Here is a 230,686-nt window from a genome sequence, read left to right as displayed (position 1 = left end):
ACCTTGAGAAATATAGCTTCTGCTATGAACGTTACATTGGGGGAATTAAGCCCTGAAATTTGGAAATATTACAGTCCCGAAGAATGGGGACAAGATTTTTCAACCGATATGAAAAATTCTTTAGATACCGCCCTAAGAAAAGTTCCAGAACAATTTGAAAAAGGAATTAAAAAATCATTAAAAGACCTGCAACAGCGTATACAGGAAGACGGGCCTAAAATCATAAAACACGCACATGATATAGTTGATTCCGATGTTAAAACCATATTTCTTTTAAACGATTTTGAAAAGTTGAACAATAACGGGCGCCGCATTGCTTGCGAACGTATAAAGGAACTAACAGAAATAAAGAAATATACAGACCCAGACACTCCCGAGCCCGAGCCAAATCAGGATCAGGCTCCAAATATCAATAAATCTGAAAAGTTGTAATAAACAACTTTTACTCAGAAATAAGTAAATTTATATACTTCCCTTTCATTTCATGCCCGCCAGCTGATTGAAGGGAGAAAAAAGATATGCCTACCTATAAGGATGAAAAAACAGGTACCTGGTACTGCAAATTTTACTATACAGACTATACCGGAACACGCAAGCAGAAGCTAAAACGGGGCTTCAAGCTCCAACGAACAGCCAAGGAATGGGAACAGGACTTTCTTACACGGCTCCAGGGCTGCCCGGATATGACCTTTAAAACACTGTATGAGTTATACGCAACTGACTTAAAAGAACACGCCAGGGAGTCAACTTACAGAACACACTTGTCATTGGTTCGGCGTCATGTTCTGCCCTTCTGGGAAAAACTCCGGTTAGATCAGATCACGCCCGCAGATGTCCGGCGCTGGCAGGGAGAAATAAAAAAGCATGGCCTGGCACCGCATACGCAATATGTAGCAAACTGTTACCTGTCAACGATCTTCAACTTTGCAGTACGCTATTATAATTTACCGTCTAATCCTTGCCGTACCGTTCCCCTGATTGGCAAACCAGGGCGCAGCCTGACATTCTGGACGCTGGAAGAATATCAGAAGTTTTTACCAACTGTCATAGATCCTATTATGCACGCTGCCTTTCAGGTCCTTTTTTACACCGGTATGCGCTGCGGGGAGCTGCTGGCCCTGCAGATTAAGGACTTTGACGCAGAAAAGAAGTCTATAAACATCTGCGGAACCTATCACAGATACGACCGGACAGACATTATCACAGATCCTAAGTCTGACAATAGCAAGCGTGTTATTACTATACCGGACTTCCTGGTTGAAGAGCTTCAGGATCTACTGCAGAAAATCTATTCACCGGAACCAACTGACCGAATCTTTCAACCTGTAACACCGATCAGGCTACGTACCGCTATTACGAAAGGATCTACAGCCACAGAGATAAAAAGAATCCGTGTTCATGATCTCCGGCATAGTCATGTATCATTGCTTATTAACATGGGATTTCCCGCGCTCCTAATTGCGGAACGTATCGGTGATACTGTAGATATGGTCAATAAGATCTACGGGCACCTTTACCCTAACCGCCACCGGGAAGTAGCTGACCAGCTAGAAAAGCTGCACTTATAGTATCAAATCAGTATCATTTAACGCCTTGTTTGCTAAAAAATATAGTAAATAGGGCGTTTTTACTTGTCATATAGTTTTCAATACTATATAATATACATAGCAATATGACAACAATGTTCTCCCGGAATCTTTCTGTACTTGATTTGTGAAAAGATTTTTTGTCAGCCACAAAAGCAGGTGCAGGAAAGACTCCGGGAGAACATAACATAGACCGAGGTGACTTTTAGTGAAAACAAATGAAGAACGGCTTCAGGGTCTTTTCGCCTATCTTAACAGCCAGACTCACGTGCAGCCGGAGGAGATCCCTAATATTGACCTGTATATGGATCAGGTCACAACCTTTATGGAAGAACATTTAAAGAACACCAGACGGTATGAAGAAGACAAGGTCCTTACAAAGACCATGATCAATAATTATGCCAAGAACAATCTTCTCCCGCCACCTGTTAAAAAGAAATATTCCAAAGAACACATGCTCATGCTGATCTTTATCTACTATTTTAAGAGCCTGTTATCTTTCCGGGATATTGAAGAACTGTTCCGTCCTATTACTGCGAAACATTTTACCAGTCATGATTCCAGTCTTTCCCTGGAAGACATTTACAGGGAAGTTTTTACACTGGAAGAGGGAGAAATGTCCTCTATTAAAGCAGATATTTCCTCTAAATTCGAAAAAGCCATGGACACTTTTAAAGATGTTTCCGTGGAAGACAACGACCGGGATTACCTTCAGCTTTTTTCTTTTATCTGTGAGCTTTCCTTTGATGTTTATATGAAAATGCAGATGATCGAGAAGCTGACAGACCAGCTCCGCGCAGAACGTCCTGATCCTAAAAAGAAATAATTTACCATTTTATTCTCCCCGTTTTCTGAAGATAACTTCGCCTATCTTCAAGAATCGGGGATTTTCGTTATTCTCCCTCAAAATGAGCGCTTACAATTTTTTTGTATATACATAAATTTTTTTGAGATTGTTATTGATTTTTGTTTATTATATGGTAAAATGAAAGTATAAATGATCGGTTTATTATTCGTTTTAACAACTCATTTGTTCCCATTTTGAAAGGAGATTTATAAATATGTCTACATTCTTTGTAAACGGCAAGTCTGTGACAACCACACGCAAGCAATCTCTGTTACGTTTCCTGCGTGATGAACTGAAACTGACTTCTGTAAAAGACGGATGCAGTCAGGGAGCCTGCGGTGCCTGTACCGTTATCATTGACGGCGAGACCTGTCGTGCCTGTGTTCCTACCACGGACACCTTAGAAGGCCGCAATATTATTACAGTGGAAGGCCTTACTGACTGGGAATCCAAAGTTTACACTTATGCCTACGGCGAAGCTGGTGCTGTACAGTGCGGTTTCTGTATCCCTGGTATGGTTATGTGTACCAAAGCACTGCTGGATAAGAATCCAGATCCTAATGAAGCTGAGATCCGCTATGCCATCCGCAACAACTACTGCCGCTGTACCGGATATGTAAAGATCATCGCCGCTATCCGTCTTGCAGCTAAGATCATGCGTGATGGAGTGATCCCCAAAGCCAGCACCGATGACTGGAAGATCGGTTCCAGAGTCCATCGCCTGGACGTAGAAGAAAAAGTTTTAGGATACGGAAAATATCCAGATGACTTCTACTTTGACAATATGTGCTACGGATCAGCTGTACGAAGCAAATATCCCAGAGCCCGTGTGCTTTCTATTGATATTTCTGCAGCAAAGGCACTTCCTGGTGTTGTAGCAGTGCTGACTGCCAAAGATATTCCTGGTGAAAATAAAGTAGGCCACTTAAAACATGACCAGTATACACTGATCCCTGAAGGCGGTCTGACTCATTATCTTGGAGATGCCGTTGCCCTGGTAGTTGCCGAAGACAGAGATACTCTTGAAAAAGCAAAGAAACTGGTAAAAGTTGAATACCAGGTACTCCCTGCTGTCCATAACATTGAAGAAGCTGCTGCTGAAAACGCACCTTTAGTATATGATGAAGAAACCTCCAACGTACAGGCATACAAGCATGTCTGCCGCGGCAACGCCGATGAAGCTATTAAAAATTCTGCACACGTTATTTCCCATCATTTTGAAACTCCATGGACTGAGCATGCGTTCCTAGAACCGGAATGTGCTGTTTCCTATATGGATAGTGACGGCGATGTTTTCCTGATCACCACTGACCAGTCTTCCCACACCACGCTTCATGAATGTTCCCTTATGTTGGGAAGCAAGAAAGTAAAAGTCCAGAATGCTTTAGTAGGAGGCGGTTTCGGCGGCAAAGAGGACATGTCTGTCCAGCATCACGCAGCACTGATGACCTACTGCACAGGACGCGCTGTAAAAGTAAGTCTTACAAGAGCTGAATCACTTCTGGTACATCCAAAACGTCATCACTTTGTTATGGACTTCACTATGGGATGTGATGAAAACGGCAAGATCATGGGCGTTAAAGCTAAAGTTTCTTCTGATACTGGCGCTTTTGCTTCTCTTGGCGGTCCTGTTCTGGAACGTGCATGTACCCATGCTGCAGGTCCTTATGCTTATGAGAACTTTGAGATCGAGGGAACCGCTTATTATACAAACAACCCGCCAGCCGGCGCTTTCCGCGGTTTCGGCGTAACACAGACCTGTTTTGCAGTGGAAACGCTTCTTAATATGATGGCTGACGAGATTGGCATCACTCCATGGGAGATCCGCTACCGCAATGCCATCCGTCCAGGCGGTGTTCTTCCAAATGGACAGATCGTTGATAATTCCACCGGACTAGTCGAAACACTGGATGCTGTAAAAGAAGAATATGATGCTGCTGTAGCTGCTGGAAAAGCAGTTGGTCTTGCCTGCGCTATGAAAAATGCCGGCGTAGGCGTTGGTATCCCTGACTGGGGCCGTGTAAAACTGATCGTAGAGGATGATGCAAAACTGCACATTTATACCGGTGCTTCCTGCATTGGCCAGGGACTTGGTACAGTTCTGGTACAGATGGTAGTTACCAACACAGACCTGACAAGAGACCAGATCGTTTATGAGCGGAGCAATACCTGGATCGCACCTGATTCCGGTGATACTTCCGGTTCCCGCCAGACTTTAGTTACAGGTGAAGCCTGCCGCCGTGCCTGCGAGAAAGTAATGGAAGCTAAAAGTGCCAGCGAACATCATTCCTTAGACGATCTTAAGGGCCAGGTATTCTATGGCGAATATCTTGCAAAAACTGATCCATTAGGTGCTGATGTTCCTAATCCGGTATCTCACGTAGCTTACGGTTACGCTACACAGATGTGTATTGTTGATCCAAAGACCAAAAAGATTGAAAAATTAGTTGCTGCCCACGATGTAGGTAAAGCTGTAAATCCATTGTCCTGCGAAGGTCAGATTGAAGGCGGTGTAGTTATGTCTATGGGATATGCCTTAAGAGAGCGCTATCCAATTGATGATAACTGCAAACCAATTGAAAAATATGGTTCTTTAGGTCTCTTCCGTGCCCATGAAGTACCTGAGATCGAAGCTATTGTTATTGACAAACCTGGTCTGAATGTAGCCTGCGGAGCTATCGGTATCGGAGAGATCACTTCTATCCCTACAGCTCCTGCTATTACAGACGCTTACTATCGCTGTGACGGAGAACGCCGCTACAGTCTTCCAATTTCGGGAACACCTTATGAAAGGAGATTCTAATCATGGCTGTTAAAAAGAAATTTCCATATCGTTCTGCTTTTGTAGCCTGCAATGGCGGCTGTCATGTAACAGAAGGCTCCAGCTGTTCCTATGGCTGTATTGCCTGCGGAAAATGCGTGGAAAGCTGTAAATTCGGTGCTATCCATCTGAATGAACACGGTATTGCAGAAGTAGATGAAGAAAAATGCATCGCCTGCGGACGATGTGTGAGAGAATGCCCTCAGCATATCATCCATTTACATGACTGTGCCAATACCATTGTTGTTAAATGCTCCAACAAAGATAAAGGCAAAGATGCCAGAACTGTCTGTTCTGTCAGCTGCATCGGCTGCGGCATCTGTGAAAAAACCTGTACTGCCAGTGCGATCCATGTAGAAGACAACTGTGCAGTGATCGACGAAGCTTCCTGCTTAAGCTGCGGAATGTGTGCTGTAAAATGTCCACAGCATGCGATCTATGACTTGCGGGGAATTTTTACAAAAGTGAGATAAATTCTCGCAAGTGCACACCATTTACATAAAATACCTTTTTATATACATAAAAAACGGATCTGGCAGCTGCATCAGTTAACTGCCAGATCCGTTTTTTACTTAATCCTATTTTACAGAGCGTATTTTCCTCTCTTCAGGAATTCGCCCTTCTTCTCTTCTACCACTTTTCCATCTTTTACAGCCTGAAGTCCGCGTAAGAACACACTTTCCACTCTTCCGGTCACCTTTGTACCTTCAAATGGAGCATAATCCACATTCTGAACCTGATCTTTAGCTGTGATCACATCTTCTACTCCTGTACGCATAATTACAAGATCTGCGTCACTTCCAGGAGCGATCACACCCTTTCTTGGATATAGGCCATAGAGTTTTGCAGGATTTTCTGACAGAACACGGCACATATCCTCTTTTGTGATACGCCCTTTATCTACACCATAAGTATAAACTAAAGTTCCTCTTGTCTCAGCACCTGGCATACCACCTGGGATCTTGGTAAAGTCGCCTTCTCCTAATTTCTTCTGTGTTGTGGTAAAGCTGCAGTGATCTGTAGAAACAGTCTGGATGGTGCCATCTGCCAGACCTTTCCACAAACAGTCCTGATCTTCTTTCTTCCTTAAAGGCGGTGCACATACATATTTTGCACTTTCAAAGCCAGGAAGTTCATAAAGGCTGTCATCCATAAGCAGATACTGCGGACAGGTTTCCACATAGACCTTCTGTCCTCTCTTGCGGGCCTGTGCGATCACATCATATCCCTCTTTACATGTTAAATGGACTACAACAACAGGTACATCTACTACTTCTGCCAGACGCAAAAGTCTTCCAATAGCCTCTGCTTCCGCAGCTGCCGGTCTGGTCTTTGGATGGCTGGAAACACCCATTTTTCCTGCTGCCTTTGCTTCTTCCTGTAATGCTGCGATCATACCGCTGTTCTCGCAGTGTACGCCGGTAATGCCGCCAGTTTCTCTTAATCTCTGTAAGATCTCAAATAATGTCTTATCATCTACCTGGGTATCGTATGTCATATACAGCTTAAAAGAGGTAATCCCTTCATCCATCATATCCTGGACTTCCTTAGAAACAGAAGGATTCCAATCTGTAATGGACATGTGGAAACTATAATCGCAGGAACACTTTCCATCTGCCTTTTCATGCCAGTTTTTTAAGCCTTCAGCCAGAGTTTCTCCCGGATACTGGGTTCCAAAGTCAATAATAGTAGTAGTACCGCCCCTTAAAGCTGCCTTTGTGCCAGTAGCAAAATCATCTGCTGTTATAGTTCCTGCCACATGCAGGTCAAAATGAGTATGTGCGTCAATGAATCCTGGGAAGATCAGGCATCCTGCAGCATCGATCTCCCTGTCCCCCGGCTGTGTTAGCTTTCCGATTTCTTCTGCTGTGCCTGTAGCTGCGATTTTTTCCCCGTCAATGAGAATATCTGCAGGAAAGCTTCCTCCTCCTGTAACTATGGTTCCGTTTTTAATGATCTGTCTCATATTTATCCAGCCTCCTCTTTTAAGATGTCCTATGGGAATCAGTCCCTGAAAGATTCTGAGAGAACATTAACAACTCATAACATCCCTCTGTTACGATATGCTCCGCATCGATCAGCTGCTCAAGAAACGCCCTGTCTGCAACTGGTGCACACCAGGCCATTCCGCAGCCTGCGCTGATCTGCCGTGGAACCGGGATCAGACGTCCAGGCGCTGTTTTTGCTTTTGCAGCTGCTTCCATTTTCATTGCCATGGTGGTAGTGGGAAACGCAAATACCACCTTCATTGTCTTTTCTCTGGGCATGCTTTCTTCCTTTCCTTCATTCAGATTCCCCACACATTATATGATGTTGGTGTTAAGCACTATCAGGGCATGACTAAAAAGCCATGCCCCGAAAGTATCTTCACAATATTTTTATTAACCGATCAGCAGATAGCTGTAATCATCAATTACAGTCTTAATGATCTTCTGGATTCCGTCCGGAACATTTTCATTTGCAGTTCCAACAGTATAATCAATTACATTACCTGCCAGACGTACCTTGCAGGTTCCTGCTGCTGCGTCAAGAACAGTAAAGCCCTGATTCTTACTGTTTTCCATATCTGCTTCATTTGCAAATAAGGTAAACTTGTCAAGATATGGAGCGCTGTCCCATGGACAGAAGCTGCGGCAGTTGCCACATTCATTACACATATAATCTACATGGATCACCTGATGTTTGTCCATGCCAGGTACTGTTAAGGTTACGTTTGCTCTGTTCGGGCATACCTCTACGCAGTTTTCGCAGATGCTGTTGCAGGAAAGACATCTTCTGCTGTCAGATTCTTCATTCTCCTCAGACAGTTTACCTTTACGTCCGTAAACAGTCTCAGCATCAGCCATCTTGAAGATATCCTCAGATAAATCCCTTCCAACGATCGCTTCTGCTGCCTTCTTACCATCTCTGATGCCTTCTACAACAGTAGCAGGTCCAAAGAGACCGTCACCGGCAACATAAACACCCTTCACAGAGGTCTCCAGAGTGTTGTGGTCAACAACTGGACGTTTCTTTTCGTCTACAGCAATGCCATTCGCTTCATAGAATGCACCTGGAACCTTCTCGCCAACAGCTGCGATCACAGTGTCAGCAGCGATCTTAACAATCTCCTCAGTTTCAACAACGCCTCTTCTTCCGCTTGCATCGTAGTCTCCTAACTGCATCTTACGGCAGATCAGTTCACCATTTTCCAGTTTAACAGGTGCCAACAGCTCTGCAAACTCTACGCCATCTTCGATTGCCATTACTAATTCTTCTTCATCCGCTGGCATATATCTCTTGGTTCTTCTGTAAACCAGAGATACTTTCTCTACTCCTGCATTGCGCTTTGCAGCTCTTGCAGTATCCATAGCTGTATTGCCGCCACCGATAACAACAACGTTCTTACCTAAATCTACCTTACCGTCAGTTGCCTTAAACTGTGCCAAAAACTCTAATGCGTTCATGGTTTCGCCTGCTTCCAGTCTCAGTCTTCCTGGTTCTGAAGCACCAACTGCCAGTACAACATAGTCATATTCTTTCTTTAATTCATCAACCGAAGTGATTTCTTTGCCGTTTACCAGCTCTGCGCCCATAGCACGAACCAGCTCAACGTCATGATCGATCGCTTCGTGAGAAATACGGAAGCCCGGGATCACATTACGTACAACGCCGCCCATCTTTTCTGCTTTCTCAAATACAGTAACCTTCATGCCGCCTTTTGCAAGAAAGTATGCAGCTGCCAGACCAGCAGGACCGCCGCCTACTACAGCTGCCTTCTTATCAGAAGTAACTGCAGGTGCTTTTAATTCTGCCATAACAGCATCAATTCCGCCCTGCGCAGATTCTAACTTGGTTCTGCGGATATCTACAGAAGCCTCATAGAAGTTTCTGGTACATTTACTCATACAGTTGTGTGCACAGATAGTACCGGTAATAAACGGAAGTGGATTCTTATTTAAAATAACCTTTAATGCTTCTTCGTACTTTCCTTCACCTGCTAACTGCATATAACGGGTAATATCCTGATGGATCGGGCATCCTTCCTGGCATGGAGCGATAAAGCAGTCCGTTAACGGAACTGGTTTTTTCACCTTTCTGGATGGAAGTGGCTTAACAGCCTTTATATGGTGTTTGTCAGACTTTGCAGCCTCTACCATAGCCTCTACCTTCTCTGCACTTACGCCAGTGAAAGCAGCTGCTTCTTTTGCTTTAAATAACTGTCCAATCTGCTCTAATCTCTCATAGCCGCCTGGCTTTAACATGGTAGTTGCCATAGTTACAGGCCAGATACCAGCGTCTATGATCTTTGTGATATTAAAGTAATCAGCACCGCCAGAGTAGGAAATACGCAGTTTTCCATCAAAGTCCTTTGCCAGTTTCTGTGCAACAGACATGGACAGAGCATATAAGGACTTACCGGACATGTACATTTCTTCACTTGGAAGTTCGTTCTGTTTTACATCAACAGGGAAGGTATTTGTGATCTTAACACCAAATTCCAGTCCCTTCTCATCTGCCAGCTTCTGCAGTCTCTGAAGCATCGGAACTGCATCTGTGTACTGAAGGTCATCTCTGAAATGGAAGTCACCAAATGCTACATAGTCATAGCCCATGTCATCCATTAATTTTCTTGCATACTCATATCCTAACAGAGTAGGATTGCACTTGATAAAGGTGTGTACCTTCTTTTCAGTGAGCAGATAGCTTGCGATACGCTCGATCTCCTGTGGAGGACATCCGTGCAAAGTGGAGAGAGTTGCACAGTTGCATATTTCAGGGGAGATGCTTTCAACATCCTCTTTTGTCAGGTTCTCAAAACGATCCAGGTTATCTAACAGCCACTGACGGCACTCATTAAAAATTGATGCTGCAGAAGCATCCTTCATTCCTTCAATAAAACGGTCTACCTTTTCCAGTTTGATGCCCTCAAGGTCATAACCAACGGACATATTAAACTGGAAGCCATCCATAGAGCCAAGGCCATATTCCTTAGCTAATACTTTACAGGCAAACCATGCTTTCACGTACTCATCATATGCCTGTGGCACATAAAGCTCAGTGGACCATTCACAGTTGTAGCACTCATCATCAGCCTTGATACATGGCTTTGCTACCGGAAGGTCTTCACCATCTAACTTCTGAACTGTCTTTAATTCAAAGAAGCGGCTTCCTGCCACATAAGCAGCTACAATATTCTGGGTCAGCTGGGTGTGTGGTCCTGCTGCAGGTCCGAAAGGTGTTTCTAATGTGCGTCCAAAGATCTCATATTTCTTGCTCTGATCTGCCACAAAAGGTCTTCTGATGCCGAAGATCGCGCCTTTCTTGTGTTCCTCCAGGATCCAATTCATCATTTTTCCAAAGGGAATGGGTGTCATAATATCGCTCATATTCTATTTCCTCCTTATATATAGCACCCGATCAGGTCCCAGCACCGTTTTTATCTTTCAACGGCTCAGCCGCCCGGATACTCCGGTGTGCTGTTTTCCCGCCGCCCTGTAATCGGCTATTACTTACTAATTTACAACAATTAAACTGTAATATTTACTTTATTTAACCGTTAATGGAACGTTCCAGCTTCTTAGCTTCTTCCCTTACTTCATAAAGAACCTTTTCTTCATCAATTCCTATCAGTTCTCTGTCTTTCATTAAGACTTTACCGTTGCATACTGTTGTCACAACACTGCGTCCGGTCATACCAAATAAGATGTGGCTGTTGATATTAGAAGCATCCATAGGTGTTCTCGGTACATAATCCGCAACGATCACATCTGCTGCTGCGCCTTCTTTTAATACGCCTAACTGCTTCTTGAAGTAACGGTTTGCGATCTTTGCATTTCCCTCAAAGAGCATCTGTGGAACTTCGCTCCATGCTGCATTTGCATCACACAGATGATGTTTGTGGAGCACATTTGCTACCTTATAAGATTCCAAGACATCCTGTGTATAACCATCTGTTCCGAGACCTGTTAAAATACCTCTGTGAACGATCTCCATAGTTGGAGGGCATCCGCAGGCATTACCCATGTTGGATTCAGGGTTGTGTACTACCATGGTATCAGTTGCCTTGATCAGTTCCATCTCATGTGGATTTACGTAGATGCAGTGGCCAAGTAAGGTCTTGCTTCCTAAGATATTGCAGTCGTATAAACGATCCACAATGCGCTTTCCATATTTATGTAAGCAGTCATGAAGATCTTCAATACCTTCTGCAACATGAATATGATATCCGACTTCTTCCGGCTTGTTTGCAGCAGCAAATTCCATAGTCTCATCTGAAATGGTAAACTGCGCATGCATACCCATCATACCTGCAAACATATCTGTTTCATCAGCTAATGCATGCTTGATCCATCTTGCATTCTCTAACACAGCTTCTCTGGATTTGTCCATACCGTCACGATCAGATACTTCATAACACAGACAAGCTCTTACACCAAATTCTTTTGCCGCATCTTCAATCGCAAACAGGCTGTCCTTGATCTGGCCAAAGCTTGCATGATGGTCAAATACGGTGGTAACACCATTCTTAATACTGTCGATGAAAGTAACCCTTGCGCTCTGACGTGTCTGTTCGTTGGTCAGATGGCGGTCGATAGTCCACCACAATCCGTCTAAGATATCCAAAAATCCATGAGGATCATATCCTTTAATACTTAAGCCTCTTGCCATCGCACTGTAGATATGCTCATGTGTGTTAATGAAAGCCGGCATGATAACGCCCCCCTTAGCGTCTACAAACTCAGCTTCCGGGAACTCTTTTTTGATCTCATCCAGAGTCCCTACTTTTTTAATAGTAGTTCCGTCAATTGCTACTGCTCCATTTTCGAAAAATGGCTGTCCGGCATCTCTTGTAACCAGACGTCCGTTTCCAATGATCAACATATGGCTCTCTCCTTTTCCTATTAATATCAATGTTGTCGTACCTTTATATTAACACCTGAAAATAGCATTTGCAAGGGAAAAATACAATTTTTTTTAGTTGTACAAAATTTTTTTGTAAAAAACTATTGCAATCTATTTTTTTTGTGCTATTATGGAATCATAAACAACACAGAAATGTTTTGCAGATTGTTTATTGTACAAAGTTACCATATCATATTATAAAAGTCCGAAATGAGGAGGTTGTTCATGGCATACACACTTGGACTGCTTGAACAGATTGCAGACGGCCTTGCAAGACAGTTCGGACCAGACTGCGAGATCGTGATCCACGACTTAAAACGCCACGACCTGGAGCATTCCGTTGTTCATATTAACAACGGTCATATTACCAACCGGCGTGAAGGCGACGGACCGTCTAAGGTAGTTCTGGAAACCCTGCATAAGGATCCGGCTTTACTGAAAGACCATCTAGGTTATCTTACCCGCACATCAAATGGTAAGATTTTAAAATCCAGTACGTTTTTTATAAGAAATCCTGAAGATTCTGCTGTAGATTATATTTTTTCCATCAACTACGATATCACAGGGCTGATGACCATTGAAAGATCCATCAAGGCTCTTATCAGTACAACAGAAGACCCCAGTGATAACAGACAGCAGCCAGAACAGATCGTACACAATGTAAATGATCTTCTGGACAATCTGATCGAACAGTCCGTAGCTCTGGTTGGAAAACCTGCAGCACTTATGAATAAGGAAGAAAAAGTAACCGCCATTCAGTTTTTGAATGATGCAGGCGCTTTTCTCATAACAAAATCTGGAGACAAGGTCTCCAAGTATTTTGGAATTTCCAAATTTACTCTGTACAGTTACATTGATGTAAACAGTCGTAAATCATCTTAAGCACTAAAAATTTAAAAACCAAAAATTTTAAGGAGGATACAGTAACATGGATCAGAAGATTCTGTGGGCAGTAAACAAGATGCCTAAAACAGATGACAAAAACCTTCCAATTATGGGACTTGAGGAGATCAAAAAGGCGCGTACTTTCCACGAGAGCTTTCCTCAGTACAGCGAAACACCATTAACCAAGCTGCCTAACATGGCTTCCTATTTAGGAATCAAGGAAGTATATGTAAAGGATGAGTCTTACCGTTTCGGTCTGAACGCATTTAAGGTACTGGGCGGTTCTTTTGCAATGGCCCGTTACATTGCAAAGGAGACTGGAAAGGATGTTTCTGAACTTCCTTATTCCGTACTTACTTCCGAGCAGTTAAGAAAAGAATTCGGACAGGCTACTTTCTTTACTGCAACAGATGGCAACCACGGCCGCGGCGTTGCATGGGCTGCTAACCGTCTTGGACAGAAGGCAGTTGTACATATGCCTAAGGGAACTACCCAGACCCGTCTTCAGAACATTGCTAAAGAAGGCGCCCAGGTAGACATCCAGGAATTAAACTATGATGACTGTGTCCGTCTTGCTGCTAAGGAAGCTGATGAAACCCCTAGAGGCGTTATCGTACAGGATACTGCATGGGACGGCTACGAAGAGATCCCGGCATGGATCATGCAGGGATACGGCACCATGGCAATGGAAGCTGGTGAACAGTTAAAGGCTCAGGGATGTGATCGTCCTACCCACATCTTCGTACAGGCCGGTGTTGGTTCCTTAGCCGGTGCAGTTGTTGGTTACTTCTCCAACCTGTATGCTGACAACTTACCTACATTCGTAGTTGTTGAGGCTGAAGCTGCTGCATGTCTTTACAAGGGTGCTGCTGCCGGTGATGGAGACATCCGCATTGTAGACGGCGATATGCAGACCATCATGGCAGGTCTTGCATGTGGTGAACCGAACACCATTTCCTGGGACATCTTAAAGAACCATGTAAAAGTATTCATTGCTGCTCCTGACTGGGTTGCTGCAAATGGTATGCGTATGTTAGCTGCTCCTGTTAAAGGCGATGCTCCGATCACTTCCGGTGAGTCCGGTGCTGCTCCATTCGGTGCATTAGCAGCTATGATGACCATGGACGAATACAAAGATTTAAGAACTGACATTGGCCTGGATGAAAACTCCAAGGTACTGCTCTTCTCTACAGAGGGCGATACCGATCCTGATCGTTACAAGAACATTGTATGGAAAGGCCTTGACAAATAACTATTAACCATCAAAAGTAATTGCAAAACAAGAGGAGGATATTTAAAATGAATCTGGATTACGCAAAAATCAAAGAAGCAGCTCAGAATTATCAGAAAGATATGACTAAGTTCTTACGTGAGATCGTTAAGAACCCAGGTGAGAGTTGTGACGAAAAGGCTCACATCACCCGCATCGCAGAAGAAATGAGAAAGTTAGACTTCACCAAAGTTGAGATCGACCCAATGGGCAACGTACTTGGCTATATGGGAACCGGAAAAACCCTGATCGCATTTGATGCTCATATCGATACTGTAGGTATTGGTAATAGAAATAACTGGAACTTCGATCCTTATGAGGGATATGAGAACGAGACCGAGATCGGCGGCCGTGGTGTATCTGACCAGTGTGGCGGTATCGTATCTGCTGTTTACGGTGCTAAGATCATGAAAGACTTAGGCATGCTGTCTGACAAGTACACTGTATTAGTAACCGGTACTGTTCAGGAAGAAGACTGTGACGGTCTGTGCTGGCAGTATATCATCAACGAAGACAAAGTACGTCCTGAATTCGTAGTTTCCACAGAGCCAACTGATGGCGGTATCTACCGTGGACAGAGAGGACGTATGGAAATCCGTATTGACGTTAAGGGCGTTTCCTGCCATGGTTCCGCTCCAGAGCGTGGTGACAACGCTATCTACAAGATGGCTGACATCCTTCAGGACGTTCGCGCTCTGAATGAAAATGACGCAGCTGATGACAAGGAAATTAAGGGCCTTGTTAAGATGTTAGACAAGAAATACAATCCAGAATGGGAAGAGGCTAACTTCCTTGGACGTGGTACTGTAACTGTATCCGAGATCTTCTTCACCTCCCCAAGCCGTTGTGCAGTTGCTGACTCCTGTGCAGTATCTCTTGACCGTCGTATGACTGCCGGAGAAACATGGGAAAGCTGCTTAGACGAGATCCGTGCCCTTCCGGCTGTTAAGAAGTACGGCGAGGACGTTAAAGTTTCCATGTACGAATACAATCGTCCTTCCTACACTGATCTGGTATATCCAATCGAGTGCTACTTCCCAACATGGGTAATCCCGAAGGATCATGATGTAACCAAGGCTCTGGAAGAAGCTTACCACAACCTGTACGGTGAAGAGCGTATCGGTGCTGAGGAAACTCTGGCTATGAGAACTGCTCGTCCTCTGACTGACAAGTGGACCTTCTCTACCAACGGCGTATCCATCATGGGACGTAACGGAATCCCTTGCATCGGATTTGGACCAGGCGCAGAAGCTCAGGCTCATGCTCCGAACGAAAAGACCTGGAAGCAGGATCTGGTAACCTGTGCAGCTGTATATGCAGCTCTTCCAACTGTTTACTGCAAGTAATCAATTATTTTAGCCAGTCTGCGTGGCCCTTCGGGGCTGCGCTTCCATCAAGAAATTCTTTAAATTCCATAAACCTACATATAAAAGGAGAATTGAATCATGAAAACATTACAGGATTACATTGACAAGCTGAAAGCATTAAACTTCAAAGAAATGTACGAAGGCGATTTCTTCCTGACCTGGGAGAAGACAGACGACGAGCTGGAAGCTGTCTGGACTGTTGCTGATGCTCTTCGTTACATGAGAGAGAACAATATTTCTACAAAAGTATTTGAGAGCGGTCTGGGTATTTCCTTATTCCGCGATAATTCTACCCGTACACGTTTCTCTTTTGCTTCTGCATGTAATCTGCTTGGTCTGGAAGTTCAGGATCTGGACGAAGGCAAGTCTCAGGTTGCCCATGGCGAGACTGTACGCGAAACAGCTAACATGATCTCTTTCATGGCTGACGTTATCGGTATCCGCGATGACATGTACATCGGCAAGGGCAACGCTTACATGCATGAGGTTGTTGATTCTGTAACCCAGGGATATAAAGATGGTATCCTGGAGCAGAAGCCAACCTTAGTAAACTTACAGTGTGATATCGACCATCCTACCCAGTGTATGGCTGATATGCTGCATATCATCCATGAATTCGGCGGCGTAGAGAACTTAAAGGGCAAAAAGCTGGCTATGACATGGGCTTACTCTCCTTCCTACGGCAAACCATTATCTGTTCCTCAGGGTGTTATCGGTCTGATGACCCGTATGGGCATGGAAGTTGTTCTGGCTCATCCAGAAGGCTATGAAGTTATGCCAGAGGTTGAAGAAGTTGCCAGAAAGAATGCTGAGAAGTCCGGTGGTTCCTTCCGTGTATCTCATGACATGGCTGATGCATTCAAGGATGCTGATATCGTTTATCCAAAGAGCTGGGCTCCATTTGCAGCTATGGAAAAGAGAACCAATCTGTACGCTGAAGGCGATACCGATGGCATCAAGGCTCTTGAGAAAGAACTGTTAGCTCAGAACGCAGAACACAAAGACTGGTGCTGTACAGAAGATCTGATGAAGACAACTAAAGACGGAAAGGCTCTGTACCTGCACTGCTTACCAGCTGACATCAACGGTGTAAGCTGCAAGGACGGCGAAGTTGAAGCTTCTGTATTTGATCGTTACCGTGATCCTCTGTACAAAGAAGCAAGCTACAAGCCATACGTTATCGCAGCTATGATCATGCTGGCTAAGTTTGCTGATCCTGCTGAGATTTTAAAGAAACTGGAAGAAAAAGGAACTCCAAGAGTATTCAAATAAAATCTAATTAAAAGATAGGTGTTTCTGAGCTGCCGGACCGGAGCGCGTCATAATTGGCTTTCTGTCAGACGCACTCGGGCTACCGGTGGCTCTTTTTTTGGGCAAGTAAACATGTCGCCTGGCAGCGGCATCATCATAAATGAAAGGGTATCAAATGGCTCTGGGACCTAACGTACAAGCAAGTAGTCCACATAGCGCTTGACAACGCTTTCATAGCAAAAAGGGGTAATTAACAATGGAAAATAAGAAGAAAAAACGTATCGTCATTGCTCTGGGCGGCAATGCTTTGGGAAATACTCTTCCTGAGCAGATGAAGGCAGTAAAGATCACCGCAAAGGCTATCGTGGACCTGATCGAGGAAGGCTGCGAAGTGATCGTAGCTCACGGAAATGGTCCTCAGGTTGGCATGATCAATAACGCTATGGCTGCATTAAGCCGCGAAGATGCAAATCAGCCCAATACTCCTCTCTCCGTCTGTGTTGCAATGAGTCAGGCTTATATCGGCTACGACTTACAGAACGCTTTAAGAGAAGAGCTTTACAACCGTGATATTTATGATATTCCGGTTGCTACTATGATCACTCAGGTCCGTGTAGATGCAGATGATCCTGCATTTGATACTCCTTCCAAGCCGATCGGACATTTTATGACAAAAGAGCAGGCTGCACTGGCAGAAGAAAAATACGGATATATCATGAAAGAAGATGCCGGAAGAGGCTACCGCCGTGTAGTTGCTTCTCCAAAGCCAGCTGAGATCGTTGAAATCGGAGCGATCCGATCTCTGGTTGACTCCGGTCAGTTAGTAATTGCCTGCGGTGGCGGTGGTATTCCTGTTACCAGACAGGGCAACCACTTAAAGGGCGCAAGCGCTGTTATCGATAAAGACTTCGCAAGTGAGCTGTTGGCAGAAAATCTGAACGCAGATTTTCTCATTATCCTCACTGCTGTTGAAAAAGTTGCTATTAACTTCGGAAAGCCGGAAGAAAAATGGCTGGATGACCTCGATACTGAAGAAGCTAGAAAGTACATTAAAGAAGGACATTTTGCGCCTGGTTCTATGCTTCCAAAAGTTCAGGCTGCTGTTAAATTTGCTGAATCAAAACCAGGACGCACTGCGCTCATTACGCTGCTGGAAAAGGCAAAAGACGGTATCCAGGGCAAGACCGGTACCCATATCCATTTAGCGTAAATAAAGGGGGCATTGCATATGAATACAACCAGTAAAGAAGGATCTTTATTTGAATTAGATGGCGTGCCAAAACTGAGCCAGGCATTTCCTCTGGCCTTACAGCACGTTGTAGCTATGATCGTAGGCTGTGTTACGCCAGCTATCATTATCTCTGGTGCAGCTGGTCTTGAAACTGCAGACCGCGTACTGCTGATACAGGCATCATTAGTTGTATCTGCACTTGCCACTCTCCTGCAGCTCTTTCCGATTGGAAAGAGAACTGGCTTTCATTTAGGCGCCGGACTCCCCGTTATCATCGGTGTAAGTTTTGCCTATGTGCCAAGTATGCAGGCCATTGCTGATCAGGGCGGTATCCCCGCAATCCTGGGTGCCCAGATCGTGGGCGGCATCTGTGCTATCCTTGTAGGACTAACGATCAAAAAGATTCGCAAGTTCTTCCCGCCATTGATCGCCGGTACTGTAGTTTTCACCATTGGTCTCTCCCTTTATCCAACCGCTATCAATTACATGGCCGGTGGTGTAGGAAGTGCTGACTATGGTTCCTGGCAAAACTGGCTGGTAGCTATCTTTACCCTGCTAGTTGTTACTGGTTTAAATCATTTTGCAAAAGGATTCTTAAAACTGGCATCTATCCTGATTGGTATGATCATCGGATATATCTTTTCCAGCTTCTTCGGCATGGTAAGTTTCTCCAACGTAGCCCAAGCCGGTGTTTTCCAGCTTCCTCAGATCCTGCATTTTGGTGTTACCTTTGAGCCATCTGCATGTATCGCCTTAGGACTGCTGTTTATCATTAACTCCGTACAGGCTATCGGCGACTTCTCTGCTACTACTTCCGGCGGTTTAGACCGTGAGCCTACCACCAATGAACTTCAGGGAGCTATCCTGGGATATGGCGTTTCTAATATGATAGGTGCATGCCTCGGATGTCTTCCTACTGCAACTTACAGCCAGAACGTTGGTATCGTTGCTACTACAAAGGTTGTAAACAGAGTAACTCTTGGACTTGCAGCTATGATCATTTTCATCGCAGGTGTATTTCCTAAGTTTTCTGCTCTTTTAACAACTATTCCATATGCTGTACTGGGCGGTGCAACCGTTTCCGTATTCGCATCCATCGCCATGACCGGTATGAAGCTGGTTATGACAGAAGACATGAACTACCGCAATACTTCTATTGTAGGTCTTGCAGCAGCTCTTGGTATGGGTGTTTCCCAGGCGTCTGCGTCCCTTTCCGCATTCCCTGCATGGGTAACGACTATTTTTGGAAAATCTCCAGTCGTTATTGCTACATTGGTAGCTATTTTCCTGAATGTAACACTTCCAAGAGATAAAAAAGCTGGTTCATAATATTTCATCATTAATTTGATTTCTTTTCTATCCTCAAAAGAGGGATATCACCTAAGGACTTTATTCGTCTGGTGGCATCCCTCTTTTAGCTTATGTATCTATCTATCGACTTACAAACACGCACTATCGTACTTTTTGTCTGCTAACGCAGGCCATTGGCTCCCTCTTGTTTTCCTCCTGCACCCATTTTATTCCATCTCAAATGTTACACTTACCTGGGCTTCTATGAATATTTCTCCTGGCATAACCCCTATATCTGCAGTTGCATCTTCCGTCACTGCCATCATCTGCTTGGCAGAAGCACCTGCTGCATTATATCTTGCCTGGGGATAATAACCATTTTCCTCCATGCTTACTGCCTTTACAACAGTCATTTCCGCAGCCTCTGCCATAGCATCAGCCTTGCCTTTTGCCATTTCTACAGCCTTTTTCAATGCTTCCTGGTACTTTTCATCATAGTCACTGCAAAGATACTGAACAGAATCCAGCTCATTAACACCGGAAGCTACTGAATCTGTAATGATCTTTCCTATATTCTCCACCAAAATATCTGAAACTGTGATACTGGTATTCATCTGATAGCCTTTAACCTTTTGCTGCCCGGAATTCCAATCATAAATAGGGCTCATACCATAATCCGATGTCTGAATAGACTTTTCCTCTACTCCCAAACCTTTCAAGGTTTCTAAAGTCCTATTTACATTTTGGGCATTTTCCTGCTGGCATTCCTGAGCTGTAGCAGCCTGTGTGTATACACTATACTGAATCTGAGCCATATCTGGAACTGCCTTTACTTCTTCTATGCCATTTACTGTAATACGATTACCGCCAATATCCCCCTGCTGCACTTTTACAGTATCCGGGATCCGTACACTGGTACTGCATCCTGAAAGCCCTGTCACTGATAAAACAAACACTGCCGCCAATATTAATTTTCCCCACGTTTTCTTCATAATACGCATCCTCCTTTTACTATTTTCCTCTCCTTCAGATGTTATCTGCTACTGTTTTTTTCATAATTTTATATTAGCAGATTTAGATTATTTTTGTTTTCTTTTATCTTAATGATAATTTACCTGTTTATTACAATTAATTCTCCCCTCAGCAGTATTGACATCAACGCTTGAAAATGATATGATACTCAAAGTAGCATTTCTTCGTTGGTTTACCAGATAAACAAAAGCTGAGTATTTTATTCAGGGGTTGTACTGGTTTCGACGGGGGTCATGCAGCTGGTGAAGCTATCCCCATGCGATGGGTTAAATGGCAAAATTAAAAATAAACGCTAACGACGAATTAGCATACGCTGCCTAATGGCAGCTGTCAGACTTAAGGCACCTACACTTTAAGACCCTGGCATCGACTATGTAGGAAACGACACATGTAAAGCTTTGCACATGTGGGCGTATTATGAAGCTACTGAAACCGTCAGAGTGTTTCTTCCCGGACGGCAGAGGGAATGTTAAATAAGGAACTATGATAGTAGAAGAACAGGGAATTGATTTTCGGACAGGGGTTCGATTCCCCTCAGCTCCACGCTAAAAACCGCGTATTTACGCAATGTCATTAACTTAAAAGCAGAAGATATTTATTCCGAAATGGATTAGATATCTCCTGCTTTTTTTGATATGCTTATATTGTAAAAAGAAGCCATGAACCTGCTCAAAAAAGGATGTGATTATGCATGAAGCATTCTCAGAAACGTATATTCATGGATATAGAAAAAATGACTTCTGATGAATTTAAGGCATTTTGCCGATCAGGTAATAAAAATTATTTTACCAGAATTCGAAAAATGCCTCTTCAGGATCTTCTTTTCACGATGATAAACAGAAAGGGGTTGACGTTGGCATTGGAACTGAGAAATTATATGAAACTTGCTCATCCTGGTGTGTCTATTTCAAAACCAGGATATCTGAAACAGCGTATGAAACTTAATCCAGATGCTTTTTTAGAATTATATAAATATCATAACCGTAACTTTTATGCAGATTCCACCTTTTCAACTTATAAAGATCATTTAATATTAGCCGCTGACGGCTCAGATATTAATATTCCTACCACTGCTGAAACACTGAAACTATATGGTTCTGCAAGCCGGAAAAACGCAAAGCCCCAAGCTCAAATAGGATTAGGCTGTATTTATGATGTAATGAATCGTATGATACTGGAAAGTGACTGTAATAAGGTGAAATTTAATGAAATGCGCCTGGCCGAAAAACAGATGGAGCGAATACCGGAAACAATAGGCAGCATTCCCTATATTATTATCATGGACAGAGGCTATCCTTCTACGCCAGCGTTTATACATATGATGGATAAGGATATTAAATTTATCGTACGTTTAAAAAGCAGTGATTACAAAAAAGAGCAAAACAGTTTAACAGAAAAGGATCAGCTAGTTAAAATAAAACTTGATAAGTCAAGAATCAGACATTACGAGGGAACGCCAGATGGAGAACGTATGAAAGAATTAGGTGAAATTTCATTGCGTATGGTAAAAATCCTATTAGAAAACGGAAGTTTAGAAGTTTTGGCTACAAATCTTTCACAAACTGAATTTCATACAGAAGAAATAAAAGAATTATATCATATGAGGTGGGGGATAGAGACTGCGTATGAAACGCTAAAGAGTCGGTTGCAATTAGAGAATTTTACAGGAACAAAACCTATTCTGTTATTACAAGATATATACAGCACTATATATCTGAGCAATTTAGTTGAAGATATCATATTAGATGCAGAGCGTGAACTGGATCAGAAAGAAGCGAACAGAAAACATAAAATGATGATCAATCAGACTGTTAGTATTGGAATCTTAAAAAATGATCTGATTTATATACTTCTTGAAACGGATGGTCAAAAGAAAAATATGTTATTTCAGCAAATATATGAAGATATCAGTAAAAATCTTGTTCCCATTCGTCCTGATCGGCATTATACCAGAACGAAAGGGCAATTAGCAGGAAAATATTCGAATACCCATAAAAGAGCGTACTGAGCTAAAAAATACGAATACAAAGAGAAGGGGATAAGTAAAGATCAAACCACTCGCCTTTCACTAAATCCATTTTTAGTGCATACTTGAGAAAAACAATAGATTTTTTCAAGGGAGGACTAAACACTATGGATCAGTGTACTCATGAAGTCCGTGCAGAGTACTGGAAAAAGATCATTCAGGCCTGCGGTCAGAGACCGGCAGGCCAGTCAGCCAAAAGCTGGCTGGATGAGAATGGCATTAGCGAACAAAGCTATTATCACTGGCAGCGACGGTTCCGGAAACAGGCGTATGAAGAAATGAAGGGAAACTCTTCCGTTCCTGCCGTGACCGAGAAAACAGAACTGTCTTTTGTTGAAATTCCATGCCACACTTCTGCGGAAACAAATACATACATGGTTTCCGACAAACCTGTTGCAACGATTCGGACGGCAACGTTACAGATTGATATTTCCAATGAAATCTCGGATGCGCTCCTGAGCCGGATCATTCAGGAGGTGTCCCATGCTTGAAGATGCTGCTGGTATTCGCCGTGTTGTTCTTGCCTGCGGCACGGTTGATCTGAGAAAGGGCATTGATGGACTGGCAACGATTATAGGAGATAAGTATGGTCAAAATCCATTTGAGAAGGGAACGCTCTTTTTGTTTTGCGGGAAGCGTTCCGATCGGTGCAAAGGGCTCTTGTGGATGGGAACAGGATTCCTGCTTCTATATAAACGCTTTGAAGCAGGACGGTTATCCTGGCCAAGAAACATACAGGAAGCCGCAGATCTTACCGAAGAGCAGTACAAACCGGATCAGAACAATTCATTCGTCTGCTATCAGGCAGGAACGAAGCAATTGCACCTTGAAAACCCTATATTTCCAAAGGCTGACATACGAATTCTGATGACTTTCGTGGCAGGAAAAAATGACGAACTCGGCCTGAAGGCTGATTCGCATTTGTCACAGATTTCTGCTATACTACCGTTAGTAAGAAAGGCGGATATCATGTGCAAAAAATTCACTCCAGATGAACTGAACAAGATGGATCATAAAACTAAGGACGATGTCATCTACCAGATGCAGGACCGGCTTGACCGACTGGAACACAACTATGAAAACCTCGTAGAGCAGATCCGGCTGGCAAATCAGCAGCGCTTCGGCCGCCATACGGAAAAACTGGATGATATCGCAGGCCAGCTTTCTTTTTTTAATGAGGCAGAAGCGAATTATGATGGAACAGCCAAGGAACCGACTGTGGAAGAGGTCATTGATTCATCCAGAAAGGTACCGCGAAAGCCTAAGAAAAAAGGCCAGCGTGAAGAAGACCTGAAGGATTTTCCGCAGGAAGTAATCCTTCATGATATACCGGAACAGGAACTGAATGAGGCTTTCGGTGAAGAAAACTGGAAAAGTATGCCGGATGAGATTTTCTGGCAGCTTCGTTTCGAGCCGGCCAAATGGACTGCTGAAAAACACATCATAAAAGTGTATGTTGGAACAGATGGTGCGCATCAGGATGAATTTCTTCGTGGTGATCACCCGGAAACGATGTTCAGGGGAAGCATTGCTACTCCTTCTCTTGAAGCCGCAATCATCAACGCCAAGTATGTAAACAGCAATCCGCTTGACCGTATTTCCAGAGACTTCCAGGCCAACGGTCTGAATCTGTCCAAACAGACGATGTCAAACTGGACGGTATGGACAGCTGAACGCTATTTATCACCAGTGTGTGATCTCATGAGAAAACGTCAGCTGGAAGCACATGTAAATCAGAGTGATGAAACACCTGTAGATGTAATTCATGACGGCAGACCTGCAGGCAGTAAAAGCTATATGTGGGTTCACATCACTGGAGAATTAAGTCCGGTGCCGCCAATCATTGTGTATGAATACCAGAAGACACGACACAGCGATCATCCGAAAGCGTATTATAAGGACTTTGACGGTGTTCTTGTGACTGATGGCCTGGAACAGTATCATAAGCTGGAGCGGGATCTTGCTGGTGTGAAGAATGCGAATTGCATGGCTCACGCAAGGCGCCACTTCGCAAATGCGATTAAGGCAATTGGAAAAAGTAATCCAGAAGCGGTCGAGGCGTCTGTTGCGTATAAAGCACTGGTACGAATTGGTGCCATTTATGACCTGGAAGGAGCTTTAAAGGGACTGACTCCAGAAGAACGCTTAAATGAGCGGCAGGCTTCCATCAAGCCTCTGGTTGAAGAATTCTTTGCCTGGCTCCGAAAGATACAGGCGGACCGGTCGGTGCTTCCAAAGAGTGAAACAGCCAAAGGCATCAATTATTGCCTGAATCAGGAAGCATATCTGAAAGTGTTCCTGTCAGATGGAGAAGTACCGATTGATAACCTGGCCAGCGAACGTGCGCTGAGAACTTTCACGATTGGCCGTAAAAACTGGATGACCATTAATACGGTACGAGGAGCTGATGCCAGTGCAATCATTTACAGTGTTACGGAGACCGCCCGGGCGAATGGCCTGAATGTCTACTATTACATGAAACATTTGTTGACAGAGCTGACACGGGTTGTTCGTGCCGATGGAAGTATAGATGAAAAAGATTTAGAACCACTTATGCCATGGTCGAAAGACCTTCCGGCTGAGTGTTACAAGCGCCGCAAATAAGCGGCGCTGTATTTGGCGTGGAGCGAAGGATTTGACCTTTACGGGGATAAGTATGCCCATATACAAACAAAAAGCAGGAATCATAGTTTTATAAATGCTTACGATTTCTGCTCTTTGCTAAAGTTAATGACATTGAATAAAATCAAGGATTTTGCCACGTCCCTTAAACACTGCCGTGGCAGATGAATAACACTTTTATCATTATTGCATAACCTCGCAATTCTTAGTTTTTCTTGTATTTGCTGCGTTTCTTGTCATTTTTGTGATATCTGGATTTTAATTTAACTCGGCATAATTTGGTCTGTTTTGATATATCTTTTTCCTCAAAATTGGTAAAAATTTGGTAAATATCTCGTTTTACCAATCTATGAAACAGACGCAATTCTACGCATTTCCACTTTTGCATCCTCTAGTCCAAGATGTGTATATGTGTTCAAAGTTACACCAATATCACTATGCCCCATCAGATATTGCAGTGCTTTTGGATTCATTCCACTACGTGCCATATTGCTACAATATGTGTGTCTACATACATGTGGATGTGTCAAATATAGGACTATAGTGGTTCAGTTGTCAAGACAAAAATTCAAGCATTTTATAATGAACCGATATATGTAGCTGAGTTGGGAGGGGCATCCATTAAGCATCATGATCAATCAGCAGTGCCGGATAATAATATGATGCGGGTGTCTGATTGTTGATTGCTGAATGACAGCGCTCAAAGTTGTAGATATGTACATAGCTTTTGATAGCCGTCCGTGCTTCCCGGATGTTGGCATACTGCGTAAGATAGGCTTCCTCATATTTGAAGCTACGAAACCAGCGTTCAATCATGATGTTGTCTGCCCAGCGGCTTTTTCCATCCATGCTCTGGCGGATATGGTTTTCTTTGAGAAATGCTATGTACTCGGTGCTTGTAAACTAACATCCTTGTTCTGAGTTCAGGATCAGGGGCTTTGCCGCCTTGAAAGCTTTCTTCAGCGCGTTTATGACCATTCTGGTGTCCAAGGTATCATCCACCTCCCAGCCAACAATACAACGGCTATACCAGTCAATGATGGCTGTCAGATACAGGAAGCCGTGCTTGATGGGGATATAGGTGATGTCGATTGACCATGCCTGATTTGGACGGTCGATAACGGCGTTACGAAGCAGATACGGGCAGACTTTTGCCTGTTGCATACGTTTGGAAAGATTCATCTTTGGATAGATCGGATCAATCCCCATTTCAATCATATAGCGATGCGTTTTCCGGCGTCCCACTTGATGACCACGCATTTTCAGCTGTGAAAACATTTGACGTGCTCCCCAGGCAGGATTATCGGTATGCAGATGATCAATGATAGAATTCTTTCTTCCAGTTGCGAAGAAAATTCGGCTGAATGTTATTTTCGCTAGCAATTGTATTTAAGTCCTTTTCTCCTTTGAGCAATTCAATGACTAACTCGGATTTGAATTTTGCGGAGAAATTTCTTCTTGTTCGAGACATAAAAATGATTCTTCTTTCTATAGTGCTTACAGTATACCAGATTCATTAAAAAATGTCTCTCGAAGTGTCTTAAATTACGATACCATTATACTTAATAAATGTCTTTAGATTTAAAACAATACCTTTGAAACCGTAATTTCCAAAGAGTTTTCGAAATGGAAGTTCCTGGTATTTTGCCGGTACTGTTTCTATCGTTTCGGTTCTTCCATCCAGTATTTTGAAAAGTTCAATTTCTCACTTAGGGTAATCCTTAATATTACATTTTGACGATCCTATTCTTAAAAATCTCTTTTCTTTAAATGCTATAGGAATTTCAGATGCAACCGGAATTACTAAAACTACAACTCCGTATATTTTGCCGCATTCCCTTTTGCTTTATCTACCGGATACTTTGCTTCATTCTGTTTCATCTTCATATTCACGATTTCATCTGCATCAAGTTCCAATTTATCAAGAAGATTTTGTGAATAAACAAGTACATCTGCCAGTTCTTCTTTTATATGCTGCAGATCATACTCTGTATCACTCCACTGGAAACACTCCAACAACTCTGCTGCCTCAATCACAATCGATTTTGCAAGATTTGCCGGACTATGAAATTGATCCCAATCCCGCTCTTCTGTAAATTTGCGAATACGCTCTATTGTTTTTTCCTTCATAAATTTTACCCCTTTATCATTTTTGTTTTAAAAGTTTCTTAAAATATTGTGCCAAGGCTGTATCCGTGCAATATACATAGCATCCCTTCATACCTCTTGTCATGAGTGTTCTGTATGTATTTTTTATGATTTCATCTGCAACCTGATCTGCTTTTTCTTTGTCTTTCTTCGCTAGTGTTTTTATTCCTTTCAAAGAATTATCGGTCTTTGCACGTTTTGTGTAGTCTGTGATCACTTTCCCGTTTTCAAATCGCATATCATCACCAATGATGACACCCGTATAATCGAATTCTAGTCCTTGCGATGTATGAATACATCCAGCTTCATGAACTGACCCTTCACTGATTGCAAAAGCATCTCCACCATTTAGATTCCAGCTTATGGAATAATCTCCAATTTCGATATCATGGAAATTTGTATTGTTTCTGGTAGCCTTCGGCCAATCCCAACAATAACCCGCGAGAATTCTTGCTCTATTTCTGGCGCGGTTCTTTTCAATCACAATTGCCTCCATTTCTGCAGGCGTATCACAGATACGAATATCATAATCAATTCCGTCAAGATCATAATTTGCTGTTTCGCGGATTTCCAACGCCTGATCTAACCATGCCAGGTATCCATCAGAACCATTACAACGGAACTGAGAAACAAGTTGCATTTTAACAACTTCTGATTCTTCCAAATCTGCCCACTTTTCTATTTCAGCTACACTCCCAATATCTGATAGTGTAACCCTCTGACTCTCATCAATAAAAAACACACTACAAACAGCGGCATGAATAATTTCTTTTATCTGGTTCTCTCCCATATTTTGGAACATACCGGATTTCTCATTTAGCCTATGTGCTTCATCAGCCAGTAATGTTTCAACTGAATTTCTTGGTGCTTCTGTATAACTTCCAGAACCTTTAAAGAGATTATCTACACTGTTTTTTTCATATGTCCCTTTAATTTAAATTGATAAACAGTTCTCGGTGCAGCATTTTTTGAAACATATTGAACAAATTGCATTCGATTTGTGAGTTCAGCCAGTAGATTAATTGCAACAACTGTTTTTCCGGTTCCAGGACCCCCTTCAACAATAATTGTTCTTTTCTTTCCATCTTTCTGACACTGACAAGAATAATCAAGAATGCTTTCATATACAACCTTCTGTTCATCCAACATAACAAATTCCTGATTCCCTTTAAGCATATTTGCAAGTGCATCTTGAAGTTGCTTAGAAGGTTTAATTTTTCCCTGTTCAATTTTCAGCAGTGTATCCTCTTTGTCCCCCATTATAACTTGCTTTTTAATAAATGTACGAAAAGCTTCCCTTTGCCCATAAGTAAATGCAGGCGTCTCCTCCATAATATCCTGATATTGTTCTTTATCCAATGGATCATTTTCTATTCTTGGATAATTATGAAGATACGCACAAGGATGACGGCTGATTTCGTTGTCCTGAACATATTCATTATAATCCCTGATTAAAGCTGCGTAAGACCAAGCTTGATAACATGGATGTACAACTCTTCGGTTCGCACCGCCCGTATATGTTTCGACAATTGCATCCTGACCATCTATAGCTGTTAATTTTTCCCATTGTTTCAATTCAACAATGACAACATTTCCTTTTCCATTCAATCCATAACCAGAAATAAGAAAATCTACCCGTTTTGAAGTCTGGGGAATATTATATTCAATCGCCACACCTGCATCCTCTGGAATATCAGAATCATTCAATGTAATATACATTTCTTTTAATGAATTCCGCCAGGCGTTCAGCTCACTTAATCCCGTCGTTCGGTTCATCTTTAATTTTATATTTTCATATAATTTTGTTTCCAAACTATCATGCTCTATATCAATCATAAAATCACTTTTTGTACCTGCATAAATAAGCATGTATTCACCCCCATACATCATATTGTTTTGTTCAATTTCAATACATAATCCTAAAATAATCCAAATACGCTTTATACTTGTCCTGCGCGGTCAGGCAAGTATCTGTCAGATAGCCTTTTTCGTTGTCCCATTCCTTCAATCCACGATAATAGAACATCTTCAGATTGTCCTCAATGATAAATGGAACGATATTGTATTTCAGACACTCCTTAAACATAATTAACCTGCCCACACGCCCATTACCATCCTGAAACGGATGGATCCGCTCAAACTTCACATGAAAGTCCAAAATATCCGCAAAGTTCTTTTCTTCTTTGGCGTTGTATTCCGTCAGCAAGACCTTCATTTTATCGGCAACTTCTTCCGGAAGGGCTGTATCCCTGCCGCCGACTTCATTAGGAAGTTTCTTATAATTGCCAACAGCAAACCAATCTTTTCTGGAATCACTGGTACCGTTCTTCAAAACTAAATGAAGTTCTTTGATGAATTTCTCCGTCAAAGCTGCTTTTGCATGATCAATAATCATGTCAATGCAGCGGAAGTGATTTGCTGTTTCGATTACGTCATCCACATTCAGTACTTCTTTTTCTACGCCAATAGTATTGGTTTCAAAGATGTATCTGGTTTGATCGTGGGTCAGGCGGCTTCCTTCCATATGGTTGGAATTATAGGTCAAATCAATCTGTGTTTTATGGTAGATCCCACCGGAGTATCTACTTGCCTTCTGTTCTTTCAGGATATCCAACAAAGTAATCGGTTCTTCTTTTCTTTTGTTGGTGCGCTCCGGTTTTTCTGCGCTTTCCGGAATGTTCCATGTCTTGCCGGTAAGAAACGCACCGTTCACACGCCCCTGGGCGCAGTAATTTCTAACACTGCGCTCTGACATATTCCATTTTTTTGCTATTTCAGCAACAGAAAGATATCGCATCTATTATCCTCCACTATAAATTCCATCAAAAAACACGTTAATCTATTGCATAGTATACCATACCATCGGCAAAAATGCCAATGAGATTCAAACTTTAATATTGTGTTTTTTGCCGCCACAAGAAATACTGCTTCTAGCACATCTTTTCGTAAATAACTGTACTAATCACATAGGATGCGCATTTGAGTGTGCAGGTCTAAAAGCCGGGCTCCATCGAAAATGAAGTCCGGCAAGGTACGTCCAAAGCTGATCTTCCAGAACCAGATCATGGAATCGTAAATTTTTACATTATGCCATATCTCGGTTTATTTCCCGCAAAAACAATTGATTCAACTCTTTCCAATCTGGTGTATGGTTATCCTCTAGTAATTTCACTGCACTTTTAATATCCAGAATACTTTTATCAAGATATTCATTTATTTCCGGAATTCTTTTAATCAACTTCGCCTCTGACGAGATCATTTTTAATTCCAGCAATTGATTCACTACATCGATTAATTCTACTGGCAGCTCTGCTTTTATCAACTCTGAAAACAACATAGTTGGAGGCGTACCCCAATTCAAAATCCATTGGCATGCCAGTACCGGGTGCAGGACGTAGAAATATTTCTTTGCTCTGACAAGATCACCTTTAAGATATTCCCGATAATTTTCTTCGGCCATACTAATGTAATGATACAACGTCTTCTTTGATGAAAAAATGAACCATCAAATCACGAAACTTACCAGCAAATTCTACGAAGTTGATCCTGTATCTTTTCTCTCATTTGTGCCACCCTTCTTTTTCCAAGGCACCTCCCCATCTGAAGCTTTGAAATTATATACCGGTTTCATGATATCGATGATATCTACAGAATCCCTTATCTCATCAATGATATCTGCAAGCGATTTATATGCCATGGGTGCCTCATCTAATGTATCTGCATTCACTGACGTAGAATAAATACCTTGCATGGATGCTTTGTATTTCTCCAGATCAATGGACTGTTTCGCTTTTGTTCTGGACATGATCCTTCCGGCTCCATGTGGTGCTGAATTATTCCATTCCACATTTCCTTTTCCAACAGCAAGAATGGAACCATCTCTCATATTAATCGGTATTAATACTTTTTCACCGGCATGTGCGGCAATTGCACCCTTTCTAAGAATCATTTCATCGACATCAATATAATTATGAATGGTATGAAAAGCTTCTGCTTGCGTCATTTTGGTTCTTTCAATAATAATTTCCGCCATGCGCTCCCTGCTCCTTCTTGCAAAACGCTGGCAGATTTCAATATCATGCAGGTAATCATCCATAAATGGTCCATAAAGCCAGCAGATATCTTCTGGCACATCCAGATCCTGCGTCTCATAATCCTGTTTTAACTGCTTCAATGCCTCCTGGATTTCTGCTCTTCTTCCCTGCTCTTTGTATGTACGGATAATCTCATCTCGCTTTATGAAATACTCTTCTTTTCCCGCATGCAGATCAATTGCCATCTGTTGATAAAACTCAGCCACCTGTTTTCCCAAATTCCGGCTTCCTGAATGAATGACTAAATAATATACACCATCCTTTGCCTTATCAACCTCTATAAAGTGGTTTCCTCCGCCCAGTGTTCCAAGCGATCTTTCCAATCGCTTTGCATCTCGCAAAGATCTATAACATTTAAGCTGCGTCAAATCAAACCTCTCCATTCTTCCTTCCCATACGTTCATTCCAGAAGGAACATAATGGCATGCTTCATCTATTTTTTCAAAATCGATCACCTGATCCTGCAGCTTTACAGTATACATTCCACAACCAATATCGACTCCTACAATATTCGGACAAATCTTATCTGTAACTGTCATGGTCGTCCCGATCGTGCAGCCTTTTCCTGCATGGACATCAGGCATGATCCGTACCTTGCTTCCCTTTGTCAGATCATGATCACACATTCTCCGGATCTGCCCGATTGCCTCATCTTCTACAACTTTTGCGTAGCAGATTGCTGTTGTGATTTTTCCTTTTATTTCAAACATTTTAAACACATCCTTTCTCAACAAAGCATTTCTGACAGATATTACGACGGCCATCTGCTACCCAGCGGATTTTAAGTCCACCGGCAAGATCCTGTTCCTCATGTGCTTTGCTATGATCTAAGTTTATCTCTTCCGGTTCTTTTTTTCATGGAAAAAAAGTTGCGAACTTTTACAGTCCACAACTTTTTTGATCTGACAATCTGCCCTTTATTAAATTAATGAATGCCCTGGGCTTCACAACGCGAATCATTGGTCCAAACGAAAGAACACGAATTAAAATCTCTGTTTCGTCCTCTTTATCATAATGTAATGTCACCTGATATTTTCGATCATCTATTTTCCCGACTTGTTTTTCAAAGTGTGCGAAGTGCAGCAGAACACGTTCCAAAGCATTCCGGTCATCAACCAGTTCAAATATCACTTTGCGCGGCTGCGGCAGATTTCTTTTTCCAATCTTTCCCTGTTGATTCCCGCACTTTTCACAAGAAGTGATCCTGCCAAGATTAATCGTATTTCCCAATTTGCTTCCTGTACCAATCAAACGAAATTTATCATCTTTCTCGGAATATTCCAAATATTCAGGAATTGTCCTGGTTGTTACTCGTTCCCCATGACGATTTCTAATACTGATCTGAATCGGATACTGATGCCTGATCGCATCCAATATCAAACGGAAGTTCCGAATATATTCTTCATTCTCATACGGATCACCATCTGAATACTTATCAAAGACGTAAATATCTTCTGGAAGAAATAACGGTTCCACATCTGAAAATACAACTGGTCGATCCGTAAACAAACGTATTCTTGGATCTAATGCGATCGCATTGATCCAGCGTTTCTGCAAAATCGTAAGGGGCATAGTTGGCTTTTTTCTAAGAATGGTTGTTCCATCTTCTTTCAATAATTGCCAGCGTGCCATTCCCAAAGACTCTGGAATATTCAATGCACTTTCTTCAAATGCATGATTCTGAATGATTGAACTGATTTCTCCAGTCGTAAGCGGATGCTCCACTGCTTCTGTTAAGATTTTCCCTACGGTTTGAAAATATGTACTGTAAATTTCATGAAACAGCATGATCATTTCTCCCCTTCCATTCCATACATCTCATACATCGTCTGCAAATCTTTTTTAAACTGTATTTCCAAAAATTTATTTGAAATTGAAATATCTGTGATTCGACAGATAAAGGTACGTATCCATGGTATCAGCTCACTTGCATCATAAACATCAGCTAAAAAACGGCATGTATGTTCATCAATATATTCCACCTTTCCGATTCGTTTCTCGCGCTCTAATCGCCTTGGTATATGCTGTTCTCCATCGTCATACCAAACTGTAAATTCAATATGTTCCATGCGATTTCCCGACCGGCTGTCTGTAGCTACTCCCCACATGTGTTGCTGCATTCCATTCAGTTTATCTCTTAGTTCATCAAATCGGTCTGCAATCTCACCATTTTTAACAGCAAAAATATTATCAAGACGATACGCTGTTATCCGTTTAAAATATGGAGCATAGGCCATCATATATTGCCTTCCACTCTGCACACTGATCATTATCCGAAGCGGAACGACATTCGATTCTGTAACACGATTTTTCCTACGATGGAGCATTTCAACTGTTACATTTCTTTTTTCATGAATTGCTTCCAGTATTGTACACAAAACTTCACTGTCCATTGCACCGGTTATGTAATGATGTTTAAATGCAAAATTGTCAGCTATGTCATTTGTTTTATCTTTCAGAAACGATCCAATCACACCACATGGTGCAGTTTCTGAAAAGAAATCCAAAACATCCGTACCTGGCATTTCAAGCTCTTCTGTACGACGGTATAACATCATCTTACCGTTCTTCCTGCTTACCAGCAATCCTTCTTTTACGTATTCGTTAAGTTTTTTTCTGATCGTAGAAATGTCAAATACTCTTGCATGATCAAAAGCACTCAGATATTGGTCCACTTGAGACACAATAGCCACAAGTGACCGTTCCTGGCCATCTGAAAGAATATCCATAATGATAAAATGAAGTGTAATATCCCCGTCCGTAAAGCTCTTTGTCTTCCAGGCCTTATAAAGCGGATTGTGTCTGGTTACTCTGCTATCAATTGATAGAAATACATTCTTACCATCAGCAGTCTGATGGAATTTCATATACTCACCAAGCCAGCTCTCTATGCGACGTTTCTCGTCATCATAAGACCTGGCACTTTTCTTCGTATAATCATCCCGGCTTTTGAAACCATAGACATAAAAATCGCGCATGTAATCACGTATCTTATTAAAGTTTTTAATTAATTCACTATATGCCATGGTTTCACCCCCATCAGCTACATATACCGGTTCATTATAAAAATGCTTAATTATTTTTCTTGATAACTGAACCACTATACTAATATATATCACATTTTTATTCTTAAATCCTCATCATCAGAAACAGTTAATTCAAAATGATTCCGATTTGTTTTTATAAATCCTTCTTTTTGTAACTTTGATATCTCCGTAGACATTGCCGCACGGTCAATGCAAAGATAATCTGCCAACTGCTGCCGGTCAAAGGGAATATCAAAGGATAAGGAGGACTGTCTGGCCGACTCTGCTGACAGATACGATAATAGTTTATCCCTGGTCGTTCGCTTGCCAATGTGTGTGATCTTATCGTTCAGGATCAGTATCTTATTTGCCAAGACACTGACCAGGTTTCGGATCAGCTTCTGATGATGTTCACATGCCGTTGGACAAGTAACCAGAAGCCTCTGGATATTAAAAAAAATAATCTCACAATCCCCATCAGCTACCACACTGATATTCAGAACAGCCCCCGGGCTTGCTGCATATGGTTCTCCAAAAAAATCACCGGTATGACATTTGGACAGAATATTACGATGTCCCCAAAGATCTTCCTGAATAACAAGAACACAGCCTGATATCACAAGCCCCATTACATCGGTAGAATCTCCTGCCCTGAAAATATAAGAATCTCGTTCTTTGGAAATTATTGTTCCGTTTACACAGTGCAATATGGATAATATCTCGTTATCAGAAAGACCTTTAAAAAATGGACTGTTTCTTAGAATAGGTAAATATTTTTTCAAAATCTTCCCTCCTGTTGGAAATCAAACATACAAGTTGTATTTATTATACTATAATTCTAACAGAAACAAAAGTTAAATACTATTAACGGAGGGTAAAAATGATAAGAAAGATTATCCGGATTGATAAAGAAAAATGTAACGGCTGCGGTGCCTGCGCAATTGCCTGCCACGAAGGTGCCATTGATATCATCGCCGGAAAAGCCGAACTAGTAAGAGAACATTTCTGTGACGGATTGGGAGATTGTCTCCCGGAATGTCCTACTGGAGCAATTTCATTTGAGGAAAGAGAAGCACCTGCATATAATGAAGAAGCTGTGAAAGAAGCTCAGAAAACAACAGCTGCCAAAAAACAGGCAATGTCCCTTCATACCGGCTGTCCAGGATCTAAAATCATGCAGATCCAGCGAATGGAAACACCTGAGTCTGTAAAATCATCTTCAGCCGCAAATTCGGTATCAAAGCTTCAGAACTGGCCAGTACAGATTAAACTGGCTCCAGTCAGTGCACCATATTTTAACGATGCAAAGCTTTTAATCGCAGCTGATTGTACTGCTTACGCTTACGCAAGCTTTCATCAGGATTTTATCCGGAATAAGGTCACATTAATTGGCTGTCCAAAATTAGATCAGGTGGATTATAGTGAGAAACTGACTGCAATCATTCAAAATAATAATATCCAAAGTGTAACGATCGTAAGAATGGAAGTTCCATGCTGCGGTGGGCTTGAAATGGCTGCCAAAAAAGCTCTTCAAAACAGCGGAAAGTTTATTCCATGGCAGGTTGTAACGATAAGTATTGATGGAAAAATCATGGAATAAGAAAAGAATCATACTAAAATGAATAAGAAAATGTTTTGCTTTCAGTGAGAACAGACAGTGGGATGTACCGGCTGCACAGGAAATACCGGTGTCTGTGGAAAAAGGCAAAATTGAGAAAAAAAGACTGGATGCCGCTTCTTACAAAGCAGCATCCAATCCTTCACCTTAATTTTATTTCTCCTTTTTACTCTCCTCAAGCACCTTCCAATAGTCTTCGTAATTTGCCTGCAATAGTTCTGGCGTGTTGAGACCGTATGGACATTTGGACATGCAGTGGCCACAGTGAAGGCAGTTTTCAATCTGGTGCATTTTCTGCTGCCAGGATTCAGTCAGCCATGCAGCCGCCGGAGCTCTTCTAAGCATAAGAGACATACGGGCGCACTGGTTAATTTCAATGCCTGCCGGACATGGCATACAGTATCCGCAGCCACGGCAGAACTCGCCGCATAGTTCTTTGCGGTCTTTTTCGATAGTCTCCAGACGTTCTTTTGTCAGCTCTGCCCCTTCTCTGATACACTTAAGGAACTGATCCAGTTCGCTTTCCCGCTGTACACCCCAGATTGGAACAACGCCCTCCTGTGTGTCCATCCATGCAGCTGCTGTAATGCCATCCTGTATAAGACCACCTGCCATACCTTTCATGGCAATAAATCCCATATTCTTTTCACGGCATTTTTGTACAAGCTTCATCTCCTGCTCACCGGCAAGATAACTGAACGGAAACTGCAGTGTTTCATAAAGCCCGGAATCAATGGCCTGGTGTGCTACTGTCAAACGGTGGTTTGTTATGGAAATATGACGGATTTTCCCCTGTTCTTTTGCTTTAAGAGCTGCATCGTAAAGACCGTCTTCTCCACCTGGCTGAGGGCAGAATGACGGATTGTGGAACTGATAAATATCAATATAATCTGTCTTTAAAGTGCGAAGACTTGTTTCCAGGTCTTTCCAGAATTCCTCTGCCGTTTTTGCTCCGGTCTTTGTTGCCAGAACAACGTGGTCACGCATATCTGAAAATGCTGCTCCCACCTTCTGCTCACTGTCTGAGTAAGCCCGGGCCGTATCAAAAAAATTAATGCCTCCATCATAAGCCTTGTGCAGCAGATACACTGCATCCTGTTGACTGATACGCTGAATCGGCAGACATCCAAAGCCCTGTTTCTCAATAATAATCCCTGTTTTGCCAAGTATGATCTTATTCATGGAACTTTTCCTCCTGCTGTTTTTTATGTTCTCCCGGAATCTTTCTGTGCCTGATTTTGTGAAAAATGTACTCTCGGAATCTTTTTGTACTTGATTTTGCGAAAAGATTTGTTGTCAATTGTGCCCAAATTTCTGAGGCGTTGGCGTTGCGTCCGCCTCTGAAATTCGGGTGCAACTGGCGGAAAATCGGCCGCAAAGGCAAGTGCAGGAAAGACTCCGCGAGTACATAAAAACCCATGGGAGGACATTTTTATGCATTTTTTATTGCATAATTAAATATTTTCTCTGTAATATTTTATCAAAAATACTCTTTTCTGACAATATAAACAAATTTTTTACTCTACTACTATAAGCAGGATTTTACTCTATTACTCTGGCTTGAACCACCATCCGCTTTGTTTTCCCGTAACAGGTAGACAATGTAAGCAGCTTCTCTGTGCCGTTCTGATAAGGTGTCACTTCATTTTCCTCTATAACCTTTGATGTGGTCACAGGACAGCTTATCCATTTTCCATGACGATAGATCTCCACATATGGGTGTTCTCTGGTAAAATCTGTATCTTTATACTTTTTTAAATCACTGAACATGGAGCCGTCTTTCATATTGTGACCATAAACAATGGTATTGGCTGAAACAAAAGGGATCCTTGCACTGTCTGCAAAAATAGCTCCGCTCAGGTGTTTTTCTTTGTCAAATCCATGATCCAGATAATATGCTTCCTCTTTTCCCCATACAACCGGGTAATCAATAGATGTTCCCGGAATACGGATCCAGAAACTGTAATCCGGATTTATTTTCTTTAATTTTTCCTCATCAATTTCCGGTTCGGTTCCCCCTTCATCTATTGAAGCGCTCTGCACCTCCTTTCGCATATTCTCATAGGATCTTGCTGCAGTTTTATATTCTTTCAGGATTTTTCCTGTATTTAATACCCCTGAAACTGCGAGTATCGCGAAAAAGATCCCAAATGCCAAGCTATTTTTCCGGATCAGCAGACACACCTTTTTTATGTACCCCCTTTTCCAGCTCCATATCAGAATGATGCTCCCAAAAATAACCGGGATCAACAACCATATCAGATGATCAACCTTTTGAGGTTCTGCTGCATCAAGCTCCCTGAAATATTCCTCCGTTAAATACTCCCCCTTATCATCTGATAAAGCTTTTGCATTCTCTCTGGCAACCAGACCGCCATATACTGCTCTGCACATAGCTGCATTTTTCCCACTTTCAGGCTCTTCATAAAATCCATCCATATATTCTACTGTTTCCAATGGAAAAAGTCTTCTCTCTCTTTTCCCATTTGCAGGATTTTTTACCAGGATCCAGACTGTCTGCGGTACATCTTCTATTCCCTGTATATCCCGGTAAATGATCTCTTCTGATACGTAATAGTGTTCTTCTTCCTGTATCTCCTGTGCAGCTGCACTAAATCCAGCCAAAAGCACCGTTCCCATCAGGATGCCCATAAACCAAAGCAGTCTTTTCCTTTTTTCAGAATCATTTATGCCGTTTAAAAAGCACCATCCGGCTGCCAGAAAGCTTAAACCTGTTGCTGCCAGTATTTCCAGTATCCTGCTGTTATCTCCTGTTTTCATCCTGTAGCCAGATGCGGTTTTATATGCCCCATCAAATCCTGAAGTTCTCATTTTTCTTTCATAAAATGCCTGGATCCGTCCTTTTTTCTTATCCTGTATCTTTTCGTTTTTGATCTCAAATATTCCTCTTACAAGGTTTCTGTTTTCAATGGTAAAATGATACACTTCCGGACTGGTCTCATAACCTTCTGGCGCTTGGATCTCCCTGAAAACATAGGTTCCATCTGGCGGGGTTTTGATCTTGAAATAACCATTTTCACCGCTTTCAGCTATTTCCATTACCTGACCTGACTGGTTATAAAATGCAAATACTGCACCAGAAAGTGGATTTTTCTCTTCATCTGTCTTTTTAAAGGAAATATAAGATTTCTTTGGAACAGTATGATTTCCGCCTCCGCCTGAAGAACGGATCCTGCTGTTATAGAAAATAAATTCCTGTGGCTCCTGTACATCATCCAGGATCCGGATCTCCATTTCTTCTTTCTTCTCAAATCCTGCCGGTGCTTCCAGTTCTCTGATAATATAGTTTCCTGGTTCCAGTCCATAAAAAGTCTTTCCCTTCTGCTCCTCTGATATCCACCGGCAGATCACTTCCATGGTATCTTTTCGCACCAGTTCCAGCTTTGCTCCTGAAAGCAGTGTTTTTAATGTATCATCCCGTTTTTCCACCTGTACAATGGTTCCATAATTGCGAAGGATCACTTCTGGTATTTCTGTCATTCCATCTGTAATGGTAAAATAGACTGGTTCATCCCACTTTGTATATCCTTTTGGTGCGCTGATCTCCGCCAGACGATATTTTCCAGATTGCAGGCCTTTAAGCAAATGAGACTGTTTGCCTGTAGTCCACGTTTCCACTGCTATCCAGACTTTTTCTGCTTTTAACTCTCCCTTTGCATTTTCTTTTATAACCTCATCTTCCCGTTCCAGCTGCAAAACAGCACCTTCCAGATATTCCTGGGTATCCCCAAGAAGTTTTTTTATCTGCACCCGGTTGCTGTCATTGACCGGATCATAAGTAAGTTTTATAAGAGGTGTCTTTTCATCCTTATACTCAAACTGGAATTCCATTATTTTTTCAGAAAGCATATATCCTGATGCTGCTTTTGTCTCTCTTACCAGATAATCATAAGGGCAGAAATTTCCATTTTTATCCATATATCCTATTGGCTGGGCTAAAAATCCTGCTTTTCCATGCTGGTCTGTTTCCTGTTTTCCACAGGATATGCCCAATGTCTTATTAAACAGCTCAAACTCTGCTCCCTGTAATAACATTTCCTGATCTTCAGAGTCATGTTTGATCACTTCCAGTCTGCCCTGTGGTATTTCATCCTGCATTTCCAGTTTCTGGATTTCTTTCGTATCTTTTATGGTAAATGGAATATCCACAGACTGTAAAAATCCATAAGGTGTAGTTTCTTCCTTTAAAATATAAGAACCTGCAGGAATATATTCGATCTGATGAGGCTTAAGGTCTCCAGGTTCCAATCCATGGGGTATCTCCCCCTTTTCCATTTCTTCCTGTGTATAAGCTCCATCCATACCAGAGATCCACACTGCCTTTTCGTCCCGGTAACAGCCATTTTCCTCTGGAATATGCAGCACCAGGGGTGTTTTGCTGACTTCCCCGTTTTCATCCACCGGATAGATCCCCATACTGGCTCCTGCTACCTCTTTTCCTCCTGTAATGATATTTTTACTTATCTTAAGGCGCAATGGCTCGTCTTTCATCACTACCTGATGGATCAATTCTAAATGACCGGTATCTGTAATTTCAAATAAAACAGGTTCTGCTGTAGCATAGCCGGAAGGTGTAACACTTTCCTTTAATATATAAGTTCCCACCGGCAGATATTCAAAACGGACCGCTCCATTTTCTGTAAAACAGTAACGTCCCTTTCTGGTTCCCGTAACCTTCTTCCACTGATAGTCATATTTTGTAATAGGATTTAAACCGGCAGCATCTGTTTCCTCTCTTCCGGTAGCCCAGATTTCCTGCCATTCCATAAAACCGGCCCGGTCAAACGTAAGGAGTTTATTTTCTTCTTTCATTAAAGACTCCAAAGTTTTATCTTTTTCCTTTTCCGGCACCTGATATAAAGTAAGCTTTGCCAGGCTGTCTTCATAAAGAAGTTCTCCTGTTTTTCCATCCTCTTTGCGGATCTCAACAGAAGTAAAATCATCTTCCATTGTAAAAGACTGGACATTCTCCGTTTCCAGGATCTGAATATTCTCCCTCTTTTTCTGTACATAGCCCTGTTCATAAGGACATTCTGTCTCCTCTAACACATATTCCCCTACAGGAATATGGTCGATCCAATGTGGTTCATCTGTTTCGGTCCATTCCCCATTTTCATCTGTTTTCAGATTGCCTGCATCATCATAAGAATAACCGCTGATCCATGAAGCATACACCTGTCCCGGCAGATAGGTACCATCTTCATCCCTAAGCAGCTCCCCTTTTTCATCTCTCTTTGCCTCATACAAAGTCATTACAGCACCCCTTATCTCCTTTTGGGTACGGACATCGATCTTAGCAAAGGCAGCTCTTGTAAAGGCATTAGAATGAAAATATTCCTGGGGTTCTATGGTATCTTTAAAAAAGATCCCCTGATAAGGTGCCTGCACATATCCCTGCTTAAAAGGAACCTGTTCTTCCTGAAGGATATATGCGCCAAATGCAAGTCTGTCTATCTCATGAAGGCCTCCACTTTCTTCTTTTTCTCCTTTAGAATTAGTGCTTCCATCACTGGTCCATTTTTCTTCTTTCATAGTCAGATGGCCAGATTTATCATATACAGGAAGTCCGTTTTCATCATCTGCAGAACTTTTTTCTGTATAAATAGATTCCCCGGCTTCGTTTTTATGGACCTGTACAGAATATACCAGCTGTTTTTCCCCGTCCACACCTGCCACATAAGCTATGAGCCGGCCATAGTCGTCATATACAAAAGCCATTCCTGTCTCTCTGTCTGCATAACAGATAAAATTCCCACGTTCATCCAGTACCTTGTATGCAGTTTCATCATCCCCAGGCTCCAGACGTTTTTCTTCCCGCAACCGGTCCAGATCATAAAAATACAGATTTTCCGGCTCTTTTTTTACTTTTTTATCTTCCAACACTGAAAGGGCTGCAGGACCATTGTCTTTTCCTGTTTTCAGGATCTTACGCCTGCTTCCTGTTTCCATTGCAGTGATCTTTATGGTTTTTCCTTTCTCTTTCTCTGCTTTTACACCGATATAACCGCCATTTTCTTCTTTTTCCACAACAAGGCCCCGGTATAGTGCTAAATCAGCCCCGGAAACAGTCACTTTAAAACGGATTCCTTTTCCTGTGAATCTGCCCTGAAGATCATATAACAATTTAACGCCTTCCATAGCTTTCAGTTCTTTTTCTGTTCCTTCAATAATCTCTTCTGAATACTGATCCATTTTTTTCGTAACATTTCCTGTCCAGGTCCCTTTTTCTGTATCAAAATGGATATCCCGCACATCCCCTCTTTCTTCCAGCTTTTCCTTTCTTCCGGACACCTGATAGATCAGCTTATCACCAGCATCATTTACCAGTATTTTTTCTTCCAGACCTCCGCTTTCTTCTTTTAATCCCTGGAAATCTGTTTCTAACAGCCCATTTTCATTTCCAACACAGGAATCCCCGTCCTCTACTTTGCGGATTTTCATTTTTGAAGGATGATTTTTTACAGGGATCTGGCTGACTGTTTCATAAGAGGTCTTATTTCCCTCTCCGGTGACCGGGATAGCATACTCATATTTTGCTGCTGTTTTCCGCTCATAGCCATCCATGGTCCCGTCCCTGTGTATATTTTCCTGATAATAAGATACTTTGTCTCCATAGATCTCAAAGGCCACAGGCCGGCTTTTTACATAACCGTCCGGTGCCTGCACCTCTACTAAGACATATACTCCTGCTCCTAAAGGCCTTGGCGTTTCAATATACCCCACCGGGATCTTTTCCAGTTTCCCATCCACCATCACTTCCCGCAGTGTGGTAAAAGAACGGAATATGCCTCTTTCTGTGCCTGTTTCATCCACCTGGCTGATCCGCTGGCTTTCATCGTACAGCGGGATCCCATCTTCATCTAACTGTACAGGCAGATCAGCTTCTGATTCATTGTCCATTCCTACTCTTGGATAAAGGATCTCTTTTCCATCTGTATCCAACACCTTATTTCCTTCATGATCCACAGCAGGTCCAAATAACGCCTGACCTGTTCCGGTCACACTTCCTATACCTGCTTTTTTCACATCTCTTTTTGCTGCATAGATCCGAAACAATGCTCCATCATGGATGATGTTTTCCCCTGTCTCACTGTCCACTTTTTCAATACGAAGCCTGGAATGGAAATAGGTATTTTCAAAATCTTCCTGCTTAAAAGCTGCATAATTAAAATCCGCTCCCTCACCACCTGGCTTTAAAGTTTCCACATTTCCCGTATCCGGATTGATCCGGTCTGCTTGTGGTGCAAGGATGCTCCATGGCACTAACATAGGTGCAAATTTCCCTTCTATTGCCCTGTTTTCTCCCTTCATGGCCGGTACCTGATGCCGGATCTGTATCTGTCCATTTTCCGTTTCATTTCCATCATAAATAATACTGTCCATGATTTCTTTATCTTCACTTTGTGAAACTGTTCCCAAAGTATTTCCCGGATCTATACCCTTATCCAGTCCATAGGGATAAATTTTAAACGAGCCGTCTATATTGTCAGTGTGTATCTTGCGGTCCTCTTCATTAAAACGGATCTTGTATTTACGGATCAGCTCATCTGGACTGTCACTGCTGTTATAACGGAAATATGCACTGCCTGTCTCGTCTAAAACGATCTCTTCCTTTGTATTTTCATCTTTTATGATCTGCGGCACAAAAGGCAGAAAGATCTCCCTTGGTTCTTCTGTTTTATAATGACGGTTAGCCAGTTCTTTAGGCAGATCCGATGGTATCTCTTCTGCTATTACATATTCCCCATAAGGCAGAGGAATGGAATATTCATAATAACATTCTTTTCCATCTCTTCGGTTGCACTGCAAAGTCTTTCTGTTTCCATCTGTACCACCGTCTCCATCCCGCTCCCATTCTATGGACAAACTTTCTTTTAAGCCTGCAAACCCATCCAGGTAAACTGCTGCTTCCTCTTTTGCCTGTTTTAATGCCCGGTCATAGGCCCGGTCACTGTCCATATAGGGCCAGTTTTTCAATACCTCTTCTTTATAAGATTTTATGTCATAATGATCCAGGGCAAACTGCCGGAGGACCTCATCTGGATAAAAACCACCTTTTTTCTGCTCTGCACCATCCATTGCATCAAAAAACTTCCTGTAATTTAAACTGCCATCCGGCTTTTCTTCCAGCAGTCTCCTGGCTTGCCCATCATCACCTGAATAAACATTTAACAGATCCCGTTTTAAATAGATCCGGAATGAAAACTGGTTTAATATCTTTCTTCCTTCTGTTTGTCCATTTTTTCCAAATAATCCTAGAAAGCTGGTGAGAGGATCATTATGAACAGAACCATATGTATTAACATTTTCATAGGACGACTGGGAAATATACTTTGTAATGCGTACCGGCTGACGGATCACACGTTCCAGCATAAGTACCGGTTCTTTCTTTGTTCCTCCATCCTGGATCGTCTGATTCTGCCCCGGATAAGCCAGATGGATATACTGTACAAAACTGCCCGGGTCTGTGTCCTTCCACTGTGTTTTCACATCCACGGCAGCTCCCGCAGATGTAAGATACTGATTATAGGGAACTTCCATCCCGGATACCATAATGGTCTTTTCTCTTGTTTCTGCACGGAAATTTTCTTCTACTGCCTCTGTTTTTCCTGACCAGTCTGTTTTATTTTCCACCTGGATCCTGTGTTCTTTTTTCACCGGATCCCATACAGCTGACAACAGTTCTTTTTCTGTTGTAACATAGCTTATTTCCCGCTCTTCAAAAACAGGGACCTGTACCATTTCTGCAACAGGATTTCCATCAGGATCCAATAATATCTCGTCTTTTTCATATCGTTCATATACAGGTTCCCAGATCACAGAGATCTTATCTTCCAGACTTATAAGTTCATCCTGTAAGGCCATTGTCTCCATGTCATCCGTTTCCACATATTCCCGTTTTTCTTTTACAAAAGCAGTATGGCTTCCCAAACGGAATTTATCCTTAGAAATACTGACCCAGTAATGCCCGTTCTGTCTTTCTTTTTTTATGTAAAGCTGACCTTCTGCAGGGTCATAAATCCCCGTTCCTGCTGCAATCTGGTCTGAATGATCATAAAGCAGTTTTGCATACCAGCTTCCATCTGCTTCTATGATCTCTTCTATATCTGCCATGTCATAAAAACCATGTTCTGTATACCAGTCAAGGATCTGCCCTGCGGCTTCCCCGTTTATGGGATCTATCTGGATGTAAGCCCATGGTGCTCCATCTTCTGTTATCTGCCTGTACCCTAACTGCCCAAGCATTCCCATAACCTGTTCTGTCAGATAATCTGGAACCAGCGCTGCATCCCACAATGACAGGTCATCTGGTTCTGCCTCTCCTTTTATGTAAGGAGCTGTGCGAAAATGATAAGACACAGTTTCAGAAGCAGGAGTTTTCTCTTCTTCTGCAGGATCTGCCTTTAAGATCAGATTGCCTTCTTTGTCTTTTTTCAGTTCTCCTCCTACAGCCCTTTTGTACACAGGATTCCCCCATACATCAGTTTTGGGTATTTTTTCCATTTTTGTGATCTGCTTTAAAGTTTCTGTTTTTTCTGCAGGCTTCAGTTTATAAAAAGCTGTATGCTCCGGATAACCGGAAACTGTGATCTCATATCCGTTTTCCGTTCCATAGGATTCTATAGTAAAATCATTCCAGGAACCATCTGCCTCCATACTGTTATGATCTGAAAGCCCCTGTAAAATACGCACCTGTCCTGCTTTTCGGACTACATTTTCCTGATCTGCCATCCGGTTAGATTCCGTCAGGTTCTTTCCTGTAACTGACAGCTCATAACCTTCTGACCGGCTTAATTCCCGGATATAATAACTTCCCATAAGCAAAGGTCTTCCGATCCAGGAATTCCCGTTTTCAGTTTCTCTGTCCGGATAGACATAACTTCCAAAGCCACATTCAGAAGAGGTAATGGAGCTTCCGTTATATAGGTTCTCTGTTCTTAAAGAATCTTCTGGTGCTTTAATGGTCCCATCTGTATTTAACACAGTATGGGGAGCTTCTGTATATGCCAGAAATGCTGCATTTCCCTCTTTGTCCGTTGCTGCCACAGCTGTAAGATCATCTTTTCTGTAGATCACCCCGGATTTTCCATCTGGATGCACAATCTCTTCTGCTGCAAAAAGCCCATATACTGCCCCCTCTAAAGTTCCATCCCCCTGAGCCTTTCCATAGCTGGTTTCCGGATCTGTTTCATAAAGCTGCATATCCCGCTTATTAATGTAGATCCTTCCTTCTGTCCGGTGATCCCATATACGGAACTGGTAGAGAAAAGTATCCGGATCTCCAAAACCGGAAATATCCATGCTGCCCAGATCATCATCCTGAAAATCCGGAAGAAAGGCTGTTATCATTTCATTTTCATTATCTTCTGATCCGGCTTTTAGTGGCTTCTGGAAAGAAAACGGCTGTAACTGCGTTTCTTCCCTTACATAAATGTACTGTTTTGTCTCTTCTTCATCTTCATTTTCTTCATCCTCGTCCCCCTCCTTTTCTTCATCAATGTCTTCTGCAAACTTCAGCCAGGTGATCTGGCGCCGCTCTTCCAGATCTGTTTCATTTACCAGCCCATATGGATAACTGAAGCCTGTTTTCTTTTCGGTTATTTCCGGCATTGTTCCATAATCCAGATTTCCCTGCATTTCAAACTGCTCTTCAAGATCTTCATACTCCAGAATTTCGTCCTGTTCCATGGCTTCATGCTCCGAAATTTCGTCCTCACCCATGGCTTTATACCCAAAAATTCCGTTCTCACCCATGGCTTCTCCCTGAGCCTGGGCAGAAGAAACCACAATCCGTTCAATCTCAAAGTCTTCCCTGTGTGTGCCATGGACCATATAGCCGTTTCTGGCCTTTTTTTCTGTTAATGTATATCCGTATTCCAGTTCAATAAAATTTTTATAGGTCTCATCCCTGTCTTCTAACATTGCTTCCATTGCCATAGTACTTTGCCCATGGTCGTCTTCATCCTCATTAGGAACATGAAAATCTGTGACAGCTTCGCACAATTCCTGTTCTTCCAGCCACTGTTCTCTTAAACGCTCATTTTCTTCTTCACAATTGCAATCTTCTGCTTCACCATCTCCTTCTCCTCCGCCACCCCCTTCATCATGGTCACATTCGATCCACTCTGGTGCCGGATGACCCATACAATAGGTTTTACTGTAATTATAATTCCGGATATCACGGTGGAAAGCTTTTCCATCTTCATCTGTGGTGATCACATCACACAGCCATTTTCCTTCCGGTTCCGGTGACATGCAATTAACATAAACTTCTCCTGTAGTACCATCCGGATTTCCTTCTTCATAGCCATTTTCATTGATCTGGGAATGATCGAAGCTTTCCCATACATTAAAATCAGCTCCTGCAAGGGGCTGTCCTGTTTCTGCACAGTATTTTTCCAGTCCTACCTTGTAATCAGCTTCAAATACCTCTCTGTGGCGGAACCGCTCTAATGCATCTCTTTCTCCCCCTGAAACAGCACCTTTTCCTGCTTCAAACCACACTTCTGCCTCCGGTCTGCTCATATCCAGCCAGCCCATCTGCATCTGGAATATTTCTGCTGGCTGGAAAATATAGGCATAATACCGTTCTTCCAGTCCCTCTATATTTCCTGCACTGATCCGTCCTGAAGGTTCTTCTCCTGTATAAAGGAATGTGATCTCATTTTCTCCCGGTCCCTGGGTAAAGCTCCAGTTTTTATCAGGAAACTGCCAGTTTGCATCCTTTAGTTTCTCACAGGAGCTAAGGTCAATCGTCAGCTCATAATGACCATCCTTTAACACCATATTCTGTTTTCTTCCATTCCAGTCCGGAAGACTGTTTCCACCACCGGACTCATACTCATTCAGACCATTTTCCACTGCATTCTGCATCTCATGGAACAGAGAGAGAACTCTTCCGTCTCCTATGGCCCATTCCAGTTTCTTCATAGTGTCTTCCAGGACATCCCATTCCCGTTCATAACCGGCAAGACAACCCCAGAAATAAGTCTGCACCACAGCATACCGGGTCTTATCATAATAATTTCCCGAAACCATCCATTCATAAGCCATCATCATAGGCAGATACCGGTCAAAACTTCCAATGACCGGTATGGACGTCTCCGGTGATGCGCTGTAGCGCTGCCAGGCTGCCTGGGTATGATTTGGCAGTTTCTTGCCCGGCTGCAAACAGAATGCAGGTACATGACCTTCCACCGGATTCACATAATAACAGGTGATCGACCTGTGGCTGTGCCCGAAAATGTTGATCTGCCGGTTCTGAAAAGCATCTCCTCTTATGATCATCTGTACCGGCGGTTCATCTGCGGCAGCTGAAAATGGAACTCCTGTAAAAATAAGGATCCCAGCCAGTAAACCTGCCAGTGTCCGTTTCCATATTTTCGTATTCAATTGTTTTCCCCCTTTTTAGATTATGTACTCTCGGAATCTTTTTGTACTTGATTTTGCAAGAAGATTTTTTGTCAATTGTGCCCAAATTTCTGAGGCGTTGGCGTTGCGTCCGCCTCTGAAATTCGGGTGCAACTGGCGGAAAATCGGCCGCAAAGACAAGTGCAGGAAAGACTCCGAGAGGACATATTGATTTTCTCCCGGAATAAGACTCCGAAAATACATTTAATAATGTTTACTTTGCACTCTTGCACTTTTAAAAACAGACATGTTGCCTGACAGTGACATCACCTCACTTTTACATTTTCCATTTTGAAACATAATTTTGTGAAACCTAAGGCCGAACTGGCCATTCATAAAATATAGAAATAAAAAATCAGATAGAGCAGAGAGACCTCTCTGCTGGTTCTTATAGGATAACATGAAAAAAAGAGCAAGTCAATCGGCCAATGTCATTAAGTTAACATTGTATAATAGTTGACTCAAAAATAAAATGGTAGGAGAGTTTTGTACTTTCCTGCCATTTTGCATTTTTAAGCATGCTAATTAGACAGATTTGCATCTGCCTAAAAAATGATTCCATTTTTGTAAATTTATGCTACTCTATATAGGAAACCATGAAAGACTTTGATCGTAAGATTTCTTTTACGATGTCTATCATTCCTTACAGGAATGATATGTCTTGCTATAATGGTTTCTAAATTGGGTGATGTGGCTTTTCCTCTATAGAATAATCTGCACATGTGAGCTGCAATCGAAAAATTGGCTTTATATGTATATTTTCTTTGCTTCTTTTCAATGACTATGTGCGAGGTAATCATTTCTGCAAAGTTATACATAATTAGATGTGCGTATATTTCTTGATGGATACACATCACCTTTTTGGAATGAAAATCTAACATTCCTACAGTATATTTTAAATCTCTAAAAGATGTTTCAATCCCCCATCGTGATGCATACAATTCTCTTAGTTTTTCAGGTGGGTATACATCCTTATCTAAATTTGTAAGTACTGTTTCATAGAGTTCATCTGTCACCTTGAAGCGAACAATTCTGAAATTAAGTTCGTAAAAAACTGCTGGATCATTTTTCTTTGATTTCAGAGGAAGATACTCAAAGGAAGTAGTACTTGGTACGAATTTATAGTAATTTTTTCTTTTGAATAATTCTTTCGTTTCTTTTGTCTGTTTTCGTGTTAATTGCAAGTTTATTTTTTCGTCAAATTCATCACTATCAGGTAAGTCCAAGCCTTGCTTTATTCCATTTTTTCCATCCTTGATTCGTATTAAAAAATACCATCCTTTTTCTTGGATATGTGCCATGTTGTTATATGACTCATAACATCTATCAGCAACAACAAGTGCCTTTGAAATATCTGATCTATCAACCATTTCCTGAAGTGCGGAATGTTCATTCCAATTCAAGCGACCTTGAATAACGGCATCTGTATAAATATGATGTTCTAAATCATACAAAGCATTTAAATGTAAGAGATTATACGGTTTTTGTCCATTACTTCCTGGATGATAGGAAGTGGAATCGCCAGGATTCGTAGCTATTTGAACATCTGAGCCATCAACTGCAAGGATACGAAGCGTATCAGATTTTTTAGTAGTGATTTTTGAGGTGAAACTTTCAAAAATAGTTTTAAATGCATCTGGTTTAATTTTACTTCGTTGCTGTACAAAGGCAGATGCTGAAGGCATTTCAGGTGATGAATCAAACATATCGATTAGTTCATTTGTTAAGCTTTTACTTTCCATCCCTATAATGCCTCGTATAACTGTCTCAAATGATAGTTTGCGTTTTCTAACGAAGCACTTACCAGGATTAAGACAGAATTCATCTGCTCTATCTGAAACGTGACCTCCTTGTAATCAAGATTTACTTAATTACAAGGGCCGCTCTCGCAACTTCTAAATATAATCAGTAGCGAGAGCGGCCACACATTTTTGTGTTCCTGTCAAGCTTTTGATAAAAAAAGACCCCAGTATTATTTTCTAATACTGAGATCTTGATTTGTCATATTAACTTAATGACATTGGTCAATCGGCCTGCTCTTTTTTTCAGTTACAGTTGAACTGTAACTTTTGTCAAAATTTTGCCTGTACCAGCACATCCCCTTCATATACCACAGTATTTCCCGTAGGTATCACCGTTTCTTTTCCTCTCCTTACCATAACGATCAGCGTTCCAGCCTGCATGGAAATACGGCTTAAAGCTTTTCCGCTCCATTTATGATTTTTATCCACAGTGATCTCTCTGAGAGTCATATTTTTCCGGTCCTCAAACTCCTCTGCTGCCGCGATCATCAGATCACCGGCTTTCAGACAGGTATCCCCATTGGGAACCAGCACTTCTTTTCCACGGATCAGCAGTACCACCAGAAGCTTAGGGGGCAATGTGATCTCCTTTAGACATTTTCCCACATAAGGATGCTGCCCATAGAGATGAAATTTTACGAAGCTGATACTTTCTTCCTCCTGATAATCATTAAAAGTACGACGCACATCTGCATTTTCATCAATCATCTGAAATTTTGCCGATATCCATGGAAGCAGCGTTCCCTGAATGGAAATAGACAACAATACAATACAAAATACCAGATTAAAAAGATTATATCCAAGATGGACCTGGCGCAGGACTACATAGATAGCAAATACAATGGAGGCAACGCCACGCAGCCCGGCCCATGATACCAGACCAATCTGGCCTTTTGAGGATCTGAAACCAGCTAAAAGCGCTGCCACAGACACCGGACGGCCTACAAAAGTAAGGAAGATCATGATCACCAGAGAGGGAAGTATCACCTGAGGCAGCTCACTGGGAGTTACCAGAAGTCCCAGCAGGAAAAAGATCATCATCTGGGCCACACCTGTGAGTACATCAAAAAACAGCACCATATCCCGTTTATGGGGGAGATAGGAATTTCCCAGGATAATACCGCACAGATACACACTTAAATATCCGTTGCCACCGATCATGGAAGGCACCGTATAGGCCAGTATGGCTGCTGCAAATACCAGTATGGTCTTTCCCTGGGCAATGTCAAAATCCACCTGGTTTAAAACAACTGCTGTGGATTTTCCAAACAGCACACCGCAGCCAATACCGAAAAACACCTGAAAAAACAGCATGGATCCTATATTTACAGACTGTCCCGTAAGAACTGCTGTGAGGATCACTGTCAGCATATAAGAGACCGGGTCATTGGAACCAGACTCCATTTCCAGCAAGGAGGCTGTATTTTCCTTCAGGTTCAGGTTTTTGGAACGAAGGATGTTAAATACAGATGCCGCATCTGTAGAGCCGATCACTGATGCCACCAGAAAACTTTCAAGCAGAGGAAGTTTTAACACCAGATGGATAAAAATTCCCGTGATCCCGGCTGTTAGAAGAACTCCTGCACTGGAAAGCAGTACCGCTCTTGATACAACTGGCTTTGCCTCTTTGATATTAGTTCCAAAACCACCATAAAACATAATAAAGATCAGGCTGACAGAACAGATCAGCTCGCTGAACTGGTAATCATCAAAAGAAATCTTAAAAATCCCATCTACACCAAAACACATTCCCAAAAGAATAAATGCAAGCAGGGATGGGACTCCCATTTTGTCGATCAGGCGGCCTGACAGGATGCAGATCACGATCACAATTCCTGTAAGCAGTAAAATCTGGTTCATAGCTTTCCCCTTTCTCCCGGATGTACTAGTACATCATTTTCGAAATACTAATACATTATGAAAGGTATTATATCTGTGAAGAAAACATTCCGTCAAATCAATTGCCTGGTATTTTCTGCATTTTAACAGTATCTTTATGCAGCTGTCCGGCGAATACTGATCCAGCTTTTAAAAACCTTCTGCAAATGATCCCTATATCCCGCCCGTTCTACTGCTTCTGCAGCCGTAACAGGAAGCTCTCCCAGCTTTTCCCCGTTAAAATAATAGGCGATCACACCGGCGCGGGTTCCCGGTGCTACCGGGGCTTCCAGCTTTTCTGCCAGCTCCAGCTTTTTTTCGATCTTTCCCAGGTCTTCTCCTTCTGTGCTAAGCCAGGAAAATGTTCCTTCTGCCTGCAGTGGCACCAGATCCTTTACTCCTCCTGCAACAGACATTTGTGGAAGAGGCAGTTTTTCTTTATCCTCATAGAGCCTGCAGGTGGCATAGCCGAAGCTTAAAAGATTTCTGGCGTCAGAAAAACGTGCCTTGTAGTCCGGTGCTGCCATGATCACTGCGATAAGGCGGACTCCGTCTTTTTGCGCTGTGGCAGAAAGACAGTATTTTGCCCTGGAAGTAGAACCGGTTTTTAAGCCTGTAACCTGAAAATCTACTGCCATTTTCAATAATTTATTGGTATTTGCAAGACCGAATTCCTTGGTTCCCTGACGGGTCACATGCGTGATATTTTCCATCCAGATCGTAGAATAATTATGTATTTCCGGGTAACAGTTGATCAGCTCCCGGCTCATAATGGCAATATCCCTTGCCGTAGTCAGATGATCCGGATCCTCTGTCAGCCCGCAGCAGTCTGTAAAATGGGTGTTCATCATCCCCAGGCCTTCTGCCCTCTTATTCATAGCATCCACAAAGGCCTCTTCTGTCCCTGAAATATACTCTGCCATAGCCACCGAAGCATCATTTCCAGAGGCGATCACAATACATTTGATCAGTGTTTCTACTGTCTGTACTTCTCCTTCTTCCAAAAACACCTGGGAACCGCCCATGGATTTTGCATAGGCACTTGTAGTCACCTGATCTGTCATTTTTATCTTTCCATCTTTTAGGGCATCAAAGATCAGAAGAAGGGTCATTATCTTAGTCACACTGGCCGGACTGCGTTTTTCATCTGCCTCTTTTTCAAATAATATCTTACCTGTAGATGCTTCCATTAAAATAGCGGACGGTGCATGAACACAAACCGCCTGGATATTTGTGTTTACAGGCACTGATACCGGTATTATAGGTTCTGCACCACAGACTGTATACAGGCTGCTTATTACCAGAATACATACTGTCAGGCATAGCCCCATCCACCTGCAAAGTTTTCTCTTTTTCCAATTCTTTGCCATACATTCCTCTTTTACAGCTGCGCCGCGTCTTTTCTTCTTTATAAAATATGAAGAAAACTCTGATTTATGGCAATAAAAAAACTGTCTCCAGTATTTTCGCACTGAAAACAGCCTTATTTCTGACTTTTTATAATTTTATAAACTTCTTACTAACTATCTTTTAAACTTCCTTTAATGCCTGGCGGATAGCCTCTGCCATCTCTTCATACTCTGCATCTGTAAGAATAGTCCTACCGCTGTTCATCTCAAATGTGCTGCCCCATTCTTCGCCGCCTTTGTATTTAGGAACGATGTGGAAATGTAAATGATGTCCGGTATCACCGTATGCGCCATAGTTTACCTTATCCGGATTGAATACTTTGTGAATAGCTCTTGCAACCTTTGCAACATCTGCAAAATAATCATTTCTCTCTTCATCAGTCAGTTCGATCAATTCGCTGACATGTTTTTTATGAGCTAAGATCACTCTTCCTCTTTTGCTCTGCTCCTTGAACACATACAGCTTGCCTGTTTTCATCTCGCAGCATGGATAACCAAACTTAGCTAACAGTTCTCCCTCTACACAATATGCGCAATTTGGATCTTTAACCATTTCTCCCATTTTTTAGAACCTCACATTCTGTTAGATTTAATTCATTTTTAGAATACCACTCTGGTATTAAAAAATCAACAAAAAGCAGGTTATGATATACTCAGATAGTCTGTTTTATGTTATACTCTTTATAAACAAACATCATAGGAGTATTTTATGAGCAATTTAAATTTCCGGAAGCAGCGCAACCACAGAGGATTTTTCTTCCGCCTGTCCCGTCACCTTCCTACCTTTATATTACTTTTAGTCATCGCCCTTCTGCTTGGGGGCGGTATTTTTGCCTTTTCGCACTTTGTTTTAAAACAGAAGCCCGGATCATTGCCAGCTTCGGCCACTGCCTCTGAGGCAAACCGCAAACCAGATAAGGACAAGCCTTCCACTGCACAAGAACCAGATCCCATTGACACATTGATCGCACAGGCAGATCGTCTGGCCAAAGGATACGATTATGACAAGGCCATGGAACTTTTGCAGCAGGATGCTTCTCTTGCAGCTGACTCCCGTATAGAGGAAGCAGTTTCCACTTATCAGTCTGAAAAGGATGCCCTGGTTCCAGCTGATGTAAAAAATGTGACCCATGTATTTTTCCACTCTCTGATCATGGATACAGCAAAAGCTTTTGATGGAGATTCCCGTTCAGGGGGATATAACTCCGTTATGACCACAAAAGATGAATTTTTAAAGATCTTAGATGCCCTTTACAATGACGGCTACGTTCTGGTGCGCATCCATGATATTGCCTATGAAACCAGCGATGAAAATGGAAATCCTGTATTCACCTGGGGAAATATCATGCTTCCGGAAGGAAAGAAGCCTATTGTCATGTCCCAGGATGATGTGTGCTACTACCCATATATGGACGGAGATGGCTTTGCAAGCAAGATCATCATTGGTGAGGACGGACGGCCTTCCTGTGAAATGAAAATGGAGGACGGAACAGTTTCTGCCGGCTCTTATGATCTGGTTCCGATTTTAAATGACTTTATTGATGAACATCCGGATTTCTCCTATAAAGGAGCCAAAGCTATTATCGCCCTTACTGGTTATGAGGGCATCTTTGGCTACCGCACTGCTTCTTCCTACAGCGAAAGCCCGGATTATGAAAGGGAACGGGAACAGGCTGCTAAAGTAGCACAGTGTCTGCGGGATGACGGCTGGGAACTGGCAAGCCATAGCTGGGGGCATTTATGGATGGGCGTTTCCGGAAACCCTGAAAAGCCTTACAAAATCAGCGATGAGCGTTTCTATACAGATACCGATAAATGGGAAAATGAAGTAAAATCCCTTATCGGACCTACAGATATTTACATTTATCCAAATGGAAACGACATTGCAGACTGGCACCCTTATACAGAGGAAAATTACCGTTACCAGTACCTTGCTTCCAAGGGCTTCCGCTATTTCTGCAATGTGGATGCCAGCAAGCCGGCCTGGATCCAGATGGGACATGATTACCTGCGTATGGCAAGAAGAAACTTAGACGGATACCGCCTGTATGAAGATATGATCCAGGAAGATCCTGCAAAGAAGCGCTTAAGTGACTTATTTGACTCTTCCCAGATCTTTGACACATCCCGTCCTACTCCGGTCACCTGGAATTACGGACAGACGCAGAATGAAACACCTGCTAACGAAACAACTGCAGCACAGCAGTAAAACCGCTGCAAACATTTTTCCATTTTCTGCGTATATTAAATCAAGAATGAACTTTGGGGTATCTTTATGAAACCCAAACTGCAGGTTTGCAGGGTCAGCTTTTCCTACCACAGTAAACATAAGGAAACGCTGGCCCTTTCTGATATTTCTTTTACTGTGGAGCACGGGGAATTTGTAGCCATTCTAGGCCCTTCCGGCTGTGGAAAATCCACTCTTTTATCCCTTATTTGCGGCCTTGACGAACCGGAAGCCGGTGCCATCTTCCTGGATGGGGAACTTCTGGAAAAAAATCCGGGAAATGCTTTTCATATCGGCTACATGTTCCAGAAAGACCAGCTGTTTGAATGGCGGGATATTCTTTCTAATGTCTCACTTGGACTGGAGATCCAGCATCAGCTGACAGATGACCGGAAAAAAGAACTGTCTGCCATGCTTTCTGATTATGGACTTGCCGGTTTTGAACATGCAAAGCCTTCTGCTCTCTCCGGCGGCATGCGCCAGAGAGCCGCCCTTATACGCACCCTGGCCCTAAAACCGGACCTGCTCTTACTAGATGAGCCTTTTTCTGCTCTTGATCATCAGAATAGGCTTACTGTATGCGATGATATCAGCTCTATTTTAAGAAAAACTAACAAAACAGCTGTTCTGGTCACACACGACCTGTCAGAAGCCATCAGTTTTGCCGACCGTATTATCGTCCTCACTCCAAGACCGGGGCGTATCCGCGCTGTTCTGTCTGTTTCATTTCCTGATGATATGAATACTCCTTTAAAACGGCGCAACTGCCCGGAATTTTCCCATTATTTTGATCTTTTGTGGAAGGAGCTGAAAACAGATGACCAGACAGCAGGAATATGAAGCAAAGCTTTTAAGAGAAGCCAGACAGATCAAATTATGCCGTATCATCCTTTTTATCCTTTTTCTGTCCCTGTGGGAGCTGACGGCTTCTTTAGGAATGATCAACCGTTTTATATTCAGCTGCCCCTCCCAGATCCTTTTGTGTCTGTTTCACATGTTTTTGGATAAAAGCCTTTTTCTCCACACCGGAGTCACATTGACCGAAACCCTGGTAAGCTTCTTTTTGTGTACCCTGATCAGCCTTATCACAGCCCTTTTTCTCTGGTCAGATCCTCTTGCTGCCCAGGTGTTTGAGCCTTTTTTAGTTCTATTAAACAGCCTTCCAAAATCTGCTCTGGCACCCCTTCTCCTTGTATGGCTTGGAAGCCGTATGCGCATGGTGGTAACTGCTGCTGTTTCCATTGCTGTTTTTGGCTCTGTCATGACTTTATATACAGGCTTTAACCAAATGGATCATGATAAGATCCGGCTGATTTTTTCTCTGGGAGGCAGTAAAAAAGATGTACTTACCAAAGTTCTCCTTCCCGGCAGTCTTCCTCTGCTTATGAGTACCATGAAAGTAAACATCGGGCTCTGTCTGGTAGGTGTGATCATCGGTGAATTTTTAAGTGCCAAAGCAGGCCTTGGCTATCTTATCACTTATGCATCCCAGACCTTTGAAATGACAAAACTGATGAGTGCCCTGATCATTTTATGCCTGCTTTCATGGATATTGTATCAGGGAGTAACTATACTGGAAAAAAGACTGCGTTCCTGGTAAAAATAATAAACTGCCGTTCCTGGTAAAAATACCTCTTATGCATCCGGCACTTAAACAATGAAAACAGAAAGGCTGAAAAAAACCGCCGCAAAAAAGGCTGTTCTCACCTTTATGCGGCGGCTCATTTTTCTAAGCGGTGATATCACCGTCAGGTAACATGTACGTTTACTTGCAAAGCTTCTTAAATTCATCTGCTACGAACTGTACCTGGGTTCCGATGATAACCTGGACAGCAGTCTTGCTTGGACGTATCACGCCTGCAACACCTGCTGACTTGATCACCTTTTCATTAACCTTTGTATAATCCTTTACTTCCAGACGTAATCTGGTAATGCAGTTGTCAATGGAAGTTACATTTTCAGGACCGCCAACGCCTTCCAAAACGATTTTTGCAACGGAGGTGTAATCATTGTTTGCCAGAGTTGCCTTTAACTCTTCTGCATCATCATCTTCCCGTCCCGGTGTCTTTAAATTGAACTTTGTAATAGCGAAACGGAATACGATATAATAAAGAACGCCAACTGCGATACCTACCGGGATCAGCAGCCATGGATTTTCTGCAAGTGGCGTAAAGGAACTAAGTACCATATCAACAGCACCGCCTGAGAAGGAGAAGCCTGCACGGATCGGCAGGGCAACGGTGATGCCTGCTGTAATACCTGCTAACAGGGCATGCACTACATACAGCCCTGGAGCCAGGAACATAAAGGAAAACTCAATTGGTTCTGTAACACCTGTAAAGAAAGAACAGAAAGCTGCAGAAGCTAAAAGTCCGTAAACCATTTTCTTCTTAGCAGGTTTTGCTGTCTGATACATAGCGATGCAGGCTGCTGGAAGACCAAACATCATAAATGGGAAGAATCCGGTCATATACATACCTGTCTGTCCGTAAACACCGGTATTGCCCCAGAATTTGCTCAGGTCACTGATTCCTGCAACATCAAACCAGAATACAGAGTTTAACGCATGATGCAGGCCAAATGGGATCAGAAGCCGGTTAAAGAATGCATAGATACCTGCTCCAACAGCACCCATTCCGATAAATGCTTCGCCTAATGCTACCAGACCACCGTAAACCAGAGGCCATACTACAAACAGGACTAAAGCTGCAACTATGGAATAAATAGCTGTAAAGATCGCAACTGCTCTCTTGCCGCTGAAGAATGCCAGTGCATCCGGCAGTTTAACAGTCTTATATTTGTTGTAGCATGCAGAACCGATAAGACCGGAAAGAATACCAACGAACTGGTTGATGATCTTACCAAATGCAGGCGCTGCCTCATGTCCGGTAATACCGGCAACAGCACCGGGACTTAACAGTGTGGTGATCATATACATAGATACAAGACCTGCCAGACCTGCTGTTCCATCTGAATCATCTGCCATACCTACGCCTACACCTACCGCGAACAGCCAGGACATATTATCGATCAATGCTCCCCCCGCTTTGATCAGAAACAGTCCGATAGAGTACGATAAGCCTCCTGCGGTAAATCCCTGAACCTCACCTGCCATAGCTGCCGGTGCCAGGATGTATCCGATACCCATAAGGATACCGCACACTGGCAGACACGCCACTGGAAGCATCAATGACTTACCAAGTTTCTGAAAAAACTTCATCATAACTAAAAACCCCTTTCTTTTCAGGGATTTCGCTTTTAAGATAAAAAGTTCCCCGTTTTGCAAGGGATCCATCTGGCAGAACGGGGAATTCTCATATTGAATAAAAAGTTACTGTTTTTTCTGCATAAGCAATCAAAAAGGACACCTTTTATTGTATAATTATGTTACCCACAAAACAACACGAAAGAAGGTGTCCTTAATGAAAAATTAGCATTAAAGAAGCTGCTAACTTATATGAAAAGTGTATATAAAATCCCGGAGAAAATCAAGGGGTTATCGGACAAAAGAAAAAGAAGAACGATCCCATTATTTAATATCGTCATGCCGGCACTGCTCTTTCTGATGCTGCAGTATGAGAGTTTTCATACAGTTTTTTCTGCGCCTGAAAGTATGGGAAAACGATTGAAAAACTGCATACATGGAAAAATACCTAAAATTGATGCGGTCCGTGACCTTCTTACCCAGATAGATCCAGATGAGATCCGTGAGATCCACGACCAGACGATCGATATCATAAAAAGCAACCGTGTATTTCGGGAAGGGACTATAGGTGGATATGTTGTAGCCGGTATCGATGGAGTGGAATTGTTCAACAGCACAAAAAAGTCCTGTTCGGACTGCCTTAGCCGGAAAAACCGTGCAGGTGAAACAGAATATTTCCACCGGAGCGTGGTCTGTATGACAGTAGGAAAAACGCCACATGTAATCCTGGGCCAGGAAATGTTAAAACCGAGGGACGGAGCGGAAAAAGATGAAGGAGAACTGACAGGAGGAAAAAAGCTGATCAGACGTCTGAAGGAAAGACACGGACATTTCGCAGATGTGATCGTAGCAGATGCGCTGTATCTGAATGCCCCATTTATCAATACGATAAAAGAGTGCGGACTGGATGCGGTGATCCGACTAAAAGATGAACGAAGGGAACTGTTTCAGGATGCGGAAAGCCTGTTTAAGCGGGATGAGGGGAAAAAAAGGTCGTTTACCTGTGGAAAAAAGAATATAGAAGTCTGGGATCTTTCAGGATTTGAGATAGATAATAGTCCCCATAAGCTTCGTGTGATCCGATATCATGAAAGCTGGAAAGAAAACGAACGCCGGATGTGGCTGGTAACGACTCTGGATCAAGGGGAACCTCGGGTTTTATGGGAGATGATGAACCGAAGATGGGATATAGAAGAGAATGGATTCCACCAGTTGAAAACGTATTATCACGCAAAACATTGCTATTGCCATGCAGCAACAGAAGTAATATTTGATCTGATGATCATCGGCTTCAACATGAGAGAATTATACCTGTATCGCCGTATTCAAAGATTTAAAGAAAGTGGAATCAGCCGAAAAAGTGTGAACCGGAAGTTTTGTGATGAGCTATTATTGGAAAAAGTAAAAAGTATCTTGTATGAAAAGGGCGGATAGTCTGTCAGTGGGAAAATAAAAACAGGCGCTTTGAAATGAGCTAAATTTAACTAAGGGGGGACGTTGTGCGCATTCAGCTATTCAGGAAGCAAAAGAGAAAATAAGCGTGAGAGGGGCACTATTTATAAATATACAGTGCTAAAAGCGAAATCCCTGCTTTCTTTTGATGCCGGCAGACATCTGCCCCCGGCTGATTTATTTGAACCCCTCTCCTGGTTTCAAATCCCCTTTCTATCCACGTTGATGATCATTACAGCGTAATGATCTCATCCATGACTTTTACTGTTTTTCCCGGGTGACATACCATATCCGGGAAATCAGAAACATTGCAGACGATCACCGGTGTGATCACATCATAACCAGCTGCCTTGATCTGCTCTATATCTGCTGTGATCAGCAGGTCGCCTGCTTTTACTGTGTCTCCCTGTTTTACATGGGTAGTAAAGAACTGCCCCTTTAGATTTACAGTATCTAAACCAATATGGACGATCACATCTGCGCCGCTTTCTGTACGGATGCTCACTGCATGGCCGGTTTCAAACAGAACTGTCACTTCACCGGATGCCGGCGCCCTGAATTCATTTTCAGCAGGCTGTATTGCAACACCTTTTCCTAAAATCTCCTGCGCAAAAGCCGGGTCAGGAACTTCACTTAAAGGTACTGCCTGACCTGCAACCGGCGCCAGGATCTGCTCCTTTTCTTTTTTGGAACCGAACAATTTTTTAATTCCCTGAAACATGATGATTTCCCCCTTATAGATCACAAATCATACTCGTCATATATTTTGGTTCTCTGATACCGGATTGCTGCGTACTCTGCACTCCCGCGATCCTATGTTTATAAATAACAAAAACCAACTTTGAACACATATCTACATATAGAAATATCATTCAAAATTGGTTTTGCATGTTGCCTTAAAGCAACCAATATTGTCAATAATGTAACGATATAATCATAATATCATCATTATCACCATTAGTCAATGCACTTTCTTACGGTTTTTGTTGATTTTGCCCAAAAACATGTTTTTTTATTGCTTACTGAACAGACACTACCTTATAATCCTTATCTTCTACTGCCTTTGTAAGAACGGCATTGTCTACATCCATTTCCAAGGTTACAACAGCTGTTCCTTTTTCGTGGCTTACTTCTGCGCCTGCTACACCGTCTAATGCTTCCAGAGCCTTCTTAACAGCTGCCTCACAGTGTCCGCACATCATTCCCTCAATTTTCATTGTCTTTGTCATGGTCATATTCTCCTTTTTTGTTTCTGTATTTATTTCTGCCGCAGCAACCACTTTTCCTGCCGGAACAGCTGCTTTGCGGCGGATCTTCTTATCTTTGCGGCTGTCTTTGACATTCAGTAAATTCAGCCTTAACGCATTGGTCACAACGCAGAAGCTGGATAAGCTCATGGCTGCGGCGCCAAACATCGGGTTTAACTTCCACCCAAAAACAGGGATCCAGATACCTGCTGCAAGAGGGATCCCGATCACATTGTAGAAAAAGGCCCAGAACAGATTTTCATGTATGTTTCTAAGAGTTCCGCGGCTTAAACGGATTGCTGCAGGCACATCGCTTAAACGGCTCTTTACCAAGACTACATCTGCTGCATCAATAGCAACATCTGCACCAGCACCAATGGCAATTCCCATATCAGCCCTTGTAAGAGCAGGGGCATCATTAATACCGTCACCTACCATAGCAACTTTGCCCTGTTCCTTTAGCTTGCGGATGACTTCCTCTTTTCCATCCGGAAGAACACCTGCGATCACCCGGTCTACGCCAGCCTGACGGCCAATGGCTTTGGCTGTGCGTTCATTGTCACCAGTCAGCATAACTACTTCGATGCCCATATCCTGCAGTTCTTTTACTGCCTGTGAACTGTCTGCTCTTATCACATCAGCAACTGCGATCATACCCATAAGTATACCATTTTTCAGGAACATCAGGGGAGTTTTTCCCTCTTCTGCCAGTTTTTCTGCCTGGTTTCTGATCTTTTCCGGGATCTTCGTCTGGCTCTGGGCAAATTTCAGGCTGCCGCCTTTTACATCTGCATCCCCCACTTTTCCTTCCAGGCCATTTCCGGGAAGTGCCTTAAATCCAGTAACCGTAAGCTGTTTTGTCTGCTTTTCTTCCCCGTAAGCTACGATCGCCTTTGCCAGTGGATGCTCACTTTTGCTTTCCAGTGAATATGCTGATCGTAACAGTTCTTCTTTAGAATATCCATCTGCTGCCAGTACATCTGTTACCTTTGGCTCACCGCTGGTGATCGTTCCTGTTTTATCTAATACTGCGATCTCAACTTTTCCAGTTTCTTCCAGAGAAACAGCAGTCTTAAAAAGGATACCGTTCTTAGCGCCCACACCATTTCCTACCATAATAGCAACAGGCGTGGCAAGTCCTAAAGCACACGGACAACTGATGACCAGAACAGAAATGCCTCTTGCAAGGGCAAAACCGACGCTTTCCCCAGCGATCAGCCATGCGATCACAGTAACAACTGCAATGGAGATAACTGCAGGAACGAAAATGCCGGAAACCTTATCTGCTACTTTGGCAATGGGTGCCTTGGTAGCTGCCGCATCACTGACCATACGGATGATCTGTGAAAGTGTAGTATCTTCACCTACACGGGTGGATTCACAGCGGATAAAACCAGACTGGTTAATGGTGGCTGCGAAAACACGGTCTCCTGCCTGCTTATCTACAGGAATACTTTCACCAGTAAGAGCCGCTTCGTTTACCGCGCTGTTTCCTTCCAATACAATACCATCAACAGGTATGTTTTCACCAGGCCGGACAACAAATATATCTCCGGTACATACCTGCTCAACAGGTACTTCAGTCTCTTTTCCATCTCTTTCTATTATAGCGCTTTTGGGTGACAGTTTCATCAGGCTCTTTAATGCATCCGTTGTTTTTCCCTTAGAACGGGCCTCTAACATTTTTCCCACTGTGATCAGTGTCAGGATCATCGCAGCAGACTCAAAATAGAATTCGTGCATATAACCCATAACAGCCTCTGCGTCCCCCTTATGCTGGGCATAGGTCATGGCAAACAAAGCATATGAGCTGTATCCGAAAGATGCAAAAGATCCTAAAGCTACTAAAGTGTCCATATTGGGAGCACCATGGAACAGGCTCTTAAAACCGTTGATAAAGAACTTCTGATTTATGATCATAATGATCACGGTAAGATACAGCTGTACCAGCCCCATCATCACATGATTGCCATCCATAAATGCCGGCAGCGGCCAGTTCCACATCATATGTCCCATAGAAAAATACATAAGGACAAGTAAGAATCCTGCCGAATATAGCAAACGTTTCTTTAAAATGGGTGTTTCATGGTCTGTAAGGGCTTCTTCGGAAGCTGCAGCGCTGTTTGCCGGGCCTTTTTTTTCACTTTCCCCATCTTTGGCAGATGCACCATAACCTGCATCTACTACTGCTTTTATGATCTCCTGGTCTGTGGCGTTTCCTTCCACCCCCATAGAATTAGTCAAAAGGCTGACTGAGCAGGAAGTTACTCCTGGCACCTTAGAAACTGCCTTTTCTACACGGGCGCTGCATGCTGCACAGCTCATTCCCGTTACTGTATACTGTTTCACTGTACTGTTGTCTCCTTTCTATATCCACCCAGATTCTCCGTGCTGCTGCACTGCGCTACCTGCTGTCGTAGAACGGATCCGCTGATTTTTACTATACCCATTACCTCATCAGCTTCTGCAAGGTGGTCACAAGTTCATCGATCACTTCGTCTTTTCCTGCTCTTATATCTTCTGCCACACAGGTTCTGATATGATTTGCAAGAAGAACCTTATTAAAACTGTTTAATGCTGCATTGGCAGCTGCTACCTGTACCAGTATTTCCGGACAATAAGCATCTTTTTCCACCATGCCTTTGATTCCACGTATCTGGCCTTCAATACGGTTCAGCCGATGAATCAGGTCTTTATATTCCTTTTCAGACCGCTCCTTGGTTTTATGGTGGCAGCAACACTTTTCTTCTTCCATAAACCTTCCTGTCTTTCCCTTTTATTTTCCCCACCTTTTCACTGGGAATATATGCATTATATACCCCACCAGGGTATATTGTCAAGTGGGCTGCCTGCACATTTTTTCTCATTAGGCTGCTTACACATTTTTCCCAGCATTACCGGTCATGCAGCTTATGGACCGCAACATTTTTCAATACTACTTTTACACGGATACTAACAGATACTATATTCATGATGTGCTCTTTCTTGCAGACCTTACTGTCCTGTGTTATGATAGTCTATAATGACAATAATCCTGATTTTGTGAAAATATTTCTTGCAAAAAAGATGCAGAAAGACTCCGGGAGAACATCGTACTGCAAAGGAGGAACTCTATGGATTTAATCAATCAATTTATCGAAAACTATAAAAAGAAGCTTACTTTTTATGAAAATCTTGGACGTATCTCTTCTTCCCAGTTAGAAGATGCCTTACAGTCTGCCGGTATCCGTGCCATGGTCACTTACAGGATCAAAAATCCGGGACGTTTAAAAAGCAAGGTGCTGCGCAGAAATGCCAAACGGAGCATTCCCTATAAAAACATGAAGGAAATTTATGAAGATATTGCAGATCTGTGCGGAATCCGTGTTTCCCTTTACTTCCCCGGAGACCGTGTAAAGGTAGATTCCCTGATCAGCGACCTGTTCCAGATTATTGAACGCAAACAGTTCCCGGAGCAGTCAAAGCCGCCTACCTACAATAAACGTTTTTCCGGTTACTGGGCCAATCATTATCGTATCCACCTGAAAGAAGATATGGTACAGCCTTCAGAAAAACGATACTGCGCCGCAAAAATAGAGATCCAGGTAGCTTCCGTTCTGATGCATGCATGGTCCGAGGTGGAACATGACCTGATCTACAAGCCTATGCAGGGAACACTTTCTGAAGAAGAGTTAGCTATTTTAGACGAATTAAACGGACTGGTGCTTACCGGTGAGATTGCCTTAGAACGTCTCCAAGCCGCCGGAAATGAAAGGATCCAGAACAGCCAGGCTACCTTTGCCAACCAGTTTGAGCTTGCATCTTATTTATACAATTATTTAAGCAACAACTTCCTTCCGGAAGATATTAAGCTTCGTATGGGAAATATTGAACTGCTGTTCCGTTTTTTAAGCAGTTTGAAGATATTACGTGCTAAGGATATTGGTCCCATTGTAAAGTCCGTAAAATTTGAAAAAGATAAGCGTACCATTTCCCAGCAGATCATTGACCAGATCATCAGTGGAAATGAAAAGAAATACCAGGCATACCAGAAGCTGCACTCTGATGATTCCAATTTAAGTGCAGAGCATCAGGAAGCGATCAACTATTTCTTTACCCAGTGGGTACCTCTTGAAAACCTGCTAAACCGTGTGACCAAGCGCAGTTCCCGGTCTGTAAGTGTGTTTAATATCAATGCCTTAAAACGTTTAGACGTACTGGATAAGGAATGTATCAACCAGATCGCCTTTTTGCGAAAAATGCGCAATTCCCTGATCCATGATATTGAGATACCGGATGCCTCTTACATCAGGGAGCAGGGGGAAGAAGCAAAAGCCCTGAGGGAAAAACTTACAGCATTATTAGATACAAAAACAGCAGAGGGGTGAACTTCCTCTGCTGTTCTTATCAGTTTTTATCCATCGAAACCTTTTTGCAAAAATGTCTGCATCATAAAATGCCGGGATCATCGAATTTCCTCTATCTGTGATGTCCGGTTTCCATTTTTTGTTTTAAATTTCATCACATATATCTTAAATGGTGTATCATCTCCCACCATAAATGGCTCTTCCCGGTATATCTTAGCCTGTATTCCCTGCTCTTCCAGTTCCTTTTTTCTCATTTTGGCCCTTTTTAACAGATCTGTGCGGTATTTTTCCTGTTCGTCTCCAAAATGCCGCCTTGGATAGCAGGCTGCTGCCTCATCTATCTGTTCTATCAGTCTGTCTGTCACTTTCCTGTGGGAAGTCCTGTGAAACATCCAGGCAATATATCTGGCCAGTACCCTTAGAGGGTATCTTTTATATAAAGCTACCATTTTTGCAAACCAGCTATCCCCCACCTGCTTTGCCATTTCTTCCACTAACTCTGCTGCCTGGGCAGAAAGCTTCCATGGTTCTTCTTTTTCTCTTACATAAGCTAAAGAGGCTGCCGGATAAAAAAGATAGCTTAAAGGCGGAAATCCCCTTAAAAATGCCAGCTGTTTTTCTTCCTCACTGCAGCATGTTTCTCCCAGATATTCCCATTTATCTCCCAAAATAGCGATCTTGTATTCTAACTGGCGGAGATATTCATAGTCTTTTACCCAAAAATGTCCGATATGGCCGTAGTCATACAGTTCACATTCCAGTGTGATCTTTTTGAAGAATAATGTGCAGACTGTATCTCCCTGATGAACTGCCAGGATATAACGGCCGCCTTCCTGCTCATTTTTTCCTGACCGGTCACTTTCTTCTCTATCTAATTCCGCTCTTAACTCTCCTTCATACTCCGGCAGATAGGTACCCGTCATGACTGCCTCATGGAATACCAGAAAGCTTTCCGCTGTATCATTCATCATATACACCAGGCGGATATCGGAAGGTATTTTCCCTGCTTCCCCTTCCGGCAGACCGATCAGTTCAAACTGTCCCAGCTCCAACAGGTCTGCCAGCTTTTCAAATTCCATTCCTCCACAATCTAATCTCACTCCTGCTCTCCTTCGTTTGCCTCTTCCAGAGTCACCTTTTCCTGCCCATCTTCTACATATTCCAGGCGCAACACAGCCTGCGGCCAGTTTAACGCAATGCGGGCGGTCTTGCCCTTTTCTTCTCCCGCCTTTTTGATCAGATCTAACAGCTCATCCAGAACTGCCCTTGTAAGATAACCGCCTCTCCAGTGGAAGGTAAGCATTTTTCCCTTTTTTGCAGCCTGAAGGGAACGTTTATACACATCTTCTGTCTTTGTAAAGGACAATTTCTTTTCTTTGTAGTAAAAATGATCCCCATCCGTACAAATCGGTGCCGGTGCGATCAATGGCTCATGATCGCGGAAAATATTTTTATCATCCAGGTTAAAGTAATCATAACGGATCTCCTTGGCACCAAAGCTATGCTTACCTAAAGTATTGTCAAAAGTAGCATCCAGATGATAATAAGTACCGTTAATCTTTACAATATTCCAGGTATGACGATATTTAATTCCTTTTTCCGGGTTATTTCCGCAAATTGCGATCATGCACCAGATACCTAATGCATCACAAAGCACTTTTACAGACTTGGCAATGCCTTCACATCCCCCTACTCCTTGTCCCAAAGGGCCTATGATCTCATGGGAATAGGATTTTTTTAATTTATCATAATGAATATTTTCACAGATGAAATCGTGTACATACTTTTCTTTTTCCCACTCTGAAAGCTTCATTGCAGGCCGTGCCAGCTTTTCTACTCTGGCTTTTAATGCTTTCTGATGTTCTTTTATCTTTCCTTTTTCAAAAATATACTCCGGCAGAAAAGTAATATTCGCTGAGTCCTGGTAATACCGGTAATGAAAGCCTTCTGCCCAGAAGATCTCAGGATGATCTAAGCGCAGCTGGAAAAATACATCACTTAATTCTCTTCCTTCTAACTTTGGCACCTGGAAGCTGTCTGAAAGCGCCATAAGCCCCTGATAAATAGCATGGTAAACAGCCTGCTTTGGCTTACTCATCTTTGTATAGTAATATGGTTCCATATTTATTCCTTTCACGATGCTTTAATCCCATTTCACCTCGTATTTTTTATAATTTTCTTTCCAAACACAGTAAAAGACAGCTGATCTGCACCATCTATTTTTATTTGCCCTATCTCGGCTAAGCCAATAAGTATCGTGGACTTCATAGCAGTAATAAGCTTTGGCTTAACCTGCTTTAATATCGGATATACATTCGGCAAGGATAATCATAAACCACAAAAATAACCGCCCTGTCTGCAAACTAAGCGGTTATCTTTATAATCAATAAATATGTGGTCAGATCATCTACCGGTAACACTCTTTTCTAAAATCATATTAGCACCATCTGTGAAAATGTCAAAAATTCATTTTATCTTTTGGTGATTGCCACAACACGTCCTGATTCTACAGTACGTCCACCTTTTCGGTATCAGACCGGTGTATTAAGGTGTGCAAATGGTGATTTTTCGTGTGATTCCTGCAGGAAAACTTTAGTTTTTCCGCTGTATCCATATATTTTTAGTGAATGGTGTTACCATGGTATTTCTTACTTCTAATTTTATACACTTTTCAAATACAGCTTTTGAGATAGATAATTTTCAAACTCCAAAACAATCATGTCAAAGGCTTCTTGCAACATAGCTATTTCATTTGAAACATGATTTTTTTCTATAATTATTCCGTTTTCACCATGAGCTATACTATTTCTTTCATTCACTAACTGATTTATATCTGATTTGTATTTTTCCACACAATTATTCATTCCAAATTTGCTCAATATAATTGTCATTTGTTTATAATTCAAATTTGAATTCGCAGTAAGCAAGGACGGTTCAATATATAATTCTTTATCAAATTCTTTTACAAATTTTTCAACAAATTGGTATGATTGTTCAAAACTTTGTTTTCCAGCAAGAGGTTTCAATACTTTCTGTAAAGAAAATGTGTATAATTCATTAATCACGTTTTTTTTATCTAATTGTTCATTATTCAAATATGTAATGAGTAATTTGAAGCTTTCAACCACAAACCCTTCCCAATGAGCATATATGTATGGTATACACATCCTGTAATATTGTTGTTGTTCTCTTAACGGATATTCATTAAGTGCAATGATTCCTATCTTTTTTAAAGCTTCTAATTCTCTGATTCGCCACTCCTTACTGGCCATAATTTCTTCTGTAAGTTGGTGCATTTTCTTACTCCGTAATATCTAACAACACTTTTCTAGCAATTTTGACCTTATTGGTTATGCTGGTTGGATTACTACTTGCTGACCCAACATATTTGTTAAAATTATCATCTTCTTTCAATATTGCTATTTTTTTGCCCAGTTGTTCTATATTCAATTCTTCCAAATCAATCGTATTTTCAGACAAACTAAGCATTATTGCATCATACATGCTCGTAGTAAAATATCTTTTTCCTAATTTAAATATATTCTCATCCTTTAGTTTTTCTAATATTTTCATTATATTTACAAACAAAGTTTTATCTGTTTCAATCTGTGTATCATCAAATTCTTTGCATTGACTCTCTAAATAATCATCCATATAGTCCTGTATATTAGCTTGCGAATATCTTGTACCTTTATTTTTTAGAGTCAGGTATCTTAATACAAGTTCTTCATAATACATCTTCTCTTCATTGGATACACTAATATTTACTATTTCTCTAAAAATATCATTTTGAGCTAATTCTGCAATAAATTCACTGTACCTGCTGTCTAATCCTCTAAATATACAATTTCTTATCTCTTGTCTCGATAATCCCTCTCCTCCTGTATTTAATCTCTTAAAAAGCTCATATCTCATTTTAAATTCACTTTCTTTAAGAATGATTTCTACTCTACATGGTGTACGCTTAATTTGCAATTTATATTCCAATGGTAAAGTATCAATAGTAATATCTTTCAACCCCTTAAGCATACTTCCCTCTACTAATTTCAAGCCATTTTTAGGGTAAGGATTCCCCTCTTCATCTTTTAATTCATTAAAAAAAGATAACACCGTCGATACTCTTTGCAGTCCATCAATCAGTTCCCATTTTCCATCTGGATTTGTAGCCACAAAAATAGACGGAAAAGGAATCCCTAATAATATTGATTCTATAAAATCTGACTGTCTTTGTTCATCCCATCGAAAAGCTCTTTGATATTCTGGAGAAATAATTATTTCTTTATCTCTATACATATTAATTATCTCTCCAAAAGACATATCCATCCTCTCTGATTTTATTTCTTGCCGATATTTTTGAATCTCTGCACTAATATCCATAATCATGCTTCTCCTATATTCTACTTTCTAAACACTATATACTTATTCATTGTTAAATATCACAGATAATGTCTTCTCCATATCTACCACCAGATTAACAACCAATGCATTTCCCATCATAAATCTACGTTTTCTTAATGGCATCTTCACAGTCTCTCCTTTAACCAAACAATACTTTGTATGGTCTGTAGGAAATCCCTGGATTCGTTCTGCTTCTGCTGCAGTAAGTAATCTCACTCTTCCAGTCATCTTATCTTTCACAATATGAGTTGTTCTACTGAATCCACCCTCAGATGTCAGCATTGTACGTGCCGGTTTATCTTCCTGATCGATCATAGGAATAGCACCTTCTGAGAATACATATTCATGACCTGTCGAACTTGTACGCAACAATTTTTTTGCACCTTTCAGGTACTGCCAGGTCTGTCTATCTTCCTTTGAAAGACACTGATCCGTTTCATCGCTATGTGTGACTGTTGGATCTGTATAATATAATTTTTCTTCCGGAATAAAATACTGCTCTTCTACTTGTCCAGTTTCCATAACATCGCCAAGCGTAATCTGCTTTCCATGATAATCGGGAACGGTCTTCATTGTATATATTATTCCATCTTTCATTATTCCGGAATTTTCAAATGCACATTGAAATGTTTCGGAGACTTCACCTACTTCTACCGGCAGTTTCTTAATTTTCATCTTAGCAGACTCTGCTTTATTTACTGGAAATGTTTCTGCAAAAAAGCCTTCTTTTAAGATTACATTTTCCATACATTCTTTCTTATATTCTTCTTCCAATGCATCTGTATATCCAATTGTATTTAAAACTCTATCCGCATATTTTGTATTATTTTTATAGGCAAAAATAAATGTTCTACGACGTCTCTGCTGATACCCATATTCCGCAGCATTTATCACACGCCATTCCACTGTATATCCTTCATCTCGAAAACATGCAAGAATCACACCAAAATCTCTACCTCTTTGTTTTGCAGGAGATTTTAACAATCTATCAACATTTTCTAATAATACGAATGGTGGTTTCTTTGCTTCTAAGGTCTCACGTATTGACCACCATAAAATTCCTTTTTTTCCCTCGAGTCCTTTGGAAGTAGCTAATGAAGAAGCTACAGAATAGTCCTGACACGGGAATCCACCAACAAGCAAATTAAAGTCAGGAAGTGTTGTCTTATCCACATCTTCAATATTATAATTCGTGGTATCATCACCATTATTATCTAATCGTGTTCCAAATCGATATACATAACAATCATGTGCGTACTGTGTATTTTTCTCTGCTGGCTCCCACTGACTAAACCAAACGGTATCCCATTTTTCTTCTTTTCCATAATCTTCTGCTGTTCTTATATTATTAAGCCCACATCTAAAGCCACCTACTCCGGCGAACAATTCGCAAACTGTTTTCTTCACTTCTTTTACCTCTTTTTTATTATCGAACGATCGTTCTTGGATATAATAACCTATTTTTATATTCTTGTAAAGATCCTTTTCTATTTTTTAGTATGATTTTATAAAATCTTTAATCTGTTGTTTCAGATATTTCTTGTTAAACCAAAAGCATTGTTTTGTCATGTATTCTCCAGTAGGTATCAAAGTATTTTTCAATTCCTCTGGAATTTCTTTTAGCGTGATAATCTCTGCCGTTTTTTTCAACCTCACTGAATTAGCATTTTCACAAAAATACTCGCTCTCACCAGCTTTATTTCTTACATGTGCCACATTATTAAAGTTGCTTTTCGGAAAATTATTTTCATATACGAATATTAATCTTCCATTCCTGTCATGTGATAGCTTCTGTTGTAGTTTTATTCCACCTTTAATAACTTTTCTTGCTTCTTTCCAAACATCTTTTACTTTATTTACATCTTTTTTCGGAAGATACCATATGAAGGCATTATTCAAAATTTCTTGCCCCTCTGCATTCTTTGAAAATACTACAAGTAAAAACTTTGAATCCACCATTTCATCATAAACAATAGATTCTGTCCAATTTTTCTCTTTCAATAATCCATCAAAATCAAACGCTGAAAATGACATATCCTGCGTCGGCGTTCCTTTTTCATCAACCGTAAGTGTCCTTAATTTATAGTTGGCTTTTTGAAATTCATCTGTTTCATCCAAATCGTTTTCACTCTTGAATATCTGCTTAATGATATCGTTCTTTTCACTGTATCCACTGCGATAATTGTGAAATTCCTTTTTCAGCGAATCAACTGTTCTTCCAAAATATGGTTTCAAAGTTTCAATCAGGATATCATCAAACTCTTTCTCCTTTGGTAATACTATATCTGGCAAAATATACAATATTTCCTCTGGTGCAAGCATTCTCTCGTTAAACAATTTTGTCATATACGACTTTTTAAATGAATACGCTCTTGGTTTTGCTTTAGGATATTTGTCATTATATTTTACTTTCTCATCTCCGCCGGCACCTTTTCTAGCAGGACTGAGATACATAAAATCTCGTTCTGATAATTCATGTGCTTTCCCCGCTTTTACATAACGTGCGATTTTTTCCCAATCATGCTGAATGATCATCTGATCTCTTTCTGGCAATTCTTTCAGCAAAATCTCATCTACTTTCTCTACGCTAAACTCCTCACGTTTTACACCTCTGATATACTGGTAATACATAACCAGCAGATGATGATTTTTTGTCCAAAATCTACTCTCTTCATACTCATTCCAATTTTCATCTTTATAGTTGATTTTTCCAAGTGATAATCTCTCTTTTGCTCTATATCCCCTGCTATTGATCAAAAATGAAGTTACTTTCAATTCAATGTCTGCATCTTTAAAATCCGGTTCAGCTTCTTCATTGCACGCATAGTTAAACCAACCTTCTTCATAGGCTTGTCCAATATCTCCCTTTCCGTGCTTCTCTTTTAATCCATTTTCTTGTTGAAATTTCTGAGCTAATTCAAAAATTTCTTTGAAGGAATGTCCTATTGCTTCTTCCGCTCTCTGTTTTACTTCTTCTGGAGTTTTATATTCTTTATTACCCATTATCAATCCTCAATAAAATTCTTATCCAACTGTGACAAAATATAACTATTATTCAACCAAAAACATTGCTTTGGGTACTGTCTTCCGTCTGGAAGTTCATATGTATCTTTTGAATTTTGTGCATGTGGTCTTACATGGCACACTGGATTTTCTGATGATTTCGGAAAATTATTATAATTCTTTCCATTTCTCTTTTCTATCTGAAGTCCTTCACAAAGCACTCTATGCGTCTTTTCCCAAACCGACTTCACATTACCTTCCAGATCATCATATGGAATATTCCAGAACTGACAGCCTTTTAACCTTAATTCATCTTGTTGATCAAATTTATAAACTACAAACAAAAATCTAGTTTCACGTAAATAGTTTCCGAATGTAGAATCTTCCCAATCTTCCTCTACTAGCTCTTTAAATTTGAACGTAGGGAATGACATATTTTCCTTTATTTTATTATTTTTCTCAATACGTATCGTCTTAACTACCACATTTGCTTTTTCAAATTCTTCCGCATGGTTTCCTTTTATCCCCAACATCCGATATGCTAACATTGCCTCAAGACTTTTCGGTTTCTTTTGATATTCTATATGAAATTTATTACATAAATCAGTAACTGACCAATCATAATACGCACCTATTTTACGCACAACATACTCTTCAAAAGCTTCCTCTTCCGTACCCTTGATAATCGATTCATATGTGTTTTTTCCAGGAATAATATAATTGTTCAGGACATATGTCATGTATGAATTCTTAAATGCAAATGCCCTCGGTTTTGCTAATTCATCACTAAATGGCTGCTTTCTCCGGTCTTTTGATGTTGCTGCCTTCGGTGCTGCTCCCAGATACAAAGTATCTCCTTCCGATAACTCATGGGCTTTTCCGTTTCGGATTTTCTCAACAATAACCGCAAAATCATGTGCTATGATTTTTATATCTTGCTCTGGCGGTACAAACAGATTTACATATCCAATACGATAATCCAACCGATTCTTTATCTCTTGTTGATATAAATAATAGACCAATAAAATCAACCGGGCCTTTTGCCACATATGACTATCTTCAAATGTTTCATTAACAACTGAAAAATAGTCTATCATGGTCAATATCAATCTTTCCTTTGCTACCAGTGTCCCATTCTTATTTTGTTTGTATGGAGTTACTTTTAGTTCTACACCTGCTTTATCAAAATCTGGGCGTGCATCATTATTCGTCTGATAGTGAAAATATCTCTCTTCTATCAGTTCTCCCAGACCACCTTTTCGCCTCTTATTCTCGTGCTTAACTTCATAATTTGCAGTCTCCCTGACAACCATAGTTTTGGTGATATCATCCTGCTTACACACATCGGCAAATGTTTTTCCAATTAACCTTTTTGCATATGTTTCAATTGAAATAGGATCCGTTTCATCGTATTCTTCCAAATAATTCATCATTACATTCCCTCTTCATCGTCTACTTCTCCCAGTTTCTGGTCAAATATCGTCTCTTCTATCACTCTTACACACTGTTCTGTATCTTTCAGAATATCTTTTCCCCAGAAATGTATCACGGTCCACCCCATAAAATTTAGCTGCTGGTCCTTTTCTTCGTCTCTCTGGATATTCCTCTCTATTTTCTTAACCCAATAATCTGGATTTTTTCCTTTTTCTAACCGGGGCTTCAGTATTTCCCAATCTTTTCCATGAAAAAACTCACTGTCACAAAAAATTGCAATACGATACTTCGTCAAAACAATATCCGGTCTTCCCGGCAATCCCTTGTAATTTTTTCGATAACGAAATCCCCTATGCCATAGTGCCTTTCTCAGCACAACCTCTATGCTCGTATCTTTTCCACGTATCTTGCTCATATTCTTATGACTTTTTTCTGTAACTTCGCCATGAAAACGTGGTTCTTTTATCGGCATACTTCATCCACCCTCAATACCGTATAATCCATTTTATTGTATCAAACTAACGGCCACTATTCAATTACTTGCCAACAGAAAAAAAGCTGATGTCATCTGTTTCACAGAATCCATCAGCTTATTTTATTTATGCACAGAGCATCTGCCACTCTGCCATATCTGTCCTTGTCCAACGGGAAATATTATAACCTGTACTGTTCTTTTTGTAAACTGTTTTTTGCTTAAAACAGGCTTAAACATCGGGGTTCCGGCCTAAATAAAGGGCTGCTCTCTCTTTTGAAAGCTTTTCACCGATCACGATCAGAACTTCCTGGCCCTTTGGCACTGATTTTAAGCTAAATTCTTTAACAGTAGCATTCAGTTCCAGCCAGCCGCTTTCCTGAGAGTTTTCCGTTTCATCTTTCCTGCCATTCTTCATATAGCCTTTAATACGGAAAATCTTGCCGCAGGCGGGATCTTGAAACATCTTTTTTACTGCTGTTTCCAGCTTCTTAGGGTCCATGGAGAAATTCAGGTAATATAATGATTCAAATACCTTACTCTGTTCCAGAGGCATTTTTTCATAATCTTCCATACGGTATCCGCAGGTCAGCAGACGTTTGTAATCAGCCTCATCCAGATCTTCCCAGCTTTTACACAGGATCTGATCCAGGGTAAATCTGCGTTTACAGTGTACCTGCTCCAGAGTCTGGTTCAGATAAGAAAGAGTTGCCTTTAGCTGCTTTTCCGGCACTTCATCACACTTACTGAAAAGGACACAGCCTGCATCTGCCACTTCAGTCGCCAGCAGATATTTCGCCTCTTTTGAAAGGTCTTCTTCCAGCCCCGCATCTACCAGTGCTATCACATTTCCCGGTTCATAGAAACGATCCAGTGGCTCCTCATAAAGAGCATCAAAAAATTCGTCTACATCATAAATACCAGATGGCTCTATGATCACCCGGTCATAACCGGACATAGCCATTGCGATCAACTTTGTCTTAAAACGGCGTCTGTGGCAGTCTGCATCACAGCCTCCTGCGATCATTTCCAGACTGCAATTATCCCCTTCCAGATCCTGTAAAAGAAGCATATCCACATTGACCGCGCCAAAATCATTTTCCAGTATTCCAATCTTCTTGCCCTGTCTCATCAGATAAGAAGCATACTTTTTTATAAAGGTTGTCTTTCCGGCACCTAAAAATCCAGTGATCAGATCGATCTTTATCATATCTTTCACTCCTTTTGCCTTTTAGTCTCCCAGGCTCTTTTTAGCTGCCCAAATTATATCATTTCACCTGCGCCATGTCCATTACAACATCTAAAAATACATCTGCGCCTGCCAGTACATCCTCATCCTTTGTATATTCCTCCGGATTATGGCTGATGCCTTTAACGCTTGGAACAAAGATCATGGCTGTTGGACAGAGCCTTGCGAGCATCTGGGCATCCTGACCAGCACCGGAAGTAATGCGTTTTACACTTAAACCGTGGGCTTTAGCTGCCTTTTCCACCTTTTCTACAATTTCTTCGTCAAATGGAACCGGATCGAATTCCGTCATACGTTCTGCAGAAATCCTGACATCATCTTCTTTTGCCAGATTTTTTAAGTATTCAGCCAGGACCTTTTCATCATTATCCAGCTTTTCTTTGTCCGGGTTTCTCAGGTCAACGGTAAATACTGCTTTAGATGGGATAACGTTAATGGCATTAGGCTTCAATTCAATGCAGCCTACTGTGGCAACACCTCCTGATTTTTCCACTAATTGTCTTAAGAATACGATCACCTTTGCTGCCGCCAGTCCTGCATCATGTCTTAATGCAGTTGGTGTGGTTCCTGCATGGTTTGCAGCACCTTCAATCGTCACTCTCTGCCAGTGGATCCCCTGAAGGTTCTCTACTGCGCCAATTCGGATGCCCTCATGATCAAGGATCGGTCCCTGTTCAATATGCAGCTCAACAAATGCATATGGCTTAATAAATCCAGGTTCTACCGTTCCTTCATATCCAATGCGCTTTAATTCATCCCGTAAAATAGTACCGTCAGTCCCTACTGTGTCCAGAGCCTCTTCCACATCCATGCCTCCTGCATAAACCAGGGAACCCATCATATCCGGTGAATATCTGACACCTTCTTCATTGGTAAATGCAGCTGCAACAACAGGTCTTGCTGAAACCATTCCATTATCCTTTAATGTTTTGATCACTTCAATACTGGAGATGACTCCCAGACACCCGTCAAACTGTCCTGCATTGATAACAGTATCAATATGGGAACCTATCATAAGAGGTGCCTGATCCTTGTTTTCAGGTGTCTCCCAGATACCAAAAATATTTCCGATCCGGTCCGTCACTACCTCCAGGCCAGCTTCCCTCATCCATTCAGAAACCAGGTCTCTGCCCTGTTTATCTGCATCAGAAGCAGCCAGTCTTGTTCTTCTTCCTTCTGTGTCTTTTCCAATTTTTCCCAGTTCATTGATCCTTGACAATAATCTTTCGCCATTTACAGATACCATGATCATATCCTCCTTATATTACCGGCAATGCTCTGTCCGGTCTTTATCCCCAGTATAGTCACATGGTCTCCATGTTTCTATCATTAATAGAACGGATTATATCACATTTGTACCATATTATTGCTGTTTCCATTCCGGAAAACATAGAAAAGTGGTATACTTGGGATAATTTATATCAGAAAAGACTCTGAGAGGATATCACTACAAAAAAGGAGAATAATACTTTATGAATGTTTCCTTTCCCAAATGCAATCAGGCCGGAACTGAATTTGTCATTTCCACCACCGATGACCTGCAGGAAAAAGTCAACTATCTGTCAGAAGACTTTCCTGTTTCCATTTTCACACAGACCTATCATCATGCAGCCAGGGACTCAACCCCCTTCCACTGGCATAATGAACTGCAGTTAAACTGGGTTTTCCAGGGAGAGCTGGAATATTGCATCAACGGTGATTCTCTCCGACTATCCGGGGATAAGATCCTACTGGTTAAAGGCCACCAGCTTCACAGTTCCCGGACCACGGGAAAAGATGCCTGTTCTCTGTGTATTAACTTTTCCCCTGATATTTTTCATCCCATGATATTAAAGCACTATATCCGTCCTTTTCTGGAAAATGAAAATTTCACCAGTTCCATCCAGCTTTTAAACCTGGAACAGATAGACATTTTGAAAAGCCTTTTAGATCAGACTGGTGAACCTTTGGGATATTTTTCCGTTATCAACTTTCTATCCCGTATATTTGAGGAATTGATCCGCTCCTTTGATGAAAAACCAGCGCAGAATGACGAGGAAGAAATAGAATTGTTCCAGTCCCTGTTAAGTTTCGTCCACAACCATTACCAGGACCCTTTAACTGTCCGCCAGATCGCTGCTTACGGGATCATCAATAAAAACCGCTGTACAGATCTGTTCCGCAAATACACCCGGCTGTCTCCTATTAAATACCTGAACAAGTACAGGCTTTATATGGCAAAAAACCTGATCTTGAACACAAAAAAGCCCATATCTGAGATCAGTGCTGATGTAGGATATAATCAGATAAGCTACTTTATTGAACAATTCAAGGGAGCTTATGGCCTTTCACCTTTAAAATACAGGAATCTGTTTGCCGGCACACCCTTTCATAAATAATGTTCTCTCGGAATCTTTCTGTGCCTGATTTTGTGAGAAGATTTTTTGTCAGTTGTGCCCAAATTTCTGAGGCGTACGGTGATGAAATTCGGGTACGACTGGCGGAAAATCGGCCATAAAGGCAGGTGCAGGAAAGACTCCGAGAGGACATTATAATGTACCAGTCAGTCTTCTGAACGGACCAGCAGCTTATCATAAGTCAGATCCATTCCTGCTGCCCCCAGGGGAGCTGTTATCAGAATAGCAAGAACAGCTACAGACAAAACGATCTGTCCGCACGGCAATCCCATTGCAAGAGGTACTGAACCGATTGCTGCCTGTACTGTTGCTTTTGGCAAATAGGCGATCACACAAAACAGCCTTTCTTTTTTATTTAATTTCGTTCCCAGCATGCAAAGGGATACTCCTGCTGCCCGAAACATTAAACCAGCAAAGATCATCAGAACTGCTGCAATCCCTGCCTGCATGGTGTAACGGATGTCCACTGCTGCACCTACAAGCACAAAAAGGATCACCTCTGCTGCGATCCATAGTTTTCCAAATTTTTCCGAAAGACGTTTTGATACCCCGGGAACACATTTGATCCGGATCACCGCTGCCATGCTTACTACAGCCAGCAGACCTGAAACAGATATTTTTCCCTTTAACCATGTTTCCACTGACATTAAGAAAAACGACATTCCCAGGATCAAAATCACTTTCATACTGTTGCGCACATATTGTTCTTTTGCATAAGCAGTTTCAAAAAACAGGCTGAGACCGTATCCAGCCACTGCTCCCAGTACTATTCCCGAAAAAATGGATACCGGGATATTGATGAAATCTGCAGCATGTGCACTGCCTCCCTGGGCCATATTTGTGAACGTGGAAAACAGGACAATGACGAAAATATCATCACAGGACGCACCTGCCATGATCATCTGCGGGATCCGCTGGTCTGTACCGTATTTTGTCTCCATCAGCTGTACCATTCTCGGTATCACAACCGCAGGTGATACAGCACCTAAAACAGCACCCATCACAGCTGCTTCCACCCTTGAAATATGCAGGATAGTTGGGGCAAAAATAACAAAAGCCAGAATTTCAAAACTGGCAGGAACACAGGACATCATAAGCGCCGGTCTGCCTACCTTCTTCAGATCTGCCAGATTCAGGGACAATCCTGCTTTCAGCAATATGATGATCAGTGCCATCTGCCGCAGCTCTGAAGAAATCCCCAAAACCGAATCTGAAAGCCAGTTTAATACACAGGGTCCCAATAAAATACCTGTGATCAGCATACCTATGATACGGGGGATCTTAATTCTCTGGCACAATGCCGCCATGGCAAGTCCCAGTAAAAATACAAATGCAAGTGAAGTCAACATGTTTTCTTTTCTCCTTTTTATGGTGTAATTACTCCCCGGATCATCTGCCGCTGGTATCTGGAAAACCTGTCACTGACAGTTTCTTTCTGATATATAACAACAAAAAAGCTGGTGACTCCGTGAGTATTTCATCACAGAAGTCATCAGCTTATATTTATTAAGCGGTTTAGGTTTCCCATGGGAGAACTTCATTCCCTGGAGCATATTATAAGACAGAATGAATTGTTTGTAAATATTATTTTTCTGTATCCTTTTCTTTCAGATCTTTTTCTATACCTTCTATACTTCCCATGGAACTGGCCCCATTATAAAATGCGCAGCCATTTCGTCAATTTTCCTTTACATGATACAGTGCCTTATCTGCATCCTTGAAGATGCTCTCTCCCGGATTTTCCTGATCAGAAAATGCTACACCTATGCTTAATGTAACTGCAGGAACCTCACTTTCTACCTTTGCAAGTTCTTCGCTTACATATTTAATCTTATCTTCAATGGTGTACTTCAAACAACTGGTCACATCCACCATAATCACAGAAAACTCATCTCCGCCAATACGACAGACATAATCAATGCTTCGAAATGCCGGTTTCATAGATATGGGGAAGTTTTTCATAGGAACCTCACCATCCTGCAGCTGCTTCGCCGCCCTTTCACAGGCAATATACTGCTCTGTGGTCATCCGCAGGATTTTAAACTCTTTTTCGCTTCGAAATGAAACCACTGCAAATAATACCGCCAGTACAAGCGTTACCTATAATGTCCACGCACTTACTTTCCGTATTTTTATCCTCTTTGCCATGATGTGTATCCCCGCTTCCTTTGCTGTCTGAATTTAATCATCTGTCATGTTTTTTGTCAATTTGAGGAGTCCGGCAGAACCCCTTACCGTTTGTCCTTAAAATCTTAACTAAATTTTAACGCTGGTAAATATCAGCGCCAAGGACAGTGCCTGGAAATAGCCCCTGGAAATACTTTTTTTAATTTACCCCCGCTTATGCAGGGAACACTATCTTGATCATAACTAATTACGGATCACCCCTGCTAGTGCAGGGAATACTTTATTTTAACACATATCTAATCAAATAGAAAAGAAAATCAATTAACTTTCGGTAATATATCTTTTGCTTCCATAACATCAACCAGTGTTTCAATCTCCTGGTCCATTCTATTAAAACCATTCTTTACCTGATATTCCAGACTTGCTAATCGCAAATCCATATTGTCCAGTTTATTCTGGATAACCTTATTCTGAAGCCCCAATATCTCAATTTTTTCCTGTATTGGTTTTAAATATGTTATAAACATATCCTGCATAGCTTCTACCATTTCCATATTATCCATAGCATCCCCCTCCTTGTATTTATACATTAACAGCAAACATATGTTTTGTCAAGAGTTGGGGTTGATTTAATTTTACCCCCGCTTATACAAGGAATACCCCTGTTCCATATTTCCTCCACCTCCGTTCATGGGTTCATCCCCGCTCACGCGGGGAATACTTCATTGCAGAGAAACCGTCCGTGGCCATGGAAGGTTCACCCCCGCTCACGCGGGGAATACACAGTTACATGGCAGGTATCTGTTACCGAGTTAGGTTCACCCCCGCTCACGCGGGGAATACTTTGCATTCTTCCATTCATTCTGTGCCCAGCTGGGTTCACCCCCGCTCACGCGGGGAATACGAATTCTTGCATGTATGATGACTGCTCAAATAAGGTTCACCCCCGCTCACGCGGGGAATACGTAATACCGGCACGGCTGGCCATCCGAATGATAGGTTCACCCCCGCTCACGCGGGGAATACTCATAGTAAGGGCATCTTACCCGTACACTATAAGGTTCACCCCCGCTCACGCGGGGAATACTCTTAGGCATCGTTTCAGCCTGCTTAGGTTCTAGGTTCACCCCCGCTCACGCGGGGAATACCGGCTCTGGAAACTTAAACTTGCCATTATCTAAGGTTCACCCCCGCTCACGCGGGGAATACACTAAAAGAACCCTTATATTTCCTCACTTTTCCAAGTCCCCATCCTCACATTTCATTTAACTTCTGATACAGCTGCCATGTAAGATAACAGTCTGCCAACGCCCTATGCGCATTTGAAACTTCATACCCTAAATGTTTCATCAACACCTCTAACTGATAACTTCCCACCCCTTTTATCTTTCTTCGCGACAATGCCAGTGTATCTCTGGAAGCGGTTCCCAACCTCATTTCCAGTTTCATTTTCCTACAGGCAGCGCGAATAAAATTATAGTCAAACGCAACATTATGTCCTACTATGATCCTGTTCCCGGCAAATTCAAATAATTTTTCCAGAACCTCTTCCAACGGTCTTCCCATACTTTGCAATTCCTGTTCTGTAATACCAGTCAGCTTTTGAATCTCTACTGGGATTTCGCCATTTATCCTAATGAGCATGGAAAATTCTTCCGTCACAGCTCCTGACTCTACCTTTAATGCACCAATTTCTATTATCTCATCTTTTTCCAGTGATGTACCTGTCGTTTCTATATCAAGTACTACATAACCTTCCTGAAACTGCTTCTTAGCACGGGCTTTAGCCATCCGTTCTGCCATATACAGCTGTTCTGCCCGGCTTTTAGCTCCCTGATGCCTTTGTTCTTTCTTTTCTGCTCCATCAGATTTTCTGGCAGCCGGAAGCGGTCTTCTCATCAGCTTTATTCCGTCAAGATCAACCGGTTCCCAGGTTGTATTATGCACACGAAAATCCATTTTCTGCTCGCCCGGTGCGCTAAAGACCATGGTCGCCTGCCCGGATTTTATGTTTTCACAAATACGCTGCCAGACTTCCTCTCTTACTCTGCTGCTTACATTTCCCACAAATACACCAGTATTGATCTCGCACAGCCATTTAGACAGATCGCCGCGGACTTTTGGTGGACAGTCAGATAGCATGATCACGATCATTCCCATTCCTCCTGCCCATATGAACGTCCATTCCCGACAGTTCCTTCCTTATCATCCCATAAATAAACTGCTTCTCCTGTATCTTCTTTTCCTCTATCTTCCTTCTCTTCATCCTCATCTTGAAACAACCAGCGGATATCTTTTACCATACGTTCCAATATATGCTTTTCCGTCATCACATCTCTGACTTTCCTGCGGACGATCCCCGGAAGGTCTTCTGGCTCTTCTGACGCCACCTGAAAGGCAACAGGGATAACCACCTCTGATTTATACAGATCTGCAATATCATATACAAAAGAACAGTCATGTCCAACATGGATAAAACCAAGTCCCGGTGACAGACCAAGTGCAAATATCACCGCATGAGCCAGACCATACAAACAGGCACATCCTGCTGATAACGCCTGATTTACCGGATCTCCTGTTTCAAAATGCTCTGGATCATAATCTCTTCCGTTCCATTTCACATCATACTCTTTCGCATATTTCCGATAAACAGATCTTACTCTGCTTCCTTCTCTTCCACGCAGCTGCTGAAGCGTCATTTTAGAAGAATCTTCTTCCGGAAAACGCAATTGATACATTTTTCTTACGATCATAAGGTGTTTTCTCTGATTACTTACACACTGCGCCTGTCGGACCAAAAAAGCGGACCTGTGGGTAAGAGGCCGTCCACCTGCATAATACCTGACACCATGTTCTCCTACCCAGACTACATTGACCCCCGCATCTCCGATCAGTTCCATAGCCCGATGGGACACCGTCGTTCCCGGTCCTAAAAGCAGTACCGAAATAGATGCTGCAGGAATATGGATGATCCCCTGCTCATCCTTAACGGTGATTGCACTGTCCTGGCGGTTCAATTTACAATGTTCAAAATACAGAAATGTCATCCTGTCCCTGATCTGAGGCAATGCCTGCAACTCAGGCCGTATCATTCCCGGCATTTCATTCATATGCTTCTCCTTATTTTGCTGTTTGCTTCAAAAGAAAATCCAAGAACAGCTCCATCGTCAATTTTATACATGAACGATCGTAAGCAGTCCCATTCCATAGGCCTTTCCTCTTCCAATACCAGTTACCAAAAGCTCTTTAAATTTGTCTTCATCGCAAACCTTCAGGATTCCTTCGTAAGTCACTCCTTTTATGCTGACCCGGTTCTTTCCCTGTTCTTTTCCTTTTCTGAAAATATGCCAGTTTCTCTGAATGATCTGAAAATTTTCCGGCAGCAGTTCAAAACCATGTTTTTGTGCCCTGTTAAGAAGCCATTCTTCCTGGTACTTAAGAGAACAATGGGCCTTTACATGTCCTCGTTCTCCCTGCGTACTTACAACGCTTTTCGTAGGATTTGCCACCAACTTAAAATGCCACCAGGTATCATTTTTTACCCGTCCCAGAAGTGGCGTATAATCTTTTGTCTGATAGGCGTTTTCATCATCTGGAAAACCATACCGACGGACTCCACTGCTAAGATCCGGTCTGTCAGAGCTTAATATCAGCAAATACAGCCTGTCTCCCAGAGACTCAAGTCTCCACAGATTTCTTTTTCTTTCTCCTGAAAATCCACTTTCGACCATTCCATGGATTTTCTCCTGTGAGCCCAGAAGACGTATGGTATCCATATTTCTTGTATTTAATTCCATTCTGGTCAAATACATATTTTCATCACCTCACAATTCTCCCATGGCATCATGTTCTCTTATAATATCCGGATTTTTACCTGAAGTCATTTTTTCTGAAGCCACTTCATCTGACGCTACTTTTATTTCCGCACGTTTCAGCCTTCTGTAACCATACTTTCTATAATACGGATCAAAAGATTCTGCCTTATCTTTTACCATACTGCCTGTAGGATCATCTGGCACACATTCTATAAACATCGAAAGTTTAGAAGGCATTTTTTTCTTTTTCCACTCAGGTCCCTGCCACGGCTCTTCTTCCAGTGCTTTTTCCAACGACAGATCCCGTATTCCCAAAACCATACCAGCTTCCGGCGGACAAGACCGTCTCCCCAGAAAAAGTGGAAATGCCGGATGCTTCAGGGCATATTCCAGTTTTCGCAGAAAAATCTCATCTCCGCACTCTAAACCAACTAAAAAAATGGCATCTGACAGGTAATACCTTGTGGTTATATATGAGTTTTTTTCACTGTGAGCCGTATGAAAATCTTTCAAAAGTCTTCCTTCCTGGTCTGTCCTGACTCCCAGTCTCAGCTTGTTTAAACTGCTGATATCTTCATTTCTCCGAATCCCCAAAGCTGCTGCTAACAGTCCTGTCACTCCACTTTTTGAAGGTGCATTTTCCGTCCGGCGGACTTCAAATTTTGAGTTGATCCCCCATGACTGGACAGGTCCTGCGAAGCGAAGTAACAATGTACTCATTCTTTTCCTCCATCTTCTAACTGCACCTGGATCTCTGTCTTTACACTTTCTAAAAGCTGTTTTAAAGACATAACTTCTGCGGCTTCCTCCAGCTGATCACCGATTCCCAATGCTTTTTCCGGTTCATCTGCATAATTACCATATACTTTTTTCGCATATGTGATCATTGCTTCCACTGACTTGTCTGCATAGCCGCAGTTGCTTAAAATCGGACGTTCAAAAGCTCCGCAAAGATTTAAAGGCTGATTCTTTCTTACTGTAATATATACTGCATCCGGCAATGTACGATTTGCAAATGTATTCTGTTTCCCTGTCGGCATAGAACAGATAAACGCTTTTATAAACCCCTCTACAACCTCTGCAGTATCTTTTCCAAGATGCCGGTATAGCTCCATTACATTTACGGTTGCATAGCGGTACATGGTAAATGAATTAAATTCCACTGTTCCAAGATGACCTGCACCTGCGTTATCTTCTGGTGCGCAGTCGTCTACTGCTGTAAAATAATCGTACTCATTGTGGATCGTATGGGTAGAAATACTGTGTGCAACCTGTGCTGCTGCATCGTAATTTAAAGAAGGATCACTAGCTACCATTCTTCCAAATAAAGCCATGTCATAGGAAGGCTCTTTCTGCATTGCTTCTTTATAAGCCTTTTTATCTGTATTTCCAGATATGATCAGCTGTGCCAGTGCCTTTGCCTGTCCTTTACTCATAAACAAAAGTGCATCGCTCTCTCCGGTTTTATCATTGATCTTGATCCCTGCATTTTTAAGTGCCTCTGCAGCTTTCTTTTCCGTATTTACTTCATCTGTAGCCTGTAAACGTATCTCCTCTGCCACCATTTCGATCACTTTCTTAGTTCTGTTCCCTATATTTTGTTCATGGAACATCTGAGAAAAATATTTTCTCATAGCACGTTTCCATGCCTGGGAAGAAACTCTGGCTCTTGTAGTACCACCATATACTGCTGTTTTAGGACTTCCCGTATCATCTCTGTTTATACAGCTTGGCGGAACTGTCTGTACCACATGCAGATCCACATATAATCTTTTTTCATTCATTTTCCTTCTCCTCCTCTTTTTCTGCTTTTGCATTACAATATCTGTAAAAATCTCTTCCCCATTTTAATCGGATCTCAGGTATCTTTTCTAAATCCTGATATAAATAAAAGTCAACTGCTAACTGCACATAATCCAGACAAATTTCCTTTTGCCTGAATAACTGCACCATTCCTTTCATATGCCATGCTAATTCTGTCAGATCAGATGATACCGCTGCCGCATTAAATCTTCTGCGTACTGCTTTTAACGAATCGGGTTCTTTTGCTGCCATTTCTCCTGCTGCCCGTCCAAAGCCGATTCCTCGCTGATGTGCATTTTCTTCTTTTAAAGAGCGACTTTGCTGGTGGATTGCATACAGTGTAAGCGCCGCATACAATGCCAGTTCTGCCCGTCCAGGTGTATTTCCTCTGCCTGTTAATTCTTCTGGCAAGTCTTCAAATAAGATCCCCCAAAGTTCTGGATCTGCGCCAGGTACTTTTCCAACTCCCTTTCGCATCTTTGCCAGATATGCCCTGGTTCCGCTCTCATCTGGATTTTCTCTTAATGCATGAAGTTTCTTTTCTGCAAATCCTTTGACCTGTTCAATTGGATTTCCATTCTCCATTCCATTCACCTCCTGTCAGTGATAAATTTTATACAATTTTCCAAGAAACCAGTTATACGCTTCTGGTGAAGCATAATACACATCCTCTTTGGTTCTTCCCACAAAAGCAGTTTCTCCTGCATTTGAAACCATTTCTTCTCCCAGTTCTTTCCCACTCTTTTGGATGATCTCGTCCAGCTTTTCACAAACTTCTGATATGTCATCTGTTTCTGGTACGATTTCCATAAGCCATCGTCTAAACGGTTGGTCGATCCGGTCGTAAAATACTTCCTTTGCATAGACAATATCTGCATCTCTGCCTTCTGCCCTGGCAAGATTTCCTTCCAGTGTCCCAATAGCCCCGGCTACTTCTTCACATTTATTGATCTCGTCCAGTATCCTGGTCTGCCACGGGCGGCTCATCTGTAAAAGCAATTCTCCTTGAAAGGCCAGTGAATCATTAAATGTATCATTCACAAAAAAATCTTTATCACCATATTGTACAGAAGCAATCCGGAAACGGATCGGTCTCATTTTCCACTGCATTTCTGTTGCTATGGTATCATACCAGCTGACAACTCCCGGCTTTCGTACATTTGCTCCCGATTCCACAAATATACTTCCGAAATCCCGCCACATTTGTCTGGAAGGATCATGTCTGCGTGGAATAAAAAATTTTCGATCTTTTTCTTTTACTTCTCTCCACACAGTCATCTGTTCTGCATATGCCAGGTTTTTGTCGAAGAAATCTCCTCCCAGCAAATAATATCCAACCACTTTATTATGATCTCGTTTTAATAGAAGCCGCCTTGACTGCAAAGTAAGAAGCTCTGCCAGATTATCAGGAACTGCAATTTCCTGTCTCTCTTTTTTAGATGGTTCCCTCTCCCATACCGGTCTTTCTTCCCCCTCCCAAAGACTTCTTCCATCTTTTAAAAAGGTAAGATTTAACATAAGCGTCTGAAAAAGGTTATCTCCAACTGCAGCGATCAATCCCAGCTTTCCCGGCCATCCAACTCCTGGAGACGGAAGGCCTTTTTCTTTTGGCTTTGCAGAAGTATCATCATAGGCATTTACATATAAAAGCCACCTGGCTGCTGCTGCATATTCCATTTCCTGCTTTCTGATGCCATTACATAATGGAAAAAGACGTACTTTGTTTCCACTTTCAGAAAGTTCACCATTTAATTTTGCAACCGTATATTCCGTTCCTACAGCTGCTTCCGGTATCTGCCAGAATGGATATTGACCATGGAACAACCAGAAGCGTTCATGATATTTTCCCAGATATGTACGGATCACATCTTCTTTAAAATATCCTTTCTCCCATAAAGCTCTCCATCTTTTTCTGGCTTTCACTGGTGAATCGATCCAGTCTGTCTGTCCATCCTGGTCAACACTTGAAAACACAGTATGTAATACTGCCAGAAGCAATCGCAAAACAGCCATGTCCTGCTCTGGTGTGTCTCCACTGAGATCCCTGTATTCATGTGCATGGATCAATACTTCCGGTAAAGATACCAGTTCTTCAGAACAATCATTTTTTAATACCTGGATCCATTTTTCATCTAACAGGTTAAATTCCGGTATTTTCAATTTTTCTCCTCCTCTCTGCTGGATAATCCGGTCCTTTTATCATAATGCAGATCATATCCATTTAATTCTGTATAAAAATTTTCATCCAATAAAAGTACAAGTTCTTCACGAAGTTTTGGGGCATATTGCCACTGTGCAAAATACTGGTCTGTATCATCTCTCAATTTCTGTAATACCTCTTTATAATTGTATTCTTTTGAAAATATAGATGACAGCCGCAGCCTTTGTTTCAATATCTCCTTTGCTTCTTCTTCTGATGGAATATTATCTGCAGGAACACGCTTTCCTTCATATTGCCATGGCAGAAAACAGATATCTTCTCCTTTTTTCTGTAAAACAAGTACTTCGATGGCTGGGGATCCTGAACGCACAGATGCAAGTGCTGCCGCATCTGTTAATTCTGCACTTGTATTGTTTAACCAGCCTTTTATACTATCAAATTCCGGATTATCTTCTTCCTCACAAACTGGTTCTCCCACTCGAAACCGCTTCGCATCCTCTTCCAGCTTTTCTAAATGCCGCATATACTCATCCCACAAATCATTCTTCTCATCCTCGTTCGGCTCTGCATACACATCCTGAACATAAACAGGAATATCATCCGGAAGGCAAAAGTATTCTGGAAGTTTGTCTGCTGTCCTCTGAAGCAGCCATTTATCATAAACAACCCTTGTTTCTGTTAAAACATAACATTTTGCTTTTTGCAGACACAATGGTCTCTTTCTTCCCTTATGACGATGTTCACGGCCAATTCTCTGAAGCAGCAGATCCATAGGACAAAGATCTGTAATCATCACGTCAAAATCAATATCAAGAGATTGTTCTAACACCTGAGTTCCCACTATGATCAGTTTATTTCTCTGTTCTGGTGTTGAATTTTTTCCTGCACGTTTTAAAATTTCTCTTTCGATCTCTGCACGATCCGATATAATAAACTGTGAATGCATTTGAATCATTTCACATTCCGGAAAACATTCAGAGAGCTTTTGAGCAAAATCCTGCGCTCTTGCAACTGTGTTTAAAATAATGCCGGCACAACCTCCATCTTTCAGAGAATTTTTCAGAATATCCATACATTCCTCATCTTTACTCCAGATGACCTGAATAATATCTTTCTCGACTCCCAGGCTCATCTGTTTTTGGCAAACCTGCTCACCATCTGTCCAGGTAAAAAGAGGATAACCTGCGGTATTGCACCAGTCTGCATTCTCATCCATGTCTTTTTTACCTAAATAAGCTTTTATTAGATCAAAACGACGTTTCTGAGGAAGTGTAGCTGATAAAACGATTACCGGAGCATGGTAGGTGCCCAGCCATTCTAATGCTCTTTCCAAAAAGGACTCCATATACATTTCAAATGAGTGAGCTTCATCGATAATGACCACCTTTCCTGCCAGCCCCAGATGCCGCAGCATTACATGGCGCTGTATCAAAGCTGCCATCAGAAGCTGATCAATCGTTCCGATCACAAAATCAGCCAGCAGTGCCACTTTTCTACCCTCAAACCAACTATGTACTACCAGATTGTTTTCCTCATCTTCTCCCACTGATGAAGCAGAACCTTTTATCAACTGCTGATAATCCTCATTTAATTCAACCGCTCCATGTGCCAGACGTATACCAAGTTTTACATTTTCTGACTGCTGCTCCGCCCACTTCATCAGCCTTGGAAAAAGTCCGTTTGCTGTAGCCTGTGTAGGCAATCCGAAGAAAATTCCACCACTTCCTGCTTTTTGCCCTAAAATCTCCGCCACTGCCAGGGCTGCTTCTGTTTTTCCAACGCCCATCTGAGCTTCCAGAATAAAAATGCCCGGCTCTGTGGTGTTTTGTGCTATTTCCATTGCTGTATGCTGTACTTCTCTTGGTGCAAATCCAAATCTTTCTTCAAAAAGTGTATCATCCATTCCCCAGTCATTTTCCCCTGGAATCCAGAATTCTGGAAGATCCAGCTTTTCAATAGCATTGTTCACTCTCTTTGGATAATCCGTATCCGCACCCAAACAGGCAGTATTTATCAAAGGAAAGTAATATGTATTAGAAGCGATCCAGTCCGCCATGATCAAAAGTCCGGTTAGGATCACCTGTACTTCCATACTAATATCCGGAATTTCTTCTACGCTAGAAAATCCACTTTTTTCAAGTGCTATATCAAGCCATTCTTTCCATACTTTTTCCCACTTATCTTTCTGCTGTCCAAAAAATACATCTTTTCCATAAGTTTCTATATTTTCTTCCGCTATATCCGAATAATACTCGGGTGTACTGCCGTGATGAGAGCCAACGATCACAGCAATTCCTACCGGTACCCCATATTTTCTCAAAATACCTTCCCCGCATAAGGAATGAGGTATCTTTTTCGTCAGGTTTTTGGATAAAACAAGTGAAATAGCTTCCTGAAACAATTTTTCCCGGATATCTCTTACCTGCTCGGCAACACCGCTTTGAAATTGGCTACAGAGCTTGCCCGCATCGTGGATGTATGCAAGAAACAAGCATACCTTCAAGCCCATCTCTTCCCCAAAATCTTTGCCGATCACTTTTATAACAGCCAGTGGGAGCCAGTTATGATAAAGATACTCCATAACACCGGCTGTGTCATAAGAGTGCATCCAAAGAGGAAGCCAGCGTTCACTGTTTGCTCTGTCCGTTTTAGCAATCATAAGGTTCAGGATTTTTGATCTTTCTTTCATTGTTTTGGCTTCCCCTTTTTCTTGTATGTATCTTCAATATACTCCCGTCCGGCCGCAATGTCAATATATTAATAATTACAAATTAATTCATTTTTTTAATTTCGCATATAAAATAACGGCACCATACAGACACTTTCTCATCATCTGCACAGTACCGCGATTTATAACTTCAACCCAATATCCTACAACTTATCGTGTATTTATTCTTACCTTTTATCTTCTTCAATTCTCTTCTTTAATCTTCTTCAACACCTCTGCCTTACAAACCTTTCCTGTGGTATTTTTCGGCAGTTCATCCCATACATATACCTTTTTCGGTATCTTGTAGCCTGCGATCTTGCCGCGGCAAAAGGTTCTGATCTCTTCCGGGGTCAGTTTACTGTCAGGACGCAGGACCACTGCTGCCTGAACGGATTCTCCCCAATATTCATCGGGAACACCAAGAACAGAAACTTCCGCGATCTCTTCATTCATACGCAGCACATTTTCCACTTCCAGCGGAAAAATATTTTCACCGCCGGAGATGATCATGTCACTCTTTCGTCCGCTGATATAAAGATAACCACTTTCATCCAGATAACCCATATCACGGGTATGATACCAGCCATCTATCATAACTTCTTTTGTTTCATCAGGCATCTTATAGTAATCTTTCATCATGCCCGGACCTGTTACTACGATCTCACCAGTTTCACCTGGGGCACATTCTTTGCCGTCATCTCCAAGGATCTTTACCTTATGATCCTCGATCGGACGTCCTACAGAATTCAGATAGTGCATATTATCTTTAATATGCTCTTCTTCTGTTAGCATAGTGACAATAGAACCCATTTCTGTCATGCCATAGGACTGCTGGAAACCACAGTTAAAATGCTTTAATGCACGCTTGATCAATTCCGGCGGCATAGGACAGGTTGAATAGCTGATTGTATGGATACTGCTTAAGTCATAGCTGTCAAAATCCGGCTGGTTAAGCAGCGCAGTCAATACAGTTGGAATAGCACTTAATCTTGTAACATGATGTTTTTCAATACTCTTTAAATATTCCTGGGGTGAGAATTTCGGGAACAGTACAATGGTTCCGCCGCAGGCAAAAATGGAATAAGGTCCAATACTTGCAGAATGGAATAACTGGCTCATCAGCTGAAATACAGTATCTTTATCAAATCCAAGAGAATGTACACAGGTAGTCAGCTCCCGCATATATTGTCCTTTTGTATACCGGACAGTCTTTGGCATACCGGTAGTACCGCTGGTATGCAGATGCATCAAAATATCTTCATCTTTGCGCTGGACAAACTGCTCTAAGGGCTCTACGCCTTCAAGAACCGCTGTAATACAGTCCATATCAATACACTGGCACAGCTCCTTTGTCAGCTCACCCATCTCTGCGCGGATAGTTTCATCTTTGGAACGGAAAAAGGTTAATTTTACTTCATTAAACTGCAAAAGATGGTGCAGTTCCGGAGCAGCCAGACGCCAGTTGATATTTACAGGCACTGCGCCTGTCATAAGGATACCTAAAACGGTCTCAATATAATCTACATGGTTCTGTGAGATGACAGCCACCTTATCCTGAGGTTTTATCCCTTTTTTCAGCACAAAACCTGCAATTTTTTTTGCATTATCAAAGATGTCTCCATATGTCCTTGTATCTTCCCCCATGATAATAGCGGTTTTATCCGGATACTGCTCTTTTCCTGTTTTAAATATATCTATTAAGGAACGAAACTGCCCTTCCATCATTTATCCCCTTCTTTACATTTCCTCATCCAGATGTTGAAACTGGGTGGTATCGATCTGAACAGCCGCCTTCTTTTCTTCCATAGCTTTGATCTGTTCATCTGTATAGCCGATTTCTTTTAAAACTTCTTCTGTATGTTCGCCTAACATAGGCCCACGCTTCCAGGTTGGTATACCCATACGGTCACTTCTCATAGCCGGGCGTACCAGAATGGATTTTCCGCCGTTTGGGCAGGTTACTTCGTGGATATACTCATTTTCCCATGCCTGCTGGCTGTGCTCCATATCCTTATAATGGGCCAGTTTGTCATTTACAATGTCTGCTTCTGTCAGAAGCTTGCACCACTCGTCTGCGGTCTTAGTTGCATAGATCTCTTCAAAGCGCTTCATAAGATATTTACGCACTTCCGGGTCTCTCTGACGCAGGGCTGTGTTGTATCTTGGGTCTGTTCCCAATTCTGGAACACCTAATACATTACACAGCACCGGCCATTGCTCTTCGATCTTTAAAATAGTAGTCATGACCCACTGGTTATCCTTTGTCCTGAAAGGAGCGCCTGTAGGTGCGCTTACCTCTCTGGTCTTTGGATACTGATATCCATAACGTTCTTCTGTTGCAACTGACATAATATGGAAGCACCACAGTGCAGTTCCGTAAAGAGATGAGCTTACCCGGTCGCCTTTTCCTGTCTGGGTGCGCTTATAAAGAGCAGCTGTAATGGCATAGCATAATCCCATTGCTGTGACAATATCACCAGGGCCTGCAGAACTATATACAGGATAACTTCCAGGTCCCTCTACCATCATATCTGCATTAAAACCACTGCTTGCCCAGAATGCAACCGTATCAAATCCGGGATTGTCCTTCTTTGGTCCCTTTTCACCAAAGCCGAAAATATTGGCCTCGATCAGCCTTGGATATTTATCCTTTAAGGAATCATAATCCAGTCCCAGTTTCTTTAATGCTTTTACACGGGTATTGGTCAGGAATACATCTGCCTCAGCTAAAAGGCGATGCATTGCTTCCATGCCCTCCGGTGTCTTTAAATTTAATACAATGCCCCTTTTTCCGGCATTCAGGTTATCAAATAAAGGGTTCTCATCCATAGTGCATGGTACAAGAAATGTTTTTGGGAAATTACGGAACATATCTCCGCTTTCAGCTTCTACTTTAATAACTGTAGCACCCCAGTCTGCTAACATTCTTCCACAGGAGCCTGCTGCCACCATTGTGGAAAGCTCCAATACTTTAACCCCTTCCAAAGGTCTGTAATTTGCCTCGTCTGCCATCATCTTAAGTCCCTTCTGATCCTGCTCTTATTCTTCTGCTTTTACTTCTATTACTTTTATTGCTTCTATACCTTTTTATTAATAAATAGAAGCCTTTAATCCGCCGATCACTTCTTCTGCTTCTGCTACCATGTCATCCATCAGCTGCTGTACTGGCTTAATATCGTTGATCAGGCCCATTGCCGGTCCTAATGCATAGATGCCGCCGTCTATATCGCCGTTTTTATAGCATTTCTTGCTCAGTCTTCCTGCAATAACAGTCATCAGTTCTTCCAGGGTGGTTCCTCTCTTTTCCATTTCCAGAGTCAGCTTTGCTGCCATATTATTTGCAACACGGGCTGCATTATGAATGGATTTCTGGACAATAACTGTATCTTTTTCTGTATGCTCTAACAGCCATTCCTTGTGGTTATCAGAAATCGGGCACTCAGCAGTTGCTACAAAACGTGTTCCCATAACAACGCCTTGTGCACCTAATGCCAGTGCTGCTGCCAGACCTTTTCCATCTGCCACACCACCTGCTGCCAGTACCGGAACACCGTATTCTGCACAAACCTTAGCTGCCTTGTTAGCAATCACAAATGTACCGATCCCATCCATACTTGGATGTCCTGCTACTTCATAGCCTGCAATGGTGATCACATCTGCGCCCTTTCTTGCCATGCTGGCTGCTACTTTTGCATTTGGGCTCTTGTGGATGATCTTGATGCCTGCCTCTTTACATGCCGGCATAAATTCTACTGGAGAAGCACCTGCAAACTCGATGGCTGCAACACCTTCTTTTGCACATACATCAATATATTTAAAGATCTCTTCGCCCTTTGTCAGGTCCGGAACCAGGGAAATATTTACAATGAAAGGCTTATTATTAGTAAATTCCTTCATTTTGATCACATCTTCATGGAATTCATCAATTCCCGGATAGCAGGTAATATTAATAGTTCCCATACCGCCTGCATTGCAGACTAAAGAAGCAAATTCAGCAATACCTAAATGCTGCATACCGCCCTGGACGATTGGTTTCTCAATTCCAAACATTTCTGTAAATTTTGTTTTTATCATAATGTAACCTCCTGTTTTACATAATGTTCTCCCGGAATCTTTCTGTGCTTGATTTTGTGAGAAGATTTTTTGTCAGTTGTGCCCGAATTTCTGAGGCGTACGCGGTGCGTACGTTGATGGAATTCGGGTGCGGCTGGCGGAAAATCGGCCACAAAAGCAAGTGCAGGAAAGACTCCGAGAGGACATCATACTGTTCTCCCGTATCAAAAACTACACTGACTGTATGATAATACTTTAACATATTACCCCGTCTTAATCTATGTAGAAATGAACGAAGAAGCTCCCCCTTAGCGCCTGTTATTTTCGTAGGATTATCCATAGTTTCTGCGGTGCAATCCCCACGCTTTTGCATTATACTAAAAGCAGAAGTATTTTTAAGCAGATATTCCCTGATCTGCTTTAGTGAAAAATATAACAGGAGGTTTTTTTATGTACCAATATGTTAAAACTTACACTGAAAACGGTGCAGGTTATATTATCCTTAATGATCCTAAAAAGTTAAATGCCTTAAGCCAGCCAATGGCAGCTGAGCTTTCTGAAGTTCTGGAACAGTTCCGCTTTGACCCCAGTATCCGCGTGATCGTTCTGCGGGGTGAAGGCGGAAAATTCTGTGCAGGCGGTGACATTACTTCCATGAAAAAACGTGTAGACTGCTATGCAGCTGGTATCCCTGCACCTACCCAGACTAAGACCAATATGGCTAATTTCAACCACCTGGTCCTTTACATCCGTCAGATTGAAAAGCCGGTAGTTGCCTGGATCGAAGGTGCCTGCGCAGGCGGCGGAATGAGCCTTGCCATGGCCTGCGACTTTGCCATTGCAGAGGAAAATACAAAAATGTCCTTTGCCTTTTCTTCTATCGGACTGGCACCGGATATGGGAAGCTCCGTCCTTTTGACCAGACGCGTTGGTCCGGCAAGAGCTGCCGATCTTTTTATGACAGGAAGACGTTTTACAGGAAAAGAAGCAGCTGATATGGGCATCATCACCCGTGCTGTACCAGCTGAAGAACTGGAAGAAAATGTAAAAAAACAGATCACTGCCCTGGCAAACGGACCTACTCTTTCCTATGCGGAGATCAAAGGCGGCATCAACCGGATCATGTACCCGGATCTCCACCAGTGCATGAATCTGGAAGCTGATTATGTAGACCGCCTGACTCATTCTGCAGACCACGCAGAAGCGGTAAACGCATTTTTAGAAAAAAGAAAACCTGTATTTACCGGCAAATAAATAAAACTCCCGGCAAACGCTTTTCCATACGTTTGCCGGGAGTTTTTATATACATGCCGCATGCGGAATGTACGGCATGTTGTGGGGATTTCATTTTACGTTTTTATGTATCCTTAACCTGCGCTTACAGATAGAAACCTGCAGAGATCATAACAGCTGCGAAGCATGCCATAATGATCGGCAGTACCAGAGACAGGATAAAGTTGTTTATGTAAGCCTGTCTGTGGGTCAGCTTGGTTGTAGACAACATAGTGATGATACCTGCACTGTGTGGCAGTGTATCCAGACCGATGGAAGACATTGCAACCAGTCGGTGTAACTGAGGTCCAGGAATACCTGTTGCGATAAAACGGTCAGCAAAGTTCTGAAGGGCGATGTTCTCACCAGAAGAAGCGGAACCGCAGATACCGGAACAAATGTTAACTACTAATACGATCATAAATGGGCTGGTTCCAAAGTTGTTTAAGCTGCCAACAATAGTCTGGAATCCAGGAACAGCTGCTACAACACCACCAAAGCCTGATGCACAGCAAACGGTGATCAGAGGCATGATAGCCTGTGGCATAGCACCGGAGAAGATCTTCTTTAAATCCTGCTTGCGTGGATCATATAACAGCCATGCAACTACACAGCCGCTGCAAAGAGCGATTACTGCACTCTGCTTTAATACGTTTAATACAACGATAACAACGATCATTGGAAGTAAACACTGCCATAATGGCTTTTCGTTCTCAACGCTTGCTTCTACTAACTGCTCTTTGTCGATCAGATCACCAGTTGGATAGAATCCTTCACCCTTGTTATTGGTTCGTTTACACTGCCACCAGATATACAGGGAACCAATAGCAAATGTAATAATGGAGCTTAAGATACCAAGAACAGGTGCTGCCATGGTAGTTGTTCCAAAGTACTGCATTGGGATGATGTTCTGGATCTGCGGGGAACCAGGAAGCATACCGATGGTCACAGTGGAAGATCCAAGACAGGAGCAGGAGTACATCCACCAGGGAATGTTCAGATCCTTAAACAGTGAACGGGCAATTGCTACCAGGATGAATACTACTACGAATACGTTAACGCCGCCGTAGGTTAAGATCAGCTGGATCAGCGGAAGTACCATAACTGCCAGCCAACGCTGCATATCCGGATTTTTTGCTCTCTTGGCAATACGTGCAACCTTAACTGCAATAGAAGGTGCTGCACCGGTATCGCCCATGAAACGTGCAAATAATGCACTGAACAGGAAGATCAGGAAATATCCCTGCATGAATCCAACTGTCTTTGGCATAAATGCCTCAGTTAATGCTACGAATGGATTCATTCCTCCAAATACTGCTACTACCATAGCCGAAGCAATGGCAACGATGATCGTGTTGTAACCCATGTAAGCCAACAGGATGAACAACGCAAGTCCGATCACAATACCCAGTAAACTAATCATATCATTACCCCTCTCGTTTATTTATCGTTTCAGGTACCACACCCCCTGTTCTTCCGCATAAAGCAGGTTCTGAAACGATTTATTATGATGTAACTGACTATGACATAATAATAACAAACTCAGATTAAACCATCTATGTCACTACGCACAAAAATTAAAAAATGATTTTTGCTATTTTCTGGTTAAACCAACCTGTTAGTTTTTTATCGCAGTAAAGACTTGGCAATAACCACTCTCTGGATCTCGTTGGTTCCCTCAATAATACGGTTCACACGGGCATCACGATACAACTTGGAGATCAGATATTCATCGCAAAGACCATATCCACCAAAAATCTGCAGTGCGTCATCTGTGATCTTTCCATATGCCTCTGTTACAAAGCATTTAGCAATAGATGCTTCTTTATTGCAAGGTTTTCCCTGGTCAAGAAGCATGGTAGCATTGTAAACCAGTCCACGGCCAGCCTGGATCAGCATTTCCATGTTGGCGATTTTTTCCTGGATCATCTGTTTTGCACAGATCGGCTTGCCAAAAGCAACTCTTTCCTTTGAATACTGGATAGCCAGATCTCTTGCTAACTGGCATGCACCAAGGCTGGAGGCTGCGATGATCGGTCTGGAAGCAGTAAGGACCTTCATGGCATTGGCAAAGCCGCCTTCTTCTGTTCCGATCAGATTAAATGCCGGGATCTCAACATTGTCAAAAATAACCTCAGCTGTATTAGAAAGACGCATACCGATCTTTTCGATCTTCTTTCCTACAGTAACACCTGGACGGTCTTTTTCTACAATGAACGTAGCCAGTCCCTTAGAGCCCTTAGATGGATCCAGTGTTGCCACTACCAGAAATACACTTGCTAAAGAAGCATTGGTAATGAACATTTTTGTTCCGTTAATAACATAACTATCACCTTTTCGCACAGCAGTAGTACGTACAGCAGCACTGTCAGAACCTGCATCAGGCTCAGTCAGGCAGAAAGAGCTTAAATATCCCTTCTGGAGCAGACTGGAATAATACTGCTTCTGCTCTTCATTTCCTGCTGCCATAACGATCTTTCCGCCCATGCTGGTTACATTGAACATACCCATAAAGGTACTTTCAACTTTTGCGCCTTCCTCGATCATCATAGCTGCAGTTGTGGTGTCCAGTCCCATGCCGCCGTACTCTTCCGGTACCTGCAGCATGTGCAGTCCCATTTCAATACCCTGTTCTATGATCTCCTGTGGATAATGACCTTCTTTTTCCCATTCCAGTACATGTGGCTTGATCTCTTTGGTCATAAAGTCACGGATCAGCTCTACCAGGCTCTGCTGCTCTTCTGTTATATTAAATAATCCATTCTGCATATGGTTGATCTCCTTACTTTTAATCTCCGATGTAAAATCTGACACAAAACTTTGCTTACAGGTAAGCCTGCCGTAAGTTCTGTGCCAGATTTTCCACTATTTTGAAAACTATATTTTCACTGTTCTGAAAACTATAAATTCTGGTGCGGCCAGCGCTCTTCCAGTTCTTTGATTTTTTCTTCGCTGTAGCCTAATTCCTTAAACAACTCCACATTCTGCTCACCCAGTAATGGTGCTCTCTTAAACTCAGGTGATGTCTTTGACATGCTGCAGTTACCGGTTCTTGTATAGAAGGTCTTCATTTTCATATCCGGCATAGTAGGTGCTTCTGAAATCCAGCCATTTTCACGGAAATCTTTGTTGGACCATGCCTGATACTCATCCTGAACCTTACAGCATGGGATACCGGCAGCATCTAAAGCTGCAAGTGCCTCGTCCTGTCCAGAGAAACTGTTAGTCAGCCATTCGTTAAATAATGGGATCAGAACCTTCTGATGACGTGCTCTGTCACCAACCTCCTGATATTCAGGGTCTTCCTTCCACTCAGGTCTTCCCATCAGGTCACATAAGCTGTCCCAGATACGCTTTCCGGAAGCTGCCATAACGATATCACCGTCCTTGCAGTGGAATACGCCATATGGACACATAGTAGGATGATGATTTCCCTGACGTTTGCTCATGCGCTCTTTGCCCAGATTACAATGGATCAGAGGGGTGTTCATATATAACAGGGAACGAAGTAAGGATACATCTACATACTGGCCTTCTCCTGTATCTTTCCAATGATATAAAGCAGTCATGGTGCTTGCAAACATATTTAAAGCACCAACCATATCTCCCAATGGGATGCCGCTTTTCTGGGGTGCCCCGTCTGCTTCACCTGTAACACTCATGATACCGGACATTGCCTGCGCAATAATATCATATCCAGGCTTGGAAACAAGTCGTCCTGTCTGTCCATAAGTGGTAAGGGAAACATATACCATATCCGGTTTGACCTTGCATACACTTTCATAATCCAGACCAAATTTCTTCATGGTTCCGGGACGGAAATTCTCTAAGATCACCTGTGCAGTAGGGATCAGTTTCTTTACCAGCTCCAGTCCCTCCGGATCCTTCATATCCACTGCCAGTGATTTCTTTCCACGGTTGAACCAGCAGTATGTAAGGCTTTCACCGTCTACCATAGGCGGAAATTTTCTGCCGTCTTCTCCTCTTCCCGGACGTTCAATTTTAATAACTTCTGCGCCGTAATCAGCTAACATTGCTGCTGCAGTAGGTCCTGCTGCCATTGTTGTAAAATCCAGAACGCGGATTCCTTCCAGTGCTTTTCCCATATTTATCTTCTTCCTTTCCAAATCTTACATTTTTTATAAACCAAGGCTGTTTAAACGTTTTAAACCATCTTCTGCCTCTGCCATAATGGAGTCAATGATCTCCTTGCAGCTTTCTACGTCATGGATCAGGCCAACAGCCGGTCCAATGGCGAACATACCGCCATCTACATTTCCATCCGCATAAGCGGCTTTGCCAAGTTTTCCTGATATAACAGGCATCAGTTCCTGTAAGGTAGCTCCCTTTGCCTCTAACTCCAGACACTTTCTTGCTGCTTCATTATTTGCAACGCGGACCATGTTCTTAATAGATTTCTGACAAAGAACAGTCTGGTTCTCATTTGCATTTACGATCCAGTTTTTATGATTTTCAGAGATCCAGCATTCCCTGCTTGCTACAAAACGTGTTCCCATTACAACGCCTTCGCATCCAAGGCTTAATGCTGCCAGTAAGCCTCTGCCATCTGCAATACCGCCTGCTGCCAGTACAGGAACCTTTACTTCTCTTGCTGTGCGGTTTGCCAGTACCATAGTTCCCACACCATCTGTATGAGGATGTCCTGCTACCTCAAAGCCAGCCATGGTGATAAGGTCTGCACCCATGCTCTCTGCTTTCTTTGCATGCTTTACACAGGCTGCTTTATGGATCCATTTCACCTGATCCTTATGGGCATTTAATACATCTGCCAGCTCCTGAGGGCTCGCACCAGCTGTTTCTACTGCTGTTACTCCTTCTTCCAGGATCACCTTAACCTGGTCAAAAAGCTCCTGTCCCGGATGGAGACTTGGGATTAGGGAAATATTTACTGCAAATGGTTTATCTGTTTTTGCCTTTACTTCTTTAATGGCCTTTCTTAAATCTTCCGGATCCGGATAAATAGTTACATTGATGGTTCCAAGACCGCCTGCCTCTGATACGGCAGCTGCCAGTTCAGGAACTCCCAGATGCTGCATTCCCCCCTGCATGATCGGATATTGGATCCCTAAAAGTTCTGTCATTCTTGTTTTCATTGATCTGCCTCTCCTTTACTTTATGTACACACGGTTTTCCCGCATGGAATTATAAGCTTGTTATTAAAATAACATTTAAACCGCTGTAATGATACAGCGGTTCATACAATTTTTTTATAGACACTCTCTTGAAAGTAATGGTTATATTAACCAAAGGATTTTCACGGATGCTGTTTTACAGCTTTTGCTTCTTTTAAACGGAGGATCGCTTCTTCTGAGTAACCATACTGTTTTAAGATCTCATCTGTATGTTCTCCCATCTGCGGCCCCCGTCCAGTGCCTGTTTCATCCATATTTCTCATATGTACCGGCAGCATGGCCATCATAAAAGAATGCCCATTTTCATAAATATGTTCCTTTACAAAGCCGTTTGCCACAGCCTGAGGATCTGCTGCCAGCTCCCTGTAATGACGCATACGGTCAAAGACGATATCTCTTTCTCTTAATCTGGCAGCGATCTCATCATAGTCAAACTGACTAAAAGCTTGTTCCAGAAGCGGGATCAGCTGGGCTCTGTTTCTGGAGATCAGGGCCGCATTTTTAAACCGCTCGTCCTCTGCCAGCTCCGGCACATTCAGCGCCTCTGCCAGCGGCTTCCAGTACCGGTCATGCTGGGTAACAGCCAGATGGAGCCATTCTCCGTCTTTACATTTATAAAAAGTGTACAGAGCTCCCATTTCAGATCTCTTTTTCGGATAATGATATCCGTACTGTTCAAAGGCTGACATAGTACCGCAAAGCCACACTGCATTGCCAAAAAGGGATGTCTCTACAAAATCGCCCATTCCGGTACGTTCTCTATTTAAAAGAGCAGCACAGATACCGCCAAACAAAGCAGCTCCTGTAGCTCCATCTCCTACGCAGCCCGGTGCGCTTGCAGGATAACCCCCAGGTTCTGCCATATCTGCCAGCATGCCGGATCTTGAAAAGAAAGCAACGCCGTCATATCCCGGTGCATCTACATCCGGCCCGGTCTGTCCATATCCTGTTACCAGGCCGTAGATCAGCTTTGGAAAACGATCCTTTAAAGAATCATAATCCAGGCCAGCTCTTACCAGGGATTTTAAACGGTTATTCGTAATAAATACATCCGCCTCACCAAGAAGACGCAGCAGGATCTCCTTACCTTCCGGTGTCTTGGTATCTAACTGAATATCTCTTTTTCCCAGATTATAAAGGTCGAAAAGAGGATTTTCCTCATCTGCAACAGGAAGCCCGCAGTTTACGCCGTAAAAACGCCATGGATCACCTGCAGTGCTTTCCACGCGGATCACATCCGCTCCCATTTCTGCCAGCATTCTCCCTGCTGCAGGCGCAGCCACAAAACTGGCCAGCTCAACTACTTTGATCCCTTCTAAGGGTTTATGTACGCTCATGATCTTTCCTCCTGGTCATAAAATGTTCTCTCTGGATATCTCAGAATCTCTCTTTTCATCTCTTTATAAAGCTTACCGGTCAGACAATCCCCATTTTAATGCATAAAATGGCTGCAAACAAAGTAATAAAACCTGGTATATAAGTAGACAGCATATACATTTTCAGGCACTCTGCATATGGCATGCGAAGCACTGCTGCTGCATTAGGTATTCCTGCATTATGAGGTGCAATACTGGTAAAAGAGGTAAGCATCATCATGCGGTGGGCATTACCTGCGCTAAGTCCTGCCAGTGTGTACTGCTCCAGCATATGGGATCCGAACGCGGGGATGGGAGCTGCCACAGATGCCATGATAAAGGCCGCTAAAAGTCCCATAAGGCTTCCGCTCATAAGATGTGGCAATGCAGACAGCATGTTCTGAAAATAAGTAAATCCTTCTATGTTTTTCACCACTGTACCAATAGCATACGTAGCGGAAACACTTAAAATAGGACCATAGGCAGCAGTGATCCCCTGTGACAAACTGATCTTTAACTTTGGCAGCAGGTTCCTGTGTCCCGTAATGATGGTCAGGATACAGCCTGCAAACAGTGCTTTTACTACATATATCTGGAAAACAGCGCTCATCACCAGTACCACCGCTAACGGAAGGATACTTGGAAGTAGTCCCGGAAGACAGTCCTCTGATAGGCCCTCATCCAGGTTCGCCATGCGGATTCCTTCACCAGAAGGCAGAAAGGCTTCTCCCTTTTTCTGTGTTACTTTTAACATGATCCACAAAAACATGAGAGAAACTGCCCAGAAAACCACTACAGAAATAACAGAAAGCTTCCAGCCCGCCATGGTAGTAGTGCCGCAGATATCCGTGGCATATACGTTTCCCGCCTGAATAGAACCTGCCAGATAAGCAGCACTTACAGTCTGAGCCCCGGCGCAGCAGTACAGCCGCCATGGTGTATCCGTTTCCTCATAAATGGTTTTTGCAATAGGAAGTACAGTAAATACCACTACAAAACCGGAAATTCCCACATAGCATAAGATAAAATACAGCACCGGAACCAAAATCACACAGAAAAACTTCTGGTTATTTCTGCTTTTTTTGATCAGCCCCGATAATGATAATGCGATTTTTTTTGCATTTCCCCCGTCACTCATCAGCTTTCCCATAAGGGCACTTAAGAAAAACAGGAGGAAATAGCTCTGTAAGAAACCTGCCAGTCCCGGCAGATAAAATTCCCTTAAACCATCCAGAATACCGATCCCTGAAAAAACAAACATAAGACAGCTACTGGCAACTGCTGACAAGATCAGGTTAAAGCCTTTAAATGCCAGCACCACAAACAGCAAAAGTCCCAGTATCATTCCTACAAAGCTGATCATAAGCTGTTTTCCCTTCTGTCTTTTTCAAGATCAGCCTCATTGGGCTTTCTGCCTTCCATGGCTGCCATTCGGGCTGCACTGACGCCTGGAACCTTCATTGCAAAGGTATCTTCCATTACCCCATAATCCCAGTATCCTGCTCTGCCAAGAAGACGCAGCTTTTTATAATCCAGTTTTCCGTTTGGAAGGATGATATCATCTGCCACATGGATCTCTACTACTTTTCCAATGATCAGATCCACAGTACCTTTTCCTCCTGCCATAGTACCAGGAATACGGATGGTCTGCATGTATTCACACTCAAACTGGATCGGAGATTCTGCCACGCGCTTGGCTGCTACCCTTATGGAATCTGCCTTATGCAGTCCCGCTTTTTCAAATTCATCCTCTTCCGGCGCAAAACCGCTGGCTGTAATATTCATCTGCTCCTTCAGATCATAGGGTACTGCATTGTATACAAAACAGCCTGTAGCTTCAATATTGTTTACAGTATCCTTACGGTGTACATGATCCGGCTCGTCTCCCCCCTGGTTAATAGCGATCATAACCATAGGCGGGTCATAGGAAAGATTCTGGAACTGGCTGAATGGTGCCAGGTTGTGGATCCCGTCCCTGCTTACAGTGGAGATCCAGCCAATCGGTCTTGGAGCTACACATGCCTTAAATGGATTTAATGCCATAGGGCATTGTTCGTTTTGTGGTGAATAATGCATAAATATGTCCCCCTTTACATGATTTACTATTCATACTTTTACGATACTTCTTATGACCATCCGCCTGACAGATGACCAGCACTTTTGTACCCTTTTATCTGTTGTATCTAAGATACCAAAATTCCCTATTTTCCAACAACTGCAATTCATACAAAAAAGGTCATGCCAAAGTCCGTTTATTTTTAGACAATCTGGTTAAAACAACCACAATTTCTCACCCATGCTCTCTTTACTTTCGTAATCCATTCCATAGGATTTCTCTTTTGGGATTGATATTATATAGACAAAGAAACTAAAACAAAATACAAAATAAAATTAATGTAATGGAGGAATGCATATGGAACAATATAAACCATTAAAAGGCGTCAAAGTGGTGGAATTATCTCTTATGGTAGCTTCTGCCAGCTGCGGACGTATGATGGCTGACTGGGGTGCAGACGTTATCAAGCTGGAAAACACAAAAGGCGGTGACAATTTCCGTAAATGGCCGCTGTCCATCGGTGCTCCTGCAGATGATGATTTCGACCCGATCTTTGACAACTTAAACGCCAACAAGCGTGCTGTCAGCATTGACACCAGGACCAAAGAGGGCCAGGAGATCGTATACCGCCTGTTAGAAGATGCCGATGTATTCTTAACCAATTTAAGAACAGAAGCACTGAGCAAACAGGGCCTTGATTACGACACTTTAAAAGGAAAATTTCCTAAACTGGTCATGTGCCAGTTAGACGGCTATGGTCCAAAGGGCGAAGAAGCCGGAAGACCTGGTTATGACAACACTGCATTCTGGGCAAGAGGCGGCTTCATGTACAGCCAGGCTGTATATGGAGACAGCAATGATACCTATCCTGTTTATATGCCTATGGGCTTTGGTGATACCACCTGTGCTCTTGGTATGATGGCTGCCACAGTTTCCGCTGTTTTAAGTGCAAGACAGACAGGAAAAGGCGACCGTGTTTCCTTAAGCCTTTACGGAACTGCAGCATGGCTGGCAAACATCCTTGTTTCCGGTTCCCAGTATGGTTTTAAAATGCCAAAACGCAGAGAAAATTCCAGTCCCTTTGGTGCTCCTTTCAAATGCAGCGACGGACGCTGGTTCATGCCTCAGGTTGTTGTATTTAACAGGGATACTCCCCTTTTCTATCACCTTCTTGGTGCAGACGATATGATAGATGATCCCCGTTATGCTACCAGGGCACAGTTTAATGATGTAAATATCTGCCGTCCTGTTATCGAGCGTTTTGAGAAGATCTTCGCTACAAAAACTGCCAAAGAATGGTATGACATGTTCAGCGCAGAAGGCCTCTGCTGTGAGATCTTAGCCCGTTACGAAGATGTCCTTACGGATCCACAGGCAATTGCAAATGATTTCGTCTACAAGATGAAATACGACAATGGCCAGGAAGCAACTCTGGTACGCACCTGCCTGCGCAGCGAACGCATGGGAACCCCGGAATTTAACCGCGGACCGATGCTTGGTGAACACACTGTATCTATCCTGAAAGAAGCCGGATATTCTGATGAAGAAATTGAGAAATATCTGTCTGAAGGGATCATCCGTCAGCATGACTGATCTGTTTACAACAAAACTCCCAGAGAGATCTCTATCTCACTGGGAGTTTCATAAATTAAAGATTTTTAATTCTGTTAATCATTTAGACGCATTCTTTTCAATGCTTTGAGCTGATCACGTTTTGCATAAATCACATTCAAAATATACACCTTACCAGAGGAATCGTCTGCTCTGTAATAGATATAAAAATTTTTGGCGCTAATTTTTCTCACACCTCTTGAATGCCAAGGCTCACGTTTTATGGGAGTAATGCTTGAAGCCATATACGTCAACTTTTGTATTGCGCTGCGAATTGCACGAATGTAATTTAGCGCTACTTCCGGGACTAACAACGTATATGCAATGTAATCCCTGATTTCAATAAGGTCAGATTCTGCATCTGGCGTAATAATAATTTCATAGGAGTCCACTTATTTAAGACTCCTTTCCAGGTCATCAAATACTTCATTCATTGACCGACCTTCACCAGCAAGTGACTGTGCATAGCTATGTTGAAGTTTTTTATCAAGCTCAACATTAGTCATTACATCAATGGTTCGAGGTTCTGAAGGAATCGTTAATGAAAATGGAACTCCATGGTGATAAATGATCTGACGGTAAAGAGAATTGATCACAACAGAGACTGGAACTCCCAGTTTCTGAAGAATTTCTTCTGCTTCAATCTTTACATTATTTTCAACGCGAGCGCTTACAGTTGAATCTTTCATTTTAAACACCTCCTGTTAATCATATTGTAATTCATTGTATTGCAAATTACAAGACATTTTACTTTTGCATAAAACAAAACTCCAGGATTTTCATTCTCTGGAGTTCTGTTTTTCTCAATTCTTTATTAAATTTTTTATTTCCAGGTCATCCGTCCATAATCTAGGATTGCTTTTCCATCACTGTCTTTTACCATACGGAACAATGCTTCATTTTCCCCTGTTTTCCATACACAAAGGGTAAAATGATCTCCCGGCAGTGCTACTGCTCGGAACTGGTTCTCAATGGATACCATGCGCTCCGGCTCTCCTGGAAATAATGCACCGATCATCATACGGCAGGCATAGCCTAAACTGCAAAGTCCATGAACAATAGGACGGTCAAAACCAGCCTTTTTCGCAAATGCAGGATCCGCATGGAGAGGATAAGTATCACCTGTCAGACGATACAATAATGGCACATTCTCCGGATATGCATCCTTGATCTGATAATCTGCTTCTCTTTCCGGGATCACTACACTGCTGTGAGGTACCTTCGGCCCGCCAAAACCACCGGCCCAGCGGTTTAAATAGCCCATGGTATTGGTAAATACCGGCTCTCCAGCTCCATCTTTTGCAATAATATCTACGTTGATCTTAGCTCCTTTTCCTTCTCCCCGGTCATATACAGCACTGATCACCTTTTCCAGATGAAGTTTTCCTTCTTTTGGGATAGGCTTGTGGATCACCAGCTTATGATCCATATGTAAAGTACCGTCAGAACGCAGTCCCTCGATCTTCTTTGTAGGCATTAACGGCTGCTCTGAATATGGCTCTGTTCCAAAGGTAGCTGTACATGGGATCACACCAAAGGTGGGGACTGCCTTTAAGTCCCTTTCATAAACATATTCCAGCTCTTCCTGCTTTGCCCCAACACTTAAATTATAAAGGATCAGATCTCTCCAGGTATAGGAAAAATCCTGTTCTACGGATAAACCAACTGCAGACTCATCTAACATAAAAGTAACCTCCTCATCTCAAAAATGGCCTCTTAAAAAGATATTCTCCTGAAAAATATTGTCCTGAACATAAAGGCTGCTGCAAAACATTTTTCCTATTTTGCGGCAGCCTCACTTTCATTTATGTATCCTGAGCATTATTTAATTTTGTTCTTACGGATCACATTGCCGCTGATAACTACTCTCTGGATCTCATTGGTTCCCTCAAAGATCTGGAAGATCTTCGCATCACGCATCAGCTTCTCAACCGGGTAATCACGCATATATCCGTATCCGCCTAAGATCTGAACTGCTTCTGTAGTAACACGGTTTAATGCATCTGAACAGTAGCACTTAGCGATCGGGCCTAAAGTTGCTGCTAAAGGATCACCTGCATCTAACAGTGCTGCTACCTTCATGCCGATTGCACGGCTGGTCTCAATAGCGATCTCCATATCTGCGATCTTGGAGGAAATAGCCTGGTTCTTGTAGATCGGTTTGCCCATGGTAGTACGTTCCTGGGCATATTTTACGCATACTTCCATAGCTGCCTTCATAATGCCTACACAGCCGCTTCCTACGCCTGCACGGCCCTGCTCCAGAGTCTTCATGGCAATTTTAAAGCCTTCGCCCTCTTTGCCGATCAGTGCAGATGCAGGGATATGTACATCTTCAAATAATACATCACAGGTAGCAGACTGACGGATACCCATCTTATCCTCATGCTTGCCAATGCTGATGCCTGGCAGATGTGCATCTACTAAGAACATGGTCAGTCCCTTATATCCAAGACTTCTGTCAATAGAAGCAACTACACACATAAAGTCTGCATAGCATGCGTTGGTGATAAAGCACTTACGTCCGTTCAAAACATACTCTTTTACATTTCCATCTTCATCTAAGATCTTATCAGCTGTAGTCTTGCATGCGCCTGCATCTGATCCTGCTTCCGGCTCAGTCAGGGCAAAAGCTGCAAATCCGCTGCGTTTCTTTGGCCAGCGTGGATCTCTTCCTGGCTTATCGCTTGTTAAAATTTCTACACACCATTTCTTCTGCTCTTCAGTTCCTGCGATCAGAACTGGCTTGATGCCCAGATTATTGGTTCCACATGTTAATCCAAAACCTGCATCACCATACATCAGCTCCTCACGGATCCATGCTGCAGATACATTGCTCAGTCCCTGGCCGCCGTACTCTGCCGGCAGGTCTGCACATACAAGTCCCATTTCAAATGCCTTGTTGTAAGCATCCCAGTCCAGTTCGCCGGAAATATCGTGCTCTGCTGCCTTTGGACGAACCTCCTTTAAAACGAAGTCATGGACCATATCCACGATTTCCTTATCCTCACCTGTTAATACCAATCCTGCTGCCGCTGTATCCAGCATACGATTACCACCTTTCTCCTTGAATATTTTATGGACTCCAAAAACCCGGTTGTAAACTGCGTTCCAGGAGCATGTTTGTATTTCATATCTCTATGTGAATATAATAACAGATTTCCTTCATTCCTCACACGTTTACACCTACAAAAAAGGGGTGTTTCAAAATATGCTGTTGTGGTCAAAATAACCATGAAATTTTGCACATTTTCTGCTATACTGTATTTGTTGTATTCTGTCCTCATGAGATTATGGGGTATTTTACACACATTATCATTGTTAATTTATTTACGAAAGGGGATTTACCATGAAGCTGGCTCAGTGTATTATTCTTGATCTTTTAAAAGACTATGATCCTGTACCCCTTCTTCCTGAAACATGTAATTTCCATTTTTCCGGTGTACAGCTTTTAGATCAGGATAATCCTACCGACGATCCATCCATCCTTTACATAGGAACAACTACCCAGATTTCTTCCTTTAATACAGAAAAATTAAAAGACTTCTGCATCATCTGTATTGGAAAAAAAGAAGACGTTTCTTCTTATATAAAAAACTATCAGGCAAATCTGATCCTGATCCCTGAAAACCATTCTCTTGCTTCCATAGTCAACACTCTTTACACCGGCTTTCACCGCATTTTAAACTGGGATGGCGAACTGCAGAATGCTATCCTCCGCAAACAGAATTACCAGTCCCTTTTCTCCATTGGCGGCCGTTTCTTTGGAAAAAATGCCATGATCATGGTCAATTCTTCCTACAATGTCATCGGCACTAACCTGTTAGAATCCCCCACCCACGAGAAGCTGGACTTTATCCTGAAAAATGGCTATTACTCTAAAGAGCTTACAGATGGTCTTGCCCAGATGGGTTATATGGCAAAAGGCTTCCAGTACAAGACTCCTACCATATTAAACCCGCCAAACTATATGAACTGCCCGATCATGGTCCTTTCCATGCATGCAGATAACGGCATTTTCCTTGGTTTTATCACTATCTACTTTATTGACAGCCAACCAACTGCCACCCAGTTTGAGCTTTTCGCCCATTTTGCCAAGCTGATCCGGTGCTATTATCTGAAAAACAGTGAAGAAAATGCTTCTACTCCAACACCTTTGGAAACCTTTATGAGTGACCTGATCAACCACACACAGGAAGACGAGGCATTTATGCAGGACAGAGCACGCACACTGCGCCTTCCATTAGATGCTTCCTACCGCCTCTGTGTGATCAAATGGGATAAATTCATCCTTCCCCAGGCTGATTATGTAAGAAACCGTTTAAGAAGCTGCTTAAAATTCCCACTGTTCCGGGTAGTCCTTTACCAGGAATCCATCCTTTTGCTGCTTCAGGGAAATATCCCCAGCTTAAAGGTCATGGAAGAAATTACTGACTCCATGGGAGAATTCAGTGAGGTATTAAAGATCTGCCACGGATATGCAGGCTTCTCCACTGCCAGCTTTCCTCTTATGAAGTTAAATATCGCTTATCAGCAGGCTCTTACTGCAGTCCGCTATGGCACCATGTTAAACCCAGATAAGGGCATTTACTTCTATTCCCATTATTATATTTATGAAATGCTGGATGAATATAAGAAACGTTATGCATTAGAGGATATGTATATCCAGAAACTGAAGGAACTGAAAAATCCTTCTGAAGAACATTATGACAATCTTTCCCTTTTACGCAACTACCTGCTTACTGAACGCAGCATCTCTTCTACTGCAAAGATCATGCACATGCACAGAAACAGTGTGATCTACCGTCTGGGAAAGATCCAGGAAATACTGGGATTTGACTTAAATGATCCAGATGTAAGGCTTCGCGTTCTGATCTCTTTTAAGATCTTAGAACTGATAGATGGCCATATAGAGCCACTGCCCTGCATCGATGGTCAGCAGGGCAGTGATTCCTTTAATTTTTATGAATGATCTTTTCTCTATGCTTTTAATTTTTTGATCTCTGCTGTCAGTGTTGGCAGTACATCAAAAAGATTTCCTACAATACCATAGTCAGCAGCTTTGAAGATAGGTGCTTCCGGGTCTTTATTAATAGCAACGATGCAGTCAGATCCGGACATACCTGCTAAATGCTGGATGGCACCTGATATACCACATGCAATGTAAAGCTTGGGTCCTACAGTCTTACCTGTCTGGCCTACCTGATGTGCATGTCCGATCCATCCGGCATCAACTGCTGCACGGGATGCACCTACGGCTCCGCCTAATACTTCTGCCAGCTCTTCGCAAAGCTTAAAGTTTTCAGGACCTCCCATTCCACGGCCGCCTGCTACGATCACTTCTGCATCTTCCAGATTTACCACACCAGCTGCTGCTTCCCTGATGGATTCTAACAGTTTAGTACGGATCTTTTCAGCCGGAACAGTCACTTCTTCTGTAATGACTTCTGCTTCCTTTCCCTCTACCGGTGTCTTCTTAAATACGCCTGGGCGTACAGTACCGATCTGAGGTCTTGTATTCGGGCACATGATCACTGCCATAAGGTTTCCGCCAAATGCAGGTCTTGTCCATGCTACATTTCCGCTTTCTGCATCATAATCCAGGCTGGTACAGTCAGCTGTCAGGCCTGTGCGCAGACGACAGGACAGTCTTGGGGCAAAATCACGGCCATTATTGGTAGCACCGATCAGGATCGCACTTGGCTGATATTTTTCAACCAGGCTTGTCATTGCATAGGTATATGCATCAAAGCTGTATTTCTCATATTCACCGCCGGATACACTGATAACCTGATCAGGTCCATATCCCTTTACCTGTTCTATAGCTTCTGCGTTGTCCTTGCCAAATACAACGGCAACTAACTTCTCACCGGACTTTTCTGCTAACATACGGCCCGGATTTAACAGCTCCAGACCTACACTTTTTGCTTTTCCTTCATCTGTTTCAATAAATACCCAGATATTTTTATTTGTAAACTCGCTCATAGCCCTCACACCTCTCAGATAATCTTAGCTTCACTCAGTAAAGCAGCCAGTTTTATAGCAGATTCACTGCCAGTCTCCTCATTGAGGATCACCGCATCCTTCGTCTGGACAGGTGTAAATGTCTTCTTAACCTTGGTAGGAGAACCATTTAGTCCCAGTCTCTCCGGTTCACATACCATATCAGGATCACTGTTGGTGATCTCCTCGATCACAGCTCTGTTCGCTGCCATTTTGCTCTTAATGGTTGGATAACGGGGATCATAAGTGGTCTTGGTCACTGTAACCAGTGCAGGTAAAGAAACCTCTACCAGATCATGTCCTTCGTCCGTGTCTCTTGTAACATGAAGCTTTCCATCTGCCATTTCTACTGCTGTAGCTAAGGTTACATGAGGCAGATCCATGTGCTCTGCGATCTCAGGCCCAACCTGTGCTGTATCACCGTCGATAGCCTGTTTTCCACAGAAGATCAGATCAAATTTCTCACCTGTCTTAGTTTCTACTGCTGCAATAGCCCTGCTTAAAATATAGCTGGTAGCCAGTGTATCAGAACCGCCAAATGCTCTGTCGGTTACTAAAAATGCCTGATCAGCGCCTACTGCCAAGCACTCCTTTAATGCATTCTTAGCCTGGGCCGGACCCATGCTGATAACAACGACTTTTCCACCTTCTTTTTCCTTTAAACGAACTGCCATTTCCAGTGCACATGCGTCAAAAGGATTGACGATACTTGGAACGCCTTCTCGGATCAATGTGTGCTTTACAGGATCGATCTTTATTTCTGTTGTATCTGGCACCTGTTTAATACAAACCAAAATATTCATACTTTCCACCTCTTATTTAACCTGCTTATTTAACTTACTTTTTTAACTTATTTTATTTGCCCTTATACTCAGGAATTCTCTTCTCTAAAAATGAACTTACGCCTTCTAACTTATCTTCTGTGCTGCACAGCGTACTGAGTGCTAACATTTCAAGAAGTTCTCCTACTTCCTGACTGGAAGACATGGATGCCTGTACCACACGTTTTGCAATGCGGATAGCAACCGGTCCCTTTGCGATCAGCTTTCCTGCCATTTTCTTTGCTTCTGCCATCAGATCATCCTTTGGCACGCATTTAGTAGCAAGTCCGATCTGTGCTGCTTCCGGTCCGCCGATCTTGCGTCCTAAAAGGATCACATCCTGGGCTCTTCCCAGTCCGATCAGTCTTGACAATCTCTGTGTCCCACCGGCTCCTGGTAAAATTCCCAGTCCAGTTTCCGGAAGTGCAAATAAAGCATCTTCTGATACAACACGGAAATCGCAGGCAATAGCTGTTTCACAGCCGCCTCCAAACGCATATCCATTTACAGCCGCGATCACAGGTTTAGAGCAATGCTGGATCAGATCCAGTGCCCTCTGCCCAGCGCCGCCTAAGCAGTCTGTAGATTTCTTTGTTTTCAGGCTGTTAAGATCAGCACCGGCAATAAATGCCTTATCTCCTGCGCCAGTTACGATAATTACCTTTACTTCATCGGCTTTGTCTGCCCATGTAAAAAACTGGTTCATCTCTGCCCATGAAAAATCATTTAATGCATTCATCTTCTCCGGCCGGTTTGCAGTAAACACTGCGATTCCCTGCTCATCGATCTCTAGCTTAAAATTCTGGTATTCCATGAAATATGAAACCTCCCTTCACATTCTACGTTCTCCCGGAGTCTTTCTATAACTTTGACCCCTCTGATACCGAATTGCTGCGTGCTTTGCACTCCCGCAATTCTAAAAACATTCGTAATCCGCTCATTTTTTTCAAAAAATGGCTTCTTACTCATGTTTTTGGCGGGTCCCAAGTTCAAATATCCTCCTGCAAGCAAGCTTGCATCGGATTTATGAACTTTTGACCCTAGTATCGTTAACATGTTATTATATTAACTATTTTTCTTTTCTATTTCATCTTCATATTTTCCAAAAATAAATTTCTTACCACTGTCCTGATTTGTACTTTTTAACCTTAATTTCCCAATACTGTTTTGTTAAAATATAAACTATCAGGGATGAGATTATAAAAATCGTTACAGCAACTAAAAATCAGGAGGTATTTATCATTATGAAACCATTGGAAGGGATTACCGTAGTAGAACTGTCTACTTATATTGCAGCCCCCTCATGCGGACGTATTCTGGCAACACAGGGAGCGCGGGTCATTAAAGTAGAATCACCATCAGGGGATGTAGAACGTAAATTTGGTCCTACCTTATTCTGTCCGGCTAATGACGAGGAAAACCCCATTTATGACACCTTAAACGGCGGAAAAGATGCCCTGATGCTGGATCTTAAGAAACCGGAAGATATGGAACGTTTCCATAAATTATTAGCAAAAGCAGATGTATTTGTTACAAACAACCGTATCCAGGCTTTAAAGAAAATGGGACTGGATTATGATTCCTTAAAAGAGCGCTATCCACAGCTGATCTATGCCATCCTGTTAGGATACGGTGAAAAAGGTCCAAAGGTCAACTTCCCTGGCTTTGATGCCATTGCCATGTTTGCTACCGGCGGTCTGATCCAGGATATGATGGTAGATGCCCCTGGAAGCTATCCGGTTTATCTGCCAATGGGCTTTGGCGACCTGATCTGCGGAACTGTTCTTGCAGGTGCCATCGGTACTGCATTATATGGAAGAGATAAGAATGGAAAAGGCGATTATGTATCCGTTTCCCTGTACGGCGCAGCTATGTGGATGTTCAGCATCATGTCCACAGGTACCCAGTTTGGCTACAAATGGCCTAGAGAGCGTTACCAGGGCGGACCTATGGGCGTTCCTTACAAAACAAAAGATAACCGCTGGATCCTTCCAGTTGTTAATGAATACGAACGTTACTGGAGACCATTCTGTCAGGCAGTGGGTGCCCAGGAGATCATCGATGATCCAAGATACTGCACCAAGCAGGCTACCTTTGACCCGAAGAACCGTGAAGACTGCATCCGCTACTTTGAAGGCTGCTTCTCTAAGCTGAACGCAGATGATGTTCTTCCAAAACTGGAAGCTGCCGATATCATTGTCAGCGAGCTGGGACATTTTAAAGATAACCACACCAGCGAACAGGCTCTTGTAAACGGATTTATGAGCCCGATCACCTATCCAAACGGTGATCAGATCACATTGGCAATGCCGCCTGTAAAAATGGGCTGCGTAGAACAGCCTCATGCTGAAAAAGCCCGCAAGATTGGCGAAGACAACGAAAAACTGTTTAAAGAGTTTGACCTGTAACAACTGGCTTTCATTTATAATGATGTTACCATCAGGTGACATGTACATTTAGAAAGGAATTTATCATGGATTACCAGTACATATTAGTAGACGTAAAAGACCGGATCGCTACTGTTACTATCAACCGTCCGGAATACAGCAATGCTTTTGCCAGAGAATCCTATTTTGAAATTGCAGATGCCATGAACACCTTAGGCGCAAGAGAAGATGTAGGCGCTATTGTTATCACAGGCGCAGGAAAACACTTCTCAGCAGGCGGCGATATCAAACGCTTTAAAATGTTAGTCGATACCGGGGCTTACTTAAAAGCCGAAGACATTGAAGCTGTCAGTGCTATGCCTATGTCTATCCGCAACTGCCCGAAACCTGTGATCGCCATGATAAACGGTGTTGCAACCGGTGCCGGATTAAGCTGCGCACTTGCCTGCGATTTCCGTATTGTAGAACCATCCAGCAAAATGATCATGGCTTTCGTAAATATGGGACTTTGCGGCGACAATGAAAGTATCTATACTCTTATGCGCTTAGTAGGACCAGACAAAGCAGAACTGATGATGATGACCGGCGATGCCTACAAGGGTGAACAGTGTGTAAAGACCGGTCTTGCAACTGTTTTAGCGGAAGATGGAAAACTGGCAGAGACCACTTATGCACTGGCTGCAAAACTGGCATCAAAATCATCCACAGCCCACGCTGGTCAGAAACGCCTGATCCGCAAATATTTCTACGGCGGCATGGAAAACTTTGCAAAAGATGAAGGCATAGAAATGGCTGCTGCTTCCCGCCAGCCTGATTTTACAGAAGCTGTCAACGCTTTTATTGAAAAAAGAATGCCTGCTTACAATCTCCCTCATAAATAGGCATAACTCTTATGTACTATCGGAATCTTTTTTTACAATCTGTTCACAATTGTTCACAAAATACTTACAATTTAGGCAAACTTTCTTCACGAATGTTTCCTATACTAAGAAATGTAAAGAGTTAATGCAATTCAACTTTTTTTCATAATACTCCGGCGGACTGGAAGATTTTCAGTCCGCCTCCTCCTTTTTAAGGTAATCTTCTCTCGGAATCTTTTCTGAAAAATTTCCCTCAAAAGTCAGCTACCGAAAATCCTGAAAATATATAGGCGATTTTGCATAAAATCTTTTTTCATATTTTCAAATCTTTGTGCACACTTTTTTCATACTCTATGCTATTATAATAGACGTAACCCCCCAATACATTATATAGTTTTTGCTACACCCCATAAGAAACGAAATACCTTCTCCTTAAAAAGACCCGTTCCCCGACGGGTCTTTTTTCTTGTCCTGATATATCCCTAAACGATTGCACATTCCCGCCTAAAAATGTTATACTGATCAATAGGTAATAAACTTAACAATTTGATCAGTGAGGTTTTACAAATGACATCTCATATCGATAATACCAATCCACTCTTTGCAGGAAAAAGCATACCAAAAATCATCATACAGCTTTCCTGGCCGGCGATCCTGGAGCAGTTTCTGATCTGCATGGCAAACCTGGCCGATACTGCCATGGTAGGCTCCATCGGACCTGCTGCTACTGCTTCCGTAGCCATCAATATCTCCTCCGTCTGGCTTATCAATGGCTTCATCACAGCCTTAAGTGCCGGTTTTTCCTATCTGGTCTCTCATGCTATCGGAGAAGGCAATAAAACTAAAGTGGAATCCGCTGTACGCCAGTCCCTTACTGCAGCCATTCTCCTTGGTTTCTTCCTTACACTCATAGTATTTTCCATCCACCAAAAGCTTCCTGTATGGCTGGGAGCTGCCCCGGAAGTGCTCCCTGGAGCAACTGCCTACATGGGTATCTTTTCCCTGGGGCTGATAGGAGAAACACTGGGAGTTGTCCTTTCTGCAGATCTGCGCTCTGCCGGAAATACCCGCATCCCCCTTGCTGCTAATCTGACCTCAAACCTGTTCAATGTGATCGGCAACTTTTTCCTCATCTATCCAAGCCGCCAGATCCATCTTCCCTTTGGAAACATATCCGTCTGGGGAGCCGGTCTTGGGGTAAAAGGCGCTGCCATTTCCACAGCCTGTTCCCAGTATCTTCTGGCAGCCATCCTTTTATGGGTAATATACCGGATCCAGACACCTGTAAAACTCACCCTGAAAGGAAACTACCGGTTTCAAAAGCCATTGCTCCATCAGTTGTTTCGTATCAGTTTTCCTGTCATGATAGAACGCAGCACCCTATGTATGGGTCAGGTAGCCCTCACAGCCATGATCTCCGGTCTTGGTACCTTACCTCTGGCTGCCCACTACCTTACCAACCAGACCGAAGGACTTCTCTATCTGCCCGCATATGGCTTTTCCTTCTCTGCTACTGCCCTGATCGGCCAGTCCTTAGGAGCAGGTGATAAAAAACTAGCTAAACGTTTTGCAAAAGATATCTGCCTGATCAGTGCAGCTGTCATTCTGGCAGCCTGCATACCTGTATACATCCTGTCCGGCTCCATCATCCACCTGTTTACAAATGACCCACAGGTGATCGATCTTGGCCGCATCACACTCCGCATCGCAGCTGCTACAGAGATTTTCTTCAGCTTCACCGTTATGGCCGGCGGCATCTGCCGCGGTTCCGGTGACGTAAACTTCTCCCTTATGGTAAGTCTCATCGGCATGTGGGGCTTCCGCATCGGAATGGTCTGGATCGCCACCCATGTATTAGGCCTTGGCGTAACCGGCGTATGGGCCGCTATCGGGATCGACTGCTTCATCCGCGCCTGTCTCTTTGCGGCCCGCCTTATCAGTGGAAAATGGATCCATGAATAAAGTCGCCAAAACAGGCTAAGATCAATGCCCAAAAATTTACTCAAAAAAACTTTCAACTTTTTTCAAAAAATATTTGACAAAACCATCCGGTCGTGCTATCATATACAAGTCAGTGGCAAACAGACAGAACAAAACAGCATAAGGCCTGATGGTCAAGCGGTCAAGACGACGCCCTCTCACGGCGTAAACCCGGGTTCGATTCCCGGTCAGGTCATCAAAAAGCAAGTAGAAATCTGCTTGCTTTTTTATTGTTTATTTCCACGTTTTTTATTTCCATAAGAAACCATCAGCGGTATGTTTCACGGAGATTCCGGAAATATCCTCTATGATGGCACAGATATCGCCCAGATCTCACCGGAATTGAGAAAAATCGGCCTGGTTTATCAAAGCCATGCCCTCTTTCCCTACATGAAGGTATGGGAAAATATTGCCTATGGTTTAAAAATGCGGGGCGCATCCAAAGAAGAACAGCTGCAAACTGCTGACCACCTGATGGAACTGCTTTCCATCACCCATATAAAAAATCAATATCCTGGTGTTTTAAGCGGAGGCGAAAGCCAGCGGACCGCACTTGCCAGAGCACTGGCCGTAAAGCCTGATACCCTTCTGTTAGATGAACCATTTTCAGCCCTGGATCAGGCAACCAGACAAAAGCTTCAGATCTCATGACAGGCAGCTACAGTGATGAGATCGAAGCTTTCTTAGGAAAGGATAAATGAATATGAATAATAACGAATGCAGCATGCAGACTGCTTTTTATGATGATTTAAAACAACGTTTTCTGGCACTTTTAACAGAGCATGGCCTGCTTCAGGAAAAGGTATCTCTGCACACTAAGATGCTGACGCCGGAAGAAGCCATCGGTATCCCGAAGCGGAAAGATTTTCCTATCCTTTCCGGAAAAGATATTATGGTGCAGGCTGAATGCGCCGGCTGTCTGGGCCAGGCATTTACTGATGCACCGGCTGTTTTTCACGGAACCTTAGAGGAAATCTGCGCTCTGGATCTGAACACTGACTCCCACAACCGTGGCATCTTCATTGCCTCCCTGAACGCAGTGATGAAGCACCTTGGTCTCGTAGACTGTACCGTACACTGCAAAAACGATACACCTGAATTATGTGCAGCCGATGCAGTAAGCTATATCCACAGAAATTACAATAACCCGAAGATCGGACTTATAGGCTATCAGCCTGCGCTTTTTGAGCATCTTGCCGCTGAATTTGAGCTTCGCGTTGTGGACTTGAACCCGGATCATATCGGCAAAAACTGTTTTGGTGTCACAGTCGAGGACGGAAACTCTGATGAGATCCAACAGGACATATGTGACTGGGCAGATCTGGTCCTCTGTACCGGAAGCACCGTCTGCAACGGAACCATCACCCGCTATCTCCCTCTGAAGGATAAGATCCTCTTCTTCGGAACATCTCTTGCCGGAGCAGCTAAGCTTATGGATCTGCCCCGTCTTTGCTTTGCCGATAAGTATCAGTAAGCAACACATAATGGGCAATACTATTTAATATCAGGGTCAAAAGGTCAGAAATCCGATGCAAGCTTGCTTTCAGGAGGATTTTTAAACTTTGGACCCGCCATCTACCATTTTCCTGTATTACAATATCACAAATCCTCCTGCAACTGATCTTAGCCAATCCTGAAATGGAATGTGCAAAAAAGTAAAAGAACTGAGCAGACAGGCTTCTTATGATAAAGAAGCAGAAAAGAAAAACTTTTAGCTATGAGCAAAGACAATAAACTTTCAGCACGTGTTTCCAAGAGCGTTCTGATTCTTTTAGCTTTGGACAATAAAACGAATTCGGATATTGTTGACTAAGGTCCGAAAGCTACCGGTACACATGACAGATGCGCATTTGGTAGAAAATCCTTTGTTTGTGGGCTTGCGTCGCCTATTGTCAGAACTGCGAACCAAACTCGCACGCTTTGCATGCTCAAACAGTGGTTCTCCGTTCTGACGCTATGCGCGCCCACTCACGGATTTTCAAACAAATGCTTATTCTGTCATGTGTACCGGCGGCTTTCTACGTTATTGGCAATAAAAAATGTAGGAGCAAACCAATAAGCAGTTTTCATGTAGGTGGGGGATTGTATTTAAGTACGGCATTTTTTATGTGACATATTCAATACAGTAGAAAGGGCTTACCCATGTATAATAAGCATTCGGTAGGCAATTTTGTCCATTTTGTGAGCATAGCTGGTAGGTTGGAGGCACTGTTTGAGCGAACGCAGTGAGCGAGTTTGCCGGAGACCTACCTAATCGGCGGCGGAGCAAAATGGACAAAATTGCCGTGAATGCGTTTATACATGGAGGAGCCCTTTCGGACCCTATTGAACTAAATTCAAAGTTTGACTCATAAAAATGAATCAGACTTGGAAATACATTGCTTTAGAAATCAATTTGTCGGCGTACTGGGATCAATAAAGATTCTTCACCTTAAAATCTTTCTCCAGCTCTCTCCTCTGGTCCTTTTTGGCAATATCTGCTCTCTTATCATACAGCTTCTTACCTCTTGCAAGTCCAATCTGCACCTTCACCAGGCTTCCCTTAAAATAAACCTGCAGCGGCATCAGCGTATATCCCTTTTCAGCGATCTTTCCATTTAACTTCATGATCTCACACTTGTGAAGAAGCAGTTTTCTTACTCTCAAAGGATCCTTATTAAAAATATTTCCCTTCTCATAAGGGCTGATATGCATACCATACACATACACTTCCCCCTTATCGATCTTCACAAAAGCCTCTTTAATACTGCACTTGCCCATGCGGATAGATTTAACTTCCGTACCAAACAGTTCAATACCGGCTTCCCATTTATCATCAATAAAATAATCATGATACGCTTTCTTATTATTGGCGATCAGCTTAATACTTTCCTTAGAAATGATAAACACCTCCTCTTTCATTTCTCACACTATCATACCATTATACCATCTGATTTTCCAGAACAAAATCAACAGTCCGCAAAAGCTTATCTGTACCGGCCACAACTACACGTACCGGCTGCCCCAGCTTGTACACCTTCCTGCTCATTTCTCCTACCAGCTCATATCTGCTCTCATCGAAAATATAATAATCATCCCGTAGCTCACTAATTCGCACCAGGCCTTCCACTGTATTAGGCAATTCCACATAAAATCCCCAATTAGTAACTCCTGAGATCACTCCTTCAAAGGTCTGTCCTACAAACTTAGACATATATTCGCACTTCTTCATCTTCTCAGTCTCACGTTCCGCTTCATCCGCACGACGTTCTAAGGCTGAAGTCTGCACTGCCACCTGTGGCAGCACCTTATCATAATGAGCGATCCGCTTTTCTTTCATTCCCCCATGGAGACACTCTTTTATGATCCGGTGGATCTGCAGATCCGGATATCTGCGTATAGGCGATGTAAAATGAGTATAATACCTTGCAGCCAGCCCAAAATGTCCTGTACACTGGGTAGTATACTTTGCCTGCTTCATAGACCGTAATGTCAGCCTTGCAAGCAGCGGCTCCTCTGGCTTCCCTTCAATCTTATCAAGGAGCTTCTGCAACTCTTTCGGATGCACTTCCCCGTTAGACAGCCTTAAAGAATACCCAAAATTATTAATAAATACCCCCAGCTGCTTCATCTTCTCAGGATCCGGCTCATCATGGGTCCTATACAGGAAAGGAACAGACTGCCAGAAATAGTCCTCTGCCACCGTTTCATTTGCAAGGAGCATAAAATCCTCAATGATCTTTGTAGCTACATTTCTCTCATAAGGATGAATGTCTACCGGCTTTCCCTTCTCATCCAAAATGATCTTGCTCTCCGGAAAATCAAAATCAATAGCTCCCCTTTTACTGCGCTTCTCCCTTAAAATACCAGACAGCGCCTTCATACGCTCAAACATAGGAACAAAATCCTTATACTCATCCAGTAAAGCCGCCTTTTCCTCTTCCTTCTCCTGTGTATCAGCCTCTGACAAAATAGCATTTACTGCCGTATAAGTCATCCGTCTGTCAGACCGGATCACACTTTCGCATATCTCATGATCCACCACATTTCCCTGAGCATCTACCTCCATAAGACAGCTCATAGCCAGACGGTCTGTTCCCTGATTTAATGAGCAGATCCCATTGGAAAGCTTGTGCGGCAGCATGGGGATCACACGGTCCACCAGATACACACTGGTTCCACGCTTCAATGCCTCTTTATCCAGTGCACTTCCTTCTTTTACGTAATTGCTTACATCTGCAATATGCACACCCAGACGGTAATTCCCATTTTCCAGTATTTCCAGAGTCACCCCATCATCCAGATCCTTGGCGTCCTCTCCATCTATAGTCACCGTCTGCAGATCTCTTAAATCCCTTCTGCCCTCAAAGCCTTCCGGTAATTCCTTTAAACCTTCCGTAGGCAGCTGATCCGAAACATCCTCTACTTCCTTCATTACTTCCTCCGGAAAAGCTTCCGGAAGATTATAAGCACGTACCAAAGATAAAATATCTGTGCCGGGATCATTTACATGTCCTAAGATCTCCTTGACCCGCCCTTCCGGCTTCTTTTTCTCATCTCCGAAATCCGTTACCTTTACCACAACCTTATGTCCGGTCACAGCCCCCATGTCACAGCCCTGGGGGATAAAAATATCCTTAGCGATCTTCTGATCATCCGGGATCACAAAGCCAAAATTCTTATTCTTCTGGTAATAACCCACCAGCTCACTGTTAGCATGCTCTAACACCTTTAAGACCGTACCTTCTGCCCTGCGTCCGTTACGGCCTTCCGATTCGATGACGATCTGCACCTTATCACCATTTAAGGCGCTTCCGGTCTTATCCTCCGGTATAAACACATCCTGTTCCATACCTTCCACAGTAACAAAACCAAAGCCTCTTGCATGTCCTGAAAATATACCCACTACTGCAAAGGTTTCCGGCTTTCCATATTTTCCCTTTTTGGAGATACCCAGCTTTCCTTCCAAAACCAGTTCATCTAACACTTCCTGCAATTCTTTCCGCATAGCCTTGGGGATATTTAAAAGCATGGCGATCTCCTTCGCCTTCATAGGCACATAAGACTTATCATGCACCAGCTCCGTCAGCATCTGTTTTCTCTGTTCCAATAACTCTCTGTCCATATAACCTCTTTTCTTTATTAATGTACTTTTATAAAAGAAAAACACCCTTCCGCCAGCTGCACGAAGGGTGTTTTGACTGTCTGCTTCTATTATCCCTGAACCTTCAGAAGAATATTCAGAATAAGGGTGATGATCATAAATACGATCGCTCCATATCTGGTAAAATGCTCCAGAGCACCTTCCATAGAACGTCCCTTATTCTTGCTCCAGTAGCTGTCTGCCATACCGCCGATAGCACTTCCCAGTCCGTTGGACTTGCCTTCCTGCATCAGGATGACTACAGAAATAGCGATACCAAGAACTACATATATAATGGATAAAAGAACCTTAACTACTGCCATTTGTCTGCACCTCTCCGTTTCTTAATGTACTCCCTAAGAATACATCCTATAGTTAAACAAAATTAATGATACCATATTCACATTAAAATTACAAGGCTTTTATACTGGTTTTCTGCGCCATACCTTACAGCCTTGCTCCATCTTCCCCAACAGATGCACCATCCGGTGTTACTGTATTTACCAGCATGGCTCCCGTCTCATCGCAGAAATAATCCTTTTCATTCCAGTGAATCCAGCCGGTTTTCATATAACCATTCTCATCAAAGAAATACCATTTGGAATCGATCTCCTGCCAGCAGCTCTTCGGATAAGACCCGTCACGGTTTATATACCACCAGCCGGTATCATCGCTTTTCCATTCTCCCTTCCAGGAAAGAATATTTTCTTTGGAAACCTCAATCCATGGAGACTCTTCCCAGTCGCCCATGTTGCCTTTTATATCCACTGCGCGGACCTTAAAATAATAATTTCCACTTTTAGGGAATTTTTCAGAAAAATCAAAACTGTTTTCTTTCACTGTGTAAGTAGGGCCAACACCATTATCATTGGACGTGCTTCCTTTTCCTTTGCACAGGCGGACTTTATAGCTTTTTGCCAGGCTCTGGTGATTCCAGTGGGCAATTCCGTTTGCCGTATCCCAGTAAAGATCACCTACATCCAGATCCTCCTCCTCATCATCCAGCTTCTCCAGTGTTACTATCAGCTTTAACAGCTCTTTATCATACTTTGTAGCGCTGGAAACGTATTTTACTTTATCCCCGTTAAAAGTAAATGCTGCTTTTCCGGATTTTGAAAAATAGCAGTCACTGTCTGCAGACAGCCATACCTCTACCTTTGGCTTTACACCTCCGGCCCAGTATTCCTGTTCATTGACAAAATCAGCACTTTCTACAGAACAGCTTCCGTCTTCCACTGAAACAGACACAGAAGCATCCATATCCCCCGCCTGCACATCTGCATCAAAATTCAGTGTAATATGGCCCACCGGTGTGCGCTCTTCCTTTGCTGATGCCGGAAAAGCTACGGTCATGGCCAGTGCTGCTGCCAGTATGGCACCTGTTAAAAGATTTACCTTCTTATCCTTTGTCATTTAATCTACCCCCTTATTTGCTGAAATAACTGTGATACAAGGAGAAAAAGTTGTCACTGTTACAGCCTTCTCCTGCTGAAAAATCAATATTTTCCCAGACATCCCCATCCAGGCGGACTCTGTATTTTTCCTGATACGGCAGATATATCTCCTGAAATGCCTCTGTTTTCTTTTTCTGGGCCAGCCGCTCCTTGCGCAGGGCAGTTGCCTGCTGGTCATAGGCATTCACACATTTCTGGATATAAAAACGACCGTCTTTTTCTATAATATCACTGATCTCATCTGCCTCTAAAGCAAAGGCCGACCTGTCCGGTTCTTTCAGGTCCGGTCCCCACTCCAGTTGAAACTTTATCTGGCTGTTCAGGGAATTTTTCTCTGCGATAGAAGTAAAATCTGATTTTTCCTCACTTGCCTGGAGCAAAAGTTCTTCTGCTTTTTCCCGGGAATCTGTTTCGATCCGTTCTACCTGGATCACCTTTGCCTCCGCATCACTGACTTCCAGGTTCTTGCTTTCTGTCATCTGGCTTACCGTCTTATCTGCCCGGTAATATTTCCGGTAAAGATCCAGAACCTCATCCTTTGACACCTGCATATATGCCAGATCTTCTTTTGAAAGACCTGTATAATATTCTTCTGCAAGATTGTTAATATCATCCTCGTCCTGACTTGTAAGCTGGATGCCCTGTTCATCTGCCATGCGATCCACTACAGCCAGCTCCTCTAAAAACTGACCGATCTGGCTCTTTAAAAGAGACTCAAAGGTATTTCCCTGTCCATCTGCTGTCACCGACCATAGCTGTCCTGTATATAAGTTCTGATAACGATTCCTCTCTGTTGCCGCGATCATGCGGATCTGTCCCTGTGTGTAAAGCTCTTTTTCCTGTTTTAACATCCCCTCCGGCAGTTTACCGCAGCCGGAAAGAAGGGAAATGCAAAACAGAAGCATACTCACGGCCAGCAATGTGCCCCGTCTCATCCTGTATTTATTACTCTGCAATCCTTAACTCCTTTTTACAGCAGCTTCTGTAAAATTTTTAAAACCCCATTATTTACATTGCTATCAGCCTGAAATCTGGCTGCTTTTTTCACTTCATCCCTGGCATTTGCCACTGCAAAGCTGTAATAAGCCTGCTTTAACATTTCCACATCATTTAACTGATCACCAAAAGCCATGGTCTCTTCTGGTTTTATCCCCAGACTGTCCTGGATCACCTTTACTGCATGCCCCTTATTTACATCTTTTGCCATACAGTCAAGCCACATATCCCCGGCACATGAAATCTGTAAAATATCCTTAAACTCTTCTACAAGAGACCTTGCAGCCGCTTCCACACCGCTGTCTTTATAAATAGAAAGCTTGGTGCAGTCCTCTGCAACCTCTAACAGATCATCTACCCTGCGAAGATTAAATTTATAGCTTTCCACCAGCCAGTTACACAGCGCCTCATTTTTGGACTCTGTATAATCCCCGTCTGCTGCCGCATACACCATGGAAAGTCCTGGAATCTGGCGCACAGCTAAGATCAGACGTTTCATGATCTGGCGGTCAATGGGATATACATACAGGCTTCTGCCATAACAGCCGATATAAGAGCCATTATTGGCAATATAAAACACCTTTTTCTTCACCGGGTCAAAGGTACGCTCTACACTGGCCCACGGTCTTCCGCTGGCAACTGCAAACTGGATACCTTTTTCCCTTAACTTTAAAATAGTCTCAAATAATTCTGGATCGATATTGGGAGAACCATCTTCAACCAGAGTTCCATCTACATCAGTTACGACCAGCTTGATCATTTTCCTGTTCCTCCAGAAGTTTCTTTATCTCATGGCACAGCCGCCCTAAGGGAAGCCCCACTACATTGGTATAATCTCCATGGATCCCCCTGATATAAGCTGCAAAGCTTCCCTGGATCCCATAAGCGCCAGCCTTATCAAGTGGTTCACCTGTACTTACATAAGCTGCGATCTCCCCATCTTCCATATCATAGACCTCTACATCCGTCTTTTCAGAAAATGTGCTTCCTGCGTATGACCCGGCTTCCTGACAAAGGATAACGGTCACACCTGTATACACCTGATGTACATGGCCCTGGATCTGGCGGATCATGTTTCCTGCATTTTCTGCGTTCCCCGGTTTTCCAAGGATCACAGGTCTTTCTTCCCCCTTCGGGCATACAGCAACTACCGTATCTGCTCCGATCACCAGTGTTCCAGCCTCACATCTGGAAGCCACATCTGCAGCCTTTATATAAGAAAGATTTTCCACCAGCTTTGACGGTTCTTCCTCATTTTTCTCCTCTTCCACTGTACTTGGACGGATATCAGGGATAATGCCGATCTGTTCCAAAAGTTCTTTTCTTCTTGGAGAAGCAGAAGCCAGAACTACCTTCCACTCCTTCAGGCTTTCCTTTAATTCCATATCAGTATACCTTTAGTCTTCCTACTGTCTCTTCGCATTCTTCATCTTCTCCGCCTTCCGGCACACCAAGACGCATACGGATGCACCAAAAAAAGTCACAGAGATAGAATAAAGTAAGGGCAACTGCCATCACTGCGCTGATCCGGCCCGGAATATAACCTACTGCAGTGCGGACCCAGCCGTCCAGATAATAAAAGAAAAACAGGCCTAAAAGTCCCCATGCAAGACTGCTCTCCAGACAGATGATGCCCCTGTAGTTAAATGGCTTGTGGCTGTAATCCCACCAGAAGCTTCCAAACAGGCGGATCATCACATTGGCTGTGATCAGCTCCATGGTAGTTGCCATAGTCATAGATGCTGTATACAGTTCTACCGGATGATCTGATAACGGGCTCAACAGCAGGCATGCGCCTACTGCGCCGAAGCCGTATATGATACAAAAGGGGCCATGGCCAAAACCACGGTCCACCACAGGCTTCTTATATTCGATTGTGAGTACAATACATTCCAGAAGATATCCCAGAAAGCTGTACATAAAAAACCAGTTTACATAATTAAAAATACTCATTGGTTCCTCCAAAGGGAAATTTAATAATAGTTATTTATAACAAGTGCTAAAATGATCCCCAGAACAGCTCCTGCAAACACCTGGATCGGTGTATGGCCCACATATTCCTTTAACTTCTGCTGAAGCACCTCACCGCTTAATTTCAGAGGATTTTCAAGGAGAATGGAATTTAACAGTCTGGCCTGTTTTCCTGTTTCCTGTCTTACGCCTACTGCATCATACATGACTACCATGGACAGTATAAAGGATATGGCAAATTCAAAAGAACCGGCACCATATTTTAACCCCGCTGCAGTTGTCAGTCCGCAAACAGTAGCTGAATGAGAACTTGGCATACCGCCGGAACCTACCAGACGTTCTGCATTGAAACTTTTATTTAAAGCAAAGTCGATCAGGGTCTTTAATACCTGTGCTACGGTCCAGCCCACTACAGCGCTGACCAGAACCTGATTTCCCAGCATTGCTTTCCATGTATCCATATTTTAAAATTTTCCCCTTTCTGCCGCCTGTGCAAATAAAATATGCCCCGGCACAGCTGCCAGCCGCCTTACAGTGGCTTTTGTCTCCTCCACACAGCACATTTTATCGGCAAAAGTGACCGCATACCCCGCTCTCGTTGACGGCGGAACCGGTGTCAGCGGCCACATATGACGCAGGATCGCATCCTTTTCTTCTTCTGTCAGTTCAAAATACTGCTTTGCATTTTCCATGGCAGTACGCGGATGGGTAAAACCATGGAAATGATCTCCTGTCTCCCTGGCATGTGTATGCCAGTCGTATAAAAAAAGATCATGGAGAAGCCCTGCTCTTGCAGCGCTCCTCCAGTTTCCTCCAAATCTCTTACACCATGTATAGGCCAGATATGATACCTGTATGCAATGACATTTACAGGTTGTAGTACCATGCTGTATGTACTGATCCATGGACTGGAATACAGGATGGTCCAATATATCTGACACACACTCCATGTACTCCGGATCACTTATATATTCATTTGCTTCCGGCATTTCCATGAGTGTCACACCTCTTTCTAAATATGGCTGCCCATAAAAACGGCAGCGCCTGACTTGATACTTTAGCCGATGAGCCAGTCATAAAGTTCCTGATACCTGGCTGCAGAAGTTCCCCAGGAGAAATCAGCTGCCATATCACGGTCTATGATCTTATTCCACTCACGGCGTTTGTTGTAGTAAATATATTTTGCATAGCGCACGCTTCCAAGCATCTCATGTGCATTATAGTTTGCAAAAGAGAAGCCTGTTCCTGTGCTTTCAAATTCATTATACGGCTGTACGGTATCTCTTAAACCGCCTGTCTCCCTGACAATAGGCACTGTACCGTAACGCAGGGCCATCAGCTGGCTTAAACCACATGGTTCAAATAAGGACGGCATCAGGAATGCATCACAACCTGCATAAATGCGATGAGACATTTCCTCAGAATAGTAGATCTGGGCAGATACACGGTCATGGTATTTCCAGTCATAATGGCGGAACATATTCTCATAACGTTCATCGCCGGTTCCTAATACTACCAGCTGCATATCATCGCTGCAAAGCTCATCCATAACGCCCTGTACCAGGTCAAGTCCCTTCTGGTCGGTAAGACGGGAAACAATGCCTACCATGAACTTCTTCTCATCTACAGGAAGTCCTAACTGCTGCTGAAGGGCTTTCTTATTTTTCACCTTTTCCTTGCGGAAATTCTTTGCTGTATACGGCTGTACAATATAACGGTCTGTTTCCGGGTTAAACTCATCATAATCAATGCCATTTACAATACCCCGCAGGCTGTTTGCCCTTGCACGCATCAGTCCATCCAGACCTTCGCCATAAAATGGCATCTTGATCTCCTCTGCGTAGGTGTTGCTTACAGTAGTGATCGCATCTGCATAAACGATACCGCCCTTTAACAGATTGCCGTCTTTATATGCCTCCAGCTTATCCGGTGTGAAATAATAATCCGGCAGTTCGGTAAATCTCTGAATGGTCTTTACATCCCATACGCCCTGAAATTTCAGGTTATGGATGGTAATGACAGATTTCATATTGCGGTAAAAATCCCCGCCATGGAAGCTGTCCTTTAACAGAACCGGGATCAGACCAGTCTGCCAGTCATGACAGTGTACTATATCCGGCTGGAATCCGATCACCGGCAGTGCAGAAAGCGCTGCCCTGCAAAAGAAACAGAATTTCTCCAGATCCCAATACCAGTCCCCATATGGTTTGGGTCCGTTAAAATAGCTTTCGTTATCAATAAAGTAAAATGTAATCCCCTCATGTACATACTGCAGGATACCTACATAACGGCTCTGTCCTAAGTAGTCCATATAGAAATGGTCCACATACTGCATCTTGTCCCGCCATTCCTGCTTAATGCACAGGTACTTTGGAATAATAACTCTTACATCAAAGTATCTCTTGTCGAAACACTTTGGAAGTGAGCCAACTACATCTGCCAATCCCCCTGTTTTTATAAATGGTACTGCTTCAGATGCTGCAAATAAAATCCTTTTCATCCAAACCTCCCTCTCCTGGGTTACAGGCGGCGTTTTGCCTTAATCTCCTATAGTATACCGTACTTTTGGGAAATAAGAAAGAATTTATTCGTAAATTTTTTTTAACAAAATCTTTACGCGCTTAGGTCCACACCTATCTTTTTATAATCCAGACATATCTTATCGGCGATCAGGGCAATAAATTCTGAATTTGTCGGCTTTCCCTTTCCCGTACTGATGGTATATCCGAACAGCTCATCGATCACTTCCAGGCTTCCTCTGCCCCAGGCAACCTCGATCGCATGACGGATAGCCCGCTCTACGCGACTGGAGCTGGTGAGATTTTTCTTTGCGATCTCAGGATACAGGATCTTGGTCACAGCTTCCATCATTTCCCGGTCTTTTACTACCATAGTGATGGCATCCCGCAGATACTGATAACCTTTTATGTGTGCCGGTATACCTAATTCATGGAGCATTTTGGTAATATCTGTCTCCAAATGCTCTTTTAAGTACTCTTCCTTGTTATATTTTTCCTCTTCCGGTGTAGATGCTTTCTGTGGCGCCTCTAACACCTTTCCCATAACCGGGCGGGACGGGCGTTTTCCAATGCGGCGGATCTTATTTACCAGAATATCCCTGTCGAAAGGCTTCATAATGAAATAATTGGCACCTGCCTTAAAGGATTCCTCTGTCATCTGTTCCCCGCCTACAGCACTTAAAATGATAAATGCCGGATTTTTAAACATAGACGTTTTCTTCTTGATGTTTTCAACCACAGTAATACCATCTACTCTCGGCATGACCAGATCCAGTAAAACCACGTCAGGTTCGGTATCTTTTATCATGTCAATGGCATCTTTTCCATTATCTGCCCTGCCGATCACTGAAAGTCCGGCTTCAGAACTTATCATTTCATCTAGCGTGTTTAATATCATAGGGTTATCATCTACGATCACAACATTTACATTTTCCATGCTTCTACCTCCTGCATCCTTTAACGCGATTTCATTTATTCATATTCTTCATCACTCTGCCGCATTAAGTCTTTTATAGTTGATATTATAAAAGCAAATATCGTCATATTTCAATAAAAAACCACCGCATTTTTAGACATCTTAACATTTCTTTAACAGTTATTGTTTATTATGTGAAATTGTGGAATTTTATCAATTTTTATAGATTTGCGACTTCAATTTAGTGGGAAATCATATCCTCGATCAATATCCCATATCCTCTTGTAGGATCCTGGACAAACACATGGGTAATGGCTCCGATGATCTTTCCGTTTTGTATTAACGGTGAACCGCTGGTTCCCTGGATGATCCCACCTGTTAAATTTAACAGTTCCGGGTCTGTTATCTTGATCACCAGGCTTTTATTTTTCTTATTTCCTGTCATATCGATCCGCTGTATTTCCACAGAATAATCCTTCACCTGTCCTGAAATACTGGTACGCACCAGAGCAGGTCCTGTTTTTACTTCCTGGCGTCTGGCTGCCTCCATGGAATCGGTCCTGTGTTCTTTTAAGAAAGTCTGGTTTACAGTTCCAAATATCCCATAATCTGTATTTTCCGCTACAGTCCCAATCTCTGACTTCGGCCCATAATAGATCACCCCGGAAAGCATTCCCGGCGTTCCTATTTTCCCCTTTTCAATTCCTAATATCTGGGTATTATAAAGATTTCCGCCAGAGGTCTCCACCAGATCCCCGGTGTCACTGTCACTGATTCCATGTCCCAGTGCCCCGAATTTCCCATTGAGATCCATATAGGTCACGGTTCCGATCCCCTGGGTATCATCCCGCACCCATACCCCTAATTTACAGGAACCGTCAGTTCCTTTTACCGGATTTATCCTAACTTCTGTTTCTTCCCCGTTCCTGCGAACTGTTAATGTAACATTTTCCCCCTGAAAATGGCTTACTGCCTCTGCCAGCTCTTCCTTTGACCCAAGCTTCTGCCCGTTAAAAGCCTCAATATAATCCCCTGACTTTAATTTTCCCACTGCCGGTTCCATTTCCATCCCATTTTCCCCGGTAATGCGTCCGGTGCCAATGACCATGATCCCTCTTGACTTTAAATAAATACCCACAGGACTGCCACAGGGGATCAGTCTGGTGGTATCTACCACATCTACCTGTATGTTCTTAAATTTGATCACACCGAATAATTTCAGGTCCAGCTGGTAGCTTCCCTTTTTCCCTGCATACATGGAAAAGGGTTCTCTGCTGCTTATGGTGATACTATCCGCCGGGATATTGCTTTCATTTCCCAGTGCCACTTCCTCGCTTTCGCTGTATACAGTAGCCCGCCATGGAAGGGAAAATGTAAATTCTTCCCGGTCATGTTCTGTTACACTGATCCGGTCCGGTATGCTTTTGTCCACATAGTACCAGATCCCCACTGTTCCTATGACCAGAGACAGCCAGAATACCCGGATTAGATGCTTATAAAAGTTAGATTTTCCCCTCATAGAACGACCTCCTTCTACATTTCCTTCTCCATTTTCAGCCGGTAACACACATGCCCGTTACAGGCTTTTTTATGCAAAAAACAGGGAGCTGCAGGCTGTGATAACCTGCGCTCCCTGTTAGTATGTTCTGTAAAAGGTCGTTCCAATCTGTTTTATTTTGGTTATTGCTTATGCATTACACATTGTGCTCTTTAAAAGTCTGTCCGCGCCTCATTTTGTTTTATCTGCCAGTTCCTTCATTTCGCGGGCATTCTGGATAACAGCATCTGTGATCTTGGCTCCTCCAAGAAGTCTTGCCAGTTCCTCTACTGTCTGCTCCCTGTCAAGGCGCCTGATCGAAGTAGCTGTACTTCCTTCACTGGCTGCTTTACAGATCTCAAAATGAGTATCTGCCATTGCCGCGATCTGAGGCAGATGTGTGATACAGATCACCTGATGGCTTTTTGCAATATAAGAAAGCTTCTCAGAAACCTTCTGGGCTGTTCTTCCGCTGATACCTGTATCGATCTCATCAAAAATAAGCGTCGGGATATCATCTGAATCTGCCAGAACCGTTTTGATTGCCAGCATGATACGGGATAATTCACCCCCGGAGGCCACTTCCATAAGTGGGCGCACCGGCTGTCCCGGATTGGTAGAGATCAGAAACTGGGCTTCATCATAACCGGATGCTGTAAAATGAGGCAGCCGGTCAAATTCCATATCAAACTGTACATCCAGAAAATTCAGGTCCATCAATCCATTTTTGATCTTTTCAACCAGATGTCTGGATGCAGTTTTACGTATCTCTGATAATTCTGCGCAGCGTTCTTCCAGACGATCCTGGGATTCTTTTAACTCTTTTTCCGTTTTTTCCCTGTAATCGTCATAATTTTCCAGCTCTTCCAGTCTGCTTTTCTTCTTTTCCAGATTTTCAAGCATTAACTGCGTGGTATTTCCATACTTTCTCTGAAGATCATGGATCTGATCCAGACGGCTTTCTGTCATCCTGAATACCTCTTCATCAAATTCCATAGAACCCATATAAGATGAAATCTCCCTGGAAGCATCATTTAAAATGGCTTCTGCATCATAAAGCTGGTCCCGTATCCCCTCTAATGCTTTATCGTACTCAGCCGCCTGTTCTACAGAGCGCAGTGCCTGAGCCGCAAAATCACGCTGCAGCAGCTCTCTGGCATTTTCCAGTTCCTCTGCGATCCTTCTTGCATGTGCAAAACGCCGGTATTTTAAGGTCAGATCTTCCTCTTCCCCCTCTTTTACCTCTCCGTTTTCAATCTCCTGGATCTCAAAGCGCAGAAAATCCATCTCCCGCAGTCTGGCATCCTCATCTGTTTTAAAGGATAAAAGACGTTCCTTTAACCTGCAGTAATTCTTATATTCCTCTTCAATTTTCCTTTTCACCGGCTGGGTCTGTGCCTTGACATAGGCATCCAGGATCTCAAGATGTTTTGACTTATACAGCAGAGACTGATGCTCATGCTGACCATGGATATCTAATAAAAGACCTGTGATCTGGCGGAGTCTTGCCATGGTCACTGTCTCATCGTTAATACGGCTGACACTGCGGGAAGGCATGATCTTTCTGGAAATAATCACCATTCCCTCTTCTGTCGGCTCTGTTCCAAGCTGCATTAACGCCTTTTTCTTTTCCTTACTGTCAACGGAAAAGATCAGCTCAATATATGCATGGTCCGCCCCACAGCGTATTACATCCTTTGACGCTTTTCCCCCTAATGCCATGGTGACGGAACCAATAATGATCGATTTACCTGCACCAGTCTCACCGGTGAGTATATTCAGTCCTTCTCCAAATTCTACATCTGCCTTCTCAATAAGGGCCAGATTTTTCACATGGAGTTCAAGAAGCATGCTTTCCCTCTCTTTCTGTTGTCCTTGCCAATTCTTATGTCCTGATCCAGTTTAATCTTCTACCATCTTTTTGATTTTTTCCATTACGATAATGGTATCATCCACACTGCGGACTGCACACATGATCGTGTCATCTCCTGCAATACATCCTACTACTTCATGAAATTTGATCGCATCTAAAGCAGCAGCCACTGCCATGGCCATGCCGGAAACTGTTTTGATCACAAGGATATTCTGTGCCATGTCCATAGACACAAAACCGTCTTTTAAAATACGGATATATTTGGAAGCAGAAGTCCCTCTTGGGCTTTCAAGGACCATATAACGCTGACGTCCGTTTTCACCTGGGATTTTTGTCAGCTTTAATTCCCGGATATCCCTGGATACAGTTGCCTGGGTTACATTAAAGCCAGCCTGGGTCAGCTTCTCAGCCAGCTCCTCCTGCGTTTCTATTTCATATTTTCCGATCAGCTCTACGATCTTGCTGTGACGTTCCAATTTCATCTGCATTTCCTCCCACCTATTTCCATGTACTCCCGGAATCTTCCCCGTTTTTAAACATTTCCCAGATAATTGCTCAGATTCTGCATAAAAGAAATCTGTTTTAATTTTACCATTACTGTTTCCGTGTGCGAACGTTCTACGATCAGATAGTCCCCCGCACCTGTTTTCTGGGAAGTGTCACCATCAAAAGTGACCAGTCCTTTTCCTAAAATACCTATCTTTACACGGTCCTGCTCAGAAAGGACAATGCTTCTGGCATTTAATGTATGGGAACACACAGGTGTTACCGCCATCATACGCCCCGCCGGGGCCATAACAGGACCTCCGGCTGAAAGATTATAGGCAGTAGAGCCGGTAGGGGTTGCCACCATTACTCCGTCTGCTGCATATTCATTCAAATATTCATCATTTACAGCCAGATCATAGCGCAGAACCCTCAGATGCTCTGCACTGGTAGCTACAATCTCATTTAAGGCAATGTCCTGAAATACCGGTTTTCCCTCATGAAATACAGTTCCCCGCAGCATCATGCGGCGCTCTAAGCGGAAACGGTCATTTACAAGAGCATCCATGGCTGCGTCAATATCTTCTGTGCGGTCTACCTGGTTTAAAAAGCCCAGATGTCCCCTGTTGACTCCCAGCATAGGTATATTTCGCCCTGCCAGGTCTCTGGCAGCCTGGATCAGTGTCCCGTCACCGCCAATGGTAATGATGCACTGGGTATCTTCCGGCACATATTCACTGGGAGTATGTCTGCCATTTTTCATGCGTTCATGACCGGTCATAAAACGGCATACTGCCCCTCTTTTTTCCAGACAGTTCTGAACCTCATCCTGAACATCCAGTACATAATCTTTGCTTAAATTGGATATTACATAGAAATATTTCATAATTCCCCTTACGTTAAGCTTACTCTTTATCCAGTGCTGCGTGTGCTTCCTCTACGATCTTTACCGGATCAACAGGCATTTCCTCATAAATGACCGGACCATCTTCTCCTTCCGGATGGTTCTGCAGATGCAGCAGGTATTCAATATTTCCCTCCGGTCCTTTGATCGGTGAAAATTCCAGGTTTAAGATCTCAAATCCAATGGATTTTGCAAAGGCAATGACCATTTCAATAACCTCTAAATGAACAGCCTTATCTCTTACAACACCTTTTTTGCCTACTTTTTCTCTTCCTGCCTCAAACTGCGGCTTGATCAGACATACTACCTGGCCATCATCCTTTAAAAGAGCCTTTACAGGCCCAAGCACCTTGGTCAGGGAAATAAAAGAAACATCAATGCTGGAAAATCCGATCTCATCAGGAATGTTTTCGTGGGTCACATAGCGGATATTCGTCTTTTCCATGCATACCACGCGTTCATCGTTGCGAAGCTTCCATGCAAGCTGTCCGTGTCCTACATCTACAGAGTACACCTTTACTGCCCCGTTCTGAAGCATGCAGTCTGTAAATCCACCGGTAGAAGCACCAACATCCATACAGATCTTGCCTTTTAACTCTACGCCAAAATGGGTCATGGCCTTCTCTAATTTCAATCCACCCCGGCTAACATATTTTAATGTATTTCCTCTCACCTCAATAGGTGCTGTTTCATCAAAAGTAGTACCTGCTTTGTCCTCTTTCTGTCCATTTACATAAACAATACCGGACATGATCAAAGCTTTCGCCTTTTCTCTGGATTCTGCCAGGTTTCTCTTTACAAGCAGTACATCCAACCGTTCCTTCATCTGTTTTCTCCTTGTATCAATGTATCAGTTTTTATTTCTGATCTAAAGCCAGCCTTCTGTTTTTAATTTACGGATAATGGAATCACTGTCGATTCCCAGTCCTTCCCTTAAAACAGACACATTCCCATGCTCAACATAAGCATCAGGAAGTGCTATATTTAAGACCTTTACCTGAGGATGATGTTCATGGATATAAGCAGTCACAGGAAGTCCAAAACCTCCCTGGAGTACATTTTCTTCCATGGTAACGATCAGTCTGTGGTTCTTTGCCAGCCGTTCCACCAGTTCCTTATCAAAAGGCTTTACAAAACGGGCATTTGCCAGTGTACAGGAATAACCCTCTTCTTTTAATTTTTCTCTTACATGTTCGCCCGTACTTACCATGCTTCCCACAGCCAGCAGGGCAATATCCTCTTCTTCGTAAAGCATTTCCCCTTTTCCATAGGAAATAGGCTGCATAAACTCTTTTAAGCCTCTGTATGCCGTTCCCCTTGGATAACGGATGGCAAATGGAGCCTTGTAATCCATGGCAAAATCCAGCATGGCCCGCAGCTCCCAGAGATTTTTCGGTGCTGCCACACTCATGTTTGGAATAGATGTAAGATAGGAATAATCGAAGATCCCCTGATGGGTCTCACCATCGCTTCCTACCAGTCCCGCCCTGTCCACTGCAAAGATAACCGGCAGGTTCTGGATACAGACATCATGTAAAATCTGGTCATAACCTCTCTGTAAAAAAGAAGAATAAACTGCTACCACCGGCCGCAGCCCTGCTGCCGCCATGCCTGCAGCACTGGTCACAGCATGGGCTTCTGCAATACCCACATCGAAGAAACGGTCCGGGAATCTTTTTCCAAAAGCCGCCACCCCGGTACCATCCGGCATAGCTGCCGTCACTGCTACCAGCTCTGGATGTGTCTCACCTAACTGACACATTTTTTTGGAAAATACATCTGTATAGGTGGGATATTTCTTTTCCGCCACCGGTCTGCCTGTTTTTATATCAAATGGACTGACACCATGGAAAGCTGCCGGATTCTTCTCTGCCGGCTCATAACCTTTTCCTTTTTTTGTCAATACATGGACTAAAACTGCATGATCCAGCTTCTGGGCTTCTTTAAAAACCTTACATAAAGCCTGGATATTGTGCCCGTCTACCGGTCCCAGATAGGTAATACCCATATTTTCAAAAAGCATTCCCGGAATAAACAGCTGCTTGATGCTGTTTTTCGTCCGCTTGATCCGGTCGATCATACGTTCTCCTACTACCGGGATACGTTCTAATGTATCTGCTACATTTTTCTTCAGATCATTATATCCGTTTCCTGTGCGCAGACCGCCAAGATATCTGGACATGCCGCCTACATTTTCTGAAATGGACATTTTATTGTCATTTAAGACAATGATAAAGTTTTTCTTCATACGGGCCGCATTATTCAAAGCCTCATATGCCATGCCTCCTGTAAGAGCTCCGTCTCCGATGACAGATACCACCTTATAATCTTCCCCCAGGATATCCCGGCCCTGGGCAATGCCAAGACCTGCAGAAATAGAAGTAGAGCTGTGACCTGTATCAAAGGCATCATAAGGGCTTTCCTTCCGTTTTGGAAAACCGCTTAACCCGCCGTACTGGCGCAGTTCATCAAATTCCTGCATACGCCCGCTTAAGATCTTGTGGGTATAAGATTGATGACCTACATCCCAGATAATCTTATCTTTTGGCAGATCAAATGTGCGCAGCAATGCAATGGTCAGCTCCACAACCCCAAGATTTGACGCCAGATGGCCTCCTGTATGACTGATCTTTTCAATGAGAAAGGTACGTATTTCCCCGGCAAGAACGCAAAGCTCTTCAGGGGACATATTTTTTAAATTTTCCGGCCCCTTTATCTGTTCCAATATCATAAGTTCTTCCTTTTTTATTCTATGTCCTCCCGGAGTCTTTCCTGCACCTGCCTTTGTGGCCGATTTTCCGCCAGCCGCACCCGAATTTCATCACCGTACGCACCGCGTACGCCTCAGAAATTTGGGCACAACTAACAAAAAATCTTCTCACAAAATCAGGTACAAAAAGATTCCGAGAGAACATTTCTGGCATTTTACTTCTGGCGCTTAATAAGGATGCGGATCAGGTTCTCCAGAAATTCATTATTTCCAGGCAGTTTATTTAAGTCTTCAATCGCCTGTGCTGAAAGGATCTCTACATCCTTTTTCGCTTTTTCCAGGCCTTCTATGGTCACATAAGTTGTCTTCTGGTTCTTTTCATCGCTTCCTGCCTCTTTGCCAAGGACCTTCTGGTCTCCTGTCACATCCAGGATATCATCCTGGATCTGGAATGCCAGTCCCACTTTTCCAGCAAGGCTTTCTACGATCTTACAGTCTTCCTCTGCCGCACCGCCTAAAACAGCACCGATGAGCATAGATGCTTCAATAAGTGCTCCTGTTTTCAAACGATAGATAAAATCCAGTTTATCCTTCGGAATCGGGCCGCCGGATAACTCTACATCTACCGTCTGTCCGCCGATCATACCATAAATACCAGTTTTTGCAGCCAGTATTTCAATGGCACGTCCCACTCTTTTTAGGTCATCTGCCTCAGAAACCTCATTAAATGCCTTCGCAGCCACTTCAAAAGCATAGATCATCAGAGCATCACCGGCCAGAACCCCCATGTCCTCGCCATACTCAGCCCAGGTACTTGCTTTTCCCCTGCGCATCATGTCATCATCCATACATGGAAGGTCATCATGCACCAGGGAAGATGTATGGATCATCTCAATAGCTGCCATAAACGGTACCACTGCCGGCTGTACTTCTCCTGTGAACAGTCTGCAGATCTCCTGCATGAACAGTGGGCGAAGACGTTTTCCGCCTGCTCTCACACTGTAATTCATAGCCTCAAAGATCGTACTCTGATGTCCCTTTTCCTCTGGCAGATAACTTTCGATCTGCTCATTGATCTTATTGATTCTTTCTTCCAGTTCTGTTTTAAATACTGTATTATCACTCATTGTCTTCACCCTCACTCAATATTTGGATCTGTTTTTCTACTTTATCGATCTGACTGCTTAAAGACCTCACAAGCTTCATTCCTGCCTCATACCCCGCAAAAGTCTCCTCCAGGGAACTTTCCCCATCTTCCAGCTTTTTTATAATATCTTCCAGGCGGGCGAAATTCTCCTCGATGCTGGTTTCCTTTTCCAAAGCCGCTTCTGTTTTCTTTCTTCCTGCCATGTCTATTCTTCCTCTCTCCTGGTACATCGTTTTCGAAATAACTATCCTACGCGATCAGTACAGTTATTTACGAAAGGGTGTACTGGTGCGCACCTTTCTGATATCATCCGGTCTTACTTCTTTTACAAGGGTTTCCAGAGAGCCGTCCGTTACATATACACAGACTGTATCTCCCGGCTTTACCTGGGTTACGCTTCTTAAGGCTTCCCCTGACTTCTTTTGTACAAAGCCGTATCCGGCACTTAGTTTCTTTAAAGGAGAAAGTCCCTCTAACCGGCTGGCATCAAGAGCCAGACGATGTTTTTCTTTTTCCAGTTTTCCCGCCATCAGATAGTTTAAACGTTCTGTGCGTTTCTCTATGCTTCGCCTGCTTTCTTTTAAGGCTTCCTGCATCAGCCGGTTTAAACATTCTTCCATATCCGCTAACTGCTGCCTGCGGTCATTGACCCGGCGCTCCGGATTTTTAAGTTTTAAACGCATCCGGCACTGCTCCAGACGAAAACGGGCCTGCTCCAGCTTTCTATTCGCCGCCTTGTCTAAGAGCAGCTTATACGCAGCTACTGTTTCTTCAAACTGCTTATAATCAAAAACTGCCAGCTCTGCCGCCGCAGAAGGCGTAGGAGCCCGCAGGTCTGCTACATAATCAGCAATGGTCACATCTGTTTCATGACCCACTGCAGATATTACCGGAGTTTGGCACTCGAAAATGGCCCTTGCAACCATTTCCTCATTAAATGCCCAAAGATCTTCAATGGAACCACCGCCTCGTCCTACGATCAGAACATCCAGACCTAAGGCATCCAGTGTTTTTATTCCTTTTACAATGCTGTATTTTGCCTGTTCTCCCTGAACAAGGGCCGGATACAGTATCAGCTGGACATAAGGGTTGCGTCTAGCTGTGATATTCATGATATCACGGATTGCTGCGCCGGTAGAAGCAGTAACGATACCAATCTTTTTTGCATATTTGGGAATAGGCTGTTTGTAGCATCCATCAAACATTCCCATTTCTTCCAGTTCATCCCGCAGTTTTTCAAAGCGCAGGAACAGATCGCCTCTGCCTTCCCTTTTGATCTCTTTTGCATAAAGCTGGTAACGTCCGTCCCTTTCATATACATCTACAGTCCCGGACACTACCACTTCCTGCCCCTCTGTCAAATGAAAATCCAGACTTTTTGCCTGTCCTGCAAACATGACGGCGGCAATCTGTGCGCCGCCGTCCTTTAATGTAAAATAAATATGGCCGGATGTATGATATTTGCAGTTGGACACTTCTCCCTTTATAGAAATGCGGTTCAACGCAAAATCCTGGGTGAACATATTTTTAATATATGAAGTCACCTGGGATACGGTATAAACGCTTCCCATCTGTTATTCCTGCTCTTTTTTCTCTTCTTTGACTGTTTCTTTTGCTTCTTCTGTTTCTTCTTTTGCTTTTATTTCTTCTTTTGCCTCTATTTCTTCTTTTGCCGGCTCTGCTTCTTCTTTTGCACCTTCCTTAGGAATGAATTTAGCAAGGACACCGTTTACAAAAGCAGGAGATTCATTTCCGCCGAATTTTTTCGCCAGCTCTACTGCCTCGTTTACTGATACCTTTTCCGGAATGGTATTATCATAAAGCATCTCATAAACCGCAAGACGTAAAATGGCAAGTTCTACCTTTCCCATACGCTTTGTCTTCCATCCGGCTGCCACTTCGTCGATCTTTTTATCGATCTCATCTACCAGATCTACTATCCTGGAAGTTCTCTCCCGAAGATATTCCTGATCCTTTTCCCCAATATCAACCTTATGCACTACCTGAAGAGTGCCGTCAGAAGCTGTATCGTCTTCTTCCGGTGACTGGAAATACTGCTCCATCTGTGCTTTTGCTTCTTCACCGGTTGTATAAAAATCCACAGAGAACAGCATTTTAAAACAATGTTCCCTTAATTCTCTTCTTGTCATTTCTTTTTTCCTCTTTCTATCATGATTCTTTTCCACTACCAGTGATTATACCAAAGGCAATGCATAAAAACAACAAGAATGTATAAAATGCCCTGCAGATGAGGAAATATTCTTCCTATATCTGCAGGGCATACTTATACATCATTTTCAGCTTTCTTCCATGTTCACGCCTGCGATCTTGATGTTCACATCCAGAACTGTAAGACCGGTCATATTTTCAATGGCTGTGCTTACCTTTTCCTGAACCTGTTCGCTGACAGCAGGGATATTGTAGCCATAGCGGATATTTAAGGAAAGATCTACAGATACATGTTCTTCTGTTACATCTACCTTTACGCCCTTGCTTAAATTCTTCATGCCAAGCTTTCCAACCAGTTCATTGGTGATATTTCCTGCCATGGAATCTACACCTTCTACTTCCGTAGCAGCAAGACCTGCGATGATCGCTACTACCTCATCTGCGATCTGTACTTCCCCGATCTTGTCTTTTTCATATACTTTATGTGTGCTGCGATTTTCTTCTGCCAAATCCCTTACCTCCTGCACTGTTATTATCCTTTATTATAGCAAAACCGGCCGGATATGTATAGGAATTTTTTGCAATGGCCACAGGACTTTAATCTGCCATATTAAGCAGCGTGATAATGATCTGGTCTGCCCCTACTTCTGCCTTGCGCTTTACAATATCTTCGATCTGGGCCCGCTGTGGATCTGTAATGGAAGATGCATGGATAACTACATCTACCTTGTCATCAGTAATGCTCACTACCGGATCTGCAAAGCCTTTTGCCATAAGAAGAGTCTCGGCCGCATTTTCCTTTTCTGATATTTCCGTAATGCGGATCATATCCTGGATAGCCTGCTGTTTCGCTGCCTCATCAATATTAGTGCTGTTAATAAGGCTCATTAATGTTTCTTTATTCTTTGCCCGGATCTGCTCTCTGCTAAGCTGCACACCTGCTATGTAATCCGCTACGCTCATACCACTGGTCAAAACAGCTTCTCCCGGATTTTCATAACCTGCCGGATCCGCACTTTCGCCAGTATTTCCTGTATCTGTACTGTTTCCTGAAAGTTCCCCTTCCTGAGTGGAAGCTTCCCCACCGGTTCCATTATCCCCCAGTGCAAGACTTGTATCCTCCGGACCTGCCTCTGCCACTTCCCCCTCTGCCGGGTCATTGTCCAGACTTAAAATGTCCGAAACCGTTTCTGACTGTGCCGCCAGGTTTTCCGCCATCAGGTCTTCCTCTGAAAGCTCCAGGCTTCCTGCCTGGGATAAACGGCTTCCCGCCTCCAGATCCCGTTTTCCCGCATAGTTCAGATACCCCGCTGCCGCGATCATCACCGCCAGCGTTGTGATAATGATCTGATTGCGCCGAAACAGCTTTCTGCCCTTTAAACCTTTTACCCGTTCTGTGACCTGCTTCATATTCCTGATCTTCATATGCCGCACTCCTTTTTTATTCCACCCGCTTTAACACTTTTATTTTATGCGGTTCCAGCCCGAATAATGCTTCCATAGCCTGGGAAATTTCTGCCTGCACAGTGGGGGAATCCCCGCCCTGGGCGCTGATGATAATGCCGGATATCTCCGGATATAATTCCTTCTGGATCAGTGGGCTGGTACCAGTGGAGCCGGACTGTTGGGATAAAATGGTATTTTCTTCAGACTGGCTGCTTGCTATATCCCGTTCTCCGCCGGAAGCATCTTTTTCCTTTGTTGTACTGGTATTTTCCGACCGGTCCGTGCGGTACACCTTTTCGCCAGATGAACTTAATACCACCATTACATCTACCTTTCCAACCCCTTCTACCGACTTTAAGATCTGTGCGATCCGTTCCTCCAGTTCTTTTTCATAATCTGCTGCTGGTTTTGCAGCTGCCGCGCGGACTGCCGGTTCCCCCTGGCCGTTTTCTGCCGTCTGGTCTGGCCATCCTTTTTCCTCCGGGTTTTCCTGCAAAGAGCTGTTTTTCCACAAAGATACATTTTCCCCTGGGACTGTCCCCTTACTTTTACTGCTGCTCCCCGGAAATGGCATGGACAGTATCATTAATATCACTCCCAGCAGGAGCAGGAACAGCCACTTCTCCCGGGTCATCTTCCCACCAAATTTCGACACAAGCTTCTTCCAGTCCATAATACTGCGCCACCTTTCTTTTAAGCTGCTGCTCCTGTAAAGAACCGGTTCCCAAAATCTCCTTCTTTTTCCCGGACAGTCCGGCTTTTACATCTGGGATTTCTACTTTTACGGATACATTACTTTCACCATCAGTCCTTCCCTCCGTCTTTTCGCTGCTTTTTACCTTATCCAATCCACCGGTATCCCCTTCATTTTGCTCTCCATCCACATTTTCTTCTTTTTTCAGGTGCAGCCGGATCTTCTCCACCCGGCCATAATCACTGCTTTCTGACCTTTCCTGCAACGTAACCTCTGCTCCTCCACACACAAAGCCTTCTGCTTCCGCCATTTCCCCTATACGCTTTTCTGTCTCCTTTTTATATTCCGAAAAAAACATTCCCATCCTGTTTTTATCCACATCTGCCAGCACTTCCCCAGCCTGCTGTTTTTCCCAGAAATCAGAAAATTCTTCAAATAATATGCCAGCCTGCTCCTGGAAGTTCAATCCGCCTTTTAAAGGGCTTATGGTTATCAATATCAATACCATTCCCGCAAAAAAACGGATATATTTTTCATAAGAACGATCTGCCAGCAAATGACTGATCACAGACAAAAACACCGTAAAAAACAGGATATTTCTGGCCCAGTCGAGTAATAACTCTCCCATATCCCCACCTATGCTGCCAGATAGCTGACATTAGTACCGGCACAGGTTATGGCAATGACCAGGACAAATACCAGAAGGGAATATAATGTAATACGAAGCAGCAGTCCATGTCCCGCCGCCATTCCCTGTATACAGGAAATGATCCGTTTATCACATACCGGCTGTAAAAGAGCCGCCGCCCCCTGATACATGACCATAAGAACTGCCAGCTTCACTACAGGCACCAGTGTGATCACTGCCAGGATAATGACCGCTGCTGCTCCCATACTGTTTTTGATCAATACACTGCTTCCAAATACAAGCCGGGCTGCTGCTCCTGTTGCCTGTCCAAGCCCCGGCACCATTTCCGCAAATTTCATAACAGCAGACTTCCCGGCGCTGTCTGCATAGGGAAGCACCAGCGACTGGACGATCTGAAGTCCCAGTGTCAGTCCCAATATCGCCCGCATCCCCCATGAAACCATTTTCCCGATCAGATCGGTAAGCTTTGAAAAGCATGGTTCTTCCATCATATGATCTCCAAGGACCAGCATACCGTAAACACGGACAAAGGATAAAAATCCCCTTCTGCACAGCCACTGGACAGCCCAGGCAGCTCCCAGTGCAATCTCATAAAAAGCAGCAGCACTGGCACTTCCCCCTGCAAAAGCCACGCTGATAAAATAAGCCGGCATAAGCAGGCGGACAAATTCTAATATCTGGTCTAAGACCTGGGCTGTGATCTGGATGCTGGATAAGAAGCTTCCTGCCAGACAGGTAAAGATCAGCAGATAGATCACGTAAAAAGCAGTTTCTGGTATCTGGCTTCCTTTAAATGCAGAGGCAGCATGGGAAAACACTGCCCCTGTAAGCCCTAAAAGAGCTACCTGTACCAAAAGGACCTGTCCTTCTTTTGCCTGTGAAAACAAGGCTGACTGTAACATTTTGCCTGCTGTATTTAAAGCTTCCTTCATATTTCCCTGAAGCAGAACTTCCATCAGTTCTGTAAAAGAAATTGATGTATTTCCAGGCTGAAGCTGATTTAAATATTCCTGTATCTTCCTGATTTCCTCCCCGATACCCATATCATTTTCCATGGAAATCCATCCTCCATATTCATTTTATGTTCCCTCAGAATCTTTTATTTCCACAAACCAAAAACTCTCATGCCAGTATCTGGTCCAAAGTTCCAAAAAGAGCCAGCAGCACCGGCATACTTACAGCCAGTATGGTCAGTTTTCCAAAAATCTCGATCTGTTTTCCCAGCGCCCCATATCCTGCATCTTTACATATGCCTGAGGCAAATTCTGCAGCATAGGTAACGCCGGTCATTTTTAAGAGCGTGACCAGATACACCGGCCGTATTTTTATATATGACTCCATCTGCCGGATAATATCCAGTATTTCTTTTAACCGGCCAATGCCGTAAAACAGGAAAAACAGCTGTGCTGCGATTACCACATACAGAGCATATTCTCCCCTTACCCCCTTCATCCACACTGCTAAAAGCACCGCCGCGACCCCGGCTGCACCGACTGTCAATATATTCATGATTCCTTCACCTCTTAACGATGTTCCTTCGGTATCAGAATGGCCAAAATACCCTTTGACCCCAACATTTTTATAACAAAAACAGCCGTTTCATAGTCTCAAACAGATCATATATGTACGGGATCATCCAGAAAAGCACCATTACAAGACCTGCCAGACTGGTTAAAAATGCCTGTTCATCCCTTCCGCTATGTTTAAGGACCTGGCAGATGACCGACACCAGTATCCCCACTGCCGCGATCCTGAAAATGAGATTTACATCCATAGTTTCCCACCTCTAAAACATGACGATCACCAGAAATAAGCTGCCCATCACCCCAAGCGCTGTACTGAGCCTGCATTTTTCCCGTATCTCGCCACGCAGCCCGGAAATAGAAAGCTCCAGCTGCTCCAGATACAGCAGCAATGTTCTCTCCTGCATCTGCGTATCCAGATATCCCAGCTGACCTCCAAGGGAAAGCAGTTTTTCTTTATCTTCTTTTTCCAGAAAAAGGGGGTTCCCAGATTTTTCCATTTCTTCAATGGTCTTTTCCCAGATTTTTGCAAAATTTTCTCCGGTGCGGCTGCCTATCCTTTCTGCTGTCTGTATAAAAAGCTCTCCAGGAATGCCTTTTTCCCGCCTTCCTATGCGCTCAAAAGCTTCTTCCAGTGGAGCATGGCTGTAAACGATCTCCCCTTTCAGGCAGTAGACCATCCGCCGCAGTGTTTCCAGTGTCTGTAGTCTTTTTTTATATCCCCATGCCAGCCATACACCCATTCCTGAGCCTGCAAATAAGATCAGCAGCCCGCCTGTCCATTTAAAGAACATCCCACTTCTCCTCCTTTCCTGATAAATGTTCTCCCGGGATCTTTCTGTACCTGATTTTATAAGAATATCTGGCGAAACTCCCCATCATATATAGCTTCCACCATTCCACGCTGTTCCCTTCTGCTGCTTAAAAATACCAGCCGCTTAAATGTCTTTTCCGCTAAAAGCTCCCTAAATCCCGGTCGTTCTCTCACCTCTTCCAGCGAGGCGCCATGAGCTGTAGCCGCCAGTACACAGCCACAGTTTTGCACATACTCCACTGCCTGGATATCCTCTTTTCCCCCAATCTCATCTACAGCAACCACAGCCGGAGCCATGGAACGGATAAGCATAAGCATCCCTTCACTTTTAGGGCACCCGTCTAACACATCCGTACGCATTCCCAGGTCATTTTGCGGTATCCCCTGATAACAGGCTCCAAGCTCTGACCGTTCATCTGCCACACCTACAGTCACCCCAGAAAATGCTTCTCCTGTCACATGATCACGGCTCCCATCAGAGACCTGGCGTATCAAATCCCGCAAAAGAGTCGTCTTTCCACACCCCGGAGGTGAAAGGATCAATGTACTCACAAATCTTCCATTTTCATATAAAAACGGAAGCACTTTATCTGCACAGCCCTTTATTTCATGGGCCACCCGCAGATTTAAAAATGCCACTGACCTGATCCCCATGATCTTCTGCTCCTTTAAGATCACTCTCCCGGCAACACCGATCCTGTGACCGCCCCGGACAGTAAAAAAGCCCTGGCGCAGCTCCTCTTCAGCCGCATACAGGGAGAAACCTCCCATGATCTCCAGGGTATCCTTTAACTCTTTCTCATTTATATTTTCCAGTTTTTTCCAATCTTCTTTTTTCCATAACTGTTCCGCCAGCTCCACCAGCTGATCATTTCCGATGATCCCCATTTCCCTGCCATTCACACGCAACAGCACAGGCTGTCCGCACCGCAGACGCACCTCTTCTAACTGGTCAAAATCCAGTGAAATGCTTTCTAATATCTGCCGCAGCCGTCTGGGAAACAGCCCGGTTATCTCAACTTTTTCCATTGCCATTTTCTCTACCTCTAACTCCAGTATATGAAGGCAATGGGATTTTATGACTGACAGTTAAAAGATGTTGGGGTCAAAAGGTATTTTGACCCCTCTGATATCGAATTGCTACGTGCTTTGCACTCCCGCAATTCCAAAAACATTCGTAATCCGTTCATTTTTCTTCAAAAAATGGCTCCTTACTCATGTTTTTGGCGGGTCCCAAATTCAAAAATCCTCCTGCAAGCAAGCTTGCGTCGGATTTCCGACCTTTTGACCCTGATATCAGTTAAAAACTGTATTATAAAAAAGCAGCTGCCAGAATTATCTTCCCTCTGGCAGCTGCGATCAGCCTTTACTTATGATACGGTTCTCCTGCTATGATCCTGAAGCCTCTGTAGATCTGCTCTAAAAGAATTACCCGCATCAGCTGGTGCGGAAAAGTCATTTTTGAAAAACTAAGGGCATGATCCGCCCGGTCCATAACCTCCTTTGAAAGTCCTAATGATCCGCCGATGACAAATACCAGATGTCCTTTTCCTTCCACACCCAGCTTCTGCATCTTTCCTGCAAGTTCTTCACTGGAAAGCATCTTTCCCTCAATGGCAAGTGCTATCACATAAGCGCCTTCCCTGATCTGGGCCAGTATCCTCTGTCCTTCTTTTTCTTTGATCTGCCGCTCCACATTTTCACTGGCACCATCCGGCGTCTTCTCATCTGCCACCTGGATGATCTCCAACTTACAATATCTGCTTAGCCGCTTGCTGTATTCTGCAATGGCATCCTCAAAAAAACGTTCTTTTATCTTTCCTACTGTAATTAATGTTATTTTCACGAAATTTCATCCCTGGTTTTTTTATTATTTTGCAGCAAAGTAATAGCCAATGCCCCATTTTGTATGTACAAATTTAGGGTCACTTGGTACCGGCTCCACTTTTTCCCTTAATCTTCTTACATGCACATCAACAGTTCTCACATCACCGCTGTCCATGGCTTTATTTCCCCATACATAATTAAGAAGCGCTTCGCGGCTGTATACCTTATTAGGATTACGTACCAGGAGCTCTAACAGGTCAAATTCTTTAGCTGTAAGATTGATCTCTTTTTCGCCGATAAATACCCGCCTTCCTTCTGTATCCATCTTCAGATCACCTGCACCAATGTACTTGTCAGCCGGTTCCTCCTTTTTATGGCGTTTTGCTTTCATACTGCGGCGGATAATGGCACGGATGCGTGCTTTTACCTCCAATATATTAAAAGGCTTGCTGATATAATCATCGGCACCATATTCCAGTCCCAGGATCTTATCCATATCGCCGCCCTTTGCAGTCAGCATGATCACCGGCATATCAGAAAATTCCCGGATTGCCTGGCATACCTCAAAGCCGTCATGCTTTGGAAGCATTACATCTAACAGCACAATATCATATTCCGTTTTTTTAGCCATCTCAATGGCCTCTTCCCCGTCATAAGCGCAGTCTACCTCATAACCATCCTGCTCCAGACTGAACCGTATGCCTTTTACGATCAGCTTTTCATCATCTACTACTAATACCCGTGCCATTTCAAAGCTCCCCTTATCTTCTATCATTTTCCTATAGCACACCAGTACATCAGATGACCTCAGGTATGCTATACGGTTATATTATCTTTTATCTTATTAAATGCATTTTCCTTGATACCGGATACTTTCATCACATCTTCAATGGCCTGAAAATCCCCGATCTCTTCCCGGTAACGCACGATCGCCTCTGCCCGCGACTGACCGATTCCCGAAAGAGTCATCAGTTCCTCTACGCTGGCCCTGTTCAGATCAACCTTACCACCTTTTTCCGGTGTTTCAGGTATCCCACCGGAAATCTTCCCGGTTTCCATCCACTGCCTTGCCTGTTCCTCATCCGGAACCATGATACGCATCCCATCTTCCAGCACAAGTGCCAGATTCAGTGCATCACTGACACCTTTTTCTGTAATGCCGCCAGCCATATCAATGGCTTCATACAATCTGCTTCCTTTTTTTAAAGAATAAACTCCCGGCTGCTTTACCTGACCGCATACATGAACATAAACAGGTTCCTCTTTTTCTGTTTCAGAAATATCCGGTCCCTGGTCCACCTGCTGCTTATGAGGATCCGTCCCGTCACAGCTTTCAGCCACTGTTTCCAGAAAGATCTCATCCTCACCGGCCTTTTTACAGCCTCCACAGACAAACACAGCTGCAGCAAAAGCCACAGCCAACAGTATTTTCATCTTTAAGGATACTATTTTTTCTAATCTTTTCAATGATATTCCTCCATGGAATACCATCTCAGCCTGCTATTATTATTCTATCGGAAAGCCCCAGTAAATACAAGCAGTAAATCTAACATTTTCGCTGGAAAATAAAAATCCCGGCCACTGCAACTGCTGCTCCAAACAGCTTATGCCAGGCAAAAGGCATTTTCTCTGTGCCAAAAAGCCCCAGCAATTCGATCAAATATGCAGTAATGATCTGGGCTACTACAATAAGAAGGGCTGTCTGGGCCGGTCCCAACGCCTGCATACTGCGTATTACTGTAAATGTGATCCCGGCTCCCATCAGACCGCCGGAAAGCAGATATACCGGTGATACAGAAAACAATCCCCGCACCGGTGGCCTTCCTGTAAAAAACCAGACCACCGCACATGCGATCAGGGCTGTTGCCTGAACCCAGCCTGCAGCCACCCACACACTGGTCTGTTTCGTCACACCTGTATTAAACACTCCCTGTATACTCATCAATGCCCCTGAAAGAAGTGCTGTTACGATCCCTGTCATTTCACGTCCTCCTGCTATTATTGATGTTCTCCCAGATGCATGAAAGATTCCGAGAGGACATCATATGCCTCTGCATTTATATCTCCTTCATAACTTGTACAGATATGTTTCTTTTTATACACAACTTATACACAGCATGGACAATACACCTGAAATGTTATATAATCCCTAGTATAATCCACAATACCCCTTTCACTTGTCTAAATTTCCATCTGCCGCGTCAGCTTCAATCGACGATGCTACCGGCATCGCCTCATTCAGCTTCCTTGCACATGAAAATTTATCCTGCGTGTAATGGATCGGTAATTATCGTGGATTATACTAGTACATCGTTTTCGAAATAACTATACCACTCACTTGTCTGCGAATCTGATTGCACAGGCCTAAAAGCCTCAGCGTAGCCCGCTACGCCTGCGTTTTTAGACCTGCACACTCAAATCCGCATCCTACGTGATTAGTACAGTTATTTACGAAACGATGTACTAGCGAACAGATCACCTGCAAAAACAGGAAAAAAGCCTGATGGCCGGTGGTGTGTGAACCTACAATCTCCCATTTAGAGGTGGTCTTTTACATGGTACAGTCATTTTTACAGGCAACTGCCTGGGCCATGAAACCGCCAGCGCCTTATGGCCCCTTTCACCTGATATTTACTTTCTTTGGTGTAAGCACAAGCATCCTTCTTGCCAGAAGGCTTGCCTCAAAAGAGAGCAGGCAAACCGACTTACTGCTGTTTTTATGCAGCCTGATACTGGCGCTGACAGAAACATACAAACAGCTTTTTATTTATTATATAGAAAATAACGGCCATTACGACTGGTGGTATTTTCCATTCCAGCTGTGCAGCATTCCCATGTATCTGGGGCTTGGGATCCCCTTTGTCCCCTCTAAGCTGAAAAACAGTTTTTACAGCTTTATCCAGGATTTCGGACTTCTTGGCGGGATCATGGCACTGGCTGAGCCAAGCGGACTGATGCACCCTTATATAACCCTTACTGTTCATGGTTTTTTATGGCATTTTATCCTGATCTTTATGGGACTTACATGTGCATTTTACAACCATGGCAAAAGTGGACGGCCACTCCTCCTGTTTCTTATCTGCACAGCCATTGCCACAGTCATAAATGTACTATCACATCCATACGGAAATGCGGACATGTTTTACATCAGTCCCTATTATCCAAATGGCCAGATCGTATTTCACCAGATTTCCCTGGTGACCGGCACCATTTTGGGAAACTGCCTTTATCTTACCAGCGTGCTTCTTGGCGGTTTCATTATCCATATGATCTGCCTGAAGCTGAAAATAAGATAAATGTGCTCCTAGAGTCACATAATAATTTTAAGGAGAATATAATTATGTCAGAGATCACAAAAGAATCCAGAGCTGAAAGAGCTATTGCCTGTCACAACAAGGCTTATAACTGCGCCCAGTCTGTAGCTTTCGCATTTTTAGATAAGGTAGATATTGACCCGGAAACACTTTTTAAAGTAACTGAGGGTCTTGGCCTTGGAATGGGCAGCATGGAAGGAACCTGTGGTGCTATTTCCGCAGCAGCTGTTTTAGCCGGCTTAAAGATCAGCACTGCAGACCTGGAAAAGCCTAACTCCAAGGGCACTTCTTACAAAGCAGCCAAAGCCTGCATCGCAGCTTTTAAGGAGAAAAACTCCACCATTGTATGCCGTGAATTAAAGGGTGTAGATACAGGAAAAGTCCTTCGTGCATGTCCTGACTGCATCTGTGATGCTGTTGCCATTATCGAAGAAAATCTGTTTCCGGAAGAATAATCAAAAAACATACTGTTCTCCCGGAAAGACTCCAGGAGGACATCCTGCAAAAAAGGGAAGCAGTTTTATTTAATAGCTTCCCTTTTTTAACAGCTTACGGATATAGGCATAAGCTGCATCTTCTCCTTCGTCTTTCAGGATCGTAAGGAGCTTTTCCAACAATGCCCTGGTCTCCGGATGAATGGTAATGTATTTCTTTGTAAATTCGTAATATTCCATAGGTGCTCCACTGGTATAATTCTTCCCCCTGTACACCTCACAAGCTGCGATCCTGTCACACAGCATTTCTGCTACATAACACACAGGCATCTTATTTCCTACCAGACCTTCTTCTTTATTCAATGAAACATCGATCCAATATTCAAAATGGTGCTTGTTGCGCCCCTTGTGATGAAGCCATGCTTTAGAAAAACCGATCACCTCACGCTCTGCCGCATTGGGGCTTCGATCCCCCTGGTAATAGCGGACTCCAGTCCAGAATTCCTCCGGACTGTACTTTGACAGGTCATGTGTCAGCCCCTGCCAGTATAATCCCAGCTTAAAGCAGTGTTTACACACCAGCAGCCGGTGTCTGGTAATAGTACAGAAATGTTTGATCATATTACCCAGCTTTATTTTCGGTATTTTCATTTCATTTTCGGACATTTCTAAATCCTCTCTATTTTATAAAGCTCCCAGTCAGGGGACATGTCACCTGATAGTACATCGTTTCATAAATAATGTACCAGTACATCACCATACCTGAAAACAGTTGTTGTGTGTCGCCGACACTCCCGAATTTTTTCCATGCCTCATTGTACCAGAACTTTTCCCCACTCTCAATACTTATTTTCTTAAGAACAAAAGGTTTGACACGACCATTAATTTGTGATATTCTAATCACAGTTGCGAAATTACTTGCAACTCAACATTTTTTTATATTTTTTGGAGGTATCGTAATGAAAGGTACAGTTAAGTGGTTCAACAACCAGAAGGGTTACGGATTCATTTCTGACGAGCAGGGTAACGATGTATTCGTACACTACTCAGGTCTGAACATGGAAGGCTTCAAGTCTTTAGACGAAGGCGCAGAAGTTGAGTTCGACGTAGTAAATGGTGCTAAGGGACCTCAGGCTACTAACGTAACCAAATTATAATCAATGAACAACAGTGTACCTTTTTCAAACATATATCAATTTGATAGATAGTTGAAGTAAGTTATACGTGAATTTCAAATGATTACAAAGGAGCCAGTCATATGACTGGCTCCTTTTGTGCTCTCTTTTATCTTCCTGGCCGCTCTGTCTTATTCTTATTCTTATTCTTATTCTATCCTCTTGCCTTTTCCAGAATATCCTTTAATTCATCTACATCAAAGGTATAATTCTTGTTGCAGAAATGGCAGTTCACCTCAATGGGTTTACCGTCATCGATCATTTCCTGGATATCTTTCTTTCCAACACTGATCAGTGCTCTCTCAATACGGCTCTTATTGCAGTTACATGTAAACTTAGCAGGAAGTTTTTCATTGATCTCCAGTCCTAAATCCCCTAAAATATACTGCAAAATAGTCTCTGGTGTATTTTCCACATCTAATAATGTAGTAATAGAGTGGATCTCTCCGATTTTCTTTTCCAGAGCAGAAATAACTGCCTCCGAAGCCCCCGGCATCAGCTGGATGATAAATCCGCCTGCCTGACGAACTGTATTATCCTTATTCATCAGAACCCCCAGTGCAACAGAAGAAGGGGTCTGCTCGGAAGTTGCATAATAATAGGTAAGATCCTCTGCGATCTCTCCTGATACCAGAATGGTCTGTCCCACATAAGGCTCCTTTAAGCCAATATCCTTGATCACGCTTAAAACACCTATACCTAAAGCACCGCCTACATCCAGTTTTCCCTTGTCGTTTGGCGGAAGCATTACTCCCGGATTAAAGGCATAGCCTTTTACCTCTCCTTTGGAATCAGCGGTAACGACCAGTCCTCCAATAGGACCATCCCCCTGTATCTTTAAAGTAAGCAGGTCATCTTCTCCCTTCATGTCATAGCCCATCATCACAGCTGCCGTCATTAATCTTCCAAGTGCCGCTGTTGCCACAGGACTTGTATTATGAGCCTGTCTTGCAGTCTCAGTCAGATCTCTGGTAGTTGCCGCAAAAGCACGGATCTGACCATCTGCTGCAGTTGCCCTGATCACATAATCTGCCATATAATTTCTCCTTTTTATACCTGCGCTATTGCGCTTTATTCCCTGTGCCCATTACATTACTTTCCGCGCTCACGGAAAACAAGATAAACCCTTTCACTGTCATCCTTCACCTGTTTCCTGGTAAAAGCATCATAAGCGGCCACAAACTCCATTCCAGCCTCTTTTGCCGCTTCCTTTACCTCCTCAAGGGAATAGCATCTCTGATAATGAGTCTCCTCAAACTTGCGGAACAATTCCCCTTCTTTAATAAATAAAGTCAGGTCATACTCATTGATCCTTTCATCTTCGTCATAGAAATTTTCCCAGATAAAGCTGCTTTCTTCCCGGTTTTCTGCAAAAGTCCCGTCTGCTAAAAGATGGGTATATTTATATTCCGTATTCATATCAAAAATGAAGATACCTGACGGGTCCAGATAATTATTTACCAGCTTAAACACCTGTACCAGATCTTCTTTTTCCAGGATATAGTTCATGGAATCGCAGATACTTACTGCCGCCTTTACTGTACCGTAAAGCTCAAACTCCCGCATATCCTGCAGAAGATACAAAATATCAAGCCCTGATCTTCCACGTTTATCCATGGCGATCTCCAGCATGTCCTCTGAATTGTCCACGCCGATCATGTCATATCCGGCCTTTGCCAGAAGCTCCGTAATGCTCCCCGTACCGCAGCCCAGATCAAGAACCAGCCCGTCCTTTACTCCATATTCATTTAACAGGCTTTTTAAATAATCTGCCCATTCTTCATAAGGAATATTATCCTGAAACAGATCATAGACCTGTGCAAAGCTTGTATATGCCTCCATTTTCTTTTCCTTTTCTTTCTTATACAATTCAGACCTGGCAGCTCCTGCTCCCATATTCACGAAAACAAGAAGCCTGATACATCCTTTCGTAGATACGTAAATAACTGTACCGATCTCATAGAATGCGAACCTGTAACATTAAAATACCTGCCCGGAAGATTCCGGACAGGCGCACATTACAGATTGCTTAAGCGTTCTTACCGCAGCACTTTTTGTACTTCTTTCCGCTTCCGCATGGACACGGATCATTTGGGAAGATCTTCTTTCCCTTGCGGACAGTACCGGAAGCCTTCTGGTTCTTGTACAGTTCCTTACGCTTTTCTGGAGTCAGGATCGCATCCCACTGTGGAAGCTCATACAGCCATGTAGCCTTTGCTTCTACCATGTTGTAGTACAGCTTTTCAGGATCGATCTCGATCTTAACTTCAGTATCTTCTTCCATAGTATCGATCGGGTTCTCATATCCCTTTAAGCTTTCATTGATACCATCTAAGAATCCGGTCATGATCAGGATCTCTGTATTGTATTTCTCAGCCAATTCCTTAACAGTACCTGTAATTACCTGCTCAGGCTGGGAAAGGATCTGCTCATAGATTCCTTTTTCAATCTGGAAATATCCGGACCACAGCTCTTCTCTTTTTTTATCATCCAGGCCGTCACCATATGCCAGATTTCTCCATGTTTCTAATAATGCCATAGTAAAACCATCCTTATTTGTATATTTAGCGGATACCTTAAAAGACACACCTCCGCTATCGTAATATGTAGTATATAACAAAACTGCGGATTTTTCAAATATTTTCGCTAAAGCCCTGCTATTTCTTCGTTTTTTGTAAGAAATATTACGAATCATTACGTTTCTATGACTTCCATTGCATTTTAAGCCGGAGCATGGTATATTTTAAACCAGTCAGAGATGACGCGGGCCCGGCAGTACCTGCTATAGAGCAGTACTCCGGGCCATCCCCCGTTTTAAAGGCAATTTCTTATACTCTTTTACTTTTCCTTATACATCCCATATTTTCAAACCACATTTTCCTGCTGTCCTGTATTTTTTTTAGTACATTTATATGAAAAACTTGTTTCTCAGGTGAGAAAATTCTGCTTGTAAAATGTCATATTATGTGAGAAAATGAACATAGGTATGCCGTGATAATTTTAACAAAGGCAACCTGTTTAACCAAACGGACATGTCTGTTTTTTGCAGACACAACCAATCATACAAGTATCTTTGAAAGGAGTTTTAACACATGATTTATTCACAGGAAGTAGAAGAAATGTGCAAAGTTGCACAGGGCGTTCATCATGGCGCTGCTCCAATCCCAGAAGAAGCAAAATGGGTAAAATCAAAGGAGATCAAAGACATTTCCGGTCTGACACACGGTGTAGGCTGGTGTGCTCCACAGCAGGGTGCCTGTAAGCTGACCCTGAACGTAAAAGAAGGTATTATCCAGGAAGCTCTGGTAGAGACCATCGGATGTTCAGGTATGACTCATTCTGCAGCTATGGCAGCTGAGATCCTTCCAGGCCTGACTGTTCTGGAAGCTTTAAATACTGACCTGGTATGTGATGCGATCAATACCGCTATGAGAGAGCTGTTCTTACAGATCGTTTACGGAAGAACCCAGAGTGCATTCTCTGAAGACGGACTTCCTGTAGGTGCTGGTCTGGAAGACCTTGGAAAGGGACTGCGTTCTCAGGTTGGTACTATGTACGGAACTCTTAAGAAAGGTCCACGTTACCTGGAGATGGCAGAGGGCTATGTAACCGGTATCGCATTAGATGCTGAAGATCAGATCATCGGATATCAGTTCGTAAACCTTGGCAAGATGACCGATTTCATCAAGAAGGGTGATGATCCTACTACTGCATGGGAAAAGGCTAAAGGACAGTACGGCCGCGTTGCTGACGCTGTTAAGATCGTTGACCCACGTAAAGAATGATGAGGACCAATTAGGAGGATTAAAAAGATGGCATTATTTGAATCATATGAGAGAAGAATTGATAAGATCAATTCTGTATTAAACAGCTATGGCATTGCTTCTATCGAAGAAGCTGAGAAGATCACAAAAGATGCAGGCCTGGACGTTTATGCTCAGGTTAAGAAGATCCAGCCTATTTGCTTCGAGAACGCTTGCTGGGCTTACACTGTAGGCGCTGCTATCGCTATCAAGAAGGGCTGCAAGAGAGCTGCTGACGCTGCTGCAGCAATCGGCGAAGGTCTTCAGGCATTCTGTATCCCAGGTTCTGTTGCTGACCAGCGTAAGGTTGGTTTAGGACATGGTAATCTGGGCAAGATGCTTCTGGAAGAAGATACTGACTGCTTCTGCTTCTTAGCAGGACATGAGTCTTTCGCAGCTGCTGAAGGCGCTATTGGTATCGCTGAAAAGGCTAACAAAGTCCGCCAGAAACCTCTGCGCGTTATCTTAAACGGTTTAGGAAAAGACGCTGCACAGATCATCTCCCGTATCAACGGATTTACATATGTTGAAACTGAGATGGATTACTACACAGGCGAAGTAAAAGAACTGTGGAGAAAGTCCTACTCTGAAGGCTTAAGAGCAAAAGTAAACTGCTACGGCGCTAACGACGTAACAGAAGGCGTTGCTATCATGTGGAAGGAAGGCGTTGACGTTTCCATCACCGGTAACTCCACCAACCCAACCAGATTCCAGCATCCAGTAGCTGGTACTTACAAGAAAGAATGCATCGAAAAAGGCAAGAAGTACTTCTCCGTAGCTTCCGGCGGCGGTACAGGACGTACTCTTCACCCAGACAACATGGCAGCTGGTCCTGCTTCCTACGGTATGACCGATACCATGGGACGTATGCACTCTGATGCACAGTTCGCTGGTTCCTCTTCCGTTCCTGCTCACGTAGAAATGATGGGTCTGATCGGTATGGGCAACAACCCTATGGTAGGCGCTACTGTCGCTGTTGCTGTTTCCATCGAGGAAGCTGCAAAGGCTGGCAAGTTCTAAGAAATGGCTTAAAATAAGGTTTTTAAAAGGGAAGCTGATGCAATTCAGCTTCCCTTTTTATATTCCTGTTATTTAGAATACAACCGGTGAAACCAGATTTTTAAGCACTGCCACAACGCTCCATCCCGCAATAGCACTGGTACTGGAATAAATATCCAGCTCTGCCTTTACTCCCGGTATCTGGGCTGTGATCTTGTGATCATCTCCCATCATTTCCGGGACACTAAAAATACTCATATCCACATTTTCAGGGCCGGAAGATGCCAAAGAAGCCGCAATGGCTACATTTACCTTTGTAGGCAAAATAGAAATAGCTTCCTTTGCGCTTCCATGAAATACCTGCTTTTCTTCTCTGTCCGTCATAAGACTTTCTTCAAACAACGGTGTTCCTGAAAGGGATTTCGGTCCTTTTTTTGTACGGAAAGAAGTCTGTGCCTGTCCCATAAGAGAAATAGTCCGCAGTACATCAAAACCGCCGATGGCACCGGAAGCAATGTGGATCTTTCTTCCATTTTCTTTTGCACATTCACTGATCTTTCTGTAAAATGTTTCATCTGCCAGTGCACCAATAGATAACAGGATCATATCTGCCCCGCCGGACAATATTTTCATACCATAATCCTGAACAGCTTTAACAGAAGCTGCCTCTGCCACATAATCCGGCTTGTCTTCCAGCAGTTCTTCTAAAGTGCTGCATGGACGGCAACCGCCTTTTTCTGCCAGTGCTTCGGTCTTTTCCTTTGTCCGTCCCAATATACCGGTCAGCTCATATTCCTCCAGAAGACCCTTGTTATAAGCCTCTACAATGATCCCCGCCAGAAATCCATTTCCTAAAACAGCCAGTTTTTTCTTTGTTGTAGCCTTTGTCATTTTCACCTTTTCCTTTTAATATGTACTCTCGGAGTCTTTCCTACACTTGTCTTTGCAGCCGATTTTCCGAGAGTATATTTAACGCAAACTTCATTTCTCATTATTTTATTTATTATTGCTTTTTATTTAAACAGCCATTCCATCCATTCCCGGTGCACCCGTTCCGGCAGCTTCTCATACACATTTACAAACTCCCAGCCTGTACTCCGGTCCTTAAAAGCCGGATACAAAAATCCAAACTCCGGTACCCCAGGCTCATATTCACCTGTCAGCGGGCTGATAACACACAGCAGATAAGTATAGACCTCTTCAGAGCCTTCCATCCACTCCTTGTCCGTTCCCTTTACCGGCACATCATACTGACCATAATACATAAAGCAGGAAAACGGATATCCCGGATGATATTTCTCTCCCAGAACCTCGTAAAACAGATCCATATACCCATCATTCTTCATTTCTGACTCTTTTACGCCATCAAGAAGCTGCCATACACTTCCCGGCTTTCCCATTTCTTTTGTAATTCTGTATTCCTTTAACTGCTCATTTGTCTTAGAAATCAGCACCGTTTTCGCCATATTTAAATTTCTGGTACGCTCACTGGCTGACAGCTTCAGAAAATTCGTATTAAACGTGCCGTCCACATAGCCTTCTTCATCAAAATAGGCCCCTGCGATCCGGCCTACGGAAGCTCTGGCCGGTGTCATACGCCTGGTCAACTCCAGCATGTCATCTCTGTTTATCATGCCCTTTACATCCTCCTGTTTTATATCCACCACACCAATTTTCAAAAAAACAGACCTGCTGCTTCATCCAATATCAGTCAAATATATTCAATCCATTCAATATAATATATGATTTCTCTGTATTTTACAAGATACACCTGCAATGATACACTCAGCTTATATTAGGAACACATTTAACTTGCTGCTTTCTCCAACCTGCAGACCATGTGGTCCATGTTCGCAGGAATATTATTTCTTCGGGAACCCTTTGGTCTGTCCTCCTTTATTGGTTCGGTTCTGATCATACACGGTATATGGCATGTTACAAAAAGAAACATACCTTAATTTTTTCCTATCTGTACGCCCCGGCTTTCCTGTGTTATACTCAATTTAAAAAATTTACAGTTAAAGGAGTGTACTCAAAATGAAACTAATACGACCTAACCAGGTATCCGGCATGAACATCCATTATAAATTCTATTCTCTGGAATATTTTCTGGAATCCCAGATGCGGGCCGGTTTTAAGACCATCGAATTATGGGCTGGTTCTCCTCATTTTTTCTTAAGCAACCTGGAATATGATGACTGTAAAAAAGTAAGCAAAATGGCAAGAGAACGTGGTCTTACCATCCAGGTCATCACCCCGGAAAACTGTACTGTCCCCTATCAGTTTGCAGCCGGAGACCCGGATCTGTATGCCAAAAGCTTTGAATATTTCAAAAAAGGCCTGGATGCCGGTGAAGAACTTGGCTGTACGGTTATGGCTGTACACTCCGGACGTGGATATTTAAACGAAGACCGGGAAGAAGGCTGGAAACGTGGCCGCGACATGTTGGCACGGCTGGCCGATTATGCCGGCACAAAGGGCATTACTCTTGCTATGGAATCCCTTCGCCCGGATGAGACCAATCTGGCAACCACTGTTGATGATGTAAAACGGATGCTTACGGAAATAAACCATCCTAATTTTAAAGCCATGATCGACACCTGTCCAATGGGTGTGGCAGGCGAGACTTTACAGCAGTGGTTTGATACCTTAGGAGCCGAGAACATTGTACACATGCACTTCATAGACGGAACTCCCTACGGACATCTGATCTGGGGCGACGGAAATCACGACCTGAAAAACTGGCTTGAAACTGTAAATAAAAACGGCTACACCGGACTTTTAAGTCAGGAGATCACTGCTTCCGACTATTATCAGAAGCCATTTGAGGCTGACTGCCGAAACTTCAAAATGTTTGAACCGTATATGTAATCATGCACAAAAGAAAAACCTCCGGGAATATACAAACTCATTGACAAGATGTTATATATTGTTATATATTGTATCTAACAGATTGTTGTTGTCCTGCGGACATCCGACAGGAAATATGAGCAAATAACCGGAGGTTTTTAATATGAGTGAAGCAAAAATCATTGCCATTGGTGATAATGTAGTGGATAAATACTTATCCAGAGGAAAAATGTATCCAGGGGGACAGTGTGTAAACACATGTGTCTATTCCATTATGAACGGCGGAAAACCAGCATATCTTGGCAAATTTGGTGATGATGGCGTTGCTGAATACAACTGCAAGATCTTAACCCAGCTAGGCGTAGACTTCAGCCATTCCAGACATTTCCACGGTGAAAACGGTGCAGCCCGCGTTACCTTAAAGGACGGGGATCGTGTATTCTTAGGCTCCAACCGCGGTGGTGTTGCTAAAGAACATCCATTTGACTTTACAAAAGAAGATCTGGACTATATCAAGTCCTTCCAGGTGATCTACTCCAATACAAACAGCTATATCTATAATGATCTGTCTTTATTAGAAGAGACAGGTGTACCTATTGCCTTTGATTTCTCTACTGTATGGGACGATGCCCTGTTTGAACAAGTGTGTCCTCATATCAAAGTAGCTCTTCTTTCCTGCGCACATTTAACTGCAGAGGAAAGAGAGCGTGAAATGAAAAAAGCGGCCTCCTACGGGGTAACCTTAGTAGTAGGTACCGTAGGAGAAGACGGCTCCTATGCACTTTATGACGGTGAGATCGTCTATGCACCTGCTTATAAAGCAGAAACCGTATTAGATACCATGGGCGCCGGAGATTCCTATTTCTCCACTCTGCTCACTACCCTGCTTCAGGAAAATGGAGCTCTTTTTGTCGGTGACCATGACCATATGATCGCCCAGCTAAAGCATGCCATGGACTGTGGAGCAAAATTTGCAGCGAAGGTCTGCAGCTTAGAGGGGGCTTTCGGCTACGGAACTGCTATTATCGATTAACATTCTCCCAGTTTCGGAATTTTTCACGCACCTGTTTTTATAGCCATGTCGTATTTAAGCAAAACAATATAAATGTAATGTATTAGGAGTGAAATAAATATTCATGATAAAAAATTCTATGGTGCCTCTTTACCAACAGCTGTCCGAAAAGATCAAACAGCAGATCACAGACGGTAAATTAAAAGCCGGGGACAAGCTGATGACAGAGGCAGAATTCAGCCAGCATTTTGAAGTAAGCCGCATTACTGTGCGCAAAGCCATTGAACTGCTGGCAGATGACGGTTTCGTAGTACGCAAACAGGGCATTGGGACCTTTGTGGCAGAAAAGAAACTGCACCGTGTTGTAGACAACCAGATCATAAGCTTTACGGAAATGAGCAAAATGGACGGGCATGTGCCATCTGCAGAACTGATCACTGTAGAATGGATAACCCCTGACGGCTCCATTGCCAGAAAGCTTCGTGTAGATGAAAACGAAAAAGTGCTGCGTATAGTCCGTCTGCGTAAAAATGACGATGTACCGGTGATGATCGAGGACAGTTACTATCCAAAGCGGATGGAATTTCTGTTAAAGGAAAATCTTTTAGGTTCTACCTATGAGTTTTTCCATAACCACGGACTGATTCCAACCCATTCTGTTAAAACAGTGGAGATCTGCTATGCCACACCGGAAGAAGCACAGCGTCTGGGGGTTCCGGAAAAACATGCCCTCCTGCTGCAAAAGGATGAGGTTTTCGATCAGGATAATGAAGTGCTGCATTACAGCAAGCTGCTTACCAACCCCCAGAGATACCGTCTTACGATTGTTACGTAAGTTCATAGTACAAAATGCTATACCTAATATTCTTCAGGTGAGACAATACAACTATAAAGAGGAACTTTAAAAACAACGGCGTTTTTTATGAAATAATTTTATTTTCTTAAGAAACGTCGTCATTTTTTCTCAAAAAAGTACCGGTTAGTTAAAACTTTATCAACAAAAGTTACAAAAACATTAAAAAAACAGTTGCAAGTCATATAACAATGTGGTATGCTTTGTACTAAGGTGTTATGTGTTGTATCAATACAACAGAGACACCGGAAACTGAGGACCGAAAGGAGATCATTATGAAAAAACAACTGAAAAAGACCGTAAGCCTTGGACTTGCAGCAGTAATGGCACTGGGCCTTACCGCATGCGGAGGCGGCAGTTCCTCTTCTGACAGCACCACAGCCGCAGCAGGCAGTGGAGAAAGCAAAACAGAAGCAGCTGCTGATTCCGGAAACAGCGGTGACGTAAAAGTCATCAAACTGTTCCATCGTTTCCCTGATGATCCATGCAACAGCTTCATTGAAAGCAAACTTGCTGAGTACGAATCCCTTCATCCAGATATCAAGTTTGAAGTGACCAGCGCACAGAACCAGCCATACAAAGAGAAGATCAAAGTCGTAGTTGGTTCCGATGAGTGCCCAGATATCTTCTTCAGCTTCTGCGGTGAGTTCTCTGAGAGATTTATCCGTGAAGGCCTGTTATTAGACTTAACTCCATATATGGAAGCAGATCCTGACTGGAAAGCTTCTCTGATGGAAACACAGATGAATGAATACACGACGGCAGATGGCATGGTTTATGGTATCCCATTCCGTCTGGATGCAAAAGAATTCTTCTACAACAAAGATATCTTCAACGAGTTAGGACTGGAAGTTCCTGAGACATGGGATCAGTTCATCGATGTTCTTGACAAGATCAAAGCATCCGGTATGGATCCTATCGCAGAGGGAAATCAGGACAAGTGGCCATCTGCTCACTACATCGGTGCATTAAATGAGCAGTTAGTAGATGATGAGACCAGAGCAAAGGATTACAATCCTAAGACCGGTGAATTTACCGATCCAGGATATGCAGAAGCTCTTGAAAAATACCAGCAGTTAGTATCCTACATGAACACAGGTGTAAATGGTATGACCCATGATATGGCCCGTTTAGGCTTTACTCAGGGACAGAACGCTATCCTCTTTGCAGAGTTAGTTGAGATCACCAATGTTAAGCAGGAAAACCCAGATCTGAACTGGGGAATGTTCAAGTTCCCAACCATTGAAGGTGCTAAGGGTAATCCAAATCTGGTATCCGGCGCTCCTGAAGGATTTGCGATCTCCTCTAAGACCAAGTACCCAGATGAGTGCGTAGAGTTCTTAAAATGGTTCCTTGGTGCTGAAGTTGGTGCACAGCAGGCTGAGCAGGTTGGCTGGTTCAACGCTTCCCTTGGTCTGGACAAGACTTTAACCGATGAGTCCTTAAAGAGTGCTTACGATGTAATCTCCAACGCTAAGAAGATGGACATCTGGTTTGATAACGCTCTGTACTCCACAGTTTGCGACGAGTATCTGACCCAGATCTCCGACATCACAAATGGTGACGTAACCCCAACTGACGCAATGGCTAAGATCCAGAAGGTAGCTGCTGAAGCCCAGAAACTGGTTGAATAGTTTTCGTTAAAGTTTTATAAGAAATCCACGATAGGGAGCAGCATCTGCTCCCTATCTTTAAAGAAAAGGATGGTGTCAGGATGAAAAAGAAAACAAAACTCACACCGTATTTATATGTGATCCCCGGCCTTTTAATGGTCCTTGGCTTTGTTTATATCCCTATTATCGTTAACCTTGTATACAGCTTTTTCCGTCTTTCTTCCTACTCTTCTTCCATGAAGTTTGTAGGACTTGACAATTTCCGCAGATTATTTACAAATGATACATTCCCTATCATGATCCGGAACAATGTGTATTACTGCGTGATCTCCCTGATCGTGCAGGTTGGATTTGGAACATTCCTGGCTTTCCTGTTAGAGAGCAGACTTGCCAGTGACCGCTTTAAATCGATTTGCAGAAACATCTATTTCCTTCCGGCACTGGTTTCCCTGACTGCCGTTGGTATGATGTTTAACTTTATCTACAACCCGCAGCTTGGTCTTTTAAACACATTTTTAAAGCACATCGGACTTGCAAGCATGCAGCAGACCTGGTTAGGTGATAAAAACCTGGCTATCTTCTGTATCATCGCAATGAGCCAGTGGCAGTTCACCGGTTACATTACCCTGTTAATGGTAGTTGCTTTCCAGAACGTGTCCAGAGACTACATTGAAGCTGCTGTTATTGACGGCGCAGGTCCCATCCGCCGCGCAGTAAGCATTATCCTTCCCCTTGCAAAGGAACAGCTGATTGTCTGCTCCATTATCACTGTGATCGGTGCATTCAAGCTGTTTACCGAGGTTTACTCCACCACTGTCGGTGGTCCTGGAAATGCTTCCCAGGTACTTGGCTTATTCCTGTATCAGAACGCATTCTTACATGATGATATGGGTATGGCTGCTGCAACTGGTGTTCTTATTTTTGTCATTACCGTAACCGCCTCTATCTTCCAGCTGAAGGTGAGCCGTTCCGGAGAGATATAAGGAGGTTTTGGTATGAAAGACAAATATGTATTAAAAACCCGGATTTGTTCCGTACTGCTCCATGTATTTCTTCTGTTAATGGTAGCTATCATCCTGCTTCCTGTATGCTGGCTGGTGTTAAACTCCTTAAAGACAAACCAGGAAATGTTCTTAAACTCCCTGGCTCTTCCAAAAAAATGGATGTTTGTCAACTACGCAACTGCATGGGGCAAAGGACTTCTCTTCTACTTTAAGAACTCCATTATCGTCAGTGCTATTTCCATTCTGTGCATCCTGCTTTTAAGCTCTATGCTGGCATATGGACTGACCCGTTTTTCCCTTCCCGGAAGCGGTTTCGTATTCTTCCTTATTTTAGGCGGTATGGCCCTTTCCGAGCAGGTTGCTTTAGTACCTCTGTACAAGATCTTACAGGCATTAAAGCTTTACAATACCCGTGCAGCACTGATTCTTCCGTACATAGCATTCCGTATCCCATTTACCATGTTTTTAATGCGAGCTTACTTCATCTCCATTCCAAAGGAATTAGAAGAAGCAGCGATCGTAGACGGATGTAACAGCTTCCAGCGCTTTACACAGATCATCCTTCCTATCAGTAAGCCGGTTATGGCTTCCTGTGCCATTGTAAACTTAAACAATGTATGGAATGAATTCTTATTTGCAAACGTATTCCTTGAGAATAAAAAATTAATGACCATCCCGTTAGGTCTGATGACCTTCCAGGGTGACTTAAAATCCGACTACGTTGTAATGTTAGCCGGTATCCTGATCGCCTCTTTACCAATGGTACTCCTGTTCCTTTGCATGTCTAAACAGTTTGTACGCGGACTTACATCCGGAGCAGTAAAAGGCTGATTTCTTCAATTTTCATTATGATATCAAAAAGACTGCTTTTCCGGTCAGACTGTACCGAACCAAAAAAGCAGTCTTTTTAATATGTTAGATACCAAAGACAAAATACTTTTTGTCCCCAACATCATAACAACAGGAGGAATGATATATGCTTACCGCTGATTACCATATGCACAGTGTCTCACCTGACGCAAAAGTCCCCATGGAGAACATGTGTCAGGCAGCTATCGACAAAGGCCTTACAGAAATAGCTCTTACAGACCACTACGAATTCTATGCCCACGGCATCCACAGACAGTTTTTCCATGAAGAATACTTAAAGCTGTACTGGGACAACTTAGAACGCTGCATAAATCGCTTTGCAGGCCGCCTGACCATTAAAAGCGGTATGGAGTTCGGACAGCTCCATTTAGCCCGTGAAGAGGCTTTTAACATCATCAGGAACTATCCTTTCGATTATCTCATTGGCTCTGTCCATAAGATTGAAAATGTAGATGTCAGCAAAATGGACTACACAGACGTTACAGTTCCCCAGATCACAGAAAGCTACTACCGCCACCTTATTGAACTCTCCGCCTACGGCGAATATGACTGTCTGGGCCATATCGATCTGATCAAACGCCATCTGGTACGCTGCGGCTTCCCGGTAGAATATGAAAGATACGAAAGCTATATTGACCAGATCCTTAAAAATGTGATCTCCCGCGGAAAAGGCATCGAAGTCAATACATCCGGCATCCGCCAGGGCGCCGGTGAACCAATGCCGGGACTTCGTACATTAAAACGATATAAGGAGCTTGGAGGCGAGATCGTCACTGTAGGTTCTGACTCCCACAGGCCAGCCGATGTAGCTGCTGACTTTGAAGAAGCCGCAAAGCTTCTGATCCAGGCCGGATTCGACCATGTAACTGCCTACGAGCGCCGCAGACCGGTTTTAGGATGTGATCTGCTAAATGATCCTGTGTTTCCGTAAAATGTCTCCTAACGCATTAAATGCCCCGGAAGTGATACTTTCGGGGCATTTCTTATTTATCATATTCTTTGGAGAGTATACAGGAAATTAGTATTCCAGCTTCCACATATATCTTCTCATTGTCAGAGGATGATCACGCTTGATAGCCATTTCCTCACCTAACAGTCTGGTAACGCCACCGATCATCAGTGGGTTGAAGTATTCAACAACTGTGCTCTTGATATGGGAGCTTAAACCGAAGTCCTTAGCATCAACTACAGTGTACTTAGCGTTCATACGCTGTAAGAAGGTCAGTGCTCTTGCATCCAGATGACGGGTAGGACCATCGTTCATCATTAACAGGTAGTGAGCGTTCTCATCAGCCATCTCGAATGGACCATGGAAGAACTCGCCGGTATGGAAGGTGCTGGATGGCAGCCACTGCATTTCCATCATTAAGAACATGGAGAAGGAATAAGCGGTGTACTGAGTAGCGCCGGAACTCATTACATACAGGATTGGTGCATTGTAATGATCCTCAGCGAACTTCTTAGCAGTAGAACGGAACAGCTTGCAGGAATCATTGATCAGATCAAAGATCTTGCTTAAACCATCCTGCATATCATCATAATGCTCATAGCCTTCGTACTCATTTAAAATCTCGCAAGCCAGTTCCAGAACTCTTGCAGGCTTTTCCATCTTTGCACCATAGCTCTCATGGAAGCCATGGATGATCTGGTACTGACCATTCTGAGCCAGAGCTGAATCTGCCTTATGAGTTACAGCTACTACATGAGCACCTTTTTCAACAGCCAGCTTGGTAGCTGCTACAGTCTCAGGTGTATTTCCGCTTAAGGAGCAGGTGATAACGATAGCTGTATCATCTACACCAGCTGGAGTAGAGTAATTAAAGTTATTTGCAGTATAGATACTTGTACGAAGCTTCTTAGCGTTGTTCTCCAGGAAATATTTTGCAGGGAACAGATCAGACTGTGAAGCGCCGCAGCCTACAAAGTATACGGTCTTGATTTCTGGCTGTTTTGCCTTGATGGAAGCAACGATCTCTTTGATTGTCATAATTGGTATCCTCCTGAATTTTGTTCTTTTATAATATCTGAATACATTATATAACAACATATGACAATAGTCAATACATAATCGAAATTCTTTAAAATCTTAAGTTGCAGTTGAACTGTAACTATCTCTACCTTAACTCTTAAAAGGAACCATGGGCTGTACAAATATCAGAACCAATCCTGAAAATACAAAAACAGATACTGACCATCATCCGATCAGTACCTGTTTTCCCTGTTCTATTGCCCTCTTCACTTTTCACTTAATATCCTGAGCAATTCCTCATTTGTCTTCCCATTACCTGCCAGAACAGCCCCCGGCATTCCCACAGGCAGTTCCTTTCCTGCAAAATCCGTTACTTTTCCCCCGGCTTCCTCAATCAAAAGTTTCGCCGCCGCAAAATCCCAGGGCTGTAAGATTGCCTCAAAGAACGCATCCACTCTCCCACAGGCTACATATGCCATGTCAAGAGCTGCGGAGCCTAAATGGCGGATATCCTGACAAGATAAAAATACTTCTTTAAATACCTTAAAAATCCAGTCTGCCAGTTCATGATAATAAGGACTGGTTCCAATGGTGACCAGACTTTCTGACAGTGTTTTTGCTTCACTTACATGGATCGGTTTCCCATTTAAAAAGGCGCCTTTTCCTTTTACTGCCACAAACATTTCGTCTGTATAGGGCTGATATACGATTCCAAGTTCTACCGTTCCTGCCTCTGCATAAGCCAGTGACAATGTACTGTGACGGAAATCGTGGATCAGGTTGGTAGTGCCATCTACAGGATCCAGGATCCAGAAATCACCTTTCCGGTCAATGGCAGTATTGTCCTGCTCTTCCCCCATAAACTGTACCTGAGGATACATCTGATACAGCCCCTCTTTTATCAGCTTCTGTACCTGGATATCCACCTGTGTCACATAATCGCAGGCCCCTTTTGTCTTAATCTGAGAAGCCCGGCTGCTGTCTGTAAATAATGGTTTCATCGTCCTTACCAGCTGTTCTACCTTTTCCCTGTTAATCTTCATAATCTTTACCCCTTTTTATATTTTTCACATCACATCTTCTTAAAATCCGTGCAGGATTCTAAGCTCTATATTGTTTCTACCTTAACTCTCTTACCAGAAAAAGCAACTCCAAATTTTAGTATCTTCTGAATCCCGTATTCACGCATTTCTGCATCATATCTCATTTCATTAATCTGGTTCAATGCTGTCACGGCAAGACCTGCAAGTTCTTTTTCCGTTAAATTTTTCTTCCATTTCAGTTCCATAATAATTCCTGGATATCCTTTTTCTCTTGGAATCAAGCTAATATCATACCTACCATCCCCAGATTCCCTGTTAGACTTTATTCTGTATTGGGTGTCCAATAACGCAAGCAATCCAAGCATCAACCCATGATAGAAAATTTCTGTACCTGCGTCATAAAAACTGACAGAACTATCCATATACTCTGCAATGGCCTGCTGTAAATTACAGGAGTTATTCAAGTAAAGACTTTCTGCAATTTTATTTGCGGTTGCTCTTGTGATAGCTCCAATCTGCAATAAATGCGACAATACTTCATTTTTATAGACCGCCGCAATTTCTTTATTTGGAATGCAAACCTCGCACAGATATGATCCATCTGCCTGCAACCTTTTTTCCAGAACCTTTAAATAACCGGCAGCCAGTAACAAACTGTAAATATTGGCCGGTTCATCTATCAAGGAGTGATAGACAACATTCAGGTCAATTCTAGCCACATTTTTTTCACCCTGCAATAAAGAGTATAATTTCTCTATAATATCGTCCGTAGCAACCTTTAAAACATCCTCTAAAATCTCGTTCTTTCCAGTATTTACCCAATAAGCCTGGGGAGTACAGTTTTTTGCAATATAATTGATCACAGACCACGGATTATAAATCTCCTTATCTCCGAACAAATAACCGTCATACCAGTTTTTTAGTTCCTCTTTTTTTTCAGATACATGATAATAATCCAGCATTTGATAAACTTCCTGTTCCGTAAAACCAAAATACTGTCCGTATGCCTTATCCATTACAGAATTCACGGTCAGATTATTTAATCCACTGAAAATACTTTCCTGAGCAATCCGAAGAATCCCAGTAAGGAATCCATAGGAAAGATTTCGGTTATCCTTAAAAGCACCGGAAAAGAAATTTCTCATAAACCCGATGATCTCATCATAAAAATCTTTTGAATGTCCTTCCTGAATAGGAGTATCATATTCATCAATGATAATGATAGGAGCTGTCCCATAGTGAATTGCCAACATTTTGGACAGTTTTTCAAGAGAAGCCGTAAGTTCCACTTCATTTGCATCACCATCCAGGATTTTCTTATAAAATCCCTTTTCATACATTGACAATCTGTCACTGTTTAGCAGCTCCTGATGCCTTTCATATTCTTCCTGAACCAATGCATAGATTTTATTCCGTGTTGATCCCCAAGAATCAAATTTTACATCCTTGAAAGTAAGAAAAATCACCGGATACTTTCCCTGATGAGAACGATATTTTTCCCCACAATCCCAAATTGCTTTATCCTTAAAATAAATAGACGTATCTTTTGCTGAAATTTCAAAAAAAACACGGATCATATCCATATTTAAGGTTTTACCAAACCTTCTTGGTCTTGTGAATAATGATACCAACGGCTTCTGATCTAAAAAATCTTTAATCAACAACGTTTTATCTACATAATAATACTCTGACTGAGCACGTACATAATCAGAAATGCCTATTGGCAGCGGTTTCTGTTCCGCATATACGGACTTCTTAATATATTTCCCGGAGGAAATCCTTCCATCAACAGGCTTTTCTGCATCATCTGGTATTTTCCAGCTTTTTCCTTCCTTCACTGCCCCGGAAATCTTTCCTTTTCTGCACAAATCCGCAATCGTATGTTCTGCCACACCCCATTCTGAAGACAACTGTTTACATGTTTTCATGCTCATCAACTCCGCTACGTTATATTTATATACATTATACCGCATGTTATGTGAAATTATAAGCGATATATCAAATAAATTTGGGTTTTCGCTGTTCAATTGTCTAAATTATCCTTTACAAGCGCAGGCTTCCGCTTCATACTTACATACTAAAAAACAGGAAACACCCAGTTTATTATACTGAATGTTCCCTGTGTTCTATAGCTTAAACCTCATCAATAGCATGGCCAATATCATGTCTCATATATTTGTTCTCAAAATTAACCCACTCCGTTGCCTTATAAGCATTGGCTCTGGCTTCTTTCAGATCTTTTCCTGTAGCTGTCACTCCCAGGACACGGCCGCCATTTGTTACAATATTTCCATCTGCATCAAATTTACTGCCTGCATGGAACACATAGTAACCATCTTTATCCTTAAAGTTTTCCAGCCCTGTGATCTTCTTGCCCTTCTCGTAATGCACCGGATATCCATCAGAAGCAAGTACCACACAAACTGCTGCATTATCCTCAAACTGCAGGTCGATCTGGTCTAAAGTGCCGTCTACACATGCCTCAAATACATCTACAATGTCATTTTTCATTCTTGGAAGCACTACCTGTGTCTCCGGGTCGCCAAAGCGGGCATTGTATTCCAGCACCTTTGGTCCATCTGCAGTAAGCATTAAACCAAAGAAGATGATCCCCTTAAATTCACGGTCTTCTGACTTCATGGCATCTACTGTAGCCTGATAAATATATTTCCTGCAAAACTCATCTACTTCTTTTGTATAAAATGGGCTTGGTGAGAATGTTCCCATGCCTCCTGTATTTAAGCCCTGATCCCCGTCTTTTGCACGCTTGTGATCCTGGGCGGAGGTCATGATCTTAATCGTCTTTCCGTCTACAAATGAAAGTACAGAAACCTCACGGCCAGTCATAAACTGCTCTACCACAATACGGTCGCCAGCATGGCCAAACTGCTTATCCAGCATAAGGGTCTTAACGCCCTCTTTTGCTTCTTCTCTTGTATTGCAGATCAGAACGCCTTTTCCTAAAGCCAGGCCATCAGCCTTTAAAACAATAGGCACAGGTGCTGTCTCCAGATATTTAAGAGCAGCTTCCGGTGTATCAAAGGTTTCATAAGCAGCAGTTGGGATACCATATTTCTTCATCAGATCCTTGGAAAATGCCTTGGATCCCTCTAAGATCGCTGCATTTTTCCTTGGTCCAAACACACGCAGTCCCTTTTCTTCCAATACATCCACAATACCACCTGCCAGGGGATCATCCGGACCAACTACTACCAGGTCAAAAGCTTCTTTCTTTGCGAAATCAGCTATTTTTTCAAAATCCATCACACCGATATCCACACATTTTGCAACCTCTGCAATTCCTGCGTTTCCCGGTGCACAATATAACTCATCTACTTTCGGGCTTTTAGATAACTTCCAGCAGATCGCATGCTCTCTGCCGCCGCCGCCGATAACCAGTACCTTCATATATTTCCTCCTAAATCAAGCCATTGGCGATCCTGTTTACCGCCTCCGGAAGAATGACCCACTCAGCCTGCTCCATTACACGTCTTTGCAGTACCTGTGGTGTATCTCCAGGCTGTACTTCCACTGCCTTCTGAAGCAGGATAGGACCGGAATCCACCCCTTCATCTACATAGTGGACTGTAGCGCCTGTAACCTTTACTCCTCTTGCCAGAGCTGCCTCATGGACCTTCAGGCCATAATAACCAACGCCGCAGAAAGACGGGATCAGGGAAGGATGGATGTTGATGATCTTATTTCTGTATTTGCGAATCATCTCCTCCGGGATCGTTACCAGAAATCCCGCCAGAACGATGAGATCCAGGTTATATTCATCTGTTTTCTTTAAAAATGCCTCATTGAAGTCTGCTCTGCTTTCAAAGCTTTTCGGTGAAATGCACACAGCTTCGATACCATGATCTCTGGCACGTTCCAGAGCATAAGCTCCCGGATTATTGCTGATGACCACTTCCACCTTTGCATTTGTGATCTTTCCGCTGTCAATCGCATCTAAGATCGCCTGAAGATTGGTTCCGCCGCCGGATACCATTACGCCAACTCTTAACATAAAGTCACGCCTTTCTCTCCATTTTCAATGGTTCCTACTACATATGGCTGGTCGCCTGCTGCCTTAATAGCTGCCATGGTCTTATCTACATCTGCTTCATCTACAGCTACTACCATGCCAAGTCCCATGTTAAATGTATTATACATCATCGGCTCTTCGATCTGGCCTTTTTCAGCAAGAAGTTTGAAAATCGGAGGGACCGGATAGCTGTCTTTGCGGATCACTGCACGGACACCATCCTTTAACATACGTGGAACATTCTCATAGAAGCCGCCACCTGTAATATGGCTGCATGCTTTTACGGTCACACCTGACTTTTTAATATTCTTTAATGCCTTTACGTAAATTCTGGTTGGTGCAAGAAGTGCCTCGCCCAGAGTCTTTCCAAGGCTGTCATAATAGGTATCTAAACCTTCCCTGTTCATTTCCTTCTCAAATACCTTGCGTACCAGTGAAAATCCGTTGGAATGTACGCCAGTGGAAGCCATACCAATAAGCACATCTCCCGCTTCCAGGTTCTCACCTGTGATCATTTCTTTCTTGTCGCAGACACCTACTGCAAAACCAGCCAGGTCATAGTCCTCTTCCGGCATCAGTCCCGGATGCTCTGCTGTCTCACCGCCGATAAGAGCTGCCTCAGACTGTAAACAGCCTTCTGCCACACCTTTAACGATATCTGCGATCTTTTCCGGATAATTCTTTCCGCAGGCAATATAGTCCAGGAAGAATAATGGCTCACCGCCTGCACAGGCAATATCATTAACACACATAGCCACTGCGTCAATACCAATGGTATCATGCTTGTCCATAATGATCGCCAGTTTTACCTTAGTTCCGCAACCGTCTGTGCCGGATAATAATACCGGTTCTTCCATCTCTTTGATCTTTGCCAGTGAAAATGCACCGGAGAAACCTCCAAGTCCGCCTAATACCTCTGCACGCATGGTCTTTTTCACATGCTCTTTCATTAATTCAACTGATTTATAACCTGCCTCAATATCAACTCCGGCTTTCTTGTAATCCATCATCTTCTTATCCTCCGAATCTGTCCTCTATATACCTTCTGTAATGTTATTTCTGTGCCAGATACTCTTTGTATCCGATCTTTTCCAACTTCTCAGCCTTTTTCTCCACGTCCTCTTTTAAATCCTCAGAATACGCTTTTAACTTTCCTAACAGCTCCTCATCTGATGCTGCAAGGATCTTGGCTGCAAGGATACCTGCATTGGCACCGCCGTTAATAGCAACAGTAGCAACCGGGATACCACTTGGCATCTGTACAATAGAATACAGGGAATCTACACCGCCCAGATCAGAGGTCTTCATAGGGATACCGATCACCGGAAGCGGAAAGATAGCTGCGCACATTCCCGGAAGGTGAGCCGCTTTTCCGGCACCTGCAATGATCACTTTAAACCCTTTTTCCTCTGCAGCCTTTGCCCATTTAAAAAACAGATCCGGTTCTCTGTGGGCGGAAATGATCGTCATCTCATAATCGATTCCAAACTTGTCCAGGATCTCTGCCGCTTTCGCCATAACCGGCATATCTGAGTCGCTGCCCATTACAATTCCTACCTTAGCCATCTTTCATTCTCCTTTTGAATAATATATATTAGTTTTTCTAATATATATGTTTTATATATTTATCTTTTCTAATAATTATAATACTAAGAAATAAACCCGCAGTCAATAGTAAAAACGCAAAAAAGCAAACCAAAAAAAAGGCCGCACACTGCTTTCTTTTGCCAGTGTGCGGCTCTTATCAGTCACTTAAGACTTATTTTGTTGTCTGAAACTCTCATGATCCTTGTGACTTAGGATTCCTCTTCTTTATGCTTCTTGCTCATAGCTGCCAGTGCAAGAAAGATACCGGAGAACATAAGGGTCAGTGTAAGCTTCATAGTTGTCTGTCCGGTCTTTGGAAGAGCTGCTAACGGAATTTCACCGTCATCGATTTCTACCGGGGATGCAGACAGATCTGGAAGTCCTGCCAGCGGCACATCTCCTCCGTCAATGGTTACGGTCTGTTCACCAGGACCTCCGGAAGTAACTTTGATCGCACCGTGGCTGCCGGAGCTGCTTCCGCCACCTGAGCTGCTTCCTCCACCGGAACCACCGTTACCGCCGCCATTGTTGTTATTGTTGTTGTTTCCTCCATCATAGCTGAAGTGTGCAACAAAGGTCATATCTGACTTGAATCCATGGCCTGCGATCTCATTTGCATTTGCATAATTGGTATCGCTGTCGGACCAGTGGTTAAATGTGTAGTTGCCGATACCAGTAACTGTTACATTACCCAGTGGATAAACTTCTGCATCCATATCGTAGCTTCCGTCTGCCTTCTGAGGTCTTGTAACAACTTCCATTACGTAACCATCTACAACAGCTGCGCCATCAACTGTACCGTAACTTGGGTTCTCAGAAATGTATCTGAATACTACCTGGTACATATCCGGGATACCGTCTGGTGTTTTAGGCTTTTCTGTGTTTGTACCGATCTCGTCTAAGCCATAGTATACATCAACTACGTTCGGATTCTCGGCACCGTCAGCATAATACTCAACAGCTTTTCCAGCATTATCTACACGGACAAGTGCGTAGGTCTTGCCAGCATGATCTCTGCTTGCTGCATCACTGTAAGCAATTGCTTCACCAATGAATGCATTGTCCTTAATAACAGACTCTACATCAACTTCTTTGCCCTTAGCATCTAAGTAATGATAATTTACGATGTAGGAAAGGTCATTGCGGTTTGTAACCTCTAAGATTCCCTCTTCTAACTTAATATTGTAGTTACCAGTTACATCTTCAGCTGTGCTTCTTGAATTTGCTGCTTCAGCCTTCTTGGTGATCTTTACAGAACCTGCTCTAACTGCATTGGAACTGGTTCCGATCTCAATCTGACTGCCATCAATGGTAATTGCAGAAATCTCATCGCTATCTGCAAGGCCATTTTCACTTACAGTGTATCTGTTTGCTGTTAATGGTGTACCATCGTACTCCTTGCTGTCACTTGCTGCTGTGATCTTAATTGGACGGGCAGTTACAGTAAGCTTGCCAGGAATGCTTTCTGCGAAGGTATAGTTTCCTGTCACATCTTCATTAGCAGCATTTAATACCTTATAAGATTTAACTGTATTTGCAGATTCGCCTTTTCCTAACTGGGAACCTTCTACTGTAGTTTCCAGTCTGTCGCCCTCTGCAAGAATTCCCTGTGTATAAGTAGCACCATTCTTTACAAGAGCAATTCCATCATATACCTTGCTGTCGCTGTCTGCTGTGATCTGGATCTTGGCTGTTACAGGAGTGATCTCCAGCTTACCTTTAACCAGATTAATATCATAGTTATCAGCATTTACACCTTCAGGCAGTTGGTAGGTAAATGTGTTATCAACCTCACCTACATTCGTAATAGTACCAGTTACGTCATAACTTGTTGGTGCTTCACCTGTTACAAATCCTGTACCTGTTACAGTAATTTCAGAATTGGTCAGTGGCTGTCCGTTATATGCACGTTTTGAAGAGCCAGAAGTGATCGTTACATCTCTCTTGGTGATCTCCAATTTACCAGGAATACTTTCACCAAAAGTATAGTTCTTAGTTACATCTTTATCGCCACGCTTTACAACGTAACTCTTAACTTCATTTACAGTCTCGCCTACATTCGTGATCGTACCTTCTACTGTTGCAGTTAATACATCACCATCTGCAAGAATACCCGTTGTATAAGTGTATCCAGAATCTGTAAGAGGTGTTCCGTCATACATCTTAGAGTTATTATTTGCTACGATCACAATCTCGTTTGTATTCTTGGTAACAGTCAGCTTACCTTCCACTTTGGTAATAGCATAGTTAGCTAAATTAGTGCCCTTCATTGCCGTATAAGTAAAGGCATTGTCACTGCTTCCTTCATCTAACTGGCTGCCTGTTACATTATAAACAAGTCCTTCACCATCTGCAAATGGCGCATAAGTTACTTCTGCTGCAGTTGCTGTAACTGTTTGATCCGTTAATGGTTTTCCATCATAAGGTTTCTGCTTTGTAGCAGAAGTAAGTGTAATCTGTCTTGGCATTACTGTCAAAGTGCCATCATGAGTTTCAATTGTGTAATTAGCTGTAACATCTATGCTGCCACGCATTACTTTGCATGTATCAATTTTATTTGTAACAGTACCATTTGCAGCATCTGAAACATTGGTAATGCTGCCGCTAAGGTTTACAACCAGCCTATCACCAGTTACCAGATTTTCATCACCTGTAACTGTATAAGTTTCTCCTGTAAGAGGCGTTCCATCGTATACCTTATTTAATGAATCGGCAGTTACAACAATCGGTGTGGTGATCTTTGTAACAGTTAATGTACCATAAGTGATATTCTCTGGTTTAATATCATAGTTAGATAACTTTGTATTAGAAGCCGCACGGTACTTAAAGGTATTGGATGTGCTTCCAACGTCAGTCCGGCTTGCAAAACCATAACACTCAACACCTTCACCATCTGCAAATCCCGTGATAACCATTCCATCTGTCTTTGTAAGTGGTGTGCCGTCGTAAGTCTTAGTTGCGCTTGCAGACCTCATGGTTACAGTTGCTGGTGTTACTTCAAGCTCGCCATCCTGGAAAGGAGCAATCGCATACTGTGATGTAACATCTTCTTCTCCACGATACACAACTGCTTTTACAATACGGTTTACAATTTTACCAACATCTGTCTGGCTGCCACTATAAGTTACTTCAAGACGATCACCGGCTTTCAGCTGACCACCAATGATCTCATATCCTGCATCAGCGCCAGTCAATGCCGTTCCATCATATGTCTTTTGGTCATTTTTTGCCTTAAGTACAAGCTTACGCTGGAAATTAGCTACAAACGTGGTTGGTACAAATACATTTTCACCATTCTTTGCATGGGCTGCTACAACAGCAGGGGTTAATACCTGCTCATTGCTGACTTCTACTCCGTTTACAGTCCAGTTTACGAAGCTGTATCCGTCATTTGCATTGGCAGTAGAACCTGCCGGGGTTCCTGTTACAGGTTTTACATCTTCATAAGACCGAGTAACACTTCCCATGGTATTCTGACCATCTGCTACCTGATACTGGATCTTAACTAACTGATTTTCAGTGTAGTAGAATTTAATAACATTGTTTGTATAATTCAGTTTGTCAACTGTTTTTTCCTTTACAGCTGCTGTATATCCTGGAATATCAAGTGCGGTTTCAGTAATCTTAGAACCAAACTTCACATCTCGCTTTACAAGTTCATTATAAAGTACTTTGTTGGTTCCCTGTTCCAGATACTGTACAGTATAACTCATTGTATTTGCATTATAATAGAAAATAATTTCCTTATTATAAACATCTAATGTAACTGTCTGTTTATTATCCCCCACTAAAGTATATCCTGTGATATCTTTAGCATTTTCTTCTACTGTAGCATCAAATGTCTGGTTATTTACAATCTTGTCATCTGCAACTTTGTTAGTTGTTCCCTCTTCATAGTAATGAACAGTATAGGAAACATCCTGTTTAGCTGTAAATTTCGCATAGTAAGTTGCTCCAGTCTTATCAGTTGGTACATATTTAGCATTGTTTCCAACCTTGGTTGTGCATCCAGGATCGCTATACCATCCTTCAAATCCATATCCTGCTGCAGGAGTTGCAGTAGAACCTTGAGCAGTTCCCACTTTCGGATTTACTTTTTCAGATGCAGGGCTGACATCTCCCTTTCCAGATGCAACACGGTAATTAATGGTTACATATGCGTGGAAAGTCCAGTCTACAATAAAGTGAAGACCGCCTTCTGGCAATGTTATTCTTTCACCTGGTTCAACAGTCTTGCTATCGCCATATCTCCAGGTATTTGTTCTTGTCCAATAACCTGCATTAACTGCGTCTTCTACATAGTCTCTGCCTGGAAGAGCTTTAACAGCAACAGGTCTGCCCTGATAATAAGTATTATCATCTGATACCGCTGTAGTTATTGCAGCCGGATATTTGCTTGGATCAATTCCTTCTGCACCAATATAATTTGCAGAATATGTAACAACACCTGTTGGAGCGATATTACATCTTGCATCTCCATTGGCAGTAATCGTGGTCTTTGTTACTACATCACTTCTATTACCTACAATATCGGAAAGACTTAAAAGATATTCGTAATCCGTTTCTGCAGTAACTGATAAATTTACATAACCACCTTCACAGTCCTTTTCAGTAACTGTATACAAAACAGTGGTGGTATAGGTTCCATCTTGCTGTAATGTCAAATTACCACTTGGAATGTCCTTTCCTTCTATAGTTACTCTTTTAAGCCTGATATCAGTAATATCAATCTGTTTGCCATTTACCCAGGATACAGGATTTACAGTAATCGTAAATGTTAATGTCTCACCCGGTGCAACATCTGTAACTTTGTTGCTTACTGCCTTTACAGACAGAGTTGGTTTTACCGCTTTTACAACAAACTTTGCATTACTAATACCTTCTGATTTCTTTGCTCTGGTATATCCAAAGCATGCCAGATATCCAGCTTCTTTAGCTCTTGCTGCTAATTTTTTAAGTCCCGGATATCCATTGATATTACCAAAGTTTGTTCTTGTAAGGGCATATAAATCGCCATTACCGGCAGCCCCCAGACCAGTAAGTAAATAATCCTCATCTGGTTTTACAAAAAATACTACATATCCATCTTTCTTTGAACTGACATACTGATCGATCTGAATCCTTGTTGTACCGGACTCAACTGGTATGATATCTGCGCTACCACTGGTATCTCCTCCATAAAAATATGAATATGCAACCTGCGCATTTTCAATTGTTGGTATAAAGCTTGCAGATTTCCATGTTTCAGGCTGTCCCCACCCCCAACTGTAGGCTGCATAAGCTGTAAAATGCTCTGCCTCAAAAGATACACTGTCTTTAGCAGTATCAGCTACAGCCTCAGTAGAAATATGTTCCACACTTAAGTTCTCAGCAACCGGATTCTCCAGTGAAGCATCATCCAGCGCACAGATTTCGATGCTGTCTGCCTCGGTACTCATCTCTTCGATTTTACTTCCGCTGAATGTAACTTCAACAGAACCGTTCTGAGCCCAGGTATTATCCAGCTTATGACCATTAAGCATCAGATTGATGTCATAAACAACAACAGTCTTAACTGCACCGCCTTCTGCATTTTCAGCTTCAACCTTTTCCTTTAAAGCATCTGCCAGATCATCCTTAACAGTCGCCTCAGCTGTAACCCCAGCCGGAAGGACACCTTCTGCTGCATGGAGAGTGATGATCGTTCCATCTTCCATGGTCAGCTCTGCGTTAAATTCCGGATGCTCGTCAGTCTCAGTCATGTATACTTCGATTTCCTGCTCTTCGGTTACTTCCGGTACTGTATACCATGCAGTTACAGAACCATCTTCATTATCAGAAGTGCTGTCTGTTTCCAGAAGTTCTCCGTTTGCAGTTACAGATTCGATGGCATAACCGATCTGGTTCTTTACTCCGAATACAAGTGCATCCCCTTCTTCAACGCCTCTAGGACCATCTACGATCCTTGCGCTGTATTCCGGGTTGATCGCATATGTAACTTTCAGTCCCTGGATATCATCCAGTGCTTTTAATGCTTTTACAGTAGTTGTATAAGCTTTTGCTGTGCTGCAGTATCCGATTCCAACCAGATCACTGTCAGTTGCTGCTTCTGCTTTCTTATTCTCTTGTTCCTTTGCTTCTGCTGTAGTTTCAGCTGCCTTGGAAGTTTCTGTCACAGTTTCTTTGGCTGCTTCTGTTTCTTCGTTTTCTTTGGATCCAGCTGCAGTTTCTTCTTTAGAAGCGTCTTCTGCTGTTTCCTCTGTTTCAGAAGTTTCAGCTGCTGCTTCTGTTTCAGTTTCTGTCACTTCTGCATCCTTAGTCTCAGCTTCTGTGGTTTCTTTTTCTGTTTCAACTGCATCTGCAGTTTCTTTTTCTACTGCTTCGGTAGTTTCTTTCTCAGTTTCAACTACTTCTTTCTCTATCTCTGCTGCTTCTGCTGTTTCTTTTTCAGGCTCTGCTTGTGCATCTTCCTTCATAGCAACAACCGGTGCATAGTGACGGGAAAGGGATGCTGTTACTTCACCTTCTGCATCAGCCTTTTCCTCAGCTGTCTCTTTTTCAGTTTCTTCTGCTGTTTCCTTTTCAGCTTCGGTAGCTTCTTCTGTTTCTGCTTCTTTATTTTCTTCAGCAGCCTCAGTTGTCTCTTCCTCAGTTGCTTCAGCTGTTTCGTCTGTGATCTCAGTTTCTTTCTCTTCTGCTGTTGTGGTTTCTTCGGAAGCTGTATCATTAGCTGTATCATTTACAGCTTCCTGAGATTTTTTCTCAGCAGATGTTGTTTCCTCTGCAGTCTCATCTTTCTTGGATACGATATCAACTTCTTCATCACCAAACTTATCTTCGTAGCTCTTTACGTTGATACGTTTAGTTGTCTTGACTTTCTTCTTCCCCATCAACGGAGCGGATGATCCTGGTTGCACAGCTGATCGTTTCATCTCCATTATTTACATACAGGAAGATTACTTCTTCATCACCTGTAACCATGTACATATCATCGGCATCTTCTGGCAGACGGACAAATACTCTAAGTTCCGCATCCATATCACCGCCGTCGATCTGAGGATAAACCTCATAAATCTTTCCTTCACCATAGAAAAGTGTTTCGAACTTATCTATAGCTCCGTTTGTAAATTCAAGGCTGTCTGGCTTGACTACATTGTCACTTTCTACAGCCTCATTGATCGCATTTACCAGATCAGACCCATATATCTCAAAGTCTACTTTATTTCCCTGTGCTGCATAACTTACATTCAGATCTGTGCCAACGCTGGTAAAGATCATAGCTAATGTAAGAACAAATGCCAGGAAACGCTTCTGAGCATTATAGGCTGCTGCAAATGCTTTAGGCTTTCTCCATCCTTTCATACCAATTCTCCTCTCTTTTTCTGAGTCATCACAGATATTTATCCATGTTTATGCCTAGTATAGCACGGAGAAGTTACAATTCAGTTACAAATTAAGCTTTTCTTAATTTCCCGTCTTTAGGATTTAGCACTATTACTTTTGGGAGTAATAAAATCCCCCTTTTATTATAAACCGACATATTTGCTGGTTTTTTTGTTGCTAAAAATATTTGACAAAGTTTGTTTTTACCCTTTGCATATATAGTGCTATAGTGTTATAATGGAGAAGGGTGATTTATATGTCTTATTTCTTAAAGAAAACAAACAATAAAAAGGGTACTTATTTACAGATCTACGAAAGTTATTATGATCCTACTCGAAAATGCGGTGCTCATCGTTCTTACAAACCTCTGGGGTATGTACACGAACTTCAGGCTACCGGCATTGAGGATCCGATTGCTGTTTTTACCAAAGAGGTCCAGAAACTTAATCAGAAATGCAAACAGAAAAAACAGGCAGAAAAAGAACAACATATCTCCGATGTGTCTCCCGAAAAACATCTGGGGTATTTTCCTTTAAAAAATATCAATGACTCTCTCGGCTGTAAGCGGTTTATTGATCTCATGCAGACGGCAACTAATTTCAGATTTAACATTTTTGATATGATGTCTGCTTTAATTTATGCAAGAACAGTCCATCCCTGTTCGAAATCAAAAACTTATGATGAGGTTATCCCAAATCTCTTTGAAAACCACGATTTTTCACTGGACCAGCTGTATTCCGGTCTGGAGTACATTGGCTCCGAATACGAAAAGGTGATCGAGATCTATAACCACCAGATCAATCAGACATATCCGCTTGATACGGTCCACACATACTTTGATTGTACAAACTTTTACTTTGAGATTGATAAAGAAGATGATTTCCGACTGAAAGGCCCCTCAAAAGAAAACCGCAGGGAACCGATCGTCGGTATGGGCCTGCTCCTGGATGCCAACCAGATCCCTATCGGTATGAAAATGTATCCTGGGAATGAAAGTGAAAAACCCGTTATACGCAACATCATTGATGATCTTAAAAAACGCAGTCACATATCCGGCAGAACGATCCAGATCGCGGATAAGGGACTTAACTGCTTTAATAACATCGCACACGCATTGAAAGCTGGCGATGGATACATCTTCTCCAAATCTGTAAAAACTCTTCCTGAGACGGAAAAAACATGGGTCCTGCTTGAAAATGACTATGCAGACGTTAAGAACAAAAGAGGAGAGATACTGTACCGTATCAAGGAATGCGTAGATGATTTTTCTTATTCCTACACAGATACCGCTGGACATAAAAAAACAGTAAAACTTACAGAAAAACGGATCGTAACATTCAATCCAAAACTTGCCGCAAAACAGAAATATGAAATAAACCGGCAGGTCGAGAAAGCAAAGAAGCTCAAAGCCAGTCAGGCAAAAAGATCCGAATATGGCGATAGTTCTAAATATGTTTCTTTTATTCCCACTAATAAAAAGGGAGAAGAAACAGAGGGTGCTGTAAAAGTTGAAATAAACGAAAAATCCATTGAGAATGCCCGCAAATTTGCAGGTTATAACATGATCGTTACTTCAGAGATCCACATGGCTGCGTCCAAGGTGTATGCTGCCTACCATAATCTCTGGCGCATTGAAGAATCTTTCCGTGTCATGAAATCCCAGCTTGATGCAAGACCTGTATATTTACAAAAACAGGAAACGATCACCGGACATTTCCTCATTTGTTACCTTGCGGTACTGCTGACCAGGATCTTACAGATACACATCTTAAAAAACCAGTATGGTACCGAAGAGATATTTGATTTCATACGTGACTTCAGAGTTGCAAAAATATCTGACCGAAAATATATAAACTTATCACGGAATTCTTCTTTTATAAAGTTTTTTTCCGATCATACCGGACTTCCATTAACCTCTTATTTTATGGGTAATACCGATATTAAAAAAGTGCTGAGCCATAGATTTTAGTCCATGGCTTAGCACTATTTCTTCAGTTCAACTCCGAAAGACAGGTAGTATAGCACGGAGAAGTTACAATTCAGTTACAAATTAAGCTTTTCTTAATTTTATTTCAAATTTTTTCATAAAATACCGCAGATACCTCTTTCTGGGATATCTGCGGTATGATTTACATATATGTTTTTCAATAGATTGTTTCTCAAAGATTCTTGTTTTAATCCAGTAATTCCCGTATTTGTTCTATTGATACTCCAAGACTTCTGGCAATTTCTTCATAGCTTCCTCCAGCTTTGTAAAGCTTAAAAATAGTATTGGCTAATGCAACTGTTTGCTTCTTTCCCAACTCTATTCCCTGAGCTTTTCCAATTCCAATACCTCGCTCAATTCCTTCTTCTAACAGCGTCTTCTTATACATTTTCTCATCGTATTCCGTTAAGATCATCGACATTACCTCCCCTCGGTTCTTTAATAAATATGTTTTCAGGCAATCATTTTCAATGCAGTACTTCATCGCTTCATTTACAGCCTCTTCTATGGTTTTCCCTGCTTTTTGCCGTTCCCTAATCTGGGTTATAAATTCGGTATAATCATTTAAGACTTTACACCTTTTCATCAACTGCGGATTATTCCCTGAATTGATATTGACCATATAAGCAGTCCATTCATAGCCCGGTGACGGATGTTCAAAGGCATCTGTCAAACGGTATTCTTCCCGCTCCGGCATCTGTTCTTCTCCATTATACAGAACATAGAATTTCGGTGCCGGGATCTTTACCAGTTTTTCTCCATATATATACTTCTGGTTTGCTGACAGCCATCCTTCATATTCCTTCGAAAAATACATCAGGCCGCGAAGAGGCATATTGGGATTTACACTGCTCTGCTGCTCCCATAAATTAATACTGTCGCATAAGCATACCGCCACATCATTTTTCATTGTCAAGTAAATGGCATCTTCTAAGGTTACGATCTTTAATCCATCTTCCATTCCATAATTGGTTCCATTTAACGCATTATATAGGGAAAGTGCATTTTCTTTCTCTGAAAACAGTCTGTGAAAAAGACGGTCTTTATGCGTTCTCCAGATTTTTCTTCTTTTGTTCATAGGCATTTGTCCTTCCTTCGCGTAATGTCGCAGGAAGATACTGCTTATGATCCGCTCTCCCTGCTTAAATTAATTTGGGTTTAAGCAAAGAGTCTTTCAGATACTGGTGAAACCAGCTTAGATTTGAATCATTTATTAATAGAAGTGTTTTAGAAACCTTGCTTATATCATTTTTATATTGCTTTTTATTAAAACTTATTTTAATCCAGTAATTCCCGTATTTGTTCTATTGATACTCCCAGACTTCTGGCAATTTCTTCATAGCTTCTTCCAGTTCTGTAAAGCTTAAAAATAGTATTGGCTAATGCAACTGTTCGTTTCGTTCCAATCTCGATTCCTTCTTCTCTACCCTCTTCCTTCAACGTCTTACTATGCAGTTTCTCATCAAATTCCGTCAAGATCATCGACATTACCTCCCCTCGGTTCTTTAATAAATATGTTTTCAGGCAATCATTTTCAATGCAGTATATCATCGCTTCATTTACAGCCTCTTCTATGGTTTTCCCTGCTTTTTGCCGTTCTCTGATCTGGGTTATAAATTCGGTATAATCATTTAAGACTTTACAGCTTTTCATCAACTGCGGATTTTCCCTGAATTGATATTGACCATATAAGCAGTCCATTCATAGCCCGGTGACGGATGTTCAAAGGCATCTGTCAAACGGTATTCTTCCCGCTCCGGCATCTGTTCTTCTCCATTATACAGAACATAGAATTTCGGTGCCGGGATCTTTACCAGTTTTTCTCCATATATATACTTCTGGTTTGCTGACAACCAGCCTTCATATTCCTTCGAAAAATACATCAGGCCGCGAAGAGGCATATTGGGATTCACGCTGCTCTGCTGCTCCCATAAATTAATACTTTCGCATAAGCATACTGCCACATCATTTTTCATTGTCAGGTAAATGGCATCTTCTAAGGTTACGATCTTTAATCCATCTTCCATTCCATAATTGGTTCCATTTAACGCATTATACAGGGAAAGAGCATTTTCTTTCTCTGAAAACAGTCTGTGAAAAAGACGGTCTTTATGCGTTCTCCAGATTTTTCTTCTTTTCTTCATAAGCATTTGTCCTTCCTTCGTGTAATGTCGCAGGAAGATACTGCTTATGATCCGATCTCCCTGCTTAAATTGATTTGGGTTTAAGCAAAGAGTCTTTCAGATACTGGTGAAACCAGCTTAGATTTGAATTAATAATATTTTAGAATTATTCCAGATACCTTGCTCATGTTCATTTTAGCACATGGCACAGTGGATTGCAATACATTTATGCCCCTCCCATTTTATCCTCCAGGCCTATTTCCCTTTGTGTTTCCGCTTTTTCTTAGTATGTTATGTATGCGAAAAGCCCCGGCCGTTTCCGACCGGAGCTTTCCGCTAACAGGGTATGTTTATGAGTTTGGGAATATTTTCTTTATTTCAGATATTCTTTCTATACATCCTGTTCTTTCTTTTTCCTTCCGATTGCAGTTAATGCAAGGAAGATTCCTGAGAACATCATGGTCAGTGCTGCTTTTACAGTGGTCTGGCCAGTCTTTGGAAGTGCTGCCATTGGGATCTCACCATCATCAATGACGATTGGTGCCGGTGACTCTGGTAATTCTGCCATTGGTACGTCTCCCGGGGTGATCGTTGTAGTAACACCAGGACCTCCGCTTGTATTGGAGATAGTTGATCTATGGCTTCCGCCACCGCCTCCACCTGATGAACCGCCGCCACTATTTCCGCCACTGTAGCTGAAATATGCGGTAAATGTGGTATCTGCGATAAATCCGGCTTTTGCGATCTCACTTGCTGCGCTATAGTTCGTATTTCCATCAGACCAGCGATTAAACTTATAATTTCCGATTCCTGCAACTGTTACTTCTGCCTTTGGATGAACCGGTGCAGTCATGTTGTAGGTACCATCTGCATTCTTAGGTCTGGTAACAACTTCTTTTACCTTACCGCTCACTGTTCCATAAGATGGATTTTCAGAAATATACTGGAAAGTAACCTGATACTTATCTGGAATGTTATCTGGCTCATCCGGATCAATTTCTCCGATCTCGTCCATACTGTAATATACATTTACCATATTTTCTTTAGGATCAAGACCGATCTGCTTATCTGCTCCTTCAATGCGTTCCAGAACGTAATTCTTTCCGTTAAATCCAGATTCCTTTGGCACTGTAGTCGTAAGGATCTTTTCTCCAAATACACCGCTTTCACTTACAATCGCTGCTGCTGTATCTTCTGTTACAACGCCATTGGCATCTTCATAGAAGTAATGGATCTCATAATGAAGATCTCTTCTTACAGTAAAGTGTGCAATGAATGTTTGATCTTCCAGGTATTCAGAATTTCTCAGCTCATCATCACTATTGAAGAATGTCAGATCATCCTGCTGCCATTTTTCAAATCTGTAACCATCTTTTGGTGTTACAGTGGATGGCTGGGTTGGATGCTGTGCTGTTGGGCCTTTTCCTACTATGATCTCATCAGTCACGCTATCTCTGGTGATTTCATAAGTAGTAACCACTTCTTTGGTTATTCCTGTCACAGTTCCCTTATTATCATCTGCTGACTCATAAGTGAATGTGATCTGATACTTATCCGGGATATTATCCTTATTATCATCTTTGCTGTAATATACCTTTACAATGTTCTTCTCATTGTCTGTTCCTACTTTAAGGTCTTCAGCTTTTACAAAGGTATATCCACTGATATCAATTTTCTCTGTATAACCTTTGATCTCATCGCCAAAGTGTGCATTCTTTGGATCTGACATATCATGGATTTCAACATTTTTATCTTCATCCAGATATTTCACCTTATAAGTCTGCTCTGTTGCTGTAAAGTGTGCTGTGAACGTCTGATCTTCAAGGTAAGACTCTGCTTCCAGTGCTGTATCATCATTGAATGATTTCCCTGCATTATCTGTCCACTTGTCAAACTTGTAACCAGCTTCTGCTTTTACTGTGGATGGCTGTGTCGGATGCTGTGGTGTCTTTTCACTAACTGCTGTGATCACACCTGTCACCTCATCACGCTGAATAGTCTGTACAGTAACAATCTCACTGGTTGTTCCTGTCACAGTTCCCTTATTATCATCTGCTGACTCATAAGTGAATGTGATCTGATACTTATCCGGTATATTATCCTTATTATCATCTTTGCTGTAATATACCTTTACAATGTTCTTCTCATTGTCTGTTCCTACTTTAAGGTCTTCAGCTTTTACAAAAGTATATCCACTGATATCAATTTTCTCTGTATAACCTTTGATCTCATCGCCAAAGTGTGCATTCTTTGGATCTGACATATCATGGATTTCAACATTTTTATCTTCATCCAGATATTTCACCTTATAAGTCTGCTCTGTTGCTGTAAAGTATGCTGTGAAAGTCTGATTTTCAAGGTAAGACTCTGCTTCCAGTGCTGTATCATCATTGAATGATTTCCCTGCATTATCTGTCCACTTGTCAAACTTGTAACCAGTTTCTGCTTTTACTGTGGATGGCTGTGTCGGATGCTGTGGTGTCTTTTCACTAACTGCTGTGATCACACCTGTCACCTCATCACGCTGAATAGTCTGTACAGTAACAATCTCACTGGTTGTTCCTGTTACAGTTCCTTTATTCGGATCTGCTGACTTATAAGTGAATGTGATCTGATACTTATCCGGTATATTATCTTTGTTAGCATCTTTACTATAGTATACAATTACAATGTTATTATCATTGACTATTCCTACTGTAATATCAGTTGCTCTTACAAAGGTATATCCATTAATATCTACTTTTTCTTTGTAACCATAGATCACATCATTAAAATGCGCTGCCTTTGGAGCAGACATTGGAAGAATATCTGTCTTTGTATCCTCGTCTACATATCTTACCTGATAAGTCTGTTCCGCAACTTCAAATGAACCTGTTAATACAACATCTTCATCTGGCATGACAAATTTGCCATTTTTAATTGTCAGTTTTCCATTGCCCGGTTCTTTGATCTTCCAACCACTGAAGACATAACCAGGTACTGGTGATGGCTGCGGTTCTACAGTAACATTTTCCTGATACTTATGGTCAGATCCTGCAGGAGCTGCCTGTGCGCCTGCTGGCACTGTACCTTCGTATACATAAGATACATTGTGGACATTTCTGGTGTAATACAGTTTCAGTGATAATACATTTTGGATGTTTGTAGTACCTCCTGCTACAGTTTCAGGAATACTGGTATCCAGCGTAAACCCATCAACCAGTCGTTCTTTTCCTTCTGTTGTAACTAACTGACCTGATGCAGTATTGAATGTATCAATACAACGAAGACCAAATTCGCCATTCAGTCTTTCATACCAGTGCTGTACATGATAGATTGCAGTCTTAGGTACATAGTAGAAAATAACTTCTGGCTCATCCTGGGTTGCTTTCTGCACTGGATCAGATGTTAATGTATACCCTTCAAATGACTTAAAGGTTATCATTATATTCTGGTCACTGGTAGAACCTGTTTCATCTGTACTTCCAGGAACCTGCGTATTTGTATCTTTAATACGATATTTTACTGTGTATTCCCAGCTTTGAACTGCCTTATACCTGAATATGATCTCCTGCCCATTCTGTGTGATCTTCGCACCCAGAGATAATGTTTCAGGATAATATCCGTCTATTGTGAGCGCATCTTCACTGATCTGGGAATCTCTTGGCACTGTTACCTGTTTTGGTTTAGCAATTTCTGTTTCACCATACATATAACGTACTGTATAGGTTACTGTGTCAGAGTTTTTCCATCTTGCATATAAGGTTGTATCTTTTACGATCTTGGACTCAGGAACAAATTTCTTTGTAAGTGCTTCGTCTGTGTACCAGCCAAGGAATTCATCATTTTCTTTTTTTGGTGCTGCCAGATCTGTTTCTGATAAAATAAAGCCTTTTTCTCTGGTGATACTTTCTTTTTCTGCTGCTCCATTGGTTTCAAAAGTAACTGTGTATTCTGGTTTCGCCCATTTTGCGTAAACAGTAAGTCCAGCATCTGTCATGGTCTGATCCCAGACTACAGGTTCTTTGAATCCTGGATCCAGATACCAACCTTCAAAGGTATAATCATCTTCTACATTTGCAGGTCTTCCAGGTTCTCCTGAAGGTCTGCCTGTGGACAGCTTTGCTTCAAATTTGATATATACAGGATCTATTGGCTGGCAGTTTTCAAAGAAAAGTGGATAAGACTTTCTGGTGTAATAAAGCCAGAGATTACCGCTATTCCACGGATTCCTCTTGCTTCCCTGATACCAATTCTTAAACTCAAAACCATTAATTGGCATCTTATCTTCGTCTGTCAACCATACTCCACTGTCAGCTTCAAACCTTCTATATTCTTTTCTTTCACCATCCAGGCCTTCTACATAGTAAATAATATATTTTCCTTTTCCGGATTGTCTTTGATACATATCCAGGTTTTTTGCAGGCATATTAGCTAATAAAGTGTACTGTATACTCAATGTCATTAACTTAAAAGCAGAAGATATTTATTCCGAAATGGATTAGATATCTTCTGCTTTTTTTGATATGCTTATATTGTAAAAAGAAGCCATGAACCTGCTCAAAAAAGGATGTGATTATGCATGAAGCATTCTCAGAAACGTATATTCATGGATATAGAAAAAATGACTTCTGATGAATTTAAGGCATTTTGCCGATCAGGTAATAAAAATTATTTTACCAGAATTCGAAAAATGCCTCTTCAGGATCTTCTTTTCACGATGATAAACAGAAAGGGGCTGACGTTGGCATTGGAACTGAGAAATTATATGAAACTTGCTCATCCTGGTGTGTCTATTTCAAAACCAGGATATCTGAAACAGCGTATGAAACTTAATCCAGATGCTTTTTTAGAATTATATAAATATCATAACCGTAACTTTTATGCAGATTCCACCTTTTCAACTTATAAAGATCATTTAATATTAGCCGCTGACGGCTCAGATATTAATATTCCTACCACTGCTGAAACACTGAAACTATATGGTTCTGCAAGCCGGAAAAACGCAAAGCCCCAAGCTCAAATAGGATTAGGCTGTATTTATGATGTAATGAATCGTATGATACTGGAAAGTGACTGTAATAAGGTGAAATTTAATGAAATGCGCCTGGCCGAAAAACAGATGGAGCGAATACCGGAAACAATAGGCAGCATTCCCTACATTATTATCATGGACAGAGGATATCCTTCTACGCCAGCGTTTATACATATGATGGATAAGGATATTAAATTTATCGTACGTTTAAAAAGCAGTGATTACAAAAAAGAGCAAAACAGTTTAACAGAAAAGGATCAGCTAGTTAAAATAAAACTTGATAAGTCAAGGATCAGACATTACGAGGGAACGCCAGATGGAGAACGTATGAAAGAATTAGGTGAAATTTCATTGCGTATGGTAAAAATCCTATTAGAAAACGGAAGTTTAGAAGTTTTGGCTACAAATCTTCCACAAACTGAATTTCATACAGAAGAAATAAAAGAATTATATCATATGAGGTGGGGGATAGAGACTGCGTATGAAACGCTAAAGAGTCGGTTGCAGTTAGAGAATTTTACAGGAACAAAACCTATTCTGTTATTACAAGATATATACAGCACTATATATCTGAGCAATTTAGTTGAAGATATCATATTAGATGCAGAGCGTGAACTGGATCAGAAAGAAGCGAACAGAAAACATAAAATGATGATCAATCAGACTGTTAGTATTGGAATCTTAAAAAATGATCTGATTTATATACTTCTTGAAACGGATGGTCAAAAGAAAAATATGTTATTTCAGCAAATATATGAAGATATCAGTAAAAATCTTGTTCCCATTCGTCCTGATCGGCATTATACCAGAACGAAAGGGCAATTAGCAGGAAAATATTCGAATACCCATAAAAGAGCGTACTGAGCTAAAAAATACGAATACAAAGAGAAGGGGATAAGTATGCCCATATACAAACAAAAAGCAGGAATCATAGTTTTATAAATGCTTACGATTTCTGCTCTTTGCTAAAGTTAATGACATTGACTGTATACTATCATCCTCATATGGTCCCCAGCCAGTCTGGTTTTTGCAGGCTTTTTCCCACTGAGCGGATACATCTACGCCATAGCGGGCTGTAATCCTTAACTTTGTATCTTCTACCCAATCTTTCTTTTCCCAGAACCATCCTGATTCTACTACTTCCCAACGCCAGAATTTAATGGTATAAGTAGCTCTCTTATAATAAACATTCTTAACAGCCATTCCATCAGCTGTTATCTTTACATCCTTATCCGTTTTATCAGCTACCGGCGTTGTTTCATATCCTTCTGGTACTGTGTATTTGCCATCAGGAATAGATTTTCCAACTGTATCATTTCCGTTCACTACCTTATTTACAGTATAAAAACCTTCTGTTACAGTTTCAGTCCAGTAAACAATCTTATAAGCAGCTCTCTTTGCAGCTTCCCACTTTGCAGTAACAACAAGATTTTTTGCAGGCATGGTAGTCTGATCCTGAAGGCCTTCCCAGCCTTTAAAATCATATCCAACTCTGGTGGGATCATTTGCAGGTGCTGTTATCGCTGCTCCGTACCGCAACTGCTCCGATGCGATATAAGAAGCATTATCTCCTGTATCCCAGGTTAATGTGTAGTAATTTCTTTCATAAAGGATCTCTACTACAGTGTTTCCATCTGCATTGATCTTTGCCTGACTGAATGTTAAAGGCGTAAATCCTTCATATTCTCTTGCAACTGCCTGAGTGGTAAGTCCAGTTTCTCCAGGCAATGTTTCTGTCCATGCAGGATCTGCAGGCTTTGTATCATCTACATTTAACAGATAATGCTTTACTGTATAACTTACTTCTGCACCTGTATAAGTAACAGTAACTGTCTGATCTTCTGTATATGCCTGATCAAAAGATACTTTTTCCTGATCCGGCTCAAATCCTGCAATCTCTGGAGATACAGCTGTAAGATCACATGCAACACCAGATTTTACATGAGATACCCATGGCTGTGCTGCCATTGTACCGTCTGAATATACATAATTTACAGTAAGACGCACCTGTCCAGCTATAGCCACATACTGTGCGTATACATCCAAATTATCTGTTACTTCACTGAAAGTTGCCGGATTCCAACCAGTAAACTCGTATCCTTCACGGTCAGGTGCTGCCGGTGCCTGCGCTGCTTTTCCCTCTTCCACATACTGTGGGCCAGAAATAAGCACAACATTTCCTGCTGCATCTTTATAATAGAAGTTTACTTCATAGCAGGTAATTTCTTCTGTATCAACTGCTGCATACAGTGAAAAATGATCTGTCATAAAAGCAGTTGCATCATCACCTGTTGTTACCGCTTTTATCATCTGAGCATCGAAACTTTCGGTATCGGAATCACTTTCACCCATATAAAGGACTCTGGTTCCAGAATTTCCAATACCAGTTCCGTCAAAGGTAACTTTTACGCTTCCGTCCGGCTGAACTGCTTCACCATCTTCATTGTAAAGAATGATATCTGCTGCAAAAATATCGGTTACTCTGCGATTTTCTTCTTTCAGAGTTTCATCTGCTGCTTCCTTCATCAGTTCCAGCTGATCTGCATCATCTACAGCAACAGCTTCTACGTAACCATTTTCCGGTAATACGCCATCAGATGCTGACAATTTTACAGTCACACCATCTGCGCCCATAACTTCTGCCGTAAATACAGTTTCGGAGCCAAATACACGAAGGTCATTCAACGTACTCTTATAAACCTTCGCAGTACTGCAATATCCAATACCAACCAGATCCCCGTCATCTGCGGTCTCTGCCTTCTTTACAGGTTCTTCCGGCTGTGGAGCTGGTGTCGGTTCTGTTGGCGCTGTGGTTTCAGCTGGCTGGACCGGCTTTGCTGTGTCTGTCTGTGCTGGCAGTGTTTCCGGCTGATCCGGTTCTTCTGCAGTTGTCTCAGCTGCGGTAGTTTCCTCTGTTACTTCTTCGGAAGCCTTTGTTTCTTCAGTTGCCGGTTCTTCTTTCTGGTCAGCTGCTGTAGTCTCTTCTGTGCTGCCTTCTTCCGGTACTGTTTCCTTTGCAGGAAGTGTTTCAACTGCTGTTGTTTCTTCTACTGTCTCTGCTGCTGCAGTTTCCGGGATCTGCTCTACTTCGGAAGCTTTTTCTGTCTCTTCTGCCTTTGGAGCTTCTGCTTCCGGCTTCTGAGGTTCTGCAATCTCAACCACTGCATCTGCCGCTGCAACTTCTTCTTTCATTGCTACAAGCGGTGCTGCGTGACGGGAGATAGAAGCAATGTTTTCAGTTTCAGCTTCGCCCTTTGCCGGCTCAGAAACCTCTGCCTCAGAAGCTTCTGTTTCCGGTTCAGCTTCTGTCTCAGCATCAGTCTCAGGCTCAGCTGCGTCTGTCTCCTCAGCAGCTTCTGTCGCTGCCTTAGTCTCTTCTGCTTTAGACTCTTCTACCTGCTCCTTGCTCTCTTCCACATCGTTCTTTGTTTCCGGAACTTCTGCGGTCTCTTCTGGAACGGTTGTCTCTTTTTCTTCGTCTGTTGGATTTACAACATTTTCAGTTGTCTCTCCAGTTACTGCCTCAGTAGGCTTCTCCTCTGGAACAGTTTCCGCCGGAGCCGTCTCCACTGGCTTGGAAATAATGTTTCTTTCTTCATCCCCAAACTTATCTTCATAACTCTTTATGGTAATACGTTTGGTGGTCTTTTCCTTTTCTTTTCCGTTTTCTGTTCTTGTTACAGTTGTAGAACAGCTGATGGTATCTTCCCCGTTATTTACGTAAAGGAAATAAACCTCTTCCTCTCCTGTTACCATGTACGTATCATCTGCATCAGCCGGAAGCTTTACAAATACCCGTAACTCTGCCTCCATGCTGTCTCCCTGGATGTCCGGATAGACTTCATATACCTTTCCGTCTCCAAAGAACAGTGCTTCAAACTTTTCCGTGGCACCGTCGGTAAAATCCAGGCTGTCCTGTGATACCACATTTTCGTCTTCGATGGCCTGACGGATGGCATCCACCAGGTCAGCGCCGCCAATGGTAAAGTCCACTCTGTTTCCTGATGCTGCAAAGCTGACATGCAGATCTGTTCCCACATTGGTGAAGATCATGGCAAATGCCAGCATAAATGCCAGGAAACGCTTCTGTAAACTAACCATTTTTCCCGTTCGTTTCTTGCGTCTGCTTCGTCCTCTCATACCCTGTTTCTCCTCTCTCTGAATTTTGTGCAGGCCCCATTTCCTGCCAAACTCCAGTACTTCCTGAATCCCGTTTCACAGTCATTCAGTTTATACTTTCATTTATCTTTATCATAGCAGAGATGGCGTTATATCAGGCGTTATATGAACTTATATTTTCAAAAAATTTTCAATTTTTCAAATAATTTACAGACTCTATGAGTTTTTTTCTCAGTCGCTCTTGTGCTTTTTTATAACATATGCTATAATTCGCTTCAATGAGTTTTTTTCTCATATTTCATGTTCTATCGAGAGAACATCTTGGCATTTTGGAGGTTTGTATGCTGAATCAGTTTGTTTTAAGAAATTACAGATTATTTAAAAATGAAACATTGCTGGACTTTTTTCCGGCTCCTATTAATGAACACAAAGCTTCTCTGCTGACAGCGCAGGGAGACGGCGAATTTTTTCTCCCTGTTATCTCCCTTTATGGTCCAAACGGCTGCGGGAAATCTTCTATATTAGAGGCGCTCTGGAATGTATGCCGTCTGGCTGCAGGTGATTTTTCTCTTATCACCTCTTCCGGCCGTTCCTATTGCCGTCTGGATCATACATGCAGAGAGCTTCCTTTAAGTTTTGACCTGCTTTTTCGCAGAAATGGTTTTCTCTTCCGTTATCAGCTTGATGTAAAACAAGGCGCTGTCCTGGAAGAAAATATGTTTTACGGCAAACCCGGTTCTGATGATGCCGGTGTTCTTTTTGCCCGCAAAGCAAATGAACTCCATATTGGAAATGAAGCCGGAAAAATGGATTTTTCCACTCTCCCGGCCGGGGTCTCTCTTTTACGCTATCTTGACCCAAAATCTTCCTCTGAATGTGCAAAAGCTGCTGCATCATGGTTCAGCCAGGTTCTGTTTTTCCGGGAACATGACTATAAAAAAGCTCCAGATCTGCCCTCTGAAGTAGAAGAACGTCAGGTCATCTGCCGTCTGCTTCAGGCTATGGATATTGATATTTTAGATTACTCCATTACAAAAGAACAGAGCTTCGATGATCCATCCCTGATCCTGACCCATGGGAAAGCAGATGGAAATACCTTTTTTGTTTCTTTCAACGAAGAATCCACCGGCATCAGAAAGCTGCTTACCCTGATCCCGTTAGTCGTAAAAAGCCTGCGTCTGGGAAGTCTTCTATTAGCCGATGACTTAGATAACGTGCTCCATCCTCATCTGCTGCGCTTTATCCTGTCTCTGTACCAGGATCATGAGAAAAATCCTCACCATGCGCAGTTAGTATTTACCAGTCATAACACAGCGATCCTTAATCCGTCTGTTATGCGAAGAGACGAGATCTGTCTGTGCTGCCGCCCGGAAGGAACGGATGCTGTTCTCTATCCACTTTCTTCTTATAAAAAAGAAAATGGCCTCATCCCAAGAAATGATGAAGCCTATGGTAAACAATATCTGGAAGGACGCTATGGTGCCAACCCCAGGATCTGATGACTAAAATTGATCTTTTTTCCATTTTCCCATTGCTTTAAGCTGCGTTCCACACGTTCACACACGGCCAGGACATGTTCCTGGCCTGCTCCATTTAACAGGACCAGGTACTGGACCGGGCTGTAGCAGGTAAACAGATCTCCCTTTCGCAGACTCTCTCCTATGGCATTTTTTAACATCTCAGATGTCGTCTGCACCATTTCGCCTTCCAGCAATGCTCCTTTTCCATCTACAAGAGTAATGCAGAACAATGTATATTCAAAGGAAAAGCGTTCTGCCATACGGCTCACCAGACGGTAACTGTCAATAAATGAAGGATATGTACTGTAATACGGTCCCTGGGTTTCTTCCCTCTCTTTTAAGGTATTTTCAATGTCCTTTAGCATATCTGAAGTATAGCTGATCTGTCCGCTCATCAGGCGGAAACGCTGCAGCATGGTTTCAGAAGGCGGAAGCCCCTGTTCTTCAAAATACTGGACGACCACCTGTTTATAAACTTCCATGGCTTCCTGATACCGTTTTAAAGCGATCAGGCAGTCCAGCTTCATCATCTGGCATTCCTCATAAGGATACAGCTTGCTGGCTGCTGCGCTTAAGTTTAAAAGCCTGTCATATTCCCGGTCTGCTTTTAAAAGCCGGCTTGCCAGGCGCAGGCATTTAAAATACAGCTCCTGGTATTTTACTCCGATCACATTGACCCATTTTTCTCCTGTCATCTGGAAAAGGAATTCCCCATAATACAAGCTGCAGGCGTGGCACAGTTCCTCTTTTTTTCCTGTTGCAAGAGCACTTTGAGCTGCTTTTTCAAAATTTCTAGCATCAATGGAAACCGTCACATTTCCCTCATCCCACCGGTAAATACCGCCATCTGTGCAGATATACTCATGCTCCGGCAGCATTTCTTTTAATAATCTGCGCAGCCTGAAAACTGCTGCCCTTAAACTGCCGGATGGATTAGCATACTCTCCATTTCCGTAAAATACATCTAACAGCTCTTCCCGGCCCACTCCCTTCTTTCCTGCATACAAAAGGATCAGGAAAAGCTGCAGGATCTTCCCTGTAAGAGCAGTCCCTACAGGAAAAAACTCCCCTTCATATTCCACTGATATGGTTCCCATCATCCGCACAGTCAGTATTCCCTTTTTATCCATATCATTGCCCATATCATTTCCTGCCTTTCTGTGATAAGGCGCCGTTTCGTAAATAACTGTACTGGTAATTAATAGCTGCGCAACTGGTCTTCTTCCTCTTTGGCTGTCTTATCGATGGAACGGATCTCTGCCTCATATCCGTAGGTGTCATTTACTTTAATATACACCTTATCTCCTGTTTTGCGGCCCTTGATTGCCTTTCCTAAAGGAGAATCAATACTTATAAGTCCTTTCATGGAGTTTCCCCGGACTGTGGTCACTAATTTATAGCTTTCTGTTTCATCATCTTCCGGAATGTATAATTCCACCCGGTCGCCCAGGCCTACTTCATCTGATTTTGACTCATCCGAAACAATACGTGCTGTTTTTATCATTTTTTCCAGATAACGGATACGGCTCTCGTTACGGTTCTTATCCTGCTTTGCCGCCTTATATTCAAAATTCTCGCTTAAATCCCCCTGGGCTCTTGCCTCCTTTACTGCTTCCAATGCTTCTTTGCGCACCACCAGCTTACGGTATTCTATTTCTTCCTGCATTTTTTTAATATCGTCTTTTGTCAGATTATCATACATGTTTATACCTCCTGATCCGCTTTCCTCGGAGTCTTTCATAATTTCTTTATTTTCCCTTCAGGAATTTTATTTTTTCTTTATCGTCTGCTCAAACTTTGTCCACAATTTACCTGTATATTATTACTTGTAAGGTTGATGAGACCTTTTACCATACAGGAAGACACTTTTTCATACCTAAGCCGGCAGATTCCCCCCTTTTCTGCCGGCTCCCTCCATTTTATGGGGCAATAAATTTTCTCATAGCCTTATTCATGCTCTTATCCATGATCTTATTCATGCTCTCTCATGCGGCAGAACAGTTCTGATACCACCCCTTCATATTCTGCAAGGTGCTGTGCCTTGCGTATCTTCTTCATAAGCTTTTCTTCTTCCGGACAGGAATGGATCAGAAATCCCCACAGTTCTTTCATTTTAAACAATACCGGTCTGTCTCCGCTCATAACATGGGTATATCCGTCACAGAGCAGACGGTGGAACTTCTCCAGCCGGTCTGCCTTCCTGGCGGCAGACATTTTTCCAGATACTTTCTGGGATGTTCCGTCAGCGATCTCTTCCATTAAAAATGGGTTCATCATGATCCCCCGTCCCATCATTATCTTATCCAGATCCGGATACTCTTTTACAAGACGGTCATAGTCTTTCCTTCGGAAAATATCCCCATTATAGCACACTGAATGTCTGCTTTTTTCAAATCCCTCTTTAAAAGCATTCATCCGCACATTGTATTTATAAAAATCTTTTAATACTCTTGGGTGGATGATAAGTTCTGTTAATGGGCACTGGTTGTACAGACCTAAAAGAGTCTGAAACTCTTCTTCACTTTCCACACCCACACGGGTCTTGATGGAAAAATGAAGATTTTCCCGTTCCATTCCCTCACTGACCTCTCCTAAGAACCTGGCAAGCTTTTCAGTATCTTTTAAAAACCCGGCGCCTTTTCCCTTGGCTGCCACAGTACCTGAAGGGCATCCCAGGTTCAGATTAACCTCTGTATAACCATATTCCTTTAATTTTACCGCTGTATCTAAAAAATCCTCCGGATCTGATGTAAGGATCTGGGGAATGACCTCCATTCCCTGATTATGCTCCGGAAGGATGTCATTTAATTCTTTGCTGCTGAAACCGCTTTTATGCTTCGGTGCCAGAAATGGTGTAAAATACCTGTCCATAGGCTTAAAACAGCTGTTATATGCCTGTCTGTATATGTATCCTGTGATCCCTTCCATGGGAGCCAGATAAAATTTCATATGTCTTTTATCCTCTCATTTACTATGATGTACTATGTTCGTGTCTATTATCCGTGTTTTTGCCAGAAAATACAATACCTTATCTGCTGCGCTTCGTCAACAGACAAGGTATAAAAAAGGGGAGGATAAGTATTAATATTTTCTCTTTGGTGATAATCCTATTATAACCATTCCTTCCCCGTTTATTCTCTTTTCTTCAAAAATCCGTTCTGCTTTCGCAGGATTATTTCTCATCATATATTATGATGTAAGTGTCAATAAGGTATTTTGCCCCCTCTGATACTGAATTGCTACGTGCTTTGCACTCTCGCAATTCTAAAAACATTCGTAATCCGCTCATTTTTCTTCAAAAAATGGCTTCTTACTCATGTTTTTGGCGGCTCCCAAGTTCAAAAATCCTCCTGCAAGCAAGCTTGCATCGGATTTATGACCTTTTGACCCTGGTATCATCATATTATTTACAGTACAACAATAAGTACCGTTGTGATCATGACCATACTGATAATAATAGAAATAGAGTTTACTGCACTTGCAAGACCAATATCCCCTTTCAGATCACCGGTAAACGCAGGTGCTGCTGCTGCAATAGGGCTGAACACCAGTACTGCCAGTGTCTGACGGTATTCCAATGGAAGGGGAAGAACAAAATAAAACATCAATGATGCCACCACTGCCACACCATAACGTATGGAAAGGATCTTTCCGATTTTTCCGATCTGCTTTTTATCGCCTGAAAGCTTAAAACCAACTCCGAGCATTAACATCGCCATAAACGCATTGGCATTTCCGATCAGCTGTGCAATGCTGACAGCAGGTGCTGGAAGAGAAACATGGATCAGGGAAAGGATGAGCATACCGATATATGCATCAAATGGCGCGGATTTTATCAGTGTTTTCAAAATAGGACCCACAGAAAACCTGCTGTTTTTATCCTTTGCCATAGAAGCTACACTGTAAGCACCTCCCAGACAGATAAACGCGTTTCCCGTATCAAATAAACTGGTGATGACTACACCTGTAGGACCAAAAAAACCGGCGGTAAATGGCATGGTGAAATTTCCAATATTGTAACCGGACATATTCAGGATATGAAATGCCTTTTCATCCCTGTCTTTTCCTCCAAGGATCCATCCAAGGCTCATGTAAAGCACGCCGCCTGCAAATCCTACAAGACACAGCAAAAGCATGGCAGGCTGTATCTCAGCCTGTGAAAAATTTGCAATGATAGATGCAGGAAGTGTGATCTTAAGCACAATCTTTGACAATACATAAAAATCTTCTTCTTTAAAAAAGCCAGCTTTCCGCAATCCATATCCTAAAATAATAACTGCAATAAAAGAAGCTGCTTTCATCAGGATCGCTTCCATTTTTTCTGTCCTCCGTAATAACCCACCTGTATTAAACAGGCTGTATTTATGATCTTTTGCCCCCTCTGATACCGAATTGCTACGTGCTTTACACTCCCGCAATTCTAAAAACATTCGTAATCCGCTCATTTTTCTTCAAAAAATGGCTCCTTACTCATGTTTTGGGCGGCTCCCAAGTTCAAAAATCCTCCTGCAAGCAAGCTTGCAACGGATTTTAGACCTTTTGACCCTGGTATCATCATAACACAAACCTGCGCTATTTCAAAGTTATTTTGCATACAAGCTGTTCATTTTGTATACAACATAGTTACTGTACATGGCAGGCACTTTTGGAACTGAAAGTGCCGTACGATAACGTAGTGGTAGCGGGAATTTGCCGTATTTAAATGCGAAGCCACGGCAAATTCCGTTGCTGGTCATGCAACGCATGAACAGTAACTACAACTTATATCCATCATTTCTATAAAACAGCGATCAGCACACAGGTAATGCAGACCATACTGATAATGATGGAAAGAGAATTTACGGCGCTTGCCAGGTTAATATCCCCTTTCATGTCTGCTGTAAATGCAGGCGCTGCTGCAGCAATAGGGCTGAACACAAGCACTGCCAGAGCCTGACGGTATTCCAGTGAAAAAGGAAGCAGAAAGTAAAATGCTGCTGCTGTTAAAACAGCCACTCCATAGCGGACACCTAACATTTTCACGATCTTGCTCATCTGTGTCCGGTCTCCTGACAGCTTAAATCCAACACCTAACATAAGCATGGCGAGAAAAGCATTTGCATTTGCCACCAGCTGTGCAATGTTTAATACAGGTGCCGGCAGTGACAAATGAAGCCAGTATAAAACATACATAAAAAGATAAGCATCAAAAGGAACAGAACAGAGAAGTGTTTTGCACAGTGGGATAAATGAAAATTTCTTTTCCCTGTTTTTAACCATAGCACCAATACTGTAAGAACCGCCTAAAGCGATCACGGCATTTCCCGTATCAAACAAACTGGTAACAACTACGCCGGCAGGTCCAAAAAAACTGCTGGTAAATGGCATGGTAAAGCTTCCGATGCTGTAGCCGGAAAGGTTCAGGATCTGAAATCCCTTTTCATCCGGATCTTTTCCACCCATGATCCATCCAAGAGCCATATATAAAATACCCCCGCCAAAACCTAACAGGCATAGTAAAAACATGGATGGCTCCATTTTCGTCTGCGAAAAATTGACTATGATGGATGCAGGAAGTGTGATCTTCACCATGATCTTTGACATAACATAAAAATCATCTTCCTTAAAAAATCCTACTTTTTTCAGAACATACCCCAGGATGATCACAGCCATAAAAGAACCGGCCCGCATCAGTATCGCTTCCATAAGTTTCTTCCCCCAAAACCCCTGATGTTCTCTCGGAATCTTTCTGTGCCTGATTTTGTGAGAAGATTTTTTGTCAGTTGTGCCCAAATTTCTGAGGTGTACGCGGTGCGTACATTGATGAAATTCGGGTGCGACTGGCGGAAAATCAGCCACAAAAGCAGGTGCAGGAAAGACTCCGAGAGAACATCCTGATATTTTCCAATAACTGGAACTTAACACTTTCTTTATAGTAACACATCTCATCGTTCAATAGCAACTGCCCCTTAAACAAAAATACCGCCCCTTTTCAATAGCCTGTTCATGAGAACTACAAGCTGATCTGCCGATTCGCAGGTTCTGTCGCCGGCAGCTTCTTTCGGATGCATGACAGCAGCGAAAAACGCAGAATGTGCGTTTTCCATAAAAACTTACTCAACACACATTCTGCGTCAATCTGAAAGTTGTATAAAAATATCAGAATATTTATGCGAAATTATATTCCGTCACGATTTTTTCCCGCCCCATGGCCACATCATTGTAGTACTCATACAGGCAGATTCCAAGGAATGATCCGGAAATATTAACCACATTCTCATATCCCCGTCCCTGAAGCGCCATCAGTGCATTGTAGCTTCTCTGGCTGGAACGGCAATGCAGGTATACCGGACGGTCTTTCGGAATTTCATCCGTTCTCTCACGAAGCTCACTTAAAGGAATATTCACAGAACCCTTCAAATGTCCGGCCTCATACTCTCCTTTTTCCCGTACGTCTACAATGAACGCCTGTTCCTCCACAAGGCTTCTTACCTGTGTAACCGGAACCTGGCGGAAACGTCCGTACAGAATATTTTCAGCCACCAGAGCCGCCTGATTTACCACATCTCTGGCTGTGCCAAATACTGGTGAATAACACAGCTCCAGATTCTTTAAATCCCGGATAGTGCCATTCATGGAAACCATGGCTGCAATCACATCCACCCGTTTGTCCACATTTCCTCTTCCGATGGCCTGAGCACCCAGGATCCTTCCTGTCGGAACCTCAAACACCAGTTTAAAGTGCATCGGTGCACTTCCCGGCATAATTCCCACCTTGTCACCAGGAATCACATAAACAAAATCGCAGGGAATTCCGGCTTTGCGGGCATTCCGCTCATTAAGACCGGTTGCTGCTGCATTTAAGCCAAATACACGCAGTGCACAGGAACCGATAACACCTCTGTTGTCATCCGGAATCCCATACATCGCATCCGCCGCCGCCCGCGCCTGTCTCAGGGCCGGACCGGCAAGAGCCAGACGTGATGGTTTCCCGGTCATACGGTCAAAGACCTCAATGGCATCACCAACCGCATAGATATTTTTATCGCTTGTGCGGTAGTTGTGATCCACCAAAATACCGCCGGTCTCTCCGATTTCCAGTCCGGCTGCCTTTGCAAGCCCCGTCTCCGGTGCTACACCAATGGCCAGAATAACCGCATCCGCCGGCACCGTTTTGCCGGAAGCAAGGGTAATCTGCTTCTCTTCAATGGTTTTTACTCCATCCTCCACAATTAAAGACACGCCATTGTCCAGCAGCTCCTTGTGAAGCATCTGTACCATATCGTAATCAAAGGGTGCCAGAATCTGGTTCATGGCCTCCACCACAGTAACCTTCTTCCCCGCCTTTGCAAGGTTTTCAGCCACCTCAATTCCGATAAAGCCACCGCCGATAACCGCTGTATTCTCCGCTCCTGCGGCCTCCAGTCCATCCTTTAAGTGAACAATATCTGCCACGTTACGGACTGTATACACATTTTTACCGTCAATTCCGCCGATGCTTCTTGGCTTTACAGGTGATGCACCGGGAGCCATAACCAGAACATCGTAGGCCTCCTCATGTACGTCCCCGGTCAGCGTGTTTTTAATCTCAATGGTCTTTTTGTCACGGTTAATGGCCGTCACTTCGCTGTTAACCCGTGCGTCTATATCGTAAGACTTTTTGAATTTTTCCGGGGACATCATTAACAATGCATCACTGTTCCCCACTACTCCCGACAGATAATAGGGAAGAGAGCAGTTGGAAAAGGACACATGTGGGCCACGCTCAAACATAATGATCTCTGCTCCCGCGTCGAGACGTCTTGCTCTGGCTGCTACCGAAGCGCCGCCTGCTACGCCTCCTATGATCAGAATCCTTTTATTCATGGAAAATCACTCCTTAACCGGTCTGTTTTACAGATAATGAGGTGTGTTTGGTGTCAACACTTCACAACCATCCTCTGTAATCAGCACCATATCCTCAATGTTGAAACCATTTACACCGTCAATGTAGCAAGGTACTTCCATTGCCAGTATCATTCCTGCCTCCAGAGGTCTTGTCTCGGAAGCGTTGATGTAAGGCGCCTCTGCTGTCGCCGGTCCCATACTGATGGAGTGTCCCTGATGACCTCTCCGATAGCAGGGGAACATCTCTTTTACATAGTCATATGCAGTGTGATACAATTCATTGATAGGAAGGCCTGGTTTTGCCGCCGCAATCATTCTGCGCTGTCCTTCGTAAAGACGATCCTTTAATTTTAACAATGCCGGGTCACCGTTTCCGATTATCCATGCTCTGGAGGTATCTGTGGTATAGAAATCAAATTCTGCATTGACACCTGCATCAAATTTCACCACATCCCCGTCTTTTACAACTCCGTCTCCCGGCAGTGTCAGCCTTGCGCCGGATGGGCCTGTGGAGAACATAGACCAGGCGCTTGGAACACAGAATCCGGACTTTATTACATCTTCCCGGAAGCACTGGGACAATTCACGCTCAGATACACCGATTTTCGCAATTTTGCTTACCTCTGTAAAACCATGATCTGCAATGCGGCACAGCTTCCGGAACATTTCAATCTCGTCCGGCTGTTTTACGCTGCGGGCATAGACAAATAAATCAGAAATATCTACAAATTCCGCTTCCGGGAACTTTTCAGTCAGACTCTTATAGTAGGGAACTGGAAGGTAATCCAGCTCTATGCCAACCTTTTTGTTCGCCAGATCGCAGGCCTTCATAAACTGAACCAGCTTATCCATGGAGCTTTCCATAGCTGTTTTATCCGGCACAACTGCTCCGTGGGCAATCTCATCCCAGGTTTTTAAGCCAACCCAGGTATCATAAGGGTCTACCACAAAATTCAGTCCCGCAGCCTTAATACGGAATGTGGCAGCCTCAAAGTCCATCGTTGTCAGATGGGTGGGCACCTTGTCATCAGCCCGCATGACAGCCAGGGTAAATCCTGGCTGTCTGGATACGGTATGCTGATGGCCGCCGAATCCTGTTACATAATGAAAATTCTCCGGAGAGGACACGATTGCTCCATCCAATCCTTTTTCGCAAAGCAGTTCCTTAATTCTATATTCCTTTGGTCTCATTTGTTTTCCCCTTCTACTTCAACCATCAGTTAGTTATTCATTAATAGAACATCGGTGAACCAGGTCCTAACGGAAGTCCCAGTACATACCATACGCAGAACATGATAATCCAGCCAATTAAAAATGCCAGTGAGTAAGGAAGCATGGTAGAAATAACACTTCCGATTCCTGCCTTCTTGTCATACTTCTGGAAGAATGCTACAGTCAATACGAAGAATGGCATCAGCGGAGCAATGATGTTGGTACTGGAATCGCCAATACGGTAAGCTACCTGGGTAAGTTCCGGAGAATAACCAAGACGCATGAACATTGGAACGAAAATCGGTGCCATAATAGCCCATTTTGCAGAGTCAACTGCAATAAAGATATTGATAAATGCGGTCAGTACGATATAGCAAATGATTAATGGCAGTCCTGTGAAGCCAACAGACTTCAGGAAATCAGCGCCTGCAACGGAAATGATGGTTCCCAGGTTTGAATAGTTAAAGCATGCAGTAAACTGAGCTGCGAAGAAAATCAGAACCATGAAGCTGGAAAGACCGCTGATGGTCTTGTTCATCAGTTCCACTACATCTTTGTCATTCTTGATAACGCCAGCGCCGATACCATAAGCAAGGCCCGGAAGCAGGAACAGCAGCATCATGAAGAAAATGATTCCGCTCATGAACGGGGAGCTTAAAAATGCGTGTGTTTCCGGATTTCTTAAAAGTCCGTTCTGCGGTACAACTAACATTGCCATAATTGCTATATAAACCAGCGCTGTAATTCCTGCCCAGCGCATACCGCGCTTCTCATTCTCACCGATATCCTGAACCTGCTCAGAAGCATCCGGTACATAAGGAGCCAGACGTGGCTCAATGATTTTATCTGTAACAAAGGTTCCGATAATGGTGATCAGGAATGTAGATGCTATCATGAAATACCAGTTACATACAGGAAGTACATTGTAGCTTGGATCGATCATCTGAGCTGCCTGTGTGGACATACCAGCAAACATGGGGTCATTGGTTCCGATCAAAAGGTTTGCACTCCATCCGCCGGATACACCTGCAAAGGCTGCTGCAAGACCTGCGATTGGATGACGGCCGAATGCCATAAATAAAACTGCGCCCAATGGCACCAGAACTACATATCCGGTAGAAGATGCGATGTTGGACATAATTCCTAAGAATACCACAACAGCTGTCACAAATGCCTTTGGAGTGGAAGCAGCCACCTTCCTCAGCAATGCAGACATAAATCCGGTTCCGTCCGCTACGCCTACACCGATCATGATGGTGAATACAGTTCCAAGTGCGAAGAATCCGGTAAAGTTTCCAACTACGGTTGTTACCATGTGACGGATGCTGTCAGGTGCCAGAAGGCTGACTGCAGCAACGGTTTTCTGGGTGATTTCTCCCTTTGAGTTGTCCAGGAAATCATATGTAACCGATACACCACAAGCCGCGCAGATTGCGGACAGTACGATTACGACTCCCGTCAAAATCAGGAAAATCGTTGCGGGGTTGGGCAGAGCATTTCCCACATGCTCCACAGTGTCCAGTGCCCGCAGCACAAAGCCTTTCTTCTTTTCTTTTGCCATTTTTTTTCCCTCCATTATACTTACTTTGCTTCCCTATAACGCTTCCACAGCAGCACGAAGCTGCTCTAAAGCCTGTTTTAAAACACTTCTTGGACATGCTGCGTTAAGACGCATATAACCGGAAAGACTTCTTCCGAATGTGTATCCATCGCTTAATCCCAAGCCAGCTTTCTCTACCATAAAACGGCTCAGCTCTTCATTGCTCATTCCCAGCTCCCGGCAATCCAGCCATACCAGATAGGTAGCGTCCGGAACATTGGGATGAATCTGAGGAATGTATTTCTCACAGTAATCCTTGATAAAATCAAAGTTGTCGGAAATATATACCAGAAGCTGCTCCAGCCATTCCTCTCCTTCATTAAATGCTGTCTCCATCGCAACGGAACTAACGGCATTGTTGCGGTGAATATCCAGATTCATCCAGAACCTGTCATACTTCGCCTTCAACTCCATATTAGGGAAGATAACCGCTGACGCCTGCAGGCCCGCCATGTTGAAGGTTTTTGTTCCAGAAATACAGCTGATCACGTTGGCTGCGATTTCCGGCGACAGCGTTGCCGTCGGAATATGCTTCTTTCCATGAAAAACCAAATCGGAATGAATCTCATCTGATACGATCAACACATGATTTTTAATGCAGATCTCGCATAATCTGGTAAGCTGCTCTCTCTCCCATACAATTCCAAGGGGATTGTGAGGACTGCACAGGAAAAATATTTTCGCCTGTTTTACCTTCTCCTCAAAATCCTCAAAATCAACACTCCAGTTCCCATCCGTCTCAACCAGCGGGCTTTCAACTACTTCTCTGCCCCAGCCCTCTGTCACATCATAAAACTCGGAGTAAACCGGTGTCTGGATCAGCACCTTATCTCCTGGCTCTGTAAAAACCTCCACTATAGAAGATAATGTAGGTACTACGCCAAGGCTGAAACTGATTTTAGACTTGTCGATCTCCCAGCCATTGCGGCGTTTCTGCCAACCGCAGACTGCCTCATAATAAGAAGCCGGTCTGGAGGTGTAGCCCCAGATTCCTTCCTCTGCTTTTGCCTTTACGGCATCAATAATGGGCTGCGCCGTCTTAAAGTCCATGTCTGCGATCCACAGCGGAATCACATCTTTTCTTCCAAACTTCTTTTCTCTCTCGTCATATTTGGCGGAGCGGTTTTTGCTCCGGTCAATGACCTCGTCAAAATTGTATTTCACTTCTCTCCTTTCCTGCCGGAGCCCTGCAGTGCTCTGCGACATTCCTCTTTTATTTTACAGCCCGTTTCCTTTCGGGCCGCTGCTTATTTATATAGCAAGATTCATGCCAATTCTGAAAAGCACGCATTTTCCCCATTTCTTTTTGCTTCTGCTTCCAAAACGCATGTTTTAATTGGTCATTTGGTTATTTGGTTATTTTCCCACATTTTTTGACCAGTTTCTGTGATGCGGCTGCCGCCTCTTCCCCGGCTCACGGTGGCAAAACCCTTTTGCGCCATCAATGCCAGAATATCTCGTATTTTCTTCTGTGACAGTGCAACATTCTGCTGTCTTGCCGTCTCCAGTATCATCTCCCTGCCGGCAGGATGCCCCTCTTTTTCCGCCTTATAAAGCAGTCCCAGCACAAACCAGAAAACCGGACTGTACCGGGAATCATTTTTTGCTAAATCCCGGTTCCGTACTGCCGGTTTTTCCTGTCCCGCCAGACGCAGAAAGGTTACTGGCAAATCCTCACGCTTAATCACCTTTTCTCCTGTAAAACACAGATACTCTACCACATTCTGAAGCTCCCGGATATTTCCGGGCCAGGAATAACGAAACAGGAGCTGTCTCACCTCAGTAGACAGTGAAAATTCTCCGCCTGCACATCTGCGGAAATGCTCCAAAAGCAGCTGTATGTCCCCCTCCCGTTCCCGCAGCGGCGGTATGAGGACCGGAAGTGTGCTCAGCCGGTAATACAGATCCCTGCGGAAACTTCCGTTCTCCACTCGCTCCTCCAGGCTCTCATTTGTGGCCGCCACAATACGCACGTTCACATTAATGATCTGATTTCCGCCTACACGCATGATTTCCCTCTCCTGCAAAACGCGCAGAAGCTTTACCTGCATGGCCATGCTCATTCCCTCGACCTCATCCAGAAACAGAGTTCCCTCATGGGCAAACTCAAAAAGGCCGGGACGGCCTCCTTTTTTGGCCCCGGTAAAAGCACCTTCCTCATAACCAAAAAGCTCGCTTTCCAGAAGATTTTCCGGCATGGCGGCTACATTGATGGCCACAAAAGGGCCATCTCTGCGGCTGGAGGCCAGATGAACTGCGTGAGCAAAAATTTCCTTTCCAGTTCCTGTCTCTCCGATTAAAAGTATGGGAGATTCCGTCTGGGCCATGCTCTTTAAGATTGTTTTGGTTTTCTCAATGGCCTGGGATTTTCCGACTACATCCTCAAAATTATACTTCGCCCGATATCCCTTGGTTCGCAGCTGACTTCGCAGCTCATTTTGCTTTTTTTCCAGCTCGCTTAATGGCTGAAGGGTGGAAAAAGCGCCGATACATCGGCCGCCCCGCATAACCGGAACCACTGTCATATTGATATTTGCCGCATTAATACGGATCAGGCGCTCTAGAACCTGCGTCTGTTCACGGATACATTTTTCAAAAGGAATATATGGAAAAATCTGTTCCGCCGGCCGCCCCAAAAGCATCCTGATCTTCATACCTGTAATAACCCTGGCTTTCTGATTACAGGCAAAAATTTTCCCTTTTTCATTAACGCCGATCACGCCCTCGTCCAGAATTTCCAGAAGAAGATCCAACTGACTCTCCAGATTTCTGGAGCGCTGGAACATCTGCTCAAAGCTGTAATTTCCGGAAGCCATAGAGTGAATATAATTCTGGAATTTTTTTCTTCCATTACACTCTCTAATCCCAGTCGCAAAGCAGTCTCAATCATGGTGTTTGCAGTACAGGGACGATGACCGATATTGATGACCTGCTCCATCCCTGCAGGAACAAAATCCATCTCATCCGGCGTTACCGCCAGCTTTACATTCTCCGGCACCACATCATCCCCAAAAGTCGGTTCCATCGTAAATACATCCGGCCCGTAAGGAATGAATTGAAGCTGATTCACACCTGACTGCTCTAATTGCGTAATGGCCTCTCTGGCCATCTGGTGCGTAACATTGACAAACAGCACCCTGGTTCCTGCCGGAATTTCCTTCAGTCTGCGAATCACCTCCTTGGAATATCCTACATATATTTCCACCACCTGCCCGTCTGCCGGCACATACTGGCTCTCCTCCTCCGCTATCTTAAAAGCATCCGTAGAAACCAGATATAAATCCGTTCTTGTTATCTTTTCCACCGATTGGTCACTTGTACTGTAGGAATAAACCTCCACCAGATCGCCAAACAGTTCCCTTATCTGCCCGGCATAGCACTGACTGGCTCCCGGAAACAGCGTCACAACTGAAATACTCTTCTTCATATATTTTCTCCCTAATTCAGCGCTCCCTGAATCTGCGCCTGTTCTCATCAAACAGCCGCCCTTTGTTATACTGATAATACCGCCCACACTCAAACTGGTTTAAAATGCTGCACTGGCCTCATTCCATTTTAATTAGGTGACGAAAATAACCATTTCCTGACCATTTCCACAGGCGGTCTTATATACTGACACCATTATAAAAAACTTCGCGTCACTTTGCAACCTGCCACTGATGTCCTATTTTCTGAGTGATGGAGAGATAAAAAAATGCTAAGCCATAGGTTTTAATCCTTGGCTTAGCACCATATTTTACTATTCAACTCTGAAAGTCAGGTTCTATAACACTATGTGAGATTTTGTGTTGACCTGATTTCTATTTAAACATATCCAAGTAATCCCGGCAGCCACATTGACAGGATCGGAACATAAGTTACTAACAGAAGTACGATAAATATAGCTGCAAAGTAAACTAACAGCTGTTTAATAACATTTTCGATCTTAGTCTGGCCCACCTTAACACCTACAAACAGGGTAGTTCCTACAGGAGGTGTGATAGTACCGATACACAGGTTGAAGATCATCATGATACCAAAGTGAACGGTATTCATTCCAAGCTGCTGGCAGATCGGCAGGAAGATCGGGGTAAAGATCAGACACGCCGGTGTCATATCCATGAATGTACCGATGATCAGAAGCAGAATGTTAATAATGAAAAGGATCACATAACGGTTGTCACTGATGCTTAACATAGCAGTAGAAACTGCCTTCGGAATCTCAGTAAATGCCATTACCCAGCTCATGATACTAGAAACACCGATCAGGAAGATGATGATACCAGTCATTTCCGCACTGTCAAGGAAGATCTTTGGCAGCTCAGAAATCTTAATGGAGCGGTAGAAGAACAGGGAAAGGATCAGGCTGTATACAACGGCTACAACGCTTCCCTCTGTTGCAGTAAAGATACCGGAAATAATGCCGCCGATTACAATGATGATCATTAACAGACATGGGATAGCCTGGAAAAATACTTTGATCTTTTCACTGTTTGTAAATCTCTTTGTGCTTGCGTAACCTTTCTTCTTAGCGAAGATATAGATAACGATCATGCAGGCAAGTCCCCAGAGGATACCGGGAATATAACCAGCCATGAATAATGCTGCTACAGATGTACCGCCGCTGACCAGGGAATAAGTGATCATAACATTACTTGGCGGGATCAGAAGTCCTGTAGGAGCGGTTGCAATGTTTGCTGCTGCGGAAAAATCACGGTCATAGCCTTCTTCTTCCTCAATAGGTCCGATAATAGAACCCATAGCGGAAGCTGCTGCTGTACCAGAACCTGAGATCGCGCCAAACAACATGTTTGCTACTGCGTTTGTATGTGCTAAAGCTCCAGGGATCCTTCCGGTAAACAGCTTGGCAAAGTTGATCAGACGGATCGCGATACCGCCCTTGTTCATCAGGTTTCCGGCAAGAATAAAGAAAGGGATCGCCAGCAAGCTGAATACGGAAATACCGGAGAAAATCCTCTGTGCGCCGGTGAGTACGGCTGCGCCTGTATTTAAAACAGGGAGAATAGCTGCAATGGAGGAAACTGCCAGGGCAACTGCAATAGGAACTCCTGCAAGAAGCATAATCACAAGGAGTACCAGGATAATAAGGCCACAGGTAACTGCTATACTACTCATAATCTAACTTCCCCCTTCTCATTAAAATCCTTCTTTGAAACCTGGATCGCATTCATAGCGCTGAAGAGCATGATCAGAATACCGGTAACAGGTACGATCACGTAAATATAGCCCATAGGAACACGCAGGGAAGCGGTAGTCTGGATCATGGTCAGCCTGGTAATAGAGATACCGCCATATACCAGCACAACAGCTGCCAGGGCAAAGGTTAAAGCATCGATGCAAAGCTCTAATGCTTTTCTTGCAGAACCTGTAAGCTTATCTGCCAGGAAGCCCATTCTCATGTGGTCTCTTTTTCCGAACACATAAGCAGAAGCCAGAAGAGCCATCCATGTAAAGCTGTATGTTAAAAGCTCCTCAGATACAGTACTTGGCTTATTGAAGAAATAACGGGTTACGATCTGGTAAGTACCGATCACAGTCATAAAGGCAAACAGGAAAATGATAACGATACTAAGAACGCGCATGATCCCTGCTTTGATTTTCAGCATTGTTTCCATTCTACTGTCCTCCCTTTGCTTTTTCGTTTGCTTCCTGGATGTGGTTATAGAAATCCACGATCTTCGGATTTTCCTGTAACATCTTCTCATGAAGAGGAAGCACTTTCTGCTTAAATGCGTTTACATCTACATCAATAAACTCAACGCCCATCTGATTAATGGCAATATCCTTTGCCTCTTCAATACTCTTGTCCCACTCAGCCATCTCAACTTCAGTGGAAACAGCAGCAGCCTCTTTAAATACCTGATATTCTTCCGGGCTTAAGCCGTTTAAGAATTTTAAGTTGGCAACCAGCATATCCGGTACCATCTGATGTTTATTATAGGAATAATACTTAGCTACTTCACCGTGCTTATTGTTCGTCAATGCCAGCTCGTTGTTTTCAGCACCATCGATAACACCCTGCTGGATGGCAGTATAAACCTCACCAAAGCTCATAGGAGCTGCAGCTGCGCCAAATGCATTTACCATGGCAACACTGGCCGGACTCTGCTGTACACGGATCTTCATGCCCTTTAAGTCATCCGGGGTATTGATCGGCTTTTTGCCATAGAAGTTTCTGGTTCCTGCATTATACCAGGTAACTACGCGGAAACCTGCTTCGTCAGTGGACTCATAAATCTTTTCCATGTAATCCGTATCCTGCATTACAGACTTGTAAACGTCCTCGGAATCAAACAGATATGGCATGCTGAAAATCTCATAAACACTTGCGAAAGTCTCCAGGTTTGCAGTACCTGCTACTACGAAGTCGATTGCACCGGTCTGGGTCAGCTCGATCGCTTTCTGCGCGGAACCCAGAAGCTCATTTGGGAAGATCTGGACTTCATACTTATCTCCTAAGCGTTCCTCAACATACTTCTTAAATGCCAGAAGTCCCAGATGCTCCGGATGTGTTTCTGACTGGGCATGTGAAATACGGACAATGCGCTTTCCGGAAGTTACAGAACCGCAGCCGGTAAGACCAGCAACAACGGCTGCAGCCAGCACACAGGCTGACAGTTTTTTAACTAATTTCCTAACCATCATTTTCCCTTTCTTTATACACTTGATAATATTTTCCTTCCCAAAAAACACAAATCCCCCAGGTTTTCAGGGAAGAAGTTAATTTTTTAACACTTCATTAACACCTTTCCCATTATATAACCTGAGGGTTTTCCTTTGTACCGTAAATCCTTGTCATTGAGGTGGAATATTTTGTCCAAAATTCAGCCATGGGCTAATCCGCTTCCCTGTATTCAGAGGGGATCATACCTGTCACCCGTTTAAAAACCTTGGCAAAGTAGTTAGAATCATAATATCCCACCTTCATACCTGCATCCTTGATACTGATATTCTTGTCCTTCAGTAATCTTTTCGCTTCATTGATGCGGAAATTAGTCAGATAGGAGGTAAAATTCTGATCAAAACACTGCTTAAACAGCTTGCAGAAATAGGCATCTGAATAATTAAACTGCCTTGCAGCGTCCTGCATGGAGATCTCGTTCATATAATTTTCCCGGATATAGGTCCGTATCTTCTCTACCACCTGATTCATCCGCTCTGTCTCCGGATCCTTTGGTGCCTCTGCATCCGGATTCCATGGCCACTGTTCTCTCCTTTTTTCCGCTTCTTTCTCTGCTTCTGTCATTTCTGCCCTGTTGCCGGTGGGATTTTCTTTATTATGAACAGCTTTATCTGTCAGCCGCATGGCTTCTTCCATGACCGCTGCCAGTTCTTCCTCATCACAAGGCTTTAACAGATAATCAAGTGCCCGTATTACTATGGCACGTTTTGCATAGGAAAATTCATCATAAGCCGTTAAAAAGACAATAACACAGTCCTCATCCATACTGCGGATCTGCTCTGCTGCCTCCACACCATTTAACTCCGGCATGGAAATATCCATGATAATGATCTGGCTGTGTTCTTTCTGATATAATTCAACTGCCTCTTTTCCATTGGTTGCCTCACTGATCTGAAGGCTGTCCCCAAAGCGGCGCATGAGACGTCTGGCAAGAGCCATACGCTCGATCTGTTCATCATCTGCCAAAAGCACACGATACATGCTTTTTTCCTCCCTTCTGTCTCCATATTCTCCCTGAATCTTTCAAAATCTCCCTGATACCGGATTACTTCGTGCCCTGCACTCCCCCAATTCTAAAAACTCGCGATATCCTTTGGTGTAAAGGCCAGCTGTACAGCTGTTCCGCACCCTTTGTGGCTGTAAATATGCATTTCCCCGTCTTCGTACATTCCCCTGACTCTGCGGTAAATATTTCCCACACCAATGCCAATCTCATTTTCCGTACCGTCATTTAACGCAGCCCGGATCTGTTTTAACCGGTCTTCTTCCATGCCAGCACCAGTATCCGCCACTGAGATCCACAGCCGTCCGTTGTGCATCCATGTCCTTATAAAGATCCTTCCGCCTTTGCTGTCCTTAGAAAGCCCATGTTTAATGGAGTTTTCCACCAGAGGCTGCAAAACAAAGGAAGGAACTAACACTTCCAGGGTTTCCGGTGCACAGTCCGTATCATAACGGACCCGCTGACCAAATCGCATTTTCTGAAGATACATATAATCCTGAATGATCTTAAGCTCCCGTTCTAAAGGCATCACAGCTCCTGCGGACTTTAAATTATAGCGGAACAGGCGGCTTAAAGCTGTGATCATCTTCTCCGTCGCTGCCGCATCCTCGATCTGGGCTGTGCTGGCGATCATATTTAAGGTATTAAATAAAAAATGGGGATTGATCTGGCTCTTTAGCATCTGAAGGCGCATGTCATTTAATTTCTGCTCCATAGCATGTTTTTCTTCCATAGTGCGGATATTGTCCCTGGTAGAAGCCTTCATACGGCAGAATTCATGGACCAGGCGGCTGATCTCATCTTCCCCCTCCGTCACTACATCCGGGCCTGTAAAATCATTTTCACCGATGCGCACAGAATCGGCAGCCAGCTCCACTATAGGCTTTACAATATAACGGCTGGCCGTACGGTTAAGCTGGCGCACCATCCAGAATGCTGCCATTCCACATATAAGGCTGCATACCGGTATTACCGTCAGCATATATCGTTGCTGTTCATAGGCACGGCTTCCGCCCCGCACAGTCAGCTGCTCCAATTGCCCGGCCTGTCCTGTAAGATATTCCTGGATCCGCCTTATTTTGTAAACCTGGGGCATATCTTCCTCTGTCAGATGTTCTTTTTCCAGAAGTCCATTTAATACGACCTCATAATTTTCATAAAGATTGCGCAGTGTCCATGTCCTGGCATACCGTTCTTTTCCAATATTCCTGTATTCAAAGGGCAGCTCATTTAACAGCCCCTTTGTATGCTTTGTACTTTCTTTTAACGTTTCCAGGCTTTCATCAGAACGCTCCTGGATATATTTATCAAAAGCTGCGCTTTCTTCGTCCATAGATGTCCAGAATGCAAGGCTCTGGGAATTATCCTTTAAAATACTTCCAAAGCCGCCAAGCCCGAAAAAAGCTACCAGCATATTGGCTGCAATGGACAAAAACACCACCGCGCCAGCCGAAAAGGTAAGATATTTCAGTTTTTCCTGCAGCGGAAGCCGGAACCATTTCTTCATCCCTTTCTCCTTCTTTTATATAATCCTTTTCTTTCTTAATCATGTTTTTGGCGGGTCCCAAGTTCAAAAATCCACCTTCAAGCAAGCTTGCATCGGATTTATGACCTTTTGATCCTGGTATCATTTTATATTACTTTGCAGGATTTTAAAAGATAGGAAAGCGTAAAAAATGCTCCGGCAGGCTTATCAGATATCTGCCGGAGCTGTTTTTCTTTAAAATTTTAACTTATAATTTCTGATCCTTATCTGATGGCACGTATACCGCAATATCCTCGATCTGACATCCAAGTATCCTGCACAGATCATTGATTGTCCTCATTGAAATATCCTGGTTGTGCTTTAAACGGTGCAGAGTGCTGTCTGATATATGATGCTTCTTGGTCAGTGTATACCAGCTTTCCTCTGATATTTCCAGTGTTTTCCAAAACGGTGAATAATCGATCATCCTATGCCTTCTCCTGTAACCCCTTCTTAATAGGTCAAGCATAAGTTAGATTTTACATCTTGAATATCTTCGTAATAACGAATATACTATAGGTATTATGATGTATAAAAAAAGTACTCATGGAGGTGGGGTATATGAGTTGGTATACAAAAGAAGAGATTGAAAAGCTGCTAGAAGACGAAGAACTGAGAAAACGCATCGCCCGGTTCGTTACTATGTCAGGTGAGGAATTTTTTGATGAAGTATACACTCATCTTTCCCCTGAAGAGCTGGAAGAATACCTGGAGGAAAATCCCAGTGAAAGAAAATATATGAAGCTATATGAATAAAGCTCCCCCCCAAGATCAACTATAAAAAGTTTTCTGGAATATTATAGTATGTTAAAGGACGATCTGTCAGATGACAAACCGTCCTTCTTCTGGTTCTTCTTTAAAATAATCTTTATACTCTACCTCTATTGCATGACGCATACGCTTCATACTGTAATAAAGATGATCCTTTAATGCCTTTTCCAGACCCTTTTCATCTTTTTCACAGAGCAGCCTGAACAATTCCTCATGTTCCTCTGTAATACGACTAAAATCCGTCTCTGTTGTAAAATCCAGCATACGGAATCTGGTATAATGCAGCTGCTGTGCCTGGAGCATTTCCCACAATGTCTGTCTTTTCACAGCCCCAAACCAAATGGAATGAAGTTGTGCATCCATACGGTAAAAGCGCTCAGGTTCAAAGCCCGGTGTCTGGATCAGTGCTTTCTGCATGGCAATGGCATGACGTATTTCCTCCATGACCATAGGATTCTGTACATTCAGAAAATCCCTCAGCACCATGGTCTCCACTGCTACACGCATATAGATCATCTGCTTGATATTATCCAGACTTAGCAGTGTCACATAAGTTCCCCTGTAGGGAACTGTCTCCACAAATCCCTGCTCCTGGAGCAGACGCAGGGCATCACGCACCGGGGTCCTTGAAACCCCGAAGCGCTCACAGATCTCATTTTCACTGACCATGCGCCCCGGTTCCAATTTCAGATCTAAAATTTCTCTTTTTAATGTCTCAAATACCTGCTCGCCGCGGTTTCTGAAATTTGTCCCACTCATTCAGTTAATTTCCTGTCTTTCTTAAAGTGCATCCTGTTATTTAGGCTGCTTGCCAATGTAAGCCAGAATACCACCATCTACATACAGTACCAGACCATTAACAAAGTTGGAAGCATCGGAAGCAAGGAATACTGCCGGACCACCCAGATCCTCTGCATCGCCCCAGCGTCCTGCAGGAGTCTTGCTTACGATAAACTGGTCAAATGGATGTCTGGAACCGTCTGGCTGGATCTCACGAAGAGGTGCAGTCTGAGGGGTTGCAATATAACCAGGTCCGATACCATTACACTGGATGTTGTATTCGCCGTATTCAGATGCAATATTCTTGGTCAGCATCTTTAAGCCGCCCTTTGCAGCTGCATAAGCAGATACAGTTTCACGTCCCAGTTCACTCATCATAGAACAGATGTTAATGATCTTTCCGTGTCCTTTCTTGATCATGCCCGGGATAACAGCCTTAGATACGATAAATGGTGCATTTAAGTCTACATCAATAACCTGTCTGAACTCAGCTGCGCTCATCTCGCACATCGGAATACGTTTAATGATACCTGCATTGTTTACCAGGATATCGATCACACCTACTTCTTTTTCAATCTGTGCTACTAATGCATTTACAGCCTCTTCATCAGTAACATCGCATACATAGCCATGAGCCTTGATGCCCTCTGCCTCATATGCAGCCAGGCCCTTATCTACCAGCTCCTGTTTGATATCATTAAATACGATCGTTGCGCCAGCACCTGCCATTGCCTTTGCGATCGCAAAGCCGATCCCATAAGATGCGCCTGTGATCAGTGCTACTTTGCCTTCCAGTGAAAAGTTGTTTAAATAGTCTGCCATTGTCCAATTCCTCCTGCTCTCGTTTTATGTACTCCCAAAATTCAAGAATACAAATTCCAGAATACATTTTGTTTTAACTTTTGTTTGTATTTGGATTTATTTCGATACTTTGTATACAAGTCTGCATATCTGTATACAGACTAGCAGATATATCTCTGGAAAACAATGGGAATAGTTTACAAAAAAATCCTATGTTTTCTATGCACTTTTACGAATTACATTGCATTTAAACCTTCTTTTCGTTATACTGAAAGAGTTGAACTACAACAACTATGATTTCTTTACAAATGAGAGGAGGATTTTTCTTTGAGTAAAAATATTCTTGTAGGCCAGTCCGGCGGACCTACCGCAGTGATCAACGCCAGTCTTTACGGCATCATCAAAGAAGCTGCTGCACATTGTGACAAGGTCGGACATGTTTACGGCATGATCAATGGTATCGAAGGTTTTCTTTCCGGACATGTAATGGACCTTTCTGCTGAATTATCAGACGAAGATTTAGAGCTTTTACGTCTTACACCGGCTGCCTATCTTGGTTCCTGCCGTTATAAACTTCCGGAAAATCTGGATGCTTCCGTATACACCCTTCTTTTTGAAAAATTTGAACAGTTAAATATCGGTGCTGTTTTCTATATCGGCGGAAATGATTCCATGGATACTGCTGACAAGCTTTCCCGCTGGGCAGCCAATAACCATAAAGACATTTCCTTTATTGGTGTCCCTAAGACCATTGACAATGACCTTCCCGTTACTGATCACACTCCGGGATATGGCAGCGCAGCCCGCTATGTTGCTTCCACCGTCCGTGAGATCGTTCTAGATGCCTCTGTTTACCAGCAGCCGGCCGTTACCATTGTAGAGCTTATGGGCCGTCACGCAGGCTGGGTCACTGCAGCCAGCAGTCTTGCCCGCAAGTTCGAAGGAGACAATCCTCTCCTTATTTATATGCCGGAAGCTCCATTTGAAATGGAAAGCTTCTTTACTGACCTGGAAAATGCTTTAAGCAAGAGTACTGCCGTTGTAGTATGTGTATCGGAAGGTATCCGCGATGCTTCCGGAAAATTCATCTGCGAATACTCCACTGAAGCCCAGTTAGACACCTTCGGCCATAAGATGCTCACCGGCTGCGGAAAGCTTCTGGAAAGCTATGTGCGTAACCGCTTTGGAGTAAAGGTACGCTCTGTAGAGTTAAATGTAAACCAGCGCTGCAGCAGCCTGCTTGCTTCTCTTACAGATATCAATGAGGCTGATATGGCTGGACGCACCGCTGTAAAATGTGCCTTAGAAGGTGTTACCGGAAAAATGATCACATTTAACCGCACAGACAATAATGAATACAGTCTGGAATACGGTCTGGTAGATGTGTGCGATGTATGTAATAAGGAAAAGCCATTCCCAGCTGAATGGATCACCGGCAATAACAACGACATTTCCCCTGAATTTGCAAAATACGCACTGCCTCTGATCAAGGGCGTGCCAGAACATGTATTTGAAGACGGTGTACCGAAATATCTGTACAGAAAATAAAATAACCGTAAATTTTCCCCGCTCGGTGAGCGGGGATTTTTGATGTAAACTGCAGCCTCAGACTTACAGGCGGAGATTTAGCGCTTTTATATAAAAAATACCACAGCCCCGGCATTATATTGCCGGAAACTGCGGTATTTTTTATTGCTATATTTTCGATGCCATTTTATTTCCTGCCAACAGGCAGGAAACAGATTTCTTTTATACTTACGTTTCCGTCCCGTCAGAGGGACTTAGACACACGATCCCGTGCTTACGCACTCTACTGTCTGCTTTCCCGGACTATCCCCAGGTTAATTACTTGCTCATCTTCTCAACAGCTTCAAATAAACCGTTCAGATAAGTTGCACCCAGTGCTCTGTCGTACAGACCATATCCTGCACGTCCTGTTTCGCCCCAGATCATACGTCCGTGGTCAGGTCTTACATAGCCGTCAAAGCCATTGTCTACCAGTGCTTTAACGATTCCAAACATATCAAGGGAACCACAGCTGGAAAGGTGTGCTCTCTCCTCGAAACCATTATCCAGAACAGCTACGTTTCTTAAATGTGCAAAATGGATACGTCCCATTGCTGCATACTTAGCTGCCATCTTTACTACATCGTTCTTTCCAGAGCATCCTAAAGAACCGGTGCAAAGTGTAATACCATTATGCTTGTCATCAACCAGCTTTAAGAAACGGTCCAGGTTCTCTTCGCAGGTAATGATTCTTGGAAGTCCGAAAATGCTCCAGCATGGATCATCCTCATGGATCGCCATATTTACATCACACTCAGCAGCTACCGGGATCACTCTCTCCAGGAAATACTGTAAGTTGTTCCATAAATCATCTTCGCTTAAGTTGTTGTACTCAGCAACTACTGCCTTTAAGCCTTCTCTTGTGTAGCTGGAGTCCCAGCCTGGAAGAGTTAAGTCACTGTCACTGTTTAAAGGATTTACAGCATCTACCTGCTCCTGATAGTAAACCAGGGAAGTAGATCCGTCAGCCAGCACATGGTCTAACTGGGTTCTTGTCCAGTCAAATACAGGCATGAAGTTGTAGCAGATACATTTAATGCCTGCTTCAGCAACACGGCGGATGTTCTCACAGTAATTTTCAATGTATTTATCTCTGGTTGGCTTGCCTAACTTAATATCCTCATGAACCGGGATACTTTCAATTACATCAAAGCCAAGGCCAGCGTCCTCAACCTGCTTCTTTAACTTCGCAATGCTCTCGCGGCTCCATACCTCACCAACAGGAACATCGTAAACTGCAGTTACGATAGACTGCATACCTGGGATCTGGCGGATATTCTCCAGAGTCACCTTGTCATCTTCTCCGTACCATCTGAATGATAATTTCATTGAAACTTCCTCCTTTAAACATTATATATTTAAGCTTTAACATCATTATATACTTAATATACTCAAACTTAAAATTTTTTCTGCACATTACAAAATACGTGATCTAAATCGATTGCAAAGATAATACCCTGATTTCTCACACATGTACCATCTATATTATGAATTATACCAGAACTTCCGTTTTCGTCCATAGTCATAATTGTTGTGCATATTGCAAAAGTTGTTGTTTATGTTATACTAGTATAATCCACGATAATTACCGATCCATTACACGCAGGATAAATTTTCATGTGCAAGGAAGCTGAATGAGGCGATGCCGGTGGCATCGTCGATTGAAGCTGACGCGGCAGATGGAAATTTAAACAAGTGAAAGGGGCGGATAATTATTGTGGATTATACTAGGTGTGATACGGAAAAATCAAAAAATATCTTTCCTTACATGGGAGGTTTTTACATGAAACAGATTTCCATGGATTTCAATAAACGGCAATACATGCGGCCGGTAGATTTTGAGCTTTTTTATTATAACGATACTGAGCTGCGTTCTGTTGCCTCTCACCACCATGATTACTGCGAATTTTATTTTTTTCTGGAAGGAAATGTCAAATACCACATCGGCGATGCTATATACAAACTTTCCTACGGTGACTGCCTGCTGATTCCTCCGGGAATCCCCCATTTTCCGGAATTTCTCTCCTTCGACCAGCCATACCGCCGTTTTGTACTCTGGCTGAACCGGTCTTATTATGAAAAACTCCATAAACAGGATACTGACCTGACCTATTGCTTTGACACTGCTGCCTCTAACCAGATCTACCGCATTCCTACCGACCGTATTACAGCCCAGGATATCCTGGGAAAGCTGATGGATCTGTTAGAGGAAAATAGTTCCGAGCGTATTTTTCATGCCCAGGCAAGAGAACTGATGGCTATGTCTTTCCTTGTATACATTAACCGGCTCCTTTACAGCAGCCTCCACGAACATTCCCAGGTATTTGAAAATGCCCTTTACTTAAAAATATGTGACTATATCCATCAGAATCTGGAAGATGATCTAAGTCTGGAACGGATCGCAGCAAATTTTTATGTGAGTAAATACCACATTGCCCACATTTTCAAAGATAATATGGGAATTTCCTTGCATCAGTATATATTAAAAAAGCGGCTTCATGCCAGCCGCCAGGCGATCCTCTCCGGCGAACCTATCAGCCGTATTTTTCCACAATATGGTTTTAAAGATTACACCAGCTTTTTCCGTGCTTTTAAAAAAGAATACGGGATCTCACCGAAAGAATACAGGGAGCAGCACCGGCTGATCAGAACCGAACCATAAATGGACAAATGCTCCCACAAAGAGCACTTGCAAGATATGCACTCCCGCAAAATCGACCACAAAAACAGGTGCAGGGAAGATTCCGAGAGTACATAAATACAAAAAGGAGTTTCTATATGAACTTACCTGACTATACAAACTGTACACTCTGTCCCAGAATGTGTCATGTAAACCGCAGTGTGACCACAGGCTACTGCGGCTGCTCAAGTCACATTTCAGCAGCCAGAGCCGCCCTTCATAAATGGGAGGAACCGGTACTTAGCGGACCGGAAGAAGAACCAGGCGGCAGCGGCGCTGTCTTTTTCTCCGGCTGTACCTTACGCTGCTGTTTCTGCCAGAATTCAATACTAAGCAAGGACCATTTTGGTAAAGAACTGACCGTAAACGAACTTGGAGATGCTTTTTTGCGTCTTCAGGACAAAGGTGCTTACAATATCAATCTGGTAACGCCTACCCAGTTTTTTCCGGATATCATTAAAACACTGGATCTGGTCCGCCACAAGCTGCATATTCCTGTAGTCTGTAACTGTGGCGGCTATGAACGCCCGGAGATCATTTCCCTGTTAAAAGATTATATTGATATCTGGCTTCCTGATTTTAAATATTTTGACAATGAACTGGCTTTTCGCTATTCAAAAGCAAAATATTACTTTGAACAGGCCTCTGCTTCTATTGCCCAGATGATCCACCAGACCGGCGCACCCGAATATACACTCCATCCTTCCTCTGTCCCCGGCAGACCGGATTTTCCCTTAATGACGAAAGGCATCATTATCCGCCATATGGTCCTTCCCGGTCACAAGGATGACTCTATCCGGTTGCTTTACTGGATCCACCAACATTTTCCGGAGCATTCCTATCTGGTAAGTCTGTTAAGCCAGTACACTCCTTATACCCAAAATCCGGACTATCCCCAGCTAAACCGCCGGATCACTTCTTATGAGTATAACAAAGTAGTAGATACTGCCCTGGAGCTTGGCATGACTGACGGTTTTATGCAGCAAAAAAGCAGTGCGAAAGAAGAATACACACCGCCTTTTAATCTGGAAGGGCTGTAAAACGAAAGCTTGGTTGCCAAATGTCTATACGTCCTTGCGTGCAAGCACGCAGTCCGCATAGCCGCTTGGTAACACTTTCGCAATAAAATAAGACGGATATCGAATCTTTGATTAACCACTTCGCGATTACGATATCCGCCTTCTGACTATCTCGTCCATTGGACCAAGCCTCTCTTTTCTGAAACATTTGTTTTTCGTTTCTTTTCTCTATATTCAATTGTGTGCCTCATTTCTTTCTCTTCCGCTTTTCTTTTCTCACTCTTTCTTTTTATATTTCTTTCTATCTGGTAATCTTCTTTCGTCCTGACCATACTTTCTCGTCATATGACCAAACCGAAAACTGGATTTTCCAATTTTGTACTCTTCTCTTTTCGATACTCTTACGGATAGTTTTTTAAGTAAGCGGTTTTAAAAGATTGAGGTTTGTCCTAGTCTCATTTATAAATCACATCTTTTATAAATGAAACAATGTTATCCTTCTGGTGGTCCGTACCTCCTTTTCTTAGATTTTTTCGAAACTGATTGTCTACAATTTCTTTTTTATTTATTTTCTTCGTTCTTTTGTTGTCTTTAATATACCAGATATCCCGCATTTTGTCAATACTATTTTAAAATTAATTCTATATTTTTAGCATATTTTAAAATTGTATTTATTGATTATAATTATTTATATTTTTTGTACATTTTAATACTTTTATTTTGTATTCAAAACGTATTTATCAGAATATTCTATTAAGTTTTCACCATATGTATCGCGCAATAAAAAAGACCCCCGAAAGGATCTTACACTGCATCTTTTTTCGGGAATCTTTTTCGTATTTTATAATATGTAAACATATGAGCTGAAGCCGTTATGATCCAGGAAACCGGATAGGACAGATAAAGCACTTCAAGGGTCCGGCAGGAAGCAAAGATCGTAAAGATCCAGAATACACGGAAGCCGCAGGCTCCTGTTAAGGATACGATCATTGGAAGTACAGAATATCCCAGACCTCTTAAACTTCCTACCATACAATCCATAAGACCGCACAGAAAATAGGTACCGCAGATAATACGCAGTCTGCGCATGCCAAAGGCAAGTACCTCCGGATCAGAAGAATAGATACTTAAAAGTCCTTTTCCTCCAAATACAGCTCCCAGTCCCAGGATCAGACCTACTACTGTTACAACTCCCAGACAGATATTTTTAATCTTGTCAATACGGCTGTATTTCTTACCGCCCAGGTTCTGGCTGGTAAAGCTTAAGCTGGTCTGGTATACAGCATTCATAGCCGTGTATACAAAGCCTTCAATATTGGCAGAAGATGTATTTCCTGCCATGGCAATAGAGCCGAATGAGTTTACAGATGACTGGATCAGCACGTTGGAAATAGAGAAGATCGCCCCCTGCATACCTGCCGGCAGACCTATACGTATGATCTGTTTCAATTTTTCAGGTACAATGCGCAGCTTGGAAAGATGAAGCTTCATAGCTCCCCTTTCCTTCATCAGGCTGCGGATGATCAGGCCCGCAGACACACATTCAGAAATAACGGTTGCCCAGCCAACGCCATCTACGCCCATTCCCAGCTGTATTACAAAAAACAGGTTCAAAACTACATTTACAGCTCCGGCTGCAAATAAAAAGTACAACGGACGTCTGGTATCCCCTACCGCCCTTAAAAGAGCTGCACCGAAGTTATAGATCATCAGCACCGGCATCCCAAAGAAATAGATCTTCAGGTACAATGCCGCCTGATCCAGTACATCATCCGGTGTTCCCATAAGGGTAAGCATCGGCCTTGAAGCAGTTTCTCCCAGAAGCACCAGAAACAGACCGCTTAATATAGCCATCATAATAGCTGTGTGGACTGTATCCTGAATATCTTTTTCCTTCTGGCCGCCATAATATCTGGCAGCAAGAACATTGACACCTACTGATAATCCCACAAATACATTGATCATTAAATTGATCAGTGAGGCGGTAGAACCAACAGCTGCCAGTGCTGTACTTCCCGCAAACCTTCCTACTACAATGATGTCTGCCGCGTTAAAAAGCAGCTGAAGAATACCGGAAAGCATAAGGGGAACTGAAAAAACAAGGATCTTGCCCAGAAGTGGGCCGTTACACATATCTATTTCATATGATTTTTTCATTCTACGCATGCTCCGCTTCCATCCAGCCTGCGGCCATCTATGGTACAATTGCTCATCATCACACCATCAGAAAGGTTCAGATAATAGGTATGCCCCATAGATTCCTGCCAGCCTGTTAACATATATCCATCTGCACCAAACAGATACCATTTTTCATTGATCTTCGCCCAGGAAGTAAGATAATCCCCCTGATACAGATAACGCCAGCCCTTTACATCCTTCTCCCATTTTCCCAGATGGATATTCCTGTAACCAGCCATATCACTTTCTGGAACAGCAGTAAAATAATATTCCTTCCGCTCATCCTCTGTGGAAAATTCCACCATGTAACAACGTTCCAGAGAGTCATATACATCCCCCGATGCTTTTTCACGGCTAAAGGTCTCCGGACGGATGACAGGATAATGTTCCCCTTCTTTCAGACCATAGACTCTGCATTCTAAGTTTTTCTCTGTACCACCATTATAGGTGATCAGATAATAGCTTAAAGTCACATCTCCCAGATCTACCTGGTCTGTATTTTTTGTAACAGTAAATGTATCATTTTCACAGGTACGATTACCCATTACATAAGAAGTATATCCGTCATAAACAGGTGTCTGCCTGTTGTTTATATCCATATGAAGGGTGAGTGGTACATCTTTCTTAAAGGAAGAACCTGCTTGAGAAGAGAAGGTACTTCCCACAGCAAAGGCTGCTGCAAGAAGCAGTGTCATATAGTTTTTCACCAAGCATCCTCCTCTCATTTATCTTACTTTAAAATAACTTTCTTAAAGTTCTTCTTTCCGCGCTTGATCACAACACCATCACCTGCAAACTGTTCTTTTGCAAATACTGCCTTGATATCCTTGATCTGTGTTCCGTCAGCAGATACACCGCCCTGTTCTACATTTCTTCTTGCCTCAGAACGTGATGCGGCCAGTCCTGATTTTGTAAGAACAGTTAAAATGTCGATATTTCCATCTGTGAAATCTTCTTCACCCAGTTCACAGGTTGGCATATTTTCGGTATTAGCGCCGCCTGCAAATAATGCTCTTGCACCTTCCTGTGCTTTTGCAGCCTCTTCTTCCCCATGTACCAGCTTGGTCAGTTCAAATGCAAGGATCTCTTTTGCCTTATTTAACTGGCTTCCTTCCCACTTGTCCATTTCATCGATCTGCTCTAATGGCAGGAAAGTAAGCATACGCAGGCACTTAAGTACATCAGCGTCACCTACGTTTCTCCAGTACTGGTAAAAATCAAATGGAGAGGTTTTTTCAGGATCCAGCCATACAGCACCTGACTGGGTCTTGCCCATCTTTTTACCTTCGGAGTTTAATAACAGGGTAATGGTCATAGCATGAGCATCTTTGCCCAGCTTACGGCGGATCAGCTCTGTACCGCCTAACATATTGCTCCACTGGTCATCACCGCCGAACTGCATGTTGCAGCCATAGCGCTGGAACAGCTCATAGAAGTCATAGCTCTGCATCAGCATGTAGTTAAACTCTAAGAAGCTTAAGCCTTTTTCCATTCTCTGCTTGTAGCACTCTGCACGGAGCATATTATTAACGGAGAAATGAGGACCTACTTCCCTTAAAAATTCAATATAATTTAAGTTCATCAGCCACTCAGCATTGTTTACCATCAGGGCTTTTCCATCAGAGAAATCAATGAAACGGCTCATCTGCTTTTTGAAGCAGTCACAGTTGTGCTGGATGATCTCAGGTGTCATCATCTTACGCATATCAGTACGTCCTGATGGATCTCCTACCATACCAGTACCGCCTCCGATCAGGGCGATCGGCTTATTTCCAGCCATCTGAAGACGTTTCATCAGGCACAGTGCCATAAAATGTCCTACATGAAGACTGTCAGCAGTTGGGTCAAAACCAATATAGAAAACTGCTTTTCCTTCGTTTACCATTTTACGGATTTCTTCTTCATTTGTTACCTGGGCGATAAGACCTCTGGCAACTAATTCTTCATAGATCTGCATTTTTTTCTTTCCTTTCATTACCATCCCGTATACTAGTACATCGTTTTCGAAATAACTATACTACTCACTTGTCTGCGAATCTGATTGCACAGGCCTAAAAGCCTCAGCGTAGCCCGCTACGCCTGCGTTTTTAGACCTGCACACTCAAATCCGCATCCTACGTGATTAGTACAGTTATTTACGAAACGATGTACTAGATACCTATTTCTAAGTATAACATATTTTTTCTTTCATGTACAAGGAACAGGGAGATTCCCAGGGATTTCGCTTTTAGCACTGTATATTTATAAATAGTGCCCCTCTCACGCTTATTTTCTCTTTTGCTTCCTGAATAGCTGAATGCGCACAACGTCCCCCCTTAGTTAAATTTAGCTCATTTCAAAGCGCCTGTTTTTATTTTCCCACTGACAGACTATCCGCCCTTTTCATACAAGATACTTTTTACTTTTTCCAATAATAGCTCATCACAAAACTTCCGGTTCACACTTTTTC

Annotated in this window: 188 protein-coding genes, 1 tRNA gene, 1 other RNA gene, 2 pseudogenes, 1 CRISPR repeat array and 1 riboswitch (2 of these 194 running past the window's edge); of the genes and pseudogenes, 50 read left to right on the top strand and 142 right to left on the bottom strand. The window is 42.9% G+C overall.

The genetic code is table 11. From position 1 onward, the window contains the following. The 5 genes from OGM16_11085 to OGM16_11065 form a co-directional block, all read left to right on the top strand. Nucleotides 1-432: the 3' portion of a helix-turn-helix domain-containing protein gene (locus tag OGM16_11085; protein ID UYJ45370.1), read on the top strand. It extends 135 nt beyond the left edge of the window; only the last 432 of its 567 coding nucleotides appear in the window; its start codon lies off the left edge, out of view; its stop codon occupies nucleotides 430-432. Between the two features lie 86 nt (nucleotides 433-518). Continuing rightward, nucleotides 519-1,568, top strand: coding sequence for a site-specific integrase (locus OGM16_11080; GenBank protein ID UYJ45369.1), 1,050 nt, complete (start codon nucleotides 519-521; stop codon nucleotides 1,566-1,568). Between the two features lie 226 nt (nucleotides 1,569-1,794). Further along, nucleotides 1,795-2,412, top strand: a complete 618-nt coding sequence (locus OGM16_11075) for a DUF1836 domain-containing protein (protein ID UYJ45368.1) — start codon at nucleotides 1,795-1,797, stop codon at nucleotides 2,410-2,412. A 235-nt stretch (nucleotides 2,413-2,647) separates the two neighbouring features. Beyond that, a complete protein-coding gene (gene xdh / locus OGM16_11070; protein UYJ45367.1) occupies nucleotides 2,648-5,236 on the top strand; it encodes a selenium-dependent xanthine dehydrogenase in 2,589 nt (862 codons plus the stop codon). Between the two features lie 2 nt (nucleotides 5,237-5,238). Further along, the gene (locus tag OGM16_11065) at nucleotides 5,239-5,727 is read left to right on the top strand and encodes a 4Fe-4S binding protein (protein ID UYJ45366.1); all 489 of its coding nucleotides are present in this window, start codon (nucleotides 5,239-5,241) and stop codon (nucleotides 5,725-5,727) included. Between the two features lie 110 nt (nucleotides 5,728-5,837). Here the strand turns inward: OGM16_11065 and hydA are convergent, their stop codons facing one another. The 4 genes from hydA to ssnA all read right to left on the bottom strand — a co-directional run bounded on the left by hydA (nucleotide 5,838) and on the right by ssnA (nucleotide 12,118). After that, on the bottom strand, nucleotides 5,838-7,220 hold the full coding sequence (hydA, locus tag OGM16_11060) for a dihydropyrimidinase (GenBank protein UYJ45365.1): 1,383 nt from the start codon (nucleotides 7,218-7,220) through the stop codon (nucleotides 5,838-5,840). Between the two features lie 19 nt (nucleotides 7,221-7,239). Continuing rightward, nucleotides 7,240-7,521, bottom strand: coding sequence for a DUF3343 domain-containing protein (locus OGM16_11055; GenBank protein UYJ45364.1), 282 nt, complete (start codon nucleotides 7,519-7,521; stop codon nucleotides 7,240-7,242). Between the two features lie 114 nt (nucleotides 7,522-7,635). Continuing rightward, nucleotides 7,636-10,623 (bottom strand): putative selenate reductase subunit YgfK, encoded by a 2,988-nt coding sequence (gene ygfK / locus OGM16_11050; protein UYJ45363.1) that lies wholly within the window; start codon nucleotides 10,621-10,623, stop codon nucleotides 7,636-7,638. Nucleotides 10,624-10,786: 163 nt separating this feature from the next. Then, nucleotides 10,787-12,118, bottom strand: a complete 1,332-nt coding sequence (gene ssnA, locus OGM16_11045; protein UYJ45362.1) for a putative aminohydrolase SsnA — start codon at nucleotides 12,116-12,118, stop codon at nucleotides 10,787-10,789. A gap of 246 nt (nucleotides 12,119-12,364) precedes the next feature. On the opposite strand from ssnA, the gene OGM16_11040 reads away from it, so the two are divergent. The 6 genes from OGM16_11040 to OGM16_11015 all read left to right on the top strand — a co-directional run bounded on the left by OGM16_11040 (nucleotide 12,365) and on the right by OGM16_11015 (nucleotide 19,472). Then, nucleotides 12,365-13,021 carry a helix-turn-helix transcriptional regulator gene (locus tag OGM16_11040; GenBank protein UYJ45361.1) on the top strand — a complete coding sequence of 219 codons (657 nt, stop codon included), beginning with the start codon at nucleotides 12,365-12,367 and terminating at the stop codon, nucleotides 13,019-13,021. Nucleotides 13,022-13,067: 46 nt separating this feature from the next. After that, nucleotides 13,068-14,276 (top strand): diaminopropionate ammonia-lyase, encoded by a 1,209-nt coding sequence (dpaL, locus tag OGM16_11035; protein UYJ45360.1) that lies wholly within the window; start codon nucleotides 13,068-13,070, stop codon nucleotides 14,274-14,276. 47 nt (nucleotides 14,277-14,323) lie between these two features. Further along, entirely contained in the window at nucleotides 14,324-15,640 is a 1,317-nt protein-coding gene (locus OGM16_11030) for a YgeY family selenium metabolism-linked hydrolase (protein UYJ45359.1), read from the top strand. A 99-nt stretch (nucleotides 15,641-15,739) separates the two neighbouring features. Beyond that, nucleotides 15,740-16,933: a knotted carbamoyltransferase YgeW gene (gene ygeW / locus OGM16_11025; protein ID UYJ45358.1), complete on the top strand. Its 1,194-nt coding sequence runs from the start codon at nucleotides 15,740-15,742 to the stop codon at nucleotides 16,931-16,933. Between the two features lie 235 nt (nucleotides 16,934-17,168). Then, the gene (arcC, locus tag OGM16_11020; GenBank protein UYJ45357.1) at nucleotides 17,169-18,122 is read left to right on the top strand and encodes a carbamate kinase; all 954 of its coding nucleotides are present in this window, start codon (nucleotides 17,169-17,171) and stop codon (nucleotides 18,120-18,122) included. Between the two features lie 18 nt (nucleotides 18,123-18,140). Further along, nucleotides 18,141-19,472 carry a purine permease gene (locus OGM16_11015; GenBank protein ID UYJ45356.1) on the top strand — a complete coding sequence of 444 codons (1,332 nt, stop codon included), beginning with the start codon at nucleotides 18,141-18,143 and terminating at the stop codon, nucleotides 19,470-19,472. A gap of 188 nt (nucleotides 19,473-19,660) precedes the next feature. Here OGM16_11015 and OGM16_11010 read toward each other — a convergent pair whose 3' ends face one another. Then, complete coding sequence (locus OGM16_11010; GenBank protein ID UYJ45355.1) at nucleotides 19,661-20,425, bottom strand: SIMPL domain-containing protein; 765 nt, start codon at nucleotides 20,423-20,425, stop codon at nucleotides 19,661-19,663. A 246-nt stretch (nucleotides 20,426-20,671) separates the two neighbouring features. Between OGM16_11010 and ssrA the strand changes: the two genes are divergently transcribed. From ssrA to OGM16_10990, 4 genes are all read left to right on the top strand, one after another. After that, nucleotides 20,672-21,011: a transfer-messenger RNA gene (ssrA, locus tag OGM16_11005) on the top strand. A 145-nt stretch (nucleotides 21,012-21,156) separates the two neighbouring features. Further along, nucleotides 21,157-22,473 carry an IS4 family transposase gene (locus OGM16_11000; protein UYJ45354.1) on the top strand — a complete coding sequence of 439 codons (1,317 nt, stop codon included), beginning with the start codon at nucleotides 21,157-21,159 and terminating at the stop codon, nucleotides 22,471-22,473. Between the two features lie 125 nt (nucleotides 22,474-22,598). Further along, nucleotides 22,599-22,982, top strand: coding sequence for an IS66 family insertion sequence element accessory protein TnpB (locus tag OGM16_10995; protein UYJ45353.1), 384 nt, complete (start codon nucleotides 22,599-22,601; stop codon nucleotides 22,980-22,982). Next, on the top strand, nucleotides 22,975-25,095 hold the full coding sequence (locus OGM16_10990) for an IS66 family transposase (GenBank protein ID UYJ45352.1): 2,121 nt from the start codon (nucleotides 22,975-22,977) through the stop codon (nucleotides 25,093-25,095). Before OGM16_10995 ends, OGM16_10990 begins: the two co-directional genes overlap by 8 nt. A 365-nt stretch (nucleotides 25,096-25,460) precedes the next feature. On the opposite strand, the gene OGM16_10985 is transcribed toward OGM16_10990, so the two are convergent. From OGM16_10985 to OGM16_10935, 11 genes and pseudogenes are all read right to left on the bottom strand, one after another. Next, entirely contained in the window at nucleotides 25,461-25,586 is a 126-nt protein-coding gene (locus tag OGM16_10985; GenBank protein UYJ45351.1) for a hypothetical protein, read from the bottom strand. Nucleotides 25,587-25,734: 148 nt separating this feature from the next. Beyond that, nucleotides 25,735-26,584: pseudogene (locus tag OGM16_10980) on the bottom strand (IS3 family transposase). Nucleotides 26,585-26,922: 338 nt separating this feature from the next. Continuing rightward, a complete protein-coding gene (locus OGM16_10975; GenBank protein ID UYJ45350.1) occupies nucleotides 26,923-27,243 on the bottom strand; it encodes a nucleotide pyrophosphohydrolase in 321 nt (106 codons plus the stop codon). Between the two features lie 16 nt (nucleotides 27,244-27,259). Continuing rightward, nucleotides 27,260-28,102 carry a DUF2075 domain-containing protein gene (locus tag OGM16_10970; GenBank protein ID UYJ48443.1) on the bottom strand — a complete coding sequence of 281 codons (843 nt, stop codon included), beginning with the start codon at nucleotides 28,100-28,102 and terminating at the stop codon, nucleotides 27,260-27,262. Between the two features lie 62 nt (nucleotides 28,103-28,164). After that, nucleotides 28,165-29,130 (bottom strand): DUF2075 domain-containing protein, encoded by a 966-nt coding sequence (locus OGM16_10965; protein UYJ45349.1) that lies wholly within the window; start codon nucleotides 29,128-29,130, stop codon nucleotides 28,165-28,167. Nucleotides 29,131-29,167: 37 nt separating this feature from the next. Further along, a complete protein-coding gene (locus OGM16_10960; protein UYJ45348.1) occupies nucleotides 29,168-30,058 on the bottom strand; it encodes a Fic family protein in 891 nt (296 codons plus the stop codon). A 288-nt stretch (nucleotides 30,059-30,346) separates the two neighbouring features. Then, nucleotides 30,347-30,721, bottom strand: a complete 375-nt coding sequence (locus tag OGM16_10955) for a nucleotidyltransferase domain-containing protein (GenBank protein ID UYJ45347.1) — start codon at nucleotides 30,719-30,721, stop codon at nucleotides 30,347-30,349. A gap of 72 nt (nucleotides 30,722-30,793) precedes the next feature. Then, nucleotides 30,794-32,065 (bottom strand): RtcB family protein, encoded by a 1,272-nt coding sequence (locus tag OGM16_10950; protein UYJ45346.1) that lies wholly within the window; start codon nucleotides 32,063-32,065, stop codon nucleotides 30,794-30,796. A gap of 169 nt (nucleotides 32,066-32,234) precedes the next feature. Further along, nucleotides 32,235-33,143 (bottom strand): WYL domain-containing protein, encoded by a 909-nt coding sequence (locus OGM16_10945; GenBank protein ID UYJ45345.1) that lies wholly within the window; start codon nucleotides 33,141-33,143, stop codon nucleotides 32,235-32,237. 2 nt (nucleotides 33,144-33,145) lie between these two features. Further along, entirely contained in the window at nucleotides 33,146-34,381 is a 1,236-nt protein-coding gene (locus tag OGM16_10940; GenBank protein UYJ45344.1) for a WYL domain-containing protein, read from the bottom strand. An 89-nt stretch (nucleotides 34,382-34,470) separates the two neighbouring features. Beyond that, nucleotides 34,471-35,163 (bottom strand): Crp/Fnr family transcriptional regulator, encoded by a 693-nt coding sequence (locus OGM16_10935; protein UYJ45343.1) that lies wholly within the window; start codon nucleotides 35,161-35,163, stop codon nucleotides 34,471-34,473. 98 nt (nucleotides 35,164-35,261) lie between these two features. Between OGM16_10935 and OGM16_10930 the strand changes: the two genes are divergently transcribed. Continuing rightward, a complete protein-coding gene (locus tag OGM16_10930; protein ID UYJ45342.1) occupies nucleotides 35,262-35,981 on the top strand; it encodes a 4Fe-4S binding protein in 720 nt (239 codons plus the stop codon). A gap of 171 nt (nucleotides 35,982-36,152) precedes the next feature. Here the strand turns inward: OGM16_10930 and OGM16_10925 are convergent, their stop codons facing one another. The 6 genes from OGM16_10925 to OGM16_10900 form a co-directional block, all read right to left on the bottom strand. Continuing rightward, nucleotides 36,153-37,181, bottom strand: coding sequence for an aldo/keto reductase (locus OGM16_10925; protein UYJ45341.1), 1,029 nt, complete (start codon nucleotides 37,179-37,181; stop codon nucleotides 36,153-36,155). 360 nt (nucleotides 37,182-37,541) lie between these two features. Then, nucleotides 37,542-48,413 carry a SpaA isopeptide-forming pilin-related protein gene (locus tag OGM16_10920; GenBank protein UYJ45340.1) on the bottom strand — a complete coding sequence of 3,624 codons (10,872 nt, stop codon included), beginning with the start codon at nucleotides 48,411-48,413 and terminating at the stop codon, nucleotides 37,542-37,544. 590 nt (nucleotides 48,414-49,003) lie between these two features. After that, nucleotides 49,004-50,173 (bottom strand): IS4 family transposase, encoded by a 1,170-nt coding sequence (locus tag OGM16_10915; GenBank protein ID UYJ45339.1) that lies wholly within the window; start codon nucleotides 50,171-50,173, stop codon nucleotides 49,004-49,006. A 330-nt stretch (nucleotides 50,174-50,503) separates the two neighbouring features. After that, nucleotides 50,504-52,093: a potassium/proton antiporter gene (locus OGM16_10910; GenBank protein UYJ45338.1), complete on the bottom strand. Its 1,590-nt coding sequence runs from the start codon at nucleotides 52,091-52,093 to the stop codon at nucleotides 50,504-50,506. 134 nt (nucleotides 52,094-52,227) lie between these two features. Beyond that, complete coding sequence (locus OGM16_10905; protein ID UYJ45337.1) at nucleotides 52,228-53,481, bottom strand: D-alanyl-D-alanine carboxypeptidase; 1,254 nt, start codon at nucleotides 53,479-53,481, stop codon at nucleotides 52,228-52,230. 160 nt (nucleotides 53,482-53,641) lie between these two features. Beyond that, entirely contained in the window at nucleotides 53,642-54,082 is a 441-nt protein-coding gene (locus OGM16_10900; GenBank protein UYJ45336.1) for an HIT family protein, read from the bottom strand. A gap of 147 nt (nucleotides 54,083-54,229) precedes the next feature. Here OGM16_10900 and OGM16_10895 point away from each other — a divergent pair, with 147 nt between their 5' ends. The 3 genes from OGM16_10895 to OGM16_10885 all read left to right on the top strand — a co-directional run bounded on the left by OGM16_10895 (nucleotide 54,230) and on the right by OGM16_10885 (nucleotide 57,347). After that, complete coding sequence (locus tag OGM16_10895; protein ID UYJ45335.1) at nucleotides 54,230-55,729, top strand: polysaccharide deacetylase; 1,500 nt, start codon at nucleotides 54,230-54,232, stop codon at nucleotides 55,727-55,729. A 66-nt stretch (nucleotides 55,730-55,795) separates the two neighbouring features. Continuing rightward, the gene (locus tag OGM16_10890; protein ID UYJ45334.1) at nucleotides 55,796-56,587 is read left to right on the top strand and encodes an ABC transporter ATP-binding protein; all 792 of its coding nucleotides are present in this window, start codon (nucleotides 55,796-55,798) and stop codon (nucleotides 56,585-56,587) included. Continuing rightward, a complete protein-coding gene (locus OGM16_10885) occupies nucleotides 56,565-57,347 on the top strand; it encodes an ABC transporter permease (protein ID UYJ45333.1) in 783 nt (260 codons plus the stop codon). The genes OGM16_10890 and OGM16_10885 overlap by 23 nt, the downstream gene beginning before the upstream one ends. Nucleotides 57,348-57,512: 165 nt before the next feature. Here OGM16_10885 and nagE read toward each other — a convergent pair whose 3' ends face one another. Further along, entirely contained in the window at nucleotides 57,513-58,970 is a 1,458-nt protein-coding gene (gene nagE / locus OGM16_10880; protein UYJ45332.1) for an N-acetylglucosamine-specific PTS transporter subunit IIBC, read from the bottom strand. 234 nt (nucleotides 58,971-59,204) lie between these two features. Between nagE and OGM16_10875 the strand changes: the two genes are divergently transcribed. After that, complete coding sequence (locus OGM16_10875; protein ID UYJ45331.1) at nucleotides 59,205-60,386, top strand: transposase; 1,182 nt, start codon at nucleotides 59,205-59,207, stop codon at nucleotides 60,384-60,386. 250 nt (nucleotides 60,387-60,636) lie between these two features. On the opposite strand, the gene OGM16_10870 is transcribed toward OGM16_10875, so the two are convergent. From OGM16_10870 to OGM16_10860, 3 genes are all read right to left on the bottom strand, one after another. Beyond that, complete coding sequence (locus OGM16_10870) at nucleotides 60,637-61,125, bottom strand: PTS glucose transporter subunit IIA (GenBank protein UYJ45330.1); 489 nt, start codon at nucleotides 61,123-61,125, stop codon at nucleotides 60,637-60,639. Nucleotides 61,126-61,423: 298 nt separating this feature from the next. After that, nucleotides 61,424-64,000 (bottom strand): heavy metal translocating P-type ATPase, encoded by a 2,577-nt coding sequence (locus OGM16_10865; protein ID UYJ45329.1) that lies wholly within the window; start codon nucleotides 63,998-64,000, stop codon nucleotides 61,424-61,426. A gap of 100 nt (nucleotides 64,001-64,100) precedes the next feature. Continuing rightward, nucleotides 64,101-64,406 (bottom strand): metal-sensing transcriptional repressor, encoded by a 306-nt coding sequence (locus OGM16_10860; GenBank protein UYJ45328.1) that lies wholly within the window; start codon nucleotides 64,404-64,406, stop codon nucleotides 64,101-64,103. Between the two features lie 358 nt (nucleotides 64,407-64,764). On the opposite strand from OGM16_10860, the gene OGM16_10855 reads away from it, so the two are divergent. Further along, nucleotides 64,765-66,018, top strand: coding sequence for a RelA/SpoT domain-containing protein (locus OGM16_10855; protein ID UYJ45327.1), 1,254 nt, complete (start codon nucleotides 64,765-64,767; stop codon nucleotides 66,016-66,018). 77 nt (nucleotides 66,019-66,095) lie between these two features. On the opposite strand, the gene OGM16_10850 is transcribed toward OGM16_10855, so the two are convergent. From OGM16_10850 to OGM16_10805, 10 genes are all read right to left on the bottom strand, one after another. Further along, nucleotides 66,096-67,097 (bottom strand): DUF3878 family protein, encoded by a 1,002-nt coding sequence (locus OGM16_10850; GenBank protein UYJ45326.1) that lies wholly within the window; start codon nucleotides 67,095-67,097, stop codon nucleotides 66,096-66,098. Beyond that, a complete protein-coding gene (locus OGM16_10845) occupies nucleotides 67,094-68,119 on the bottom strand; it encodes a peptidase (protein UYJ48442.1) in 1,026 nt (341 codons plus the stop codon). Before OGM16_10845 ends, OGM16_10850 begins: the two co-directional genes overlap by 4 nt. Nucleotides 68,120-68,657: 538 nt before the next feature. Further along, nucleotides 68,658-69,293, bottom strand: coding sequence for an MAE_28990/MAE_18760 family HEPN-like nuclease (locus OGM16_10840; protein ID UYJ45325.1), 636 nt, complete (start codon nucleotides 69,291-69,293; stop codon nucleotides 68,658-68,660). A gap of 4 nt (nucleotides 69,294-69,297) precedes the next feature. Further along, complete coding sequence (locus tag OGM16_10835; protein ID UYJ45324.1) at nucleotides 69,298-70,374, bottom strand: DUF262 domain-containing protein; 1,077 nt, start codon at nucleotides 70,372-70,374, stop codon at nucleotides 69,298-69,300. 42 nt (nucleotides 70,375-70,416) lie between these two features. Next, entirely contained in the window at nucleotides 70,417-71,802 is a 1,386-nt protein-coding gene (dcm, locus tag OGM16_10830; GenBank protein UYJ45323.1) for a DNA (cytosine-5-)-methyltransferase, read from the bottom strand. An 87-nt stretch (nucleotides 71,803-71,889) separates the two neighbouring features. After that, nucleotides 71,890-73,398: a Sau3AI family type II restriction endonuclease gene (locus OGM16_10825; GenBank protein ID UYJ45322.1), complete on the bottom strand. Its 1,509-nt coding sequence runs from the start codon at nucleotides 73,396-73,398 to the stop codon at nucleotides 71,890-71,892. A gap of 2 nt (nucleotides 73,399-73,400) precedes the next feature. Further along, nucleotides 73,401-74,828, bottom strand: a complete 1,428-nt coding sequence (locus OGM16_10820) for a Sau3AI family type II restriction endonuclease (protein ID UYJ48441.1) — start codon at nucleotides 74,826-74,828, stop codon at nucleotides 73,401-73,403. Nucleotides 74,829-74,830: 2 nt separating this feature from the next. Then, on the bottom strand, nucleotides 74,831-75,304 hold the full coding sequence (locus OGM16_10815; protein UYJ45321.1) for a very short patch repair endonuclease: 474 nt from the start codon (nucleotides 75,302-75,304) through the stop codon (nucleotides 74,831-74,833). A gap of 232 nt (nucleotides 75,305-75,536) precedes the next feature. Then, the gene (locus OGM16_10810) at nucleotides 75,537-76,514 is read right to left on the bottom strand and encodes a GTPase (G3E family) (protein UYJ45320.1); all 978 of its coding nucleotides are present in this window, start codon (nucleotides 76,512-76,514) and stop codon (nucleotides 75,537-75,539) included. A gap of 58 nt (nucleotides 76,515-76,572) precedes the next feature. Further along, the gene (locus OGM16_10805) at nucleotides 76,573-77,805 is read right to left on the bottom strand and encodes a Zn-dependent hydrolase (GenBank protein UYJ45319.1); all 1,233 of its coding nucleotides are present in this window, start codon (nucleotides 77,803-77,805) and stop codon (nucleotides 76,573-76,575) included. A gap of 220 nt (nucleotides 77,806-78,025) precedes the next feature. Here OGM16_10805 and OGM16_10800 point away from each other — a divergent pair, with 220 nt between their 5' ends. Then, complete coding sequence (locus OGM16_10800; protein UYJ45318.1) at nucleotides 78,026-78,931, top strand: helix-turn-helix domain-containing protein; 906 nt, start codon at nucleotides 78,026-78,028, stop codon at nucleotides 78,929-78,931. Between the two features lie 164 nt (nucleotides 78,932-79,095). On the opposite strand, the gene OGM16_10795 is transcribed toward OGM16_10800, so the two are convergent. From OGM16_10795 to OGM16_10730, 14 genes are all read right to left on the bottom strand, one after another. Then, nucleotides 79,096-80,298, bottom strand: coding sequence for a cation:proton antiporter (locus OGM16_10795; protein ID UYJ45317.1), 1,203 nt, complete (start codon nucleotides 80,296-80,298; stop codon nucleotides 79,096-79,098). Between the two features lie 127 nt (nucleotides 80,299-80,425). Further along, nucleotides 80,426-80,503, bottom strand: a riboswitch (Fluoride riboswitch). Between the two features lie 123 nt (nucleotides 80,504-80,626). Further along, nucleotides 80,627-81,019, bottom strand: a complete 393-nt coding sequence (locus OGM16_10790; GenBank protein UYJ45316.1) for a diguanylate cyclase — start codon at nucleotides 81,017-81,019, stop codon at nucleotides 80,627-80,629. Nucleotides 81,020-81,393: 374 nt separating this feature from the next. Next, the gene (locus OGM16_10785) at nucleotides 81,394-81,639 is read right to left on the bottom strand and encodes a hypothetical protein (GenBank protein UYJ45315.1); all 246 of its coding nucleotides are present in this window, start codon (nucleotides 81,637-81,639) and stop codon (nucleotides 81,394-81,396) included. 129 nt (nucleotides 81,640-81,768) lie between these two features. Continuing rightward, a CRISPR array of direct repeats spans nucleotides 81,769-82,285; the repeat unit is 29 nt; unit sequence AGGTTCACCCCCGCTCACGCGGGGAATAC. 45 nt (nucleotides 82,286-82,330) lie between these two features. Further along, complete coding sequence (cas2e, locus tag OGM16_10780; GenBank protein ID UYJ45314.1) at nucleotides 82,331-83,230, bottom strand: type I-E CRISPR-associated endoribonuclease Cas2e; 900 nt, start codon at nucleotides 83,228-83,230, stop codon at nucleotides 82,331-82,333. Continuing rightward, nucleotides 83,227-84,186, bottom strand: a complete 960-nt coding sequence (gene cas1e / locus OGM16_10775) for a type I-E CRISPR-associated endonuclease Cas1e (protein UYJ45313.1) — start codon at nucleotides 84,184-84,186, stop codon at nucleotides 83,227-83,229. The genes cas2e and cas1e overlap by 4 nt, the downstream gene beginning before the upstream one ends. Before the next feature lie 63 nt (nucleotides 84,187-84,249). Beyond that, complete coding sequence (gene cas6e / locus OGM16_10770) at nucleotides 84,250-84,888, bottom strand: type I-E CRISPR-associated protein Cas6/Cse3/CasE (GenBank protein ID UYJ45312.1); 639 nt, start codon at nucleotides 84,886-84,888, stop codon at nucleotides 84,250-84,252. Between the two features lie 12 nt (nucleotides 84,889-84,900). After that, nucleotides 84,901-85,611, bottom strand: a complete 711-nt coding sequence (gene cas5e / locus OGM16_10765) for a type I-E CRISPR-associated protein Cas5/CasD (GenBank protein ID UYJ45311.1) — start codon at nucleotides 85,609-85,611, stop codon at nucleotides 84,901-84,903. Then, nucleotides 85,608-86,675: a type I-E CRISPR-associated protein Cas7/Cse4/CasC gene (gene cas7e / locus OGM16_10760; GenBank protein ID UYJ45310.1), complete on the bottom strand. Its 1,068-nt coding sequence runs from the start codon at nucleotides 86,673-86,675 to the stop codon at nucleotides 85,608-85,610. The genes cas5e and cas7e overlap by 4 nt, the downstream gene beginning before the upstream one ends. Beyond that, complete coding sequence (gene casB / locus OGM16_10755; protein UYJ45309.1) at nucleotides 86,668-87,279, bottom strand: type I-E CRISPR-associated protein Cse2/CasB; 612 nt, start codon at nucleotides 87,277-87,279, stop codon at nucleotides 86,668-86,670. The genes cas7e and casB overlap by 8 nt, the downstream gene beginning before the upstream one ends. A gap of 15 nt (nucleotides 87,280-87,294) precedes the next feature. Further along, nucleotides 87,295-88,854 (bottom strand): type I-E CRISPR-associated protein Cse1/CasA, encoded by a 1,560-nt coding sequence (gene casA / locus OGM16_10750; protein ID UYJ45308.1) that lies wholly within the window; start codon nucleotides 88,852-88,854, stop codon nucleotides 87,295-87,297. Then, entirely contained in the window at nucleotides 88,851-91,544 is a 2,694-nt protein-coding gene (cas3, locus tag OGM16_10745; protein ID UYJ45307.1) for a CRISPR-associated helicase Cas3', read from the bottom strand. The genes casA and cas3 overlap by 4 nt, the downstream gene beginning before the upstream one ends. A 222-nt stretch (nucleotides 91,545-91,766) precedes the next feature. Next, nucleotides 91,767-93,290 carry an AMP-binding protein gene (locus OGM16_10740; GenBank protein ID UYJ45306.1) on the bottom strand — a complete coding sequence of 508 codons (1,524 nt, stop codon included), beginning with the start codon at nucleotides 93,288-93,290 and terminating at the stop codon, nucleotides 91,767-91,769. A 12-nt stretch (nucleotides 93,291-93,302) separates the two neighbouring features. Beyond that, a complete protein-coding gene (locus tag OGM16_10735; protein ID UYJ45305.1) occupies nucleotides 93,303-94,580 on the bottom strand; it encodes a CoA transferase in 1,278 nt (425 codons plus the stop codon). A gap of 75 nt (nucleotides 94,581-94,655) precedes the next feature. Next, nucleotides 94,656-95,639, bottom strand: a complete 984-nt coding sequence (locus tag OGM16_10730) for a nitronate monooxygenase family protein (protein ID UYJ45304.1) — start codon at nucleotides 95,637-95,639, stop codon at nucleotides 94,656-94,658. 429 nt (nucleotides 95,640-96,068) lie between these two features. Here OGM16_10730 and OGM16_10725 point away from each other — a divergent pair, with 429 nt between their 5' ends. After that, nucleotides 96,069-96,872 (top strand): enoyl-CoA hydratase, encoded by an 804-nt coding sequence (locus OGM16_10725; protein UYJ45303.1) that lies wholly within the window; start codon nucleotides 96,069-96,071, stop codon nucleotides 96,870-96,872. A gap of 124 nt (nucleotides 96,873-96,996) precedes the next feature. Here OGM16_10725 and OGM16_10720 read toward each other — a convergent pair whose 3' ends face one another. The 7 genes from OGM16_10720 to OGM16_10690 all read right to left on the bottom strand — a co-directional run bounded on the left by OGM16_10720 (nucleotide 96,997) and on the right by OGM16_10690 (nucleotide 105,474). Beyond that, nucleotides 96,997-98,313: a hypothetical protein gene (locus tag OGM16_10720; protein UYJ45302.1), complete on the bottom strand. Its 1,317-nt coding sequence runs from the start codon at nucleotides 98,311-98,313 to the stop codon at nucleotides 96,997-96,999. 203 nt (nucleotides 98,314-98,516) lie between these two features. Further along, nucleotides 98,517-99,659 carry an acyl-CoA dehydrogenase family protein gene (locus OGM16_10715; GenBank protein ID UYJ45301.1) on the bottom strand — a complete coding sequence of 381 codons (1,143 nt, stop codon included), beginning with the start codon at nucleotides 99,657-99,659 and terminating at the stop codon, nucleotides 98,517-98,519. A gap of 131 nt (nucleotides 99,660-99,790) precedes the next feature. Then, a complete protein-coding gene (locus OGM16_10710; GenBank protein UYJ45300.1) occupies nucleotides 99,791-100,996 on the bottom strand; it encodes a CoA transferase in 1,206 nt (401 codons plus the stop codon). A gap of 33 nt (nucleotides 100,997-101,029) precedes the next feature. Further along, the gene (locus OGM16_10705) at nucleotides 101,030-102,004 is read right to left on the bottom strand and encodes a nitronate monooxygenase (protein UYJ45299.1); all 975 of its coding nucleotides are present in this window, start codon (nucleotides 102,002-102,004) and stop codon (nucleotides 101,030-101,032) included. Nucleotides 102,005-102,165: 161 nt separating this feature from the next. Next, nucleotides 102,166-103,380: a CoA transferase gene (locus tag OGM16_10700; GenBank protein UYJ45298.1), complete on the bottom strand. Its 1,215-nt coding sequence runs from the start codon at nucleotides 103,378-103,380 to the stop codon at nucleotides 102,166-102,168. 79 nt (nucleotides 103,381-103,459) lie between these two features. Continuing rightward, the gene (locus OGM16_10695) at nucleotides 103,460-104,761 is read right to left on the bottom strand and encodes a hypothetical protein (GenBank protein UYJ45297.1); all 1,302 of its coding nucleotides are present in this window, start codon (nucleotides 104,759-104,761) and stop codon (nucleotides 103,460-103,462) included. Further along, on the bottom strand, nucleotides 104,758-105,474 hold the full coding sequence (locus OGM16_10690; GenBank protein ID UYJ45296.1) for a flavin reductase family protein: 717 nt from the start codon (nucleotides 105,472-105,474) through the stop codon (nucleotides 104,758-104,760). Before OGM16_10690 ends, OGM16_10695 begins: the two co-directional genes overlap by 4 nt. A gap of 337 nt (nucleotides 105,475-105,811) precedes the next feature. On the opposite strand from OGM16_10690, the gene OGM16_10685 reads away from it, so the two are divergent. After that, nucleotides 105,812-107,047: a CoA transferase gene (locus tag OGM16_10685; protein UYJ45295.1), complete on the top strand. Its 1,236-nt coding sequence runs from the start codon at nucleotides 105,812-105,814 to the stop codon at nucleotides 107,045-107,047. Between the two features lie 74 nt (nucleotides 107,048-107,121). Here OGM16_10685 and OGM16_10680 read toward each other — a convergent pair whose 3' ends face one another. The 4 genes from OGM16_10680 to OGM16_10665 form a co-directional block, all read right to left on the bottom strand. Next, nucleotides 107,122-107,457, bottom strand: a complete 336-nt coding sequence (locus OGM16_10680; GenBank protein UYJ45294.1) for a type II toxin-antitoxin system RelE/ParE family toxin — start codon at nucleotides 107,455-107,457, stop codon at nucleotides 107,122-107,124. Further along, nucleotides 107,458-107,754, bottom strand: coding sequence for a type II toxin-antitoxin system RelB/DinJ family antitoxin (locus OGM16_10675; protein UYJ45293.1), 297 nt, complete (start codon nucleotides 107,752-107,754; stop codon nucleotides 107,458-107,460). Nucleotides 107,755-107,888: 134 nt separating this feature from the next. Continuing rightward, nucleotides 107,889-108,749: a MaoC/PaaZ C-terminal domain-containing protein gene (locus OGM16_10670; GenBank protein ID UYJ45292.1), complete on the bottom strand. Its 861-nt coding sequence runs from the start codon at nucleotides 108,747-108,749 to the stop codon at nucleotides 107,889-107,891. Nucleotides 108,750-108,886: 137 nt separating this feature from the next. Next, a complete protein-coding gene (locus tag OGM16_10665; GenBank protein UYJ45291.1) occupies nucleotides 108,887-110,113 on the bottom strand; it encodes an acyl-CoA dehydrogenase family protein in 1,227 nt (408 codons plus the stop codon). Between the two features lie 301 nt (nucleotides 110,114-110,414). Between OGM16_10665 and OGM16_10660 the strand changes: the two genes are divergently transcribed. Next, a complete protein-coding gene (locus tag OGM16_10660; GenBank protein UYJ45290.1) occupies nucleotides 110,415-112,037 on the top strand; it encodes a helix-turn-helix domain-containing protein in 1,623 nt (540 codons plus the stop codon). An 8-nt stretch (nucleotides 112,038-112,045) separates the two neighbouring features. On the opposite strand, the gene OGM16_10655 is transcribed toward OGM16_10660, so the two are convergent. The 3 genes from OGM16_10655 to OGM16_10645 are packed head-to-tail and all read right to left on the bottom strand — an operon-like array spanning nucleotide 112,046 to nucleotide 114,703. Then, nucleotides 112,046-113,050 carry an electron transfer flavoprotein subunit alpha/FixB family protein gene (locus tag OGM16_10655; protein ID UYJ45289.1) on the bottom strand — a complete coding sequence of 335 codons (1,005 nt, stop codon included), beginning with the start codon at nucleotides 113,048-113,050 and terminating at the stop codon, nucleotides 112,046-112,048. A 14-nt stretch (nucleotides 113,051-113,064) separates the two neighbouring features. Beyond that, nucleotides 113,065-113,871 (bottom strand): electron transfer flavoprotein subunit beta/FixA family protein, encoded by an 807-nt coding sequence (locus OGM16_10650; protein ID UYJ45288.1) that lies wholly within the window; start codon nucleotides 113,869-113,871, stop codon nucleotides 113,065-113,067. 52 nt (nucleotides 113,872-113,923) lie between these two features. Next, nucleotides 113,924-114,703, bottom strand: a complete 780-nt coding sequence (locus OGM16_10645; protein ID UYJ45287.1) for an enoyl-CoA hydratase-related protein — start codon at nucleotides 114,701-114,703, stop codon at nucleotides 113,924-113,926. Nucleotides 114,704-115,133: 430 nt separating this feature from the next. On the opposite strand from OGM16_10645, the gene OGM16_10640 reads away from it, so the two are divergent. The 6 genes from OGM16_10640 (at nucleotide 115,134) to OGM16_10615 (ending at nucleotide 120,590) form a co-directional block, all read left to right on the top strand. Continuing rightward, nucleotides 115,134-116,297: a CoA transferase gene (locus OGM16_10640; protein ID UYJ45286.1), complete on the top strand. Its 1,164-nt coding sequence runs from the start codon at nucleotides 115,134-115,136 to the stop codon at nucleotides 116,295-116,297. 65 nt (nucleotides 116,298-116,362) lie between these two features. After that, the gene (locus OGM16_10635; GenBank protein UYJ45285.1) at nucleotides 116,363-117,157 is read left to right on the top strand and encodes an enoyl-CoA hydratase/isomerase family protein; all 795 of its coding nucleotides are present in this window, start codon (nucleotides 116,363-116,365) and stop codon (nucleotides 117,155-117,157) included. Between the two features lie 546 nt (nucleotides 117,158-117,703). Beyond that, on the top strand, nucleotides 117,704-119,098 hold the full coding sequence (locus OGM16_10630; GenBank protein UYJ45284.1) for an MATE family efflux transporter: 1,395 nt from the start codon (nucleotides 117,704-117,706) through the stop codon (nucleotides 119,096-119,098). Nucleotides 119,099-119,240: 142 nt separating this feature from the next. Beyond that, nucleotides 119,241-119,312: transfer RNA gene (locus OGM16_10625), tRNA-Glu, on the top strand. A gap of 80 nt (nucleotides 119,313-119,392) precedes the next feature. Then, nucleotides 119,393-119,767, top strand: coding sequence for an ATP-binding cassette domain-containing protein (locus tag OGM16_10620; protein UYJ45283.1), 375 nt, complete (start codon nucleotides 119,393-119,395; stop codon nucleotides 119,765-119,767). 52 nt (nucleotides 119,768-119,819) lie between these two features. Beyond that, a complete protein-coding gene (locus OGM16_10615; protein UYJ45282.1) occupies nucleotides 119,820-120,590 on the top strand; it encodes a DUF364 domain-containing protein in 771 nt (256 codons plus the stop codon). 938 nt (nucleotides 120,591-121,528) lie between these two features. Here OGM16_10615 and smpB read toward each other — a convergent pair. The 35 genes from smpB to OGM16_10440 form a co-directional block, all read right to left on the bottom strand. After that, nucleotides 121,529-121,996 (bottom strand): SsrA-binding protein SmpB, encoded by a 468-nt coding sequence (gene smpB, locus OGM16_10610; protein ID UYJ48440.1) that lies wholly within the window; start codon nucleotides 121,994-121,996, stop codon nucleotides 121,529-121,531. A gap of 40 nt (nucleotides 121,997-122,036) precedes the next feature. Next, nucleotides 122,037-124,187, bottom strand: a complete 2,151-nt coding sequence (gene rnr / locus OGM16_10605; protein ID UYJ48439.1) for a ribonuclease R — start codon at nucleotides 124,185-124,187, stop codon at nucleotides 122,037-122,039. A 122-nt stretch (nucleotides 124,188-124,309) separates the two neighbouring features. Next, the gene (gene secG / locus OGM16_10600) at nucleotides 124,310-124,561 is read right to left on the bottom strand and encodes a preprotein translocase subunit SecG (GenBank protein ID UYJ45281.1); all 252 of its coding nucleotides are present in this window, start codon (nucleotides 124,559-124,561) and stop codon (nucleotides 124,310-124,312) included. 124 nt (nucleotides 124,562-124,685) lie between these two features. After that, entirely contained in the window at nucleotides 124,686-125,651 is a 966-nt protein-coding gene (locus tag OGM16_10595) for a hypothetical protein (protein UYJ45280.1), read from the bottom strand. Between the two features lie 13 nt (nucleotides 125,652-125,664). Then, the gene (locus tag OGM16_10590) at nucleotides 125,665-126,648 is read right to left on the bottom strand and encodes a hypothetical protein (protein UYJ45279.1); all 984 of its coding nucleotides are present in this window, start codon (nucleotides 126,646-126,648) and stop codon (nucleotides 125,665-125,667) included. Nucleotides 126,649-126,662: 14 nt separating this feature from the next. Beyond that, complete coding sequence (locus tag OGM16_10585; protein ID UYJ45278.1) at nucleotides 126,663-127,448, bottom strand: Cof-type HAD-IIB family hydrolase; 786 nt, start codon at nucleotides 127,446-127,448, stop codon at nucleotides 126,663-126,665. Next, the gene (locus tag OGM16_10580) at nucleotides 127,426-128,073 is read right to left on the bottom strand and encodes a Maf family protein (protein ID UYJ45277.1); all 648 of its coding nucleotides are present in this window, start codon (nucleotides 128,071-128,073) and stop codon (nucleotides 127,426-127,428) included. Before OGM16_10580 ends, OGM16_10585 begins: the two co-directional genes overlap by 23 nt. Before the next feature lies 1 nt (nucleotide 128,074). Further along, nucleotides 128,075-128,641, bottom strand: coding sequence for a putative ABC transporter permease (locus OGM16_10575; protein UYJ45276.1), 567 nt, complete (start codon nucleotides 128,639-128,641; stop codon nucleotides 128,075-128,077). A gap of 20 nt (nucleotides 128,642-128,661) precedes the next feature. Beyond that, nucleotides 128,662-129,102, bottom strand: a complete 441-nt coding sequence (locus OGM16_10570; protein UYJ48438.1) for a divergent PAP2 family protein — start codon at nucleotides 129,100-129,102, stop codon at nucleotides 128,662-128,664. A gap of 21 nt (nucleotides 129,103-129,123) precedes the next feature. Then, nucleotides 129,124-129,654 (bottom strand): HD family phosphohydrolase, encoded by a 531-nt coding sequence (locus OGM16_10565; GenBank protein UYJ45275.1) that lies wholly within the window; start codon nucleotides 129,652-129,654, stop codon nucleotides 129,124-129,126. Nucleotides 129,655-129,716: 62 nt separating this feature from the next. Then, nucleotides 129,717-131,159 (bottom strand): glycogen synthase GlgA, encoded by a 1,443-nt coding sequence (gene glgA, locus OGM16_10560; protein ID UYJ45274.1) that lies wholly within the window; start codon nucleotides 131,157-131,159, stop codon nucleotides 129,717-129,719. Nucleotides 131,160-131,272: 113 nt separating this feature from the next. Continuing rightward, nucleotides 131,273-132,115 (bottom strand): sporulation transcription factor Spo0A, encoded by an 843-nt coding sequence (gene spo0A, locus OGM16_10555; GenBank protein ID UYJ45273.1) that lies wholly within the window; start codon nucleotides 132,113-132,115, stop codon nucleotides 131,273-131,275. A gap of 220 nt (nucleotides 132,116-132,335) precedes the next feature. Further along, the gene (spoIVB, locus tag OGM16_10550) at nucleotides 132,336-133,613 is read right to left on the bottom strand and encodes a SpoIVB peptidase (GenBank protein UYJ45272.1); all 1,278 of its coding nucleotides are present in this window, start codon (nucleotides 133,611-133,613) and stop codon (nucleotides 132,336-132,338) included. Nucleotides 133,614-133,823: 210 nt separating this feature from the next. Continuing rightward, on the bottom strand, nucleotides 133,824-135,482 hold the full coding sequence (gene recN, locus OGM16_10545; GenBank protein UYJ45271.1) for a DNA repair protein RecN: 1,659 nt from the start codon (nucleotides 135,480-135,482) through the stop codon (nucleotides 133,824-133,826). 51 nt (nucleotides 135,483-135,533) lie between these two features. Further along, on the bottom strand, nucleotides 135,534-135,986 hold the full coding sequence (gene argR, locus OGM16_10540; protein ID UYJ45270.1) for an arginine repressor: 453 nt from the start codon (nucleotides 135,984-135,986) through the stop codon (nucleotides 135,534-135,536). A 50-nt stretch (nucleotides 135,987-136,036) separates the two neighbouring features. Then, on the bottom strand, nucleotides 136,037-136,876 hold the full coding sequence (locus OGM16_10535) for an NAD(+)/NADH kinase (GenBank protein ID UYJ45269.1): 840 nt from the start codon (nucleotides 136,874-136,876) through the stop codon (nucleotides 136,037-136,039). Between the two features lie 19 nt (nucleotides 136,877-136,895). After that, the gene (locus OGM16_10530) at nucleotides 136,896-137,720 is read right to left on the bottom strand and encodes a TlyA family RNA methyltransferase (protein ID UYJ45268.1); all 825 of its coding nucleotides are present in this window, start codon (nucleotides 137,718-137,720) and stop codon (nucleotides 136,896-136,898) included. 42 nt (nucleotides 137,721-137,762) lie between these two features. Further along, nucleotides 137,763-139,625 (bottom strand): 1-deoxy-D-xylulose-5-phosphate synthase, encoded by a 1,863-nt coding sequence (dxs, locus tag OGM16_10525; protein UYJ45267.1) that lies wholly within the window; start codon nucleotides 139,623-139,625, stop codon nucleotides 137,763-137,765. A gap of 194 nt (nucleotides 139,626-139,819) precedes the next feature. Continuing rightward, nucleotides 139,820-140,731, bottom strand: a complete 912-nt coding sequence (locus tag OGM16_10520; GenBank protein ID UYJ45266.1) for a polyprenyl synthetase family protein — start codon at nucleotides 140,729-140,731, stop codon at nucleotides 139,820-139,822. Next, on the bottom strand, nucleotides 140,724-140,954 hold the full coding sequence (gene xseB / locus OGM16_10515) for an exodeoxyribonuclease VII small subunit (protein ID UYJ45265.1): 231 nt from the start codon (nucleotides 140,952-140,954) through the stop codon (nucleotides 140,724-140,726). The genes OGM16_10520 and xseB overlap by 8 nt, the downstream gene beginning before the upstream one ends. A 63-nt stretch (nucleotides 140,955-141,017) precedes the next feature. Then, entirely contained in the window at nucleotides 141,018-142,322 is a 1,305-nt protein-coding gene (gene xseA, locus OGM16_10510) for an exodeoxyribonuclease VII large subunit (GenBank protein UYJ45264.1), read from the bottom strand. Between the two features lie 3 nt (nucleotides 142,323-142,325). Then, a complete protein-coding gene (gene nusB, locus OGM16_10505) occupies nucleotides 142,326-142,901 on the bottom strand; it encodes a transcription antitermination factor NusB (GenBank protein ID UYJ45263.1) in 576 nt (191 codons plus the stop codon). Nucleotides 142,902-143,048: 147 nt separating this feature from the next. Beyond that, nucleotides 143,049-143,429, bottom strand: coding sequence for an Asp23/Gls24 family envelope stress response protein (locus tag OGM16_10500; protein UYJ45262.1), 381 nt, complete (start codon nucleotides 143,427-143,429; stop codon nucleotides 143,049-143,051). Nucleotides 143,430-143,517: 88 nt separating this feature from the next. Further along, nucleotides 143,518-144,345 (bottom strand): SpoIIIAH-like family protein, encoded by an 828-nt coding sequence (locus OGM16_10495; GenBank protein UYJ45261.1) that lies wholly within the window; start codon nucleotides 144,343-144,345, stop codon nucleotides 143,518-143,520. A gap of 16 nt (nucleotides 144,346-144,361) precedes the next feature. Continuing rightward, nucleotides 144,362-145,000, bottom strand: coding sequence for a stage III sporulation protein AG (locus OGM16_10490; GenBank protein ID UYJ45260.1), 639 nt, complete (start codon nucleotides 144,998-145,000; stop codon nucleotides 144,362-144,364). Further along, nucleotides 144,915-145,688 (bottom strand): stage III sporulation protein AF, encoded by a 774-nt coding sequence (locus tag OGM16_10485; GenBank protein ID UYJ45259.1) that lies wholly within the window; start codon nucleotides 145,686-145,688, stop codon nucleotides 144,915-144,917. Before OGM16_10485 ends, OGM16_10490 begins: the two co-directional genes overlap by 86 nt. A gap of 8 nt (nucleotides 145,689-145,696) precedes the next feature. Then, the gene (locus OGM16_10480) at nucleotides 145,697-146,764 is read right to left on the bottom strand and encodes a stage III sporulation protein AE (protein ID UYJ45258.1); all 1,068 of its coding nucleotides are present in this window, start codon (nucleotides 146,762-146,764) and stop codon (nucleotides 145,697-145,699) included. Between the two features lie 67 nt (nucleotides 146,765-146,831). Continuing rightward, complete coding sequence (locus OGM16_10475; protein UYJ45257.1) at nucleotides 146,832-147,218, bottom strand: stage III sporulation AC/AD family protein; 387 nt, start codon at nucleotides 147,216-147,218, stop codon at nucleotides 146,832-146,834. 70 nt (nucleotides 147,219-147,288) lie between these two features. Then, on the bottom strand, nucleotides 147,289-147,483 hold the full coding sequence (gene spoIIIAC, locus OGM16_10470) for a stage III sporulation protein AC (GenBank protein UYJ45256.1): 195 nt from the start codon (nucleotides 147,481-147,483) through the stop codon (nucleotides 147,289-147,291). Nucleotides 147,484-147,495: 12 nt separating this feature from the next. Then, nucleotides 147,496-148,026 (bottom strand): stage III sporulation protein AB, encoded by a 531-nt coding sequence (locus OGM16_10465; GenBank protein ID UYJ45255.1) that lies wholly within the window; start codon nucleotides 148,024-148,026, stop codon nucleotides 147,496-147,498. 56 nt (nucleotides 148,027-148,082) lie between these two features. Then, complete coding sequence (spoIIIAA, locus tag OGM16_10460) at nucleotides 148,083-149,081, bottom strand: stage III sporulation protein AA (GenBank protein ID UYJ45254.1); 999 nt, start codon at nucleotides 149,079-149,081, stop codon at nucleotides 148,083-148,085. 331 nt (nucleotides 149,082-149,412) lie between these two features. After that, complete coding sequence (gene rlmH, locus OGM16_10455; GenBank protein ID UYJ45253.1) at nucleotides 149,413-149,892, bottom strand: 23S rRNA (pseudouridine(1915)-N(3))-methyltransferase RlmH; 480 nt, start codon at nucleotides 149,890-149,892, stop codon at nucleotides 149,413-149,415. A gap of 24 nt (nucleotides 149,893-149,916) precedes the next feature. Further along, a complete protein-coding gene (locus OGM16_10450) occupies nucleotides 149,917-150,621 on the bottom strand; it encodes a response regulator transcription factor (protein UYJ45252.1) in 705 nt (234 codons plus the stop codon). 68 nt (nucleotides 150,622-150,689) lie between these two features. Then, nucleotides 150,690-151,340 carry a helix-hairpin-helix domain-containing protein gene (locus OGM16_10445; GenBank protein ID UYJ45251.1) on the bottom strand — a complete coding sequence of 217 codons (651 nt, stop codon included), beginning with the start codon at nucleotides 151,338-151,340 and terminating at the stop codon, nucleotides 150,690-150,692. 79 nt (nucleotides 151,341-151,419) lie between these two features. Beyond that, a complete protein-coding gene (locus OGM16_10440) occupies nucleotides 151,420-151,854 on the bottom strand; it encodes a DMT family transporter (protein ID UYJ45250.1) in 435 nt (144 codons plus the stop codon). Nucleotides 151,855-152,428: 574 nt separating this feature from the next. Here OGM16_10440 and OGM16_10435 point away from each other — a divergent pair. Together OGM16_10435 and OGM16_10430 are read left to right on the top strand one after the other, a co-directional pair. Then, nucleotides 152,429-153,169 (top strand): YwaF family protein, encoded by a 741-nt coding sequence (locus tag OGM16_10435; GenBank protein ID UYJ45249.1) that lies wholly within the window; start codon nucleotides 152,429-152,431, stop codon nucleotides 153,167-153,169. A gap of 44 nt (nucleotides 153,170-153,213) precedes the next feature. After that, complete coding sequence (locus OGM16_10430) at nucleotides 153,214-153,642, top strand: C-GCAxxG-C-C family protein (GenBank protein ID UYJ45248.1); 429 nt, start codon at nucleotides 153,214-153,216, stop codon at nucleotides 153,640-153,642. 69 nt (nucleotides 153,643-153,711) lie between these two features. On the opposite strand, the gene OGM16_10425 is transcribed toward OGM16_10430, so the two are convergent. Further along, complete coding sequence (locus OGM16_10425) at nucleotides 153,712-154,257, bottom strand: DUF5662 family protein (GenBank protein ID UYJ48437.1); 546 nt, start codon at nucleotides 154,255-154,257, stop codon at nucleotides 153,712-153,714. Between the two features lie 323 nt (nucleotides 154,258-154,580). Here OGM16_10425 and OGM16_10420 point away from each other — a divergent pair, with 323 nt between their 5' ends. Continuing rightward, nucleotides 154,581-154,778 carry a cold shock domain-containing protein gene (locus tag OGM16_10420; protein UYJ45247.1) on the top strand — a complete coding sequence of 66 codons (198 nt, stop codon included), beginning with the start codon at nucleotides 154,581-154,583 and terminating at the stop codon, nucleotides 154,776-154,778. Nucleotides 154,779-154,950: 172 nt separating this feature from the next. Here OGM16_10420 and hslO read toward each other — a convergent pair whose 3' ends face one another. From hslO to OGM16_10405, 3 genes are all read right to left on the bottom strand, one after another. Continuing rightward, complete coding sequence (gene hslO, locus OGM16_10415) at nucleotides 154,951-155,832, bottom strand: Hsp33 family molecular chaperone HslO (GenBank protein UYJ45246.1); 882 nt, start codon at nucleotides 155,830-155,832, stop codon at nucleotides 154,951-154,953. A 56-nt stretch (nucleotides 155,833-155,888) separates the two neighbouring features. Next, nucleotides 155,889-156,638 carry a class I SAM-dependent methyltransferase gene (locus tag OGM16_10410; protein UYJ45245.1) on the bottom strand — a complete coding sequence of 250 codons (750 nt, stop codon included), beginning with the start codon at nucleotides 156,636-156,638 and terminating at the stop codon, nucleotides 155,889-155,891. 187 nt (nucleotides 156,639-156,825) lie between these two features. Then, nucleotides 156,826-157,335 carry an SEC-C metal-binding domain-containing protein gene (locus OGM16_10405; GenBank protein ID UYJ45244.1) on the bottom strand — a complete coding sequence of 170 codons (510 nt, stop codon included), beginning with the start codon at nucleotides 157,333-157,335 and terminating at the stop codon, nucleotides 156,826-156,828. Between the two features lie 553 nt (nucleotides 157,336-157,888). Here OGM16_10405 and OGM16_10400 point away from each other — a divergent pair. Next, nucleotides 157,889-158,581, top strand: a complete 693-nt coding sequence (locus OGM16_10400; protein ID UYJ45243.1) for a hypothetical protein — start codon at nucleotides 157,889-157,891, stop codon at nucleotides 158,579-158,581. 27 nt (nucleotides 158,582-158,608) lie between these two features. Continuing rightward, on the top strand, nucleotides 158,609-159,619 hold the full coding sequence (locus tag OGM16_10395) for a GGGtGRT protein (protein UYJ45242.1): 1,011 nt from the start codon (nucleotides 158,609-158,611) through the stop codon (nucleotides 159,617-159,619). 72 nt (nucleotides 159,620-159,691) lie between these two features. Here OGM16_10395 and OGM16_10390 read toward each other — a convergent pair whose 3' ends face one another. Continuing rightward, a complete protein-coding gene (locus OGM16_10390) occupies nucleotides 159,692-160,489 on the bottom strand; it encodes a DUF108 domain-containing protein (GenBank protein ID UYJ45241.1) in 798 nt (265 codons plus the stop codon). Between the two features lie 122 nt (nucleotides 160,490-160,611). Then, complete coding sequence (locus tag OGM16_10385) at nucleotides 160,612-161,232, bottom strand: DUF4317 domain-containing protein (GenBank protein UYJ45240.1); 621 nt, start codon at nucleotides 161,230-161,232, stop codon at nucleotides 160,612-160,614. Between the two features lie 403 nt (nucleotides 161,233-161,635). On the opposite strand from OGM16_10385, the gene OGM16_10380 reads away from it, so the two are divergent. The 7 genes from OGM16_10380 to OGM16_10350 all read left to right on the top strand — a co-directional run bounded on the left by OGM16_10380 (nucleotide 161,636) and on the right by OGM16_10350 (nucleotide 168,731). Beyond that, nucleotides 161,636-162,469, top strand: coding sequence for a sugar phosphate isomerase/epimerase (locus tag OGM16_10380; protein ID UYJ45239.1), 834 nt, complete (start codon nucleotides 161,636-161,638; stop codon nucleotides 162,467-162,469). 142 nt (nucleotides 162,470-162,611) lie between these two features. Next, nucleotides 162,612-163,481 carry a PfkB family carbohydrate kinase gene (locus tag OGM16_10375; protein UYJ45238.1) on the top strand — a complete coding sequence of 290 codons (870 nt, stop codon included), beginning with the start codon at nucleotides 162,612-162,614 and terminating at the stop codon, nucleotides 163,479-163,481. Nucleotides 163,482-163,584: 103 nt separating this feature from the next. Then, the gene (locus tag OGM16_10370) at nucleotides 163,585-164,295 is read left to right on the top strand and encodes a GntR family transcriptional regulator (GenBank protein ID UYJ45237.1); all 711 of its coding nucleotides are present in this window, start codon (nucleotides 163,585-163,587) and stop codon (nucleotides 164,293-164,295) included. A 293-nt stretch (nucleotides 164,296-164,588) separates the two neighbouring features. Continuing rightward, the gene (locus tag OGM16_10365) at nucleotides 164,589-165,947 is read left to right on the top strand and encodes an extracellular solute-binding protein (protein UYJ45236.1); all 1,359 of its coding nucleotides are present in this window, start codon (nucleotides 164,589-164,591) and stop codon (nucleotides 165,945-165,947) included. A gap of 80 nt (nucleotides 165,948-166,027) precedes the next feature. Further along, complete coding sequence (locus OGM16_10360; protein UYJ45235.1) at nucleotides 166,028-166,909, top strand: sugar ABC transporter permease; 882 nt, start codon at nucleotides 166,028-166,030, stop codon at nucleotides 166,907-166,909. 12 nt (nucleotides 166,910-166,921) lie between these two features. Next, nucleotides 166,922-167,761, top strand: coding sequence for a carbohydrate ABC transporter permease (locus OGM16_10355; protein ID UYJ45234.1), 840 nt, complete (start codon nucleotides 166,922-166,924; stop codon nucleotides 167,759-167,761). Between the two features lie 145 nt (nucleotides 167,762-167,906). Next, nucleotides 167,907-168,731, top strand: coding sequence for a histidinol-phosphatase HisJ family protein (locus OGM16_10350; protein UYJ45233.1), 825 nt, complete (start codon nucleotides 167,907-167,909; stop codon nucleotides 168,729-168,731). An 87-nt stretch (nucleotides 168,732-168,818) separates the two neighbouring features. Here OGM16_10350 and OGM16_10345 read toward each other — a convergent pair whose 3' ends face one another. From OGM16_10345 to OGM16_10305, 9 genes are all read right to left on the bottom strand, one after another. Then, nucleotides 168,819-169,787 carry an SIS domain-containing protein gene (locus OGM16_10345; protein ID UYJ45232.1) on the bottom strand — a complete coding sequence of 323 codons (969 nt, stop codon included), beginning with the start codon at nucleotides 169,785-169,787 and terminating at the stop codon, nucleotides 168,819-168,821. 248 nt (nucleotides 169,788-170,035) lie between these two features. Next, nucleotides 170,036-170,812 carry an inositol monophosphatase gene (locus tag OGM16_10340; GenBank protein ID UYJ45231.1) on the bottom strand — a complete coding sequence of 259 codons (777 nt, stop codon included), beginning with the start codon at nucleotides 170,810-170,812 and terminating at the stop codon, nucleotides 170,036-170,038. 65 nt (nucleotides 170,813-170,877) lie between these two features. Beyond that, entirely contained in the window at nucleotides 170,878-172,740 is a 1,863-nt protein-coding gene (locus OGM16_10335; protein ID UYJ45230.1) for an ATP-binding protein, read from the bottom strand. Nucleotides 172,741-172,945: 205 nt separating this feature from the next. Then, a complete protein-coding gene (purD, locus tag OGM16_10330) occupies nucleotides 172,946-174,220 on the bottom strand; it encodes a phosphoribosylamine--glycine ligase (protein UYJ45229.1) in 1,275 nt (424 codons plus the stop codon). 10 nt (nucleotides 174,221-174,230) lie between these two features. Continuing rightward, entirely contained in the window at nucleotides 174,231-174,824 is a 594-nt protein-coding gene (gene purN, locus OGM16_10325; GenBank protein UYJ45228.1) for a phosphoribosylglycinamide formyltransferase, read from the bottom strand. Beyond that, a complete protein-coding gene (purM, locus tag OGM16_10320) occupies nucleotides 174,818-175,849 on the bottom strand; it encodes a phosphoribosylformylglycinamidine cyclo-ligase (GenBank protein ID UYJ48436.1) in 1,032 nt (343 codons plus the stop codon). Before purM ends, purN begins: the two co-directional genes overlap by 7 nt. A 46-nt stretch (nucleotides 175,850-175,895) precedes the next feature. Continuing rightward, the gene (gene purE, locus OGM16_10315; protein UYJ45227.1) at nucleotides 175,896-176,408 is read right to left on the bottom strand and encodes a 5-(carboxyamino)imidazole ribonucleotide mutase; all 513 of its coding nucleotides are present in this window, start codon (nucleotides 176,406-176,408) and stop codon (nucleotides 175,896-175,898) included. A 230-nt stretch (nucleotides 176,409-176,638) separates the two neighbouring features. Continuing rightward, entirely contained in the window at nucleotides 176,639-183,298 is a 6,660-nt protein-coding gene (locus OGM16_10310; GenBank protein UYJ45226.1) for a doubled motif LPXTG anchor domain-containing protein, read from the bottom strand. Further along, nucleotides 183,270-183,770 carry a hypothetical protein gene (locus OGM16_10305; GenBank protein ID UYJ45225.1) on the bottom strand — a complete coding sequence of 167 codons (501 nt, stop codon included), beginning with the start codon at nucleotides 183,768-183,770 and terminating at the stop codon, nucleotides 183,270-183,272. Before OGM16_10305 ends, OGM16_10310 begins: the two co-directional genes overlap by 29 nt. A gap of 277 nt (nucleotides 183,771-184,047) precedes the next feature. Between OGM16_10305 and OGM16_10300 the strand changes: the two genes are divergently transcribed. Beyond that, complete coding sequence (locus tag OGM16_10300) at nucleotides 184,048-185,760, top strand: IS1634 family transposase (protein ID UYJ45224.1); 1,713 nt, start codon at nucleotides 184,048-184,050, stop codon at nucleotides 185,758-185,760. Between the two features lie 205 nt (nucleotides 185,761-185,965). Here OGM16_10300 and OGM16_10295 read toward each other — a convergent pair whose 3' ends face one another. From OGM16_10295 to OGM16_10280, 4 genes are all read right to left on the bottom strand, one after another. Beyond that, on the bottom strand, nucleotides 185,966-186,856 hold the full coding sequence (locus tag OGM16_10295; protein ID UYJ45223.1) for a hypothetical protein: 891 nt from the start codon (nucleotides 186,854-186,856) through the stop codon (nucleotides 185,966-185,968). Nucleotides 186,857-187,056: 200 nt separating this feature from the next. Beyond that, on the bottom strand, nucleotides 187,057-187,434 hold the full coding sequence (locus OGM16_10290) for a hypothetical protein (protein UYJ45222.1): 378 nt from the start codon (nucleotides 187,432-187,434) through the stop codon (nucleotides 187,057-187,059). After that, nucleotides 187,431-187,922, bottom strand: a complete 492-nt coding sequence (locus OGM16_10285) for a hypothetical protein (GenBank protein UYJ45221.1) — start codon at nucleotides 187,920-187,922, stop codon at nucleotides 187,431-187,433. Before OGM16_10285 ends, OGM16_10290 begins: the two co-directional genes overlap by 4 nt. 370 nt (nucleotides 187,923-188,292) lie before the next feature. Next, on the bottom strand, nucleotides 188,293-192,288 hold the full coding sequence (locus tag OGM16_10280; GenBank protein ID UYJ45220.1) for a doubled motif LPXTG anchor domain-containing protein: 3,996 nt from the start codon (nucleotides 192,286-192,288) through the stop codon (nucleotides 188,293-188,295). Between the two features lie 201 nt (nucleotides 192,289-192,489). Here OGM16_10280 and OGM16_10275 point away from each other — a divergent pair, with 201 nt between their 5' ends. Then, a complete protein-coding gene (locus tag OGM16_10275) occupies nucleotides 192,490-193,779 on the top strand; it encodes an IS4 family transposase (GenBank protein ID UYJ45219.1) in 1,290 nt (429 codons plus the stop codon). 72 nt (nucleotides 193,780-193,851) lie between these two features. Here the strand turns inward: OGM16_10275 and OGM16_10270 are convergent, their stop codons facing one another. Beyond that, nucleotides 193,852-197,055, bottom strand: coding sequence for an InlB B-repeat-containing protein (locus OGM16_10270; GenBank protein ID UYJ45218.1), 3,204 nt, complete (start codon nucleotides 197,053-197,055; stop codon nucleotides 193,852-193,854). A 320-nt stretch (nucleotides 197,056-197,375) separates the two neighbouring features. Here OGM16_10270 and OGM16_10265 point away from each other — a divergent pair, with 320 nt between their 5' ends. After that, the gene (locus OGM16_10265) at nucleotides 197,376-198,533 is read left to right on the top strand and encodes an AAA family ATPase (GenBank protein UYJ45217.1); all 1,158 of its coding nucleotides are present in this window, start codon (nucleotides 197,376-197,378) and stop codon (nucleotides 198,531-198,533) included. Here the strand turns inward: OGM16_10265 and OGM16_10260 are convergent. The 16 genes and pseudogenes from OGM16_10260 to OGM16_10185 form a co-directional block, all read right to left on the bottom strand. Then, on the bottom strand, nucleotides 198,509-199,696 hold the full coding sequence (locus OGM16_10260; protein ID UYJ45216.1) for a helix-turn-helix domain-containing protein: 1,188 nt from the start codon (nucleotides 199,694-199,696) through the stop codon (nucleotides 198,509-198,511). The two genes, OGM16_10265 and OGM16_10260, sit on opposite strands and share 25 nt — an antisense overlap. A 56-nt stretch (nucleotides 199,697-199,752) precedes the next feature. Further along, the gene (locus OGM16_10255; protein UYJ45215.1) at nucleotides 199,753-200,256 is read right to left on the bottom strand and encodes a transcription elongation factor GreA; all 504 of its coding nucleotides are present in this window, start codon (nucleotides 200,254-200,256) and stop codon (nucleotides 199,753-199,755) included. A gap of 269 nt (nucleotides 200,257-200,525) precedes the next feature. Next, entirely contained in the window at nucleotides 200,526-201,503 is a 978-nt protein-coding gene (locus tag OGM16_10250; protein ID UYJ45214.1) for a tRNA-dihydrouridine synthase family protein, read from the bottom strand. Between the two features lie 458 nt (nucleotides 201,504-201,961). After that, nucleotides 201,962-202,870, bottom strand: a complete 909-nt coding sequence (locus tag OGM16_10245) for an AEC family transporter (protein UYJ45213.1) — start codon at nucleotides 202,868-202,870, stop codon at nucleotides 201,962-201,964. A 460-nt stretch (nucleotides 202,871-203,330) separates the two neighbouring features. Beyond that, entirely contained in the window at nucleotides 203,331-204,239 is a 909-nt protein-coding gene (locus OGM16_10240; GenBank protein UYJ45212.1) for an AEC family transporter, read from the bottom strand. Between the two features lie 462 nt (nucleotides 204,240-204,701). Beyond that, nucleotides 204,702-206,399, bottom strand: coding sequence for an FAD-dependent oxidoreductase (locus tag OGM16_10235; protein ID UYJ45211.1), 1,698 nt, complete (start codon nucleotides 206,397-206,399; stop codon nucleotides 204,702-204,704). A gap of 27 nt (nucleotides 206,400-206,426) precedes the next feature. Beyond that, the gene (locus tag OGM16_10230; protein ID UYJ45210.1) at nucleotides 206,427-207,611 is read right to left on the bottom strand and encodes a Xaa-Pro peptidase family protein; all 1,185 of its coding nucleotides are present in this window, start codon (nucleotides 207,609-207,611) and stop codon (nucleotides 206,427-206,429) included. A gap of 40 nt (nucleotides 207,612-207,651) precedes the next feature. Then, nucleotides 207,652-209,193: an AbgT family transporter gene (locus OGM16_10225; GenBank protein UYJ45209.1), complete on the bottom strand. Its 1,542-nt coding sequence runs from the start codon at nucleotides 209,191-209,193 to the stop codon at nucleotides 207,652-207,654. Between the two features lie 33 nt (nucleotides 209,194-209,226). Continuing rightward, entirely contained in the window at nucleotides 209,227-210,396 is a 1,170-nt protein-coding gene (locus tag OGM16_10220) for a PatB family C-S lyase (GenBank protein UYJ45208.1), read from the bottom strand. A 176-nt stretch (nucleotides 210,397-210,572) separates the two neighbouring features. Continuing rightward, nucleotides 210,573-212,659 (bottom strand): annotated as a pseudogene (locus tag OGM16_10215) (sigma 54-interacting transcriptional regulator). Between the two features lie 377 nt (nucleotides 212,660-213,036). Then, a complete protein-coding gene (locus OGM16_10210; protein ID UYJ45207.1) occupies nucleotides 213,037-214,347 on the bottom strand; it encodes a TRAP transporter large permease in 1,311 nt (436 codons plus the stop codon). Further along, nucleotides 214,344-214,847 (bottom strand): TRAP transporter small permease, encoded by a 504-nt coding sequence (locus OGM16_10205; GenBank protein ID UYJ45206.1) that lies wholly within the window; start codon nucleotides 214,845-214,847, stop codon nucleotides 214,344-214,346. The genes OGM16_10210 and OGM16_10205 overlap by 4 nt, the downstream gene beginning before the upstream one ends. Nucleotide 214,848: 1 nt before the next feature. Next, nucleotides 214,849-215,874, bottom strand: coding sequence for a TRAP transporter substrate-binding protein (locus OGM16_10200; protein ID UYJ48435.1), 1,026 nt, complete (start codon nucleotides 215,872-215,874; stop codon nucleotides 214,849-214,851). A gap of 193 nt (nucleotides 215,875-216,067) precedes the next feature. Then, a complete protein-coding gene (locus OGM16_10195; protein UYJ45205.1) occupies nucleotides 216,068-216,895 on the bottom strand; it encodes a response regulator in 828 nt (275 codons plus the stop codon). Between the two features lie 92 nt (nucleotides 216,896-216,987). Further along, nucleotides 216,988-218,424, bottom strand: a complete 1,437-nt coding sequence (locus OGM16_10190) for a sensor histidine kinase (protein UYJ45204.1) — start codon at nucleotides 218,422-218,424, stop codon at nucleotides 216,988-216,990. 226 nt (nucleotides 218,425-218,650) lie between these two features. Continuing rightward, entirely contained in the window at nucleotides 218,651-218,869 is a 219-nt protein-coding gene (locus OGM16_10185; GenBank protein UYJ45203.1) for a helix-turn-helix transcriptional regulator, read from the bottom strand. 134 nt (nucleotides 218,870-219,003) lie between these two features. Here OGM16_10185 and OGM16_10180 point away from each other — a divergent pair, with 134 nt between their 5' ends. Beyond that, nucleotides 219,004-219,198, top strand: a complete 195-nt coding sequence (locus OGM16_10180) for a hypothetical protein (GenBank protein UYJ45202.1) — start codon at nucleotides 219,004-219,006, stop codon at nucleotides 219,196-219,198. A gap of 66 nt (nucleotides 219,199-219,264) precedes the next feature. Here the strand turns inward: OGM16_10180 and OGM16_10175 are convergent, their stop codons facing one another. Continuing rightward, nucleotides 219,265-219,972, bottom strand: a complete 708-nt coding sequence (locus OGM16_10175) for a GntR family transcriptional regulator (protein ID UYJ45201.1) — start codon at nucleotides 219,970-219,972, stop codon at nucleotides 219,265-219,267. 36 nt (nucleotides 219,973-220,008) lie between these two features. Continuing rightward, nucleotides 220,009-220,815, bottom strand: a complete 807-nt coding sequence (locus OGM16_10170) for a gluconate 5-dehydrogenase (GenBank protein ID UYJ45200.1) — start codon at nucleotides 220,813-220,815, stop codon at nucleotides 220,009-220,011. Nucleotides 220,816-221,121: 306 nt separating this feature from the next. On the opposite strand from OGM16_10170, the gene OGM16_10165 reads away from it, so the two are divergent. Next, nucleotides 221,122-222,342 carry a 6-phosphofructokinase gene (locus OGM16_10165; protein ID UYJ45199.1) on the top strand — a complete coding sequence of 407 codons (1,221 nt, stop codon included), beginning with the start codon at nucleotides 221,122-221,124 and terminating at the stop codon, nucleotides 222,340-222,342. Between the two features lie 297 nt (nucleotides 222,343-222,639). On the opposite strand, the gene OGM16_10160 is transcribed toward OGM16_10165, so the two are convergent. Next, complete coding sequence (locus OGM16_10160) at nucleotides 222,640-223,689, bottom strand: mannonate dehydratase (protein ID UYJ45198.1); 1,050 nt, start codon at nucleotides 223,687-223,689, stop codon at nucleotides 222,640-222,642. A 454-nt stretch (nucleotides 223,690-224,143) separates the two neighbouring features. On the opposite strand from OGM16_10160, the gene OGM16_10155 reads away from it, so the two are divergent. Together OGM16_10155 and OGM16_10150 are read left to right on the top strand one after the other, a co-directional pair. Further along, the gene (locus OGM16_10155; protein ID UYJ45197.1) at nucleotides 224,144-225,022 is read left to right on the top strand and encodes an AraC family transcriptional regulator; all 879 of its coding nucleotides are present in this window, start codon (nucleotides 224,144-224,146) and stop codon (nucleotides 225,020-225,022) included. A gap of 116 nt (nucleotides 225,023-225,138) precedes the next feature. After that, a complete protein-coding gene (locus tag OGM16_10150; GenBank protein UYJ45196.1) occupies nucleotides 225,139-226,080 on the top strand; it encodes a radical SAM protein in 942 nt (313 codons plus the stop codon). Between the two features lie 783 nt (nucleotides 226,081-226,863). Here the strand turns inward: OGM16_10150 and OGM16_10145 are convergent. The 4 genes from OGM16_10145 to OGM16_10130 all read right to left on the bottom strand — a co-directional run. Further along, a complete protein-coding gene (locus OGM16_10145; protein ID UYJ45195.1) occupies nucleotides 226,864-228,216 on the bottom strand; it encodes an MATE family efflux transporter in 1,353 nt (450 codons plus the stop codon). Beyond that, a complete protein-coding gene (locus OGM16_10140; protein ID UYJ45194.1) occupies nucleotides 228,213-228,944 on the bottom strand; it encodes a hypothetical protein in 732 nt (243 codons plus the stop codon). The genes OGM16_10145 and OGM16_10140 overlap by 4 nt, the downstream gene beginning before the upstream one ends. Before the next feature lie 23 nt (nucleotides 228,945-228,967). After that, nucleotides 228,968-230,194, bottom strand: coding sequence for a tyrosine--tRNA ligase (tyrS, locus tag OGM16_10135; GenBank protein ID UYJ45193.1), 1,227 nt, complete (start codon nucleotides 230,192-230,194; stop codon nucleotides 228,968-228,970). 412 nt (nucleotides 230,195-230,606) lie between these two features. After that, nucleotides 230,607-230,686, bottom strand: the end of a protein-coding gene (locus OGM16_10130; protein UYJ45192.1) for a transposase. The gene runs 1,102 nt beyond the window's last position; 80 of the gene's 1,182 nt are visible here — the last part of the coding sequence; its start codon lies beyond the right edge, outside the window; it ends in the stop codon at nucleotides 230,607-230,609.

The organism is Lachnospiraceae bacterium (assembly GCA_025758065.1).
Classification (GTDB): domain Bacteria; phylum Bacillota; class Clostridia; order Lachnospirales; family Lachnospiraceae; genus Enterocloster.
Note: the sequence above shows the minus strand (reverse complement) of the source record. Positions and strands in the feature narration are given on the sequence as shown.

Excerpts from the sequence above, each read along its gene's own strand:
- OGM16_11080 (UYJ45369.1), top strand. The coding sequence starts at position 519 with ATGCCTACCTATAAGGATGAAAAAACAGGTACCTGGTACTGCAAATTT.
- xdh (UYJ45367.1), top strand. The coding sequence starts at position 2,648 with ATGTCTACATTCTTTGTAAACGGCAAGTCTGTGACAACCACACGCAAG.
- OGM16_11065 (UYJ45366.1), top strand. The coding sequence starts at position 5,239 with ATGGCTGTTAAAAAGAAATTTCCATATCGTTCTGCTTTTGTAGCCTGC.
- hydA (UYJ45365.1), bottom strand. The coding sequence starts at position 7,220 with ATGAGACAGATCATTAAAAACGGAACCATAGTTACAGGAGGAGGAAGC.
- OGM16_11055 (UYJ45364.1), bottom strand. The coding sequence starts at position 7,521 with ATGCCCAGAGAAAAGACAATGAAGGTGGTATTTGCGTTTCCCACTACC.
- ygfK (UYJ45363.1), bottom strand. The coding sequence starts at position 10,623 with ATGAGCGATATTATGACACCCATTCCCTTTGGAAAAATGATGAATTGG.
- ssnA (UYJ45362.1), bottom strand. The coding sequence starts at position 12,118 with ATGTTGATCATTGGAAACGGACGTCTGGTTACAAGAGATGCCGGACAG.
- OGM16_11040 (UYJ45361.1), top strand. The coding sequence starts at position 12,365 with ATGGCATACACACTTGGACTGCTTGAACAGATTGCAGACGGCCTTGCA.
- dpaL (UYJ45360.1), top strand. The coding sequence starts at position 13,068 with ATGGATCAGAAGATTCTGTGGGCAGTAAACAAGATGCCTAAAACAGAT.
- OGM16_11030 (UYJ45359.1), top strand. The coding sequence starts at position 14,324 with ATGAATCTGGATTACGCAAAAATCAAAGAAGCAGCTCAGAATTATCAG.
- ygeW (UYJ45358.1), top strand. The coding sequence starts at position 15,740 with ATGAAAACATTACAGGATTACATTGACAAGCTGAAAGCATTAAACTTC.
- arcC (UYJ45357.1), top strand. The coding sequence starts at position 17,169 with ATGGAAAATAAGAAGAAAAAACGTATCGTCATTGCTCTGGGCGGCAAT.
- OGM16_11015 (UYJ45356.1), top strand. The coding sequence starts at position 18,141 with ATGAATACAACCAGTAAAGAAGGATCTTTATTTGAATTAGATGGCGTG.
- OGM16_11010 (UYJ45355.1), bottom strand. The coding sequence starts at position 20,425 with ATGAAGAAAACGTGGGGAAAATTAATATTGGCGGCAGTGTTTGTTTTA.
- OGM16_11000 (UYJ45354.1), top strand. The coding sequence starts at position 21,157 with ATGAAGCATTCTCAGAAACGTATATTCATGGATATAGAAAAAATGACT.
- OGM16_10995 (UYJ45353.1), top strand. The coding sequence starts at position 22,599 with ATGGATCAGTGTACTCATGAAGTCCGTGCAGAGTACTGGAAAAAGATC.
- OGM16_10990 (UYJ45352.1), top strand. The coding sequence starts at position 22,975 with ATGCTTGAAGATGCTGCTGGTATTCGCCGTGTTGTTCTTGCCTGCGGC.
- OGM16_10985 (UYJ45351.1), bottom strand. The coding sequence starts at position 25,586 with ATGAATCCAAAAGCACTGCAATATCTGATGGGGCATAGTGATATTGGT.
- OGM16_10975 (UYJ45350.1), bottom strand. The coding sequence starts at position 27,243 with ATGAAGGAAAAAACAATAGAGCGTATTCGCAAATTTACAGAAGAGCGG.
- OGM16_10965 (UYJ45349.1), bottom strand. The coding sequence starts at position 29,130 with ATGCTTATTTATGCAGGTACAAAAAGTGATTTTATGATTGATATAGAG.
- OGM16_10960 (UYJ45348.1), bottom strand. The coding sequence starts at position 30,058 with ATGCGATATCTTTCTGTTGCTGAAATAGCAAAAAAATGGAATATGTCA.
- OGM16_10955 (UYJ45347.1), bottom strand. The coding sequence starts at position 30,721 with ATGGCCGAAGAAAATTATCGGGAATATCTTAAAGGTGATCTTGTCAGA.
- OGM16_10950 (UYJ45346.1), bottom strand. The coding sequence starts at position 32,065 with ATGTTTGAAATAAAAGGAAAAATCACAACAGCAATCTGCTACGCAAAA.
- OGM16_10945 (UYJ45345.1), bottom strand. The coding sequence starts at position 33,143 with ATGCTGTTTCATGAAATTTACAGTACATATTTTCAAACCGTAGGGAAA.
- OGM16_10940 (UYJ45344.1), bottom strand. The coding sequence starts at position 34,381 with ATGGCATATAGTGAATTAATTAAAAACTTTAATAAGATACGTGATTAC.
- OGM16_10930 (UYJ45342.1), top strand. The coding sequence starts at position 35,262 with ATGATAAGAAAGATTATCCGGATTGATAAAGAAAAATGTAACGGCTGC.
- OGM16_10925 (UYJ45341.1), bottom strand. The coding sequence starts at position 37,181 with ATGAATAAGATCATACTTGGCAAAACAGGGATTATTATTGAGAAACAG.
- OGM16_10915 (UYJ45339.1), bottom strand. The coding sequence starts at position 50,173 with ATGGAAAGTAAAAGCTTAACAAATGAACTAATCGATATGTTTGATTCA.
- OGM16_10910 (UYJ45338.1), bottom strand. The coding sequence starts at position 52,093 with ATGAACCAGATTTTACTGCTTACAGGAATTGTGATCGTGATCTGCATC.
- OGM16_10905 (UYJ45337.1), bottom strand. The coding sequence starts at position 53,481 with ATGGCAAAGAATTGGAAAAAGAGAAAACTTTGCAGGTGGATGGGGCTA.
- OGM16_10900 (UYJ45336.1), bottom strand. The coding sequence starts at position 54,082 with ATGGGAGAAATGGTTAAAGATCCAAATTGCGCATATTGTGTAGAGGGA.
- OGM16_10895 (UYJ45335.1), top strand. The coding sequence starts at position 54,230 with ATGAGCAATTTAAATTTCCGGAAGCAGCGCAACCACAGAGGATTTTTC.
- OGM16_10890 (UYJ45334.1), top strand. The coding sequence starts at position 55,796 with ATGAAACCCAAACTGCAGGTTTGCAGGGTCAGCTTTTCCTACCACAGT.
- OGM16_10885 (UYJ45333.1), top strand. The coding sequence starts at position 56,565 with ATGACCAGACAGCAGGAATATGAAGCAAAGCTTTTAAGAGAAGCCAGA.
- nagE (UYJ45332.1), bottom strand. The coding sequence starts at position 58,970 with ATGATGAAGTTTTTTCAGAAACTTGGTAAGTCATTGATGCTTCCAGTG.
- OGM16_10875 (UYJ45331.1), top strand. The coding sequence starts at position 59,205 with ATGAAAAGTGTATATAAAATCCCGGAGAAAATCAAGGGGTTATCGGAC.
- OGM16_10870 (UYJ45330.1), bottom strand. The coding sequence starts at position 61,125 with ATGTTTCAGGGAATTAAAAAATTGTTCGGTTCCAAAAAAGAAAAGGAG.
- OGM16_10860 (UYJ45328.1), bottom strand. The coding sequence starts at position 64,406 with ATGGAAGAAGAAAAGTGTTGCTGCCACCATAAAACCAAGGAGCGGTCT.
- OGM16_10855 (UYJ45327.1), top strand. The coding sequence starts at position 64,765 with ATGGATTTAATCAATCAATTTATCGAAAACTATAAAAAGAAGCTTACT.
- OGM16_10845 (UYJ48442.1), bottom strand. The coding sequence starts at position 68,119 with ATGGAACCATATTACTATACAAAGATGAGTAAGCCAAAGCAGGCTGTT.
- OGM16_10840 (UYJ45325.1), bottom strand. The coding sequence starts at position 69,293 with ATGCACCAACTTACAGAAGAAATTATGGCCAGTAAGGAGTGGCGAATC.
- OGM16_10835 (UYJ45324.1), bottom strand. The coding sequence starts at position 70,374 with ATGGATATTAGTGCAGAGATTCAAAAATATCGGCAAGAAATAAAATCA.
- OGM16_10825 (UYJ45322.1), bottom strand. The coding sequence starts at position 73,398 with ATGGGTAATAAAGAATATAAAACTCCAGAAGAAGTAAAACAGAGAGCG.
- OGM16_10820 (UYJ48441.1), bottom strand. The coding sequence starts at position 74,828 with ATGAATTATTTGGAAGAATACGATGAAACGGATCCTATTTCAATTGAA.
- OGM16_10815 (UYJ45321.1), bottom strand. The coding sequence starts at position 75,304 with ATGCCGATAAAAGAACCACGTTTTCATGGCGAAGTTACAGAAAAAAGT.
- OGM16_10810 (UYJ45320.1), bottom strand. The coding sequence starts at position 76,514 with ATGATAAAGATCGATCTGATCACTGGATTTTTAGGTGCCGGAAAGACA.
- OGM16_10805 (UYJ45319.1), bottom strand. The coding sequence starts at position 77,805 with ATGATCATGGTATCTGTAAATGGCGAAAGATTATTGTCAAGGATCAAT.
- OGM16_10800 (UYJ45318.1), top strand. The coding sequence starts at position 78,026 with ATGAATGTTTCCTTTCCCAAATGCAATCAGGCCGGAACTGAATTTGTC.
- OGM16_10795 (UYJ45317.1), bottom strand. The coding sequence starts at position 80,298 with ATGTTGACTTCACTTGCATTTGTATTTTTACTGGGACTTGCCATGGCG.
- OGM16_10785 (UYJ45315.1), bottom strand. The coding sequence starts at position 81,639 with ATGGATAATATGGAAATGGTAGAAGCTATGCAGGATATGTTTATAACA.
- cas2e (UYJ45314.1), bottom strand. The coding sequence starts at position 83,230 with ATGATCGTGATCATGCTATCTGACTGTCCACCAAAAGTCCGCGGCGAT.
- cas1e (UYJ45313.1), bottom strand. The coding sequence starts at position 84,186 with ATGAATGAAATGCCGGGAATGATACGGCCTGAGTTGCAGGCATTGCCT.
- cas6e (UYJ45312.1), bottom strand. The coding sequence starts at position 84,888 with ATGTATTTGACCAGAATGGAATTAAATACAAGAAATATGGATACCATA.
- cas5e (UYJ45311.1), bottom strand. The coding sequence starts at position 85,611 with ATGAGTACATTGTTACTTCGCTTCGCAGGACCTGTCCAGTCATGGGGG.
- cas7e (UYJ45310.1), bottom strand. The coding sequence starts at position 86,675 with ATGAATGAAAAAAGATTATATGTGGATCTGCATGTGGTACAGACAGTT.
- casB (UYJ45309.1), bottom strand. The coding sequence starts at position 87,279 with ATGGAGAATGGAAATCCAATTGAACAGGTCAAAGGATTTGCAGAAAAG.
- cas3 (UYJ45307.1), bottom strand. The coding sequence starts at position 91,544 with ATGAAAGAAAGATCAAAAATCCTGAACCTTATGATTGCTAAAACGGAC.
- OGM16_10740 (UYJ45306.1), bottom strand. The coding sequence starts at position 93,290 with ATGATGGAAGGGCAGTTTCGTTCCTTAATAGATATATTTAAAACAGGA.
- OGM16_10735 (UYJ45305.1), bottom strand. The coding sequence starts at position 94,580 with ATGATGGCAGACGAGGCAAATTACAGACCTTTGGAAGGGGTTAAAGTA.
- OGM16_10730 (UYJ45304.1), bottom strand. The coding sequence starts at position 95,639 with ATGATAAAAACAAAATTTACAGAAATGTTTGGAATTGAGAAACCAATC.
- OGM16_10725 (UYJ45303.1), top strand. The coding sequence starts at position 96,069 with ATGTACCAATATGTTAAAACTTACACTGAAAACGGTGCAGGTTATATT.
- OGM16_10720 (UYJ45302.1), bottom strand. The coding sequence starts at position 98,313 with ATGATTAGTTTACTGGGTATTGTGATCGGACTTGCGTTGTTCATCCTG.
- OGM16_10715 (UYJ45301.1), bottom strand. The coding sequence starts at position 99,659 with ATGCAGAATGGATTATTTAATATAACAGAAGAGCAGCAGAGCCTGGTA.
- OGM16_10710 (UYJ45300.1), bottom strand. The coding sequence starts at position 100,996 with ATGGGAAAAGCACTGGAAGGAATCCGCGTTCTGGATTTTACAACAATG.
- OGM16_10705 (UYJ45299.1), bottom strand. The coding sequence starts at position 102,004 with ATGAAAACAAGAATGACAGAACTTTTAGGGATCCAATATCCGATCATG.
- OGM16_10700 (UYJ45298.1), bottom strand. The coding sequence starts at position 103,380 with ATGAGCGTACATAAACCCTTAGAAGGGATCAAAGTAGTTGAGCTGGCC.
- OGM16_10695 (UYJ45297.1), bottom strand. The coding sequence starts at position 104,761 with ATGATCAGCTTTGTAGGAATGATACTGGGACTTTTGCTGTTTGTGGTG.
- OGM16_10690 (UYJ45296.1), bottom strand. The coding sequence starts at position 105,474 with ATGCATTATTCACCACAAAACGAACAATGCCCTATGGCATTAAATCCA.
- OGM16_10685 (UYJ45295.1), top strand. The coding sequence starts at position 105,812 with ATGGAACAATATAAACCATTAAAAGGCGTCAAAGTGGTGGAATTATCT.
- OGM16_10675 (UYJ45293.1), bottom strand. The coding sequence starts at position 107,754 with ATGAAAGATTCAACTGTAAGCGCTCGCGTTGAAAATAATGTAAAGATT.
- OGM16_10670 (UYJ45292.1), bottom strand. The coding sequence starts at position 108,749 with ATGTTAGATGAGTCTGCAGTTGGTTTATCCGTAGAACAGGATTTTTCC.
- OGM16_10665 (UYJ45291.1), bottom strand. The coding sequence starts at position 110,113 with ATGCTGGATACAGCGGCAGCAGGATTGGTATTAACAGGTGAGGATAAG.
- OGM16_10660 (UYJ45290.1), top strand. The coding sequence starts at position 110,415 with ATGAAGCTGGCTCAGTGTATTATTCTTGATCTTTTAAAAGACTATGAT.
- OGM16_10655 (UYJ45289.1), bottom strand. The coding sequence starts at position 113,050 with ATGAGCGAGTTTACAAATAAAAATATCTGGGTATTTATTGAAACAGAT.
- OGM16_10650 (UYJ45288.1), bottom strand. The coding sequence starts at position 113,871 with ATGAATATTTTGGTTTGTATTAAACAGGTGCCAGATACAACAGAAATA.
- OGM16_10645 (UYJ45287.1), bottom strand. The coding sequence starts at position 114,703 with ATGGAATACCAGAATTTTAAGCTAGAGATCGATGAGCAGGGAATCGCA.
- OGM16_10640 (UYJ45286.1), top strand. The coding sequence starts at position 115,134 with ATGAAACCATTGGAAGGGATTACCGTAGTAGAACTGTCTACTTATATT.
- OGM16_10635 (UYJ45285.1), top strand. The coding sequence starts at position 116,363 with ATGGATTACCAGTACATATTAGTAGACGTAAAAGACCGGATCGCTACT.
- OGM16_10630 (UYJ45284.1), top strand. The coding sequence starts at position 117,704 with ATGACATCTCATATCGATAATACCAATCCACTCTTTGCAGGAAAAAGC.
- OGM16_10620 (UYJ45283.1), top strand. The coding sequence starts at position 119,393 with ATGTTTCACGGAGATTCCGGAAATATCCTCTATGATGGCACAGATATC.
- OGM16_10615 (UYJ45282.1), top strand. The coding sequence starts at position 119,820 with ATGAATAATAACGAATGCAGCATGCAGACTGCTTTTTATGATGATTTA.
- rnr (UYJ48439.1), bottom strand. The coding sequence starts at position 124,187 with ATGCTGACGGAGCTGGTGCATGATAAGTCTTATGTGCCTATGAAGGCG.
- secG (UYJ45281.1), bottom strand. The coding sequence starts at position 124,561 with ATGGCAGTAGTTAAGGTTCTTTTATCCATTATATATGTAGTTCTTGGT.
- OGM16_10595 (UYJ45280.1), bottom strand. The coding sequence starts at position 125,651 with ATGACAAAGGATAAGAAGGTAAATCTTTTAACAGGTGCCATACTGGCA.
- OGM16_10585 (UYJ45278.1), bottom strand. The coding sequence starts at position 127,448 with ATGATCAAGCTGGTCGTAACTGATGTAGATGGAACTCTGGTTGAAGAT.
- OGM16_10580 (UYJ45277.1), bottom strand. The coding sequence starts at position 128,073 with ATGGAATTAAAGGAAAGCCTGAAGGAGTGGAAGGTAGTTCTGGCTTCT.
- OGM16_10575 (UYJ45276.1), bottom strand. The coding sequence starts at position 128,641 with ATGAGTATTTTTAATTATGTAAACTGGTTTTTTATGTACAGCTTTCTG.
- OGM16_10570 (UYJ48438.1), bottom strand. The coding sequence starts at position 129,102 with ATGCTGGGAAATCAGGTTCTGGTCAGCGCTGTAGTGGGCTGGACCGTA.
- OGM16_10565 (UYJ45275.1), bottom strand. The coding sequence starts at position 129,654 with ATGGAAATGCCGGAAGCAAATGAATATATAAGTGATCCGGAGTACATG.
- glgA (UYJ45274.1), bottom strand. The coding sequence starts at position 131,159 with ATGAAAAGGATTTTATTTGCAGCATCTGAAGCAGTACCATTTATAAAA.
- spo0A (UYJ45273.1), bottom strand. The coding sequence starts at position 132,115 with ATGGAAAATGTAAATGTTGTGATCGTAGATGATAACCCTATGATATTA.
- spoIVB (UYJ45272.1), bottom strand. The coding sequence starts at position 133,613 with ATGAGGGGAAAATCTAACTTTTATAAGCATCTAATCCGGGTATTCTGG.
- recN (UYJ45271.1), bottom strand. The coding sequence starts at position 135,482 with ATGCTTCTTGAACTCCATGTGAAAAATCTGGCCCTTATTGAGAAGGCA.
- argR (UYJ45270.1), bottom strand. The coding sequence starts at position 135,986 with ATGAAATTGGAACGTCACAGCAAGATCGTAGAGCTGATCGGAAAATAT.
- OGM16_10535 (UYJ45269.1), bottom strand. The coding sequence starts at position 136,876 with ATGAAATATTTCTATGTAATATCCAATTTAAGCAAAGATTATGTACTG.
- OGM16_10530 (UYJ45268.1), bottom strand. The coding sequence starts at position 137,720 with ATGAAGGAACGGTTGGATGTACTGCTTGTAAAGAGAAACCTGGCAGAA.
- dxs (UYJ45267.1), bottom strand. The coding sequence starts at position 139,625 with ATGATATTGGAACAGATAAAGGGGCCGGAAAATTTAAAAAATATGTCC.
- OGM16_10520 (UYJ45266.1), bottom strand. The coding sequence starts at position 140,731 with ATGAGTGATAATACAGTATTTAAAACAGAACTGGAAGAAAGAATCAAT.
- xseB (UYJ45265.1), bottom strand. The coding sequence starts at position 140,954 with ATGGCAGGAAGAAAGAAAACAGAAGCGGCTTTGGAAAAGGAAACCAGC.
- xseA (UYJ45264.1), bottom strand. The coding sequence starts at position 142,322 with ATGGGAAGCGTTTATACCGTATCCCAGGTGACTTCATATATTAAAAAT.
- nusB (UYJ45263.1), bottom strand. The coding sequence starts at position 142,901 with ATGACAAGAAGAGAATTAAGGGAACATTGTTTTAAAATGCTGTTCTCT.
- OGM16_10495 (UYJ45261.1), bottom strand. The coding sequence starts at position 144,345 with ATGAAGATCAGGAATATGAAGCAGGTCACAGAACGGGTAAAAGGTTTA.
- OGM16_10490 (UYJ45260.1), bottom strand. The coding sequence starts at position 145,000 with ATGACCCGGGAGAAGTGGCTGTTCCTGCTCCTGCTGGGAGTGATATTA.
- OGM16_10485 (UYJ45259.1), bottom strand. The coding sequence starts at position 145,688 with ATGGGAGAGTTATTACTCGACTGGGCCAGAAATATCCTGTTTTTTACG.
- OGM16_10480 (UYJ45258.1), bottom strand. The coding sequence starts at position 146,764 with ATGGAAAATGATATGGGTATCGGGGAGGAAATCAGGAAGATACAGGAA.
- OGM16_10475 (UYJ45257.1), bottom strand. The coding sequence starts at position 147,218 with ATGAATATATTGACAGTCGGTGCAGCCGGGGTCGCGGCGGTGCTTTTA.
- spoIIIAC (UYJ45256.1), bottom strand. The coding sequence starts at position 147,483 with ATGGATGTAAATCTCATTTTCAGGATCGCGGCAGTGGGGATACTGGTG.
- OGM16_10465 (UYJ45255.1), bottom strand. The coding sequence starts at position 148,026 with ATGTTCTTTAAATGGACAGGCGGGCTGCTGATCTTATTTGCAGGCTCA.
- spoIIIAA (UYJ45254.1), bottom strand. The coding sequence starts at position 149,081 with ATGGCAATGGAAAAAGTTGAGATAACCGGGCTGTTTCCCAGACGGCTG.
- OGM16_10450 (UYJ45252.1), bottom strand. The coding sequence starts at position 150,621 with ATGGCACGGGTATTAGTAGTAGATGATGAAAAGCTGATCGTAAAAGGC.
- OGM16_10440 (UYJ45250.1), bottom strand. The coding sequence starts at position 151,854 with ATGACAGGGATCGTAACAGCACTTCTTTCAGGGGCATTGATGAGTATA.
- OGM16_10435 (UYJ45249.1), top strand. The coding sequence starts at position 152,429 with ATGGTACAGTCATTTTTACAGGCAACTGCCTGGGCCATGAAACCGCCA.
- OGM16_10430 (UYJ45248.1), top strand. The coding sequence starts at position 153,214 with ATGTCAGAGATCACAAAAGAATCCAGAGCTGAAAGAGCTATTGCCTGT.
- OGM16_10420 (UYJ45247.1), top strand. The coding sequence starts at position 154,581 with ATGAAAGGTACAGTTAAGTGGTTCAACAACCAGAAGGGTTACGGATTC.
- hslO (UYJ45246.1), bottom strand. The coding sequence starts at position 155,832 with ATGGCAGATTATGTGATCAGGGCAACTGCAGCAGATGGTCAGATCCGT.
- OGM16_10410 (UYJ45245.1), bottom strand. The coding sequence starts at position 156,638 with ATGGAGGCATATACAAGCTTTGCACAGGTCTATGATCTGTTTCAGGAT.
- OGM16_10405 (UYJ45244.1), bottom strand. The coding sequence starts at position 157,335 with ATGGCATTATTAGAAACATGGAGAAATCTGGCATATGGTGACGGCCTG.
- OGM16_10400 (UYJ45243.1), top strand. The coding sequence starts at position 157,889 with ATGATTTATTCACAGGAAGTAGAAGAAATGTGCAAAGTTGCACAGGGC.
- OGM16_10395 (UYJ45242.1), top strand. The coding sequence starts at position 158,609 with ATGGCATTATTTGAATCATATGAGAGAAGAATTGATAAGATCAATTCT.
- OGM16_10390 (UYJ45241.1), bottom strand. The coding sequence starts at position 160,489 with ATGACAAAGGCTACAACAAAGAAAAAACTGGCTGTTTTAGGAAATGGA.
- OGM16_10385 (UYJ45240.1), bottom strand. The coding sequence starts at position 161,232 with ATGATAAACAGAGATGACATGCTGGAGTTGACCAGGCGTATGACACCG.
- OGM16_10380 (UYJ45239.1), top strand. The coding sequence starts at position 161,636 with ATGAAACTAATACGACCTAACCAGGTATCCGGCATGAACATCCATTAT.
- OGM16_10375 (UYJ45238.1), top strand. The coding sequence starts at position 162,612 with ATGAGTGAAGCAAAAATCATTGCCATTGGTGATAATGTAGTGGATAAA.
- OGM16_10370 (UYJ45237.1), top strand. The coding sequence starts at position 163,585 with ATGATAAAAAATTCTATGGTGCCTCTTTACCAACAGCTGTCCGAAAAG.
- OGM16_10365 (UYJ45236.1), top strand. The coding sequence starts at position 164,589 with ATGAAAAAACAACTGAAAAAGACCGTAAGCCTTGGACTTGCAGCAGTA.
- OGM16_10360 (UYJ45235.1), top strand. The coding sequence starts at position 166,028 with ATGAAAAAGAAAACAAAACTCACACCGTATTTATATGTGATCCCCGGC.
- OGM16_10355 (UYJ45234.1), top strand. The coding sequence starts at position 166,922 with ATGAAAGACAAATATGTATTAAAAACCCGGATTTGTTCCGTACTGCTC.
- OGM16_10350 (UYJ45233.1), top strand. The coding sequence starts at position 167,907 with ATGCTTACCGCTGATTACCATATGCACAGTGTCTCACCTGACGCAAAA.
- OGM16_10345 (UYJ45232.1), bottom strand. The coding sequence starts at position 169,787 with ATGACAATCAAAGAGATCGTTGCTTCCATCAAGGCAAAACAGCCAGAA.
- OGM16_10340 (UYJ45231.1), bottom strand. The coding sequence starts at position 170,812 with ATGAAGATTAACAGGGAAAAGGTAGAACAGCTGGTAAGGACGATGAAA.
- OGM16_10335 (UYJ45230.1), bottom strand. The coding sequence starts at position 172,740 with ATGAAAACATGTAAACAGTTGTCTTCAGAATGGGGTGTGGCAGAACAT.
- purD (UYJ45229.1), bottom strand. The coding sequence starts at position 174,220 with ATGAAGGTACTGGTTATCGGCGGCGGCGGCAGAGAGCATGCGATCTGC.
- purN (UYJ45228.1), bottom strand. The coding sequence starts at position 174,824 with ATGTTAAGAGTTGGCGTAATGGTATCCGGCGGCGGAACCAATCTTCAG.
- purM (UYJ48436.1), bottom strand. The coding sequence starts at position 175,849 with ATGGATTACAAGAAAGCCGGAGTTGATATTGAGGCAGGTTATAAATCA.
- purE (UYJ45227.1), bottom strand. The coding sequence starts at position 176,408 with ATGGCTAAGGTAGGAATTGTAATGGGCAGCGACTCAGATATGCCGGTT.
- OGM16_10310 (UYJ45226.1), bottom strand. The coding sequence starts at position 183,298 with ATGGGGAAGAAGAAAGTCAAGACAACTAAACGTATCAACGTAAAGAGC.
- OGM16_10305 (UYJ45225.1), bottom strand. The coding sequence starts at position 183,770 with ATGAAAGGATGGAGAAAGCCTAAAGCATTTGCAGCAGCCTATAATGCT.
- OGM16_10300 (UYJ45224.1), top strand. The coding sequence starts at position 184,048 with ATGTCTTATTTCTTAAAGAAAACAAACAATAAAAAGGGTACTTATTTA.
- OGM16_10295 (UYJ45223.1), bottom strand. The coding sequence starts at position 186,856 with ATGAACAAAAGAAGAAAAATCTGGAGAACGCATAAAGACCGTCTTTTT.
- OGM16_10285 (UYJ45221.1), bottom strand. The coding sequence starts at position 187,922 with ATGAAGAAAAGAAGAAAAATCTGGAGAACGCATAAAGACCGTCTTTTT.
- OGM16_10280 (UYJ45220.1), bottom strand. The coding sequence starts at position 192,288 with ATGTATCAAAGACAATCCGGAAAAGGAAAATATATTATTTACTATGTA.
- OGM16_10275 (UYJ45219.1), top strand. The coding sequence starts at position 192,490 with ATGGATATAGAAAAAATGACTTCTGATGAATTTAAGGCATTTTGCCGA.
- OGM16_10270 (UYJ45218.1), bottom strand. The coding sequence starts at position 197,055 with ATGAGAGGACGAAGCAGACGCAAGAAACGAACGGGAAAAATGGTTAGT.
- OGM16_10265 (UYJ45217.1), top strand. The coding sequence starts at position 197,376 with ATGCTGAATCAGTTTGTTTTAAGAAATTACAGATTATTTAAAAATGAA.
- OGM16_10260 (UYJ45216.1), bottom strand. The coding sequence starts at position 199,696 with ATGGGCAATGATATGGATAAAAAGGGAATACTGACTGTGCGGATGATG.
- OGM16_10255 (UYJ45215.1), bottom strand. The coding sequence starts at position 200,256 with ATGTATGATAATCTGACAAAAGACGATATTAAAAAAATGCAGGAAGAA.
- OGM16_10250 (UYJ45214.1), bottom strand. The coding sequence starts at position 201,503 with ATGAAATTTTATCTGGCTCCCATGGAAGGGATCACAGGATACATATAC.
- OGM16_10245 (UYJ45213.1), bottom strand. The coding sequence starts at position 202,870 with ATGGAAGCGATCCTGATGAAAGCAGCTTCTTTTATTGCAGTTATTATT.
- OGM16_10240 (UYJ45212.1), bottom strand. The coding sequence starts at position 204,239 with ATGGAAGCGATACTGATGCGGGCCGGTTCTTTTATGGCTGTGATCATC.
- OGM16_10235 (UYJ45211.1), bottom strand. The coding sequence starts at position 206,399 with ATGAATAAAAGGATTCTGATCATAGGAGGCGTAGCAGGCGGCGCTTCG.
- OGM16_10230 (UYJ45210.1), bottom strand. The coding sequence starts at position 207,611 with ATGAGACCAAAGGAATATAGAATTAAGGAACTGCTTTGCGAAAAAGGA.
- OGM16_10225 (UYJ45209.1), bottom strand. The coding sequence starts at position 209,193 with ATGGCAAAAGAAAAGAAGAAAGGCTTTGTGCTGCGGGCACTGGACACT.
- OGM16_10210 (UYJ45207.1), bottom strand. The coding sequence starts at position 214,347 with ATGAGTAGTATAGCAGTTACCTGTGGCCTTATTATCCTGGTACTCCTT.
- OGM16_10205 (UYJ45206.1), bottom strand. The coding sequence starts at position 214,847 with ATGGAAACAATGCTGAAAATCAAAGCAGGGATCATGCGCGTTCTTAGT.
- OGM16_10200 (UYJ48435.1), bottom strand. The coding sequence starts at position 215,874 with ATGGTTAGGAAATTAGTTAAAAAACTGTCAGCCTGTGTGCTGGCTGCA.
- OGM16_10195 (UYJ45205.1), bottom strand. The coding sequence starts at position 216,895 with ATGTATCGTGTGCTTTTGGCAGATGATGAACAGATCGAGCGTATGGCT.
- OGM16_10190 (UYJ45204.1), bottom strand. The coding sequence starts at position 218,424 with ATGAAGAAATGGTTCCGGCTTCCGCTGCAGGAAAAACTGAAATATCTT.
- OGM16_10185 (UYJ45203.1), bottom strand. The coding sequence starts at position 218,869 with ATGATCGATTATTCACCGTTTTGGAAAACACTGGAAATATCAGAGGAA.
- OGM16_10180 (UYJ45202.1), top strand. The coding sequence starts at position 219,004 with ATGAGTTGGTATACAAAAGAAGAGATTGAAAAGCTGCTAGAAGACGAA.
- OGM16_10175 (UYJ45201.1), bottom strand. The coding sequence starts at position 219,972 with ATGAGTGGGACAAATTTCAGAAACCGCGGCGAGCAGGTATTTGAGACA.
- OGM16_10170 (UYJ45200.1), bottom strand. The coding sequence starts at position 220,815 with ATGGCAGACTATTTAAACAACTTTTCACTGGAAGGCAAAGTAGCACTG.
- OGM16_10160 (UYJ45198.1), bottom strand. The coding sequence starts at position 223,689 with ATGAAATTATCATTCAGATGGTACGGAGAAGATGACAAGGTGACTCTG.
- OGM16_10155 (UYJ45197.1), top strand. The coding sequence starts at position 224,144 with ATGAAACAGATTTCCATGGATTTCAATAAACGGCAATACATGCGGCCG.
- OGM16_10150 (UYJ45196.1), top strand. The coding sequence starts at position 225,139 with ATGAACTTACCTGACTATACAAACTGTACACTCTGTCCCAGAATGTGT.
- OGM16_10145 (UYJ45195.1), bottom strand. The coding sequence starts at position 228,216 with ATGAAAAAATCATATGAAATAGATATGTGTAACGGCCCACTTCTGGGC.
- tyrS (UYJ45193.1), bottom strand. The coding sequence starts at position 230,194 with ATGCAGATCTATGAAGAATTAGTTGCCAGAGGTCTTATCGCCCAGGTA.